Source organism: Microbulbifer sp. ABE4_465, assembly GCF_056160765.1.
This window is the reverse complement of record NZ_JBSWXV010000002.1, coordinates 634,386-825,741: the sequence shown is the minus strand read 5'-3', so window position 1 is coordinate 825,741 and position 191,356 is coordinate 634,386. Positions and strand designations below refer to the sequence as shown.

Here is a 191,356-nt window from a genome sequence, read left to right as displayed (position 1 = left end):
GGGAGCGTGTCATCCCGGACTTGATCCGGGATCCAGATGGCTCGGAGTGCGGAGCTTCGCTTCCCTGGATACCGGCCTTCGCCGGTATGACGGGAGTCTGCGCCATGACGCGGGGGCTTAATCCCGCGGTTTTTTCGGCTTGCGTTTCTTGGCCTCGAACGGTGGCTTGCCGCCCTTACCGCTGCCGCCCTGCTCGGCGAACTTGGTGATGTTCATCGGGCGTCCGTTCACGCGCACTTTTTTCAGGTGCTGGAAGATCTCTTTGGGCATGCCTTCCGGCAGGTCCACGGTGGTGTAGTCCGGATAGATCTCAATGCGGCCGATGTAGGAGCTGTCGAGATCCACTTCGTTGGCGATGGCACCCACCACGCTGCCGGGACGCACGCCGTGTTCGCGGCCGACTTCGATGCGGAAACGCTCTTTGCCTTCATCCGGCGGACCTACGTGCTTTTCCTTATCAAACGGCTTTTTATCGCGCTTGTTGCGTTTGCGATCGTCGCGGTCACCGCGGCGGTCATCACGGTCGCGATCATTAAAGTCGCGCTGCTTGGGTTCGCGCTCGTCCAGTAACAGTGGCTGATCGCCCTGGGCCATGGCGGCGAGGGCTGCGGCCACGTCCAGCGGATCCACTTCGTTATCTGAGAGGAACTGATCCACCAGATCACGGAACGGCGCCAGGTCGCCATCCCCCTGCAGCGTGTCGGAAATACGCTGACGGAATTTTTCCATTCGCGAGGCGTTTACCGCTTTCGCAGTAGGCAGCTCCAGACGCTCGATGGGCTTCTTGGTCGCCTTTTCAATCACGCGCAGCATGCGGCGCTCGCGAGGGGCCACAAACAGAATGGCATCACCCTCACGCCCGGCACGACCGGTACGGCCGATGCGGTGAATATAGGCTTCGGTATCGTAGGGAATATCGTAATTGATCACGTGACTGATGCGTTTTACATCGAGGCCACGGGCGGCAACGTCGGTGGCGACCACGATATCGAGACGACCTTTTTTCAGTTTGTCGATCACCTGCTCACGCAGATTCTGCGCCATATCGCCGTTCAGGGCCGCGCTGGCAAAGCCACGGGCGGCGAGCTTGTCGGCAATCTCTACGGTGGCGTTCTTGGTACGCACAAAAATGATGGTGCCATCTACCGGCTCGGCTTCCAGAATCCGGGTCAGCGCATCCATCTTGTGCAGGCCACCCACCGGCCAGTAGCGCTGGCGGATAGTATCGGCAGTCTCGGTTTTCACCTTGATCTTTACGTCCACCGGATTGTCCAGGTGGTCGCGGGCGATTTTGGCGATCTCGCGGGGCATGGTGGCGGAGAACAGCGCAATCTGGCGCTCGTCCGGGATCTGCTCCAGTACCCATTCCACGTCGTCAATAAAGCCCATACGCAGCATTTCGTCGGCTTCGTCGAGTACCAGGGTTTTCAGGTTGGACAGGTCCAGGGTGCCCTTGCGCATATGGTCCATCACCCGGCCGGGGGTGCCCACAACCAGTTGCACGCCGCGCTTCAGCTGCTGGATCTGGCCGCGGTAATCCGCGCCGCCGTAAATCGGGGCAACGTGGAAACCTTTCAGATTGGCCGCGTAGGACTGGCAGGCTTCCGCCACCTGGATGGCCAGTTCACGGGTTGGCGCCAGTACCAGCGCCTGGGGGCGCTTTTTCTTCAGGTCGAGGCTCGCCAGCAACGGGAGCGCAAAGGCCGCTGTTTTGCCCGTTCCTGTCTGAGCCTGGCCCAATACGTCGCGGCCTTCCAGCAGTGACGGAATAGTCTGTGCCTGGATGGGGGACGGGGTTTCGTAGCCAAGTTTGGTGACAGCGTCGAGAATTTCAGCGGGCAGGCCCAACTGGTCAAAACCAGTGGCCGTAGGGGTATCGGTCATATTGGAGTTCACTTGAATGTACATAAGGCCGGGCCGGGCCACAGGACCCGTCAAGGGTAACCATAGCGCACGGCTGAGGATTGCTGGGCAAGGCGAAGAAGCCCATTAATAGCACCGGCTATTTCAAGCTTTTTCAACTCTGAGACAGGGGCCTGTGGCGAGGAGGTCTGCTACCCATTGCGTCTGATGTCCCGATCGTGACCGCACTTGGGCGGTGGGGACAAAAGGCTGCGCAGTCTACCAGTTTGGCAGCAGACTGCCAGTTTATTTTTTGACCGGCAGGCGGTCTTCTAGACCGTAGCGGGTAAATAGCTCCGCAATCTGCTTGCGGACCCGGTGGTCTCCGAGTCCACGCTCTGCGTGGCGCTCGAACAGTGTGCGCTGCTCGCCGCTAAGCCCCTGCCAGCGCGGCACGCCCGCTTGCACCACCGCCAGATGTACTGCCGGCGTGTATGGGCCCAGTTGATCGGCGCGGGCCAGGATCTGATCCAGTTCGGCGTCGAACTCGTTCAGGCGCACCTTTACCTGGGCCATTTCTGCCCAGGACTCTGGCCACAGGGGGCGCAGGGTTGTGGCTTCTTTATAGAGTGCGAGTGCCTGGCGGTAATCTTCCTCGATGACCTGGCCATTGTTGTACGCGCGCCACTCCAGAATTCTGGCTTGCAGGGTAATCTGATAGGGGTTGTCCGGATGCAATCCGTTGGCGCGCTCGATGGCCGCCAGGGTGGTATTCAGAGAAGCCGGCGATGGGACCTTGCCCAGCTTCTGCCAGTAGCGCAGCTGATTTTCCACCCGTAGTACTTCCAGGTGCGCCAGACCATAACGGGCAGCAAAAAAACTGAGCGATAACAGAATAATGATGGCCAGCCAGGAGGCAGTTCGCACCGTGAGGCTGCGTTCTGCAGGCCAGACGGTGGACACTATGCGCGACGCCAGACCTGAACGCCGGCGGGATCGACGCCGACGCCGGCGCGTGCTGGGTTCGGTTTGGCTCGATAGCGTCTGATCCACGTAACTTGTCTGATTCATGGCACCCGGCTCTTGAAAGCTGGCAGTTAGTAAGAATTCACTTCCGTTAGGCGAAGTGAACACCCGCTATTTTACCCGGATTATCCCGCACCAGTTGCCAGGACTTCTCCTCACCAACAACTTCTGCAGCGGCCTGCCGGCCAGCTTTTAAGATTGGTGGTCGGCGCACTTCGTGGTGGGCGTCTGTGGCAAGGATGGTGACCAGGTTCTGTTCCAGTAACTCGATGGCCCGCTGCTGTGCGGGCTCACCAAACTGACCAATGACCGCACCGGAAGTCACTTGAAACAAACACCCCTCTCGCACCAGCGGCAGAACCTTGCTGAAATCCCGAATCACATCTTTGTTGCGTTCCGGGTGTGCAATCATCGGGCGGATTTTCTGTTTGATCAGCCAGCGGATCAGCTGCTCGGTTCCCGGGGGGATATGGCTATGGGGCAATTCCAGCAACAGGACCCGGTCCCCTTCCCACTCACCCAAAAACGGCACCTGCTTCAGCATCACCATATTCAGGATTTCTTCGGAAAGGCGAATCTCTGCGGCCATCCCCAGCTTCAGAGGAATGCCCTGCTCCTCCAGCGCCGCTTGCAGCGTGCGGAAAGCTTTGGTGATGGTGGCGAGGGTATTGGGAAAGCGGCCGGGGTGAATATGGGGGGTAGCAACCACATGAGTGATGCCATCGGCCACCGCGGCGCGGGCCAGGATCAGTGACTGATCCAGGTCCCGGGCACCGTCGTCGATGCCCGGTAGCAAATGGCAATGCAGGTCGATCATGCCGGCTCGAGGTTTTTCTCTTTCGACGATTTACTGGCCGTCGCAGATACGGATTCAGGCGCAGCGCTTTCGTCCGCGCCATAGCCATAACGACCGCCGTAGTAGCCGTAATATTCACCGTAGCCACTGGCTTTGGAAGTCGTGTCCACCTGGTTCAGCACCACGCCATCGAGCTTGGCGCCCACTTGCAGCAGGCGACCGATACCGTCGGTAATAATTTTCTGGCGCGTACTGTCAGACTTCACCACATACAACATGGAATCTGCAACGCGGGAAACCACCAGAGCGTCACTCACAACCTGCGAAGGCGCGGTGTCCAGAATGATCCGATCGTAGGTTTCGCTGAGGGACTCCAACACCTGCGCAAAGCGCGGCGAAGCCAGCAGTTCTTGCGGATTGGGCGGCACGGCACCAGCGGGAATAACGTCCAGGCCACTCTGCTCATCGTGAAAAACACATTCATCCACTGTCGCGCTGCCGGCGATCAGGTTGGAAAGGCCCGGCTGGTAAACCGGCAAGCCAAAATCCTTACCCACCGACGGGCGACGCATGTCCGCATCAATCAGCAGTACCCTTTCCATCTGAACCAGAGAGAACGCCAGGTTTTCAGAAACCGTAGTTTTACCTTCGCCGGGAACCGATGACGTCACAGAGATGATCTTGGCCGGCTTTTCCAGATGCGAAAGCACCAGACTGGTCCGCAGTGTGCGCACCGCTTCGGAGAACTGATGCCGACCACTCTCAAAGAAGGTGCGCAGCCCCAGGCGCTCACCTTTTTCATGATCGACCCAGGGCAACAGACCGATCATGCGCTGAGACAGTTTGTTTTCCACATCGTCGGGGTTGCGCACGCCGTCGTTCAGCGCTTCAAACAGGAAAGCCAGCATGACACCCATCATGGCGCTGACAACCATGGCCAGGGCCACGATCAAACTCTTCTTCGGCTTGGACGGCTGGCGCGGCGCAACCGCCGGATCGACAACACGCGCGTTTGCCGCTTCGAAACTGGACGTTTCGCTGGTTTCTTTAAAACGCGTCAGGAAAGCGTTGTACAGCTGGCGGTTTACATCCGCGTCGCGCTTCAGTTCCTGGTATCGGGTCTCCTTGCGAGAAACCACCTGAAACTCGGCCTTGGCATCGTTCAGTTCCAGTTGCAACGCGCGCTCGTTCGACAGTGCCGCCTGGTACTCACTTTCAATACCGGCCACCAGCTGGCGAACTTCGCTCTGTAGCTTGGATTCCACAGACGCCAACTGATCGTTGGCGGCAATCATTTTCGGGTGCTTGGGGCCGTAACGGCGGGCGAGCTCAGAAACCTTGCGGGAAGCTTCCACTTCCGCGCGCTTCACATCCTGAATCACGCTGTGATTCAGCACTTCCGGCAGGCTCGCCAGGGCATTCACATCGGAGCCTCGCACGGTCACCAGTTCGCGGATACTTGCGGCCTGCTTCAGTTCTTTCCGCGCGGCCAGCAGCTGCTCGGTAATTTCGTTCAGTTCCTGCCGCGCCAGACCGCGCACACCTTCCACATCCACCAGGCCTTCGGCCTCCTGGAATGCTTGCAGGCGCGCTTCAGATTCTTCCAGCTTTACCCGCAATCCATCCAGGCGGCTGTTCAGCCAGCTGGTGGCCTGCTGGGTCATTTCCAGTTTGGCTTCCAGGTGACTGTTGATATAAACCTCAGCCACCTTGTTGGCAATATTTGCTGCAAGCTTGGGGGATTCCGATTCAAAGCTGATTTTAACCAGCTGGGTATTGCGCACCGGCGAGATGCTCAAACGCTCAATAAAAGCATCGGTCACCTGCTGCACTTTCAGCTGGGCCGCTTCCTCTTCGCTCAGTGGTTCCGCCTGGGAAAGAAAGGGCAGCAGAGAGCGCAGGCTAAAACCGCCTTCCTGCTGTTCCGGATCAAATTCCGGATGGGTGGTAAGCCCCATCTGTTCCACCACGCGCTCGGCGATGCGCTTGGATTTCAGGATCTCAAACTGGGTGAGGAAGTATTCCTTGCGGCTGGAGTCCAGCCCGTACACTTCTTCAATCGACAGCGCCTTGGCCTGCTCCGCCTCGATCATCAGGGTCGCCGTGGCCTGATACTTGGGGGTCATGGAAAACACTATCATGGCGGTAAGCATGGTCACCGCGATCGACAGCGCAGCAATGCGCCACTTGAAGCGGTCCACAATGCGCCAGTACTGGCGCAGGTCGATGACTTCTTCCTGAAGCAGTCGCTCCTGATTGTTCAGGTTACCCATATTGGTCTGTGCATTCATGGCTACGACTACCTCAGAAGAAACTCTGTTCGACAGTGACAATATCCCCAGGGCGCAGCAGCGTATTCAGCTCCGCCTTCTCCCGGGATTGACTTGCGTCGTCGCCACGGATAATAAAAATCTTGTTATGGGAAGCCCGCTCGGTGAAGCCCTGGGCCAGTGCCGCCGCTTTACTGATGGTCAGCCCCGGCTGGAACGGGTAGCCGCCCGGCTTTTCCACCTCTCCATTAATAAAGAAGGGGCGGTACTCCAGAATGGAAACGTGCACATTCGGATTGATCAGGTAATCCGGCTTCAAACCATTCACGATCACCGCTTCAAGGCTGGATACCGTCAGGCCAACCACTTTCAATTCACCCAGAAACGGATAATTGATTACGCCGCTATCACTCAGGGTGGTTTCCAGGGTCAGATCCTCTTCCCCATACACACTGATCTGGATCTTATCCCCAGAACCCAGCTGATAGTCTCCCACCGCTTTCAGATTACTTTGCGCAAATACCGCAGCGGAAAAAGCACAAACCACCAACACAACAGCAGCGCGTAAAACGCGCTGCAGGAATGAGGTAAAAATACCCATAAAATTACCGATCAAATAGTCGTTTTTTCTACTTTATTACCGATTACAGAGACGCCTGCAGGCCAATAAAGGTTACGTTTTTGTCGTAGCTGAAGCCGTCCGCTGTGGACTCTTTGTCGGATACAACAAAGCCCGCGTTGAAGGCCAACCAGCGCTGCATCTGGTAGTTGAAGCGCAGGGTACCGGTATTGATATCCTCCACACGCTCAACATTCGCACCCTGATAATCATTGATGGAGTGATCCAGCGTTACCTGGCTGGACAGGCGATCCGCCCAGGCGTGGTGCCAGCTCAGGGTATAGCTTTCCACATCAATAAAGTTGCCCACACCGCTGGTTTCATCACTGCGGCGCGCGGTGTTGAAGTCAAAGGCGCTGTACTCTTTCGGGGTCCAGCGAACACCCACTTCCCAGGCCGGACCGGTGTAGTCTTTACGCTCGGGGCTCACGAAATCTTTGGTGCGCAGACCGACTTTCGCAGTACCGGTGGTCTTGGCAGTACCTTCCCAGGTTACACCCACCTGGTAGCGCATTTCCGCACTGTCCAGCGTCTCGTTGCCTACCGCGGTGTACTCGTAACCCAGCTCGCGACGGCCAACTTCGGCCAGCAACTTGGTTTTACCACCGGCGTTATAGTTGAACGCGATGGAACCGTAATCGGTACCGCGATCGCGGCCGGCGGTGCGCATGCCACCTTCGTAATCTGTGTCCGCGGTGCCCAGTTGCAACTCCAGCTGCCCCTTGGCAGTGGCCGCACCAAACACATAGGTCGCGTTTACGTCATTACTCTGGAAGCGGTCCGGCTCGTTTTGTGCGTTGCCAGCACCCTGAGAAAAACCGGTACCGCGAGGCTCGTGGCCATCGGTAAAGCTGGCCGCCAATGCCAGGCGGTTGCGCGCATTCAGCTCCCAGGCGGCTTCGCCGGAGAGAAAGTGATCGGTGTAGTTATCTTCTTCGCTGTCGAAGTACTCGCCACGCAGCAGTGAGTAGTTGACCATATACACGGAAACGCCGTCGTCTGCAGACAGCAGGAAGTTAGGGTTGATGACTGCCACCAGGCTTTCAATCTCGCCTTCTTCGACGCTGGTGACGTTGTCGTCCTGTTGCAGGTCGAAGTTCAGGGTCGGAGTAAAGTTCACCCCGCTGCCCAGCTTTACCGCAGCGGCCTCCGTTTGTGCCAATGCAGTGCCCGCACCCAGGCTGGTGATCATAAATACAGCCGCAGACAAATTAAGCTTGGTCATGTTTCCTTTCCAATGGTCTGAAATTATTTTTGAAGCCCATATCCTTTCCCCCAACAGGCTTCGCTCCCCTTTCGAGCAACTCCGGCTCGCGACGCAATGTGACACGCATCACATAAAGCGCCGAACAATATCACAAAAGAATGAAATCCACTATGTATATGCAGCCCAAACGTGGCGCACCGCATTAATAGGCATTGCTACTCACAAAGCCCTTAAACAAGGTCATCCATACAATCCGGATATCCAGCCAGAGCGACCAGTTGCGGATGTACTGCAGGTCGTGCTCCACACGCTTGCTCATTTTTTCAACGGTATCAGTCTCGCCACGCCAGCCATTTACCTGGGCCCAACCGGTAATGCCCGGCTTCACTTTGTGGCGCAGCATGTAACCATTTACTACGGCGCGGTACTGCTCGTTATGGGCAACCGCGTGCGGGCGTGGGCCCACAATACTCATGCGGCCCTGCAACACATTGATAAATTGAGGCAGCTCATCCAGTGACGTGCGACGCAGGAAGGCGCCCACCGGCGTAATACGGGCATCCCCTTTCTTCGCCTGTACCACCTTGTCGCCATTGTCCTGCGTGGTCATGGAGCGGAACTTCCACACCTTGATCGGCCGCCCATCCAGGCCGTAGCGGTGCTGCTTGAAAATCACCGGCCCTTTGGAAGTAAGCTTTACCGCCGCGGCGATCACCAGCATCAACGGTGAGATCAGCAACAGAATCAATGAAGACAGAACCAGATCTTCCATTCGCTTCAACCAGCTGTTGATACCCTCGATGGGAGTATCGTGCACGCTGAGCAGGCTGGTACCACCGACCTGATAAAAGCGTGCGTGCAGCAGGTTATTTACAAAGAGGTCTGTCGCCACATGCACGGTAACGGTGCTGTCGGCAAAGGCGTGCAGGATTTCTGCAATACGCAACTCTTCACGCATGGGCAGGGTGATATAGACCAGGTCCAGCTCGCCGGCCTTCGCCGCCGCCACCGCCTCATCCAGATCGCCCAATACAGGCACCGGGCTGCTGGCTGCAGATATCTCGCCACAGGCGGTGGAATCCGGCACCCGGTAAAAGCCTTTTACGCGAATCCCCAGGTGCGGCTCCCGGGCCAGGTCGCGAGCCAGGCGAATACCGGAATCCGTCATACCGACAATTACTGCCGAGCGGGTATTGTGGTCGTGGGCGCGGAGATAAAACAGAAACTGCCGGAACAGGTAGCGCCAGCTGCTCAGTAGTACGAAGGTACCCAAAAACCAGAACCCCACCACCAGGCGGGAAAAGGTATGGCCGGTTTTGGAAAAATAGGAAACCAGCACCAGCAATACACACACCGCCAACCAGGAAATAGCGGTGATGCCAAACATATGCAGGTAGCTGTCGGCACGCCAGGAGCGATAGAGATTGAGCGACTCCGCCATAAACGCGAAGCTCACCGAAGCCACCAGCCCCGCGATCATCCAGTCTTTACTGACGGCGATCCCGAAATAATGGCAACTGACAATCAGCGTACCAAGGATTAATAGTGCATCCAGCAAGCGGTAAACAGCAGCCAACCCAGACTGGTGGCTGCGAATCCATCCCTGTTTCACGACTCCATCCCCCATGGAAACTATTCCCTTAATGCTTCATTTGAAGCCTTCCCTGAATGACCCCCAGCCAACCATTCCTCGGTCGGCACAGCAGCGCCTGCAATGCGCCACCAACCCCTAAAACGGACCCAGATCCGGGCCTCTATCTATGGAGCAGAATCATGCCACAAGTGTGACGAAGGTCAAATAATCAATGTGACCCAACAGCAGAAAAACCGACAAAACGCACAACAAACACACAGAGCGATCAATTTGAAATCAATCGTTTTTGCTCAAACCGTCACTCAAGAAACGCAAGAAGCGGGCCAATAAAATTGCAAACAACCCACCCACGAAAACACCCGCGCCATTTGCGGCCATATCTACCAGTGAAGCCGTGCGCGCGGGCATCAACCAGCCCTGCCACAGTTCAATCCCAGCCCCAAGAACAAGCAGCCCCAGGAAACCCAATGGCCAAAAACGAGGCGCGGCACTAAATAAAAATAAGATTGCCAGCACCGCAAATACTCCGCAGTGCAACATCAGGTCAAAATGAGGTACCACCTGAGGTACAGGCTCAGACTTCATGCCCGCAAATAAAGCCACACCAAGCACTGTCAAAAACAGTAACCGCGCAACAATCTTAATACGGCGTATATGTATCACAATAAAATGTCATTACGTATAGCCCGAACGGGCCAAATTGAAAGGGTCTGCCCGACTTTCACCGGGCAGACATAAATACACCACCGTAATTTAATAGTACCGGGTTATACCCGCGCGTATTTATCCTGTAGGCGAACGATATCGTCCTCCCCAAGATAAGAGCCCGACTGAACCTCGATCAGCTCCAGCGGAATACTACCCGGGTTTTCCAGACGGTGAACTTCTCCCAGAGGAATATAAGTACTCTGATTTTCCGTCACCAGAAACTGCTTCTCGCCACAGGTTACATTAGCGGTACCAGAAACCACGATCCAATGCTCCGCTCTGTGGTGGTGCATTTGCAGACTCAACTGTGCACCCGGATTGACCACGATGCGCTTAACCTGAAAACGATCACCGTAATCCACCGAATCGTAGTAGCCCCAGGGGCGGTACACCTTGCGGTGTAACTGCGCTTCCGAGCGGTTCTCGGCCTTCAGTTTTTCCACGACTTTTTTGATGTCTTGCACACGGTCTTTCGCAGCTACCAACAGTGCATCGTCGCTCTCCACAATCACCACGTCGTCCAGGCCAACGGTGGCAATCAACTTACCGTCACTCTGCACATAGCAATTGCGACTATCGTGCAAGATAACGTCGCCCTTGGCGGTGTTTCCGTTCTCGTCTTTCTCAGACACATCCCAAAGGGCAGACCAGGAGCCCACATCGCTCCAACCGCAGTCCATGGGCACCACTACCGCATCGCGCGTATGCTCCATAACCGCGTAATCAATGGAGTCATCCGGGCTGGCAAGGAACGCCTCGCTGGCGGGGCGAACAAAGTCCACATCAAAGGTGGCGCCCTGCATCGCCTTTTCACAAGCGGCGAGAATATCCGGGCGGAACCTGGCCAGCTCTTCCAGGTAACGGCTGGCACGAAATAGGAACAGGCCACTGTTCCAGTAGAAATCACCACTGCGCAGATATTCTTCTGCAGTTTCCTGATCCGGCTTTTCCACAAACTGCTCGACGGCGAATGCACTTGCCGCGTCATCCAGCGGATCCGCCTTGCGGATATAGCCGTATCCGGTCTCCGGCGCGGTGGGCACGATGCCGAAGGTCACCAACTTGCCCGCTTCCGCCTGGGGAATCGCGCGGTGGACGGCGGCCTGGAAGGCTTCCACATCCTTGATTACATGATCTGCAGCCAGCACCAGCAACAGAGGATCCTCACCGCGGCCCACGGTTGCGCGCAGTGCCGCAAGTGCCACTGCCGGGGCCGTATTGCGGCCGGCAGGCTCAAGTAAAATACCGCTGTGAGCCTCACCCGCCTCACGCAATTGCTCGGCAACGATAAAGCGGTGGTCATCGCCACAGATCAGCAAGGGCGGTTGCGCATCAATACCCGCAAGACGCGCACAGGTGCTCTGAAGCATACTCGCCTCTTCGGTTAAGGGGAGAAACTGCTTCGGGAATAGCTTCCGGGACAGCGGCCAAAGACGTGTGCCGGAACCACCGGCCATAATTACGGGTAAAATCATCTCGTCATTCTTTCTGTTTCGAGTGCGGCACCTACAGATCACTCTGCATTTCGATCGAGATACCACTTGGAATGTTTATGTACTGAAGGATCTGCCAGCAGGGAATCCACCGACCACCAGCGATAGTGACCATGCTGCTGGTTGGGTAGCGCCGCAAGATCAAGATCCAGCGGTATCGCATAACCCAAGACCACGTAATGGGTGGAAACGCCTTCACTTTCCGCTGCCCCAAAGACGCTATCGGAATAAAAGTGCTCGAATGGCCCTATAAATTCCGCTTTTTCTATCGGCACGGCGACACCCAGTTCCTCTTCTGTTAAGCGGAGGAAGGCATCGGCCAGCGACTCATTTTTGACAATGCGCCCACCGGGCACAAACCAGTATCCTTGTGCCGGCCGGTTCAGGCGCTCACCGAGCAGGACTTCCCCGCTGGCATTACGCACCACCAAATCGATGGAAACCAGTGGTGTGGAAGACACCACCGTCTTAAAGGTATCCTGAGGCAATTTCTTTGCCATAACGGCATCAGCCCCGAAAATCGGCCTGGTGCGCCAGGAACCATTGGTAGGTGTCTGCCAAGCCCTGCTCGAGGGTGACGGAGTAGCGCCAGCCAAGATCCGCCAGGCGGCTGACATTCATCAGTTTGCGCGGCGTGCCATCAGGCTTGGTTGCATCAAAGGAAATTTGTCCTTCAAAACCCACCACTTTTGCCATGGTCTCCGCCAGCTCCCGGATGGTGCAGTCTTCCCCGGTACCCACATTGATATGCGACAGCATAGGTTCCGTACATGACAGGTATTGGGCTTGCGGCAAATTCATCACATGCACACTGGCTGCCGCCATGTCATTTACATGCAGGAACTCCCGCATGGGCTTACCGCTGCCCCACACAACCACTTCGCCATCACCGGCCAGCTTGGCTTCGTGGAAACGGCGCATCAGGGCCGGAATCACATGGGAGTTCTGTGGGTGGAAGTTGTCATTCTCACCGTACAGGTTGGTGGGCATTACACTGCGGTAATCCCGTCCATACTGGCGGTTATAGGATTCGCACAACTTGATACCGGCAATTTTCGCGATCGCGTAGGGCTCGTTGGTAGACTCCAATACACCGGTAAGTAGCGCAGCCTCGCTCATGGGCTGCTCAGCCAGCTTCGGATAAATACAAGAGGAGCCAAGGAACAACAATTCCTGCACGCCCGCCGTGTGTGCAGCGTGAATGATGTTGCACTCGATCATTAGGTTTTCATAAATGAAATCCGCCGGATAGGTATTGTTCGCCACAATACCACCCACCTTAGCTGCCGCCAGGTAAACCTGATCGATACGCTCCAGTGCAAAGAAATCTGCGACAGCCTGCTGCCTCACCAGATCCAATTCCGCGCGGGTACGCACAACCACCTCAACAGAAGGATCATTCTCCAACTGTCGCACAATCGCCGAACCCACCATCCCCCGGTGGCCGGCGACAAATACTCTTTTCTTATCCGCCATTTCGGGCATCACTCCATCGCCACGCTAATATCAAAGCCATGCTCTTTCAGCAGCGCATGGCGCTTAGCCTGATCCAAATCGTGTGCGACCATTTCGGAACACATTTCTTCAACGGTAATTTCAGGCACCCAACCCAACTTTTCTTTTGCCTTGGAAGGGTCGCCAAGCAGTGTTTCCACTTCCGCAGGGCGGAAGTAGCGCGGATCAACCTTAACGATCACGTCACCAACGCTAACACCCGGCGCCTTGTCACCTTCGATCTCAACCACGGTAGCCACTTCGGCTTCGCCTTTACCGGTAAACGCCAGCTTGATACCGAGCTCTGCCGCACTCATACGAATGAACTCACGTACGGAAATCTGCTTGCCGGTAGCAATTACGAAATCTTCCGCCTGCTCCTGCTGCAGCATCATCCACTGCATACGCACATAGTCTTTCGCATGACCCCAATCGCGCAGTGCGTCCATATTGCCCATAAACAGGCACTTCTCCAGGCCCTGAGAAATATTCGCAAGGCCACGGGTAATTTTGCGGGTTACAAAGGTTTCACCGCGGCGGGGAGACTCGTGGTTGAACAGAATACCGTTACAGGCATACATACCGTAGGACTCGCGGTAATTGACCGTGATCCAGTAGGCGTACATTTTCGCTACCGCATAGGGAGAACGCGGGTGGAAAGGCGTAGTTTCCTTCTGGGGAATTTCCTGAACCTCACCATACAACTCGGAAGTGGACGCCTGGTAAAAACGGGTCTTCTTTTCCAGCCCCAGGAAGCGAATAGCCTCCAACAGGCGAAGGGTACCCATGGCATCCACATCTGCAGTGTATTCCGGAGCCTCAAAAGAAACCGCTACATGGCTCTGGGCGCCGAGGTTATACACCTCGTCCGGTTGTACTTCACGTAGGATGCGAGTGAGGTTAGAGGTATCAGACAAGTCTCCGTAATGTAGCTTAAGGCGCGGATTTGATTCGTGCGGGTCCTGGTAAATGTGGTCGATACGGTCGGTATTGAAGGAAGAAGCGCGACGCTTGATACCGTGAACTTCATAACCTTTCTCCAGCAGAAATTCTGCGAGATAAGAACCGTCCTGACCAGTGATACCAGTAATAAGTGCAACTTTATTTGACATAACTACTTCTTCTATTTACGAATTTAACCCTAATAATTTGAATTAGGAAATGATATATGAATCTCGGATTCTGTTTTGAATAACGCCTCCACAAGCGCCTCGGCTCAGAAAAAAGGCGAAACGCCCATTCCAACCCAATAGACTGCATCCATCTAGGTGCGTGTGATTTTGAGCCGGCAATAAAATCAAAAGCTGCCCCTACACCTAGCATCACACACTTCAAGGCCGGTTTATGATCTGCCATCCAGATTTCTTGCTTCGGGCACCCAATACCAACAAATAAGATGTCAACTTCTAACCCATTAATCTCTTCTATGACACGTCCATCCTCTTCGATTGTCAATGGTCTAAATGGTGGAGAATACCTATAAACTATATTCAAGCCTGGATATTCATTTTCTAATCGATCTGCCACCTGGGCCACCAGCTCCTCAGAGGCGCCGCCATATAAGCCAACCTTTAAACCATTTTCCGCACACTTTTCACAAAGTGCACTCATGATATCTTGACCCCGCACCTGAGACGCCAGCCTATTCCCCAACAACCGCTGCGCCCAGGAAATTGGACGACCATCAGGAATAACTAAATCCGCCTGATTAACCACCTTACGAAAGTCCTGGCAGTCATAAGACTCCATACACATATGGACGTTAGAAACACAAACGTACGCACCATTTTTTTTCAGCGCAAGAGATATCACATCAGAAACAGCCTCCCGAAGATCAATCAAGTTCACCTGCATAGATATTACTTCTACTCGCTTCGAATTCATCGAGTCGCCTCCTGAAAGCAACTACTTGGGGGGTATGTATTTTGATAGGACTGCCCCCTTGCACCCGAAAGCAGCCCCAGAACCAAACCCACAGCGGCAGAGAAATGTGGGGTAAAAAATGAATCATTAACAAAAAGGGTCATTAAAACCAAAAACACAAGCACTATATTTTTCTGGAAATCAACCGCGACAGAGTTGACACAAACTCTTGCCAGAAAGTAAAACCCAAGTAACGAAAAAAAACCAAACTTATAAAAAAAAGAAATGAGTCCAGAATGGACACCCAAGTCTTCAAATCCGCCACTATTTCCATGAAACATCGACTTACCGATCAGCGACATATCCCCAGAAACCACTGAAACTCCAAACCCCATACCGAAAGGTTCAGAAATAAAGTATTCAAGCGCTTCATGCCAAAATACGGCCCTTACCCCCGCGTTGTGATCAATTTGAGCGATCAGATATGGGTCCACCCAAAAAATCGATACTTGTAAGGCAACCACTACGACCAAAATTAGTAAAACAGAAAACTTGGGTGCTACCAAGTCAAACACCTTCTGGGGGACAAGCACTATAAGGAGAACAACAAAAGCGCACAGCAAAATCTGAAGCGAAATTGCGAAAAAACCGACCACCATTAACAGCACAATAGCCAATAAAGAATTGCTTCGACTGGAACCGACGAAGGTTACGAATGGAATAAAAAACAAAAGGTATGGATTCCATAATCGCTGAAAATATGTATCCCCCCACTGCGAACCTGCGTAAACCACACAAACTACTACATTAAGAGCAACACCCAACAATATACTTAAATTTAAAAGCTTCCGCCCCTCACCATCAAGAGAAAAGACATATTTCCCCAAACCAAAAAATAAAACCACAATAAATACCGAATACACATCCTCTAAAAAATTTACAAAATCAAATTCATACAAATACGACCTCTGCCAGAAAACATTCAGAATCACGTATAATGAAAATAGTGCAAAGAAAAATAGAAACCCAACACTAAAAAGTTGCCTAATCCGCGCCCAAGCAAAAAAAATTGACACAGCCAAGGCCATTGTAATTAAAAAAGTGGGGATCCCCAGCCCCCTGTATTCCCGCCCGAAAAAACAGATAAGGAAGATAGGGAGAGACAGAAAAAAACCATACAGCCTGGAATTTTTCGAGATTAGCATAGCGACTTCACTTGGAAACTTGGAGCAGCTTCATACTGATCCCATAGCTTCTTAAACACCTCTTCGAAACCCTTAGGAGTTACCGCCTTAGAGCGACGTTGAACTTTAGGCGGAAAATTCAGCTTTATCCCGAGATAACTTGAAAGCTCATCTTGGACGTCCCAAAGAGAATCAAATTTAACAACAGCTCCGCTGGGACGAGACAACCAACTAGAAAGCTGAGCTTCAAAATTCAAGAAGTCAGTACCAGAACTAATTTCATTGAAACTTTTAGGACTTTCTAGATTAATTAAGTGTTGACGAGCCCAGTCCTTCCCATACCTGTCGACACAGCCAAAAAATGAAGAGTATGTAATATCTGGACGATCAAAAATGAAAACTGTTTTGCACGAAACAGGTATCCGTCCAGAAAGCAAATGTGTCTTATAGACTCCACCATCATATACAGCACCTTCGAAGTCTTGCGATTTAAACCCCGGGAAAAAAACCATTCTGGGTGCTCGCAAGTGTGGAAGCTTCTCTCGGAAAGAGCTTGACATAATAGTTTTGGCCAGCATCGTAGAACCACTACGGCCACTACTTGCGACGACAATAGGTTCCTTAGTCGTCGAATACCCTAAATAGCTAGCATAAGCGGCACACTTTTTTAATTTCGGGTTAAGATTCCACCATCTCATTGGTAAACCCCCTTAAGAAGATTTTCTCGTGAAAACATATTTTTATAAAAATCTGATATTTCGATACGCTGGCTACTTGTTAGATCTATCGCCGTAATAATCTTACTTGCTATCTCACTTATCAGGTCATTCCGCTTTAGATTCGGATTTACCAAAAATTTATTATGAGAAACAATCGATGACGGTCCGCCTAGGTCAAATGCGACCACAGGAATTCCTTTAGCTAATGCTTCAAGAACGACATTTCCACTTGAATCATGGTAACTTGGGAAAATTACACAACCCGCAGAGCCAACCTCACTAAGGTATTCAGACTGATTCAATCGCCCTTTGAACGATATATAGTCACAACCAATTGCAACCCGCTTCCAACGGCTATACTCAGGCCCTTCACCAAAAAACTCTAACACTAGCTCTTTTCTGCCTAAAACCTCATGGATATGTTTGACAGCGAGGATAGCTATTTCCCCTCCCTTCCAATAAAGCCCGCGGCCGGAAAAAATAATTTTTTTAGAAGTTTGATCTGGGCTAGAAAGCTCTACAGGCACATCAAGCGCCAACTCCGATTTGACGAAGCATTTCTTGCTCTGTGAGGAATAGAAAGACAGGTTATCTTTATTTTTCAGTAAAACCTTGTCAAAGCTCTTTTTCGTGTAGAACAAAAATGGATCAATTTTGCAAAGCCTAAGTGCTCCTCGCTTAAAGCTCTCTTTAAGCATACCTTTCCAGCCAGAATGCATAGCCAAATGAAAGGGTGCCTTTTCAGCACCACCAACGGGTCCGTAAATACTTTTCCTACCAAAACTTGCGATTAACGAGGGAACCAAAACCCCACCGAACGTCAAATGTTGAACATAGTCGTAACGCGACCTTCCCCTACGCAAATATAAATACAATCTAATTTGCCAAATCAATATATATAATTGATAAACGGCCCTATTCCGGCGAAACCTTTTATCATTGTCTTTCGAGCCAATCACGATCAGATTTAGGTTATCGTGCCCCAGCACATCGGGATTATTTTTTTTTAACTGCTCATAACTCCATCCGCTAGTTGCAAGATCAACTTTCGCACCCTCATCCAACAATGCATAGAGCCACCGGATTCCCACTCCTGGCTCAGAACCAAAATTCCCAAAACACGCATATGCACTCAATAGCACAGTAAATTTATCTGAAATCATTAACAACTACTGCCATACACTGATACACTGAAAAACCCCACCCCAAAACTTTTCGACAAACTTACTCACCCGCCGTGCGCCTACCATCAACAAGCTCTACTCGAATGAGGCTCAAAACCTGGAATAAAATAGATGTTAGCAAGCAAGTGATAACCGCCAAGTATATGCCCATCTCATTAAAATAGAGAATTGAGCCGACGGTACAAACAAGTGAAATCACGGAAAAAATAAAAATACTTTTCAAAGGCCTAGTTTCATCCGCCCTACTTTTTGAATAAGTGATCAAAACCGTGTTAACCATTGAAAGAAATGCAATAACACAGCAAAGTTGAATAAACTCTGCTTGAAAAGCGAAGCCTTCACCATAAAGCTTCAGTAAAATTTCACTGCCATAAAACTGCGCTAACAACAGATAAAATAAATTCCCTGAAACCAATAGGGCGAGAAATTTATCGAAGAGGAGAGTTTTTACCCTGCGAGAACTTCCCGACCAGAATTTAAGCAATACAATCGCAAACGCAGAATTAACATTCGCTAGAGGCAGAAATAGGTTAAAAATGGCGCGAAATGCACCCAATTCTCCAACCATGCCAAAGTATGGCGCCACTATGTAGATAGCGTTTGCCGGTAGCCAGATGCAAACCGACAGCAAGATGTAATGCTTGCTGTTCGCCAGCAAATTTACAACACCTCTATATTCCACTTTTTCCTGAAAATCGATTAAAGAACGGCAATAAATGAAAAAGCAAATAGCAGGAGGAATTGAAATCAATGCAATAGCAGATGATAAGTTAGAAATGTTGTAATATATAGCAAGCCAAACGATAATAATGGTCGACAAGAGGTACACCGAAGACAACTTTATTAATCTTAACCTATCAGACACTGATAACAAGATCCTCCGCAATAGCCACATAAGTGGAATAGATACACCTAAAATAATAAATAATAAAATCTCTTTCATTGCCAACTGTAGATTATGCATCAAAAGCAAACCTACAATTGAAAATATGAACCAAAAAAACACTGTAGAAATTAACGCTATTTTTCTACTTGACAACCTCATAGCCACAAGTGGCTCACCAACTGCCCCATTGTGAAATGTTTGATACAACCTAGATAAGGCTTGCAATGTAGCAAACGCGCCAAATTCATCGAGGGATAATTGTCTAGCCAACAGAACTGACATTAGAAAGTTACACCCCGCCATGACACCCTGCTCATAAACTGACGCAACGACCAGCTGTCCTCGACCTTCAGTCAACGCCATACGAATAATTCTCTACCCAGCAATTTTTCGAGTTTCTCTATGTCTTTTTTAAAATAAATCTCTCTAATTTTTGCACACTCTTGCGCGCTAAGACCTTCAACTTTTTTTGTATTTATTGTTCTCAATCTATGCCAATATTGAAGCCCCTGCTGATAGCATCGCTCCCCCAATACTTTCCTTATACTACGTCGAAAGAGCTTCGCTTTATTAAAGAACCGCTCTACCAGCTCAGATCTCGCTTGACCGCTAGAGTTTATACTTTTTTGAGACCGGGCTTGGAATGGTGCGGCGCCTATGAACTCAATCAATTCACAATATACTGGCAAAAAATCATCTTTAAATTCTTCGTATATGAAAACTTTGACATTTTCACGCCCAAACTTCTCAAAATATTCTGAAACATCATTACAGTAAGTGCTGAATCGGACATAATCCCAATCAGGAAACCATCCATTTAAAACGCGCCGCCCGCCCTCTTTCAGTGAATTTTCGAAGCCGAGAGTTTCGTCGCCAGACTTCACAAACTGCATATAATGGGAATACGCCCTTTGCACAGGGTCTCTCAGAATAATAACTATCTTGGCATTATCGTTATGCGATCTAATATTTTCTTTTGCGCAGTCCGATGCTAAATATATTGGGCTTACTTCACCTTTAATATCACGATCTTGAAATAGAGCCTTATAATCACTGAAGTCAGTGACAACTTGCTCAACTCTACGATCATCGCCTTTTCCAAAATATTTTTTTATTGGAGCTTTAAAAGCAAAATACTTAGGCTCCTTATTTGAAGGAAGACTAACCTCAGGGTGACGAGACAGCATATAATGCAGGTTCGTAGTCCCACTTCTAGGTGCCCCTACGATAAAAAAACTCACTTTAAAGTTATCATTCATAATTTCTGTATCGACTGCTGATCAATCCTACATTTAGCTTGATTAAATTTTTTCTCTAAATGAGAGTAAGCACTCATTATCTCAAACCACTAAATCATTTCTCTAGACTTGACTACTTTTCCCGGGTTACCTATAACGATGGAGAACGGTGCAATATTTCCCTTTACAACGGTTCCAGCACCCAATATAGAATCGCGGCCTATTTTTGACCCAGGTAAAATTACTACTTTAGTGCCCACCCACACATTATCTTCAATGCAAATTTCGGCATCACTTCTCGCACCTTGATATTTAATCGGGATATCAACTCTGTCGAATTCATGGGATGTAGAATCAATAAAGCAATCCGGCCCCATCAAAACATTTTGACCGATTGAAACTTTCCCCAAAACTCTACAATTAGGCCCAATCTGAGAAAAATCACCTAATGAAAGGCGACTTCCATCCCCAAAATAGGCCCCCTCTCTAATCTCGACCTTGCGACCACATTTTAAGAACAATTTTTCTACAACCAGTCTCCGTAAGAAATATCCCATGCGCCAACCTGGCATGGGCTTCCCGGGCAGATGTCGGAGTATTAGATAGTATAGAAATAGGAGTATTTTCTTCATGCTCATAACTTTGCATAATCATACGTATAAAAACTTACTGGTAGTGAGCCATATCAATAAGAACCAAGGGAAGCTGCTCACTTTATTTTCTTCTCAACGTTCGGCCAACTACAATCTTTAGCCAAACTTCAGGCTGGGCAATAGATTTTTTTTGCGATTTTCATAGAATCTAATATTTTCTTTAACGCTAGCTTGCTTTTCTCGTCACCATGGACGATTCGGATTACCTTGGGCTTGTTTTTCATGATGGAGATAAAGTCCACTAGGCCACTCTTGTCAGCGTGCGCGCTGTATCCACCAATGGTTTCAACACCCGCTTTAATATTTAACCTTTCTCCATCCAGCTCCGCGTAGCCTTGTCTCGGCCCATACTTCTGAATATCCCGCCCCGGAGTCCCCTTAGCCTGGAAACCCACAAAAATAATGTTGTGCCGTTCTTCCTCTAGCATGGCCTTCAGGTAATTCACAATCCGCCCACCCGCACACATACCGCTGGCAGCAATAATGATTGCCGGCTGCTTGGTATGCGCCAGGCGGTTTGCCAGCTTTTGATGGGTTGCATGGTCATTTACGGTAATTAGCTGTTCAAAGCTCAGCGGGTGGCGGCCTTGAGCGACGACTTCTTTGGCTTCTTCATCCCAGTATTTCTCCAGGCGGCGGTAGACCTCTGTAAAGCGGCTGGCCAGTGGGGAATCTACGATTACCGGGAGGTTGTGCCAGGAGCTGTTTTCGCCGTGCTTTTGTTGTTGCTGGAAGATGATGTTTTCCAGCTCGTACAACAGTTCCTGGGTGCGGCCGATGCTGAAGGCGGGGATGAGTACGCTGCCGCCGTCTTGCAGTGCGCGCTCTATGGCTTTACGCAGGGTTTCTGCACGTTGTTCGCGGTTTTCGTGAATGCGGTCGCCGTAGGTGCTTTCTATGACGAGTTCGTCGCAGCCTTCACTTGGGGTCGGACCGTAGAGTAGTGGCGTATTCGGCGCGCCAAGGTCGCCGGAGAAAATGGTGCGGTGCTTTTTCTCACCTACACCCGGTTCGCCATGTTTCAGATCGCACTCCACGTATGCGGAGCCAAGGATATGGCCAGCGCGTTGGAGGCGGATGCTTAGTTTGCTTTCACCGTTCTCGATTACTGATTGCCACTGGTTGTAGGGTAGTGGGCGCAGCTGGGCTTTGATGAGGCCGAGGAATTTGTCGATCAGGTCTTTATTGCGGGTTACGCCGATTTTGAGGGCGTCTTCCAGTACCAGGGGTAGGAGTTCGGCACTGGGCTCACTGCAATAGATTGGACCACGAAAGCCGGCAGCGATCAGATAGGGTATGCGGCCGCAGTGATCTATATGGACGTGCGTGACCACCAGCGTTTTTACGGTGTCGATTGGAAATTCGATTTCCAGTTTGTCGTGTTTACTGCCGCCGGGTGAGGTTTCTGCACCCTGGAACAGGCCGCAGTCGATCAGGATGGAGTTGTCTTCATCCAGGTAAAGCTGGTGGCAGGAGCCGGTTACACCGTCGACGGCGCCGTGGTGGCGAATCTCACCAAATGCATCATGAGGGGGCTTTTTGTTGCCCGCAGCTGTGCCCGCACATTCCGCTGTGCGCTTACTGCTATTGATGGCTCCCCTAACTGTCATGGCCCCCAAGATCCCTGTGTTCTATTGCGGCAATTCCTTGCTGCGATTGTTGTTCTTAAAGTTTCGATTTCCGCCGTGATCACCGGTCAGCAGGAATCACAAGCCCCGCGGGAGCCAGAGTGACTCTGCCCGCTAGCAGATAAGTACAGTGGTAGTTATCGAGAACTCGCCCCCGCGAGTGCAGCAGCCTACTGGCTACTACGCCCCCCCACAGATCTATCCCTTCTTTTATATACGGCCATAGCTACAGTGCTATTACCGCTCACCAAGGCGATCAATTATTGATCAACTCCAATCAATCAACCCCCCACTCTTCCTGAGACGGTAGACGATCGTACTGTGATAGGCGTCACACTTTATCATCAATTGATAACATTTCAAGGATGCTATTTTAGGTACCCTTCACCCAGCAATATGCATACCAGAGTGCGATTTCTTGAGCTGTAAAAGCTAGCGCCGCCAGACCGACAAAGTGCTAAAACCGAGTCGCTTGCGCACCAGCCATACGGCAATCAGGTTCTGAGTCCCAACGGCAATAGCCGTGGCAATGGCACTGCCGGTGGCACCTAAAAATGGGACTAACAATAACGCAAAGCCTACTGCCAGGGGGCCGGAGACCAATACGGAATTACGGAAGTCTTTCTCGTGGCCGGACATGGTGAGCAGGTACCCGACGGAGCCAGTTACCACACTAACGAACTGGCCAAGGGCGAGTATCTGCAGGAGATGCGCCCCCTTATCGAACCCATCCCCAAACAGGGACATCAACTCGCTCGGAAAGATCAACATGACTGCCAACACAGGCAGGGCAATGATCACCATGAATTTGACGGATTTGAGAGCGAGACTTTGGAGTTCAGCCTGCTTACCCTGCTTGTACAGGGCCGCAAAGCGCGGTGCCGCTACCATGTTCACGGCCATAAGAATGAAACTGGTTAATAGAGCTGTGCGTTGAGCCACTGCGAGCTGGGCCACTGACTGCATATCTACCCATGCACCGGCTATAAATTGCCCGGACCACTGGGTTAGCTGCCCCATGAGCACTACGACCCACAGAGGGAGGCAACTCTTGGCCAACTCTCTCCAGTCAATATCGCCAGCACCTGGCTTGAGGCTACGCCAAATGGAATAACCGCCAATGCCCGCCGCTATACATGCGGAGCCTGAGAAGGCGAGAGCGGCAGACCGTGCATCACCTATACCCCACACCAGAAGAGCGACCACCAGCAATCCATTCACAAAGATATTGAGAACAAGGATAGACAGCACGATTTTTCGCAGTGCCTGTAAGCCCAAAGCGAAGATGGTAAAAAGCGATATAGCAACGATTGTCGGGGACATTGCCAATAGCACGCGCTCTAGGCCGGCGCTTTCAAAGACATTGCTTGCCAGGTAGTTACTTGTCCCCACAATGAGCGATACCACAACTACGCTCATCATAGCCGTCAGCAGAACGCTCTTAGCAAGTACACTGCGTACTAGCCCCCAATTACCTTCGCCATAAGCCGCCCCTACAAAACGCAGTACCGAGTTATCTAATCCCACCCGGGAAAAGGCAGCCAGAAAGGTAACAATACTGAAAGCCAGAAAGTAAATCCCGGCCTCCTGCGCGCCCAACATCCGCCCAATTGCAAGGCTGGCGATAAATGAGGCAACGACCCCAAGACCCCGTACGATAAAGCTCAACAAGGTTTGCCAGAAGAACTCGGATCTTTTTTCCAGAATAGTTGCTATGACCTAGGCCTCCGTGCACACAATATTTCTCGGTCGACCAAAAAGTTGCGAAAAACTCGCCCCTATCAAATAAATCAACACCGAATAAAACTGTAATTTCCTATCATGAACCGAATCATATTAAGCGGATAATTCACAAGGTAACGACGGATAGTATGCGGTTCGCGGTACATACGATATAGAAAACGCAATCTAAGTTTATTGATTAGCTGCGGATAGTAATGTACTCCCCGTGCACCAGCGGTCTGGGATATAAATGCTCCACAACTAATTCCGAAACCCTTGAAGCCTGCTGACCTAGCATCGAGCATGAACTGTTCCTGCCTCCCCGCTCCGAGGCCCACAATTAGTACATCGGCACTACGAAGTTGGCCTGAACAGATTAGTCGATTTCTCTCCGGATCACTTAGGTAGCCTCCACTCACACCAGCCACCTTCAAACCAGAAAAAAGTGACTTTACCTTCGCCTCAAATCGCTCGGCCTCTTCTTGAGTACCGCCAATAATGAATACTCTCCGCTCTTCTCGTTCGCAATACTGGAAAACGACATTTGCTATAGATGTGAAATCGAAGCTTACACGGCTCACCCATAGGCCCTTGGCTCGTGCGAACAGGCATAATAGTCCCCCATCAAGACAGAAGACGAATTTACTCAATTCATTACCGGAAAACCGCGCCATCTCGCCAAGCGAGTTAAAATTAAGGAACGACACGTCAACTCCATCCCGCAATAACTTATTGAAGTCCCCCGCTACCACATTGAAATCGATCTTCATATCTTTTCAGCTCGAATAATCATGCTTGGTCAAAAGTTAAAATTCATATCCGAACGCATTGATATCCCTTTCAAACCACTTGCGCACAATCTCAACAGATTCTGGCGAGTAGTATTCCCTGTATCCCGCTCTTCTTGATGACTTTTTGTGCGGCAACTCAAGTTTCACTCCAAGGCTTTCGCACACGCGGTCAAAGTCACACGCCAATGATTCAAACCTACAAATGTAGTCCACAATAATTTTTCCGTCTTCATCAGATATCCAGTCAATTTGCGGCATAAACATTAGCGGCTTGTCATAGTAAATTGGATTTTTTCTCCCGTAGGTCTCTAAGACCCAACTATTGAAATCCAAATTTCGATTCTTTAGATTTGTCTGGTTGGTTTGCACTCTGTAGTGAAAATGAGAAACCACCTTATCCCAGGGATTCCTTACCACACAAAACTTATAACTCGAAGCCCACCTTTTCTCTCCGAGCTCCCGCTTCTTACTTAAGGCCGTTTTGTGCTCCAAAGGTAGTTTGAGTGCAGCCTCGATACTGCTCCCTCCTGTTTTATTGATGTGTATAAATACAAAATCATCAAAAAAACGATTGCGGAAATATTTCATCGTCGAGGAGTATTTATTTAGAATCTTGGGGATAATTCCTGCCACAGAGCCCACCTAATATATAATAGAACACTAAAACAAAAATCTTTAATACCCTAGAGATAACATTTTTCCATCATTATCTGTGCGTACCGAGCCAGGCCTTAAGCAGGTGCGCAACATCTCCCCCAGACCAAGGAAGTATAAAAAACAAGTAAACTGAGGCGCATCAATATCTTCAAAGATAAAATACAAGCCAAATACCATAATGCCAGTAATAAATTTTCGTTCAGCGAATGAACACCCCCGAGACCGCACCCATAGCAATGCCAATGCAAAGAAGTATCCTAAAATACAAAATACGCCAATCAAACCTGTCTTTACGAACACACCGATTAGTGTTGAATGAGAACCCAGCGGAATACCGAGTCCATCGTTTGGTTTAACCCCTATCCCGAGAACTGGGTTAGTGCTTATTGTTAGATTTATAGCTTGGATATACGACTGAAATCTTAATGAATTGGAGCCGGCTCTAGAAGAAAATATCTCCTCTACAAATTCTAAAACGACTTGACCAAAAGCCAACGCGAAACAACTCACCAAACTCAGGCTAAAGGCGATGACAGGAACCAAGCCGGCCCCTCGACTCACCCTCAAAAACCCTATAGACAATAGGTACACGGAAAAAATGGCAATTACAGACCTGGAATTTGTAGCAAACACCACAGAAAACGCCACAACCAGTAAAACAACAAATCTCGTTGAAATTTTACTTTCGTTTCTCGTTGCAAATATAAATAGCAAATATATCGCTGAAGCACAGGCATTGGCATACGGCGAAAGAATAGAGAATCGTGTGGATATTTCGCCGAAATACCACTCCTTATTAAGCAGCGGTAGACTTAAAGTATCAGCAATCAATTCAGGAACTGAACCTGGATCAATCACGAAAGAAACGAGCGTAGGGAATGTTATTGGTGCCTCACCAAATACATTCAAGAAGACCATAAGCGCAAAAGCAATTATAAGTAGCGTACCAGAGAAACTTTCATTGAAATCTAATTTATTCTGACACCGGCGCTGCAAAGCATGCTGAGCAATCAGAACACCAGAGACCCAGTACGATAAGTTGTAAATTGACCCCACAATTCTGTCTAGACCGGAGGTCTGAAAATTCATCAATACCGACAGAAAGTATACAAATACATACAATAACAGAGGAGCCAAAACCCAATGAACACGGTAGTATTTAACACCGCCGGAAAGGGCTATAAACACTGCAACGGCCTGAATATAGACTGCACTTAGCCCTATCAGCCAAACAAAGGGGAATGCTAGTAATGAGCGCTCCAGAATCCCGTTTGGTAAATTCATCCTGGCGCCCCGAGTACTCCACGCTTTAATCTCGCATACACACCAAATGGTAATATATACCTAGCAAAACAAACCAATAGCTTTCGCTTCGGAATATTCCCGGTAACCAAGCAGCATAAGAAGTCAAAAATTACTCCCTTAGGCGCCCCCCAAAACCCAACTGAAGAATAATGAGTTACTCTAAAGGAAGACATTAAGCTTTCATCACAGAATGTCGATATGCTTTTCTCGAGTTTAGATATGTCCGCTCTGGTAGCTCCGAGAGATAAACGGTCTGGGCAAATTGAATCTGAGTAATCAACCAGAATTTTGGGTGACATTTGTACATTTCTGGAAGCCGAAGAAGCTCTGATCAAAAAATCCGTGTCGTCTCCATAACGCAGCCCTTCTTGCCACTTTACGGTAATCGCAAGCTGTCTTTTGACGACAATAGATGATGTCCTCACGCTATTACATTTATGCAATAGGTAATCGGGGAGGCTAGTCCCGGGAACATATAGTAGATCAGGTCTAACCGCAGAATATCCTCGCCCCTGAAGGTTCACTCGAGAGAAAAATACATCGCAACCGTCACGCATATACCCCAGTGCAACACTCAACTTATCAGAGCAAAATTCGTCATCAGAATCCAGGAAAGCTATATATTTTCCTTTAGCTTTCTGTACTCCATAGTTCCTTGCCGAATTCGCTCCTCGATTTTCCGTGTGAAACCAACGCACTCTAGAATCGTCAATTGACTTTGACATATCATAATTTGTGAGTGTTGAACCATCGTCAACCACAATTACTTCGAGCGATTGCTCCGATTGCGCAAGGCAAGAACATATGGCCCTGCGCGTTTGCGAATCCCGATTATAGGTTGGTATTACAATACTGAAGATTGGAGGAAGCATCGCTTATTACTTTTCGTAAAGCACCTGAAAAAAATGCGTTTTTTTCAGGTCAGCCTGATATGCCGTATCGGAGCAAATAGAAGTTTTAACTCTTCGATATACGTCAGAATACCACTTGTTCTCACCCGCATTATCATTCGTTAATTGTATTTTCTGACCACAGAACTCCTCCAGTAGAGCTTCACTTGCTTCACTAGTGAGAGATTCCATCCGCAAAAATAAGATGTCAAACTTTCCTTTCTGAATCCTAAATACTTCGGGTTGATCACAAGCTATAGCAAGAAGATCTATACCCGTGAATTTTTTCAATTCACTGTCAAACCAATTAGCAAAGTAATAGTGGTCAAACGCTTTGTGAAAAGCCTCGATCAGGAATTCATCGCCTTCTTGTCTAGTATCGGGCTCGTATTTTTCTATGTATTCGCCGACCCAAAACACTAGATCTTGAAAAAACATAGAGACATTTCGCTCAAGTGGGTTACGAATTAGCGTAATTATTCGAACTGTCGGACGTCGTTTAATTGCAAAACGACTAAACGCGTCACGAAATCTTATCCATACGCTTCCAGCGATGTTGCCACGTAATTTTCTCTCATGAAGGTGACAGGGAGGACGTCCATACAAACTGTGGAGCTGCACGGCCCCAGGAATAGACCTCTCTAATGATGTGGAACCTACTTTGCCCATTTGATAGATGAGAATTTTATTCTCATCAGAAAGCGCTCTATAGGTTTTTTTCAGCTTTTTTACTAAGCGCATTTAGCCCCGGCCTCAACAAAAAAGGGGCGCGAAGCGCCCCTGATTCGGACTCTAATTGTCTCTTTTTACATTGCTTGCCAGCCACTGGCGTATTGTTTGATCCAAGGCGAACTGGACACTGAAGTCCCGTCCATCTCCCAGATCATAGTCCACATATTCTGTGGGTTCTGCCAAAGAATGTCCGCCTTGCCGTCGCCATTGAAATCAACAACTTTGACTATTTCCCAGTCAGCGGCGTACTGCTTGACCCAGGGCGAAGCCACTACATTAGTACCGTCCATTTCCCAGATCATGGTATTTCGGGAGTCGGTATGCTGCCACAGAATATCGGACTTTCCGTCGCCATTAAAATCGGCAACAGCAGCCACATCCCAGCCCATAGCGAACTGCTTGACCCACGGAGAGCTGGTTACGGTACTACCGTCCATCTCCCAGATCATGGTCATCTGTAGCGTACTATTTTTCCACAGAATGTCGGCATTTTCATCACCATTAAAGTCAGCTACTGCTGCAATTTCCCAACCGGAAGAGTATTGCTTGACCCAACGAGACTGGCTTACAAACGTACCATCCATTTCCCAAATCATGGTCTGCTGTTGCGCTGGGCTCTGCCACAGTATGTCGGCCTTCCTATCACCGTTGAAGTCAGCTACCGCGGCGATCTCCCATCCAGCAGCGAAAGACTTCACCCATGGAGAGGCGGTCACTGAAGTGCCATCCATCTGCCAAATCATCGTCATCCTCAGGGAGTCATTCTTCCATAGGATATCGGCCTTGCCGTCAGCATTGAAATCCTCGACCGAGGCAATATCCCAATCACTACCGTAGGACTTAACCCACTGGGCGTTGGTGACCGTAGTGCCGTCCATTTCCCAGATCATTGTCCACATGCTGGAAGGGTTGCGCCACAGAATGTCCGTTTTGCGATCCCCATTAAAGTCGGCCTTAGCAACAACTTCCCAACCGTTGGCGAACTGTTTTACCCAAGGTGAGCTGGTAACACTGGTGCCATCCATCTCCCAGATCATGGTCCAGAGGTTGGCGCTATTCAGCCAGAAAATATCGGACTTGCCATCGCCATCGAAGTCATCTCGGACCGCAGTCTGGCCACTACCAGGTACGGAACCCGCATCCCAAGGATCCGTACCAGCCTCAAACTCTTCCAGATTGGTCGCGCCATCGCCATCAGCGTCAGCCGCGGCGTCGTCCACATTTGGGTCGAGGTTGTTGGCTACTTCATACGCATCACCCATACCATCACCGTCGGTGTCACCCTCCAGAGGATTGGTAGCCGCTTCAAACTCTTCGAGGTTGCTGAGGCCATCTCCGTCCAGGTCGATGCCGCTGTCGTCACTGTTCAGGTCCAGGCCGTAGGCAATCTCGAAGGTATCTGCCATGCCGTCACCGTCGGTATCGTAGAAACCGAAGTCGGTGAAACGCACTGAGGCGGTTAGCGGGTCGGCAACGTTATCCAGCACCATACCGATCAGCTGCTCGGAATACCCGTTGCCAATATAGGTGGCGGTGAGCATTTCAGTATTGGCATCCAGGTGGAACTGGGTATACGCCATTGCCCCTTCTTCGCCCTGCTCCAGGTCGACGCTACCGTCGGAATTCACACGGTAACGACACTGACTTGGGTAGGACGCGGTTGCGGACTGCCAGGGGTTTTGCCCGGCATCGGCGCCGATAAAGCCCCAGAAGGCGTGGCCCTGGAACTTCTCGATCCGCTGCAGGGTACAGGCGTTGTAGCCTTCGCCGTCGGTAGGACCGTTGCCATCGAAGTCGATAATGGAGCGTGCAATTCGGGCACCGGTAGAGCGGTAGTCAACACCGTTGCCCCAGTCGAGGAAGCTCAGGTTGCCGGCCATAAACACGGTGCCATTCAGTGCGCTGTTGTCAGCGTAGGTCGCTGCGTCACCTTTTTTGATGAGCATTACCATACCAACGCCTGCACCCCAGTCTTCATCATCCATGTAGATGCTGACCATGCGCTGCTTTGCGGCATCGACTTTGAACTCAACAACGCTGTTTTCGTCGTCGCCACCGAGCTTCAGGTCAACGAGGACACGGCCCTGGATTGGGTCCACTGTGTAACTGCAGCTTTCCAGGTTGTCCTGGCCAGATTCTTCATCAACACCTTCTGGTGCCAAATTCTGGCCGTCGAAGGGCGCCCAGGCATCGTGATATTCAAATGCGGTTACCGCTTCACAGGTGCCATCGCCATTGAACCGCCAGTCTGCGTTCCCTACGTAGTGGCCTTCGGTAAGGCTGCCGTCGCGCTCGAACTCACGGCCCCAGTTACTGAGGTGCCACACGCCGTTGATATCGGCCAGGGTGAGCGTATCCGGTTTCTTCACGCGGAAGGTGGTCCAGGTGTAGCGGGTTTGCTCACCGGCTTCGACCAGTTCCGAGTTGATGATCAGGCTGCGGTCGCTGGTGGCCATACCTTCTGAGCCATCGCTACGGCTCCAGAAATTGCCGTCGAAGTTGATCTGGGAAACACAGTCTTCCCCTGCCGGGCAACCGCTGGTGCCGTAGAACGTGGATACGAACGGATCATTGGTGCCGGTGACATCAATAAAGCGCTCTGCCACATCGAATTTACCCTGGGTATCGGCGCGCATGGTTTGTGTGCCATTTGCGTCGATAAACAGCGGGCTATTGCCGAAGGCGGCAAAGCTACGGTAGTTCCAATCCTGGCCGCTGCCTTGGTCGGCCCAGCTTACGCCAGCCCCCCAGACGATGTCGGATTCGATCCCCATGGTGTAGTAGAGGTCACCCGCCGGGAAGTCACTGATTTCATTGAAATCGGTACCCGCCATCACTTCTTCGAAGTTGGTGTAACCGTCACCGTCGGCGTCGACCAGTGCGTCTGCCGGATCCAGCGGGTTGAGGCCGGCATTCACTTCGAAGCCGTCGTCGATACCGTCATCATCAGAGTCTGAAGAAGAAGGTGATGTGCCCTGAGCAAACTCGGCGGTGTTGTCGAGGCCGTCGCCGTCGTTATCACCAAAGGCGTCACCACTGTCGTTGGGGTTCAGACCATGAGCGGCTTCCCAGGCGTCGGGCAGCCCATCATTGTCCGCATCGAAGATACGATCGAACTGGGATACGTATCCCTGCCAGTCACACAATTCGCCGGTGCCGCAGTAGTTAAAGGCCTGGCGGATGGTGACGTAGTGACGGTCGGTGTAACCGTTTTCGTCCTGATCTTCGGTGTCGTTGATGATGAATTGACGTTCGCGGGCCTTGTAACAACTCCACTCGCCGTAGCAATTCTGGTCGTCGTAGTAGTTTCCGTATTCATCCTGGAAGTATTCGATGATTACGGCATTGCCATCGATGTACCAGGTGAACGGGACGTAGCCGGTAAAGCCGTCGCTGTTATCCCAGGCACCCTGGCTACCGACACCTCCGGCAGTAAACTGCAGGCCGAAGCTGTTGTTACCTTCATAGGCACTTTCTGGTGTATCGACGAAAGTACCCAGTACATCGGCTTCGCTCAGTTCACTGACGTTTTCCTGTTGCCACATGGAGTCATTGGCAGCTGCACGACCGTATACACCAGACGTGGATTCGTATTCCTGCAGCACAATGGTCTTAACGCCTTTGCCGAAGGTTTCCACGAAGTAGACGGTCGTTTTGGCATCGCTGTTGATATCGAATAGCTGCAGGCTGCCATCGGCATCCTGGTTCCAGTCTACGCTGACATCGCCGCTACCACTGACTTCCGGATCGATGAATACCACACCGGTCTGGTCGCCGTTCAGCTCGACCGCGGTCGGGGTGAACAGGTTGGACGGAGTGATATTGTCATGTTCGGAAATCGCAATTTCGGTCGCGAAAGTGCCGGCCGCGATTAATGGAACATCACTAGCGACACTGCCGGCACCAATCATTTGCGCTTCATACACGTCGACGAAGGGTTCATCGGCCAACATGCCGCTGACATAACGGTTGTAGCCAATCGCAACCACTTTCCAGGTCGGGTAATCGCCCGCGTCGTCTTGCAGATAGATGTACAACTGCTCGACATAGCGCTCGATTTCATCCGACTGGCCGATGGCATCGACCCACCACCAGTCTCGGTTTACGTAGTTGCCATCGGTTGTCGCTGAGATCGCGTTGCCGGAGTGCTCCCAGGTGAAGTGGGCACTGCCATTCCAGAGGGCGATCCGTCCATTGTCGTCAAAGCCTGCGCCATCGCCTTCGAGGTCGATGACATAACCACCGGAGCCATTAAAGAAGGCGCCTTCGTTGGTCAGAAGGAAGCGACCGGCACCGGGGTTGCTCAGGCTCAGTGGCATGGAGCCATCTGCGTTCATGTCAGAACCAACCACTGCTTCGTGCAGGTTGCTGAAACCGTCGCCATCGTTATCGCCGAAGGCGTCGTTGGCGTCTTGCGGATTCAGGCCGTTGTCGATTTCGAACTGGTCGGTGAGGCCGTCGTTGTCGTCGTCCAGGTCTTCGTCATCGATGATGCCATCGTTATCGAAGTCCCCGGGCGGTACGACTTTCTGGAAGATGCTGACATAGCCATTCCAGTAGTCGTTATCGAAGGTACCGTCATAATCCCAATCGAAGATCTGGTGGTTGGTGAAATAGATTTCCTCACCAGAAATATCGTTGATGGTGAACTGGCGTTCCCGCCAGAACACACAGTTGACCCCGGTATTGCCACAGGTGGACTCGTTGTAGATCTGCCAGTTGTCTGTGTCCATCCAGGCACGTGCAAAGATGGTTTGCCCCTGCAGGTACCAGCCGTAAGACCAACCTGCCCGGTTCCACTGACTGCCATCCCAGGAAAGGTGGTATGCCTGGCCGTCGTCGGCAAACTCGAGGCCAAAGCCGGGTTCACCAGACATGTCATCTCGACCATCCGAAACATATTGCCCAACGACGTCTTGCTCGGTCAGACCGAGGTCCACGTGATCATGGAACAGGACGCTGGTGGCGAACCGCTGACCGTCAAAGTTGTAAACAGCCAACGCATTGCGCGTATCACCAATACTGTCGATAAAACGATATTGCGTGGTATTACCGTTGCCGTAGGCCACAGTGAGGACACCGCTGCCGTTATAGTTCCAGTTAAGATCGCTGCGCTGGTTCAGCGCGTCACTGCTGGTTCCCGGGTTGTCATTCAGCGCGAGAATCGTCGGGCCAACGTTTAGCACCGGATCTTCATTGCCGACGGTATCGTAAACAATGGTCGCGTACTCGCCCTCGCCTATTCCTGCATTGAAGAGGTCGCTACTGCCAACGACGTTGTGATCCCACTCCTGTGTGTAACCCGCGTCCGCGAGCTCGCCGTTCGGGTAGTGGTGGCGGCCAACAATCACCTGTTTCCAGGTAGTGTTGCCATCGCCCTGGTCGAATTCGAAGTAGTAGACCTTGTCATAAAGAACCTGCTGCAGCACGTCCTGTTGCGCGAGTGCATTCCAGGATGTTTCTTCAGACGCGACGTAGCTGCCCAGGTCGATTTCCAGATAGGTTCCGGTGTAGTTCCAGGTGCCGGCGATATCGTGCTGCTGCGTGCTCAAACGGCTCGATGTGTCGGGTTCCAGATTCAGCAGCGCGCCATAGTTTGAGCCCTGGAAGCCGCCGTAGTTGGCAAACATGAATTCGCCGGTACCGGGGTCTGCCAGAGGTGCGGGGGTGCTGCCGTCATAATGCGGGTCTGTGCCAACCTTCACTTCGTGCAGGTCCAGATAGCCATCGCCATCCTGGTCTGCATTGAGGTTAGAGGTTAGCGGATCGAGACCACTGTTCCATTCTTCGCCGTCGGAGATACCGTCGGCATCCGTATCGGACACATTGATATTTGTGCCGATTGCGTATTCGGTCCAGTTGTCAGCGCCATCGCCATCACGGTCTTCGGAGGCATCGTTACCGTTGTAGGGGTCCAGGCCATTGGCGATTTCCCACTCATCCGGAATGCCGTCGCCATCACTGTCTTGCACACCACGCACAAACTGGCCGACATAGCCCTGCCAGTCGCAAACCTGCTCGCCGCAGTAATTTGCAAAACCCTGGCGAATGGTGATGTAGAAACGGTCGAGTTCGCCATCACCGGAAGTATCTTCCGCATCGTTAAAGATGACATGTCGCTGACGATGCTCGTAACACTCAGCGGCCCCCTGGCAGTCTGACTCGCCGTAGGAGTTCCAGTTTTCATCGCGGTAATAGCGTGCGATGACGGTGTTGCCGTTAATCTCCCAGCCAAATGGTGCCGACTGGTACCACTGCCCTTCCGACAAGAATTCCTGGTGCCCCAACCCGTCTTCATTGAATACCAAGGCAAAGGTCGACATACCGGAAGGATCGCCTTCCGGTGCGTTCTCCAGGCGACCAACAACATCCGCCGTATCCAGAGAGGTAATTGTGACCTCTTCCCACATGGACTGTTCGGCTGCCGCCGAACCTGAAAGGCCAGGTGCGGCGCTGTCGAACTCGTGCACGACGACAGTCTTGATACCCTTACCAAAGGCTTCGACAAAATAGTTGGTGATACGAGCACTATCACCCAGGTAATCGAGTACCAGTGTGCCGTCGCCTTCTGTCGACCAGGTTACGGGCTGGTTGCCGCTGCCCCCGACTTCGGACGGGATCACAACATGGCCAGAAGCATCACCATTCAACACAACTTCTGTGGGATGGGTAACCCAGGTGGGGTCCAGCAAGTAATCGGTACCGAGACCAACACGTGTGGTAAAGATGCCAGAAGTGATTGCAGGTGCAGCGGTAGAGCCGGTTCCAATTACCTGATATTCATAAATGTAAGTGAACGCATCAGGATCAATCGCTTCATCCGGGTAGACTTTGCGACCGGACATTACGATTTTCCATATAGGCGAAGCACCGCCTTGGATCTCAAAAATTGAGAGGCTGTCTACCCATTCCTCAACTTTGGTGCCGTAGCCCAGCTCCTGCACAAACCAGTCATCGCGGTTTACATAAGAGCCATTGTTTGCACCGGTAATCGCGTTGCCATCGTAGTTCCAGATGAAGTGCGCACTGCCATTGTGCTTGGCAAATCGACCTTCATCATCACCGCCGACGCCATCGCCAGCCAGGTCAAGAACGTATGCGTTGGCAGCAAAGTTACCGAATTCACCCAGCAGGTAACGGCCTTCGCCGGGGTTGTTCATTGCGTTCGGGACGGAGTACTCGTCGCCGCGATCGGTGCCCGCCATGATTTCGTGCAGGTTGGTGAAGCCGTCGTTGTCGTCGTCTTCTCCAGCGTCACCTGCGTATTCAGGGTCGAGGCCATTTTGAAGTTCGAATTCGTCAGTCAGGCCATCGCCATCGGTATCGATAGTCGGGTCGATATAGGTAACGGTCGTCGTTACCCGGGTGTTAAAGCCCATGGCAGCCAAGGCGGGTGCGCGGACATCGAAGTAGCCATTGGGGTGATCGATTTCAGCCCAAACATCCCACTCACCAGGCTGTACCCAGTCGGGCACGTGCAAGTAGCCCTCGGTAGCGGAGCCGTCCAGCCATGCATAATGCGCTTCGGTGTCTTCGGGTGCGAGATGAATAGATACCTGGCTGCTGTAGACGTTTTCCTGATCTGCAGTACTGAATGTAACCATTGCATCGACGCTGCCATTGGTGAGGTCGATGGTGCTCGGGTCTATCGTCAGCTCGGTGATCTCGGGGCGGCCCCAGTCGGCGTTATACCAGCCGTTCGGACTAATCAGACCCAGGTCACTGTCCGGTATGGCGTTACCCCAGATATCAACATCCCAAACGTGCTCCTGCCCGATGAGGGGGGATATATCGGTGACTGCGTTGTGCGCCATGTAAATGCTGTGAAGACTCGGCAGACCGGAAATATCCGGAATCGCGGTTATTGCGTTTTCACCAGCATCAAACCACTCCAGTGAAGGCATCGATGAAATAGCACTGATGTCTGTCAGATGATTGCGGTTCAGATTGAGTTCGCGCAGCGGCAGACCAGCCAGCGGACTGATATCGGTAATGTTCGCATTGGTGAGGTGCAGGCTCTGCATTCTCGACAGCTGGCCGATCGGCGAGAGGTCGGAATAGGAACTGCGATTCGGGTCGTGCTGGTCGCCAGTGGTGGAAAGGTCCAGGTAATCCAGCATGAACAGTTGTTCGATACCTGACAGATCGTCGATCAGTTCGTGACACCAGAAACCTGTGAACTCGTGAACATAGGAAATACCGCTGTCGCTCGCTACACCCTGAACACAAGTGGTTAAATCCGAATCAGCGAAATTCAGGCTGTAGATATCAATCGGACCCGGGTTTCCGTTGGCCACATTAAATTCAATCGGAAAGCCCTGTGCTTGCAGCTGCCAGCCATCAATATGCAAGTGGTTGTTGGCATAGTCATCTGCAGCAATGTAGTTAATCAACCACTTGCCAGCCGCGTCAGCGGAGTGGAAGAAGAATGTCGCCTGAGTCTGACCAGCACTGAAGTTGACGAACTTGCTATCAGACTCCCAGTTTTCATGATGAATCTCGATCCAGCCGCTCTGGACACCGGAGCCATTGCCATCTTCGAGTACGAGGTCGACAGTTACGGCAACGTAGCCGTTTGGCGCCGCATCCAAATCGATGTTGGTTTCCGAGAAGCTCAGCTGGTCAACGTATGGCGCTTCCAGATCTCCGGGGCCAGTGCCGTCGACGGTTAATACCGTGTCGCTGAAACCCATCACTTCCAGCTGCGGTTTTGTCACTTCCCAGCAATCACCGCCATCAATACACACGTTGCCGTACAGCGCCCAGTCACCACGCTCTGCGTAGGTGCTGATCCATGCACTACCATCGGGGCTGCCGTTCCAGCTGTCGCAATAGCCGGCGCCTGCGCCACTTGGGCTTCTCAGGTCCAGGCAAGATTCCCATATTGGTGAACCGTCCAGCGCACTGCCGGAAACGGTGAAAAAGATTTCGTGGTCGCCGTCATCGGCATTGATATAGCCGGTTGGAGAGAAAGAGGCTTGATCGAACCGTACGGGAAGTACTGAGCCGCTGTAGCTCGGTACCGCGGCAATCAGCGCATTCTCTTCAGCGCTCCCTGGAGTGAACAGGTTCCACTCGATGTTGAGCATTTGCAGCGTGGTAATCTGAGCAAGTTGCGCAAGGTCGTCGTCTTCAAGCCCATTTTGCGCTAGCGACAACTCAGTCAGTGCAGGAAACGCTGCACCGAGATCGCTAAAACCGGCACCGACTGCGTCCGGCAGGTCCTTGACCCAGGAACTATCGGCGTTTATGTGATTGAGGTTGGGCATCCCCATCAGCGGGCTCAGATCCGCTACCCGAGAGCCCCACATGCTGATCCATTCCAGGGAAAAGCCCGTCAGAGGTGAAATATCCGAAACCGGGTTTCCGCCTACATCCAGGCCATGAAGACCAGACGCGGCACTCAGAGCACTGATATCGGTAACCTGGTTATCCCAAATGCTCAACCATTCAAGACTCGGGAAAAACGCGTAGCCTGAAAGCGCAGCGAAATCGTCATCCCCAATATTTGAGACACTGAGTCCCAGGCCACGGAGGTTATTCAGCCCGGACAAAACGGAGACATCGAAGTCTTCAACGCCCGCCAGATCAAGATCAACCAAGGCTGTGAGCGCACCGAGTGCCGAATAGTTGTGCAATGAGTTCCAATGCAGCGAAACCCTGGTTAACGCGGTGAGCTGCTCGATGCCGCTCAGGTCCTGGATATCCGGTTCGGAGCAATCTAACCACTGGAATTCACTAATTTGCGTCCAACCTTCACTGGCCGCCACCTGGTCAATACAAGACTCGAGGCTGGCGTCGGCGAATTCGAGATCGGTGATTTCGGTTGCCTGAGCCGCGGTACTAAAGAGTGAAGCGGTAATGGCGAAAGGAAGAAGCAGCTGCTTTAAAGTGTCCATGGTGTTCTTTTTGTTCATTTTTTCAGATTTTGGGTACTGCTGATCCATGACAGGGCTCCTCGTGATTTCCCGTCTACGAGTCAATACCAGCCAACTCGGTGCGTTATTTGTTTCCGGCGTGAAAGACCGAATTATTGAATGGTTTGCGCGGAACCCTGCTGCCGGCGCTGTACTGCTTCGCGGCTGAGCTGTTCGCTACGTGAAAGAGATTCACGCTTCTGGGTAGACATGCGTGCGAGAGAGTTTTGCTTGCGCAATTGAGCGTTGCGACGCTCCATATACTCTTCGCGACTGGGCCTGGCATTCGGCCCGGAAGTAGAACTGCTGTGCATTTCAAGCTCAGCAATTTTCTTTTGGAGGGTAACCAGTTGCGCCTGCGCGTCTGAGGCTTCACTGGAGATTTTTCGGTGCTGGATCGCGCCGTAAATATTTGTCGCCACGGATACAACCAATGCGACGGTAACCACTAGCAGTACTTTTTTTGTGCTATTCACCCCAACCCCCAACTTTGTCTCAAGCCGATGCTTTGTCAATTCGCAGCGCCTGAGACTCTTTTTTCATTTCGATTTAATTCTAGAAATTACGACCCCAACCGCTCCCCAAGACCTCCCCAACAGGGCCAGGAGAGCAAAAGCTCGCGAATCCTACCATGTGACACACATCACACGCCATCCGCAAGTGCATCACAAGTAATACGTGTCTCTACCCACAGAAAACTCCACACGACGAACAAAAGTCACAATATCACCTATTGTTCGACCGAAATCAGAGAACTGGCCGCGTATTGCAGACATGTCATTTCTACCACCAACTCAAACACCCCATAAATAGCCCCGAGGGGCTAAATTGAGCGCTGTTTTTCAATTAACAAAAGCGCTCGCGCTCGAAATCGTCAATGGACTGCACACAGGCGGGTCTGCTTTTTGCGATCGCTGGATCCCGGCTGGCGCCGGGATGAAGAGCTGGGGAAGTGAAATACTAGCGACGTCTCTAGGCGGGTTCGGTGGTTTTGGCTTTCTGGGAGCCAAGGAACTCTTTCAGGCTGCTGCCGATTTCGGCGTGGTGCAGGCCGTATTCGAACTGGGCTTTCATGTAGCCGAGCTTGTTGCCGCAGTCGTGGCTGTGGCCAACGATGCGGTAGGCTTCAACGGATTGCTGTTTGAGCAGTTCGTCGATGGCATCGGTAAGCTGAATTTCGCCGCCGGCACCGGGAGCGGTGTTTTCCAGCAGGTTCCAGATTTGGGCGGGCAGCACATAACGCCCCACTACGGCCATATTGGATGGCGCGGCGTCGACTTCCGGTTTTTCTACCATGCCGTCAATTTTGGCGGTGCCGCCGGTTTGCAGATCTGCACCCAGGCAGTCCACCACGCCGTATTTACTCACTTCTTCCCACTCGACGCGCTCGACCATGATCTGGCTGGCACTGTTCGCTTCAAAGTTTTTCACCATATCGGCAAGATTGCTGGCGGTAAGGTCGGAAGCGTACTGATCAATCAGTACGTCGGGCAGCAGTACCGCGAAGGGGTTGTCGCCGACCACCGGGCGCGCACAGCTGATGGCGTGGCCCAGGCCTTTGGCTTCGGCCTGGCGCACAGAAATTACGGTGACATCTTTCGGAACGATGGAGCGGACTTCATCCAGCAACTGGCGCTTGAGGCGATTTTCCAGTTGGGCTTCCAGCTCAAAGGAGGTATCGAAGTGGTTTTCGATGGCGTTTTTACTGGCGTGGGTAACCAGTACGATTTCTTTGATTCCTGCGGCGACGGCTTCGTTGACCACATACTGGATCAGCGGTTTGTCGACGATGGGCAGCATTTCCTTGGGGATCGCTTTGGTTGCCGGGAGCATACGCGTCCCCAGGCCGGCCACGGGGATAACGGCTTTTTTCACTTGCTGCATGGTTTATTTCCTTAACGTCTAAATACTTTTTCTCGCAAATGCGGAATGCTGCTTCACTCCCTGAAAGCTTCGGGGTGCCACCGATATCCCACCTGCCAATGTGAAAGGCGTCACACTTTAGCACTTAATTATGACAGTTCAAGATTAAGTGCGAGCGCCTAGCCAGTGGGTGCCGGAGACCGATAATCCACTGCTATCTCGAAGACGCGTGAAGCTTTCTCTATCTCTCTTCCTTTCTTTGGCAATTTGCATACCAACTGGCACTTTCGCCTATTTATTCATCTTAAGGCGCGGTATTGCGGTTAGAAAATAGCCTCAAAGGGCTATCTGAAACACTGCGGGAATAGCTCTGCCTGCTGCAGCCCGCGCCTCCGTTGCGTGAGCACGAATTTGTATCAATTTGTCGCGGCGCCTGTGGCAACGTGAATTTGAGCCAGAACCGAAGGGTTCGCGCCAGCGGTGCCAGACTGTATTGAGGTTGATCGAATTTTGATCGCAACGATACAGGTCTGCTGATGTTTGGTAGTAGCAGCTTTTGTTTCTGGAGCCGTCGGGCAACCCATCAACATAAGGCGCACACAGGTGGTGGCAGGTGCTATCGCGCGCTGGTCAATTGCGCGTTACTTGGGTTGTTTGCGGCCGGCTGTATGATCACCGCGAGCGCCTTTACCCCCGGCCAGGCGCCCAAATTGTCCCGGCCTCTTTTAGAAGAGGTACATGCGGAATACGGTGCCCTTGCCCACGGGCGCCTGGTGCGCTGGCAGCAGCTGATCACAGAGCAATCCCGGGCGCTGGAGTGGCACCGCCTGTTGCGTATTAACCATTTCCTGAACCGGGTGCCGTATGCGGAAGATCTGGCCCACTGGGGGCAGGAGGACTTCTGGGCAACGCCGGTTCAGTTTCTGGCGTCCAACGGCGGCGATTGCGAGGACTACGCCATCGCCAAGCTGTTCAGCCTGACGAGTGCCGGTATTTCACCGGAAAAAATCCGTCTTACTTATGTGGTGGCGGCGCAGGCCGGGCAGCCTCATATGGTACTGCTGTACTCCGCCAACCCGGGAGAGCACCCACTGGTGCTGGATAATATGACCGGTGATGTTCTCCCCGCGCGGGAGCGTACCGACCTGGAACCGGTGTACAGTTTTAACGCACAGGGACTGTGGCTGAACGCCTCTTTGGCGACCGCCACGAAAGTGCGCAATCAGCCGGGTTCGGCACTGTGGACCGAGCTGCTGGCGCGCATGAAACATGAAGGCGTATTCGATTAGTCCGGTATTGCCCGAGACAAGGAGATTCGAGTGAGCTATCCCCGAGCCCGAGCGGACCGTCGCTACGGTTTTAACCCATGGCATACCAGTATCCTGCTGGTACGGCAGGCGCTGCTGTGGTTACTGGGGCTCTGCGCGGCGATCGCCATTGGCCTGTTCATCGCCCGCGAGCAGTCGCAACAATTACTGGCACATCAGGCCCGCGATAGCGCGGCGTTGCTGGCCGCGCAGTTAGGTAGCGCTTTGCGCGAGCGCGCGTCTCCCGAGCTTTACATTCAAACCCTGCTGCAGGGTGTGACCCATAGTGGTGCTTATTCAAAGGTGACCTTTTCACCGGCACGGGAATTCCACGCCGATTCGGCAGATCCCTCTTCGACGGTCACAAGCACGCAACAAACTCGTGCTTCGATGGCTCCGGCTTCTGTTTCAATCCCGGATTACTTTGCCGGTGTGCCGGACTGGTTTGCGGCACTTGTGCGGATACAGCCGCCAATTGCCACCCTTGACGTGACAAGTGGCTGGGAAATTGCAGGACAGGTTGCAGTCAGCCGGCACCCGGGGCCTGCACTGCAATTACTCTGGCGCCTGGCGGTTGGCCTGTGCGGCGCGGGAGTTGCGCTGATGGCGATGGTGCTTTGGCTGTCTCATAAAACACTGATGCAATACAGACGTGAAGTTGACGCGCTACTGACATCCGCCGAACGGGAACAGGAAGAGTTTCAGGCACTTTCCCGCAAGCTGAATTTGCACCTGGCCGGGAATATATTTTCCGAGGAAACGGAAGAAGATATTGCCGGCGAGAAGCGCCCGCATAAAAAACATACGGAAGCCTGATCGCATACCAGGGATGCACTAGCTATTAATAGCTAATAATTTTCTGTTTTGCGTACCAGTTACCACTGGACAATAATTTTTTTCGACTTTATCTGTGGCATAGCCTTCCCATTTACTGTATGGGCGCTACAATCGGCCGCAGATTGAATGGAATCCACTGTAAAACAATGTTCTTTATTAGGGGGACGCATGAAAAAGTCAGCACTGGGGATCGCACTGGGTGCGAGCTTGCTGAGCGCTGTAGCCATGGCCGATGTTGCACAATACATCGAAGCTGGATACAGCATGGATCAGGTTATTGCTCTGGCACAAAGTGAAGGCCTGAGCACCGAGGAAGCCCTGGAGCAGGCGCTGGCAGCAGCCCCTGAAAAAGCGGCAGAAATCGCAACTGCCGCCATCAAGGCTGGCGCCAACGCGGAAGCGGTGGTTGCCGCCGCCGTTGCCGCAAACCCGGCCTCTGCCGAAGCGGTTGTAACCGCAGCCGTGGCTGCCGGTGCTAACCCGCAGTCTATTGCCGCCACTGCAATTGCTGCCGGTGCCGACGCTTCCGTGGTCTCTCAGGCAACTGCAGCGGCAGCGCCTCCGGCTGGCAGCTCCTCCCTGGCGAGCAGCACTTCTACCCCAACCACTCCGATTCCTCCGGCACCTCCGGTGATCAGTGGCGCCGGCGCTGGTGGCGGCGGTGGTGGCACCGCAGCTTCCCCGAACTAATTGCAAGGCGTGCACCGTACGTGCAAATCACGCAAACAGAAAAGGCCCGCAAGGGCCTTTTTTGATTTCAAAACCTGAAACGCTTTGGTTTGGGAACAGCTTCCCTGGCTTCAACAGATAAATAGAACGATTTAACAATGTCTGCGATTGGTCACGCGCCTTTCCCCGAACTTTCACAACCGGCACCTGCCCTCTCTGGCAGTGCGCGCCTGGAAATCGGGCTGTTCTACGGGCTGCTTGCCCTGCTGTTCTGGCTGCCTATTCCCCTGGGCTCTCACCGCCCCTGGGCCTGGTCGCTGATGGAGGTGTGGGTATTTGCCCTGACCGCGGGCTGGCTACTGCTGAACCTGTTCCGCCCGGGCCTCCAGGCACTCCGCCCTTACTGGCCGTTACTGGTGATCTTCGGCCTGTTTCAGGTTTGGGTTTTTATTCAGCAGCTGCCACTTCCCATTGGCCTGCTGGAAACACTTGCCCCCACAATTGCCGAGGCACACCTGCGCGCGGCCCCGGGACTCTCGACAGCCACACTGTCTCTCGACCCGAACCAGACACATGTCGCGCTGATAAAAGGCCTGAGTTACTGGTGCATGTTGCTGTTGCTACTTGCCCTGGTAACCAGCGCCAAACGGCTGCGCCTGCTGGCGATGGTTGTGGTACTGGCGGGCACTTTCCAGGCATTTTATGGCGTGCTGCTGGCACTCTCCGGTGCGGAAACCACTTGGATTCTCGGTTTCAAAAACTCCGGTATTGCCACCGGCGGCTTCCGCTATAAAAACCATTTCGGCAATTTTCTGGTGATGTGTCTTTGTCTGGGTATCGGCCTGCTGATTGCGAGCCTGAGCGGTAACAGTGGCGGCAAACTGAAGGACCGCCTGAAGCGCGCCATCAATATGTTGCTGGGCGGAAAGGCGGTTTTGCGTATCTGCCTTGCGATGATGGTAATCGGCCTGGTGATGTCCCACTCGCGCATGGCCAACACGGCATTTTTTGCCAGCCTTTCCATTGTGGGTGCACTGGGCCTGCTGCTGATCCGCAACCGCAGTAAAAGCCTGACCATTCTGCTGGCCAGCCTGATGGTGATTGACCTGATGATTGTGGGCAGCTGGTTTGGGATGGATCGCCTGCGCCAGGAAATCGAAGAAACGACATTCACCAAAGAAACCCGCGATGAAGTGAATCAGTACGGGCTGTCACTGATCGAGCAACACCCGCTCAGTGGCACCGGGGGCGGCAGCTTTTATTCGTCGTTCCCCAGTGTGAAGGGACCGGGCATCAATACCTTTTACGATCTCGCCCACAATGATTACCTGCAGTTCAGCATCGAGTTCGGACTGCCCGCGACTCTGTTGCTGGGGGCGGCGGTGCTGTGGAGTTTGTTTCACGCCTTTACCGCACTGCGCACCCGGCGGGACAGCCTGATGCAGGGCCTGGCATTCGCTACCCTGATGGCAATTGTGGCGGAGCTGATCATGTTGACCACGGATTTTCATCTTCAGGCACCGGCGACGGCGGTGTACTTTCTGATGATGCTGGGGCTGGCGTGGAAGGCGCGATTTATGCAGAGTGAGCGACGGCGATAGCCAGCACGGCCCGCCTCCGTCATCCCGGGCTTGACCCGGGATCCAGCACTCCGAAACTCTGGATTCCGGCCTACGCCGGAATGACGGAACGCCAAATACAAAAAGGCCGCATCCTTCCGGATGCGGCCTTTTTGTATTTGGTGGAGCCTAGCGGGATCGAACCGCTGACCTCAACACTGCCAGTGTTGCGCTCTCCCAGCTGAGCTAAGGCCCCAAATTGGGTGGCTTTCAGATGACGTTTCCGTCGAAAGCGGGGCGCATTTTAACAATGCGCGGGCCACTGTCAACAAGAAAAATAACTTTTTAATCAATTAGTTAGGAACCGGGCCGTCACTGACGTTCTGGGTCACCCCGGCGCAAGCCGGGGTCCAGATTCCGTGGCGCTGGATCCCGGGTCGAGCCCGGGATGACGCATTATGCCGCCCGGAATGACGCAGTGAGCCGCCCGGGATGACGCACGGAATACGGTGGGGCTTAACCCAGTGCAGCGTATTCCTTCTCCCAGCGCTTCAGCACCTTCTTACCGGCGCCGCCCAGCACGTCAATTGCCTGGCGCAGGCGGGCGCGGCTGAGGTCTGGTCCCAGGAGATCCATCGCATCCATAACCGAAAATGACGCGGTAGTTCCACTGATGGCGACAAACAGCGGCGCGTTGAAGTCCTTCAGCTTTACGTCCATCTGGGTAGACAGCTCTTTCACCGTGGCAAAGATGTTGTCTTTGCTCCAGCTGCGCAGGGCCTCCAGGCGCCAAAGGGCGAACTGCAGCAGTTTCTTCTGCTCGTCCAGCTCCATCTTATTGCTGGCGAAGCTCTCTTCGGTCAGCGGCAGTTTGCCGGAGGCAAGGAAGCCGACCAGAGGGGCGAAATCGCCGAAGGTTTCCATGCGGCCTTTGGCGTGCGGCAGAACCTTGAGCAGATTTTCGCGATTGAGCAGCCACTGCTGTAGACGATCTGCCAGCTGCGCGTCTTCCAGCTCGCGAATCCACAGGCCATTCAGCCAGCTCAGTTTCTCCACATCAAACACCGGGCCGCCGAGGGACACACGCTGGATATCGAAGTGCTTGAGCATTTCGTCCAGGGTGAACTTCTCGCTCTCGTCCGGCATGGACCAGCCCATGCGACCGAGATAGTTCAGCAGAGCTTCCGGCATAAAACCGGCGCGCTGGTAATACAGGATAGAGGTGGGGTTCTTGCGCTTGGACAACTTGGTTTTGTCCGGGTTGCGCAGCAGCGGCAGGTGGCAGAGCACCGGCATTTCCCAGCCGAAGTATTCGTACAGCAGCTTGTGCTTGGGAGCGGAGTTGATCCACTCCTCACCGCGCAGTACGTGGGTGATCTCCATCAGGTGGTCGTCCACCACGTTGGCCAGATGGTAGGTGGGCATGCCGTCAGACTTTAGCAGTACCTGAGCGTCCACCTGGGCCCAGTCGATCTCGATGGTGCCGCGCAGCAGGTCTTCCACCACACAGGTACCGGACTCTGGCACGTTCATACGCACAACATAGGGCTCGCCGGCGGCTTTGCGCTTTTCCACCTCTTCCGCCGGCAGCGCCAGATCGCTGGGCTTCAGCGTCGCTTTGCCTGACTCCTGCAACTGTGCGCGCAACTGATCCAGTTCTTCCGCGGTGCGATAACAATGGAAGGCATGTCCCTTGGCGACCAGCTCGTCACAGTACTTCTTGTAGATATCGCCGCGCTCGCTCTGGCGATAGGGACCGTGAGGCCCCCCCACATCCGGGCCTTCCTGCCAATCAAGCCCCAGCCAGCGCAGGCTGTCGAGAATGGCCTGTTCCGACTCCGGGGTACTGCGCGCCTGATCGGTATCCTCAATACGCAGCACAAACTGGCCACCCTGGGCCTGGGCAAAGCACTGGTTGAACAGCGCGATATAGGCGGTACCTACGTGGGGATCGCCGGTGGGGGAAGGAGCAATACGGGTTCTTACGGTCATTGTTAACCTGATGTTGGACTAGTGACTAATTACTTATAAAGGAAGAAAGACTTTTGAGGCGCGGCATTATATCGCCGAGGTTTGCATGCGCACAGGGGAACAAACGCGGCCCGTCGAGCTGCCCAATCGCCCTGTATCGGCATACGAACGCCCAAAAAACATCACCCCAACAAAAAATCCGTGACTGACGTCACAGAACAGGTATTATTGCCACGTAGTCGACGAAATTGGGGGAAAAACCGCCAATTTGATGCAGTAGACGCCAGGGGCAGGCTAATAAATGACCACCCCAGAACAACAAACACTTTCAGGTATTTAGGGATTAAATGATGAAGAATGTAGCCCGCTCCCTCGGTGCAGCTCTTTTCACCTTGGCCGCAATGTCGGCGGTTGCCGTTACCCAAGACGGAGATGTGGATGAAACCGCCTCTACCGGAACGGTCGACATCACGTTGAATATTACCTCGGCAATTGTTGTTGCCAACCTGGACAGTATTCCGATGACTGCAGACGGCACCACCCCCGCCAATACTGCCCTGGAAGGCCGCGATGCCTTCTGTGTTGGCGGCTTTGGTTTTGCCAATAGTGCCTACGCAATCGAATTTGAAAGTGCAACGGCAACCGCGAACTCCGCCACTGGCTTTCTGCTCGACGGTAGCAGTCACGACCTGACGTATAACGTCGCGTTCACCTCTGATATCGCCCCGACCGCAGCAGGCTCCGCTGTGGATAACTCTACCGGTCAAATGGCTGGCACTTTCGACTTGAGCGACGGTGTTGAGTGTGCAGTTGCCGATAACAATGCGCAGGTTATTGTGTCGGTTCCAGCCAGCCAGTGGGAATCTGCTCTGGACTCCTCTTACACGGATGTTCTCACGATTACCGTAACTGGCCAGTAAGACAAGACAATGTGCCGGTAATCGCCGGCACATCTCATTCCCGAAATGAATAGCGCGGTAGCTCGGATTTTGTGTGCGCTGGTGTTCGCCGCCCATTGCAAATTCGCATTGGGTGCAGCAGCCGCCGCGTTCACTCTCGAAACTTCAGCCCCTGCGGGATTTGGAGATCTCACCGAGCCGGAAAGTCTGGTAGCCGATGTTTATTTCGGCGGCCGACCTGTTGGCACCGCCCAGGTCAAGGTAGATCTGCAGTCGGTTCAGTTTTCAAACCCCCATGCCGTTCTTGAACTACTACCGGAATCACTGCAGCCGGACGCCGTACTCTCCGCGCTAAGCGCGCCTCAGCCACGCAATTCACACCGCACGTGCCGCCTTGAAAATCAGCGCGATTGCGGGTTTTTAGTTCCGGAAATTGTCGGCCTTATTTACGATGAGCGCCGCTTTCGTGTGGACATATTCATCGCGCCAGAATACCTCCCAAAACAGGCCGCGATTGACTCACCTTACCTCCCGGAAGCGACCAGCAAGTTCTCATTTATACAGAATTTAACCGGTACCTGGTCCGGCGTGGACACCAACCAAGGAACCGCGACACAAAGCGCCTCGCTGTTTGGTGCCTCAATTCTGAGCTTTGGGGAAAGCGCGCTGCACAGTCATTGGTCTGCTACTGATGAAGGTGATCCACTTATTCACGAACTCCACTGGAGCCGCGACTACCAGGGCAAGGCATATTCCATCGGGTTACTGCAGCCCGAAAGCTATTTCAGCAGTTTTATCCCATCGCCTTTCATCTACGGCGTTGAATACCGTAGCTCAAACAATAGCCGAACAGACAATTACTACCGAGAGGGCACACCTCTGGAAGTAAACATGCCCACTCGCGGACGAGTGGAAATTCACCGCGATAACCGGTTGATTTTCAGCACCCTGATTGAAGCAGGTAACCAGCTCCTTGATACTAGCAATCTGCCGGGTGGGGCCTACGAGATAGAGGTCCTCACATTTGATGAGAGTGGTCGCCCGCTAAACCGATTCACTCAGTTCTTTGCCAAAGATGGGTTGCTCCCCCCGTCCGGGGAGTGGAACTGGGAACTCCTCGCCGGTAAGCCTGCACGAGAAGCCGATAACAGAACCCTACCTTCGCAAACCGATAGCTACTACCTGAAAGGGAGTCTCGCCCGGAGAATCTCTGACAGCGCAGGCATTTTTACAACCGCGGCGACTACCGAAAAAGAGCAGGTACTGGAAGTTGGATCGCGATGGGTTCAGGAAAACTTTGAGCTATCCCCGAGCCTTATTTACAGCAGTGAAGGTAGCCATGGGTATCGCCTGTCGGCGCTGCTGCACACCCCATATATTGACATAGGTGCGAGTGAGACCCGCATCAGCGGCGAGCCAGATTCTAGTGCTGACACAGCCGGTTTCAGTATTTTAAGCCGCAGTTCATTCAATCGAAATTTATCGGCTAGCAGCTCCGTGTTCGGCGGGAGAGCCTCCATTCGGTATAGCGAAAGCGACCGACTTCAACAATTCGAAACACCGGGAATTATTCTGGACGGTGAGTTTGGTGGAACTGAGAAACTGACCACCTTCGAGTTTCAGCGCGGGCTGTTACGTTCTCGATATTGGTACGGTGACTTCCGACTTTCTCATAGCGTCGCAGAAGGAAGTGAACAGCTGACCGCGATTAATTTTCAGTTTCGCTACAGAGGCAACCGATGGAGTAGCGGTGGCACATTCCGGTACGATCGGGACCAATCAGGAAACGGCTTCGCCCGCGCCGGAGTCAGCAGCAACTGGAATGACAGAGACCTGTGGGCCCATGATGTTTCACAGCAATTTTCTGCCGAAACCTCGGAAGATGATTATTACCTGGGCAGCCAGACACGCTTGGCAGGCAGGCGGGGCTATCTCACGTCCACATTAAGCCATCGCAATAATAGTCGTGTATCCGGCTCGCGAACGACCAATTATCTTGGAAGCTTTAGTACTTCCTTGATGACAACTGGAGATACTTTTTCCTGGGGTGGGGAGCGAACGCTCAACAGCGCGGTCATCGTCGATATTGAAGGTTCCGAGGATCAGGATTTCGAAATTCTGATCGACGGCACCCGCCGAGGCTATGCCCGGGGGGGCAGCCAATCAGTAATCAGCCTGCCCTCGTTTCGTACCTATGAACTGTCTTTACGTCCCCTGGCCGATGGTTTCCATGATTACCGGGATTCCCGTGATACCATCACGCTATACCCCGGTAATGTCGCCACCACCGATTATGAAGTTCAGACGATAATCGTCGTACTCGGCAGGCTGGTTCATGGTGATCGGCCTCTGCGCAACACGAAGATTTCCATCGGGGAGTTCTCTGCGGTTACTGACGATTACGGCGTATTCCAGATTGAAATACATGGAAAACCCGAAGCTTTACGAGTACCGCCCGTACAATGGGGGGATTGCAAGGTCGAGATCCCAGAACAGTCTGGAGCCGATGACTGGATAAACATTGGCATCGTGGACTTGGCCCAAGCAAAGTGCCCAGCCAAGGGAGGAGTCTATGCCGCCAATTAAACCTGGTAACCCGCCCCGCTGTCGTTTTTTGATACTGATCCTGTCATTGGCAGGGGCCATTACCAGTAACCAGGCACTGGCGCAAAGCACTAATCAGGACCCCTGCGGCGATGGCTCTGCGATAATGCCTGTGCCAGAAAAATCTCTGGGTGTGTGCGGGCTTGATGACACCGAGCAGGCCGTTGTATACAACGGCGACCTGTCTATTCCATTTAGTATCCGTAGTTGTTGGGCAGATTGGGAAGGTAACGAGTGGAACGCCGCCTATTGTACGGCCTCTCGAGACTACACCATTGAGATTACCGGCCCGGCTCAAGGGCAAGAGTTCCTGTTTAGTGGACCCGAGGGCGATATCCCAGTCACGTTAAAGTTTCATCACCCGGCGACAACAGCAAAAACGATTACACCTGGCCAGGTAACCAATACCCGCTTTGCCGGTGCTGCTAACGGCCAGCAAACGCCTGTATCGTTATCCTTGACACCGAATACCGCAACTTCCCCGGCACCCGGCTTGTACCGCGCGACTCTGCAATTCTACCTGTACCAGTGCAATCCCTGGGGAGATCCTGACAACCCGTACAACCCGATCATCTGCAAAGGCTCGACGGCATCAGACAATCGCACGGAACTGTCACCGCCACTTTCGGTAGATATTGTTATGGTAGTTGGTGCCAGTATCCGAATCAGCGGGCTTGAAGATATGACGCTGCAAATGCCCAACCCCGTTGCGGACATCACCGCACAGCAAAATTTTTGCGTGTACACCACTGCCGGGACAGACTTCAGACTCTTGGCGGATAGCGCTATCGGGAATGGTCAATTTTTATTGGGCGGTGCGTCCAGTGCAGACACCATTGAATATGAAGTCAAAATTGCCAGTGAGCTCCCCCCGAAAAAGAAGAGCAGGATTCAGGAGGGGGTATACACAAAGAAGGACTGGAAAGGCCACTCATCCATTGACTGCCAGGGCTATAGCGATGAGAACATGCGACTGGAATTAACCATTCCCGCGAGCAATTTGGCTAACCCTCAGGACTATCGATACACAGATATCCTGACCCTGACAGTAGAGATGAATTGATGAGGAAAGTATCAAAGACTCAGCTTGAGTTTTTCTGAATCTTTGCCACTGCGAGCAATAAACTCCAGGTATCCACCACGGGAAAAGTCCCCTTCCAGTGCCAGCTCCGCGCCTCCGTATACTCTCCCTCCCTGATCGATCGCCGCGCACTGACCAGAATCGGGACAATACCGGATACCAGTGACTTCAACATTGATGTTTCCGGTGTTGGCAATAGAAAGTTTACCGTTTCCAGACTTATCCAGCGACAATTTATAACTACCTGACTCAGGCTGAACAAAAATCAGAGCCTGGTAGGCCACCAGAATTTTTAATGCTGTTCGATCCGATTTAATATCACCCACAACAGGTTTGAAGGTCACCCGATAGACTTTTTCACTGTCCAGATTTTGCTCCAGCGACATCAAACGAAAGCGTTTTTGTTCACCCGCTGGAATCACCGCTTTTGACGGGCTCACCAGTAATTTGAAGTCTTTAGGGTCTATTACCCGAATACGTTTTTCATCAGTGCGACCGGGGTTATCCACCCTGTAAATCTCGGTTTGCAGGTAAAGTGTTTCCTGATCCGGGTTTGTCACTACAATATCTTCCCGAGAGTTCGGTTTGTCCTGAAGATATAGAATGATTTTATCCAGTGACATCGCTGCAAAAGCGGGACTTGCGGCAAGTGCCAGAAGAAGAGGCAGGATTTTTTTCATGTTCGTCCGCGATTGGGCCTGTTTACACAATGGCATCATTCTAAGCGGATACGAAGGATAAACAACCACTCTCCGAAGCTGCTGCCAGCCGGTTTTTTAAATCACTCTGCAGCAATGAGTAACCGCCGCACTTCTCCCTTCCGTAGCCGGATAGCCTGATACTCCAGCGGCAAGCATTGATTGATGATGCGCCCCACTTCTCGGCGAGCAGTCAGCATGTAGCGGTTCTGCAAGGCTTTCGGTGCAGACCGGACCACACCCAGTGTCCATACCAGACTGACTCGGGATGCGGGAACGCCTCTCAGACAGACATCATGCCCACCCTGATTTGACATCTCGAGGTCCACTCGAGATGGAATCGTGAGCGTAATCCGTATGGTGCCACTGGCAACTCTGCCAGACTCGATGGCTTCCCCAAAACCTTCCGGTGCGGGCCCCGCTAAGGCTATTCCCAGGAGTATCAGCAGGAATCCTCTCAGCTTCTTCCCACCAGGGCCCAATAACGCTGCCGATAGCCGTGCCAACTGCAATACCTCATAACACAGTGCATACCGATATTTTCAGTCTAGGAGGTGGCCGCGATTGGCGCGCCAATCCTTCTAGTGAATCTCTCGCGGTTCAGGTTTGCGCTCGCGCCAATCCTTTCTTGCAACCCCTCCCACACCAACTATTTTTCAATAAGAGATTTTGCGGTATCTCCCACCCCTTCCACACAATAAGGCCACGCCCGGCGGGAACCCACATCGATGCTTATTGCGCATTTAGGCGACAAAATTCACCACCCGGAAAACACCCTTGCGGCCTTTGAGGCGGCGCATGGTCTCGGCGCCTGTGCAATTGCCACGGAAGTGCAATTCAGCAAGGACCAGACCCCCTGGTGTTGTGCCGGTGACGGGCTGGAGATTCCACAGGCAGCAATTTCTGCCCCACTGCGCAGACTGAAAGACAAGGATCTGCGGACGCTGCCGCTCAGCAACTTTCAGCAACTGGTGGATTGGGCCGGACGTCATCGCCATCTGGAGTGGTTTGTGGAGTTGAGCCCGGAAACCCTGGCGCTGACCTCGGCGGACATTGCCATTCAACGTCTGCTGGATGAAATTCCGGGCTCCACGGACAATTTCGTGCTGCTTACTTCTGATCTGCGCAGCCTGCGCCTGGCCCGAAATATGGGATTCGATCTTGTGGCGCTGCGGGTACCGAATGTAGCCCGCTGCCTTTCTGCGGATGTGGTGACGCTGGCGCCAGACTACCTGTTGATTGACCACGCGGCGGTAGATTGCCAGGAGCTCCCACCGGGACCCTGGCAGTGGGTGGTCCACGAAATCAATACCACCCAGGGCGCCGTGCACTGGCGCCACAGGGGGGCGCACCACATTCTTACCGGCAATCTGCCACTGTTAATGCGCTCGCGAGAGGCAAGCAATGTCTACGGAATATGATGTTCTTGTTGTTGGTGCGGGCATACAGGGCGCCGGCGTAGCCGAGGCACTGACCGCGGCGGGCTACCGGGTTGCGATCCTGGAGCAGGAGGCGGTTGCGCACGGCACCTCGTCGCGCTCATCCAAACTGATCCACGGCGGTCTGCGCTACCTGGAGAGCGGGCAGCTTTCCCTGGTGCGGGAATGCCTGAATGAGCGTCGCTGGCTGCTTTCCCACAAGCCGGACCTGGTGCATATGGTGCCGTTTCTGATTCCGGTGTACCGCCACAGCCGCCGCGCACCCTGGAAAATTCGCCTGGGGCTCAGCCTGTACGCACTGTTGGCAGGCCTGTTTTCCTCACAATCCCGTTTTCGCAAAGTTGATATTCACGACTACGAGGCCCTGTGCGGCCTCAACAGCGACGACCTGATTGCGGTCTACCGCTATTTTGACGCGCAAACCGACGACGCCGCCCTCACCCAGGAAGTCATTCGCACTGCGGTGCGTGGAGGTGCGGAACTGATCTGTCCGGGCAGTCTGGTCGGCGCCGAGGTCACCGACCGGTTTGTGCGCGCAGACTACTTCCACCAGGGACAGTTAAACACCCTGCACTGTCGGGCGCTGGTGAACTGCACTGGTCCGTGGATCGACGATACCAACAGCAAATGCTCTCCGGGGGCGAAATTGCCCCCCCTGGAACTGGTGGCCGGCACTCATATCCAGGTGCCCCTGAAATTGGCCAACAAAATCTTTTATGTGGAAGCGGAAGACGGGCGTGCCGTCTTCGTGATGCCCTGGCAAGGGGAAACACTGGTTGGCACCACCGAGCGCCCCTACCACGGCGATCCATCTGAGGTGGCTCCGACGCTGGAGGAGAAGGCCTATTTGCTGCGGACTCTTAAACAGTATTTCCCAGAGACGCGCCCCCTGCAGTTGAGCGAACTGAGTGACAGTTTTGCCGGCCTGCGGGTATTGCCCCACGCCAACAACAACCCATTTTCGCGCAGCCGCGAGACCATGATCTGTTGCGACAACGACAAACTGCCGCGCATCGTCGCGGTCGCCGGTGGCAAACTCACCAGCTACCGGGCAACAGCGCGCAGCGTGGTGAAAAAGCTCCGGCCACAACTGGAAGCCCGCCGCCCCTGGCCTCAGGCGTCAGCAGCCGCAGAAGAGAGCAACCAGGAAGGTGCGAAAGAGCGCAACCTGTAAGCCATCAGCTTAACCTTGCGCTCGACGCGCAGGGTTGGGTCCGCCCCTGTTATACTGCGGGCAGTTTTTCCGCCTGATTTGCTGTTTATGTCCGACGCCGCACCTGCCAATACTCCGGTTTCCACGCCTGCCGAGAAGCCCGATCCCAGCACCCGCCCCACCTCCGGTAGTGCCGCACCGGTATCCCACCGTTTTTGTACTGCACCGTTGATGGACTGGAGCGACAGACATTGCAGGTATTTCTGGCGCTTGTTCAGCAAGCACGCGCTGCTGTATACGGAAATGGTGACCACCGGTGCGATCCTGTTTGGCGACAAGCAAAGCCATCTGGATTTCAATCTGGAGGAACAGCCCGTAGCACTGCAACTGGGCGGTAGCGATCCCGGTGATCTGGCGCGCTGTACCGAGATTGCCGAGCAATGGGGCTATAGCGAGGTAAATCTGAACTGCGGCTGCCCCAGTGACCGGGTCAAAAAGGGCCGCTTTGGCGCTTGCCTGATGACGGAACCGGATCTGGTGGCGGAATGCCTCGGTGCCATGCGCAGTGCGGCTTCCATTCCGGTGACGGTAAAACACCGCATCGGGATCGACGATATGGAAGATTACCCGGGGTTGACGCGCTTTGTAGAGGCTCAGGCGAAGGCCGGGATCACCACATTTATCGTGCATGCACGCAAGGCCTGGCTGAACGGGCTGAGTCCAAAAGAAAACCGCGAGGTACCACCGCTCAAGTACGAAATGGTGTATCAACTGAAGCGGGACTACCCGGAGCTGGAAATTGTCCTGAACGGCGGCATTAATTCCATTGAAGAGTGTCAGCTGCATCTACAGCAACTCGACGGTGTTATGCTCGGGCGCGCCGCCTATCAGACGCCGGCATTACTGGCGGACGTGGATTCCGCCCTGTTCGGCGGCGAAGCCGGGCCAACTCCGGCACAGGTAGTGCGGCAAATGCTGCCGTATATCGAGCGAGAGATGAGCAAAGGCCAGAGCCTCAAGCATATTACCCGGCATATGATGGGTCTCTTTCAGGGAGTACCCGGTGCACGCCGCTTCCGCCGACACCTGAGTGAGCGCGCACATACTGCGGGGGCAGGGCCGGAAATATTGGAGCAGGCGCTGGCGATGGTCACAGACGCCGCATAATGCCGAAAAGATTATTACTTTTTAGGAAATAAGGAAGTGGGGAAATGAACAAACTGGAACAGCTGAAACAGCGCAGCCTGGTGGTCGCGGATACCGGCGATATCGAGGCGATCCGCCGATACCATCCACAGGATGCGACAACCAACCCTTCCCTGCTCTACAAGGCGGCGCAGCTCCCGCAGTACCAGCAACACTTGAAAGATGCCCTCGCCTGGGCCGAGCAGAGCGGGGAGGATGTCATCGCCATGGCCTCCATGAAGCTGGCGGTCGCCATCGGCAAGGAAATTCTGCAAATCGTGCCCGGTGTGGTTTCAACCGAAGTGGACGCGCGCCTGTCGTTCGATACCCGCGCCAGCGTGGAATATGCGCGCAAGCTGATTGCCCTGTACGAGCAGGATGGTGTCGCCCGCGACCGGGTACTGATCAAGCTCGCATCCACCTGGGAAGGCATCGCCGCCGCTTCGGTACTCGAGCGCGAGGGTATCCACTGTAACCTGACCCTGTTGTTCAGCCAGTGCCAGGCCGTAGCCTGCGCCGAGGCCGGCGTGACTCTGATCTCGCCGTTTGTGGGCCGTATTCTCGACTGGTACAAGGCCAGCACAGGACGCGACGACTACACCTCTGCAGACGATCCCGGCGTGCTCTCTGTCACCAGTATTTACGAATACTACAAATCCCGTGGCTACCCCACCATCGTGATGGGTGCCAGTTTCCGAAATACCGGTGAGATTGAGGCGCTGGCGGGCTGCGACAAGCTCACCATCAGCCCCCAGCTGCTGCAGGAACTGCAAGATGATAAAGGAGAGTTGGCAGCGGGCCTGAAAAGTGACATATCCCCACAACCCAAACCGGCTGCGCCGATGACAGAAGCCGAGTTCCGCTACCAGCTGAACGCGGATGCCATGGCCACGGAAAAACTGGCAGAAGGTATTCGTAATTTTGTGGCGGACCAGCTGAAGCTGGAGCAACTGTTACAAGACGCGCGCTGATACCCATCCAGAGAGAGCAGAAAGAGCCACATTATGCTGCAACACATTCGTAAACTGTTTGATCAGATTGGCCGCGGCGAGAGCGTGGAAGTGCGCCCCGAAAAAGACCTGCGCATGATCAGCGCAGCGCTAATGGCGGAAATCGCAACGGCAGATCAAAAAGTTGACGAGCGTGAGCGCAGTACCCTGCTGCAATTGCTGAAGAGCCATTACCAACTGGACGAAGACACCGCCCGGGCGATGGTGGAACGGGCGCTTACCGAGCGCAACGAAGCCACCTCCCTGTACGAGTTTACCCAGACGGTAAACGATCACTTCAGCGAGCGGGACAAGTACCTGCTGGTGAAGCAGATGTGGCAGGTGGCGTTTGCGGATGGGGAAATCGATGCATTTGAAGAGCATCTGATACGGCGGGTCGCGGAGCTAATCTATCTGCCCCATGGCCTGTTTACCCGCGCTCGCGCAGAAGCGCGGGATAACGATCTACCCGACGGAGATCAGTGATTCACCAGGGATTTGTGACCGTGCCGGGAATGACTGCCTGACGCGTGGTTGTGGGGCGCGCGGCCGTGAGATTGGTGATTCCCAGCTTGGGCATTGCGCCCGGTCTCACGGTCCTCCGGCTCACTTTCAGATATGCGGTTGGAGGTCTCCGACGCTCCACCACCCTGCTCACTTTCCAGAGCGTGCACGAGATCGCGGAATGTGTCCGCGTTTTCCTTGTTCATGCTCATTAACACCCGGTGCGCTTCCAGCACCATTTCACGGGCGCTCTGCTCATCGGGGGTATCACATTTCAGGGGGGTAGGCTCAGCCTGGTAGGCATCGGATTCGCTGGAGAAATCCATCAGATCGTCGAACCCCATGGAGTCCAGCAGGTGCAGAAGACCGCGGTCGTCGCACAGCACCAGCGGCTTACCGCCATCCCGCTCTTCACTGCGGAAGGCGATTTTGGCCATCAGCCCCAGGGTAGTGCTGTCGACACCGTCGGTGTCGTGCATGTCGAACACCACACTGCGAAAATCGCTGTGAGAAAACATCTTGTCGATAAAGCTATCGAAAGATGTACACAGGTTGAGGCGTACATCACCCACCAGTTTGACAACATAAATGCCCTGGTGGTCACCAACCATTATCTGCCCGGACTGCATAGTTGACCTCAATCACACCCTGCCCTGTTCCCGAGCGCGGATGCGAGATGGTTAAATTGCGGCTTGTGACCGCAGCACGCTTCCCTGTGCATACCTTTGCATATCGGCCCTGAACTGGTGCCTTTGTGGTGCACCCGATGGAACGATTGCCCTAAAGTGGGCGGAGCTTACTCCTGCCCGACAGCGCTGACAAGACCACTGTGGTACCGGCGGGTCTTGCGGACAGTATGCAGCAATTTTCGGGCCGACTGGTGACCGGCTGGCCACACTTTCGCCGGGAGAGAGGGTCAGTCTGCCGCCAGATCTTGCCGCAGTGTGAGAATGGTAATGTCGTCGGGAAAGGACTCGGCGGTATCCACCTTGAGCGCGGCACAGAGGCTATCGAGATCGCCCCGACTGCGGTCGATCATTTGCAGCAGTTTTTCTTCTTTTTGCAGCAGGTCACCATCCAGCAATTCAAGCACGCCGTCGGAACAGGTGACCAGCCGCCAGCTGTCGGGCAGCTTGCAGTGGCGCACTTCCCATCCGCCGCGGTGGAACAACCCCAGCGGGCGCCCCTTGCCGGTCAGCCAGTGCGCCCCTTCGCTGGTAACCAGCGCAGGCATCGGCACCTGGCCTGCCACCGCGTAATGCAGCTGCCGCGCGCGGCTGTCCACTACCCCTACAAACATACTGGCGTGTTTATCGAGACTGGTGCCGATCAATTCTGCATTGATCATTTCCAGGATATCGGTGAGATCCTTGTCGATGGTGTTGAGCTGACTGAACAGCGGACGCTCGCGCAATAGATGCATGATGCTGTGTTTGATCAGCGCGGTAACCAGTGCGGAAGAGACACCGTGCCCGGAAACGTCCACCAGATAAAAGCCGACAAAGCGCTCGCCAAACAGCCCGTAGTCAATAAAGTCGCCACTCAGGTAGAGGGACGGTTGCAGGCGATAGGCCGCTTCGATACCAGCCGGATAGTGGTAGGGACTGCGCGGTAACAGGTGCTGCTGCAGCTGGCGGCCAGCTTCGTGGTCGCGCTGCAGGAGTTCGATGTGCTCGTGCAATTCCCGGTTACGATCTTCCAGCTGCTCGCGGTACGCGCGATTTTCCCGCGCCAGGTCCTGGGCCTCGGTCACTCGGGTTACGGCATGGGTGATCACATCTTCGTCGGCGATGGGTTTTAGCAAATAATCACTTGCGCCCAGGCGCAGGGCCTGTACCACATCACTGACTTCGCTATTGGACGCCAGAACCACCACAGGTGTTTCCGGGCACACGCGTTTGACCTTGCGCAGTACTTCCAGCCCCCCCATGTCCGGCAGGTGCAGATCTGTTACCACGAGGTCATGTCTGGTTGGATCAAAACAGCCGATCGCCTCTACCCCGTTTTCTACCAGAGTAACGACGTAGCCAAGCTGTTCCAGTGCTTTTTGGACCTGCGCCCGGGAGGGTTGATCGGACTCGATCAGGAGCAGGCTATGGCGCCCGCTGGTCACTCGATTGGTACCAGCGGAATCATCAGAGATGGCGGTTTGGGTAGCGTCAGAAGTCGTATTCATCCAGATCGCCGCCGAAGTCATCTTCCTGTTCGCCATCGTTGATCAGGAACTCCCGGCGCTGCAGGTACGCATCGCGTATCAGTACGTAGCGGTCGCGATCCCCTTGCACCAACGATTCCGCCTGCAGCAGCCCCGCTCGCGTCTGAACCACATCTACCATTTTGATGGTGTACTCCAGTGAATTCGGGTCCACGTAATAAGTCAGCGGGTTGGTGTACCACATGACTATGTCACCGGGTACATCTCGCACGGTAAACGGCCCGAGAAAGGGGACGACCAGATAGGGCCCAGAGGGTACTCCCCAGACAGCCAGGGTCTGACCAAAATCTTCGCCGTCACTGGGTTCCAGCCCCATATGCTGGGCCACATCAAACAGGCCAGCAACTCCCACGGTGGTGTTGATCAGGAATCGGCCGGTGTCATTACCCGCCTGCTTCCATTTCCACTGCAGCACGTCGTTCAGAACATTATTCAACTCGTGCACATTGGAAAAGAAGTTGGAGATACCGGTCTGCATAAAGATCGGCGTAATTTGGCGATAACTGACAGCCGCAGGCTTGAGAAACCAGCGGTCCGCCGTATCGTTGAGGCGGAAAATAGCGCGGTTGAACCCTTCCCAAGGGTCGCGCTGCTCCGGCTCTTCGGCACTGGCGAATTCATCCGCCGGGTCGAATCCGTATTCATCTTCCAGCGCAGAGCTGGAACCATCGTCCGAGGCACTCGCTCCGGCACTACCGCTGGTGTCCGCTGCAGATTCAGCGAAAGGGTCCGCATCTGTGGCACTGTCCACCGGGGCCGGAGCCGGAGCTTGGGGAGCCGCCGGGGATTCATTGGGAACTTCGGCAAATGGGTCCGACGCATCCTGCGCCAGGGCCAGTGGAGCCGAAAGGAATGTGGCCAATACCAGAGTATTGAGTGTGGTGCGGTCAAGCAAGTCCCTGCTCCTCGCAAATAGGTGACGTTTCTTCAAACCAGAATCTTTTGTGTACGTTTGGACGATATTAACACTGGCCGTATTGCCAGCATAGCAGCTGGCGGTTTTGGCCAATGGAATTGAGAGAGGAAACACTCTCTATGGGTTCGGCGCCGAAAAAATCAATGGGGGTCGAGGGAGCGGAAGCCGGCGATAATATCCAGCTGGTGCATTTTCTGCAGAAGATCTGCGCCAAAACCCAGTAATTGCAGGGGTTCCGGATGCTGCATATCCTGCGCCAACTGCAGAATCAGATCCCGGGCGCTGATCAGATTTTTTTCCTGCGCCTGCTCCATCAACTGCAGCAGATGAAGGGTTGCGGGGTTGGCTTCCATAAAGCGCACATCATCATCGCGGTTGCGGTACACCACCAGGCAGGTGATTTCCGTCGCGGGCTCCGCAGGCTGAAAGGCCGGGCCTATCTCGTGTACCGGGTATTGATAACTGAGGCTCCACGCCAGGGGCGAGACCACCGGGGCCTTGTCCAGCGCGGCTTCCGCCGAGTCGAATCCGCTCAGCCCGCTCGGGAATTCTTCCGGGCTCACATCGAGCGCAAGCTCCACCCACTCGTAGTGCGCCAACTCCAGTATAAAAGGCGGGTCCTGCTCGTTGCTCGGGTTGTTGTTACTGTTGGTACGCTCATTTTGCAGGTATTGCAGGAACTCTTCGCTGATCTGTAAAAAGTACGGACTGTGGGAGCAGTGGTGCTGCACAAAGTCACGCACCATGGCGTGCCAATGATCGTCGGCGATAATACTCCGAAGTACAGGAAATCCACCGGAAATAAACGATTCGATATTGTTGTAAATCAGATCGCGATAAATACCCATGCGACGATCTTCAATTCCGGCAGGCGCCGCCACTTGCTCCGGTGCCCGCAAGTGAGCGGCAAAATACTGTTGCATTAACTGGAAGCCGGCTGCTTGCTTCTGCCCGGGCTTCTCGTCCACGGAATCATCGCGCATTGAGCAACTCCCGTGAATTCCCCGATATCTGGGGGCTTTCGATACCGCCAATCGCCGCAGCCTGGTACTGGCGTACACGCTCCACCTCAAGACAAAGCTCTGGCAACGGCGGAATGTTAAAGTCCCGTTCCAGTAGCGTCGGTATCGGGCCAAAGGCGGCGTAGGCTTTCTGCAGAAGATCCCAAACCGGGTCGATTACCGGCGCGCCATGGGTATCCACCTTGAGGTCGTCCGCTTCATCATAATGGCCCGCCACATGCACATAGCGAATCCTTTCCGCGGGCAGACCCAGCAAAAACTCTTCCGCGTCGTAGCGGTGGTTTATGGCGTTGACGTAAATATTATTGACATCAAGCAGCAGGTCGCAGTCCGCCTCCTGCAGCACGGCGTTGATAAATGCCAGTTCGCTCATTTCCTGGCCGGGCGCCGCGTAATAGGAAACATTTTCCATCGCGATGCGCTGCTCAAGTATGTCCTGTACACGGCGAATCCGCTCCGCCACATAGCGAACCGCTTCTTCGGTAAACGGGATGGGTAATAAATCGTACAGGTGCCCGTGGTCAGAACAGTAACTCAGGTGTTCACTGTAACAGCGAATATTGTAGGTACGGATAAATGCCTTGATGGAACGTACCAGGGCCTCATCCAGCGGCGCGGGCGCGCCGATGGATAAGGAAAGACCATGGGTTACGAACGGAAAACGCTCGGTGACTTCCCGGAACCAGCGGCCGTAGCGGCCGCCGACGCCAATCCAGTTCTCCGGTGCCACTTCGAGAAAGTCCAACGCTTCCGGATCCAGCGTCTCGCCCATCATCGAGCGCCGCAGCCCAAGGCCAGCGCCCTGAACCGGGTATTGCCGTTGCTTGTCACTCATGATCTTAGTGGGAAATGTGCGGGCTTAATCAGCCGCCGCACTTACCTTCGCCACATTTACCCTCTTTCTTTTTACCTTCACCACACTTGCCTTCGCCGCATTTACCTTCTTTCTTTTTGCCTTCGCCACACTTGCCTTCGCCGCACTTACCTTCTTTCTTTTTCCCCTCACCACATTTGCCTTCACCGCACTTACCTTCCTGCGGTTTGTCCTGAGCCATTTTCAGGTTGTAACCGGCAGAAAGCTCGGTAGCGGTGAACGGGTTGGCCGCAGTAGAAGTACTGAGGGTGGCGGAAGCGATAAAGGCAGCACCAACGGCAGCTGCGATCGGCAGGTTCTTCTTGTTCATGATGGATCTCCAGTTGGATATCAAAAGTAAAGGCTCTTTTCGCTTACGGCGCGTACACCGCCGCTCCCGGATTATAGTGACTCGAGAGCGCAATGCCGTGCCTGTCAGACCAGTAGTTCAACTTTCGGGTTCAATGCCAATAGCCGACAACCCCCGAAACTGTGAACCAGGCCCACCGCTCGAAACTGTGCGGCTGAGGACTAGTCGCACCGTTCCGGCAGTTCTTACACAAAAAACCGATTTTTCGATACAGCGCTGTCAGAAGTGTGCTGCACTTCTCGCAACGCCCCTACTTCTGGATCTCGGACCAGGATTTACGCAGGCGTTTAATGGATACCGGCATCAGTGTTTTGAGGGTCTGCGCAAACAGGGAGACGCGAAATTCTTCCAGTAGCCAGCGGTATTGCAGCAAATCCGCATTTCCGGACATCTGCAGTGGGTCCCGCTTGCTGGCGTAGGCCTGATAGGGCTCGTCCGCCTCCTGGAATTCCGCGCTGAGTTTGCGATCCCGGTTCGGATCCAGTGTCGCCTTTTCCAGACGCAACTCAATGCCCTTCAGGTAGCGCCCGTACTGACGCAGCCACTCCAATGGTGTGTGAAACAGGAAGCCGCGATAAAACAGGCCGCCGATCTGCTGATTGACATCCCCCACCGCCATGGCAACGGCGAGGTTCTTCTGCTGTTTGATTTTTTTGCGCAGCGGCACCAGCTGGGCCAGCGCCTTGACCAGCAGATCGCCGAACTCCTGAGCTACGGCGATCAACTGCTCGCGGTTTTCCAGTGCGGCGAGGAAGTCCTGTTCGCTGCGCGGCCAGTTTTCATCGTGCCAGAAGCATTCGCGCACCGCGGCCATCAGGATATCGTCCGCCACTTCTTCGCGGCGGCCGAGATCCACGGCGCTCAGCCCCAGCTCTTTGCCTTTCAGCAATTCCTTGCGCAGATATTTCACTGGCTCCGGTAGATGCAGTAACGCCAGGCGGCAGATGCCCGCGCGGGTATAGCTGGCCGCTTCATCCGGGTTATCCAGCAGCTTGAGATCGACGCTGTCTTTGTTGGCGATCAGTGCGGGGTAAGCGCGCACCTTGAGGCCGCCCTGATCCAGCTGGTGGGTATGCGGCAGGTCACCGAAATCCCAACTGGTGATTCCCTCGCGCTCGAAGTTATCACCGGCACTGGCAAGCTCCTGCTGTACCCGGTCACGATAGCGGGCCTGTAACTCCGGCAGATCTCTGGCCTGGTCCAGTAGGCGGCCGTTTTCGTCCAGCACCTGGATATTGAAACGGAAGAAGTCTTCCACGCCCTGCTCTGCAGTAATCCAGGCGGCCTCCGGAAGGTCCTGTGCAGTCTGGCGTTTCAGCTCGTGGGCCAGCGCCTGCCACAGGGGCGTATTGTCCGGCTGCATGCGCGGCAACGCTTTATCCACGGCCGCAGGTACCGGCACAAAGTATTTGCGGTATTGCTTGGGCAGGTTCTTCACCAGCGCGATGCATTTGTCGCGCAGGATACCCGGCACCAGCCACTGCAGGCGCGCGGCAGGCACCTGATGCAGCGCGCCGACCGGCACCTGAATACTGACACCGTCTTCCGCACTGCCCGGCTCAAAGTGATAGCTGAGCGGGTACTCGATGCCGCCACTGGAGAGGGAATCCGGGAACTGGGCTTCGCCCACGTGGCCGGCGTCCTGCTGCATCATCCACTCACGGGGGATAAACAGCAGCTTGGGATCTTTCTGCTCCGCCTGCTTGCGCCACTTTTCAAAGCCCGCCAGATTGACGATATCTTCGGGAACCCGCTCATCGAAGAAGCGGTACACCACCTCGTCGTCCACCACGATATCCCGGCGGCGAGATTTCGCTTCCAGATCTTCCAGTTCTTCCAGCAGGTTTTTGTAATGCTGGAAAAACTTTCCTTTGCCGCGGTAGCGCTGTTCCACCAGCGCCTCGCGGATAAAGACTTCCCGCGCGGTGACCGGGTCGAGTTTGCCGAAGTGGATGCGCTGCTTGTCCACCAGCACCAGGCCGTACAAGGTGACCTTTTCGAACGCCATCACCGCGCCGGAGCGCGGGTTGTAGTGAGGCTCAAAATAATTGCGTTTGACCAGGTGCTCGGAGCAGCCCAGTACCCAGTCCGGCTCGATCTTGCCTACGGTGTGAGCAAACAGGCGGCTGGTTTCCAGTAGCTGTGCCGCCACCAGCCAGCGCGGCGGCTTTTTAAATTGACCGGAACCCGGAAATACATGGAAGCGGCGGTTGCGACAGCCGAGGAACTCTTTGTTCTCATCGCGCACACCAATATTGCCCAGCAGCCCGGGCAGTATGGCCTTGTGCACACTGGCGTAGTCCGCGGGCTCCGGATTCATTTTCAGTTCGAGATCGCGAATCGCGACGCGCAGCTGGTGGTGGATATCTCGCCACTCTCTCAGACGCAGCCAGGACAGGTAGTTCTTCTGGCACCACTTGCGCAGCTGGTTCTGGCTCAGCTCCTGGCGCTGGGCTTCAAAGCCGTCCCACAGGTTTACCAGAGTGAGGAAATCCGACTGCTCGTGCTGCCACTGCTTGTGCTTTTCATCGGACGCCTGGCGTTTTTCCGCCGGGCGCTCGCGCGGGTCCTGTACCGCCAGCGCACTGACAATAATCAACAGTTCCCGCAGCGCTTTGGTGGGCCCCGATTCCAGCAGCATGCGGCCGAGGCGCGGGTCCAGCGGCAGGCGCGACAGGGCGCGGCCGGTCTTGGTGACATGGCCCTTGCCATCCACCGCCTTCAGCTCCTGCAGCAGGCTGTAACCGTCGTTGATCAGGCGCTGGTCCGGCGGATCGACAAAGGGAAAATCGCGGATATCGCCGATGCGCAATTGCAGCATTTGCAGAATTACTGCCGCCAGGTTGGTGCGCAGGATTTCCGCATCGGTAAATTCCGGGCGCTGAATAAAATCCGATTCCTCATACAGGCGAATACACACACCGGCGCTGACCCGGCCACAGCGGCCCGCGCGCTGGTTGGCGCTGGCCTGGGAAATCGCTTCAACCGGCAGCCGCTGGATTTTGCTGCGGTAGCTGTAGCGGCTGATCCGTGCGGTACCGGGGTCGATCACATAGCGGATGCCCGGCACGGTAATGGAGGTTTCCGCCACATTGGTGGCCAGTACGATCCGGCGGCCTTTGTGGGGTGCAAACACTTTGGTCTGTTCGGCCAGGCTCAATCGTGCGTACAGCGGCAGCACTTCGATATGTGGCAACTGCGCATCCCGCAGCGCCTTGGCGCACTCGCGGATTTCCCGCTCGCCACTCATAAATACCAGAATGTCACCGCCGCGGCGGGGAGAGGATTTTTCCTCGTGTAACAAATCTTCGACGGCACCAATCACCTGCTCGTTCAGGTCCGCATCGCTGTCTGCCGGCGGGCGGTAGTGAATATCCACCGGGTAGGTACGGCCGGAGACCTCGATGATCGGTGCATCGTCGAAGTGTTTGGAAAACTTCTCCAGATCGATGGTGGCGGAGGTGATGACCAGTTTGAGATCCGGGCGCCTGGGCAGCAGGGTTTTCAGGTAGCCCAGCAGGAAGTCGATATTGAGACTGCGTTCGTGGGCCTCATCGATAATCAGGGTGTCGTAGCTGTTGAGCAGCGGGTCCCGCTGGATTTCCGCCAGCAGGATACCGTCGGTCATCAGCTTGATATGGGTGTGTTCGGTGCTCTGGTCGGTAAAACGCACCTGGTAGCCCACCGAGTCACCGAGTGGCTGCCCCAGCTCCTCTGCAATGCGGTTGGCCACCGTGCGCGCGGCGATCCGCCGCGGCTGGGTATGGCCGATCTGGCCGAAGATACCGCGCCCCAGTTCCAGACAGACTTTCGGCAACTGGGTGGTCTTGCCCGAGCCGGTCTCGCCGGCCACCACCACCACCTGATGCTTGGCGATCAGTTCGGCAATCTCTTCCCGCCGCGCCACCACCGGCAGGCCTTCCGGCCACTCCACCTTGGGCAGTTTCTGCTTGCGCGCCTCGGCCAACGCCACAGACTTCGCAATCTGCCCCTGTACCTGCGCCAGCATCCGGTCCGCCGGCTTGCCCTCTTTCAGGCGCCGGCGGGCATTGCTCAGGCTGCGCTTCAGGCCATAGCGATCCCGCCCCATGCACTGGGGAAGTAACTGCTCACACTGCTGGAGAGTGGCTTTGGGATCGGCGCTGCTGGGAGATTCGGGACTCATGAAACCGCTTTATTTGAGTGACTGGAGGTTCGAGCTCGCTGTTCGAGGCCGGGAATTATACCCGCTGTGGACCGGCAAGACCTGTCCCTAAACTTGCCTCCGATGCGCCCCGTCTATACTCAGGGCAGTGGCGCCTGTTACAACCCCGCGCCCTGCGTTTTCCAGGAGTCTCCATGCAAGACCTCAAGCCAAAGCCCCCAGCCTCTGCCGGGGAGATGATGGGACACCCGAAAGGATTGTTCCTGCTGTTCGGCACCGAGATGTGGGAGCGCCTCAGCTACTACGGCATGCGCGGTATCTTTGTGTTCTACCTGACCTCCGCCGCGGCTGCGGCGGCGTTTGGCTGGGAAGCGCTGTCTGACACCGAATTGCAGTCCAAGGCGCTGAGTTATCTCGGCACCTACGCCATGCTGGTGTACCTGACTCCGATCCTCGGCGGCTGGATGGCGGACAACGTGTGGGGACAGCGGCGCTGCATCATGTTCGGCGGCGTACTGATGATGCTGGGGCAATTTGCCCTGGGCTTCCCACACAAGTGGATGCCCGATGGTACGCAGATCTACGGTCTGTGGATTGGCCTGGCGTTGATGATTATCGGTAACGGCTTCTTCAAGCCGAATATCTCCACCATGGTGGGGGACCTTTACGACGAGGGCGACAAGCGCCGGGATACCGCATTTACCATTTTCTATATGGGGATCAACCTGGGTTCGATTCTCGGCTATCTGGTGATCGGCTGGATCGGCGAGAAGGTGGATTACCAGCTGGCGTTTGTGGTGGCGGGTCTGGGAATGCTGCTGGGCCTGATTCTGCAGGCGACCCAGTCGAACAAACTGCTGGGGGAAATCGGCAACCAACCATCGGCAAAGCTGGGCCTGAAGCCGAACCTCAGTGGTGAGGAGAAAAAGCGCCCCCTGACCGTGGAAGAGCGCGATCGCATCAAGGTGATTCTGATCCTCGGTCTGTTTACGGTGATCTTCTGGGCCGGGTTTGAGCAGGCGGCGGGCTCGATGAACCTGTTTGCCAAGTACAACACCGACCTGCACATTTTCGGCTTCGAGATTCCGGCCAGCTGGCTGCAGATGGTGAACCCGCTGTTCATTATCATCCTCGCGCCTATTGTGGCGAGTATCTGGGTTGGGCTCGGCTCGCGGGAGCCGACGTCGCCGGCCAAATTCAGCCTCGGTCTGATTTTTCTGGGTCTGGGCTTCCTTTCCATGGTCGGTGCGGCGATGCAGATTGGCGATTCCGAGACCGCCAAGGCAAGCCCCTGGTGGCTGGTGGTGGCGTATATTTTCCACACCATTGGTGAGTTGTGCCTGTCACCCATCGGGCTGTCGATGGTGACCAAGCTTGCGCCCTTGCGTTATTTGAGTGTGATGATGGGCTTGTGGTTTGCGTTTATCGGTATCGCCAACAAGGGTGCGGCGGAGATTGGTAAGTTGGTAGGCGAATCAGGGCCGCTGGCGACCTTTGGTGGTGTGGCGGCAGCGGCGATTATTGCCGGGCTGATATTGTTCTTTATCCGCGAGAAGCTGGTGGACTGGATGCATGGTGCGGAGGAAGAACACACGGTGGTGAAAGACACTACCAAAGAAGAGATTGGCATCACCGCGGATCACGATATGGCGCCTCAGAAAAAATTTGGGGAGTAATTTTCAAAGCCCTGTCGTCATTCCGGACTTGACCCGGAATCCAGCACTACGTAGTACTGGATGCCGGATCAAGTCCAGCATGACGGAGCGCTACTTACTGGTCAGCTCGCAGGGTGGATAAACGACTAGCGTCATTCCGGCGCATGCCGGAATCCAGCGCTACGTAGTGCTGGATGCCGGATCAAGTCCGGCATGACGGGGATCAAATTATTGCCCGGTCCCAGTATTCAACGCCCTTTCACCAAGTAGGCAATCGCCCTATCCAGCCCTTCGATGGTCATGGGGTACATATGTCCATTGACCAGTTTCTGGGTCATTCCGGTACTGGCGGTATATTGCCAGTACTCTTCGGAGGAAGGATTTAGCCAGACGAGTTTCTCGTAGGTATTGGTGACCCGCTGCATCCAGGCCGCACCGGGCTCTTCGTTCATATGTTCGACACTGCCAAAGCGGCTGGTGATTTCGTAGGGAGCCATGGCGGCGTCGCCGACGAAGATTACCTTGTAGTCTTTGCCGTAGGTGCGCAGCACGTCAACGAGGGGCGTTGCTTCGGAGTAGCGGCGGTGGTTGTCTTTCCACACGTGTTCGTAGATGAAATTGTGGAAATAGAAATATTCCAGGTGCTTGAACTCACTGCGGCACGCGGAGAAGAGTTCTTCGCACTGTTTGACGTAGGGATCCATGGAGCCACCCACGTCAAAAAAGATCAGTACTTTTACCGCATTGTGCCGCTCCGGCACCATCTTGATATCCAGTAGTCCGGCATTGCGGGCGGTGGAGCGGATGGTATCGTTCAGGTCCAGCTCTTCGGCAGCGCCGGTGCGGGCGAATTTGCGCAGTTTGCGCAGGGCCACCTGAATATTGCGGGTGCCGAGGCTGATGCTGTCATCGAGGTTGCGGTACTGGCGCTTTTCCCAGACTTTGGAGGCAGACTTGTTGCGGCTCTGGCCACCGACACGAATGCCACCCGGGTGATAGCCGCTGTTGCCAAACGGACTGGTGCCACCGGTACCGATCCATTTATTGCCGCCACTGTGCTTTTTCTTCTGTTCCTCGAGACGCTTCTTAAACTCCTCCAGCATCTTTTCCAGTCCACCCATGGACTCGATCTTTGCCTTCTCTTCCTCGCTCAGCTGCTTCATAAACTCCGCACGCAGCCAGTCTTCCGGAATCATCTGCTCCAGAATATCGTCGAGGGTTTCCAGGTCTTTGAAATAGGCAGCGAAGGCGCGGTCGAATTTGTCGAAGTGTTTTTCGTCCTTCACCAGACAGGTACGGGCGAGGAAATAGAACTCGTCCAGATTGGCGTAAACCAGGCGTTGTTGCAGGGCTTCCAGCAACGAGAGGAGTTCGGTAATGGATACCGGGAGCTGGTAGCGGCGAAGGTTTAGGAAAAATCCGATCAGCATAATAATCGCACGACGAAGTGAATTGTTTCGGGCGAAGGTGGTGCTGGCGGGTGGAGGTTTGCGAAACCTTCCGCGAGAGGGACCTCGTGGAAGAGCCCCCATGGATGGGTTCACGGCGTGTTTCGCAAACCTCCACCCGCCAGCACCGCCGCCACCTCACTCAGTTCTAATCAGCGCCCTTCCCGACGAGCCATAAAGGCAAGGCGCTCAAGCATATGCACATCCTGCTCGTTCTTCAGCAGCGCACCGTAGAGGGGCGGAATCGCAGTGGACCCATCGCGGTTTTTCAGTACGTCTTCGGAGATATCGTCCGCCATCAACAGCTTCAGCCAATCGATCAGCTCCGATGTGGACGGCTTTTTCTTCAGCCCCGGGACTTCGCGGATCTGGAAGAACACATCCATCGCCTCGGCCACCAGCTGCTGCTTGATGTCCGGGTAGTGCACATCCACGATTTTCTGCATCGTCGCGCGGTCCGGGAAACTGATGTAGTGGAAAAAACAGCGGCGCAAAAACGCATCCGGCAGCTCTTTCTCATTGTTCGACGTAATGATCACAATCGGACGATGCTTGGCAGTAATGGTCTCGCCAGTTTCGTACACAAAAAATTGCATACGATCGATTTCCACCAGCAAATCATTGGGAAATTCGATATCCGCCTTATCGATCTCATCAATCAGCAGCACCACCCGCTCGTCGGCCGCAAAGGCCTCCCACAGCTTGCCCTTCTTGATGTAATTGCCGATATCGTGCACCCGGTCCACCCCCAACTGGGAATCCCGCAGGCGCGATACCGCATCGTACTCGTACAGGCCCTGCTGGGCCTTGGTAGTGGACTTGATATGCCACTGGATCAGTTTCAGCCCCAGGCTGCTCGCCACCTCTTCCGCCAGCAGAGTCTTACCGGTGCCCGGCTCCCCCTTGATCAACAGCGGGCGCTGCAGAGTGACAGCGGCATCTACCGCCATCTGCAAGTCATCTGTGGCTACATAACTGTCGGTACCGGTGAATTTCATGGACGCTCCGAATGCCTGAGAATCGAAAACATCCATGGTAAAGGAAGCCCACAAGTGGGCCAAAGGCGGAATCGGTCAGATTGGATGACGGCAGCGGCCGCGCCTCGTTTTATAACGATTAAGCGCGACCGGAAAATAAAAATCAGTCAGAAAGTGATTGCGCAGGCTGTGAACGGCGGCGGCGCACAACCTGGCGCCCCTTGTCGGTAATGTACCAGCGGATACCCAGATGGCTGTGGATCTTGCCCACCATCTCCAGCACCAGCAGGCTGTTCAGGGCGCGGGCCACGGAATTGGTCTCCATATTACCCTCCTGCACCATCCCCGCCAGGGAGCGGAATACGCAGTCACCGTTGTTCAGCAAACTCAAGACATGCAGCGCATTGTCATCCAGCTTGCGGATCTGGTTGAAGTCGAGCGTCGGCCCCTGCTCCGGGTCTCCCTCGATCTCGTGCTCCAGCAACGGCATCATCTCCAGCTGCATCGCGCGGATTTCCTGCTCCAGATTTTCTACCCGCGCACGGGCGATACTGGCATCCCGCAGCTGACGGCGAGCGGCGTTGAATACGAACATACGGGAGGCGATGGCCGCGAGCAGGCAGTAACCGGTGAAGATCAACAGGCGCGAGGGGTCACCCTGAATCTCGATCAGCAGGTCGCTCTGGGTGAACTTGAGAAAGATGGGCACCATCAGGGCGCCACACAGCCCCATAATCAGGCAGCGCGCCAGGCCCGCCGGATCTTCTTCGGTAAACAGCATCTGGTAGTAATTGACCAGGCCCCCGAGAATACCGGAGACCAGCATGACCGCAGTCAAAATCAGCAGGTGATCGAGCATCCCTGTCCCTTCATTCCATGCACATCAAACGCCACGACAGGCACTTATTGTGTTTGTTGATCATTTGCGCACAACTGTTGCGGGCAGTTGTATTGCGACGGGCTTAATTAGATATAGCAGTTTGCGGCGCGAACGGCTCAGGCGGGACGAGAGGGAAGTAGGGAAAGGCGCCAGTAACCGCTAAACAGGCCACCTGGCGCAGAAAGAGAGGATATGAACGATCAGTACTGGTCACTCTCGGTCATCGGGCGATCCTTGCGACGGCGCATCATCAACATAGCGATGCCCATAATCAGCATCACCGCAATAGCGCCACCGGCGGCAAATACCAGACTCGCGGAGACCTCCGGTGTGGCGCCATTTTCTTCAAACAGGGTTTGGTAGACAAACAGAGGTAATACCGGCACCAGTGGGCCATCGGCCTCGGTACCGCGCGCGGGTACCAGCAAAACTGTGGCGCCAACCAACAACAGCAAGTTACGCACCCAGGACCACCCCCAGTTGCGCATAAACCACCAGCCGGCCGCCAGTAATACTACGACGCCCGCAGCGTAAATCGCCCAGGCGAGCTTGAACTCTTCTGCCATTTGAATGCTCTTTTGTCTCTTTCTATTTCAGCCCGGCTCATCGCCAGACCAGATCACAATATATTCTTCGTAGTCATCGGCCTGCACTTCTGTTTCGCTGATGACACTGTCGCGTACCGATATACCTGCCTTGTGCACCGACTCGGGATCACCACTTATCAGTGGGTGCCACTCGGGTAACCGGCCGCCGCTGGCGAGAATGCGGTATGCGCAGGTTGCCGGAAGCCAGGTAAAATCTGCCGCGCCCTGCGGCGTCAGCTGGATACAGTCCGGTACATGCTGCTTGCGATTGGAGTAATCCTTGCACTGACAGCTGTGGGTATCCAGCAGTTTGCAGGATACACAGGTGGTCGCGATTTCTCCGGAGTCCTCATCTTCCAGCCGATGCAGACAACAGCGTCCGCAACCGTCACACAGGGATTCCCACTCTTGCGCGGTCATCTCCTGTAAGGTTTTCCTCTGCCAGAAAGGCCGCTGACTAACCACGAGAAAGCTTGCTGTTCTGCGCGGCAATTGCCCGCATCTCATCGTCTACCACCGGCGGCATCTGCAGATAATAGCCCTGATCCTGCAACGCGTTGATGACCTTGTCCACATCCGCGCGCGCCAGTTTGCGCTCAGGGGTAATCAACAGGGTGGTGACGTGTACCGGCTTGCCGAACATTTCCTGCAACTTTTCGGGCACCCGCGCCATGCCTTCTTGCTTGAGTACGTAGAGGTACATTTCATCGTTCCGCGGGCTGCGGTAAATATCACAGATTTGTTTGCTCATCGTTTCAATTCTTTCAGTTCCTGCAGCAGTGGTTCGCCCACTACTGCGCGACGCCATCCCGTGAGGCGCCCTTCCAATTCCGGTTGCTGGGCCTGCACCAGGACTTCCAGCTCTTTTTTGCGCACCAGAATTTCCGCTGGCAGCCCCGCCGCTTCCGCAAGTTCGGTGACCTTTTTACGCAGCAGCTTGAGCACTTCGCCCTGCTCGCGGTTCAACGGCTGCTGCAGGCGCGCGGGAGGATCCTCGCGCTCGGCAGCGCGGGTGATAATCTCCAACAGGGTTTCGCCATAGCGCCGCAGTGTTTTTCCTTCCAGCCCGGGCTGTGCCAGTGTGGCAAGGTACTTCGGCATATTCTGCGCGAGCGCCATACACACATTTTCTTTCAGCAGGTGATTGCGCGGCATATTGCGCGCGCGCGCTTCCTGCTCTCGCCAGGCACACAGATCCTGCAATACGGCCAGCTGATTCTGGCGCAGGCGCCAGGCACCTTTCACCTTGAGGTAGTATTGTTCCGGCGGCTCTGGCCGGCGCGCCGCTTCCACCATCGCCGTGCAGTCTTCCCACAGCCAGTCCAGTCGATCCTGCTCGCGCAGTTGCTTGAGCAAAATACCGTAAACAAACGGCAGCCAGGCTACATCGAGCGCGGCGTAATTCTTCTGTGAATCACTCAAAGGACGCTGTAGCCAGTCTGAGCGGGTTTCGCTTTTTGGCAGATCAATCTGCAACAGTTGACTGACGGTGGCCGCATAGCCCAGACCCGCACCCATGCCGGTGATGGCAGCGGCGATCTGGGTATCGAAAATGGGATCAGGAATCGCGCCGAGCAGGCGGTCCAGGGTTTCCAGATCCTCACTACAGGAGTGCATGATTTTTACCACGCGGGTGTCCTGCAGTAATTCCTTCAGCGGCTCCAGGTTTTCAATCGCGAGATTGTCGATCAGGTAGCAGTGCTTGCCATCCCCTACCTGCACCAGAGCCGGTTGCGGATAGAAGGTGCGACTGCGCATAAATTCCGTATCCAGCGCCACCGCACTCTGGGTGCGCCAGCGGCTGCAAAGCTCAGCCAGTTGTGCATCGCTATCCACCCAGATGGGCGTGGTGTCTACAAGTTGCTTTTCCGAAGTATTGATAGAACTCACCTTTTTACAGCACCGTGCGGCTGTTGAATGCGTGGGCCAGGGTGCCGCCGTCGATGTATTCCAGCTCCCCACCAATGGGAACACCGTGGGCGATACGGCTGACTGCCACGCCCTTGGCGCGAGCGCGTTCAGCAATAAATTGCGCGGTGGCTTCGCCTTCCACGGTGGGGTTGGTGGCAATGATCAATTCGCGAATCCCGCAGCCTTCCTGCTCCTCGCCTTTTTCAGACAAGCGCTCACCCAGTACATCCAGCCCGATATCCGCGGGGCCAACGCCATCGATAGGCGACAGGTGACCGTGCAATACAAAGTACAGCCCGTGGTAATTACCGGCCTGTTCAATGGCGAGCACATCTGCCGGGGTTTCCACCACACACAGCATGGAATGATCGCGCCGGATGTTATTGCACAGGGCACAGACTTCCTGCTCGGTGAGTGTACGGCAGCGGCTGCAGCGGCCGACCTTTTCCACCGCCTGCTGCAGGGAGCTGGCGAGCAGACCGGCAGCATCGCGATCCTTTTCCAGCAGGTACATGGCCATACGCTGGGCCGACTTGGGGCCGACGCCCGGCAGACAGCGCAATGCGCGAATCAGGTCTTCAATCAGGGGACTGAACATAGTTTGCGTTCAAATGTAAAAAGGGCCCACGCAGGGCCCGGAAAAATTGTCAGGGACGAATACCACAGACGGGTCCACGGGTCCCATTCATCCGAACGGGAATTTGAAGCCTTCCGGCAGATTCATGCCGGCACCCAGATTACCCATCTGCTCTTTCTGCACTTTTTGCGCAGCCTCTTCCACCCGGCGCACGGTGTCGTTGACCGCAGCGGCGAGCAGGTCTTCCAGCATTTCCTTGTCTTCGCCCAGCAGGCTCGCATCGATATTCACGTCCACCACATCGTGGCGGCCGTTCATGGTGACCTTGATCATGCCCGCACCGGATTCACCGGTTACGCGCAAGTCGGTCAGCTCTTGCTGCACTTTCTCCATGCGCTCCTGCATGTCGGCCTGCATCTTCTGGGCCTGTTGCATCAAATCGCCGATACCTTTCATCATGGCAATTTCCTTAATCTCAAAATAGTTCTGCTTGGTTCTGAATCTCGATTCAGTAACGCGTTTTTTCGGGCTCACTTCATACCGGATATTCAACCCGGACTCTTAACCCAGGCTCTCACCCCAAGTATTCGACAGAGTCCGGTACCAGCTGTGCGCCTAGTTCACTCTGCAACTCCTGCACTACGGGGTCCTTGTTCAATGAATCCCGCGCGGAAAGCAGCTGGGCTTCGCGCGTTGCGGCGATCAGCTGTGCGGGGGTTCCGCCGTAAACATCACCCACCTGAATCTGAACGGTGACCGGCTGACCGAAAAAGTCACCCAGCACATCCGCTAGACGCCGCTGGTGGCCGTCGTCGTAGAGGCTGCTGCGCGTCTGATCCAGGGTAAAGGAAAGTATATTGTTCTGCCGCCCCAGTAACTCCAGGTTGGAGGCGATGGAATGCAGGATACCGGTCACCCCCATTTGTGGGTACATGGCCGGCCAGCTGCCCGGGGTCAACGCTTCCAGGCGCGCGGCAGGTACCGGGGCTTCCTGTGCAGGAGCCTGGGCCGGAGCGGGAGCCGGTGCCGCTTGCGGTGCGGGCTCGGCGAATTGTTGCGGCGGCGCAGCTTGCACTTCGGCCACTTGCTGACGCAGACGCTCGCGCATTTCGGCGCGATCATCCCGGGGCTCCACCGTGGCGGACTGAACCACCAGCTCTGGTTCTGGTTGCGGCTCTAATTCCGGTACTGCTGGTTCCGGTACTGCTGGCACCACTTCAGGAGCGGGCTTTTTTTCAATGTCCGCTGCCACCTCGCCGGTTTGAGGAGCCGTTTGAGGAGTTAGTTGCGGCTCGTCATCCCAGGGGGGCGCATCGTCTACTGGCGGGGCCGGCTGCATTTCCGGCTCGGGTCGCACCTCGTGTTCTGCTCGTTGTTGCGCTGGCGGTTGCTGCACCGGAGATTGTTGTCCGGAGGGCTGCTGCTCGGGCGCTGCAGGCCGCGGTTGTTCCACCGCAGGTTGCGTTCCTACCGGCTGGGCTTCGACCACCGGTTGCGTTGCCGCACTCTGTTCTACCGGAGCAGCTTGTGGTGACGGTGCAGCCTGCGCCGACGCACCGGCCCCCGCCAGCGGCGCCGTGGGAATATGGGCGACCCCCTGAGGTTTGAACGCAAGCATGCGCAGCAGCGCCATTTCAAAACCACCGCGGGGGTCCGGCGCCAGCGGCAGGTCCCGGCGCGCAAGCAGCGCCATCTGATAAAACAGCTGAACGTTTTCCCCGGCCATGGAGGCGGCATGGTGTTGCAGAAGTTCCGCATCACCGAGGGCATTGTCGATGGATTCTGGCAATACCTGTGCAATGGCAATGCGGTGCAGGATGGACGCCAGCTCCGCCAGGGCCGCGCTATAGTCCGGTGCCTGCTCAGACAGCTCCCCTACCGCGTCAAACAGTGCGGACGGGTTCTCGTCGGCCAGGGCCTGCACCAGCTTCCACACCAGGGTGCTGTCCAGAGTACCCAGCATGGCCCGCACTTCCGCCTCGCTGATCTTGCCGCCGCCAAAGGCGATGGCCTGGTCGGTGAGGCTCATGGCATCGCGCATACTGCCATCAGCGGCACGGCCGAGGTGCCAGAGGGCCTGCTCGTCAAACGGTACCAGTTCTTTTTCCAGTACAAAGCGCAGGTGCTCGACCACCCGCTCCGGGCTCATATTCTTGAGATTGAACTGCAGGCAGCGGGACAATACGGTCACCGGCAGTTTTTGCGGGTCCGTGGTGGCCAGCAGAAATTTGACGTGGGGCGGAGGCTCTTCCAGGGTTTTCAGCAGCGCGTTGAACGAGCTGTTGGAGAGCATGTGCACCTCATCGATCAGGTACACCTTGTAGCGGCCGCGGGTCGGCGCGTACTGCACGTTCTCCAGCAGCTCGCGGGTATCTTCCACCTTGGTGCGAGAGGCAGCATCCACCTCAATCAGGTCGACAAAGCGGCCATCGGCGATTTCCATGCACACAGAACACTGACCGCAGGGCTCGGAGCTCACGCCGGTCTCACAGTTCAGGCACTTGGCGAGAATCCGCGCTATGGTGGTTTTACCCACACCGCGAGTACCGGCAAACAGGTAGGCGTGGTGCAGACGGTTGTTGTCCAGGGCGTTGATCAGAGCCTGGAGCACGTGCTCCTGCCCGACCATTTCCCGGAACAACCGCGGCCGCCACTTTCGCGCCAGTACTTGATAACTCATTCGTTCTCCGCAGTGGCAACTGCCATGAAGGTGCCACGATATGATGATTGGTCACGGGCCAGATATGGCTGGCCCGTCGCAAAACTCGAAAAGTCGGCCATTATACCGGCATCGCTGCTCAGGAGTAGAGATACGCCAGCGGTCATGAAATTCCACCTTTCAGCGCGAGTAGGCACAATGTTTGAAGACAAGTTGACAGGTTCAGTCATCTTATCGTGTCAAAACGACCACTCGTCGATTGCTGTGTCGCTGTGTTATAACTGGCGATGCCCGCCTTATAACAAACACAACGAGCGCAGTACGGGGATCCCACCAACCAATGAGTAAAGCCCGGAAGTCACTTCTGGAGAAGCTGTTTGCCGATCATGGCCAGGCACTGGTGCGGTTTATCGCACGCATCGTGCGCAGCAACGAGGATGCGGAGGATATTGCCCAGCATGCCTATCTGCGCCTGCAAAAACTCAGCGACGAAAAAGATCTCGAGAATCCCAGGGCTTACCTGTTCCAGATCGCCAACAACCTGGCGGTAGACCAGCTGCGTCGCGGCAAGCTGCACATTGAGTACGTCAGCCAGCAACTACCTCCGGAAGGAGCCACCCCTGGCGATGACGATCACGGCTATCACCAGTCCCCTGAGCGCGTCCTCGCTGCCCGACAACAGCTGCAGGCCATTCACCAGGCCATGGACAGCCTGCCGCTGAAGTGCCGTCAAGCGTTCCTGCTACACCGCAGCCGCGGCCTCTCCTACGCTGAAATCGCCCACGAGATGAACATTTCCGTGAGCAGTGTTGAGAAATACATCCTGCAGGCACTCAAGGTCTGTCGCCAGAAAGTCGGAACTCCCGCGTAACGCACCACCTTCCTAACGAACTATTGGATGGCCTCCCCGCACATCGCCACTCGCCGCAGAAACCTGACAGCCAGGCGCACTTCTGTTGCCTCGCGAACCACCTTTGAACAAGCTTGGCGCATTGCTGGCCAGAGGTGCACCGCAGTGCAGCAAAAAACCTGAAAAAGAATTGAGGGGGGAGGCCAGTCGATCGTCTTAATTGTGAGTGGCAGCATCCGTACAAAAAAGAACGGAAACCACATAGATAATGTGCTAAATTTTGCGAACTTTTATTGCATAAATTGCGCAGGACGAACAGAAGCGTTGATTTGAACGCCCTTGAATAGCACCATATTGGTGCAGACAGGCGTAAATGGTTCTAGAGATTCACCATTTAATCAAAAGACAACTCTGACAGGCAGCTCGATAGGTTATCGGAAAACAAGGTGTTAGTGCGGTGAATCCTCAGGAAGTACAAGACGTACCAATGGAAGACAGGCTCGATCAGGCGTGCGCCTGGATTGCGCGCCTGCGTTCCGACGCGATCAGCGATGCTGACCGCCGCGCTTTTGCCGCCTGGATGTCTGATTCCACCGCCAACCGTCAGGCGTTTGACGAGATGACCGAGCTGTGGGGCGACCTTGGCGCCCTGTCACATATGCCCCTGGATGAGCTCTATCCGGAAAGTGTGCCCAGCAGCAACCATTGCACCACCTCCCGGCCGGCAACCCCCGCCGCCTCCCGTGAAGACACAACCGACACCGCCGTATGGAATCTGCCTCAATGGTTGTTCGGCGGCAGCGCCGTTGCCGCCTGCCTGGCCGTCGCCCTCTGGGTTGGCAATGAGTGGCTGCAACAATCACCGGTCCAGCAACAGATATATGCCACAGCGGTGGGCGAAACCCGCACAGTGTCCCTGGCTGATGGCTCCGAGGTTCAGCTGAACACAAACTCTGAACTGATCGTCAAGTTCAGTCGCGATGAGCGCCGCACCCAGTTACTGCGCGGCGAAGCCTATTTTGATGTTGCACGCCAGACGTCCCGCCCATTCACCGTAGCGGCGGGCGAGGCCAAGATTCGTGTACTGGGTACTCAGTTCAACGTTGAGCGGAATCCCGGCAACACCCGCGTCTCCGTCACCGGGGGCACCGTCGCGGTAAGTGAGGCCCGTACTGCCAGTGGCTTGCAGCCGGAAAGCGTCAAGCTGACCCGCAACCAGAAAGTCAGTGTGTCCAACAGCGGCCTCTCCGATGTGGGCCACACCTCGGCAGACGAGGCCCTGGACTGGACCCGCGGCCAGCTGGTCTTCGACCGCACCCCGCTCGACGAAGCCCTTGAAGAACTCAACCGCTACCTGAAAGTCCCCGCTGCTGCCGCGCCCAATGTAGGGGAGCAAACACTCTCTGGCACCTTCGAGCTGGCAGACCCGGAAAGCACCCTGGCAGCGATCGCTGCAGCTCTCGATCTGGATCAGGATCAGAGCGACCCCAACCTGACTCTCTTGTCACCCAAGCGTAACTAAGATATAACTCTCGCCCCGGGTAACCGTACTTTTTTTAGCCAAAAGCTGGTCGGTTACCCACACCACAAAACGAACGAGAAATTGGCTGTGCTTTCCGGTTGCTGATCGTGCCGGGCATGGGTGGGATGAGAGAATTGAACAACCGGCATTGGGCAACACTGTCACTGACAGGGCTGATGTTACTCGCTCAGAGTAGTAGTGCCGCCTGCCCGAAATCCGGTGTTCAGGTTCCTTCCGGCAGCCTGGCTCGCGCGCTGATTTCCCTCGGTCGCCAGTGTCGGGTCTCCCTGGTGGTGCAGGCCGACAGCGCCTCCTCTATTCAGATTCCCCCGCTACACCTTGAAACACCAGACGGCAGCATTGCCCCGGCCCTGCACCAGCTGCTGGAACGGTCCGACCTGACCTTCAGGCATACCGGTACCAATGCCGTCGCTATTGTGGCGAAAAAAGAAGAACCCGAGCAAAACGCGACGGACAGCGCGCTACTGCCCGAGGACGAAGTGATCGTAACGGGACGCAGCCTGACCGGCAGTCACCTGCGCCACCTGAAACTCGACAGCTACGCTCCGATTGACGTCCTCGCACAGCCGGAGCTCGAGATTACCGGCGCCCAGACCATATCGGAGCTATTGAAATTCCTGCCCGCGGTATCGGGTAACTCTACCAGCACGTCGGTCACCAACGGCGGAAACGGCACGGCCACCGTCACCCTGCGTGGCCTCCCGGCGAGCAACACCCTGGTACTAATCAATGGCCGACGCATCGTCAGCAATGGCTTTGGCGGTGAAGCCGCAGACCTGAATACCATTCCGCTCTCAGCCGTGGATCGGATCGAAGTGCTGAAAGATGGCGCTTCCGCCGTCTACGGCTCCGACGCCATCGCCGGCGTAGTGAATATTATTTTGCGCCGGGATTTCGACGGTCTCTCGATAAACACCTATTTCGGGCAGGCAGAGCGTGGCGATCAGGAAACCAGCTCCTACAGTCTCACTTGGGGCGGTGGCAATGAAGAAACCCACCTGATGCTCAGCCTTGCGGACTACCGCCAGGGTGGAATCCTCAGCCGCGACCGCAATCTTTCCGCCTCCGCAGACAACCGCCCCCGGGGCGGCACCGATCTGCGCTCCTCGGCGTCCCCGCAGGGCTATATCGCCCTGTCCGACAGGGTGGTCGCCAATGCCGCCGATGGCTATAGAGCCTGGACGCCGGAAGACCTGTACAACTTTCGCGAACACACCTCTGCACGCGTGCCCTCGGAGCGCCAATCTATATATATTGCAGTCAATCACCGGCTGAATGAAGAAACCCAGGGGTTTGCGGAGTTAATGACGGTGCGTACCCGCTCCGAATCCACACTTGCTCCGACACCCGTCTTTACCCGGTTTGACAATGGCGACCTGGCCATTGCCAGCGACAATATATACAACCCGTTTGGCGAAGAGATCACCGACGTGCGCAAGCGAGTGCTGGAGCTTGGCCCCAGGGTTCAGTACAACGGCACCGATACTTACCGCCTGAATACCGGCTTTAAAGGACTGATGGATGACTGGCAGTGGGAGCTTACCGCAGCGACCCACTACACTCGCGCCAAAGAAACCCTGACAAACCTGATAGACCCCCATCACCTCTCCCTAGGGCTAAAAGGCCCGAGCACCTGCACGGAAAGCGTGGGTTGCACGCCGGTCAACCTGCTCGGACTAACCGGCAGTATCGACCAGGCCCAGCTGGACTATATTCGCAGCGCCAACCATGTGGACGGCGCCAGCCGGATGGCCTCAATTACCTATATTGCCGACGGCCCTCTGGGCCAAAATTCCGCGGGCGATATCCTTGCCGCTGCGGGTGTAGAGCTGCGAAGGGAAGCCATTGACTTTACTTCGACGGATGCCGACGGATTCTCCTTGATCGGTGGTGTAGCATCGGGCGCGGCACAGGGTCAACGGCTCATAGGCGAGGCCTTCGCTGAAATCTCTCTGCCATTAAAAGCCGAGCGCTTGTGGCTTGATGGCGCGATCCGTTACTCCGACTACAGCGATTTTGGCAATACCGCCAATCCGAAGCTGGCCCTGCGATGGCGCCCGTTGCCAACCCTGCTGGTACGCGCCAGTTACGCGACCGGGTTCAAGGCACCAACGCTGGTGGACATGAACCAGACCGGATACCAGAGCCAGGAGTTTCTGTTCGACCCCTGCACCAATAGCAATGCGGAGAGCCTACCCGGCTGCAGTGGCCGCGCGGATCAGGCGCGAATCCAGTACCTCACCGAATTCGGCGGCAACCCGGAGCTACAACCAGAGACCTCTGACAACCGGTCTCTGGGTATTGTGTGGACGCCCGGGGACTTCACCGGTTTCCATGCCAGCCTGGACCTGTACGACATCCGTCAAAACGACGTCATAGACACCAGTCCGCAATACCTGATCAATGAAAACGCAAACAATGGCCTGTTTGCCGATCGCGTACAGAGAGATGAGCGCGGCGATATCACCCGCGTCGTTGCAACTCGCCTCAATATCGGCGCCAGGGAAGTCCGCGGCGTCGACGCCACGCTGCGCTACCAGCACCAATCAAAAGAGCTCGGTTTGATTCGCTGGTCCATGAACAGCAGCCATATGGTGCGCTACCTGAACCAGCTGGCCCCCGGAAGCCCCGTTGAAGACCTGGCCGGCACCTTTGCCGACTCTGCCAGCGGGGGCGCTGGCTCCCTGCCCCAATGGAAAGCCAACACCGGTCTCTACTGGCAGCGCGGGCGCTGGGAAAGCGGTTACACCATCCACTACGTCAGCAACCTGGTGGAAAGTTTTACGCTCAACGATGCGACTGTGAGCCGCGACATCCCCAGCTGGGCCACACACGATTTGCAGGTGGCTTACGCTGTACCAACCGGGTTTCGATTTGCCATCGGTATCGACAACCTGACGGACAAGGCCCCACCATTTGCAGCGTCGGCTTTTAACGACAACTTTGATGCCCGCACCTACGAATTGACCGGGCGCTACTGGTACGCCACCTTCAGCTTTAACATGTGAAGCAGCGCGTGCCATTTTATTTCACCCCCCCTGAAATTTCCCTCTATTCTGATCCCTGAACATCTTCCGCCCGACACCACGGCGCACACCTCCTGTTTGTTTGCCCATTGTTTTTGAAGCGCACTTCATACGCGCCCTTTAAAAACCAGCGCACACACTGTTCGTTTTTTGCCCCGCTTTTGACGTCACAATTGGCGAAAACGTACCAAAGGCGCAATTTCATTCACGAAAATCCTTGAACTTGAAAAAATTGTTCTAGGGTTGTTAGCAAGCCTCTTGTTGATAGATGTATGTAGTTGTCAGGGAGGGCATGGCCAATTCGGCGAACATCACCGGTATCAGGAGAGGTATACCATGGACAAAACCCGTCTTTCTCGGGCAATCAAGGGCGCGATCGCAGCTGCCGCCGTTACATCCAGCTTTTCTACCGTTTCTATTGCTCAGGATGCACAGGCGCAGGTTGAGGAAATTGTTGTAACCGGTTCTCGCATTCAGCGTGCGACGGACGCCAATAGCGCCACGCCAATCAGCGTGTTTGATGCAGCCCAACTGGAGCAGTCAGGTCAGACAACACTGGAAGACTTCCTGCAAAATATTCCTTCAATGACTGGTGGCCAACTGGGTTCCTCGGTCAACAACGGCAGTGGCGGTCTCGCCACGGTCTCTCTGCGCGGCCTCGGCTCTTCCCGCACCCTGATTTTGATGAATGGACGCCGCCTCAGCTCCTCCGGTGGCGCCACCGGCGTGGTAGACCTTAACACCATCCCCACCTCGGTAATTGAGCGTGTGGAAATTCTGCGTGACGGCGCGTCAACCATTTACGGGTCAGATGCCATCGCAGGTGTTATCAACATCATCACCAAGAAAGGATTTGAGGGCGCCGAGCTAACATTCGATTACGGATCGTCCACACACGGCGATGGTGACGAGTATCTGGCAGCAATGACCATCGGCACCGGCAACGATAAAGGCCATGTGATGCTGAACGCGCAGTACACAAAGCGCGATGATATCTGGCAAGGCGACCGTCGATTCTCAGCGTGTCCGCTGGGAGAGTCGGGCGGCAATGTCGTGTGCGGCGGTAGCCCTACCACTATTCCTGCGCGCTTCTCACCGACCGCGGACGACCGCCAGCTGATCGTGGACCCGGTCACCGGTAATGTGCGTAACTTCAACTCCACCACCGATGGATACAACTTTGCCGCAGCCAGTTACCTGACTACGCCGCAAAAAGTTGCCTCCATCTATGGCTACGGTACCTACGAGCTATACGACTGGAAAGACGTTACCGACATTAACGCCTTTACCGAACTGTCTTTCGTAAACCGTCGCTCTGACCAGCTGATGGCTGCTGAAGGTACCTTCTGGGGACCAGAAGTACCGGTGACCAACCCCTACAACCCGATCGGGGAACCGGTAAATATTGGTCGCCGCCTGGAAGAAACCGGCGGACGCTCTTTCTCACAGGATCTGAACACCTGGCGTGGCGTTGTCGGCCTTGAAGGGGAGTTCTGCAACGAGTGGACCTGGGATCTCTCCTACAACTACTCTCGCTGGGTAGACACTCAAATTGATCGCGGCCGCGGCAATACCGTGCGCTTCGAGAATCTGCTGGATCCCGTCGCCTGTGCTGCCGACCCTGACTGTGCTGCTGCCGTGGGCGCCACTGGCGTGACTGCCTGGAATCCATTCGCCGCAGGCACTCTGACCGATGAAATGCAAAACTACGCCCTGGTGACCAACTCCCCAGTTGAGCGCTCTTCACTGCGCAGCTTACAGGCCAACCTTGTAGGTGACTTTGGAGACTGGGCTCTGACAGGTGAAGCACCCGCTTGGGCCGTCGGCTATGAGCATCGCGCTGAGCGCACTGAAATCGTACCGGATGGCGCAGCGGAAATTGGCCAAATTTACTTCGTTAACGGAGACGCCTGGGGTGGCAACTACAGCGTGGATGAATTCTACGGTGAGGTACGCGTACCTGTATTAGAAGGTCGCCCTTGGGCTGAAATCCTCGCTTTCGAAGCCTCTTTCCGCTACTCCGATTACAACACCATCGGTAGTGATACCACTTATGGTGCCGTTATTGAATATGCACCACTGGATGAGCTTCGCTTCCGCGGCACCTACTCCCAAGGTTTCCGAGCTCCCGGTTTGGATGACCTCTACCTGACCCCAACTGTGTCAGCTGAGACATACGCAGACCCCTGTAACGGCTGGGACAGCAGCTTTAACCCGAACGTTCAGGCAAACTGCGCCGCGGACGGTATCGCACCGGGTACCCCGATCGTCTCTCCGCAAGCGACCGGCCTGTTCGGCGGCAACCCGGACCTGGAAGCTGAGAAATCTGATAGCTGGACTCTGGGCATGGTGTGGACACCATCCTGGACAGACAACATGGGCTTCACCGTTGATTACTTCAACATCAACATTGACGATGCCATCGGCACCCTGACAACCAACACCATTGTGCAGGGATGTTACGAAAGCGCTGGATTCAGCTCTCCATTGTGTGACCTGATCACCGGTGCAGCGGCGGTCGGCAGCAGCCCGTCTCCCACCAGCCCATACCGCGCGAACGACAACACCATCGCCGGCCAGCTGCTGAACAGCCAGAACGTCGCCAAATTCGAAACCTCCGGTGTCGATTTGGGCTTCGACTACAGCATGGATGTAGGTCCCGGCGTAGTAAGTGTCAACCTTTCTGCCACTTATCTACACGAGTGGAAATACCGCGGCAGCTCGGAAGACCCGACCATTGACCTCGCCGGTTACTTCGGTGCGGACCCGGTAACCACCGCCATTGTTGCCTTCCCGGAATGGAAGTTCTACGGAACCGTGGGTTACGAGTACGACTGCTGGAGCGCTTTCACTACCGTGCGCATGCTGGGCGAAGTGGATGATATCGACCCATCTCCTGCAGCCCTGGCGACTCACATTGATACCACCTGGTATCAGGACATGAACTTCAATTACTTCCGCTGGGAGAATGTCACCCTGACCGGCGGCATCCGTAACATGTGGAATCAGCAGCCCCCTTATGTCACCAACTACGATGACATGAACACCCTGATGAGAAGCTATGACACCGTCGGCCGCTTCTTCTACGGAAGTGTGACGCTGCAGTTCTAAGCCTTTAAAACCTCTCTTGAAAGCCCTGCCTCGCGCAGGGCTTTTTTTTGCCTGCTACTGTACCTACCCCGCATTTAACGCCCGCCCCGCAATTTTCAGACGAACGTCCCCAAAAAAGCCCAGCATGACTAACGTGACTTTTATCCATTCATGCGGTTTTTTTATTTTTTTTTGAGGGAACTTATCCCTGATCCGTTAAATACACGTTGGGAAGGAAATGACCACTTGGGGGTAGTCATTTCCGCACACGCCAATCCTTGGCAACACACTATAAATCCAACGATCAAGAGAGGATTTACAATGAAAAAGAACCTTCTGTCCGTAGCAGTAGCCGCTACGATCATGGTTCCTGCCCTGCCTGCATTCGCACAAGAAGATGCGCAAATGGTAGAAGAAGTGGTCGTTACCGGTTCTCGTATCGAGCGCGCCAATGACGTAAGCGTAAGCCCGGTAACTTCTGTTAGCGCAGAAGATCTGAAAGCAACTGGTGTGGTTCGCGTTGAAGACCTGATCAACGACCTGCCTCAGGTAGCAGCAACCCAAACCGCTGGCCAAGCCAACGGCTCCACTGGTACTGCAACCGTTTCTCTTCGCGGCCTCGGCTCACAGCGCACCCTCGTACTCATCGACGGTCGCCGTATGCCTGCAGGCTCTCCGCTGGCTGGTGGTTCTGGCGCCGACCTTAACCAGATCCCCGGTGCTCTGGTTGAACGCGTAGAAGTTCTGACTGGTGGCTCTTCCGCGACCTATGGCTCTGATGCAATTGCAGGTGTTGTGAACTTCATCATGATGGATGACTTTGAAGGCGTTCGCTTCGAGTCTCAAACCAGCGTGTACCAGCACAACAACAACAACAGCGACATGCAGGACCTGGTAACCTCCAATGGCTTTGACGTAGCCGACGGCAGCGTTACCGATGGCGAAACCAATGACTTCTCCATGATCATCGGTGCCAACCTGGACGGCGGTCGCGGCAACGTAACTGCTTACGCTAACTACCGTAAAATTGACGCAGTACTGCAGGCCGACCGCGACTACAGTGGTTGTGCGGTTTCCGGCAGCCCGGACTCTTTCGGTTGCGGCGGTTCCTCCACTGTACCCTGGGGTCGTTTCACCGACTTCGGTTTGAACAAAGGTGATACCACTGAAGGGTTCGACTACAGCGTTGATGGCGACGGCTTCACTGACTTCAGCCGCCTGTACAACTACGGCCCGCTGAACTACTTCCAGCGTCCGGACGAGCGCTGGACCATGGGCGCCTTCGGTCACTACGAAATCAATGAGAATGCAGAAGCCTACACCCAGGTAATGTACGCAGATGACCGCACCGTTGCGCAGATCGCTCCTTCTGGTGCCTTCTTCGTAACCAACGATCTGTTCTGTGGCAACCCATTCCTGTCTGACGAACAGTACGACGCAATCTGTGGCGTTTATGGCCTGGGCAAAGACCAGTTCGTAAGTGATCTTGAGGTTGTAAACACCGATCCGGATACTGGCGAAGTTACCACTACTCCGGGTGCTGTCTACATCGGTCGTCGTAATGTTGAAGGCGGTCCTCGTCAAGATGATATGCGCCACACCACCTTCCGCGGTGTGTTCGGTGTTCGCGGTGATATCAACGAGAACTGGGCTTACGATGTTTACGGCCAGTACTCTGAAGTTAGCCTTGAGCAAACTTACCTGAACGACATGTCCACCACTCGCATCCGTCGCGCACTAGACGTTCGTTCAGATGTCGATGGCAATCCGGTTTGTCAATCCGTACTGGACGGCTCCGATCCGAACTGTGTGCCGTGGAATATCTTCCAGGAAGGTGGCGTAACTCAGGAAGCTATCGATTACCTGGTATTACCTCTGTTCGCCCGCGGTACCACCGATCAGGAAATCGTTTCTGGATACGTAACTGGCGACCTGACTGACTACGGCGTAAAGCTGCCGACAGCTGACACCGGTGTGGCGATCGTTGCAGGTCTCGAAAGCCGCCGTGAATCCCTGAACTACTCCCCCGATTCTGGCTTCCAGAATGGTGAAGGTGCAGGTCAAGGTGGTCCGACCCTGCCAGTAGACGGTAAGCTTTCCGTAAAAGAAATCTTCACCGAAGCCAATATCCCGCTGCTGAGCGGTATGGCGGGCGCTGAGTACCTGGGTTTGGAATTAGCTTACCGCTACTCCGACTACTCCACCGATGTGCAGACCGACACTTACAAAGTGGCTGCTGACTGGCAACCGACTAGCGATCTGAAAGTTCGCGCGAGCTTCCAGTCCGCAGTACGTCACGCGAATATCCGTGAACTGTACCGCGCTCAGTCTATCGGCCTGTTCGACATGACTTACGACCCATGTGGCTCTCGCACCGATGACGATGGCGTTGTAATCGGCCCAGAGTACAGCGAAGCACAGTGTGCCAACACTGGCACCACTTCCACTACTTACGGTGGCAACTTCGATTCCCCGGCTGGCCAGTACAACTATGTTGGCGGTGGTAACCCGGACCTGGCACCGGAAGAGTCAGAAACCGTATCTTTCGGTATCGTATACTCTCCTGAATTTGTTGAAGGCCTGACCGTTAGCGCTGACTATTTCAACATCCAGGTAACCGAAGCCATCGCAGGTATCAACCCTGAAACCGTATTGCGTCGCTGTGCGGAAACCGGTAACGCCCTGTTCTGTGACGCAGTAAGCCGTGGTGCAAACGGCAACCTGTGGATCGGCTCTGCCGGCATCACCGCTACCGATGTGAACATCGGCTTCTTCGAAACCGAAGGTGTTGATATCAATGCTAACTACGGCTTTGATGTTGGTGCTTACGGCTCCATCGATATGAACTACATCGCTACTTACTTGACCAAGTGGGACCAGCAAGAGTTCGTTGGTGAGCCGATCGAAAGCTGTGCCGGAAACTGGAACAGCTCCTGTGGCACCCCGACTCCCGAGTACGTAAGCACCCTGCGCACCACCTGGGCAACCCCCTGGAACGTCGACGTAACAGGTAGCTGGCGTTACATCGGCGAAGTTACTGACCTCGGCAGTAACGGCGCTGACTTCGACGCGATCAGCTACTTCGATCTCGCCGCAGCCTGGTCTGCCACTGACAACGTCACTGTTCGCAGCGGTATCAGCAACGTGCTGGATGAAGAGCCGCCGCTGACTGCTGACGCTGGCGCTGGCATCTACGGTAACGGCAACACCTTCCCTGGCGTTTATGACGCTCTGGGTCGCTATGCCTTCCTGGGTGTTTCTGTAGACTTCTAATTCTTACGAATTAGGCAAAAATAAAGGCGCGGTGGGAAACCACCGCGCCTTTTTACTATCTGTGTCCAGTCCTGAAACTACGCCACAATCATGGCAACCGACAGAGAAAGCAGGACTATTGATTGCCCTGCAAATATTTATTTAGCACGGAAATATATGACTGGTAATTTTTGAAGCGACCTATTGAACCGGTATGCAAAGCATTCCTAACCTGCCAAACGCTGGCAGTTTTGACATAGTTATTGCGCTGCTGAAAATCCAGGCAACCCTCTTCCCAGGCAACTTCAAGAAAATCAAACATCCTTCGGACCTCTTTCTCCGGAGACATCACCAGACTTTCATACCCTACCTCCAAAATACTGTCGGGAAACAAACTCTGCCAGTGATGCATCAGCCTCTCCTGCTCTACAAAAAAATGTCCAATCGCATCAAGGTCAGCGGAGTAGTTCATCCCCCCACCTAGTTGCTGAAAGTACACCGAGAGGCAGTTATCCAGAAGTCCCCTTCTTGTCCAGACAAAGCGAGCATTAGGCAACACACGCTTGATCAACCCCACATGCAAAAAATTATCTGGCCGCTTGTCTGTGACAATTGTTCCATCCGCAAATCGATCTGAAAGAAAATCGCGATAGTCCTCCCCTGCTTTTCGGTAAAAACCTGCATCAAGATTTTCGAGCTTAGCTGGGTAGCGATCCCCCAACCCTGCAACCAGATGCGGAAAAAAATCCAGCTCTCCCCCGGATGTTATTTCAGAATGCCCACTTAGCACCTGCTCAACCAGTGTGGATCCGGAGCGAAACATACCGCAGATAAATATCGGTGCGAGATTCGATTTGTAACCAGCAACCTGGGTCATATCACCAGAAAAAGAACTTATCAGGCTATCAACATACTGTGATTGTACGTCTTTGCGATAAGGCGTAAACCTGGACCTTCCCAACCTGTTCGCTTCTGAATAGGAGGAAAATGCTCTCTCATACTCACCACAGTCATCCAACAGCTTTCCAAGTGAAAAATTCAACTCTTCGACTTCAGACCTGGATAATCGACTGTTTTTCAGCATAGTAAATATACTTTGAATCAGTGGTTCATCCGGGTGCTTTGCGGAGGTGAGGTAGGCCAAGCGACAAATTGCCAATACGCATTTTCCATCTACAGCCAATGCTTTTTCATACAGGGCGGTAGCCGCCTTATGATCACCAGACTCTTCAAATAGTGCGGCGAGGTTCAAGATAGCTGGTAAGTAGCCGTCGCGAATTTCCAGCGCCCTGCGGTAACAATCGCGCGCTTCAGACTCTCGCCGTAATTCAGACAGGATTACCCCCATATTGGTGTAAACCTCTTCTTTACCCGAAACCCCCATCTCCAAGGATTTTCGATACCACGTCAGCGCCTCATGAAGCCTTCCAACCTGTTTCAATAAATACGCCAAGTTGTACACGGAATTGGGGCGATCAGGCACCCTACCCAGGAACATTTGATAACCGAATATCGCCTTCTCAAGATCCCCACGGGATTGCGCATACTGAGCTAATTGATGCCACCACTCAGGAGTATCATCAAAGAAATGCGCCATTTCTTCCAGACACGACATCGCCTGCTTCGGCTTATTCTGCTGCACATAAAACTGGAACAACTCGCGATACACCGCATCTTCTGAGCCAGAGCCAGAGAGCAACTTTCGATACAGCTTTTCCGCTTCATCAAATTTCTTACTTTCGGCGAGCACCCTTGCCTCACGCAGACGCTCTCGGATATGTGCTGGCACACTCATAACTTCAAGACCCAGGAGTCAAATTAAAATTTAGAAAACTAACTGCCACTATTTCACACCTCCCAAACGGAAAAAAGGCACCTTGGCTTACCAGTCGATAGCCAAAGCGCCTTCCGCAAACAACACCATTATGGATAGAGAAACAGACTCTCGCGCTACTAGTAATTGGTAGGTTTACTGCGCGTGTCTTCTTCCAGCATTTTCTTGGTTTCGTAGGCCATGCGGTCCCACTCTTCCTGAGTCATACAGGTTTTTTGCTTGAATCGAGATCCAGTAATGGCTCGCACTTTACAAATTTTTTCTTCTTCTGTAGCGGCAAGGCCTTTTGAAGCAGAGCCGTTCTGGTTAGCAGCAGGCGCCTTTTCACCAGCTCCTGACGCACACCCGGCCAGGATCCCCACCCCCAACAAAACACAAAAAATCATCTTCAGTTTCATATCAGTGCCCTACTTAATTATCAAATTCCTTTCTACCTGCCTCTGGGACAGGACCACATATTACCGTTGTGGAAATTGTATATCCACAGCGGGCCGTCGATGTGATACGGCCCCTCGTCTCAATAAAGGTAAAGGAACTACTATTTCACTTTTTCAGCAAGAATGGACCAGGCCAGAGGTGCCGAGCAATCTGGTGCACTAAGCGATTCCGCGACGTGCAACTGAAAGCCTTCGGAAATCAACCCGCTCTTCAACGACTCAAACTGCTCAATGCCTAATGCGGACTGACACATGGAGTGCATGCGCTCCGCATAGCTCTCCAGCTCGCAGACAGCCTGACGAAGCCAGGCGTCGACTTCACACAGCTCAAAAGCCGGCAGGTTTGAATGTATATGGTCCACATCCAGATACAGCTTTCGAACGACTCCAGCCGCAACTTGATTCCCGAATTTCGCCATGATTCGCTCCATATGGCGAAATGCCGGAATCAACCTTTGTGAAACTCGCTCATACTCAGATCGCTCCCCCCCCCTCAGCACATTGAATGCGAGAGGGAACATATCAATGGCCCCCTGTAAAAAGCCACTTTTCTGAACCTCCCGCAGAGCCAAATAGTTGTGATAACACTCGCCATATATGGCGCCACCCCTGTGATGCAAAAGCAATGCGAGCCGCCCCTGCGGCCTAATCAGGCTGTGCAGCCCGGTTACAGCATCAAGACCTGCATACTCAATACCGAATTGGCTCACAACAATATCCGCACAGCTCTCCGCAAGGGGCAGTGCCAAACCATTGGCCACAACCCCGGTTACGGCCGGCCGGCGATTCTTTACTGCTTTTACAGCGCCGTATGACAAATCAACACACACACTGTCGCAGCACGCTTCATCCACAATCGAAAACAAATGTTCAAAAACCGCACCACTACCGCTGGCGACATCAATAATTCGCAGCCTAGGCGACACACTTTTTGCACTCAGACGCGCATCACTAAAAAATCTGTGCCAAAATTGACTAATGGCCGGATGGTCTGTCCCACCAAGCTCACAGACCTGTTTATCACCCGCCTGCTGCCAGTAGGACTGCCAGCTCGAGGCTGAGCTCGTACTCATATTGCCTTAACTCCCTGCTTTTATCTTTTGACCTGTAGCGCTGCCGGGTATGGCAGGGAAAGTCATAAGATTTTAGAAGGTAACCCTGTTAAGACGAACAAAGCCGGTTTTTCCACAATCATTCAGCTATACCGCCATCATGGACACATTAACCGCCTTCTTAACTCTCCTCTTCGTAATGGACCCACTGGGCAACATCCCGGTATTCCTCGCCGCTCTGAAGAATGTCCCGCCCAAGCGGCAACTCTATGTGATTATGCGCGAACTGATTTTCGCCCTGATTGTGCTGCTGGTATTCCTTTATGGCGGCCGGTTCGTTTTGGCATGGCTGGGGCTCTCCCAAGAGGCCATCCGGATTGCTGGGGCGATTATTCTTTTCCTGATCGCAATTCGAATGGTTTTCCCCATCGAGGGGGGCATCATGGGAGAGCGGCTGGAGGGGGAGCCCTTCTTTGTACCACTCGCCGTGCCGCTGGTAGCAGGGCCGTCCACCATGGCAATTCTTATGCTGATGACAAACAGCGAAGGGGAACAACTGTGGGACTGGACTCTGGCGCTGCTTGGGGCCTGGGCGGTATCCGCGGTGATTCTGCTAGCGTCGTCACCACTCGCCCGCCTGCTGGGGAATCGCGGATTGATCGCGGTAGAGCGCCTGATGGGTATGGTACTGGTAATGCTGGCCGTGCAGCTCTTCCTGGATGGTATCAAGCAAAGCCTGGCTTAACCCCCTCAGTTGCGAGGCGTTGACCACCCTGCGCCTCGCAACCACAGACCCCGCACGGACTTGTCCACGCAGACCCACCGCGAAAACTGACACCCACTGAATAAATTTACTTTCGCAGAATTAATTATCGAGCCAAATTGATTTAAAGAAATATACCTCTGCGAACGAATGAAAAGTCCCATCACCACTCAATTTTTAACCAACCCCCTTCGATCGCGCAAAAATTAAACAACCCTGACAACCCGATCGATAGTTATGCATGTCCTAAATTTAACTGAAATTTAATAAATTCTAATAAATAATTTCAAATTATCAGGACGCCAACACTTCTTAACGTTCACCATTTATCCAGCGTGATCAATAAAGACGCAGAATCCACGATAGGCATCTGATACCCTTATGTCAGGTTAGTTCCACAAATCTATTTCATCCTTTAAAGTCAGCGCGCACTCGAATTACAACAAACCAATAAAAGTGCCTCTAAATACATAAAGGATGCATTTATGATCAAGACCAAGTTGAGTATCGCTATTGCAGCACTCGGCACCATCGCCGCTACCGGTGTTTCCGCTCAGGAAAACGTGCCTGGTCCAGCTGTTGAAGAAGTCATCGTTACCGGTTCCCGTATTGCACGTGATCCGCTGTCTACTACCGGCCCGATTACTATCGTTGATTCCGAAGCGATCAGCCGCTCCGGCGTTGGCACCATCGACGAGCTGCTGAACCAGCTGCCGTCCATGGGTACCACCGGTATCAATGCAAACGACAACAACGGCGGCCAGGGTCTGGCATTCGTTGATCTGCGCAACCTCGGCTCTGCCCGCACCCTGGTACTGGTAAATGGCCGTCGTTTCGTCTCTTCCGCTTCCGGCGTTAGCTCAGCGGTAGATATGAACAACATCCCGGTTGATATGATCGACCGTATCGAAGTGCTGACCGACGGTGCTTCTGCCGTATACGGTGCTGACGCGGTTGCCGGTGTGATCAACGTGGTCATGAAGGACTCCTTCGACGGCGTTCGCATCAATGCACGCGCTGGTGCGACCAAGCACGGTGGCGGTGAGAACGGCGACCTGTCCATCACCTTCGGCAGCGAAGGCGAGCGCGGCAGCTTCATTGCCAACATCAGCCACGCACAGCGCGACGAAATCACCTACAACGATCGCGACTGGGCTGGCCTGACCAGCTCCATGGGTCCGAACGGTAATATCTTCACCAACTACGGCAGCTTCAGCATCGGTGAAGATGGCGTGACTCTGGACGACTACGCTGGTTACGACATCGGCCAGCACATGTGGCTGTCTGGCGCCATGGAGCGTACTTCCGCTACCGCGTCCGGTAAATTCTCCATTACCGACAGCGTAGAGCTGTGGGGTGAAGCGAGCTTCACTACCAAAACCAGCAACCAGCAGCTGGCTGCACAGCCTCTGTATGCGGGTAACGGATTTGACCTGGATCCGGAAACTCACCTGCCTGAGGCCATCAAGTCTCAGCTGGACGAAGCATGGCAAGCAGCCGATAACGCTTACCAGATCGAAGTGGCTGCCTATGAAGCTGCTAAAGCTGAGTGGGAAGCCCAGGGCAGCCCGGAAGGACTGGAGCCAACTGCACCGGAAGCCTCTCACGGCACCGACTGGGTTGACGGCTTCTCCGATTTCCGTATTCGCCCGGTATCTGGCGGTACCCGCTCTTACGAGCAGACCACCGACACCTACCGTCTGGCTACCGGCCTGAACGGTGACTTCTCCAACGGCTGGAGCTGGGACTCCTTCGTAAGCTACGGCAAGAACGAAGGCGAAAACGTCATCCTGAACTCTTACAACAAAACCAAGTTGGAAGAAATCTTCAGCGGTGAAGCTGGCCTGGACTACGATTTCGCTGGCGGTATGAGCCCCGAAATCATGGACTACTTCCGCTACGACGATTACGAAGACAACTCTTATGAGCTGCTGAACGTTGGCGCATCTCTGTCTGGCGACATCAACGCTATTGAATTCCAGGGCGGCGCTCTGGGCTTTGCAGCGGGCGTTGAATACCGTGAAGAGTCCGGTGAGTTTAACCCGTCTGTACAAACTCAAAGTGGCGACACTTTCGGTAACCAGCAAGACGCTACCGGCGGTGAGTACGACGTAACCGAGGTGTTTGCAGAATTCAATCTGCCGATCCTGCAAGGCGCGCGCTTCGCAGAAGAGCTGACTGCAGACGTAGCGGTTCGCTACTCTGACTTCAGCACCTTCGGTGGCCAGAGCACTGGTAAAGTTGGCCTGGTTTACGCACCGGTTGAAGATGTGCGTTTCCGTACCAGCTACTCCACTTCTTTCCGTGCACCGGGTATCTACGAGTTGTTCAGTGGCTCCGCTCAGAGCTACGAGTACCTGATCGACCCGTGCGACACCAGCGAAGCAAACAAAGACGGCCAGGGTGGAAACTGTGGCATGGTTGGCGCAGGCTTCACTCAGTCCGGCAACCAGGTACCGACCAACATTGGCGGTAACGAAGAGCTGACCCCGGAAGAAGCGGAAACTTTCACTGCCGGTATCGTTTGGACCCCGAGCTTCGTAGACGACCTGTCTATTACTCTGGACTACTACGACATCAGCATCGAAGACGCGATCACCTCTCCGGATCTGCAGCGCATCCTGGATGATTGCTTCCGTGACGGTGTTGCGAGCGCTTGTTCCTTCGTAACCCGCGGCGCGGGCGACCAAATCGTATCCCTGGAAGGTGCGAAGATGAACATCGGTCAGATCGACACCCGTGGTGTTGACGTCGACATCGTTCAAAACCTGCACTTCGACGCTGGCCGTCTGGGCCTGCGTGCACAGGCTTCCCGCCTGCTGGAGTACAACGAATTCAACGAGCAGTCCGGCACCGAGTCTGACTACCTGGAATACGTTGGTACCACCGGTGGTCTGTACGTGAAATGGCGCGGCCTGGCCAGCGCGACCTGGTACGGCAACGACTGGGATCTGGGTGCTGAAATGCAGTACTTCGACGACGGTGAAAGCCCCTACCTGCCGGTTAAGTCCATCACTTACCTGAACCTGCGTGCAGGCTGGGACATCAACGAAGGCACTCGCCTGTCCGCTGGTATTGATAACGTATCCGACAAGGATCCGCACACTACCTCCGGCAGCGACTGGAACAGCTTCTACGACTTCCAGGGCCGCTACTTCTGGGCTGGTGCTTCTTACCAGTTCTAAGTTGTGGACTTGACGTTGTAGACGTTCAGTCAACAAAAAAGGGGGATGCCAATGGCATCCCCCTTTTTTATTTACCGTGGCTACTTAGCAAATAATTTAGTTTCCTGTTGTACGCACGTTGGGTTCCCGGATTATCCGCCAGCGAGAATGCCTCAGAAAAATACTCTTTCGAGCTGTCCACTTCGCCCAATTTGAAACTGGTCAACCCCATCAAAAAATGAAACCGGTGATCATCCTCGTATTGCCAGATAGCACGCTTTAACTGCTTCTTTGCGCTTTTATAATCACCATGCTCATACGCGTTGCGCGCCTGATAATACAGGTAGTAGGGGTTGCGTTCGCGGTGGAAGCGGGCCTTTTCGGCATAGTGATCGGCCAGGTCGAACTTACTCTGCTTGCGATACAAGCGTTCCAGATTACTCATGGCAATGGTATGGCTGCTTTTCAGCTGCAATGCATGCAGGTAGCTCTGTTCTGCGGCAGCAAACTCCCGATTGCGACTATATAGAGCTCCGAGGTTTGCCCACAGGTCCGCGTCTCCTGGCCTCAGGTCCAGCGCCTTACGCAAATAGCGGAACGCATCGATCATTTGCTCCTGCTGCATCAGCTCCAGGCCGCGATTGCTGTAGTACTGTGCAAAAGCTTCGTTATCCGACAGTTTCCGCTGGTCGTAGATGGGGTCATAGGCCTCGAGATTGAAATCCACCACGCGGCGGCCGCGGGGAGTCTCGCTCACCATATTGATATGGCGGTACACCACAAAGGTCTGCGACTCCTCATGGCCCCACACCGGAGGGACTTCGACCTGATTGAAGTAGGCATCCGCGCCCAGCTCCCTCGCCATGGAAACCATCATCACCGTAAAGGCCATGCAGTTGCCCACCTGCTGGCGGTAGGTCTCACCGGCGGTCAACGTCTGATCCGCCTGATAGCGAACAGTGAAGTCTCGACTCTCGAATCCATTCAGCAATGCTCGCAAACGCTGCTGGGGGCTCGCATCCGGCGCTACCCGGGCGAGGTACGCTCGCATTTCAGGGGATAGACCGAGAATATCGTCTTCCGGCAGCTCAACCTGTGACAGGGGCTGCTCAAACAGCGCCTGTCCCGAGAGCAGCCAGCCCACATCGACAGGCTCAGACATATCCGAAGGATTTGCGGCACAGCCGGCCAGTAACACAGCAACGATTGCGCTGCAGGCGGCGATCCGCCTGGGCTGGAAGCGCCCGGGGTTAGCAGGTTGTGACCGTTTGATTTCTGGCAGTCCAGAATTTTCCGGGGTTTTCATGGTTATTCTCCCCATAACGTGTTCTGAATCCCTGATTTTCCACAATTCTTGTCGCGTAGGAATACCTTTCGCAGGTTCATTTCCTGTTTCACCTGTAACCATTCGCCAGTTTCCGGGACCGCTGTTACACTCGGGAAGGTCTCAATTAAAGCTATAACGAGCTAAAGCTATAACAATCGGAACAACTGATATGTCGTCACAGCCACAACAAAACAGCGATGGCTTCTTTGGCCATCCCAAAGGGCTCTCCACCCTGTTCTTTACCGAGATGTGGGAGCGGATGAGTTACTACGGCATGCGGGCCCTGCTGGTCCTGTTCATGACCGCCAGCCTGCAGCAGGAAGGCCTCGCCTTCACCGTGGCTGCTGCCACGGCCATCTACGGCCTCTACACCGGTGCGGTGTACTTCCTGGGTCTCCCAGGGGGCTGGATTGCCGACCGTCTGCTCGGCGGCCAGCGTACCGTCTGGTACGGCGGCATCATCATCATGTGCGGCCATATCGTGCTCGCCATCCCCAGCGAACACACCTTCTTTATCGGCCTGATCCTGGTTGCTACCGGTACCGGCCTGCTCAAACCCAATATTAGTGCACTGGTTGGCCACCTCTATTCCGACGACGATGTGCGTCGCGACAGCGGTTACGCCCTTTACTACATGGGTATCAATATTGGTTCCGTGCTGGGCTACATGATCTGTGGTTACTTTGGCGAGAAAGTGGGCTGGCACTGGGGCTTTGGCGCCGCAGCCGTTGGTATGGCAATCGGTCTGGTCCAGTACCGCAAGACCATTGGCAACCTGGGTAACGCCAGCCTGAAGCCGGAACACCCGATGACACCAGCCGGCGAGAAAAAAGCCTGGAGCACCATCTGGGCAATCGTAGGTGCCGTGGTGGTGATCACCGCGCTGACCATGAGCGGTGTGATCGCGTTTGATCCGGTTGCCGTGGCCAAGTACGTTGCCGTTGCCTTCACCCTGATTTTCTTTGCCTACTACGCCTACATCTACTTTGGCGGCAAGCTGACCCAGGCAGAGAAGAAGCGCATGTGGGCCCTGTTCCTGGTGTGTGTGGCTTCTGCCTGCTTCTGGTCCGGCTTTGAACAGGCGGGCTCCTCCCTGAACCTGTTTGGTCGCGATTTCACCGATCGCATGCTCGGTTCCTTCGAGATCCCGGCTTCCTGGTTCCAGAATGTGAACCCGATGTTCATCATCATTCTGTCGCCATTCTTCGCCGCTCTGTGGATCAACCTGGGCAAGCGCATGATCTCGCCGTCCTACGGTATGAAGTGCGCCATTGGCCTGATCATCATGGCTACCGGCTTTATCGTGATGTTCTTTGCTGCCCAGCAAGCCGCTGCGGGCCTGAAAGTAGCCCCGATGTGGCTGGTAACCACTTACTTCCTGCACACCGTGGGTGAACTGTGCCTGAGCCCGGTTGCCCTGAGTGCGGTGAGCAAACTGTCCCCGCGTCGTTTTGCCGGTCAGATGATGGGTGTGTTCGTACTCACCTACTCCATCGGCAACATCATTGCCGGTCTGCTGGCGGGTAACTTCGATCCAAACAATGTATCCGAGCTGCCGAATCTGTACCTGCAGATTGCGATCTTCAGCATTGGCATCGGTGCGGTAATCGCGCTGATCAGCCTGAAGTCCAAATCCTGGGAAGGCCAGGGTGAGGATCATATCGAAGCGGTTGAGCCGGCCGAGGCACCTGCGAAGACTGTTTGATTCTCGGCTTAGCCCGAAATAAAAAGGCCGCTGCGGGAAACCACAGCGGCCTTTTTATTAATTAGCCAGTCGAATAAATCAGCTGGCAACTACCGCATAGTTCAGCCAGATAAACCGCGCACCAATTATAAACAGCAACCCGGCAAAGCAGTTCTTCAGCAATTGAGGCGACAGTTTATGGGCCAGCAGGGCACCGAAGCGGGCAAACCAGGTGCTGGCCAGAACAATACCCAGGAACGCAGGCCAGTAAATATAACCGCTACTCCACTCCGGTAACTGCGGGTTACTCCAGCCCTGCACGGCAAAACTGAGCGCGCCGGCAATGGCAATCGGCAAACCACAGGCTGCCGACGTCGCCACCGCGCGCTGCATGACCACATGACAGCGGGACAGGAAGGGTACCGTTAGTGAGCCCCCACCAATCCCGAAGATGGCGGAAACCCAGCCGATAAAGCCGCCGGCAATCGACAAGCCCACCCTCCCCGGCACCTTTTCGCCGTTGCTCGGCAGCGATCCCTTGCGCAGGCCATCGAGCCACATTTTGAGCGCGATACCAACGGCAAACAGTCCGATCAGCAGCTGTAACCAGGCCCCGCTCAGCCAGTCTGCGGTCACACCGCCTATCCAGGATCCAAGCAGAATACCCGGCGCCATGGCGGCAACGATCTTCCAGTCGACTGCACGCTTGCCGTGATGGGTACGCACCGAGCTGATGGAGGTAATGATGATGGTGGCCAGCGAAGTACCTACGGCCATATGGGTAAGAATTTCCGGCGCGATGCCCTGTGCGGTAAATACCAGGACCAAAGCGGGCACGATAATCAGGCCTCCGCCCACACCGAACAAACCCGCGATAGTACCTGCGCCCATCCCCACCAACAGGTAAATCAATAACACTTCCACTGAACTTCCCCCGGAATCCCTGCTTATAAAGTTCATTCAAACAAAACGGCAGGAAAGCCGTTTTGCACAGCCGAAGGCTGCCCGAAGGGTGAGGGCCAAGGATGGCCCGAATGAAAAAACGGTGGCATATAGCCACCGTTTTCCGTCGCTTGCAAGCAAGCGTGCCAAACCGGGAGGAATTACTCCTCGCCAGTGGCCTCATCCGCCTGCTCGGCTTCTTCGGCTTTGGCTTCCTTAATGGACAGCTTGATGCGGCCGCGCTGGTCCACGTCCAGCACCTTCACTTTGACCATCTGGCCTTCGCTCAGGTAGTCGGTGACCGCATTGACGCGCTCTTCGGCGATCTGGGAGATATGCACCAGACCGTCTTTGCCCGGCAGGAAGTTTACGAATGCGCCGAAGTCGACGATACGTACAACTTTACCTTCGTAGATGGCGCCGATCTCCGCTTCCGCGGTGATTTCCTCGATGCGGGTAACTGCCGCTTCCAGGCTCTCACCGTCTTCGCCGAATACCTTGATGCTGCCGTCGTCTTCGATATCGATGGAAGCACCGGTTTCTTCGGTGATGGAGCGGATGGTAGCGCCGCCTTTACCGATCACGTCGCGGATCTTGTCCGGATGGATCTTCAGGGTGGCGTAGCGCGGGGCATTTTCGTTGACCACGTCACGAGAAGCGCCGATCACCTTGTTCATTTCCGCCAGGATATGCAGGCGCGCATGCAGGGCCTGCTCCAGGGCAGTTTCCATGATCTCTTCGGTGATGCCTTCGATCTTGATGTCCATCTGCAGTGCAGTGACACCAGAAGCGGTACCGGCTACCTTGAAGTCCATGTCGCCCAGGTGGTCTTCATCACCCAGGATATCGGTCAGAACCGCGAAGCCTTCGTCTTCCTTCACCAGGCCCATGGCGATACCGGCAACCGGCGCTTTCAGCGGTACACCCGCGTCCATCAGTGCCAGGCTGGAACCACACACGGAAGCCATGGAGCTGGAACCGTTGGATTCGGTGATCTCGGAAACCACACGCAGGGTGTAGGGGAATTCTTCCGGGTTCGGCAGTACTGCAGCGATACCGCGGCGGGCCAGACGGCCGTGGCCGATTTCGCGACGGCCGGTAGCGCCTACACGGCCCGCTTCACCTACGGAGTAGGGAGGGAAGTTGTAGTGCAGCATAAAGTAGTCTTTACGCTCGCCTTCCAGGGCGTCGATGATCTGCGCATCGCGGGTAGCACCCAGAGTGGAAACCACCAGTGCCTGGGTTTCACCACGGGTGAACAGCGCAGAACCGTGACCTTTCGGCAGTACGCCGACTTCTACGGAGATCGGGCGTACGGTTTTGGTGTCGCGACCGTCGATACGGGGCTCACCGCGCACCACGGCGCCGCGTACGGTTTTCTTCTCGAGCTTGCCGAAGTAGCTTTTTACGGTGCCGGCATCCAGCTCGTCAGAAGACAGGGCTTCGGCCGCTTCGTTGCGCAGCTCACCCAGTCGGGCGGTACGCTGTTGCTTGTCGGTGATTTTGTAGGCTTCTGCCACTTTCTCACCGAACTGCGCTTCCAGCGCGGATTTCAGATCTTCGTTGACCGCTTCTGCCTGCCAGTCCCAGGTGGGCTTGCCGGCTTCGGCTTTCAGCTCGGCGCAAACTTTAACAACGGCCTGCATTTCCTGGTGGGCGAACAGTACCGCGCCCAGCATGATGTCTTCCGGCAGTTCTGCTGCTTCGGATTCCACCATCAGAACCGCGTCTTTGGTACCAGCCACAACCATGTCCAGTTCGGACTCTTTCAGAGCCGCGTAACCCGGGTTCAGGATGTAGCCATCTTTCTCGGTGTAACCCACACGCGCGGCGCCAATCGGGCCAGCGAAAGGAATACCAGATACGGACAGTGCCGCGGAGGTGCCGATCATGCCGGCGATATCCGGATCTACGTCTTTTTCCGCAGATAGTACGGTGATCATTACCTGTACTTCGTTCATAAAGCCGTTCGGGAACAGCGGGCGGATCGGACGGTCGATCAGACGGGAGGTCAGAGTTTCTTTCTCGGACGGGCGGCCTTCACGCTTAAAGAAGCCACCGGGAATTTTGCCGGCCGCGTAGGCCTTTTCTACATAGTGTACGGACAGCGGGAAGAAGCTCTGGTCTGGCTTGGCTTCTTTGGCGCCGACAACGGTACACAACACAACGGTTTCACCGATGGTGACCAGCGCTGAGCCAGTGGCCTGGCGTGCGACGCGTCCGGTCTCGATGGTGACCTGGTCTTTTCCGTACTGGAAGGTTTTGATTACTGGATTCACTAGTATCTTTCCTGTTTCCTTACGGCTGCTGGCCCATTCCAACAGCCCCTACAGTTGTTCGCCTGCCTTCAATAACACAATAAGAGACAGACGAATTTGCCGGGCCCAATTTAGAGCCCAACATTCCAGAGGCAAACATAGCACCCCTGAAAATTCGAATTCTATAAAGAAGAATGCCCGCCAGAAGGCGGGCATTCTCAGGGTCTTAGCGACGCAGGCCGAGCTTGGCGATCAGCTGAGCGTAACGGTTCAGATCCTTGCGCTTCAGGTAGTCCAGCAGCTTACGACGCTGGTTTACCATGCGGATCAGACCACGACGGGAGTGATGGTCTTGCTTGTGGGAAGCAAAGTGACCCTGAAGCTTGTTGATGTTGGCAGTCAGCAGGGCTACCTGGACTTCCGGAGAACCGGTGTCGCCTTCAGCTTGGCCGTGCTCTTTCAGGATGGCTGCTTTTTCGTTTGCAGACAGTGCCATAACGAATTACCTCGTTCGTAACATGCTTTGAAAATTCGGCTGGCCCGTGCATGTTTACAGACCAGCTAGTTGCGATTGCGGGTTACCCGCTCACAGTACCTTCCTACCGTCATTCTGGACTTGATCCGGAATCCACTGGATACCGGTCTGCGCCGGTATGACGATGTTCAGGAGTGCTACTTCACCAACCGACGGGGTGCGACCCGCCCGTCATCAGTAATCTCTCCAACGCCTAGAAATTCACCACTTTCCAGGAAGAGGCGCACCATATCACCTTCGTCGCCCAAGCGATAGACCTGCAGATCCATTACCGGCTGACCCTGACGCAGATAGTAACCCGTGTCGTCAGAAAGGATCATTTTGGGCAGGCCGGAGGCGGGAGAATCCGCCGGAAGCAGGTGGTGATCCAGCTCTTCCGCGCGCCCTTCTCCGCGCTCTTCGGTCAGTGTGTCCAGCGTGACCGAGTCGTCTTCGTGGTAGGGACCGGCGGCGATGCGGTGCAACTTCTCGACGAATGCACCCACGCCAAGCGCCTTGCCAAGGTCTTCCGCCAGACTGCGCACATAAGTGCCCTTGGAGCAGTGCACCTCGATCACCGCCCGCGGCAGTTTGTCCGGGGACTGGTCGGCGGGGATGAAATTCAGCAGCTCGTAGGAAAAAATCTCGACCTGGCGCGGCTCCCGCTCCACCTCGATACCCTGGCGCGCCAGCTTGTATAGGGGCTGGCCATTGTGCTTGAGGGCAGAATACATGGAGGGAATCTGGCTGATGGTTCCGCGAAATTCGGCCATGGCATCGCGCACCTGCTCTTCCGTAATACCGGAAGCATCGCTGGTCGCAACCACGTCGCCGTCCGCATCGCCGGTTTCGGTGGTCATGCCGAAACAGAAGGTGCTGCGGTAGCGCTTGTCCGCATCCAAAAGGTACTGGGAGAATTTGGTCGCCTCGCCAAAACAGATCGGCAGCACACCGGTCGCCAGCGGGTCCAGCGCGCCGGTGTGGCCGGCGCGGTTAGCGAAGAACAGGCGTTTGGCTCGTTGCAAGGCGTCATTGGCAGAAATACCGGCGGGCTTGTTCAGCAACAGCACACCATCAATCTGCCGGCCCCATTTTGGTCGGCGGCCCATCAGTCGTTGTCTTTCTCGCTGGCGTCGCTACTGTCGTCATCATCGCCTGATTTGGACTGGTCCGACTTCACCGCCTTGTCGATCAGGGCAGACAGGTGCTGACCGCGTACGGAGGTTTCGTCGTAACGGAAATGCAGGCGGGGGATGGAGCGCATCTGAATCTCTTTGGCGAGCTGGGTACGCAGGAAACCCGCGGCCTTGTTCAGCGCTTCCATGGAGATATCAATCTTGCTGCGGTCGTCCTCGCCCACCAGGGTTACAAAAACCTTGGCAGTGGCGAGGTCTCGGCTCACTTCCACGTCGTTGACATTGACCATGCCAACCCGCGGGTCGCGCACTTCGTGCTGGATCAGACGGGCCAGCTCGCGACGCATGGCGTCGGCTACCCGGTCAGCACGGTGGAATTCTTTGGCCATTTTTTACCTATTCAGAATGGCGGTATCTCGTCATTCCGGCGCAGGCCGGAATCCAGAATACCCAGGTGGTCGGCTAGACCCCGTGGCGGGTTCCCTGGACCCCGGCCTGCGCCGGGGTGACGATTTATATTCGCCGGAGTGACGGTTTATATTCGCCGGGGTGACGATCTATATTCGTCAGGGTGACGGTCAATTACAGCTCGCGAGCTACCTTGACGATATCGAAGACCTCGATCTGATCGCCCGGCTTGACGTCATTGTAGTCTTTAACGCCGATACCACACTCCATACCGTTGCGGACTTCCTGTACGTCGTCTTTGAAGCGACGCAGGGATTCCAGTTCGCCTTCGTAGATCACCACGTTGTCACGCAGTACACGGATCGGCTTGTTGCGGTAGACGGTACCCTCGGTGACCATACAGCCGGCAATAGCGCCCAACTTCGGCGAGCGGAATACGTCGCGCACTTCGGCGATACCGACGATTTCTTCGCGCTCTTCCGGGTCCAGCATGCCAGACAGGGCCTGCTTCACTTCGTCCAGCAGGTTGTAGATCACGCTGTAGTAACGGATTTCAACGCTCTCGGTTTCCGCCAGCTTGCGCGCGGCCACATCGGCACGGGTGTTGAAACCGATCACGATGGCGCCGGAGGTCAGGGCCAGGTTGATATCGTTCTCGGCGATACCACCCACACCGCTGGAAACCACGTTGACGGATACTTCTTCGTTGCCGATCTCGGCGAGGGCTGCCTGGATGGCTTCCAGGGAACCGCGTACGTCCGCCTTCACAATCACCGGCAGAACCTTCTTCTCCCCGGCTTCCATGTTGGCAAACATGTTTTCCAGCTTGGCCGCCTGCTGACGCTGCATGCGTTCGATACGCTCTTTGTCCGCTCGCTGCTCCGCCACTTCACGGGCCTTGCGCTCGTCGGCAACTACCATGAACTCGTCACCGGCATTCGGCGTAGAGTCCAGACCCAGCAGCTCCACCGGAGTGGACGGGCCGGCTTCGGTCACAGATTTGCCCAGCTCGTTGGTCATGGCACGTACACGGCCGTAGCTCTGGCCCGCCAGTACGATATCGCCACGCTTCAGTTCGCCGCTCTGTACCAGCAGGGTGGCAACCACACCGCGGCCTTTTTCCAGGCGCGCTTCGATCACAACACCGTTCGCCGGCACGCCGACTTTGGCTTTCAGCTCGAGCATTTCAGACTGCAGGGAAACCGCTTCCAGCAGGTCGTCGATGCCCTGACCGGTATGCGCAGACACTTCGATGAACTGAGTGTCGCCGCCCCAGTCTTCCGGGATAACGTCTTTCGCCGCCAGTTCGTTCTTCACACGATCCGGATCAGCGGATTCTTTGTCGCACTTGTTGATGGCAACAACCATCGGCACGCCTGCGGCCTTGGAGTGCGCAATGGCTTCTTCGGTCTGCGGCATTACGCCGTCGTCCGCTGCCACTACCAGAATAACCACGTCGGTCGCCTGGGCACCGCGGGCACGCATGGCGGTAAACGCGGCGTGTCCCGGAGTATCCAGGAAGGCGATCTCGCCCTGGCTGGTTTTAACGCGGTAGGCACCGATGTGCTGGGTAATACCGCCGGCCTCACCGGAGGCCACTTTGGTCTCGCGGATATAGTCCAGCAGGGAGGTTTTACCGTGGTCAACGTGGCCCATAACGGTTACCACCGGCGCGCGGGAAACTTCTTCACCCTCGATATCGGCAGTCATCGCAACCAGTTTTTCTTCCAACTCGTTCTCGGAGCGCAGTACCACGGTGTGGCCCAGCTCTTCGACCAGCAGGGTCGCGGTATCGCGATCCAGGCTCTGGTTGATGGTGACCATCTCGCCCATTTTCATCAGGCGCTTGATCAGCTCGCCGGCCTTCACATTCAACTGCTTGGCAAGATCGCCGACAGTGATCGTCTCGCCCAGTTGCACTTCGTACACTTGCTTTCCTGTCGGCTTCTTGAAGCCGTGTGTGTTCTTCACTTTCAGCGTAGGACGAGAAAGAGAGCGGGTGCTGCGTTTCTCGTCTTCCGTTTCGAAGGCTTCCAGCGCGGCATCGTACAGGGAAGTCTTGCTGGATTTCTTCGGGCCAGACTTGCCGCGACGGCTACGTTTCTTGCGCGGCTCATCGTCATCGCGATCGACAACCACCGCTTCCTGTTTACGGCGCAGAGACGGCTTGGCCGCAGAATCCTCTGTGGTCGTTTTTTGCTTGGCTTTTTCCGCGCGTTCTTTCTGCTCTTCTTCTACACGCTTGCGCTCGGCTTCTACGCGCGCTTTCTTCTCTTCCAGCTCAGCCGCTTCGCGTTCCGCTTCTTTCTTGCGGCGCTCCATGGCGGCGATACGCATGGCTTCGATGTCGTCTACATAGCTGGAGCGAACTGGTGCTGGCGCAGGCTTCGGCGCGGCCTTAGGCGCAGGTTTGGACTCAGGCTTCGCCTTTTGTTCTGGTTTGGCCTCTTTCGCCGGCTTGGCTTCTGCGGCTTCCTTGGTGGCGGCCTCTTCAGCTGCTGCCGCTTTGGCTTCCGCTTCTGCCTGGGCAGCAGCTTCCGCTTCCTGCTGGGCCTTGGCTTCCGCTTCGGCGCGGGCCTTGGCTTCGGCTTCTGCCGCTTCCTGCTCGGCGCGGGCGCGATCGGCGGCGGCTTTTTCTGCCGCTGCAAGCTCTTCTTCCGCCTTCTGCAGTGCGGAAGTGTCGATTTCGGCTTCCGCCTGCTCGCCTTCTGCTTCGGCGCGCTTAACGTAGGTGCGCTTCTTGCGCACTTCCACATTCACGGTCTTGCGGCCTGTGCCAGAGCCGGTTTTCAAGGTCGTGGTGGTTTTGCGCTTGAGGGTGATTTTGCGAGGAGCGGCGTCCTCTTCCCCTTTGCTGCTGCCGTGGCTGCTTTTCAGGAAATTGAGCAGGACCTGCTTTTCTTCCGCAGATACATTTGCATCTGCTGAAGTGTGGGGCAAACCCGCCTCCTGCATCTGCTTGAGCAGACGCTCTTCGGTGGCACCAACCGATTTGGCGAGTTCGCTAACTGTTACTTCGGCCATTCTTTCTCCTAAAAAGTCTCTTTGCAGCGGAGCGGTATCAGTTCATTTTACCGCTCCACCCTTGGCCTGCACGGCAGGCAATTGGTGGGCGCGGGCGTTATCCGCCACGCGCAGGGCCGGGCTCTTGCCCGGCGCCCTGGCATTAAGCCTCTTGGTCACTGTCGTCGGCGAACCACGGCTCGCGCGCTTTCATGATCAATGCAGCGGCACGTTCCTGGTCCATGCCTTCGATATCCAGCAGGTCGTCAACCGCCTGCTCCGCCAGATCTTCCATGGAAGAAACACCGCGGCTGGCCAGCTGGAACGCCAGTTGACGATCCATGCCTTCCATATTCAGCAGGTCTTCCTGGGGCTCGGACGCATCCAGCTCTTCTTCAGACGCCAGCGCCTGAGTCAGCAGAGCGTCTTTGGCGCGGGCACGCAGCTCTTCGGCGATTTCTTCGTCGAAGCCTTCGATGCCCAGCATTTCCTCGATGGGCACATAGGCCACTTCTTCGAGGGTGGTGAAGCCTTCTTCCACCAGCACGCCAGCGACGTCTTCGTCGATATCCAGGCGCACCATGAAGGTTTCCATGATGCTGCCGGACTCTGCTTCCTGCTTGGCCTGCCACTCGTCAACGCTCATCACGTTGATCTGCCACTGGGTCAACTCAGAAGCGAGACGTACGTTCTGACCGCTGCGGCCAATGGCCATGGCCAGGTTTTCTTCGGCAACCGCCACGTCCATGGAGCCCGCATCTTCGTCGACCACGATGGACTCGATTTCCGCCGGCGCCATCGCGTTGATTACGAACTGGGCGGGGTTGTCGTCCCACAGCACGATATCCACACGCTCACCGGACAGCTCATTGGAAACCGCCTGAACTCGCGCACCGCGCATACCAACACAGGCGCCGACCGGATCGATACGGCCGTCATTGGTGTTGACCGCAATCTTGGCGCGCAGACCCGGGTCGCGGGCAGCGCCCTTGATCTCGATCACCTGCTCGGAGATTTCCGGAACTTCGATGCGGAACAGCTCGATCAGCATTTGCGGGCAGGAGCGGCTCAATTTCAATTGCGGCCCGCGGGCTTCCGGCTCAATTTCCAGCAGGATGGCGCGGACGCGGTCGTTAAGGCGGAAAATTTCCCGGCCAACCAGTTGGTCGCGAGGCAAACGCGCTTCGGCGTTGTTGCCCAGGTCCACGGCGATAAAGTCGCGGGTGACCTTTTTTACGGTTCCGCTCACCAGCTCACCTACGCGATCGCGATACTCGTCGACGATCTTGGCGCGCTCGGCTTCACGTACCTTCTGTACGATCACCTGCTTGGCAGTCTGCGCGGCGATACGGCCGAACTCGACATTTTCTACCTGCTCGCGGAACACATCGCCGGCTTTCAGTTCGGTGTCTTTCTCGTGGGCTTCCTCCAGGGTGAACTGGGTGCCCAACTCGGCGAGGGTATCGTCGTCGACCACTTCCCAGCTGCGGAAAGTTTCGTAGTCACCGGTGCGGCGATCGATGATCACCTCAATGGTGGAGTCTTCGTCGTAGCGCTTCTTAGTGGCAGTCGCGAGGGCCACCTCAATTGCCTGGAAAATAATATCCCGGTCAACGCCTTTCTCGTTGGAAACCGCCTCGGCTACCAGCAAGATCTCTTTGTTCATGCAGCTGCCTCTTTAAAAACGCTACGTGCTGACTAATCAATGCGCTGATGGGACTGTTACCGCATATCCCACCGGCTACTTCCGCATTGCCCTAACATGGTCGGCCCATAGTCGGGCCCAATAATCCAAGTTTTAAAACTAACTCTGTACTTACTTATCGCCGTCAAACTGCGGAATAATATTGGCCTTCTCGATACTGTCGATGGGCAGCAGATATTCGTTCTCGCTATCAATGCGCAAGACGATCTCGTCCCCTTCCACACCGGCCAGCAGGCCGCGCCATTTGCGCTGGCCGTCCAGCGGCATGCGCAAGCGCAACTCTACCTGGGCGCCGATATAGCGCTGGTACTGTTCCAGCTTATACAGAGGACGGTCCATACCCGGAGAAGAAACTTCCAGGGTGTACTTGCTGCTGATGGGATCTTCCACATCCATCACCGCGCTTACCTGACGGCTGACTTTTTCACAGTCGTCCACGGAGATACCGCGCTCGGCGTCGATGTAGATCCGCAACAGCGCATTGCGGCCATGGGTCTGATAGTCGATACCCCACAGCTCACAGTCCAGTGACTCAACCACCGGAGCCAGAAGCTCCTCCAACAGTTCGCGCTTACTTGCCATATCACCTTGTGGCCCCGTTTCGGGGCGGATGCGCAACCGGCGGTGCCGATCGCTAAAAACAAAAAATGGGCAGCGAAGCTGACCCCACGGTCCGAATGAGAAACCGCGGCGCCGACTCCCGGCCCATTCGGATGGCAAACCACATTTGCCGCAGATACGAAAAAGCCCCTAACAGGGGCTTTTACTGCGCGAAAACAACCTGAAATGTTTTCGCAAAATTTGGTAGCGGGGGCAGGATTTGAACCCTAGACCTTCGCCGGCTATGCCGCCAGAGGTAGATAGCGAGCCCGAGTCGGGCATCCAGCTAAGAACCAATGGTACCTGAAATTGGTAGCGGGGGCAGGATTTGAACCTACGACCTTCGGGTTATGAGCCCGACGAGCTACCAGGCTGCTCCACCCCGCAACAACATCTTGGGAGTTAACAACCATCTACACATCAGAAGTATAAGATGGAAATTGGTAGCGGGGGCAGGATTTGAACCTACGACCTTCGGGTTATGAGCCCGACGAGCTACCAGGCTGCTCCACCCCGCACCGACACTTCCCAGAGGCCGGATCCTGGTAGAGACCGGCCCCTCGCGATGGGTTTCCCCAACCGCTCAAGAGGCTGCGCATTCTATTGATCGCCCCCCGGGGAGTCAAGTCACTTTTGGCATTTAATCACACCCATTCGCCAGGGGATGGGGACAACAGCGATTCGCTTCTTATATATAGACACTTTTATCACTTCCAGCGTTTCCACATCGCATGGCCAGCTGCACCCCACAGCCCCGCAACAGAATTGATAAACATTCTCATTTTATTTAATATCGCGCCACTTTCGACCCACTTCTATAGTAGGAACCCAAATATGCGCGGGACTCGCACCACCCTTGCCCTGGCCATTGCCGCCACCAGCACACTTTCCATTGCCGCCATTGCCGCGGAAAGCAATTCCCAGATCGAAGAAGAAGTGGTGGTCACCGCCAGCCGCACCGAAAAGCCCCTGAGCGCCATCCCCAATACCGTCACCCTGATCGACCAGCAGGAGCTGGCGAATCAGATGGCCGCCACCAGTGACCTGTCGACCATTCTGGGCAATCTTATTCCGAGTTTTTCTCCCAGCCGTCAGAAAATGACCAGCTCTGGTGAGAGTCTGCGCGGCCGCAAACCGCTTTATTTGATCGACGGCGTCCCGCAGTCCAACCCGCTGCGCAACGGCGGCCGCGACGGTCACACGATTGATCCACTGGTTCTGGAACGGGTCGAAGTGATTCACGGTGCCAATGCCATCCATGGCATGGGCGCGTCCGGCGGTATCATCAACCTGATCACCCGCACCCCGAGCGACGAGTTTCAACAGAGTGTACGAGTGGAGTCAGCTTTTCAGACCGAAGAGCTTGACGACACTCTGGGCTACAACGGCAGCTACAGCCTTTCAGGCAAATTAAGCGATGTGGACGTGCTGGCCAGTATGACCTACCGCAATAGTGGTATCGGCTACGATGCCAACGGGGACATTGTCGGCTTCGACAATACCCAGGGCGACACTATGGACAGTGAAACCACCAATGCGTTTATCAAGGCTGGTTACAGCTGGGATAGCCAACGGGTGCAGCTGACCATCAACCACTTTCTGGTGGAAGGGAATAACAATTGGCTAAGCGTGGACGGCGATATTGACGCCGGTATTCCCACCACAGCGGTAAAAGGTGAAGTACCAGGAAAGTCTCCCTCCAATGAAGTTACCACGATAAATTTGCAATACAGTAACGAAGATTTCTTCGGGCAGAAGTTGCGCGCCCAGGTATTTTCCCAGGATTTTGCCGGAACCTATGGCGCTACCAACAGCGGCACGTTTCAGGATGTGGAAACTTACGGGCCGGATCTTTTTGACCAGTCCCAGAACAATTCAGAAAAACGCGGTCTCAAGCTGACACTGATCAAAGACCAGATCGCCGGCGCCCCGGTAAGCCTCGCCTATGGTGTGGATCTGCTGGAAGACGAAACCTGGCAGCAACTGATTCTGACCAGTCGCGCCTGGGTTCCGCCCACCCAGTATAAAAATATCGCGCCCTATGCTCAGGCGGAATTCAGCGGTATCGACAACCTGACGGTTACTGCCGGCGTACGCCATGAGATCTCCGAGTTACAGATTGATGATTTCACAACCCTCGCCTCCTACGGCAGCCAGTTCGTCAAAGGTGGCAACCCGGAATTCAGTGAAACACTTGGAAATATCGGCGCGACCTATGCACTCACCGACGGCCTGCGAGTTTACGCTAATTATTCCGAGGGCTTTTCCATGCCGGATGTGGGTCGGGTTCTGCGCGGCATCAACGAACCGGGCCTTGCGGTCGAGAGCTTTCTGGACATGCAGCCGATTCTGACGGAGAACCAGGAACTGGGGCTGGAGTTTACCAGTGAGCCATTCGCTGCCCAGCTCGCCTACTACTCATCCGATTCCGATATTGGCCAGCGCCTGGCGCTTGGCGACGACGGTATCTACAGCGTGCAGCGGGAAAAGACTGATATCGACGGTTTCGAACTGCGCGGCCAGTGGTACCTCAGTGACACCGATACACTGGAGGCTCGCTACGCCTACACTAATGGCCGCTACGACTCCAATGACGACGGCAAGGTGGATACGGATCTGGATGGCCGCAATATCGCTCCCAACCGCTTCAATCTGAGCTGGGCACGTAACTGGAGCGAGGTGTTGAGTACACGAATTCAAGCAAACTGGCTGTTGGATCGTGACTTTGAGAATGCCTCCGGTGACGTCACCCGTGAATTCGGCGGCTACACCATCATTGATGCCAGCGCACAGCTGCAAGCATTGGGTGGCGAATTCGCACTGGGTATCCAGAACCTGACCAACGAAAACTACTTCACTTATTACTCCCAAACTGCGGGGAATGATATCCGCAACTTCAAGGGTATTGGGCGCAGTGTGAATCTGTCTTACTCCAAGGTATTTTAATAAATAGCGAATGTTCGCCAGCAAGCAGGTCACTATTAGAGAATACTCCGTAGGAGCCCGCTGGCTGGCGAACCCATAAATACTTTATTCCATGCGCAAAACATTTTTCGTCCTGCACAAATACGCCGGCCTCACCCTGGGCCTGCTGCTGTCACTGATCGGTCTCACCGGCAGCCTGCTGGTATTCGACCACGCGCTGGATGAAACACTTGCACCGCAAACGGTAACCTTCAACCCGAGCGATCGCCCCGCCAGTTATTCAGAAATACTGGCGGCTGCGCAGGCCGCGGTTCCCGGAAATCCCGAGCCCACCCGCCTGATGACCCAGCGCCAGCCAGGCAGCCCCCACGTTGTACGCTTTCCCACACCGGAAGGCGCACCCGGCCCTATCGAGGTCAGCGTGTCACCCACCGACGCCGAAGTACTGGCTGTGCGTGGCTGGGGCACCGCGGCATACACCATGACCTGGCTGTACCGCCTGCACTACACGCTGCTCGCAGGCAAAAATGGCAAAACTGTGGTGGGTTTTATGGGCCTGCTACTGATGGTGTTCTGTATTTCCGGTGCTGTACTTTGGTGGCCGAAACAGAAACGCAGCGGAACACGAGACTGGAAGCGGGCTTTTTCCATTTCGCACATCGGGAATCGCTTTCGGTTTTACTTTGATATCCACAAGGTCTTTGGCATTTATTTTTTGCCGTTGCTGTTGATGATCAGCTTTTCCGGTGTGGCGCTGGTATTTCCAACACAAGTAGAAGCGGTCGTCGGCAGCCTGTTCAAGGTGGAGCCCCGCCCCGCCCTGCCCGGTTCACGGGTGGCATCTGGCACACCGATATCGCCGGATCAGGCGGTAACCATTGGTGAACGGGTTTTCCCCGGTGGGGTGCTGAAACGAATTTATCTGCCGCGCAATAGTGAAGATAGCTACGGCGTGACCTTCCGTGCAGAAGGCGAAGCCTGGACCAATTACGGAGCCAGCTTTGCACGGCTGGACCAGTACACCGGCGAAGTGCTATTGACTCAGAAGGTTACCGAGATACCACTCGGCAATAAAATCCTGCGCTGGCAGTTCCCTCTGCACAATGGGGATGCCCTGGGGATAGTCGGGCGCTGGCTGGTGTTGTTGGCAGGTTTAGCACCCGCACTGTTGTTTGGTACCGGCCTGTACCTTTGGTGGCAGAAGCGACGTTTGAAAACGCAGGCTCAACGAAAGCAACGAGCAAGCACTACCAATACCACAATCACAGAGCCCGCCAGGGGAATCACAGCCGGAGCCAAGTGACCCCCTTACATTCCTCGCAAACCCCATCATTCCACTCGATGGGGGTTACTCGCCGGTAACGAGACTTTAGAACTTGCCCACCATATTGATAAACACGCCCTGGCTGTCGTAATCCAGATCGGTCAGATCGTCGGAGAAGTCAGTAAAGTTGTAGCCGATACCCGCCTTGAAGTTACGCCCCATTTGCCGGTACAGCGCGAGCAGTGCGCCGCTGCGGCTGTCGCCGGCTTCCGGCAGGTCGAGCAGGCGGCCTTCGATCAGCAGGTCCCAGTGATTGACGAAGTGCCAGTCCGCGCGCACTACATAGAGATGGGCAGTACTATCGAAGAACTCGGGGTCTTCCCGCTCCATACTCAGTTGCCCCAGGCGGTAGGCGTACTTGGCACCGACAGTCCAGCGCTGGGTGAGGTCGTAGTTGGTATCCACGGAGAAGATATGACTCTTCTGCACGAACTCGATGGCGCTGCTATTGCTGCTTGACGTTACCAGTACCTGATCATTGGTGGGCACATTGTAGAAATAGGTGTATTTCAACAGGGTGTTCCAGCGGTCGTTATCCACCGGGCGGTAGGCATAACCCATCACACCCTCGGTAAATTTACCGTCGTAGAACTGGCCCGCGGAACTCTGGCTGTCGGAATAGTTGAGCTTGCCAACTAAACGCCAGTCCGGGCTCATCTGGTAGCTGAGAGTGTTTTTCAGCAGCCAGGTCTTGCGTTCGTTTTCCAGCACACTTTGCGGATCGTCCTCGGTACCCGCTCCGTTCAGGGTCTGCATGTTATCCACGCGGTATTCCACCGCGCTCGCCACTCGCAGCTCACCATCGTTAAAGCCCATGCTTGCACCCATGGCACGGCGCTCGGTTTCCGCACCGGTGCGCGGATCTTCAAGGGTACCCGCCTCCAAGCTAGTGCCGTAATTCCATTTATCACTGGGCACCAGGTCCACCCCAAGGGCGTGGGTAAGACCGGTGGAAACATCACCGTGGGTATAGCGCTCTTCGCCGTAGATACTGGTGGTATCGGAGAAGCGGCTGCGGAAGCCACTGTTCAGGTTGCCCTTGCGCGCGCGCACACCGGTATCGGTGCGCTCGTTATCCAGGGTGTAGTTCAGATAGAGATTGGTGCGGTCGGTAACCAGGAAGTCTGTTCCCAGGCGCGCAGCGGTGCCAGTGTCGCCACCGGATAATTCGCTGTCCACCGTCAGGCGGTCGCTGACACGGTAAGCGCCACCAAACCCGATGCGGTTGTTTTCATCGCGGTTGCCGGACACTTCCGCGGTGCGCTGCACGAAACCAAAGGCGTTCCAGTTTGCACCGGAGTCGTAACCGGCCTGGATCGCCACATCAGTTCGCTCACCCTGTTTTTGGGTGAGCGGTACAACCGATGAAAGGTCTTCCCGAGAATCTGCCCGCGCCGCGGCGGCAATACGCCAGCGATCAGTCAGGCGATACCCCAACTCCACATCGGTGGCTTCCGTCTGCAGCCCCTGCTGCTGTTCCTTGGTGTCGGTTTTAAGGCCCACATCAAAGCGCTCGCCAATGGGCAGGTTGATGGTTGCACCATACTGTTCGGTTTCGTGGGTGGCCAGCTGGCCCGGGCCAGAGAAACCCGCGTCGCGCTGCTGGGCGTAAACCGACATGGAACCGCGCGCACCGTCAAAGAAGTCGCCCATCTGGACGGCAGCCTCAACCTTGTTTGCACCGGCCTTGGCTTGCGGGTCAATCGGGTTGTCCTGGTTGAAACTGTAACCACCATCGAGAGAAGAAAGGCTTTCCAGCGTGTTGCCCTGACTCTCCGCCACTTCCACCTTCATCCAGGTACCGGCGGTTTTACGCAGGGTCAGATCGACACCATTGAGGGACGACTCATTATCTTCCTCGTCCTGCTGACTGGCGCTGACGCCGATGCGCACATGGTCACCGGCCCAGTACTGGGCGCGACCGCCCACCGCGAGGGTATCCAGGTCATCAAAACCCGGGGTGTATTCATAGCGGGCCACCAGATACTGAGGATTACCGTTATAGGAGCCGTCCTGCACGATCAGGTTGTCGTTGGCAATGGCCGACAGAGGACGGTTCAGCAGCACGCGGCCCTGTATGTAGTCCACATCGTAATCAATCACCGGAGTCAGGTTTTTCACCCCCAGCACCAGGCCGGAGTTTTTGTCCCGCACTTCCACACGCAGGCGCTCGGAACCGGTGAGAATATCCTGGTGGCGCAGGTAGTAGAGGGAGCCACCGGTACCCCGGTACTCATCGCGGCCAGCGATGGTGCCGGGTTCCGCACTGAATGCATCCACTTCAAAGCGCTTGTCGCCAAAGTCGGTAACGTCATCGGTTTCGAAGTGGAAGTTGGCCCCGTAGAGGGCGCGGTCGATCTGCGCCAGCTCGTTATCGGTGTAGGATGCCTTGAAGTTACCCCACAGGGCGTAGTCGTCGTAGTTTTCCAGCTTGATATAGAACTTGCCGGAAGTGGGCGCATCTTCCACCACGGTGGAATCATCGCCAAAGGTCGGGTAGTACAGATCACTGTCGAGACGGCGGAACAGGGCATCCGGCGTCTTTTCCATAAAATTGGTAAACAGCTCGTCGATTGGCCCTTCATCGGTATCCGCACTGGCGGAAAGGCGCCAGCCGTCACCAAAGCTGCCGCTGGTATAAAACGCCAGGCGGCCGTCGTAACTCGCGGAGTTGTCGTAGTGGGTCTGATCGCCGGTCACCAGTGCGGCCGGGCCATTGGTGTCGTCATGGGCGATGGTGAGATCCGCAATGCCCACGGTGAACCAGTCGTCGCGGTTGAACTCCAGGTCCCGCAGGAAGAGCTCACCGTTGCCCTGCTCATCCAGCACCGCCACTTCTACCGTATGCAGACCCTTGGCGAAAATTTCCTCGGCAACAAACTCGCCATTACTACTAACCGGAATCTCGCGCCCCGCCAGCCACACGCTGTGATTGGTCGGAATATCCGCACCGTTCACCAGCACTGCGTTGCCATTTACCGGGATATTCTGCTCGGACAGGCGATTTTCGCCGTAGCCCACCAGCAGCTCCTGCTCCGTGGTGGTCTCCTGTAATTGCGGCTCGAAGTTATCCACAAGCCACAGGGTCTGTGGGCGGGTTTCGTCGAAGCGCTGTTTCCAGTCGTACACCCGCAATACATATTTCAGTTTTTTCAGTGGCGCCTGGAAGCTGTCAAAGTCTGCCTGCCAGTCGCCCTCGCCATTCTGGTCAAGGGTGACGACGGCCAGCGGCTCGTCGCGCAGAGATTGCGCCTCCTCGAAAATCCGTACTTCGGCGCGGGTAATAAATGACGGGTAATTGGTGTAGCGTTTGAACGCGACCCGGCTTTCCACCAGCTCGGTTTCCGGGTCATCCGCGAAGCGGATGGTATTCGGGAAGGCAGTGACATTCAGCCGGGGCTGCATGGTCTGGTTATCGAAGCGGAACTGGATATTGGCATTGTCCAGTGCCACATCGGTACAACGCTGCAGGTCGGCAGAATTTTTGTGCGGGTCGTACTCTGGCGCGCCGTCCACAGTAATCCGCATCAGGTTCAACGCGTAAGGGTTGTGGGCAACCGCTTCCTGCTGCAAGCGCTCGATTTCCAGCCGGTCCTGCTCCGCCAGAATCGCCAGCTCGTCATACAGCACCTGCACTTCCACGCGGGCGCCGTCCATGTGGATAAAACCGGTCTGTACCACGTCTTTGGATTCCACGTAACCGCGGCCCTCGAACTCTACCTGATCGTCTTCGAGGCCGAGCTTTTCCTGTACCAGCTGCATGGTTTTTTTCGCACGCGCGGATGACAGCCCCACGTCGTCGCCATAGACCATGGCCTCGCGCCGCTCCATACGCTCGTTGTCGCTGTAGCCGACAAAACTCAGGCGCACATTTTGCTTGCTCGCCACTTCGTCCATCAGACGCTGCATCTGCGCCAGTTGTGCGCTGGTAATCTGCGGCTCACCACTATTCAGAAAAATCGGCGGCACTTCACCGGTGGGGGACTCGTGCTCAATGGTGATGGTTTCTGCATTGGCCGCTTCCGGGCAGGCCTGCACACCGTCGGCGGCAGTCTCCAGCAGGTCGTCGTACCAGAACTCCACTTCTACACGGTGATTCAGTGAGCGCCCCTTGGCGGTGTCGTTGGCTGCAATCGGCTGCGACGAGCCCTTGCCACTGCTGGTCACCATATAGCCCGGCAGATTCAACTGGTCCGCCACGGCCAGCGCCACCCGACGTGCTTCCGCGCGGGACAGAGCCATCTGGTCATCGTACAGCTCCGCCGGCCCTTCCGGCAGTGCACCGCCGTCGGTGTGACCGACAAAATGAATGGTGAGATTTGGCTTGTCCTGCAGGGTATTGCGCACTTCCTGAATGCGCCGCACAAACGCCATCGGCAAATCCGCCTGCCCCGGCTGCAACCGCAAGGGGGAAACCAGATTTTTCAGGCGCGCGCGCTGGTCGGAACCCGCGGTATAGCGCAGCTTACACACGGTTTCCTGGCGGCAGACCTGTACGCGATTGAGTTGCAGGGCCTCGGCGCGGCGCTGGGCATCCCGCGCCTGCTGATCCAGTTCGAAATAGCGCACCGCCAGCTCCACCCGCCGGTTCAGCTCGCGACCTTTTTCGGTGATATTTTCCGACAGGGGCTCGCTGTCTCCACGCCCCTCCACCACGATGGCCTCATCGGGCAACTCCAGCGCGGTTTGCAGATAATCCGCAATCAACTGCGCGCGCGCCTGGGTGAATATGGTTTTATCCGCGTATTCCGCCAGCTCATCGTCATTCAGCGGGCCGCTGTCGGTGTGCCCGACGACGATCAGCTGCATTTCATGGGCCGACTCCAGCTCCGCGAGTTTCTCGCGCAGCTGTTCTACAAGATCGGGATCAATTTCATCTTCCACTGCGCGGAACAGGAGCGGGGGCAGAATGTTGTTTTCCACAACCGCTTCTTCCGGCGCAATAAAGGTTTCCGCATCCTGCATCCACAGCTGCCCTACGGCCGGGATCAGGGTAGTTTCCGTATTGCTACCGAGCGGTTTCTCCGTGTATTCACCGGCGCTTTCCACTTCCGGCGAGAGCCCCGGAATCAAGTGCCACCAGGCGCTGTCAGCCTGGGTTTCTTCTTGCGCGTAGGCGACGGTGCTTACCAGTGCGGCAACGAGGACCGCCATTTTTTTCTGCGAAGGACGGAACATCACCGGGCACCTCCCTGATCTTCACTTCCGATCATGCGGTTAATACTGCGTTTGAACCCGTCCAGCACATTGCCGCGCTCGGGCGGCGCACCACGGCGCCAGAAAATTTCGGTTTCGATATTCAACGGATAGCAGCAGTCCAGTGCTGCCCAATCTTCGGCAATACGCGCCTTGATGGTTTCCAGTCGCGCTTCCACCAGTGCCGGATCTTCATTTTCCGCAAGGTACGACAGGCGCAGCAGCGATGGTGCTTCTTCCAGCCGCTCCAGCAACAGCTCGGTGCGGGACCGCCATTGCGGACGCAGCTCGGTAGAACCGGGCTCGAACACCGCTTCCGCCAGATCCAGGCGCACCACACGGTGCAGGCTGGTGCCGAAGTTGAACTCCAGCATCTTGCCTCGAGTGGCACGCTGAACCCGCGGGTTTTCCGTGGTCAAGCGGTAACCGCTTGGCAGACTGCGATCGTCCAGCTTCAGCACAAAGTTGGAGCCGCGATCCGGGTTCGGTACAGCCGCACAGGTAATGTGGAAACGCCCGTGGGCATCGGCGGTCGCCTTGAGACCATTGGCAGTCACAACCCGGGCACCGGGCACACCGCCCTCACCCTGATCCTGATAACCGTTCAGGTTCTTGTCATCGAAGACCTTGCCAATGACATCGGTACAGTCAAAGGTCGGGTCCGGAACCACACGTACGGTGGCCGACGCTTCACCAGAGGTTTGCTGGCCGGACAGTTCGTTAAACATCCGTGCACGGTTGACGTACTCCCCCTCACCCACACCGGAACCTACTACCAGCAGCAGTTTCAGGGTGTGAGTCTGCTCCGGCTCGGCGCGCAGATGCGGCCACTGCAGCTGCAATCCGTGTACCTGCGGCTCCACCGGCAACCCATCCAGGTTTGCAGAGCCGGCAACGTACTTGAAGCCAGCGGGGAAATAATCCACCAACTGCAGGTCGGTCAGCGGTACCGGCAGCGAGTTGTTGAAGGTAATGGTGTAAGGCACCAGCTGGCTGCGCGTCACATTCAACATGGCTGCGGTTTTGGTCAGTGCCAGGGCACCTTCCAGCTGCGGATCCAGTGCGATGTGGTTATTGAACAACTGGCTGCTACCGGGCTGATTGCTGTCGTCCAGATTCAGCCGCAGGTAGTAGTCCGTTTCACTGCTGCGCGCGTCGGCATCAATCGATGGAGGCGTCACAGACAACTGCACTTCACAGTGATCCGGAGTACCCGGAATCACGTCGGTCGCGCTACCGATACAGGCCCCTACATCGAAGCTGCCGGTATCCAGGCCGGTCTGCGGCGGAATGATCTGGGACGGCCCGGACACGTAGTCCTCGTTGGGCACATCCACTTCGATCAGGTAGTCCGCATTCACCGCACAGGCAGCACTGCTGAAGTTCACATCGAACTTGTAGAAACCACCGGTGAGGGTGACCTGATTCTGCTGCTTGGGATCCTCGAAACAGCTATCCGGCAACGGTTGCCCACTGGATGCGCCGAGCAGTCGGACGCGAGCACCATTCACCGGTGCACGCAGTACCGAATCGTAAACAACACCGTTCGGCGTAATCGGCAGATTCAGGTTCTGCGGGTTGGCCCCTGACTCCACATAGATGTTTTTAATCTGCTGCGGGCCGTTGGTGTAGTCGGAGCTGGCGGTCCCCAGTGAAGCGGTGGTATCGACCGCATTGGGCGCAAGGTAGCGCAGCTCATAGCTGGCACCGGCCATGTCCGCGCCGTCCATGTTCGGCACCAGGCCATCGAAGACAAAGTACCCCTTGTCATCACTCTGCACGGTTTCGAGCAGGGCGTTGTTGAAGTACAGCTCCACACTCCAGTTCACCAGCAGCTGTTCTTCCGCATCCGCCGCTTCACTGAAGTTCACATCGTGCCAGAGGTAACCGGAGAGGTTTGCAATACCCGGGGTACCACCGATATCGATCGACACCGTGGCTTCGTTATACATTGCGGGATCGTTCCACTTCACCTGCGCGGTGTTCACCACCGGGTAACCCATAGCCAGGTTTTCACCCAGCTTGGCCTCAAAGCGAAGCGCGATGGTTTCCTGAGGCTGCAGGTCACCGTAATTGGTGCTGTAGTCCACGGTAATCAGCGGGCCATCCACCATCACGCCATCGGGCTGGCCGTTCAGGCGTGCGGAGTCTTCCACGTATGTGAGCACACCCTCACCGGCTACCAGCAGATCGTCGTAGATACTCACCAGGCTCGCGGGTACGGCGCTGATGTTGGTAACGCGGACGATGTATTCCAGCACCTTGCCGGACTCCGCCGCGCCACCACCAACAACCGCCACTTCCTTGGTAATGGAAAGCTGCTGGGCGTCGCCAACGACCACTTCGGTGGGCTGGGCACCATTGCTGCTGTTGCCATCCGCATCGGTCAGTGTCAGCGGCAGTTCGAGGCTGTAGACGTTGCCCTGGTTACTGATAATGGTGCCGCGTTCGGTATCGGCATTGACCATGACATCAAACACGATGGTGGCGGTTTGTGCGGTGGTCAGAACACCTTCACCTTGCGCGGGCAACGGCGGGGTCAGGTCTTCCGTGCTGATGGCAATGCCGGAAACCAGCGGTGAATCGGCACCGTCATCGGCCACAGCAAAACCATTGAGCGTGGTACTGCCAGCCACATAGGTGGTGTGCTCGGGCACCAGATCCACAAAGCGCGCCTCGGTGGCATCCTTGCCACCCATATTGCTGACAATAATGGTGTAGCGCAGCACATCTTCCGGATCGACGATGCCGGCGGTCATGTTATCCACCACCAGCTCCACGGTTTTCTGTGCGCGGATCAGCGGCACATTACCCACGATATCGATGGTCGGATCGTCGGCCACTTCGGTGGCGGGGTCGTCGGACGGCTTTTCGTCCAGCGGCATATTTTCGCCATCGGCGTTCACGCCGGCACCGGCACCATTGGCAAAGCCCTGGTTTGAAATCACCGTGCCATCGTTGACGTCATTGATGATCACATCAAAGGTGATCAATGCCGCCTGGGCACCAGACGCCGCCGGATCGGCCAACAGCTGACCGACTTCCGCACCGGGAGACTGGATGATCAGTGTCTGCGCCAGTGGCGTGCTGCCATCGATGTCTTCCAGGGCAGCACCGTTCAGAGTGGTAGATCCGGCAACGTAGGTGGTGTTGGCAGGCACCTGATCGCGCAGGGTCGCCTCCACCATGTTTTCGTTGCCGATATTTTCTACCCGCAGGGTGTAACGCAGTGTGTCACCCAGCACCAGGCTGTCCGGTTCGCCGGTCATGTCTTCGGAAATTTTCTCTACCTTGAAGACAGGAGCGGATTCGATAATGACCTGAGTTGGATTTTCAGCGCCCGGTGCTTCCGGGTCGGCCTCGCCATCGATATTCGGGTCATCACTCACCGCCAGCTGCTGGCCGTAAGCCAACACCCGGGACTGGTTCAGAACCGCGGTGCCACTGTCGATTACATTCGCCAGCTGCACTTCGAAAGTTACGCGAACACTGTCACCGGTCTCGCCCTGTTGAGCCAGGCTGATTCCATCGATACGCAGCAAGCCACTGGCTGCGTCGCCACCGGTCGCATCGCTGTTATCCACGGCATCAACCGGAATATCGATGACCGTCAGGGTACCCGGGGCAAAGACCATCTGCGTATTAAGAGTGCCGAGCGCATCTTCAATGGCAAATTCCGCCAGAGGAATCTCGCTGACATTGCTGACGGTGATGGTGTAGCGCAGAGTATCCCCGGGGCTCGCTTTCTCAGCGGGTGCATCGCCGGTGGTGATATTTTCCACCTCTTTCAGCATCTTCAGAGTCGCACTCTGGGATACCAGAGCATGCGCATCTTCGTGGTCGAGCACATCCGGGGTGCCATCGGTTGGCAGTGCGCCATAGGCGCGACGATTCTCGCGATCATCACCCTGACTGAACCACTGTGCCGCCGCCACATTGACCAGGGTCTGGTCGCCAGCGGTGTCCTCATCCAGCCACGCGCGATACTCGATCGACATACGCTGGCTCGGCTCGATGGCCACACCTGTGGTAGTAATCGTGAGGGTGCAATCCTCAAATACGGACTGGAAGTCGGTATCTGCGGTAAGTGCGCGTACCAGGGTGTCGGTGTCTGCATCGAAAATCTGGATCGTATCCACTTCCGGCGGCCGGGCACACATACCGCCCTGCTCCACATCCGGCAACAGGTCGACCACAGTGGTATCCCAGGCGGCGCTGTCACCCACATTGTTAATGCTGAGAATAAATTCTCCGGCAATACCTGCATGCAGAATTTCCGGGCCGGATTTTTCCAGAGTGAGCTGCGGCTCAACCAGAGTCATCTCCGGAGAGGTATCCGCGAGCAGTGCCGGGTCACTATCAAAGGTGCTGAAGCGGTAACTGGCGGTATTGGTAAATGCCAGACCAGCGACATTGGTTTCGCTGTCGAGCACTTCGACAATCAGTTCCAGCTCGATCTGCTCGCCGGCCGGGATATCGATACCATCAACGCTATCGACGATTTCCAGCTCGGTTTCGCTGCCGATATTTTCCGGTGTCCAGCTGCCGGAGCCGCTGATTTTGTTCACCGCAATAAACCGCAAGTCCGCAGCGGAGGCCGTCAGATCATCGGTGATCTGCACCCCGTAGAGGGCAGTGTCGGCCGGCGTCGCGGGCACGGTGATGCGATACGCAAATTGCTCGCCAATCGTCGCTTCCGGCTGGGTAATGTATTTATCCAGTGCAGCCGGTAACGGGCTCGTCAGCACCACGCTTACCGCCTCATCGAGACGATAGTCCTGACGCTCCTCGGCGAGACCGTTGGCCGGTACAGCATTATTGTCAAAGGAATAGTAAACCGGCAGGGTCACACCGTTACCCAGCGAAAGGCCGGCGCCGAGGGTGTCATCCGCAGTCACCGTGTACGTCAGGCGCAGTGTTTCGCCCACGGGGATGGTGTAGACATCATTGTCGTCGAGATCCCAGAGTGCAATGCCGGTGGCCGCATCAAAGACCGGCATGCGTACCGGAAGGCTGCCACTACCGAGAAGCTCGATACTTTGCGTGGTCACACCACCGCCGTTTCGCAGCCCCTCTGGCAATAGATCCTGAATCTGCAGGTCGTACGCGGGCGCCTCACCATTGTTGGTGATCTCAACGGTGAAGGTCGCTTCCTCCCCCACGGTGATTTCCGTATCGCCACCGATCGCGGTGGTGACCTCTACGCGACTGATTGCGAGTAGCGGCTGCACCGCTTCAACCGTCGCCTGCGCATTGATTGTACTGGCCGGACCGGATGGCAATGCGTAATCCAGCGCGACCGCGTTCTCCAGTGCCTGCCTGCTGGGTAATTGCGCCAGTACACTGCCGTTTTGCACGCGTACTTCGTAGACGATCTGCAGGGTGTCACTGGCCGCACTCGCGGGGTTGGTCACATCACCCAGGTTAAACACAACGTCGGCACCATTCACCGTCGTCGCACTCGCCACCGAAGCGGTTTCATCCGTTCCGAAGAAATCCGCACTGATCACGCTTTCAAATACCAGCCCAGTCGGCAGAGTATCGGTGATGACAACACCCGGATAGGTACCCTTCTGCAGGGTCGCCGTGACTGTGAAGCGAGCGCGATCACCGACACGAATACTGCCGGTTCCATCAAACGTATCGCTGAGCAGGTGTTTTTCCAGGCTGGTGTTGTCAGCGAGAGTCACTGCCGCACTGGCACTGTCGAGATAGTCGTTAAACACCGGGGTTTCACTACCGTCGCGTTCCCAATCGGAATCACCGGACACACTGGTCCAGCGCACTTCCGCATCGTTGTTCAGCACCTGACCGGGGCGGGCGTCGTCCCCCACTACCGCCTGATATTCCAGGTTCAAGCTATCGCCTACTGCGACGCTGGCCAGGTTCCACTGCAGTGTAAAACCACTGGTGGCATCGCCACTGACCACTGGCTCTCCCGCACTCGCCGAGCCCGCAACATATTCAAGCCCGGGGTCCAGTACATCGGTAACCACCAGATCGTAGGCCGCTGAGGAGTTCGCACTGCCGGCCTCGGTCATTGTCAGGCGGTAATCGAGTACCGTACCCGCGGTGATATCTGCCGGTGCAGACAGCACTTCTTTTTCCAGTGCAAGCTGTGGTTCAACAATCGTCAGTGGATCCGTGGCCGCACTGGTGTAGGTAACCCCACCAGTGCTGTAGCTGGCCTGGTTGATCACACTATCCCCGGCATTACTGTCGGCGCTGTTGGTCACACGCAGCACAAGTTCAATCTGCGCGGTCTGACCAGCCTGCAGTGTTCCGAGATCGAAGCTCAGGTCAGAATCGTCGCCACCGTTCAGCAGGTCGCTGGCGCTACCGCCGTTGATACTCAGTGTGGCCCCGACAAACTCGAACTGAGGTGCCAACGAATCCGTCAGAGTGACGTCCGTGCGGGCGATATTGTCTTCCGGGATGGTGATGCGATAGCGCACCTCTTCACCGATGGTGGCGGTGGGGGCACTGACCAGCACTTTTTCCGGCGGCATCGCGTTGCTGGGATTCTGCATCCACACAGACGCAACGGTGTCGTCGGTATATTGCTGGCCGTTTTCTGCCGGTAGCGACCAGTAGCTATCGACACTGGCACTGTTGTTAAACAACTCGCTGGTGCCGATATCCGCATGGAAACCGATGGTGTAGTCCACCGTCAGGCACTGATCCGGCAGCAGCGGTTCATCATCGTTCAGGGTGAGCGTAAAGCTGCCACCGACAGCCGGTTGTCCGCTAAAGGTGAACTCACTGGTGGCCGTACCATCGATCGCCACGGTAAAGACACTGGCATCCGACAAAGCCGTCTCATCCAGTTGCGGAGCCAGGGTGTCGGTAAGCTGGACGTTGTAGGCCGGGGCATCGCCCTGGTTACAAGACTGCAGCTGGAACTGCATGGTGTCTGCCGCCAGTACGACCAGATAGGGATCGACCTGGGTACCACTGCCGGCGCGCCCACTCAGGGTGTCGGTTTTGAGCAGAGAACTCAGCACCGGTTGGTGTACCGCAATCGAGGCAGTTGCCGCAGGCAGCGTTACCTTAGAGCCATCGTAGGCATCGAAACTCAGCTCCGCCTGGTTGTTCAGGGGACCGAGTACATCCTGATGCGCTAAAACATCGGTCACCACACGTGCACGATACACAATAGCGAAATCGTTATTGCCGTCATCGCCATCGACGGCGTCCACGTCACCGAGCGCCAGGTTCAATACCTGGCCCGCGCTCGCGTCACCGGTCAGATTGGTTACAAGCGGGTCGTGAGTGAAAGCGCCGGTATTTTCAAACGGCGCGCTGGTCTGTCCGTTGACACTGATTAATTCGACAAACTCCAACCCAACGGGCAGCGTATCGGCAATGGCAACGTTGGCCGTGATGCTCTCGTTCAGTGTCAGGGTCAGGCGATAGTCCACGGTATCGCCCACGCGAAGCTGGGCATCGCTCGCATCACTGCCATGCAGTACCCAACTGTCGGACTCAAACGCCTTAAGCAGCGCGGTATTGTCTTCCGCGGCAGCATCGGTGGTTTCGCTGGCGCTGACGCAATAGTCGTTTGGCGCCGCCGGGCAGTCTGCACCGGTACGCTCGTAGTCACTGTTGGACGCAACGTCGTCCTGCAGGGAGGTCCAGTCGGCCGTAATCTCGTTGGTAAAGGGACCACCATTGGCAGCCACCCTGGCCCGATAAGTCAGCACAAGTTGTTGGCCGGCAGGCAGATCGAGAGAACCGTCGCTGTTGCCGCGCCCCCAGACCAGCGTATTTTCGGTGCTGGTATCCGGCGTTGCTTCAAATCCACCCACAGGGCTGCCGCCGATGGTAACGGTGGGAGTAAAGCTATCGTCCCATTCCAACTGCTCCGGCAAGCTGTCTACCAGGTTCAGGTCATAGGCGGTGGCATTACCATTGTTGGTGAGCGTTACCACGTACTCCAGCACCGCGCCGCGGGTCAGCTGCCCCGGGGTAATCTGGGTTACGTCTTTGGTGGCACCGAGCGCCGATTCTGTCACGGTGATCGCCGGTGTATCCGCAGTCTCTATGACCGTGGTAAGAGATTCGCCGTGCTGGTAGCGCAGTTCTGCACCGTTTTGCAGGCTATTTCCTTCTCCGCTATCGGTACCGGTAGTAGTGTCGTTATTGATCCGCGCATAGTAGGTGATGACGATTTGCGGATTGATCGCGCCTGCGGATGGCAAATCACTTTCCGATTCGGTAAGCACGGTACCGATATCCCACAAGACTTGGCCGCTGGCACCATCCACCGGCGCCGCTGCGCGGAACGCACTCTCGCCCACCGCCGTATTGCCATCGATACTGACAATTCCGATGAAGGTGTAACTCACATCGTAATTGGCATCGCGGGTCAGCACATAGCTGGCACTGCCGCTATTCAGCAGATCGCGGATTTGCAGGTCGTGGGTGGTGCCTTCCGGCAGGTCGACGGTAATCTGGAACTGCTTGTGCGCACCGATCTCCGGCAATACGCCAGGTGTCAGATCCTGTTTATTCATAACAACAGGGTCGAGATCGGCAGTGACCTGATTACTGTCAACGCGGTAATCATTCACCGCGTCCGCGCCGGTTTCCAGCGGCAGCTCACCAATCCGCATACCATCCGCTGCGCCATTGGCACCAATCTGGCCGGTACGCGCCGAGCCACTGTTCTGATCAATGGGGTTCAATGCGGTGCTGCGTGTGGGCAGCGATGTCCAGGCGGCATGCGCTGTATTCTCCAGCTGCTGTTGGGGTTGCGCACTGTCGTCCACCCGCACCTGGAAGGTAAATTCCAGCGTTTCACCGGGAAGCAGCGGGTTTTCCGGTTCCCACACAAATACTGGCTGGTTCTCTCCGAACGCATCGGTATCCACCAGGGGAGGATCGGAGCCGGTCACGCTGCCGGCAATAAAGGTCATCTCGCTGTCGACCAGATCTTCCAGAATGCGCAGGTTGTAAAGTGCAGCGGAGCCATTGTTGGTTGCCTCAAGTGTGACGGTCACTTCGTCACCGGCATCCCGAGGGTCGGTCCAGCTTTTATCCAGTACCAGCGCCGGCTCGGTTACCCGTACCGCCACGCTGCCAAAGCTGAGTTCGGTCTCGTTACCCATGGCATCGGCGTAGCGCAGGTAGGCGGAATCACCGCTGCCATTTTCCAGCACGGTACCACTAGTGCCTTCGCCATTATTGTTGGAGGGAATGTTATCCACACGGGCGATAAAACTGACCGGGAAACTGAACAGTGACTCGGAACCCGGTGTGGTCAGCGTGACATCGCCGAAATCCCAGGACACCTGGGTGCCGCTGCACACCGGGGTAATAATCGGCACCGGGCTGAGATCCGGACGGCGGAAACCCGCCGCAGCATAGGGCGGTGCGTTCAGATCGATTGCAGGGGCATCTACACAGGTAAGGCCGTTCGGCAAGGTGTCACTTACCACCAGTCCACGCAACTGCTGATAAGGCAGCTGACCGGTCAGGGTATATTCAATTTCCTCACCGATTTTGACAGCCTGATAACCGCCAATCATTTCACCGAGGGTAGTCTCGGACAGCGCAGTAATTTCTTTGGGCTCAACCGCCGGCGTAATAAAGGTAATCGACGCATCCGCAGGGCCGGCGCTGTACACCCGGGCACCGCCAATATCGCCATTTCCGCGCAGTTCTACGGTCTGGTTACCAAATTCATTGCGATCGCTCGCATCACCACCTTCAAGGGTGTCATAGTCGATCAGGTAGCCACTCTGTAGCGTCTGGTTAGGCGCAATGCGCTCATCCGGGTTGACCCGGTAATAAAGGTTTACGCTGCGATCATCTTCCGCGCTACCGGTGCCGCCGTTCAGTCGGCGAAGGCCATTATTGGCCGCGTTGCCCAGAGGTGCGCCGCTGTCACTGTGTGAGTGGGAGAACACCAACGTCGCGTCCACGCCATCATTGGGCGTGTTCTCAATCAGGCTCAGGTGCTCGCCGTCTTCATCGATCAGCCCGTCGCCGTCGTTGTCAATTCCGTCACTGGCAGGGTCAACTACAACCAGCAGGTCCGGCACGGTATCGGTTACCACAAAGTCGTAGGCCGGAGCGTTCGGCTCGCCACTGGTTTCATTGGCATTGACGAGCCGCAGGCGCACAACATAATCCCTCGAAGTATCTGCACCCGTCAGGTTTTGTTGCCAGCCGCCGGAACAGTCGCCGGTGGAGGAATTAAAGCTACCCACTTCACAGTAGGTTTTTGTTGGAGTGATTTCGGGCTCGGTCACCACAACATCAACGCGGCGAATACGCTCCCAAGGGTAACCTACGATATTGCTGCCAAAGTCGAAGTACTCGTCCTCACCAGTATTCTCATTGTGGTAGGCCGCCTCGAAGCTGGAATTCAGGATGTTATTGCGATCCGCGCCCTGCACATTGGGCGCGTTGCGGTCATTAATCGCTTTGTTTTGTACCCGAGTAGTGGCGTTGACGTGGAACCACTGGTCGATGGTGGTGATGTAATCATTACGCCCGTCACTACCCGGCTGGTTACCGCTGAAGAACCAACCAAAGAGCCCTTCGTCTAGCGGGCCTTTGCTGGGCTGGTTGGGTGTCGAGGTTGCACCGGCGATCTGCAGGCCGGTTTGAGGCTCGGTATTGGAAACATAGGCGAGACCATCTTCCACCTCATCCTGTACCGCGACATTGCTCACACCAATAAATGAGAAACCGCGGGATTTGAAGCCAAACCAGCCACCGGTCTGGATCCGGTTGGTACATTCCTCACCGACCTGCACCAGCTCCCGCTGTTTACGCGCAAAATTGGGGTAACCGTCGGACATGGCACTATCCGGCAATGCCGCATTGCGTGTCGCAGGGCTGGCCTCGTTACACTCCCCCAGTGTGGGGATCACGCCATTGAGAGCAGAAATATCACCGCCAGTGGTACTCCAGGCTACCTGATCTTTTAGCAGGTTAAAGCCAATACCACGGGACCAGTTTGCATCGAGGGAATACAGGTTGCCACGATCTACCTCGCCGTCGCTGCGCGCATTGTTTTGGCTGGCATTGCCCGGTTGCGGGAACCACAGCGGCTGATCATTGTTGATTGCCGTTGGTGTATTGGTGGTTGTATAGCTCTGAACAACCCGGTTATTGGTGTTGCCTCCGGAGTTGCTCATGCTTACGGTAGGATTGGCCAGATCCAGGCTGGCTACCGTCCAGATTTCACCAATGGCGTCCACACGGAAGGTGACATCGTCTTCCAGGACTCGCGCTGGATCTGAAGATTTACGCACCTCGAAGTGGAATTCGACCGCATTTCCGGCACCCGTCGCAAGCACGCGATTGAGCGGGTTGCCGTGGTTCGCGTAGCAGCGGTAAACCGTGCCGGTCGTGGTCAGAGGCAAATGCAACTGACTTGGATCCCCAGGCGGGTTCACCACCCAGGTTTTATAAGGATTGGGCTGCGGCACCGGCGAGCCGGTTACGCTTGTGATGTCGCACTGCCAGTTGCCATTTTGCTCATCCACGGTCACCACTTCGAGAGTGGGACCAAAACTGATAAACACACTGGCATCACGGGCGTCTACACCGCCATTGTTGGTGGCACGCACGCGCAGCGGTGTGGTCTGGTCCGGGTCATTGGTAACAATAAATGACTGGTCGAGAATTTCGACATCGATGTCTTCAGGGTTGAACACAATGTTTGTGCCGGCGGTGTTATCCGCCGGGCTGCTGCTGACACCGTTGCCGGTTAGGTTGTATTCCTGAACCCCCTGGGAGTTGCACAGGGTTTTGAACTCCACCTCCAGATTATTCTGCAGGCTTGAGGAAAGTGCGGGCGGATCGGTGGGTTCCGGCCGCTGAAACAGATCCACGCTGGGGCTCTCGGGAACCACATCCAGATCGGCTGCGCGGTCGAAGTGCTGGGGGTCTTTGTGAACAATGGCAAAGCGGATAACCACCACATCACCATGACGCATCAGATCGCGATAGGTTTTACCGCCGTTATAGTCACCGGCAGGATTGCTCTCCGTATACTGGGTCGAGCTAGACAGTTTGAATTCCGGGGCGGTATTCAACAGATAGTCGGTATGATTACCGGTATCAACCGTATCAACACCGTTTGCCGGGTTGACCCACTCCAGGCTATCCACCCGGCCGTCATACTGTCCGTACAGTGAACCCTGCGTATAACCGTTATTCCCTGTGGGACGGAGTAATTGCGGCGCATAACTCGGGTCCAGTACGTAGCCTTCCGGCAGCTGATCGCGAATATGATAGGCCATGCCATTGTCAAACCAAACGGTACCACCACTCTGGTTGGACAGGGTGATGGTCATCAGGCCACGCATACCCACCGTGGCACTGCCGTCGATACCGGTAAGCGTGCGCTCCACTTCCAGCGCGGTTGCGCCACCGGCAACGGAGCCCTGGCCATACCAGAAACGGAGCTCCGAGGTTTCCTCACCCAGGCCCGGATCGATGCCGCCCGGTGGCGTCTGAACCGCACAGCCGAACTGCACATTTTCCAGACTGTTGATCAGCGGCGCGCCGCCTACACAGGACGCATCCCCCTGCAATTTGCCAACCAGATAAAGGTTGATTGAGTCGTCTTCGGCGATATCGATGGTGCCACTGGACGACCCCGGTGTTTCCGCCTCTACGGTTCCTGCATAGGGCGAAGGAATATCGTCACCTTCGCCAAATGGCGGTGCCACATCCCAATTGTCCAGCACGCTACCGGTCAGGTTATCGGTGGCAATACAGTTTGTGGGGCCGCTCGGCACACCGTTATTGGCCGCAACGGCGTTCGCTTCCGAGGCACTGGGGCAGACGTAGTGAACATTGGCGACATTACTCCGAGAAAGCACGTCGTCGATACGCAGGTCCTGTAAAGGCGCACGGGCATTGGTGCCGTTATTGGTGATATTGAGGCGCCACACGATATCGTCATCGCTGTGGCCATAAACGGTGTCGCTGCGGGTGTTTTCACGCTGGCCGGCGTCGTAGTTCCAGCCCTGCTTGTCAACCTGCACGAATGGCTTGTTGATATAGATCCGATCCGTGCTGGTCAGATCGCGGTTGAAGTTGCTGATTTCGTCCGGAGTTTCAGGAGTACAGTCGATAGCCGTTCCCGGGTAGGCCGGATATGCGGGTGCCGGGCGCTCCCAGTCAGTCCAACCACTACCCCAGTTTATCGGGCAACTACCGCTATTTGTCGGAGCGCGCTTCGCCTGCCCACCCGAGGTACAACTATCCGTGGTTACATAGTTCAGTTCGGCGGTAACACCGCCGATGAAATCCCCTTCATCATCTAGTTGCTCTGGGCCATTAGTGGGGGAAACGAGAGGGCGATGGATGGGGATAAGCACCGTCATGGTAGTCGGGCTATTGCCATCCGGCAGGGTGGGCAGCCCACCGATCCGGATCTCCCAGCTACCCCCGACCTGGGATTCGCTCACGCTGCCAACATTACTGCTGCTTACCGCCCCGGTGACCGTGACATTGACCCCGGTGTACAGCCGTATACCGGCATCGACTGGAATGCGGACAACCAGACCATTGCTGTTGTCAAAGTTCATATTGGGGTTGGCAGAGCCGTAATCCCCGTTACTGGAATAGGTGTAATAGTTACCGGAGCGGCGGCGATACTCGCGATCAAACCAGGATCCTCTTTGCTCTTCCTCCCGAGTTTGCTGCAGTCCGGATGTGTTGTACGCAAAGTCATCCCCGCCAGCACGGTACGGGTTGGTGATATCCACCTCGATAAACCCGTAACCACAGAGGTCACAGTAAGTATTGTTTCTGCCACGCTGGATATTCACCAGCTGCGTGGGTGCACTGGGGTTGGCCACACAATAGCTAGTCGGCGCCGCCCACACCTCTCCGGATATCGAAGCCAGCAGCAAAACTGACAGCCACAGCCGCACGGATTGCCCCAGTGCCGCAATTGCATTTTTGAAAGTGTTTCGCCCTGTTACTTCAGACTTCATTGCTTTCCGCTGCCAGTCAGTTTTATTTTTGCCAACTGCCGCACAGGCGACAGCACCGGGGAAGGAGCCGGTCGCGGAACTTTATTGGAAGGGAGGGATCAGCACCGTGAAGCAAGTCAAAATTGCTGCGTGGTACTGGGACGTTTTTCCCGATTTGCCAAGTAGTTCTCGGGAAAAGTTGAGGTAGATTCTTAAGTGTTCACAGTGCGCTGATCATGAATAGATCGATTGGGAAATATGCGCATTGGCGCGGCTGCCTCACACAACTATAATTGCACTAAATTTGATCAATCCGTTTTGTAGCGGCCTTGCTGGTATTCCAGCATGGTCAGCCCGTCTTTGTCGACATCAGCCGGCCAATTAAAGGGCTTGCATTCGGGGGATACGGAATACTCGCCCTTGCATGCGGATTTTGCCTGATCAATCTCAGCCTGGAATTCCGGAGAAGGCTCCAGACGAATGCTGGCTATGATGTTGTTTATTAGGTCGAGCATTGGCTGGGGGCTAATTTTTGCATCTACAACCTCCTTTTTACCTACACAACTACGGCTGTAGTCAAACTCTAATACGGCTAATCGATCTCGCGAAACCGGGAAGAACAATAAACGGCTATGCATCAAGCTGTTAAGATTCTCAACTACATCCAACTGTACTGCTGGCACTTCCAAGCTGCGCATGGGTTGCCAGTCAACAGGTGCCTTATAGTAAGGTGAGCTCGTTTGCTGGCCATGGACTGCATGCCCGTAACGAGCTGTCAGATAGCCCAATACGGCTGCCTCCAATGCCGGCGGATACAGAAAATTCAATTTCGAGCTATCAGATGCAGTACCAATAACTCTTACCGAAAACCCTACATCACCCATGTAGCCGGTAAACCAAGGTCCATAAAAGCCCCAACGCCGCCAGCAAACGCTTACTTTTCGCCAACTGTCACTGGGAACTAGCGAATCTCCTATAGAGGTTAGGTGACCAAGACTATAGCTTTTCTGGACCCGATACTCCTCTACCGGAAAGCGTCTGGCCGGGGCATGGCGTGGCGCACGAAATTCAAGCGTGCAATGAGGAAGGTGCACACGCTCAATTTTTGCTCGATCAAACGAGGGGCCATGAGCCACACATTGCCCTTCATACTCTCTCAACTCTAGCGACGAATATTTAATAATATCCAGCATCAGAATTTACTCGCTATTTCATTGTACTTCCGAGGCGCCCAGGCCTTTAATGCTTGTTGACCAAGCTTGCCTGCCGTACCAGCAACGCCAACAGCTGCACCCAAAGCCGCTAAGAAGGTGCCGGCAGCGGGAGCGCTTACTGCAAGGCCCGCCAATCCAGCGGCACCAGCCACAAAGCCTGCAGCCTTGTGTACAGTAACACCTGCGCACACTGTATCAGTTGCTCGATGAAGCAAGGTATAACTGCCTTTTTCTTTTAACCGGCGCTCTTTAGCTAATCGGAGATTGTCGCGATTTCCAATATAGTCTAGTGCGTTGGAATCCTTAATGTCGCGATCCAATTCCAGCCCCTGAACTTGGTGCATCGCCTTCAAGGCTTCGTTTGGAGACGTACTCGGTCGATACATAAAGGCAGTGTGCCCATTGAGCCTCACCTTCCTATCCGCGAGAATTTTAAATGCCTGAGTCAGAACACCGGAGCCACCAAACTCAGAAATCCAACGTACATCTTGAACGTCCCTCGCCATATACATACTACGTGCGAGCAGCAGAGCTGACTCGTGTAGACGTTCATTATCCAGCGGATTTATAGCGCGGTTATATCTTATAACGCCACCAATGGGCTTGTTTCCGGGGGTGAAATGGAGATCGAAGCCACCACCGGGACCACCAAACTTGATCGACCGAGCACCCCCTGAAACATTAGCCACCCGACCACTGCCTGAAAGAGCACCCGCGGTAGATCGCACCGCCTCCTCTGGGAGTGAGTATCCTGTATCGCAAACAGCAACAACGCGCTGAGGACGCTTGTCAACCTCACCGTTATCGCGGTATCTCGTTATCCAGCGGCCCTCATTGAACTTCGCGTCATATAACCCCGGCGCCTGCCCATCCTTTATCAATTCCCCATAACTCAAATCCGCTTGAAAATGCAGCAGTTTATAGCTGTCATTCTCGAGCTTCTCCGCCGTGACCCGGCACCCCGGAAGAATAATGACGAACTCTTCGGTACCGCCACGATGGATACAGCCAGGTTTGACGAAGATGTTTTTCTGGCTGAGGCGGCCAGCGGCCAATTGCTTGACACCATTGACACTCATCTGAGCCCAGTAATTGCCTTTATTGGCAAGTGAGACCAGCGAGTTCCAAATGGGCTCGGCTTGAGGTGTGATGGTGATGCGTTTACCGAAATCGCCTCCGGCGATCAGCTTATCCGCACTGACGGGGTGGTAATTGAACATCCGACTGAGTCCCCGTGATTCCATGTTTTTCTACGCACCAGTCATTGGTGCAATCACGAAATACTACGTGGGTTCAGACTGTATTCCTATAAAACAAACGTACCATTTAAGCGCTTCTCTACGCACCAAATGCTCCTTTCCAAAGTTCCGGAAAGGAGCATTTCGGTACGCCGACGACTACGCCGCCGGCAGGAAGTCGATCGGGTACAGGATGGTGATGGTCGGCACACCTTCCTTGGGTCCGAAGTTGAAGCGTTTCACCCGCGCAACAATTTTGCTATCCAGGGTGGGCGAGTCCATATCACTGTTCTCAACAGAGGCAAGCGACACGGTACCGTCCGGTTCGATGGTGATTTTCAGCACCATTTTGCCCTGCAACGCGGGGTTGTTACGCAGCTCGCGATTGTAGATCCGGTAAAGCGCCGACTTGTAACGGTCGAAGACAATCTGGATCTCTTCGTCGGTACGAGACGGCCCTACACCTTCGCTGAGCGGGCGCTCTTCGCCGGCAAAGTCACCTTCGGTACCAATACCACTGGATACCCGCGAGAAGCTGACACCGTCCAGCGCCGTTCCCACACCACCGGCATCACGGCTGAGGGCCGAGGTATTAATACCATCGGAGCCTGCTTTCGCCGCCGAAGTGATAAGTGAACGCTGACTGCGGCTTTCCTGCTTGCCGGCAGTGCTGAGTTGCGTCTGCTTACCGAGCCGGTTGTCCAGATCGTCCTCGATAAGATCCTGGAAGTTATCCTTGAAGGCCAGCAGGCCTGCGCGCTCGACTTTCTTGCGCACCTGCTTTTTCTCCACATTCGACGGCTTGGGCTCTTCCTTCGCCACCTCCTGCTTGGGCTTCTCAGGCTCTTTCTTTTTCTCTTCCGGCTTTTTCACCACCTGCTCAGGCGGCTTGGGCTTGGGCTTTTTCTTTTCCAGTACCAGTTTGGCCAGACGCTCAGGTACTTCTACCACCTCGTTTTCATCGGGCTCCGGCAGCTGCCAGATATGTACGCCGAAACCGAGGAAGCAGGCCAACAGCAAACACGCGAGCAGGCTGATACGGAAGCGACGCTCGTCCTCGCCACTGGTATTCCAAGGCATGGTGCCATCGCGGAAGGCGGACTGCTCCAGCTCCCTGGTGACTTCATACTCGTAATGGACGTCCTCTTCGGCCTGGCGAATTTCGCGGAACTCGGCATCCAGGTCAAACAGGTCGTCACGGCAGTCTTCAATCTGATCCTGCAGCTTTTGCTTGCGCTCATGCAGCAGGTTCATGTTGGCGTGATAGATACTGACGGTTTTCTGCAGGCGATGGATCAGCGCCTTGGAAGCGTCCTGCTTGTAGTGCTCTGCCCAGAACAGATCACCGGCACCAGCCTCCTCCAGTTTGCCAAGACGATCTGAAATCTCATCCAGCAACTGGTGCTTGGCTTCATCCCGATGCAGCGTGTCCAGTTTGCCATCAACCTGGTCGCACTCCGCCTGAAGCGCCTCCAGCTGCTGGCGAACCGCTTCCTGCTTTGCGGTCAGTGCCTGTTTTTGTTGATGAAAATTATTCACAAACGCTCACTAACTCTGAGATGCTTTTTGAATGACCGCCAGGGAAATTCGCGTGTATCCGGCGTTGGTACAGCTGGACATTACTTTTTTCAGGATATTGAACGGCACAGTGCGGTCCGCAAGGATATTCACCTCCGGGGGTTCCGCCAGCAGTTCCGCCGCTTCGGCTGTAACGTCTTCTCCGGCAGCGGCGCGCTCGGCCAGTGCGGCTTTCGCCTCCTCCAGCTCGCTGTCCGCCATGGTCATGGCCTTACCGACTTCGGCAATCATCGCCTGCTGAATGGCCTCGATCACCAGCTCTTCACTCTGGAACAGCTGGTCTGTGGTCATCACCGGTTTGGCTTCAATCAAAACCTCGTCGTGGGTCACCATCAGGGTAACCGTCTCCCGCGGTTTTGACTCCACTACCGAGTCCGGCAGGGTGATTACCTTGGGTGCCTCAATGGCTTCATTGCTGGAACTGTTGGTCAGCAGGAAGAACACCAGGATGGTAAACACGTCCATCAGCGAGGTCAGGTTCATTCCTGGTGTTTTGCGCTTGTGGCTTCGCCCCATGCGCTTCATGCGTCTACTTTCACGTTTCACGGCGCATCTCCCAGGGAAATATCGGGGAAGAGTTCCATCTTTTCAGGCGATGCCTCGGGGTCTGGCGCGCTGCCATCTTCCGGTACGGGCATAACCTCGGCACTGCGTACCGTATCCATCACTCCCACAAGGTGCTCATAGGCCACATCCGGCTCCATCAGCAGTGTGGAATCGGTTTTATCCGGGTAGGTTTCCTTGATCCGCAGCAGGTACTCCCGCAGCTGGGCAAGGTCGTAAACCTCTTCCGTAGGCAGAATGATCGGCAAGCCATTTTCGTCCACCGGGATTTGCAGCTCTCCCTCCGCGGCGACCGCTTCTGCCCCACCTTCCGGCTGGTTCAGATTCGGGAATCGCGCGATGACTTTTTCACCATCGCTGATTTCCAAAACCTGCTTGCGCACCACGACTTCGAGGGTCACGCCAGGGTCTTCCGAGGCGCCGCCGGCACCGGTCGGCATATTCAATTCGAGAATGGTTACCCGTGAAAACACCGCAGAAACCAGCAGGAAAGGTACCAGCACCACCATCAAGTTCAGGAAGGCGGTGATGTCCAGTTCCGGCGCTTCTTTGGCTCTACTGTGACGCCTGCTTCTCATTACGCAGATTCCGGTTTGGCGCTGTTATCGGATGCCACTTCAGCTTCGGCCTCGGATTCCTCTGCCTGTTGCGCCTGCTTGGTCTGCTCGATATCGCGATTGACCGGCTTGTCTGCGGGAGCCTCTTTGGCCGCATCACTGCGACGGCGCGTGCCGGAGGACATGATGTTGAGTGCCTTGACCGACACCATTTCCAGACTGTCGACGATCTGGCCGGTGAGCGAGTTCAGCAGTGCGTGCACGATCAGCAACGCAATACCGACCATCAGACCGAAGGCGGTGGTGTTCATCGCAACGGAGATACTGGCCGACAGCAGGTCTGCCTTCTCCGCCGGGTTGGCATTGGCCACCGCGGTAAAGGCTTCGATCAGACCCATAATGGTACCGAGCAGACCCAACAGGGTGGCGATGTTGGAGCCAAGCGCAACATAAGGCGTGCGCTTTTCCAACTGCGGAATGGTCTCCATGATGCTCTCTTCCATGGCGATCTCGATATCTTCACGGCGGCGGACTGCGCCCTGACGCTCGAGACCCATGGCCAGCAGGCGACCCACACCGGTGTTATCGTCTTTGACCAGGTTACGGGCGCGATCAAAGTCACCGGTTTTGAGTACCGGCTGAAGCTTCTCCCAGGCGGCACGGTTGGTGTGACGCTCGTAAATGAGGCGAATATAGCGCTCAATGGCTACCGCGGCGCCGAGCGCGAATACCACCAGAATGGGATACATGAATGCACCACCAGTCTGAAAAAACGCGATTACGCTGTTAAAGAAATCCATCACTTATCCTCTTGGTTTTCTTTCTCGGGTCCGCGGACACTTCCGCTTTGCCTGGTTTCGACCGCTAACGGTCTCTGTTGAATTAAAAGTAAAAAAGTTTTGTTTAAGGAGTAACTATTCTTCCGGAAGACTGAGCTCGTAAAACTCAAGCTCCCGCGAGAAAACTTCTTTGTCCAGTGGCTGCAGGCGAGGGTCCAGAAGGCTGGAGTTGAGCCCGCTTTCCACGCCGACTTCGGAGCTTTTCCAGGGGACGATATACAGGGACTTGGGCGCTTCCTCATTACCGATAATGGAGATACCGGAGAGCTCCTTCACCTCGGTATCGACCTTTTTCTCACCCTCTTCCTGCGCTTGCACACCCAGGGAGCCGAGCAAAAGACAAATGGCCAATAGTGATTTCTGTATGGAATCCATCAGTTGGCTCTCCGCTTGAGATCGGTTATCCAGATAGCGACTTTGGCATCCTCGGGTTGATATTTCAGGTACTGCTCGAATTGTGCGAGTGCACAATTCACATCCTGGAGATAGAGGTCGCAGAGAATGCCGAGATTCTTCATCAACGGCAGGCTTTCCGGGTGCGCCTGCAAGGCATTACTGTAGGTTGTCTTTGCTTCATCAAAACGGCCCTGGTGGCGATAAAGCACACCGAGCTCGCTGCTCGCAATCGGGTCCAGTGGCGCTGCGCGCAGGGCCTCCAGAAAGGATTCCTCCGCGTGCTTTTCGTCACCGGTCTTGAAATAGGCAATCCCAAGGTTTACATAGGGCGCGGAGAGACGCTGCTCACGCTCGACCACTGACTGCAGTAGCTCGATGGCTTCCCCGTAGCGCTCCCCCTGCAGATATTCCACCGCCTGGGTGAAATCGCGGTTCACTGCCCCGGACACTTTGACATTCATCGGGTCTACCGGGCGGCTGGAAGTTTGCGGACCACTGGCACAGGCACCGAGCATCAGCATTCCAATACACAGCACCGCCTGACCGACCCGGCGTATTTTGATGACGGCATTCATCAGCCCTGCCCCTCTTCAGCGGTATTTTCGGCAATAATGGTGGACTCAGGAGTATTCTGCTCCACCGGCTCCGAAGGATCCCCCGATTCCTCGCCCACATTTTCAGCAGGCTCTTCCGCAACCTCAGGCACCGGAACAATGGTCATTACGATATTGCCAGCGTCTTCCGGGCGCTCGTAGCGTGCAGGTACCAGCCCGGCAAGCTGACCGATACTTTTCGCTACCCAATTGTTGTAGATACCCGCAGCCATCAGGTCGATATTTTTTTCGTGGACGGAAATAGCGCGCTCTTCGAACGGGTAAATCTGTTCTTCCAGAGCCAGCTCATATTCTTCCAGCTCCAGCGCACTGAGATTGGTCGGGCGCTCTGAGTCCTTCAGGGCACGGCTGAAATGCAGGTAGATCTCGCCCAGATAGTAGGTGGCCGCTGCGGTCACATCTGCCACCTGATAGTCAATCAGATCGCTGAAGGCGGCGGTGGCCGCTTTCATGCGGGTGCGCTTGGTGTTCAGGTTGCGCTCAAGTGGCGCCACCAGGGCAACCTCTGCAAAAGACGTAAACTTGGGCTCCGCCAGCTTCAGTGCAGCGTTACCACCCAGATAGCGCGTGCGATCATTACGTTCATCACCACCACGCAGTTCAATACGGACTATGTCATCAAGCGTATTGAAGTAGGCTTTCTGGTTGCCGGCATTGAGATAGATGTCGGCAATTTTCTGGCGAGTTTCCAGTGCCGGCTCCATGGGGCGCGGGAAAAGCTTGACGTAGCGATTGAGTGCCGCCAGCGCCTTGTCATAGCTCTTGGCTGCGCTGTACAGGTCTGCCGCCTGGGTCAGAGCCTCGCGACGTACATCTTCATCGTCAGATTCCCGTTCGATCCGCTCAAACTCCGCGGCCGCCAACAGCAATTGACCGCTCTCCTGGTAAACCACCGCCAGTTTCTTGGTGACTTCCTTCTGCAGTTCGTGCTCCGGGTGATTACTGCGGAATGCTTTCAGCACGTCGGCGGCACGGGCCCAGTTTTCGAGCTGAATCAGTGAGGCCGCCGCGTCATACTCGGCGGTTGCGAGAATGGTCGCGCCCGGGGCGGCATTGCGAATGCGCAGGAAGTGCTCGGCGGCCGCCAGGTGATCTTCGGCCTTGCGGGCCTGATCACCCTGCTGATAAATGGCACCGGCCAGATTATCCACCAGGGCCGGGCGATCCTTGGCATCGCCTGCGGTCAGGTTCAGCGCTGCGCGGTAACCCGCCTCTGCGTCCACATAGAGTTCCGTATCAAACGAAGCGTGGGCAACCAGGAGCCAGGCAGAACGCTGAATCTGCTGGTCCGCCGCGGGGAATTTCTCCAGCAACAGGCGGCCGTTCTGAATGGCTTCCGGGAAGCTCTTCAGCTTGTACAGATCGTCCACCGCGCCCAGCAAAATCTGCGGTGCCTTGGCGTGCTGCGGGAAAGTCTCTGCAAAGGCCAGCGACGAGCGAATAATTTCCTTCTGCACAGCGACTTTATCCGCGCTGCTACCCCTGCCCAGATCGTTTGCCAGGTGTTCACGGTAGGCGAACACAGCGGCATAGCCCGCCTCACTGGCATTTTCGTTTACGTCGTGATTTGGGTAATGGTAGGCGGTACGCTCATACTCCCGTGCAGCATTGAGGAAGTCCTTGTTCTCCAGCATCAGGCCAGCGAGCTGGTAGTTGATTTCCGGCGCCTTGGGCTTGTCGGCGAACGACGAGAGGTAGCGACGGTACCAGTGGATCGCTTCCACATAGTTTTCACCGCGCTTTTTGGCGAACTCTTTGTCTTTCGGCTTAACATTCTGGTAAGCCGCATGGTAGTGACTCGCCAGATCAATCAGGTTCGTTTGCAGAAACTCCACCACGGTGGCGTATTCGGCAATTTCAAACACGGTCCAGTATTCGGCATCCAGCGCATAGGTGTTGGCGAAGGCTTTCTTGGCCTCCAGCACCAGCCGGGGGAAACCACCCTTCTGATAGATTTCAATTACGCGAATGGAAAAGTCCGGAGCCACTTTGTGCAGCGGGTTGCGCTCCACAAACGTGTCGTATGACTTGGCAGCATCCTGGTAGCGTCGTTTGTCGAGGTAGTATTCACCCAGGTGGCTGTAAACGTAGGACTCGTAGCCTCGCGGACCTTTGTTGGTGAAGTAATCCACAATAGAGTCGGCGCCACCGAGATAGGAGAAACTCAAGCTGACAACGCGGAAGGTATCCTCAACGTGCTTGCGTTCCGTCTCGTTGGTCTGCTGCTCAAAGTCGTAGCCCTGCTCAACCTTGTAGTCCAGCATGCGGACGAAATCGTCCAGCGCCATTTCGTACATATCCTGCTTGAACAGCGCCCAGCCGCGTTTGTACAGGGCCAGCTCATAGAAACTGGAGACTTCCCCCATGGTAATCACACGACCGTAGGATTCTTCCGCATCAAGGAATTTCTTACGAGTGAAATAGTATTCACCAAGGCGGAAGTAGGCTTCGTCCAGGTGACGGGAAGCCGGGTATTTTGCGACGAGCTGGCGCAGAACGCCGACTGCCTCGTCCACCTCGCCGGTCTCCTCGTAGGCACGGGACAGCTGGTACATGACCTGATCGTTGCGCTCATACTGCGGATACTGCACCAGCAGTTTTTTGTAGAGCGCAATGGCCTCTCGGGCATTGGCGGCGAGCAGCGCATCCGCGTCGTCACCAGGCACGGCTGCTTCCGTGTCACTCGCGACTCCACTGAGATCCACCGCACCACTGGCACGGGCTTCGAAGTCGTTCTGGCTTTCACCGCTACTACCAGCAACACTACCGAGGGTGACATCGGACGCCTGAGTCGCAGACCGGACACCCGCTACCTGCGGCGCATCCAGCGCGCCCATCGCTGCGCTGGTCTTTTTACTCGCAGTTAAATTGGCCGACGCAATTTCCTCGGCCGACAAGATGCGAGTCTCGGTGCTGTTCGGCAGAATGCCCTCTTCCGCGCGGTGCGCCTGCTTGATTTTCAGATCCGCAATACGGCGAATCGCTTCCGGCGTCAGCGCGGTTTCCGGGGTTTCCTGCAGGTATTTCTGGTAACTGGCGAGGGCTTTTTCCAGGCTGCCATCGATATGGGTTTCCTGAATCTCGATATCCACACGCTGCAGGCTGCCGATCGTCTTGCCACTGTGACTGGCACAGGCGCTGAGCAACAGGGCCGCAGACGCCGCGGTGGCCAGGCCAAGGTTATTAAATACTATGGCGAAGCGAGTCTTATTCATTACCCGAGGCCTCCGCATCCGCTGCCGGCGCTTCCAGCTCGGGAGGGTTTTCCGTGGGCAGTGGCTCGGGTTGTGCACTCGGTGCAGCCTGCTTCATCTGCTCCACCTGCCGCTGATACTCCTCAACCTTGCGCGCATCTGAACGGCGCTCCTGCAATTCATTGGCCCGGTCGTAACTATCGGCCAGCGCAAAACGCGCTTTAATCTGGTAGCTCTCCAGCTGTGCGCGACGCTCGTCCAGCTCACTGATGGCCAGCTGCTCGAGCATGCGCCCCTGACGCAACATCAGCTGATCGATTCGCTCCTGAGCCCGATTCAGGCCAGCGCGCAGGCTGACGATCTGATCGGTATAGCCCTCATAGCTATGGGTCGCAGCCTGGCGGGTACGCACATAACGCTGGTAGCTGTCCTGCAGGGTGGCGATGACCTCATCCAGTTCCTGCAGGTTTTTGTAAGCCTTGGTGAGACGATCATCAAACTCGCGGGACAGGCGAAACTTCAGCACACCCTCAAGGCGCGCAACGCGATCCTCAGTCTCTTCACTCTTCAGGCTGGGGTTGTATTCGAGAATGTCGCGAATCTGCTGCAGAATCAGACGAGATTCTGTTTCGCCGCTTTTGGCCAGAAGTTCCGGACGACGGTTCACCAGCAGGTTTTCGATCCGATTGGCGAGATGCTGACGCTGCTCCAGCCGCATTTTGATACGCGCATCCACCTGACGGAACTGAACGTCCAATCCAGGAAGAATCGGTTCGTAGTAGCTTCGGCGCAGTGCGATGATCTCATCGAAGGCATCGAGGCTTTGCAGCCAGTCTTTGTTGCGCTCGAGCAGGTCGTTCAGGTCCTGGTAATTGCGCAGGAATTCCTGATAGTCGTTAGAGGCCATCAGGTCGAGCAGGTAATGGGTTTCCGGCGCATCCGGCAGTTTGCGCAACTCTACCACCCAGTTTTTCACCTGACTGGCTTCTTTTCGGCGCAGCGCTTCCAGCAGCTTGCCTTCGCGGATGCTGTTGATGGACTGACTGAGTACATCCACCTGGTTACCAAACAGGTCCAGTGCCTGACCGTAGTTCACCGCCGCGGTGCTATGCACTTCCAGCTTGCCGTAGGCATAGGGCACCGCGAGCATGGCCTCCTGCACCGCCGCATCGGTGGATTTTCGCTGCTTCAGCAACTGCCAGGGCACCAGCGCACGGTCGTAACGGCCGGCATTGGCCTCCACCCAGCCCGCCCCCAATAGCGCCTGATTGGAGAAGGGCCCACTCAGCTGCACACGGTCAAAGTAGGTACGGGCACGCTGGTACTCTTCCGCTTCCATTAACTGGAAACCGAGCAGCAGGTTGGTCTTGTCCTGCAATGCGCGCATGGCATCGCCGCTGCCCGCACCGCGGCCGAGCCCGTCCAACTCCAGCACACCCCGCTCGGTCTCTCCGGACTTCAGCAGAGCGATCCCGAGGTTGTACTCGACGAACCCCGCCAGAGATTTTTCGCCCTTGAGATCTTTTAGCAGCACCACCGCTTCTTCAAAGCGGCCCAATTGCATGTACACGCGGGCGCGCAGGAACTGCTCATCTGCACGCACACGCTCCGGCACGCGCCCCTCGATCAACTCAAGCGCATGCAGAGCATTGGCAAACTGCTGCTTGTGATAGTGGATTTTCGCCAGGCGGTAGGCCGCCTCATTCTTGATTGGCTGGGGCACATCGCCCTGCAGCACCTGTTCCATGGCACGACCGGCTTCCCGGTGCATGCGATAGGAGAGCTCGAGATCCCCTACGGCAAACTCCGCCTGGCCAAAATGCATGAAAAAAGGGTCGAGCTCCGGGTCGTCGAGCAAGCGAAACTGCTGAAGCTCGGTGTCCAATCCGGTGATCGCGTCGAAATAATTATCCTGGTGCGCATTGAATAACGCTTCGCCAAAGAACAGATCGCGAAGGTTATTGGTATGCAGTGCCGTGGGGTCTTCGGGCGCTTTGGCCTGCACAGACGCGGCGCACAGCACAGTCAGCGCTGCGCCGGCAACCGCGCGGGCCAGACGGGAGTTCATGCTTACCAGTCCTTGAAGTTGATAGCGGACTGGTTGCCGGCGATCTGGATCTCAACAAACTTGGGACCCACTGCTTTTTCCACGCTGTAGCTGGCGGTTGCGCGGTATTCCTTGCCGGACTTGGACCTTCCGAAATAGGTGACTTCCAGGGGGTGGGTACCGGTCTGCACGTTGGCAGTATGGATACGTTGCACACCACCGAGCTGCAGGGCTTCAATTTCGCGGTAGGTATACAGGTGGTGAGCAACGATCTGGTTATCGAGCTTCACCTCGACGGACTCAAGGCTGAATTCGGTACTGTTAGGCAGCGAGACAAACAGAGCCACCTGGGTATTGGAGGGGAACAGCAGCTTCTCTTCCAGACGATTGAGTTCGGAGGTGAGGCTGATCACATCCTTTTTTACGTCCTGAATCTGCTCGTCCAGCCCGCGAATTTCTTCGCGACTGACTTCCTGAGCATTGGTCATCACCGCCAGCATGAGCAAAACGGTAGCCAACAGAATTCTGCACATATCCCTTATACCTCGAAACTAACTCTGGGAACGCTACCCAGGAAGCCCTGCCCTGATATCCGGGCTCATTTTTATTGGTCGCAATCTCTCGACCGATTTTGTCCGACTAACGTCGAATACGAGTACTTAGCGAGGCGATTGTATTGCAACCGGCGGGGGGGGATATGTGAGGCGCTTCAAAACTCGCGCAGAGAGTTAGAGAAGAATTTTTTCTTAAAATTCAAAGGACAAGAGAAAAAAGCTCGATTATGTGACAGGTTTCACGGGTATCTTTGACGGGCCTTGCGTGAGTGCTGTCACACTTTTCACGGAATCAGCGGAACCAGGTCAAACTTTAAGCAGAATAAAAAACACCCAGACAGCTATCTCGGTGGATATACCGATAGCAAGCGCTCACTATGTGCTTATTCAGGCATCACCACTTTTTTAGTGCGTCTTCATCACTGGACCTGGCATCTACCCAGCAGCCTTTTTCTGTTCCGCCCCCGAATTCCTTTTTCCAGAAAGGAGCACGGCTTTTCAGGAAATCCATAATAAAGGCACAGGCATCCAGTGAGGCCTGGCGGTGGGCGGAGGTAGCGCCTACAAACACGATTTCTTCACCAGCGTTCAATGGACCGTAGCGGTGGATAATTCGCACCCGCCCGAGTGGCCAGCGTTTGGCAGCCTGGCGGGCGATGTCGGTAAGTGCTGACTCCGCCATGCCGGGGTAGTGCTCCAACTCCAGTACGGCGACGGATTTGTGCTCACCGGATTCATCGGGCGTGAAGTCCCTGACGTTGCCGACAAACATGGCAGTGGCGCCGTCGGAGTAATTTTCACTGCGCAGCAGATTGTACTCGGCACCCGGGTCGAAACCTTCTGCCTGCACGGAGATGGAGATTTCCAGCGGCATCTTCAGCCTCCGGTGACCGGTGGGAAGAAGGCGACTTCATCGCCGTCTTTGATGGCAGCATCCATGGTCGACAGCTGCTGATTGAGAGCAACCTGTAACTGGTCGCTGCCGAGGGCGCTCTGCCAGATTGCGCCCTGCTCGGCCAGCTTGCTGCGCAGCTCACTCACGTCGCTGATGCCTGTCGGATCGACTTCCATTACATCGCGCTCCAGCTGTTCGCGCAGGCTGGCGAAGAACAATACCCTGATCACGATTTTTCCCCTGCGCTCTGTTCAGGTGTCCAGTGGCCGCGCTTGCCGCCGACTTTTTCCTGAAGCTTGGTGGGGCCGATGACCATGGCCGGGTCTACGGCTTTGCACATATCGTAAATAGTCAGTGCGGCGACGCTTGCTGCGGTGAGCGCTTCCATTTCTACGCCGGTGCGGCCGGCGAGACGGCAGTAGGCTTGAATGTTGACGCTTTGGTTGGCTTCATCCAGCTCAAAATCTACCTGCACTTTGGTCAGCGCCAGCGGGTGGCACAGAGGTATCAGGTCGGCGGTTTTCTTGGCGGCCTGGATGCCGGCAATGCGCGCGGTGGCGAGCACATCGCCTTTTTTGTTGTTGCCGGCTTTCAGCTGTTCGAAGGCTTCCGCAGACATGGCGACGGCGGATTCGGCGCGGGCGGAGCGGTCGGTGATGTCCTTGTCGGTGACATCGACCATGCTGGCTTCGCCCTTTTGGTTCAGGTGTGTGAGGGTCATGGTGTTCTTACTTGGGCAGCATTGAGCGAATTATTTAGTTAGATAGCCTACGAAATTGCAGGGCATGTGGGTTGCAGTTAATTGTTCGCGCAGCAGTTTGGTCCAGCCGGTTTTGCAGGCGCCGGTGGACCCTGGGAGGCAGGCGACCAATGTGCGGTTGGCGATGCCGGCGAGTGCGCGGGACTGGATAGTGGAGGAGCCGATTTCCTCATAGCTGATGGAGCGGAACATTTCGCCGAAGCCGTCGATGTGTTTGTCGAGCAGAGGGGCGAGAGCTTCGGGGGTGGAGTCACGACCTGCGAAGCCGGTGCCGCCGGTGGAGATGATGACCTGGATTTCCGGGTCGGCGATCCATTCGCTAACTTTGGCGCGCAGCAAGTATTTATCGTCGATCACGATGGCCTTGTCGGCGAGGTTGTGGCCGTCTTCTTTCAGTGCTTCTACGAGGTATTTACCGGAGGTGTCGTTTTCTTCGGTTCTTGTATCTGAAACCGTCAGAATGGCGATGTTGAGTTTTTGATCTGGGTTTGTTGGGGCGTGGCTCATTGGTTTTTTGCTCCGTAGCCTTTTTCTTGTGCTCTGTTCTTGGTTGTGTGGCGCTGGAGCGGTAGGGGACAGGTTTTCAGGACCGCTGTGTATACATCCCTGTACGCTGCGTCGGCGACGTCCCTGTCGCCGACGCTCCTGAAAACCTGCCCCCTATCACTCCAGCTTAAATTCAAATTGCTGTACTTCGTAAGCGAATTCTGTCTGAGGTCGCTTCGTATTCACCCACCGATAATCGAAAGATTCTGAGTTCCGCCGGTATTCCCCTGCTGCAGATAGTGACTGACTTCTTTGTTGCCGATCAGTGCCCGCACTTTTTCGGCCAGTGCGACGGCGTCGCCTGTACGGATGACTTCGCGCAGATCGAGGCCGGCATCAGAAAACAGGCACAGGTGCAGTTTGCCCTGGGCGGAGACGCGCAGGCGATTGCAGCTGTTGCAGAAGTCTTTGCTGTAGGGAGTGATAAGGCCGATGCGGCCTGTGTAGTCGGGGTGGACGTATTCGCGGGCGGGGCCGGCGTCTATGGCTCTGGGGAGGAGTTGCCAGCCGGTTTCGATCAGCTGCTGTTCGATGTCGCTGCCACGCAGGTGGTTGCTGGCGAAGTAGTCGCGGTTGTCGCCGGTCTGCATGAGTTCGATAAAGCGCAGGGTAACCGGTGTGGTTTTTAACCAGGTCAGGAATTGCTGCAGGCGGGCCTGGGCACCATCGGAGAGCAGGACGGCGTTGACTTTGGTTTGAATGCCCAATTCCAGTGCGCGGTCGATGCCGGTGCGGATTTTGGGCAGGCAGTCGTGGCCGGTGATGCGGGCGAATTCGGCATTGTCGAGGCTGTCGATGCTGATATTGAGCTGGTCGAGGCCACTGTGGTGCCAGCTGTCGATAACACTGGGGAGTTTGTAGCCATTGCTGGTGACGGCGACGCGCTGGATGCCGGGGGTGGTGCTGGCGGCCTGGATAAGTTCGGGCAGGTCTTTGCGCAGGGACGGCTCGCCGCCGCTCAGGCGCACTTTTCTGGTGCCTAGCATGGCAAAGGCGCGCATGACGGTGCTGGCCTCGGCGACACTGAGGTCCGGGGCTTTTGGGGTGGCCTGGTAGCCGTCTGGCAGGCAGTAGTCGCAACGGAAGTTGCAGACATCTGTCACCGACAGGCGCAGGTAGTAGAAACGACGGCCGTGGCCGTCCTCCAGGATTTTGCTCTGTTTCATCACCTTTCCAAATGCGGGAGGCCGCTCGGTTTCCCTTACGACCCTGGCGGGCGGTATTACTGCCCGCGGCCAATGGCGCTTATCTGTGACTTAGCGCCAGAGGCTTCGGTGGTTTCATAATTTGGACACCTTTGAAAATCGTAGCGAGCGGGTGGCTGGTGGTGGCCGCCGGACGCCGCCAGGGGCACGCGCAGTAGATTTTCAGAGGTGTCCTCCTCTCTGTCCAAGAATTGCCATCAGATCAATACTGGAATCCCTTGTGCTGAGGTCCATCAAATTTTCCAGACGGTTCAGGTGCGCGACGATGGCGTCGCGGGCTCCCTCTCCATCGCCGGACTGCAGGCTTTCCAGCAGCCGGGTGTGGTCGCCTTTCAGGTAGCAGGAGGCGAGTCCGTCCCGCTTGTACAGCGCAATCACGATGGAGGTGCGCAGCACCAGATCCGTGAGGAAGTTGCCCAGTACCCGGTTACTCGACAGGTCCGCCAGCATGTGGTGGATTGCCAGTGAGTGCTCGATCCGCGCCGGTTCATCGCCCGCCTGATGGGCTTCGATTTCTGCCTGGACCAGCTTTTCCAGTGTCTTGAGCTGGGCGGGTTTCATGTTACCCGCCAGCAGTGCGCAGACTTCGCCTTCCACCAGCCGGCGGGCAGCAAAGGTTTCCCGGGTTTCCTCGATAGACGGTGCACGGACCCGGGCGACCTGGTTGGGCGCCTGGGTAATCACGTGGTCTGCATCCAGGCGGGTCAGAGCCTTGCGGATAACCGAGCGGCTGACGCCAAAGATCTCACCCAGGGTGAGTTCCGGCAGCCGGGTATTTGGCGGCAGGCGCTGGGTCAGCACGGCCTTGCGAATCTTGTCCACAATCTGCTGGTCGGTCACCCGGCCACCGGCCTTGATCTCCGCCAGCACCTCCTGTTGCCAGGATTTGCTCATCTTGCACTACTTCCTGCTGGAGGCTCCCTCGCACTGGACTCCGTCATCAGAAGTCATGCAATTTGGCAGCCAATTTATTCAAGGGGGCCTCTGGTTAAGTCCGCGATGCCTCAGGCTTTCAGAGCGGTTCACAATCAAGGCGTGACTTCGCAGGAATGTATGGACCTTTCAAGAAGTCACAACGCAGAGTGTGGATCGCTCTGAAAGCCCCGAAGGGCGAGACCTGAAGGCAGCATCTGCTGCGTTGCAGCTCTTGTAAAGGACCGGGCCATTCACTGCGAGCTGCGCCTAACAGCTGCTACCTTCAGGTCACGCTGAGGCATTGCGGACTTAACCAGAGTCCCCCTAGTGTTGCCAGCCAGTGTATACGATCCGCCGCAGCGAATGTAATCAATCCGCGACTTCGAGGATCTTGAGGGTATTGGTCCCGCCGTGGGACTGCATCAGGTCCCCACGGATCAGAATCACCTGCTCGCCAACTTTGACGATACCTCTTTCCTTCAGTGTCGCCAGGGCGCGCTCATTCAGTTCCCTATCCCCCTCCCCTTCACCGGGTTCAAACAGCACCGAGATCACCCCGCGATACAGCGCCATGCGCCGCTGGGCGATGGGATCGTGGGCCAGGCCGACGATGGGCAGGCCGGAGCGGATGCGCGAGGCGATCAGCGGGGTGTAACCGGTCTGGGTCATGCAGGCGATGGCGGTAACACCGGCCAGATGGTTGGCGGCGTACATGGCAGACAGCGAGATGGTCTCGTCGATGCGGCTGAAATCCTGGTGCATGCGGTGGCCGGACTCCTGGGCAGAGCGCTCGCGCTCGGCGCCGAGGCACAATCGGGTCATGGCCTCCACCGCTTCCACCGGGAAATCCCCGGCGGCGGTTTCCGCCGACAGCATGACCGCATCTGTGCCATCGAGTACCGCGTTGGCCACGTCGAACACTTCAGCGCGGGTGGGCAGTGGCGCGGTAATCATGGTTTCCAGCATCTGGGTGGCGGTGATCACCGCGCGGTTCAGTTGGCGGGCGCGCAGGATCATGCGCTTCTGCACACCGATCAGCGCGGCATCGCCGATCTCCACACCCAGGTCACCGCGGGCCACCATTACCGCTTCCGAGGCGCGGATAATATCGTCGAGGGTTTCCTCGTCCGCCACCGCTTCGGCGCGTTCTACCTTGGCCACGAGGCCAATATGCTTGCCGGCGTCCCCCAGCAGTGCGCGCGCTTCTTTCATATCCTCGGCGCTACGGGGGAAGGAGACAGCGAGATAATCCACGCCGATATCGATGGCGGTTTTCAGGTCGGCCTTGTCTTTGTCGGTCAGTGCCGCCGCAGACAGTCCGCCGCCCTGCTTGTTGATGCCTTTGTTGTTGGACAGCTTGCCGCCCACAACGACGGTGGTGTGCACTTCACCATCACTGACGCTGTTGACTTCCAGCACCACGCGGCCGTCGTCCAGCAACAGCACGTCGCCGGCGGATACATCCCGGATCAGATCCTTGTAGTCACAGCCGACCCGTTTCTCGTCGCCCTCGTTGGTATCGAGTGACATATCCAGCACGAAAGGCTGGCCTTCCTGCAGGTTGACTGCGTTATCTTTGAAGCGGGCGATACGGATTTTGGGGCCCTGCAGGTCACCGAGAGCGGCGACGGTTTTGCCGAGGCGATCGGCAATTTCTCGCACCTGCTGCAGGCGGCGGCGGTGATCGTCGGGCGTGCCGTGGGAGAAATTCAGCCGCACCACGTCCACGCCGGCCTTGAGCATTTTTTCCAGCACGCCGTCTTTGTCGCTGGCGGGGCCGAGTGTGGCGACAATTTTGGTACGGCGGGTGGGGTTGGCCGTGCGTTGGTTGGCGGGTTTCTGGCTCATCGGGACCTCTAATCTCTCAACTTTTCTCGTTTTATCAGCTCTTCGCCGGCGGCAAAATCAGGATCGCGCGGAAATCATTGACGTTGGTGCGCGTGGGGCCGGTGACAATCAAATTTTCCAGCTCGGCAAAGAAACTATAGGCGTCGTTGTTGGCCAGGTACTCCCGGGGGCGCAATCCCTGCGCCTGCATCTTCGCCCAGTCGTCCGGCGCGCAGAATGCACCGGCGTTGTCTTCCGAGCCATCGATGCCGTCGGTGTCGATGGCGAGACCGAAAATGCCATTGGCGCCGCCAAGGGCGGTGAACAGTCCCAGTAAATATTCCACATTGCGCCCGCCGCGGCCATTACCGGTGACGGTGACGCTGGTTTCTCCGCCGGAAAGTATCAGCAGTGGGTGGCTGATTCCTTTCTGCGCGGCGAGGGCCATCAGGGCGTGTTCGCGGCCCAGTTCGCGCGCCTCCCCTTCCAGGTTGTCACCGAGTACGCGTACGTCGACGCCGGCGGAGATGGCGGCATCGCTGGCGGCATTGAGAGCATCGCTGGCTTTGGCGAGTACGCGGGCGGTGTCGCGGTTGAATGCTTTGTCGCCGAGCCTGGGGGCCTTTTTGTCACTTTGCAGGTGCGCGCGCACGTCATCTTCGATTTCGATGTTGTAGCGCTGCAGGATCTCGAGGGCGTCGGCCGGTGTGGAGCTGTCTGGCAGTGTGGGGCCGGAGGCGATGAGGGTTGGGTCGTCTCCAGGGACATCGGAGATCAGGTAGGTGACGACCCGCGCGGGGTGTGCGGCGGCGGCGAGGCGGCCGCCTTTGATGGCGGACAGGTGGCGGCGCACGGTGTTGATTTCGCGAATGGGGGCGCCACTGCGCAACAGGGCTTTGTTGATGGCCTGTTTCTGTTCGAGTTTCAGTCCCGGCGCTGGCAGTGTCATGAGTGCGGAGCCGCCGCCGGAGATGAGAGCGATGACGAGGTCGTTTTTGCCGAGGTCTTTGACGGCGGCGAGCATGCGTTTGGCGGCGACTTCTCCCATGTTGTCGGGCATGGGGTGGGAGGCTTCGAGGACTTCGATTTTTTTGCAGTTGGCGCCGTGCTCGTATCGTGTGACGACGAGGCCTTCGATTTCGGAGCGCATGTATTTTTTGGCCCAGGCTTTTTCGAGGGCGGAGGCCATGGCGGCGGCGGCTTTGCCGGCGCCGATGACGATGGTGCGGCCGATGGGTGGTTCGGGGAGCCGCGAGGGCAATAAGGTGTCGGGGTGTACGGAGGCGATGGCGATTTCAGACAGGTCCCGCAGCCAGGCGGTGTAATCCGCGGGGCGGTTGAGGGTCGGAAGTTCGGGCAGTTTGTTCATCGACAGTGACCTCGTAATTGTTATTTCCCATGCGCTCGATCAGGGCCCTTCCGTTCTTTTTGGGTCCTGTGGCGGTCGAGCACCGGGTAAAAGGTTTCAGGACCGCTGTGAACCCATCCCTGGGCGCTGCGGCGCAAACATCCTGTTTGCGACGCTCCTGAAACCTTTTACCCGGTACTCGACCTTCAATTCTTACATCTTAACTACGTAAGCTGATTGGCAACTTCCATTGTAGTTTCAGATTACTACACGGAAGCATCCAAGCCGGATAAGGGAAACGTGTCCGACAGCTTGACTCACGGAGAAGAGCCTTGCTGGGGGAGTCCGTGGACACGTCTCCCTTATCCAGCCTGTTTTCCGCATTAAAAGAGATAATGCAAAAACAGTTCCGGAAAAAGCCACTGGCGACGGCGATTCTTCATCGCCAGCGGAAACACTGGGTTCTTTAGGCCGCAACGAAGTAATACTGTTCAAATTGCAGCCCGCTGGCGGTAACCCTTCCCGGGACCTTCTAAAACAGGGACGTTTTAGAAGAGCCCCCAGGGATGGGTTCACGGCGTGTCCCGGGAAGGGTTACCGCCAGTGGGCGCCGCCAGACTTATTTCATGCGACTCTGACTAAAAATACAGCTCAGCTGCCGATTTCGTGGTCCGCGAGCTTTTCCAGGGCGCGCACGATGCCGGCGTGGTCCCAGTCGGCGCCGCCGTTGGCGGCGCAGGCCTGGAACAGCTGCTGAGCGTTGGCGGTGCCCGGGAGGCTGAGGTTGAAGGCGCGGGCGCTTTCGAGGGCCAGGTTGAGGTCTTTCTGGTGCAGGCGGATGCGGAAGCCTGGGTCGAAGGTGCGTTTGATCATGCGTTCGCCGTGGACTTCGAGAATTTTCGAAGAGGCGAGGCCGCCGAGCAGGGATTCGCGCACTTTGGCGACGTCGGCGCCGGCTTTGGAGGCGAACAGGAGGCCTTCGGAGACGGCTTCGATGGTGAGGGCGACGATGATCTGGTTGGCGACTTTGCAGGTCTGGCCGGAGCCCTGGGGGCCGATGTGGGTGATGGTTTTACCCATGACTTCGAGGATCGGATGGGCGCGGACGAAGCCTTCTTCGGTGGCGCCGACCATGATGGTCAGGGCAGCGTTGATGGCTCCGCCTTCGCCGCCGGATACGGGGGCATCCACGTATTCACCGCCGGCAGCGGCAATGCGCTTGGCAAATTCCTGGGTGGGGACCGGGGCGATGGAGCTCATGTCGATGACCAGAGCACCGGGCTGCAGGCCTTCGACTACACCTTCCTGGCCGAACAGTACGGATTCCACGTCCGGAGTGTCCGGGACCATGGTGATGATGATTTCGCAGTTTTCTGCCACGGCTTTGGGGCTGGCGACAACCTGCATGCCTTTTTCGGCGAGGGTTGCGTCCAGGGCGCGGCCGCGGTCATTGGTGAATAGTTGGTGGCCTGCATCCAGCAGGTGACCTGCCATTGGGCGGCCCATGATGCCGAGGCCGATAAATCCGATCTTGCTCATTTCTCTCTCCAGAATTTTTCATTTATTTTCAGGAAACTCGTACACATGGTTGCCGGTTGGTGGCGGTACACCTTTCCGGAACCTTCATCGACATGGATGTCGATGCAGAGCCCCCAGGGATGGGTTTACGGCGTGTTCCGGAAAGGTGTACCGCCGCCAACCCCGCTCTAAACTTGCAGTTCTTACGTGTGTGCCGCATCCAGCCAGCCCAGGCCTTCGCTGGTGGTGGTTTTCGGCTTGTATTCGCAGCCGACCCAACCGTCATAGCCGAGCTTGTCCAGGTGCTGAAACAGGAAGGGGTAGTTGATTTCTCCGGTACCCGGCTCGTGACGGCCCGGGTTGTCCGCGAGCTGTACGTGGGCGATCTGCTCCAGATGCTTTTCGATGGTCGGGGCGATATCGCCTTCCATAATCTGCATGTGGTAGATGTCGTACTGCAGCTTCAGGTTGTTGCTGCCCACCTCGTCGAAAATTTCCAGTGCCTGCTCGGTACCGTTCAGGAAGAACCCGGGAATATCGCGGGTGTTAATGGGCTCGGCCAGCAGCTGGATGCCGGCAGCCTGCAGGTTGTCTGCAGCAAAGCGCAGGTTCTGAATCAGGGTCTGGCGGGCTTCTTCCTTACCTACACCGACCGGGGCGATACCGGCGAGGCAGTTCACCTGCTTGCAGCCCAGTGCGGTGGCGTACTCGATGGCTTTGGCCACACCTGCGCGGAACTCGTCCACGCGATCCGGGTGACAGGCGATGCCGCGCTCACCGGCGGCCCAGTCGCCCGCGGGGAGGTTGTGCAGTACCTGGGTCAGGCCGTTGTCGTCCAGGCGCTGTTTGATTTCCTGCACGCTGTAATCGTAGGGGAATAGATATTCCACGCCCTTGAAGCCCGCATCGGCGGCGGCTTTGAATCGGTCGAGGAAATCCACCTCGGTAAACAGCATGCTCAGGTTGGCAGTAAATTTTGGCATTTTGCTTCTCCTGTTATTTTTTCGTCATTTCCGCGCAAGCGGGAATCCAGGTACTCTCGGTGCTAGGTTCGGGATTCTGGACCCCGGTCTTCGCCGGGGTGACGGGAGTTAAGTGTTCAGGTCAGTGCGGCGATTGAGGTGGGCGCGTCGCCCTCGCCTTCCGCCAGCGCTTCAAATTCGTTTACGCCGTCGAGATCCACACCCATGGAAATATTGGTTACGCGCTCGAGGATTACCTCAACCACAACCGGCACGCGATGCTGTTTCATCAGCGCGCGGGCTTTTTCCAGTGCCGGGGCGATATCGTCCGGGTGGGTGACCCGCAGCGCTTTACAGCCGAGGCCTTCCACTACGGACACGTGGTCCACACCGTAGCCTTCAATTTCCGGGCAGTTGATGTTTTCAAATGCCAGCTGCACGCAGTAATCCATATCGAAATTGCGCTGCGCCTGGCGGATCAATCCCAGATAGGAGTTGTTCACCAGTACGTGGATGTACGGCAGGTTGAACTGGGCACCGGCGGCGAGTTCTTCCACCATAAACTGGAAGTCGTAGTCACCAGACAGCGCAACAATTTCCGCTTCCGGGTCGGCCTTGGCTACACCGAGTGCTGCAGGCACTGTCCAACCCAGCGGTCCGGCCTGGCCACAGTTGATCCAGTGGCGTGGCTTGTACACGTGCAGGAACTGGGCACCGGCAATCTGCGACAGACCGATGGTGGAAACGTAGCGGGCGTTTTTGCCGAAGACTTTGTTCATTTCTTCGTACACGCGCTGGGGTTTTACCGGCACATTGTCGAAGTGGGTCTTGCGCAGCAGGGTGCGCTTGCGCTCCTGACAGTCATTGCCCCAGGCACTGCGATCTTTCAGACGACCGGCGGCTTTCCATTCGCTGGCTACTTCAATCATCAGTTCCAGCGCGGCTTTTGCATCGGAAACAATGCCGTAGTCCGGGCCGAAAATACGGCCGATCTGGGTGGGCTCAATATCCACGTGTACGAATTTGCGGCCTTCGGTGTAGGTGGAAACGTTACCGGTGTGGCGGTTGGCCCAGCGGTTGCCGATTCCCATTACGAAGTCAGACGCCAGCATGGTGGCGTTGCCGTAACGGTGGGAGGTCTGCAGGCCCACCATGCCCGCCATCAGCGGGTGATCATCGGGAATGGTGCCCCAGCCCATCAGGGTCGGGATTACCGGTACGCCGGTGATTTCCGCAAACTCGGTGAGCAGATCGCTGGCGTCGGCATTGATCACACCACCACCGGCAACCAGCAACGGCTTGTCCGCGTCGTTCAGCATGGTCAGAGCTTTTTCAACCTGGGCGCGGGTAGCGGCCGGCTTGTACACGGGCAGCGGCTCGTAGGTATCCGGATCGAATTCGATTTCGGTCATCTGCACGTCGATAGGCAGATCGATCAGTACCGGGCCCGGACGCGCGCTGCGCATCAGGTGGAACGCCTGCTGGAAAGCGCGCGGTACCTGGGCCGCTTCCATCACGGTGATCGCCCACTTGGTGACCGGGCCGGCGATTGCCTTGATATCCACCGCCTGGAAATCTTCCTTGTGCAGTTTGGAAACCGGCGCCTGACCGGTGATGCACAGAATCGGAATGGAGTCTGCGCTGGCCGAGTAAAGGCCGGTAATCATGTCGGTGCCGGCGGGGCCGGAGGTACCGATGCACACTCCGATATTGCCGGCCTTGGTGCGAGTGTAACCCTCGGCCATATGTGAGGCACCTTCCACATGGCGGGCCAGGGTATGGTCGATACCGCCGACTTTACGCAGCGCAGAATAGAAAGGGTTGATTGCGGCACCGGGCACGCCGAAGGCAACGTCGATGCCTTCTTTTCTCAATACGTGAACCGCGGCTTCGGCAGCTGTCATGCGAGCCATAGTTTTCTCCCACTGAAGTCATCGCTTCAGAAATTGCTTGGTTATTCTTGCTTCCTGCACCGGTTATTGGGTGCTTGTACTATCGGTATTTCTTCGTCATTCCCGTTAACATGTGACCCTGCACTTCGTGTCACTGGACCCCGGCCTTCGCCGGGGTGACGCTGATCTAAATTCAGGCGGTGACTAAAGCTTCTTCTCCGACCACTACATCCGCTACATGCACTCGAATATTCATCGGGTACTCATCGCAGTTTTTCCCTTTACCACCACGATCCACCACCACAAACTCGCCCTTGCGCTCGATTACCGACTGCACGCCGTGCCACAAGCCCGCGCGGTAATTCACGCCCTGGCGGCCGTCGGTAATAAACGCGCGCACCTCCTTCGGATCGATGGCTTCCCCCTTGGGCGCGACCACGATGACGAAACGCTCTTCGTGCATCGGAATAAACGCCTGGCTACCCAGCGGGTGACGCTCCAGATATGTCAGCTCCAGGGGAAGCTCGACGGGCTCACTGATAAAAATGCTCACCAGTGGGCGGGCCTCTTCACCCAGGGTTTCGATCTGCACCAGGTCGTGATAGCGCTGCGCGCGTCCGCCGTTGATCGAAAACGAATCCGCGGTGCGACTGTCGATCACATCGCCATAGGGCGCGAAGGCTTCTGCGGTCAGTGGTTGTGCCCTAAGTTCGAGTACAGTTTCGAGCATGGTGGTTTTCTCCATCTTTTTTAGAATTAGGGTGTGCTACATCCGTGTACGCGCATAACAATCAGCGGTTACCAAAACCCCCGAGTTTCATTTGACGGTTTACGTCTTTGTACAGGAGGTAACGGAACGGGCCGGGGCCGCCGGCATAGCAGGCTTGCGGGCAGAAGGCGCGCAGCCACATGTAATCGCCGGCCTCCACTTCTACCCAGTCTTTGTTCAGCAGGTACGCGGCCTTGCCCTGGAGTACATAAAGGCCGTGCTCCATCACGTGGGTTTCCGCAAACGGAATTACGCCACCGGGTTGGAAGGTGACGATATTCACGTGCATGTCGTGGCGGATATCTTCGATATCCACAAAGCGCGTGGTGGCCCAGCAGCCTTCTGTGTCCGGCATTTCGATGGGCTGAACATCTTTTTCATTGGTAACGAAGGCTTCCGGCACATCGATACCGTCTACCCGTTCGTAATATTTGCGAATCCAGTGGAAGCGCAGTGTAGACGCACATTCGTTGCGCACCTGCCAGTCGCTGCCCGGCGGAATAAATGCGTAACCGCCCTCTTCCATGCGGTAGCGCTGGCCGTTCAGGGTCAGGGTCAGTTCGCCCTCCACCACAAACAGCACGCCTTCGGCATTCGGGTCAGACTCGGGCTTTTCACTGCCGCCACCGGACTGCACTTCCATAATGTATTGGGAAAACGTCTCGGCGAATCCAGACAGCGGACGGGACAGCACCCACAGGCGGGTCTTCTCCCAGAACGGCAGATAGCTGGTGACGATATCGCGCATCACGCCTTTCGGAATCACCGCGTAGGCTTCGGTAAATACCGCGCGATCAGACAGCAATTGCGTCTGCGGCGGGTGCCCGCCTTTGGGGGCGTAATAGGTGTGCATTGGGTATTTCGAGTTGCTCATTACTGTTCCAGTGCTTTTTCCAAACTGCTACAAACCGTATTGTTTTTCGCCGCTGGGGCGGGGTGTTCAGACGCCCAGTGGCGGGCGATATCCACACGCCGGGTCACCCAAACCCGATCGTGTTTTTCGATATAGTCGAGAAATTTCTGCAGCGCGCGGAAGCGGCCGGGGCGACCGATCAGGCGGCAGTGCAGGCCGACACTCATCATTTTTGGTGCGTCTTCACCCTCTGCGTAAAGCACGTCGAAGGCATCGCGCAGATAATCAAAAAAATGCTCGCCGGTGTTGAACCCCTGGGGCGTGGCGAAGCGCATATCGTTGGTGTCGAGGGTGTACGGGACGACCAAATGGTTTTGCTGCTCACCCTCGGAAGTTTCTACCGGGGTCCAGAACGGCAGGTCGTCGCCGTAGTTATCGCTGTCGTAAAAGAAGCTGCCTTCGTCCACCACCAGTCGGCGGGTATTGGGGCTGTCGCGGCCGGTGTACCAGCCCTGGGGCTTTTCGCCGTACAGTTTCTGGAAAATCTCGATGGCCCGGCGCATATGCTCGCGCTCGATATTTTCCGGAATGTTCTGGTAGTGAATCCAGCGCAGGCCGTGGCAGGCAATTTCGTGACCCAGTTCTTTAAAGGCCAGCGCCAATTCCGGGTGGCGCTCAAGCGCGGTGGCGACGCCGAACACGGTCAGCGGCAGACCGCGTTTTTCAAATTCATTGAGGATGCGCCACACACCGGCGCGAGAGCCGTACTCGTAGATGGACTCCATGCTCATGTGGCGATCGGCATAGGCCTCGGCACCGACGATTTCCGACAGGAAGCGCTCGGAGTGGCTGTCCCCGTGCAACACACAGTTCTCACCGCCCTCTTCGTAATTCAGCACAAACTGCACAGCCACTTTCGCGCGCCCGGGCCAGTTGGCCTGAGGCAGGTCGCGCCCGTAACCGATGAGGTCGCGGGGGTACGGGTTCTGCGCTTTTTCCTGGGTCGAAGAATTCAACGTTGTTATTCCTTTTCTGTTGCTGATTACCGCTGGCAACGGATGCCGGAGATCAAACTCGATCAATCCGGTCACTTTTGGATACAAATCATCGCGACTTTGTGGCGACACTTTTTGTATACAAGACAAAGATATAGTGTATTCAGACGGTTTGCAATCGTCGGATTGCAGTTGTTCAGGAATTTTTTGGGGAATGGGCAGGGCTTCGCGGCGGCTCAGGGTCCGATGGGGGGATCTCTGGTAGCTCCGTGGCGGTGGATCACCGGGTAAACCTTTTCGAAACCGCCACAAGTACGTCCATGTAGGCTGCGTCGGCGACGTGGCCCGGCCGCTCCAAGTATTCACGGCGCCTTCGGCCCCTGTCGCCGACGCTTTCGAAAAGGTTTACCCGGCACTCCACCTTCGCATCAACGAATGGAGTAACTTGCGAGCTATGCAGGCAGAGAAATAAATATCAGAAATGGGGAGCGAGCGGCCTGAAAGGACTTCAGGCCGAAAGAAAAGGAAAGATAGAAAGGAATCAGTTGCCGAAAATACTGTAGAGATCCGGCACTTCTTCCGCGCCTTCCACAATAGACAGAGAGCCTTCAACGGCCTTCAGGTGATCCAGCATAAATTGCGACGCACCGGCACCATCGCCGGCTTCCAGCAAACGCACAAGCTCATCGTGATCGTGAGATTCACACCCCATATGCTCACCGCCGGAATTGCCATAAACCGCGAGAATCAGAGATGAACGGGAACAAAGGCGCCCGATAAACTCTGCCAGGGTTTTATTGCCGGACATCTGCGCCAGGCGCTCGTGAAATTCAGAAGACGTACGAATCGCAAGGCTGTTATTTCCCTCGCGCAGGGCATCCACTTCCCGCTGGGACAACGCCCGCAACTCGGCAATTTCCACTTTTGAAACACGCGCAGCCACTTCCGGCATAAGACCGCACTCGATCATCTGCCGCGCCGCAAACACCTCCCGCGCCTCATCCGCCGTCGGCCGCGCCACGCTGGCACCGCGACGGGGAGCGATGGTTACCAGCTGCTCCATGGCCAGACGCTGCAGGACTTTGCGGATACCGGTACGGCTTACACCGAACACTTCAGAGAGCGCATCCTCCCGCAGGCGGGAGCCGGGTTTGAGACGGTGCTCGACTATCGCGTCACTGATGGACTGATAGATAGCATCCTCCCGCTCGGTCCCTTCCTGACGTTTGCGTTTGGTAGCTGGTGCGGTATCCGCGGTGGCTTCAGGCATTCCCCGTGACTCTCTTCGCTTGCTTGTATTGGCGTTTGTGGATTTGGAAACCGCCTATTGTATACAAACAAGTGTGGTGAAAACCAACTTTGAGAAGAACCACAATGTTTGGGAGAAGGGCGAGTGCTGGGTGTGGGGTTTCAGGATCGTCGGCAACAGGGACGTTGCCGACGAAGCGTACAGGGATGTATTCACAGCGGTCCTGAAACCCCACACCCAGTGCTTGCCCGCCACCGCGGGCAATTCAAAGCTACTCGGACCAGGCCGCAAACACCGCGCGCTCTTCGTCTGTCATGCCGGTCATGTTGCCGAGGGGCATATAGCCACTGGCGACTGCGGCCTGAATTTTGGCTTTGGTTTGCTCGACCTGCTCGTGGTTATCGAAGGCAAATCCAGCCGGCGGTGCAGAGAAACCCGGTTGGGTCGGGCTTTGGGAGTGGCAGTTGGCACAGTGGCGTTCGACCAGTGTGAACAAGTCTTCTCCCTGGGAAGCCTCTTCTGCAACCGGCACTTCAGCTTCTGCAGGCACCACTTCTGCGGTATCTCCCTGCTCTGCAGAGACAGGCTCTTTCGCAACCTGCTCCACTTGCGCCGACTCCGACGGAACAACTTCCGCTTCTTCAGCCGACTCCACTTTTTCCACAGGCTGAACCTGCTCGGCCTCAACCATCGCCGGGTTCGGCGCCGCCTGCGGAGACACAATCCAGAATGCGACCATAATCAGCGCAACGCCTGCCGCCGGGTACCCCGGCTTGATCTGGCCAGAGTGCATCAACACAAAGAACTGGCGGATCAGTGCGCCCGCGAAAATAAACAGCGTCATGATTACCCACGCAAATTCATGTGTATAAGTGAAGGCGTAGTGGTTGCTGATCATCAGCAGTACCACCGGCAGAGTGAAATAGGTGTTGTGTACGGAACGCTGCTTGCCACGCTTGCCGTCGATGGGATTCGGCTCTTTGCCTTCCTTCATGGCATTCACCATGCGGCGCTGGCCGGGGATGATCCAGAAGAAGACGTTGGCGGACATGGCGGTGGCCATGACGGCGCCGGTCATCAGGAAGGCGGCGCGGCCGGCGAACAGTTGGGTGCTGACATACGCGACGACGATCATGAGGACGCCGACGGCGATACTCAGCAGGCCGTCCCGTTCCATGTTGGGACTGATGCGTTTGCACAGTTCGTTGTAGATGATCCAGCCAGAGAGCAGGAAGCCGATGGCGACGACGTTGGCTTGCCAGCCGGTGAGTGCGGCGGCCCAGGCCCAGTCGCTTTGGGTGTTGATGAGGTAGAAGGCTGGGTTTGTCATATACAACAATATGAACAGGGCGAAGCCGGAGAGCCAGGTGGTGTAGGATTTCCAGAAGGACCAGTGGAGGTCGTCGGGGAGTTTTTCGGGGCTGGTTGCGTATTTCTGGTTGTGATAGAAACCGCCACCGTGCACGGCCCACATTTCGCCGAAGACGCCTTTTTTACGGCAGGCTTCGTTTTCCGGTTTTTTAAGTCCATTGTCGAGCATGACGAAATAAATCGATTCGCCAATCCAGGCGATGGCGGCAATCACGTGCAGCCAACGCAACATAAAGTTTGCAAATTCCAGGATAAAAGTTTCCATAGCCCGTTCTCTTTCTCGCTTATTGTTTTTCGGGGTGAGAAAAACACTTCCTCATCCCGCGGGCCCACCCTCTCCGTTTAAGCAGGTCCTGTGGCGGGCAGGCACCGGGTATCGGTTTTCAAAACCACTGTGAACCCATCCCTGGGCGTTGCGTCGGCGACGTCCTGTCGCCGACGCTTTTGAAAACCGATCCCCGGTACCTACCCTTCGCGTCTGGCATTCGGCTTCGTTAGCAAGCCGAAAATCAACAACTCCCCTAACGTCTGATCAACTACCCCGGTAAGTGGAATAGCTGTAAGGGGAAACCAGCAGCGGCACATGGAAGTGCTGGGAGGAATCAGAAACCCCAAATCGCAGCGGGATCACATCCAGAAAGCGCGGCTCGCCGTTGCGGTTGCCCTGGCGGCGCAGGTATTCGCCGGCGTGGAATACGAGTTCGTATTCACCCACCAGAAACTCTTCCCCTTCCAGAATCGGGCCATCGCAGCGGCCGTCGTCGTTGGTGACCACTTCTTTCAGCCAGGTGCGGTTGCCACCGGCGAGGCGGTAGACCTCGACGCGGATCCCCTGCCCCGGCAAGCCGCGGGCGGTGTCCAGTACGTGGGTTGTCAGGCGTCCCATCGTTTTCTCCTGTGTTCTTCTGTTCTCTCAGATTCTTTCGGCACCCGGCTTCCAGAGGATTCCGGGGCTTCTGTTTGTTGTGGATTTATTTTTACACCAAATATGGATACATATTCAAACACTTTATGTATACAATTTGATTTTATAAGTGAATACATTAATCTGGCGATACAAATAAATGACCGGGAGAGAAAACAATGACAGAGACGACAACCGCAAACCGCCTGGCACCAGCACCGGCCACTCAGAGCTGTGAGGATTTTGTTGCGCGGTTTGGGGATATCTACGAACACTCCCCGTGGATTGCGCAGAGAGCGTGGGATAAAGGGCTATCAGACGACCACTCCGATCCGCTGGTACTGGCAGAGGCGATGTCGCAGGAGCTGTGGGGAGCGAGCGAGGACGAGCAGATGGGCGTGATCTGTGCGCACCCGGATTTGGCAGGTAAGGCGGCGTTGGCAGGCGAACTTACTGACGACTCCACCAAGGAACAGGCAGGCGTAGGACTGGACCAGTGCACGCCAGAGGAACTGGCAAAGTTTGAGACGCTGAATAACGCCTATAAAGACCGCTTCCAATTCCCCTTCATCATGGCAGTAAAAGGAAGCAACCGCTTCCTGATCCTCGATGCCTTCGAAGTCCGTCTGAAAAACAGTATTGAAGAAGAGCGCAAAACCGCAATCGAACAGATCAATAAAATCGCACGCTTACGATTGGTGGACAGAGCACAATAGCCAGAAGCGAAGGACAGGTACTGGGGATCGGTTTTCAAAAGCGTCGGCGACAGGGACGTATTCACAGCGGTTTTGAAAACCGATACCCAGTGCCTGGCCGCCACAACACAACGAATATACGTACCACCGAACCACAAAAAAATGCCCGTGCATCACTGCCCGGGCATTTTTTATCGCGTGAACTCAGACGTTAGAAGTAAAACTTCACCAACGCACTTACCGCATTTTCGGTATCAATCGCGCGGCTACCGAACTTGTTGCGCCAGTAGGAATACTCGATACCCGCATACATCACGCCCGGCTTGTCGGTAAGGCTACCCACGTCCAGAGTCAACTGCGGGTTGATGTGGGTTTCCGCCGCCTGGGCGCCGCTCACACCGGAAGAGTAATCCGCGAATCCGTCGAACAGGAATTTTGCAGAGCCGATTTCAAAGGGAGCACCCCAGGTAACCGTCATCTGCCAATCGTTGGGATCGTCAAACGCGGTGTTGTTATCCACATAGTACACATTGGTATTGAAGTACTGCATGCCCGGCACATCCCAGCTTACACCCACACCCGCCAGGTAGTTATCCGCATCGGCACCGCCGCCGAATTCATAGGTACCCGCGAGCAGTACGTCTTTCACCGGACCAAACTTCAGCTCATTGCCGGTCAACCAGCTCATGCTCACACGCGGCGCAAATTCACCGTAGAGATCGTTTACACCGGTATCTTCATCCTCCACCTGGTAGCGGTCGATAAAGAAGAAGCTGTCGCCCCAGTTGTTTGCGGCGATGTTTTCAAAGGTAAATACGGTCGCATCTTCCTGAGCGCCGCCGAAAGTTTCGTACTGGCCGCTGTGTAACAGGGACAGGGTCGAAGTTCCGAAGAAGCGCTCGGCGTGGGCGGTGGGCGCCATGGCTGCGGCGATGGCGGTCACCAGGATAGATTTGGACAGGGTAGCTTTATTCAGAATGGTTTTGATTGATTTCACAACTCAGTCTCTCTGGTTATTTTTATTTCGCGCGTTTCATATGCGCATACAAAAATGTCGTCGACTGCACACTTCCAACAACAGTTATCAGGCTCTTGCCGGCCTTTCATTTATTCGTCGAAATGCTCATCTCGCGGACAGGACTCACCGGGCCGGGGCTCTACAGGTAGAGAAAGCTCCCGACGGTGAGTCCTTTCAATCGATTTCGTGTTTAAGACAGCTTACGAATAAGCGACTTACAAGAAGGCAAACTTGGCGATAAAGATGGCACTCAGCACATACAGGCTGACGGAGATCTTTTCGTGTTGGCCGGTGAACAGCTTCATGGCGGTGTAAGTCAGGAAGCCGAGGGCGATGCCGTTGGCGATGGAAAAGGTCAGCGGCATCATCACCACGGTGACGATTGCCGGGATGGTGTCGGTGTGATCCTTCCAGTTGATGTGCGCCATGCCACCCATCATCAGCATGGCCACGTAAATCAGCGCACCGGCGGTGGCGTAGACGGGGATCATGCCGGCGAGGGGTGCGAAGAACATGGCGAGCAGGAACAGTACACCCACGGTCACGGCAGTGAGACCGGTGCGACCACCGGCGGCGACACCGGAGGCACTTTCCACATAGCTGGTGACTGGCGGACAGCCGACAAAGGCGCCCATCACACTGGAGGTGGAATCCGCTTTCAAGGCGCGGGAAAGGTTTTTGATGCGGCCGTCGTCATCCACAAGGTGCGCGCGGTGGGCAACGCCCATCAGGGTGCCGGCGGTGTCGAACATGTTGACGAACAGGAAGGCGAGAATGACGCTGATCATGCCGACGTTCATTGCGCCCTTGATGTCCATAGCCATCCAGGTGGGCGCCAGGCTCGGCGGTGTGGATACAAGCCCCTGGTATTCCACCAGGCCGAAGGCCCAACCAATGGCAGTCACCCCCAGCATGCTGAACAGGATGGCGCCGAACATTTTGCGGTAGCTGAGAATGGCGATCAGCAGGAAACAGAGTGCGGCAAGCAGTGCGGATGGATTGCCGAAGCTGCCCATGGACAACAGGGTCGCCGGGTTATCCACAACAATGCCGGCGGTCTTGAGGCCGATCAGGCCGAGGAACAGGCCGACACCGGCGCCCATGGCAAAGCGCAGGCTCATGGGAATACTGTTCAGCAGCCACTCGCGTATCCGCGACAGGCTCATGATCATAAACAGCACGCCGGAGATAAACACGGCACCCAGGGCGATCTGCCAGCTGTAGCCCATCTCCCCGACCACGGTGTAGGTAAAGAAGGCGTTCAGGCCCATGCCCGGCGCCAGGCCTACGGGCCAGTTGGCGTAGAGGCCCATCAGGAAACAGGCGAGCGCTGCACCGATACAGGTGGCAACAAACGCCGCCCCGTGATCCACACCGGCCTGGGCCATGATATTGGGATTCACGAAAATCACATACGCCATGGTGAAGAAGGTGGTGATACCGGCCACCAACTCTGTTTTCACCGAGGTTTTGTGTTCGCGAAGTTTAAAAATACGGTCTAAAAAACCGGTGCTCTCTGTATTCACTGAACTCTTTGCCGAACTCGTCTCCGAACTGGTGGACGGATTGAGTAAATGCTGGTCTTGCTTAAGCGTTTCCACAAGTGATCCTCTCATTATTGTTGTTTATTACCAGAGAGCGAACTTCTGTCTCAGGTAGGTGATGGCATTGCCCGCCTTTCCTGTGCCTTCTTACGACGCTTCCACGCTTTCTCCGACCGTTTCGGCGCCGACCTTTGTCACCCCTTTATACGCCAGGGGGCGTCCTTATATGGGCTTTATTTTTGACTTAAAGGTCAAGAAGTAAGGGCTGAATCGATAATAATCCTGTATACAATGATTGCAACAATATTTTCAGAGAGAGTACACCACCTGTTCACAATCAAACTATGCGTCATTTAACTTAGCAACCAAAAGTATATTCATCCCCAATTAATGCAGTTTAAAGGGATGACTATTACGAACCATACAGGCCAATTAGTAGCCACTCATGTAATTTCTTACTCGTGACCGAGCTTGTCGACACAAAAACATCATCAAGAAATGGATTTGGCGCCAATAGCTCTTTCACCTACCAATTGAGTCCCCCCCCAACACGCGCATACAAAAAAGGGGCCACCGGGCCCCTAAAAAGATCAACAAAGACAAACTTAGGGAATCTCTAACCCAGTACGCGATGCCTCAGGCACTCAGAGCGGTTCACAATCAAGGCGTGGCTTCGCAGGAATGTTGCGACCTTTCAAGAAGTCACAACGAAGAGTGTGAGCCGCTCTGGGTGCCCCAAAGGGCGCGACCTGAAAGCCGCATCTGCTGCGTTGCAGCTCTTGTAAAGGGCTAGCCATTCACTGCGAACTGCGCCTTACAGCTGCAACTTTCAGGTCACGCTGAGGCATTGCGCACTGGGTTAGAGCTTCCCGTCATTTCTGGTGGCGGCAGATCCCTGCGGCGTAGGTCGCTTTTACCGCGCGGTCGTCGCCGAGAATCATCAGCGCAAACAGCTTTTCCATCAGGCTGCCGGACTGGGCAATACGCCGGCCGATCAGCGGGGTGGCGTTGTAATCCAGCACCACAAAGTCCGCGTCCTTACCGGGCTGCAGGTTGCCGATACGGTCATCCAGATACAGGGAGCGGGCGCCGCCGAGGGTGGCCAGGTACAGGGCCTTGAACGGGTCGAGCTTTTTGCCCTGCAGCTGCATCACCTTGTAGGCCTCATTCAGGCTCTGCAATTGCGAGAAGCTGGTGCCGGCACCCACATCGGTGCCGAGCCCTACCCGCACGCCGTGCTCTTCCAGCTTGTCCAGGTTCAATAGGCCACTGCCGAGGAACAGGTTGGAGGTGGGACAGAAAGACACCGCGGAACCGGTCTCCCCCAGGCGTTTGCATTCGTCATCGCACAGGTGCACCCCGTGGGCAAACACCGAGCGCTCGCCGATCAGGCCGTGGTGGTCGTACACATCCAGGTAGCCCTTGCGCTCAGGGAACAGGGATTTCACCCACTCGATCTCCTGTTTGTTTTCAGAGATATGGGTGTGCATATACAGGCCCGGGTACTCCTGCAGCAGCTGGCCGGCGATGGCCAGTTGCTCGGGGGTACTTGTGGGCGCGAAGCGCGGGGTTACCGCGTAATGCAGGCGGCCCTTGCCGTGCCAGCGCTCGATCAGCTCCTTGCTGTCGGCGTAGCCGGTTTCGGCGGTATCGCACAGGTACTCGGGGGCATTGCGATCCATCAGCACCTTGCCGGCGATCATGCGCAGGTCGAGCTTCTCTGCCTCGGTAAAGAAGGCGTCGATGGACTGTTTGTGCACGGTGCCGAACACCAGCGCGGTGGTGGTGCCATTGCGCAACAGCTCCTGGATAAACACCTGGGCGAGTTCGCTGGCATGGGCCGGGTCTTCGAATTTGCGCTCGGCGGGAAAGGTATAGGTCTCCAGCCATTCCAGCAGCTGTTCGCCGAAGGCACCGATAATGTCGACCTGCGGGAAGTGGATGTGGGTGTCGATAAAGCCGGAGGTGATCAGGGCGTCGGTGTATCGGGTCAGCTCGGCGTCCGGGAATTTGCCCAGCAGGTCTTCGGCGTGGCCAACTTCGAGGACTTTGCTGTCCTCGACCACCAACAGGCCGTCTTCAAAATACTCGTAGGAAGCCTCGACGCCAACGTCACGGGGGTCGGCGATACTGTGGAGAATGGCGGATCGGAAGGCTTTGCGTTGGGACATGGTGACTCTCATCTGGCAATTATTTTTTCCTCGCCAGCGGTATCTCCCCTCCGCAGGCGGGAAAAAATTAAACCAGTGAGCCAACCGGCGTCAACAAAAACCTGATCAAATGGTCAGAAATTTACGTCATGCCGGACTTGATCCGGCATCCAGCTTCGTAGTACTGGATTCCGGGTCTAGCCCGGAATGACGGGAGCGGGGGTGCGTGGGTGGTTTGTGGCGCACTTACTTCGAATTTACGTCATGCCGGACTTGATCCGGCATCCAGCTTCGTAGCGCTGGATTCCGGGTCGAGCCCGGAATGACGATAGTGGCTCAATCCCAGTCCAGGTCCACCTGTACCGACTCAAACGGCGGCACTTCCAGTCCGCAGCCCCGCAGCACAACATCAATCAGGAATTTCGCCGCGTGGTCGAAGTCTTCGCGGGTGTATTCCGCCTTGTTCTCGATCATCAGGATCTGGGTCTGGAAGTCGGCGTAGTGCTGGGTGGAAGACCAGATGAGGAGGATGAGCTGCACCGGGTCTACCGGCGCCATGCGCCCCTCGTCGATCCACTGCTGAATCACCCCGGAGCGGTCGCGAACCCAGTCGCGCATGCTGGTGCGCAGGTGTTCTTTCAGCACCGGCGCGCCCTGGATCACCTCCATGGCGAACAGCCGCGAGGCGAGCGGGTGGGTGCGGGACATTTCCACCTTGGCCTTGATAAACCGCGCCAGGGTCATGGCCGGGTCGTCTTCCGGTTTGATGGACTCCAGCATGGCGTTCCAGCGCCCGGTGATGGTGTCAAACAGGGCCGTGTACAGGCGCTCCTTGTTGCTGAAGTAGTAGAGCACATTGGACTTGGGCAGCTCGGCGCGCTCGGCGATACGCTGGATGGTGGTACCGCGGAAGCCGTTCAGGGCGAACTCTTCCTCCGCCGCAGCCAGAATCAGCTCGCGGTTGCGTACCCGGATTTTGCCGGGACGCTTTTTCCGAACGGTTTTCCCGGGCTCCGCGTCGTCGGGTGCCATATCCAGGGCGCGGGCCAGCTCTAGCTCTTCACTGCGATTGGACTCGGTATCGGGCGTGTTCTTTGGGCGGGGCATAGGGGACATTGTGATTGTTATTAACAGGCGGCCGACAATAGCCTAACTGCCGGGAGCTGGCAAAAGCGTTGTCGGCGTTCTGCCGCGTCACCACTTCCCACCCAGCCATCAAATTTCAGACGAAAACCCTCCATCCGGCCAAAAACATTTCCTAACCACCTGATCAGCTTTTCCGGGCGCCACAGCCAAATCCGCAGCAAAACCTGACCTTTTGATCAAATTATTACTTGTCCAAATGGTCAAGAAAATGTAAAACAAAAACTCGTCGCAGTACCGAAACGGAGTTTGGAGCGCTGCCGGCGAGCAAAGCGGAGAGAGAAAACCCGCCGGCACCTGCCTGTGAAGGTAACCGCCCAGGCAGGCCCGGCAACCACCATCGCAAAACCAATAAGCAAACGAATAATGCGGGGAAAACAGTGATCGAGTTCTATCTGAATGGTCGGCATCAGCAGCTGGCGAGCGTCGACCCCAACCTCACCGTACTGGAGTGGCTGCGCACCGAAGCACGGCTCCCGGGCACCAAAGAAGGCTGCGCCTCCGGCGACTGCGGGGCCTGTACCGTGGCCATCGGCTCCATTGAATCGACAACAGCCACCGGCGAAGACCGCCTGCGCTACGACAGCGTCAACAGCTGCATCGCCCTGGTCGGCAGCCTGCACGGCAAACACCTGATTACCGTGGACGGCCTGCAGACAGAACCGGCGCACCCGGTGCAGAAAGAAATGGTGGAATGCCACGGCGCCCAGTGCGGCTTCTGCACCCCGGGCATCATCATGTCCCTGTTCGCCCTGCACACCGAGAGCGCAGCCAACGGCAAGACTGCGGACGACGCGGCTCTGATGGAATCCCTTGGCGGCAACCTGTGCCGCTGTACCGGCTACCGCCCGATTGTGGAAGCAGGCCGCAAGGCCGCGGTGCAGGAGTGGCAGCCGGTTGAGACTGAGGTTGAGGGCACGGAACAACAACAGAATTCCACCGAGCTCGACCTGCGCGGCCCCGCCTGGCTGCAAAACCCGGAAATGATCGCGCAGCTCAAACAGGTGCAGCACAACCCCATTGCCGTCGCCACGGAAAACGGCCGCCGCTACGACGCGCCCACCACCCTGGAACAACTGCGCCAGCTGCGCGCGGAACACCCCCAGGCGCGCATGGTCGCCGGCGGTACCGATTTATCCCTGGAGATCACCCAGTTCCTGCGGGACCTGGACCACGTGATCGGGCTGAACAATATTCCCGAGCTGCAGGAAATCCGCGAGCAGCAAGACGGCCTCTATCTGGGCGCCGCTGCCAACTACCGCGCTGCGGAACACGCGCTCGCCAGCCGCTGGCCCCACTTTCACACCATGCTGGAACGCCTCGGCTCCAAACAGATCCGCAACCGCGGCACCGTGGGCGGCAACATTGGCAACGCCTCCCCCATCGGCGATATGCCACCGGCGCTGATTGCGCTGGGCGCCGAGCTGGAGCTGGACAGCGCAGACGGCGTGCGCCGCCTGCCGCTGGAAGAGTTTTTCCTCGACTACAAAAAAACCGACCTGCGGGAAAACGAATTTATCCGCGGTGTGTGGATTCCCGCTTCCCAGCCCGATGAACAGCTGCTGATCTACAAAATTTCCAAGCGTCTGGACGATGATATTTCCGCAGTGCTCGCCGCCTTCTGGCTGAAGATCGACGGCGCCATTGTGGAAGACTGTCGCCTCGCCTTCGGCGGCATGGCCGCCATTCCCAAGCGCGCCGCCAATGCCGAAGCAGCGCTACGCGGCCAGCCCTGGAACCTGAGTTCCGTGGTCGCCGCGGTAAAAGCACTCGCCGAAGACTTCGCGCCCATGACCGATGTGCGCGCCTCCGCGCAGTATCGCCAGCAGGTGGCCGGCAACCTGATTCGCCGCGCACTGCTCGACTCCGCGCGCAGCGACTTCAAACCCGTCAAACACCACACGGATAACAATGAAAAGCCATTGATGGTGACCGAATATGCGTAAACTCCCAGACGTCTCCCACTCGAACAGCAACTCCGAGAAAAACCCGGCCACCCATATCAATTCCGCCCGCGGTGTCGCCGGCAATTCCGCCATGCACGACAGCGCCTGGAAGCACGTGCGCGGTGAAGCCCGCTATATCGACGACCTGCCGGAACCGGAAGGCCTGTTGCACGCCGCCGTCGGCCACAGCAGCCACGCCCACGCCAGAATCAAATCTATGGACCTGTCGGCAGTGCGCGCCTTTCCCGGCGTCGTCGCCGTACTGACCGTGGACGATGTGCCCGGGCATATCGATATCGGCCCGGTGTTCCCCGGCGATCCGGTACTGGCCAACGGCCTGGTCGAGCATATCGGCCAGCCGCTGTTCGCCGTCGCCGCCACCAGCCTGCGCGCCGCGCGCCAGGCCGCACGCCTCGCCAAAGTGGAATACGAACCGCTGGATCACGCGGTCACCGTGCACGATGCGCTGAATAAGCAATTGTTCGTGCGCCCGGATCACACCCAGCAGCGGGGCGATTATGAAAAAGCTTTGAAGGAAGCCCCGCACCGCTTGCAGGGTGAAATCAATGTGGGCGGCCAGGAACATTTTTATCTGGAAGGCCAGGCCTGCCTGGTGGAACCCACCGAAGACGCCGGCGTGCACGTGCACACCTCCAGCCAGCACCCCTCGGAAGTGCAGACGCTGGTAGCAGAAGTACTGAACCTGCCGATCCACGAAGTCACCGTGGAAGTGCGCCGTATGGGCGGCGGCTTCGGCGGCAAGGAAACCCAGGCCGCGCCGCTCGCCTGCGTCGCCGCCATGCTGGCCCGCCACACCGGCCGCGCGGTGAAATACCGCCTCGCCCGCTACGACGACATGGTGCAGACCGGCAAACGCCACGACTTCTACAACACCTACGACCTCGGCTTCGACGACGACGGCGTCCTGCAGGGCGCGGACATCATGGTCGCCGGCCGCTGCGGTTATTCCCCGGATCTGTCGGACGCCATCGTCGACCGTGCCATGTTCCATTCGGACAACGCCTACAGCCTGGGCCCGGCACGGGTCACCGGCCACCGCTGCAAAACCCACACGGTGTCCAACACCGCCTTCCGCGGTTTCGGCGGCCCCCAGGGGATGATGACCATCGAGATGGCCATGGACGATATCGCCCGCTACCTGCAACTGGACCCGCTGGATGTGCGCAAGCGCAACCTGTACCGCCCCGGGCGCGACACCACTCACTACGGTCAGGTGGTGGAGCAGCACGTACTCGCGGAGCTGATGGAAAAGCTCGAAACCAGTTCCGACTACCGCAAACGCCGGCAAGAAATCGCCGCGTTCAACCGCAGCAACCCGGTACTGAAACGGGGCATTTCCCTCACCCCGATCAAGTTCGGTATCTCCTTTACCGTGCAGCATCTGAACCAGGCCGGCGCGCTGGTGCATATCTACACCGACGGCAGCATCCTGGTGAACCACGGCGGCACCGAGATGGGTCAGGGCCTGTATATCAAGGTCGCGCAGGTAGTGGCCGCCGCCTTCCAGGTGGACCTCGACAAGATCAAGGTCACCTCCACCCGCACGGACAAGGTGCCCAACACCTCTCCCACTGCCGCGTCTTCCGGTTCCGACCTGAACGGCATGGCGGCGCTGGATGCCTGTGAAAAAATCAAAGCCAACCTGGCCGACTACGCCGCACAGAAATTCGGCGTGGACGCCAACGAAGTGCGCTTTGCCAACAACCAGATCATCGCCGGTGAACACGCGGTGGACTGGGCCGAGTTTGTACAGGGCGCCTACACCGCGCGCATTCCATTGTTCTCCAGCGGCTACTATCAGACCCCGAAAATTCACTACGACCGCAGCACCGGCCAGGGCCGCCCGTTCTATTACTACGCCAACGGCGCCGCCTGCTCGGAAGTGATCGTCGACACCCTCACCGGGGAATACCGCACCCTGCGCACGGACATCCTCCACGACGTGGGCCAGTCCCTGAACCCGGCCATCGACATCGGCCAGATCGAGGGCGCCTTTGTACAGGGGGCCGGCTGGCTCACCACCGAGGAACTGGTCTACGCCGACGACGGCCGCCTGCTCAGCAACGGCCCAGCCACCTACAAAATCCCCGCGGTGTCCGACGCGCCACTCGATTTCCGGGTCAACCTGCTGGAAAACAGCCCCAACAAAGAGGCCACCGTATTCCGCTCCAAGGCCGTGGGCGAACCGCCGTTTATGCTCGGCATGTCCGTGTGGTCCGCCCTGCGCGACGCCGTCGCCAGCGTCGCGGATTACCGGGTCTGTGTACCGCTGGATACCCCGGCCACTCCGGAGCGGGTACTGGACGCCGTCACCCGCACCCAGCAATGGATGGAAAACCAGACCGCGAGCAGCACCGCGGCCCCGGTTGAGGAGGGCGAACCCGCATGATGCAGCAACTCCCGTGGCACAAGGCCGTTGCCGACTGTGAACAACGCGGCGAACCCTATGTACTGGTCACAGTACTCGGGGTCACCGGCTCCGTACCGCGGGAGCCCGCCAGCAAAATGGTCATCACCGCCGGGGATACCTACGACACCATCGGCGGCGGCCACCTGGAATACAAAGTAATCGAGCGTGCCCGCGGGCGCCTCGACACCCGGGAATACGGTTTCGATCTCGCGCACTTTCCGTTGGGCGCCAGCCTCGGTCAGTGCTGCGGCGGCAGCGTCGCCGTATTGCTGGAAGCCCACGGTGGCAGCGATGCCCGGCTGGTGGTGTTCGGTGCCGGCCACGTCGCCCAGGCCATCATGACCATCGTCGGGCAACTGCCCTGGCAGGTGACCTGGGTGGACGCCCGCGCGGAGACCTTTCCACAGCAGATCCCCGCCAACGTCACGGTCCATCACACCGACGATCCGGCCGGCGACGCCCCCGAACTGTGCGAGAACGCCCACGTACTGATCCTCACCCACAACCACGCACTGGACTTTGACCTGTGCTGGAAACTGCTGGAACACCGCCGCCATGGAATAGCTGCGGCCTCGATCGGCCTGATCGGCTCACAGACCAAGGCGGTGCGTTTTCAGCAGCGGCTGCTGCAGCGGGGGTTCAGCGAGGAGGAGATCGGCAACATCCGCTGCCCCGTAGGGCGAACAGACGTGCCCGGCAAGCGCCCCATGGAAGTGGCGGTGTCGATCAGTGCGGAGATGATTGCGCTGGTGGCGGAGGCCACTGGCAGTGCAGACCGGCAACCCCGCCGCGGTCTGCCATGGAACCAGCTGCGGGACCTGAACAGCCCGCAACCCGAAGAAGCATTACGCGCGCAGGCGGGCTGACCCCGCCGCACCGAACCCGTGTTCACTCAGGGGGCTACACGCTAGCCAACACCTACCCTGTCTTTGCGACCGGCCACTGGCCGGTCTTTTTTTGGTTTCGCTATTCCGGCAACAGATCAATCGCGGTCAGCTCGTGCCCGGAAATATACAGCACCCCTTCATCACTGAGGCTGAGATCGCCGGAGGCAGTGTAACTCCACACAGTCTCCTGGCTTTCCAGATCAATGGCAAAGGTCGTGGTACCGCCTCCAACGAACACATGGGTTCTGGTGATCACAATGTTGGAAGTCAGAGACTCACTGGCCTCGTAACTCCACAAGGTATCTCCGGTAGGTTCATCAATGACCTTCAAAATGCCGGACTCGAGGGCAAAAATCTGCCCCAGGTGCGAAGACGGTTGCCCGACATAGCTGCCGGAACGCTCCCACAGGATCGCTCTCTGCTCCAGATCAAATACCACCAGAGTACCCTGCTGAATCGCCACCGAGTTCCCCAGCCCGGTCAGCACGGTCGCCATATCTACGTCGTAACCACGCCAATTAAAATTGGGGAAGTCGATGGTGTAGGCAAGCTCCCCCGTCACCCGGTCATATGCAGCAAAGTCGGTAATAAATGCGTAGACGTAGTCGTCATCTACCGCCGGTGTAAACCCATCGTATTGCGCAGTATTCGCAAACCAGTTTTGATCGCCGGTCTCCGCATTGTGGGAGTACATTCCCCCGTAATAGCCACCCGCCATATACAACTGGCCATCAAACGGCGTTGGAGCGAGATACCTGGACCATTGATTCGAATAGGACGTGGCGAAAGACAAGGCCCCGGTTTCCGCATCGACACCGCGAACAAAAGAATCCCCGTGCCCGCCGGTTTGGAAAAAGACCTGGCCATCATCGTAGGCCGGAGCATTCAGGCTACTGATATCGTCATAGGCTTTTTCCCACAGTAGCTCGCCAGTTTCCGCATTCAGACCGTAAATCCGCTGGTTGCTGTAATAACTACTGCTGGAAACAAACACCCGGCCATCGCCAGCGGCGGCGCCGTGCAGTTGCGGGGTATCCGGGAAGGCCTTGTTCCAGCGCAAGCTGAAATCACTTTCGTCCAGGTCCCAGGGGGTATAGCCGGTATGATCCGCGCCGCCCTGCGCGGTACCCCAGACGATCGGCCGCGGAAACTCTGTTTCATCTGAAGGTGAAGTATGCGCAACGTACTCTTCCAGGTTGGAGAAAGTATCCGAGTCCAGATCTTCCGCAGCGTCTCCTGGAGCGTTGGGATCGAGTCCTACGAGTAGCTCCCAGTCGTCCCGCATGATGTCGCCATCACTGTCCCGCAACAGCGGAGAGGTATCGTGAATCGCGTACTCATCAAAATCACTCAGCGTATCGCCGTCGGTATCAGAAAGCACTGGGGAGCTGCCGATCACCGCCTCTTCGAGATTCGTCAGGCCATCGTCATCCGCATCCGCTGCGGCATCATCTACCTGAACGTCCAGGCCATAGGTGATTTCGTACAGGTCATCCATACCATCCATATCGGAGTCACTGGCCAATGGGTCGGAACCGTACACCTCTACCTCTTCCCGGTCCGTAAGGCCATCGCCATCGGAATCCATCAGGGTCGGATCCGTGCCTGCGGCGACCTCTTCGCCATCATTCAGGCCGTCACCGTCTGAATCCGGATTCAGAGGATCTGTACCGCGTACCAGCACCTCGTCACCATCATTGACGGAATCTTCATCCGTGTCCGTTTTGTTTGCGCGGGTACCCAGCACAAACTCTTCTGCGGCGGTGAGATTGTCGAGGTCATAGTCCGAGTTCGCGTCACTGGCGTCGTGGGGATCGAGGCCATTGCCGGCCTCCCACCAATCGGGAAGACCGTCGTCGTCGCTATCCAGGTGCGGCGTAAAATCAATAAACGCTGCATAAACGGACAGGTTAACAGCACTATTCAGATTGGTATCCGCCATCACCAGATCATTAAACCGGGATGACAACAGCAGGTCGCCATTCGGGCGCAGGGAGATATCGTAAAAACTGCCACCGATATCCAGGCTGGCCTGTTCAACACCGGATTGATCGTACTTGGTGACTTGACCATTCCAATCGGCAACAAAGAACTCACCAGCCGCATTGACCGCAACGCTTCTGCCACTGTTCACGGTAATTTCTGCCAGTAGCCCCATGGTGTCCGGATCATATTTATCGATGGCACCACCGCTAAATGCGTAAAGGTATCCATCCTCCCCTACGGTCAGGTCGATATAACCCTTACCACTCACAAATTCGACCGAGCCATCACCGAGATCAAATACCACTATGCCCTGATTGGGGCTGCCAGAGGTCGACATGTTGGTGACAAATACGCGCTCACCAATAGCGTCGATACCGCCATAACTGCCATTGTTGATGGTCGACCAACCGGGCGCCGAGTAATGCGCCCACTCATGCAGGTGCGGGGCGTAGATACTGAGAACCGGCTCGAAGGTGCCATTGAATACGGCAACTCGCCCGTCTTCCAACGTGGCCAGGTCGCGAGCGTATCCCGTGTACTCCTCATTCCCGGCAACCTCGACTTCTTTCTGCAGGTTTCTTTCAAAATCGTAGAACTGGATTTTGTTGCCGTTCGAGGCAACAAAACTCGTACCCATTTCAAAAACATTTTTCAGTGGCTCAACAACAAAGTTATCAAGGTATACCGAACAACTTGCACCAGTGCCCTGAATAGAAATGCTCAGTTCATTTTTACCACCCGCCATCAATACAGTCTGGGTATTCCAGGCAGTCTGCGGCGGATTCCCGGCATAGACCAGCTCGCCATTTACACGAACCGATACGTCTTTGCTGTAGTAGTTGTAACAATCCGACACCAGATCAAAAGAAAGCTCGGCAGGTGAAAAGTTTCGCTGCCAGGTGATGTTGGCACTGCCATCTAGTACCAGCGCATGGCTACCATGGCTCGCCTGGTCGGTTGTGACCGCCACCTCATCGGGCGCCGATGCCACCACAAACTCTTCAGGAATGCGGCCGTCTTCAAACGAGAAATACGCGTTCGATACGCTGGCCGGCACTGAGCCGGCCTCGGCCGCATCGGTGCCATTGATATACTCGATGTAGTTGGCGTACCCATCACCGTCCAGATCCTCTGCCATATCGCCCGCGCTGTTGGGGTCCAGGCCGGCAGCCAGCTCCCACGCATCCGGCATCAGGTCGCCATCAGAATCTTTTTCACTCGGGTTGGTTTCATGAACAAAAACCTCATCCCCGTCTTTCAGACCATCGCCGTCAGAGTCTGCTTCGGTGGCAGAGGTGGAGGCGATAAACTCCTCCAGGTTACTCAGGCCGTCGCCATCGAGATCCTGGTCAGCATCCGAGGCATCGTCGTCATCCAGCCCAAACTGGAACTCCCACCAGTAGGGAATACCATCTTCATCCGCGTCGCCAAATAGTGGAATTTTCCGGAACGACATGCCGGTTCCGGCATCGGGCTCCAGATAGACAAGACCTTCGTCGTACTGCAGCACCTGTCGGCCATCAAGTGTCCCCAGATCCATACTGAACAAGGGCTTGCTCAGCTGTGCGTCGTAGGCAGCCAGCCACAGGTTGTCCTCGATCTGGAACAGTACTGTCGATATCGTATTCCACCAGAATGCATCGCGGGGATAGAACTCGCTGCTGAGCGCAGGCCAGGATTCCGACAACGGCAATTGTTGGCTGTACGGGGTGCCCTGCATATCACGCACCACCGTATCTCCCCCCACTAGAATACGACCTGCATCCGGAGATACTGCGACAAACGCTGGCAGCTCTGGGGGGGCAAACCTGAACGTCCGGGTGTAACCCAGGTACCCTGTTTCCGGGCTTATCGCACCACTACGTAACTGCCCGTCGTAGCTATTTTCATTCCAGTAGAGACGATCGGTTTCGGCGTGATACTCGAGATCGACCGAGTCGTTGTAGATCTGAAAATAATTGAGGCGATCGAAATCAGAGCTCAACACATTGAATTTTCGGTACCCGGAGTTGGTGGTTTCCGCGACCAGCAGGTGCGGCCCGGCATTAACCAGGTCGACATCACGACCCGCCACCTGGAGCAGCCGCTCCGACTGCAGTGGTTGAACACTGGAAATGCGGTGCGCAACCCCGGCATCATCGGCGACCAGCAAATTTCCGTTATCTGTTACCGCAATGGATACCGCCTGTGCTCCGGTCAACTCACGCGCAAGCAGGATCGGGTTCAGGTTTTCTTCCTGCATCAGATCCCATCGATAAATGATCTGCTCGCTCACCGACAGGGCATAAACAATGTTGTCGTGCAGAACAGATTTTTCCACCTCACCGATCACAACGGCATTTGTAACATCGCATACCGTGCCGTTTCCTTCCGAGACCTCCTGGCAGGCGGAATCTTCAGGGTAAGCATCCAGAGTGAGCCCGGTGGTGGAGTCTGTCTCACTGTAGCCAGCATTCCAGCTGTCCGGCCAACCATCACCATCGGAATCCAGCGACGCCGCCGGATCCGTTGGGAAATGGTCATCGACATTTTCTACACCATCGTCATCCAGGTCGCGGTCAGTTCCAAATGTATGAAAATGGAACTGTCCGGAAGCCTCGCGAGTCACCAGGAAGTACTCGTTTTCCCGCGCCATCAATGCGCTGGTAGCGCCCACAAAACTCTGCGTCTCGTACAGTTCACCGTTGCGGGTGTAAGCTTTCACGCTTGTCGCGCCTTGAGCGTTGGTACCTGCCGTGACCAGATCATGGCCGTCATACTCGGCGCGATCAAACGGCAGCAGATCGAATTCGGAGCGGTCCTGACTATCGGCCTTAAATTGCACACCCGAGCCTGTCAGTACCCGGTTGACATTGTCGAGCACCAACACCTGCCCATCCGGGTAATAATCGTTGTCGTAAGGGTAGTAATAGTCGTAATTGAACTGACCGTTACTCTGATTGATATCGAGATAAGCCAGGCGAGAGGCCGAAGAAGTACCAGTGCGGAAAAAGAGTCGCCCAAGCGAGTCAGACCAGTCGGCAGAGAGGAAATTATTTTCATAATCCCGCTGGTACATAAGCTGGCCGCTGCTGGCCAGAGTCAGGTGAGTGGTTCCCTTATCATCATCCGCGGCGACAAAGAGGTAGTCACCCGCCGCAGCGAGGTTCAGCACAGGAAAGCCGATATTGGTGAGTAACCGCAGGCTACTGCCATCCAGGTAACGAATGGCGCCATCCGGGTAGGCAATGTAGGTGCGCGTATGTCCCTCGTGTACCAATACCGATGTGGGCATTACGTCGTCCACGGCGAGCACGATCTTCTCTTCAATGCCCTGTGATTCCGGCACGTACCGGAACAGGGTCAACTCGGCCTCAGTGCTCGCGACCAGCAGGACACTGCCGTCCTCCCCCGCGATACTCTGGTCAATTTCATAGGCTGAAAGGGCGGTCAGATAGCACTCGCCACCATTGCCGTGTTCCTCAACGCTACAATTTCCATCCGTTGGATAGGCGTCACCGTTATCGCCGACACCATCGCTGTCGCTGTCCAGGGTTTCCGAGGGATCCAGAGGGAAGGCATCCGCGATATTGAGAACACCATCGCCGTCGATATCTTCGTCAATCTCATCCGGTCTTCCGTCGGCATCCATATCCGGACCGAGCGCCGCCAGTACGATCGGTGAAGGGGCATTTTCCAACGCCACAGTATCGGCCCCAGGCGCCGTTTCAGCCGCTTCCATCAGGAGTAGCTGCGCGGTTTCACCCGCAAGATAATCCTCTGCGCCCTCGCCGCGTACGGCCCCCGTTCCCGGAATAATCAGCTCGCCAATCACCTGGCGTGCGGCCACTTCAAACACCTGCTGGCTACCTTCGATAAAGTCGGCGGCCGTCAGCGAGGTGAGGCCATCGTACTGACCGTCCAGCAGGTCCGCCGCCATCAGTTCCAGTACTCGGGAAACCGGCTGCCCCAGCTCCAGCGAGACCTGCCAGATCAGCGCAACCTGAGCTTCCAGTGCAGTACGGTAGTCAAGCAGCGCCTCCGTAGCGGCTTTGGTCTCAATAACAAGAGGTTCCTGCCTGAACAGGTCCACATCCTGCAACAGACCAAATCCGAGCTCAGAGCCCACCGTTGCAGAATAGCGATCAACCAGTTCGTCGAATTGTGCAGCGCTCTCGGCACCACCATTGAGGCGCAGCATTTCCACCACCAGGGTGGTACTGACGGTGGCGTAGACAGGCTCCCCGCTTTCCAGCGCGTCGCTCAGAGCAAGGGTGGCCAGTGTCGTCACAACCGGCGCCTCGCCGGTGGAAATGTCGACGGTGTCTGTATCGGCAGTTACTTCGACCAGATAATAGTCCGCGTCATCCAACTCGAACTCGATGCCCTCAAACGCACCCGCCGCCTCGGTGCTACCGTCTGCGAGCAACTCGCCTTTCAGAGACGCCCCGGTCAAAATCGAGTAAACACCGACCGCCGCGTTACTGAGGGGGCCCTTGACCGCATGGCCATCGAGCAAAACGGGCTCAACGGAGGCGGGCGGGGGATTCGGGTTTGGATCCGATGGGCCACCCGATGAACCGTCACCGCCTCCACCACCGCCACAGGCGGCCAGTGCGGTTACCGACAGAAGGAACAGACCCCGGGAAATGATATTTATTGTTTTAGTCGACATTTTGAAAGCCAAGTGAACATTTTTTATGCAAAAGGACTCCAAAACCATCAACTCTGGCGCGGAGTTCCCCAACTTTTCTGGGTATGTAAATTACGCAACTTGACACGCCTGTTCAATTACACGCGATTACACTCGCCCCCATCGAATTCGAATAGCTTCTCATCCCCCCGCCGCCCCAGTAAAATCGCCCCTTCATCGGATACCAGAGAACCCGGAGCACCCCCCCATGGGCCGAGCCTACCAGAACCGCAAAGAATCAATGGCCAAGACCTCGAACATGAAGGCCAGAGTCTACAGCCGCTACGGCCGCGAGATTTACGTGACCGCCAAAGCCGGCGGCATCGACCCCAACGGCAACCTCGCCCTGCGCAGCCTGATCGACCGCGCCAAGAAAGAACAGGTGCCCACCCACGTGATTGAAAAGGCCATCGACAAAGCCAAAGGCGGCGGCGGCGAAGACTTCTCCCGCGCCCGCTACGAAGGCTTCGGCCCCGGCGGCTGCATGGCCATCATCGAATGCCTCACCGACAACCCCAACCGCACCTTCGGCGACGTGCGCCAGGCGTTCACCAAAACCAAGTGCAAGATCGGCACCGAAGGCTCCGTCAGCCACAGCTTCGACCACCTCGCCATCCTCGTATTCAAACACGACGACGAAGAAGCGGTACTGGAAGCCCTGATGGAAGCGGACGTTGACGTCACCGATATCGAAAACGAAGACGGCAAACTCTCCGTCTTCGCCCCGCATACGGATTACAACAAAGCCAAGCAGGCGTTAATTGAAGCCTTTGGTGAAATTGATTTTGACGTGGACGAAATTCAGTTTGTGCCGCAGACGTATACCCAGGTGACCGGGGATGATGTGGCGCTGTTTGAGAAGTTTACGGCGATGCTGGATGACTTGGAGGATGTGCAGGCGGTTTATCATAACGTGGAGAATATGTAGCTCCCGAATGAGTCTATTTATAAGGTACTAGCCCAAATTCCGGAACTTGGACTAGTACTCTCAACGCTCAGTGACCAAAAAGAGTTGACCACTATACTGTCGTGACTTTGCGGATCAAACGGTTGACGGCACCTCGTAAAGCACGAATCGCGGCTTTCATTCGCGCTGAAGGATAGCTCCTCTCAAGATCGCTGACTTTTAACTCAAGATCGGCAAGCACTTTTTCTTTTTCATCTAGGTTTCTCTTAAGCTCTCGGTTTTCCACCTCAAGGCGCTCATACCTCGATTGAGAAGAGTCAGTATAGCAGCGCCCAGATAACGGTCCCTCATCAAAATAGAAGCGGATAAGAGGCTTCACTTTACTTAGCCAAATAATGCCCGGCTCTCGAAACCTGGAGTGGTCGTAGTCCAGTAAGTGACAAGGTAAGCCTGTGAGCTCGGAAAATGTCTGTTGATATTTTTCATCAAATCTATCCCTAAACTCAATCGGTGGAGGGCCTTCGATATACTTAGAGTGCTTAGCAGACAGGCCCATTTTTTCCAGGACTTCTTGAAAACTTGGCACCGCATTCCGAATTTTAGCGCTTCTGGTACTGTTGATGATTCGGTATATTTCAATGTCTGGAGCGCTAAGGCCGACATTTTTTCGGTCTGCTAAATCAACCACCAGAAGGCATTCAAGCCCCATTGCCTCAATGATTTCTTGAGTAACACTTTGTGAGTAGTTCAGAAACTCAACCTTGATGCCCTTTTCAAGAAAAGGCTTAAAAAGCTTGTTGTAATCAAAAAACGCAAATCGTTTTGTTAAGTATTCTCCAAACTCCGTGGACCACCCCCAACGCCTTACAAACTCCCGGTAGTGACTAACTGCATAGTCAAAAACATTACGCACAACAAAAATCACTGAAATTTCTTCAGTGGAGTAAGGTTGAAGATGACTGATAAGATCGAAAAGCTTAACTGCGGCTCCTGGTCTTGACCAAGCTTCGCTTGAAAGAATCAGCTTTTCCGGCCGATGAACTTCGATTTCACTTTTGAGGTCAGAAAGCAGTTTTTGATAGGAGTCTTTACCATATTCATAGACAAACCTACTATGCCGATAACCAATAGATTCACCATTTTTTGATATCCCTGCTAACGGAAATAACACCTTGTTTTCTAATAGTTTTTCTCTTTGTTTGTACAGGGAATCCTGGAGTGCTGAGCTACCCGTTTTAAATGTCCCAGCATGGATAAAAATCTTCACCGCAACTTCCTTACTTCAAGCTGAGTTTATTTTTTGTGCTTCTTTTACAGGAAGCTACCTTAGCACGCTGAATATATAAGCAGTAGACGCATTGCATCTACCGGTCAACGAACCATCAATTCCCTGCCCCCAGGAATATTAAACTTAATACTTTGCCTTCGGAGCTGCAGGCGCTCAACGGTGGTGGCCTACTAAGCCCAAACACAAATGTAGTCACATTTGTATCTCACTAATCGAGCGGCTCACCAAGCTCAGCCGAGGGGCCCTCAGAATCTTGCAACTGCCCAGCTGCTGCATGGCCCTAATTTTTCGACCAAGAGCCGCCATGGCCCGACATTGATAAATGCATTTAATACCCAGCGAAGTGTCACACCTTCCAGGGCCTAAAAACGAAAACACCCCCCAAGGTTTCCCTTGGGGGGTGTATGGAAACGCTCCTGACATGGTCTATGCGACTCTCTCAGCGCGTCTACTTTAAGATGGTGCCCAGGGCGGGACTTGAACCCGCACGAGCATAGCTCACTACCCCCTCAAGATAGCGTGTCTACCAATTCCACCACCTGGGCAAAAACTTTGCAGTTTTTGATTTCGCCTTTCGGCTTACTGAGGCTGTTCCTCAGTGGCTGCTTCCGGCAGTTCGGCCTGGGGGGCTTCTTCTGCGGAGGGCAGTTCGTCAGTGGCCGGGGCTTCGTCCTGAACTTCAGGGATGTCGCTCTCAATCACTGCTGGGATTTCGTCCTGCTGTTCGCGGGATTCAATCGCGGCCGGTACCTGCGGGATACCGTCGATTGCCGGTGCTTTGTTGTTGCTGGCGAGGTAGGCCAGGCCAAAGCTGGTGACGAAGAATACCGTCGCCATGATTGCAGTCAAGCGGGAAAAGAAGTTTCCGCTACCCTGGCTGCCGAATACGGTCTGAGAAGCGCCAGCACCGAAGGAGGCACCTGCTTCCGCACCCTTACCTTGCTGCAGCAAAATCAGCGCGATGATGCTCAGCGCGGTGAGGATATGTACGATTAGTACCAGTTTTTCCATTGTCCAGAAAACCTGCTGTCGGGCATTGGCCCTTGCTCAAAAATTTCTTGCTGCGCTCAATCTGCGGCGCAACAAATCTGAATAAACTCTTCGGCCTTTAATGAGGCCCCGCCTACCAGTGCGCCGTCGATATCGGGCTTGGTAAACAGTTCTGCGGCGTTGCCGGCTTTTACGCTGCCGCCGTAGAGAATCTGTACTTTGTCACCGGCTTCGCCCAGTTGCTGGCGAATGAACTGGTGTACTTCCTGCGCCTGTTCCGGGCTGGCGGTTTTGCCGGTGCCGATGGCCCATACGGGCTCGTAGGCGATGACGGCATTCTGCCAGGTGTCTTCCAGACCCAGTGCAACCACAGCCTGAATCTGCTCGGCGACCACTTCCAGGGTCTTGCCGGCTTCGCGCTGTTCGAGTGACTCGCCCACGCACAGCATCGGGATGAGGCCGGCGGATTTGGCGGCGGCAAATTTGGCCGCAACCAGCTGGCTGCTTTCACCGTACAGGCTTCTGCGTTCGGAGTGCCCTACGATGACGTAGTGCGCGCCGCAATCCTTCAGCATCTCCGCGGAGACTTCTCCGGTGAAGGCGCCGGAGGGCTGCTCGCTGAGGTTCTGTGCCCCCAGTTGTGCCTGCCCGATCTTGTCGCCAACCAACCCTAAATAAGGGTATGGGGGACAGACCACTACCTGAGAGGAGCAGTTGCCGGACTCAAGTCCGCTGTTCAACTCCGCCAACAGTTGCTCGGCGAACGCTTTGGTGCCGTGCATTTTCCAGTTGGCAGCTACCAGGGTTTTACGCATGGGTGCTCCTCCAAGGGGCGCAAATCTTAGCGGTATTGCCGGTAACATACAACCAGCGTTTCCGGATATTTATTGGTTTTTCCATTGCTTTTCAATGGGTTCCGGTCGATGGATTGGGCGCTCGCGCGATCAGGCGTTGCCGACCCGCTCGACGACCTGGGCGATGTCCCCGGCCAGTTGCTGGACGAGTGCAGGGTCTTTGCCCTCAACCATGACCCGGATCAGGGGTTCGGTTCCGGAGGGGCGCAGCAGTACGCGGCCGCTATCGGCGAGGGTGGATTCCGCCTGGGTCACCGCGACCTGTACATCGCCGTGCTCCAGCACACCGTCGCGACTGGCGAGGCGCACATTGATCATGTGCTGGGGCAGCATTTCCATTTGCTGGCTGAGCTGGTGCAGGGGTTCGCCAAAATCGCTGACAGCGCGCAGTACCTGCAGCGCGGAGATGATGCCGTCGCCGGTGGTGGTGACGTCGGTGCAGACGATATGCCCGGAGGATTCGCCGCCCAGGGTCCAGCCGTTCTTGTACATCATTTCCAGTACGTAGCGGTCGCCCACTTTGGCGCGGGCAAACGGGATCTTGCGATCCTTGAGCGCCAGTTCGAAGCCGAAGTTACTCATTTGGGTACCGACCACGCCGCTGCAGCCACCGAGGAACTGCTGGCGGTGGATGGCGATGAGGAACAGCAGCTGATCGCCGTCGATCAGATTGCCGTCCTTATCCACAAACATCACCCGGTCGCCGTCGCCGTCGAAGGCGATGCCGAGGTCTGCACCGCGTTCGACCACGGCTTTCTGCAGGGCTTCGGGCTTGGTGGAGCCGCAATCCAGGTTGATGTTGAGGCCGTCTGGCTGAATGCCGATGGCGTGCACCTCAGCACCCAGCTCGCGGAATACTTTGGGGGCGATGTGGTAGGTGGCGCCGTTGGCGCAGTCCAGCACGATGCTGAGCCCCTGCAGGGAGTAGGCCCAGGGGGTGCTGGCTTTACAGAATTCGATATAGCGGCCGACGGCGTCGTCGATGCGCCAGGCCTTGCCCAGGTCTTTGGCGGTTTCCATGGGCAGGTCGAGGGCGGCTTCTATCTGTGCTTCTACGTCGTCCGGCAGTTTGCTGCCGTTGGCGCTGAAGAACTTGACGCCGTTGTCCTGATAGGGATTGTGGGACGCGCTGATCACGATGCCCGCCTGGGCGTGGAAGGTGCGGGTGAGATAGGCGATGGCCGGGGTGGGCATGGGGCCCAGCAGGCCGACGTCGACGCCGGCGTTGATCAGGCCGGCTTCCAGTGCAGCCTCGAACATATAGCCCGATACGCGGGTGTCTTTGCCAATCAGGATGCGGCTGCGGCCTTTGCCTTTGGGATTGGCGCTGGTGTTGGCGCCAAGGACTTTACCGGCGGCGTAGCCGAGGCGCAGCATAAAGTCTGGAGTGATTGCTCCCTCACCTACCTGGCCGCGGATACCGTCTGTGCCGAAGTATTTTCTTGTCATCTAATCGCTCTCTTATACCACCGCCGGGCAAACCTGATAGCGCCCAGCACAAGAACCGCTCCCTTCCGTTCAGATGCAGGGGCGGTCTACCAGTTGTTGTAATTTCAGCACATCTGCTGTGGCTGCGACGTCATGGACGCGGATTATCGCGGCACCTCGTTGGGCGGATAGCATGGCGAGGGCCAGGCTGCCCGCCAGACGCTGGTCCACTTCGCGCCCGAGCAGGCGGCCGATCATGGATTTACGGGACATGCCCACCAGAATCGGAACGCCTTGTGGGGCCAGTTCCGGCAAGTGGCGCAGCAGTGCGAGATTGTGGTCGTCATTTTTGCCGAAACCGAAGCCAGGGTCGTAGATGACCTTCTCACGGGGGATACCTGCGCCCTCACAGGCCTGCAGGCGTGCATCGAGGTAAGCGCGCACTTCGCCCACAACATCCGCGTATTCGGGTTTGTCCTGCATGGTGCCGGGCTGCCCTTGCATGTGCATGATACACACGGGCAGGCCGGTGGCGGCGGCCGCTTCCAGGGCGCCGGGGCGAGTGAGCGCTCGCACATCGTTGATGATGCCGGCACCGGCGCTGGCGGCATCGCGCATCACCCGGGCGGTGCTGGTGTCCACGGAGATCACTACATCCAGGCGGGAGGCGATGACTTCTACCACCGGCACCACACGCTCCAGCTCTTCCGCTTCAGACACCGGCGCCGCACCGGGTCGGGTAGACTCGCCGCCGATATCCAGAATGGTGGCGCCGTCGCTCACCATCTGTTCTGCGCGCTCCAACACCAGATCAAGATCCAGGCCGCTGTCGCCGTAATAGCTGCCGCCATCGGAAAAGGAATCGGGGGTGGTATTGAGGATCCCCATAATCTGGGGGCGGGACAGATCCAGAGTGCGCGGGCCGCAGACTAGCTTCATAGGGTTCTTTTCACTTAGCCCCAGTCGACACGGTTTGGGGCAGCGGGAATAACCAAAACGGGCCTACTAGCAAGTAGCAGGCCCGCTCGTGAGCGGCGCACTTCACGGTGCACCGCTATGTCAGACGGGATCAGTGGCCGTTGACCGGGCCACCTACCGGGCTCTCTCCGTCTTTGGAGTCGTCTTTGGTTTCGTCCTTGTTTTCGTCTTTCGGCTCCACCTCTTCGGGGGTGCCACCACCGGTGTAGTCGTTGTCGTGCCAGTCTTTGGGCGGGCGCACTTTGCGACGCGCCATCAGGTCGTCCACCTGCTCGGCATCCAGGGTTTCGTATTCCATCAGCGCGTCTTTCATCGCTTCGAGAATATCCCGGTTGTCTTCCAGCAGCTTTTCCGCGCGCTCGTAACAGGTGTCGATGATGCGGCGCACTTCCTCGTCGATCTCGTTGGAGGTCTTGCCGGAGATCGGGTTGCCGTGGCCGGGCTGGCCGGTTTCATCTTCACCGTAGTGCAGCGGGCCGAGCTTCTCGGACAGGCCCCACTTGGTGACCATATTGCGGGCGATGTCGGTGGCGCGTTCGATATCGTTGGAGGCGCCGGTGGTCACACCGTCGATCCCCAGGGTCATTTCTTCCGCGATACGGCCGCCGAACAGGGAGCACAACTGGGATTCCAGGGCGCGCTTGCTCAGGCTGTATTTGTCTTCCTCGGGCAGGAACTGGGTAACACCCAAGGCGCGGCCGCGAGGAATGATGGTGACCTTGTGCACCGGGTCGTGCTCCGGTACCAGGCGGCCGATGATGGCGTGGCCGGCTTCGTGGTAGGCGGTATTGGTCTTTTCTTTCTCGTTCATCACCATGGATTTGCGCTCGGCACCCATCATGATCTTGTCGCGGGCACGCTCGAACTCTTCCATGGACACCATGCGGCGGTTGGCACGGGCGGCAAACAGGGCGGCCTCGTTCACCAGGTTGGCCAGGTCCGCACCGGAGAAACCGGGGGTACCGCGGGCGATGACCTGCGGATCAATTTTCTCGTCCAGCGGTACCTTGCGCATATGCACCTTGAGGATCTGCTCGCGGCCGCGGATATCCGGCAGACCGACAAACACCTGGCGGTCAAAACGGCCGGGGCGCAACAGGGCCTTGTCCAATACGTCCGGGCGGTTGGTGGCGGCGATGACGATGACGCCTTCGTTGCCTTCAAAACCGTCCATTTCCACGAGCAGCTGGTTGAGGGTCTGTTCGCGCTCGTCGTGGCCACCGCCCATGCCGGCACCGCGGTGGCGGCCGACGGCGTCGATCTCGTCAATAAAGATGATGCACGGGGCCTGCTTTTTGGCCTGCTCGAACATGTCGCGCACGCGAGATGCGCCCACACCGACGAACATTTCCACAAAGTCGGAGCCGGAGATGGAGAAGAAAGGCACCTTCGCTTCTCCGGCGATGGCCTTGGCCAACAGGGTTTTACCGGTACCGGGAGGGCCCGCCATCAGTACACCGCGGGGAATATTGCCCCCCAGGCGCTGGAATTTGGACGGGTCGCGCAGGAATTCCACCAGCTCCTGTACGTCTTCTTTCGCTTCATCCACGCCCGCCACGTCGGCGAAGGTGGTCTTGATCTGGTCTTCGCCCAGCAGGCGGGCCTTGCTCTTGCCAAAGGCCATGGGGCCGGAGCGACCGCCGGCACCACCCTGCATCTGGCGCATAAAGAACATGAATACGGCAATGATGATCAGGATCGGGAAGCTGGCCACCAGCAGCTGCTGCCAGATGCTGGGGGACTCCGGCTCGCGGCCATTGAACTGAACACCGCCGCGCACCAGCTCGTTGGTGAGCTCGTCGTCGATGATCTGCGGCTGAATGGTCTTGAAACGGCTGCCGTCAGCTTTTTCACCGGTGATGACGAGGCCATCTACCAGCGCGCTCTTGATCTGACCGGACTGGACGTCCTGAACAAATTCGGAATAACTGACGGACTCGTCCCGGGATTGCGGCTTGAAGTTCTGGAAGACCATCAGCAGCACCGCAGCGATGATCAGCCACAACACCAGATTCTTTGCCATATCGTTCAAAGGGTTTGCCCTCTTGCCTGTGCCCGGGTTTCCTCCCCGGCAACGTATTCCATTTCACCCAGTATAGGCGGCGAAAATCGTAAAACTGTCGCCCCGGTCATCGGGGACTTTATCAAATCTCTGCGGGATGCGCTGAGTTGATCAACCTTTGAAGCCTCGCGCGACCACATAGACCTCGCGAGAGCGGGGACGGGATGCACCGGGCTTGCGGGTGACGACCGTTTGATACTGACT

At 56.0% G+C, this 191,356-nt stretch carries 130 protein-coding genes, 4 tRNA genes and 1 riboswitch (1 of these 135 running past the window's edge); of the genes, 28 read left to right on the top strand and 106 right to left on the bottom strand.

The features are described from left to right. Nucleotides 1-117 precede the first annotated feature (117 nt). From ACXAG1_RS06985 to galU, 29 genes are all read right to left on the bottom strand, one after another. Complete coding sequence (locus tag ACXAG1_RS06985; RefSeq protein ID WP_475092134.1) at nt 118-1,884, bottom strand: DEAD/DEAH box helicase; 1,767 nt, start codon at nt 1,882-1,884, stop codon at nt 118-120. Nucleotides 1,885-2,148: 264 nt separating this feature from the next. After that, on the bottom strand, nt 2,149-2,805 hold the full coding sequence (locus tag ACXAG1_RS06980; RefSeq protein WP_475119336.1) for a VpsP family polysaccharide biosynthesis protein: 657 nt from the start codon (nt 2,803-2,805) through the stop codon (nt 2,149-2,151). Nucleotides 2,806-2,959: 154 nt separating this feature from the next. After that, nucleotides 2,960-3,685, bottom strand: a complete 726-nt coding sequence (locus ACXAG1_RS06975; RefSeq protein WP_475119335.1) for a tyrosine-protein phosphatase — start codon at nt 3,683-3,685, stop codon at nt 2,960-2,962. Further along, nucleotides 3,682-5,955, bottom strand: a complete 2,274-nt coding sequence (locus tag ACXAG1_RS06970; RefSeq protein ID WP_475119334.1) for a GumC family protein — start codon at nt 5,953-5,955, stop codon at nt 3,682-3,684. Before ACXAG1_RS06970 ends, ACXAG1_RS06975 begins: the two co-directional genes overlap by 4 nt. A 13-nt stretch (nt 5,956-5,968) precedes the next feature. Further along, a complete protein-coding gene (locus ACXAG1_RS06965) occupies nt 5,969-6,535 on the bottom strand; it encodes a polysaccharide biosynthesis/export family protein (protein WP_475119333.1) in 567 nt (188 codons plus the stop codon). Between the two features lie 43 nt (nt 6,536-6,578). Further along, nucleotides 6,579-7,778 (bottom strand): outer membrane beta-barrel protein, encoded by a 1,200-nt coding sequence (locus ACXAG1_RS06960; RefSeq protein ID WP_475119332.1) that lies wholly within the window; start codon nt 7,776-7,778, stop codon nt 6,579-6,581. 184 nt (nt 7,779-7,962) lie between these two features. After that, a complete protein-coding gene (locus ACXAG1_RS06955; RefSeq protein ID WP_475119331.1) occupies nt 7,963-9,372 on the bottom strand; it encodes an undecaprenyl-phosphate glucose phosphotransferase in 1,410 nt (469 codons plus the stop codon). A gap of 258 nt (nt 9,373-9,630) precedes the next feature. After that, entirely contained in the window at nt 9,631-10,017 is a 387-nt protein-coding gene (locus ACXAG1_RS06950; protein WP_475119330.1) for a hypothetical protein, read from the bottom strand. Between the two features lie 104 nt (nt 10,018-10,121). Further along, the gene (locus ACXAG1_RS06945; RefSeq protein ID WP_475119329.1) at nt 10,122-11,537 is read right to left on the bottom strand and encodes a mannose-1-phosphate guanylyltransferase/mannose-6-phosphate isomerase; all 1,416 of its coding nucleotides are present in this window, start codon (nt 11,535-11,537) and stop codon (nt 10,122-10,124) included. 38 nt (nt 11,538-11,575) lie between these two features. Next, on the bottom strand, nt 11,576-12,055 hold the full coding sequence (locus ACXAG1_RS06940) for a GDP-mannose mannosyl hydrolase (protein ID WP_475119328.1): 480 nt from the start codon (nt 12,053-12,055) through the stop codon (nt 11,576-11,578). A 7-nt stretch (nt 12,056-12,062) separates the two neighbouring features. Further along, a complete protein-coding gene (fcl, locus tag ACXAG1_RS06935) occupies nt 12,063-13,031 on the bottom strand; it encodes a GDP-L-fucose synthase (protein ID WP_475119327.1) in 969 nt (322 codons plus the stop codon). An 8-nt stretch (nt 13,032-13,039) separates the two neighbouring features. After that, nucleotides 13,040-14,161, bottom strand: coding sequence for a GDP-mannose 4,6-dehydratase (gene gmd / locus ACXAG1_RS06930; RefSeq protein WP_475119326.1), 1,122 nt, complete (start codon nt 14,159-14,161; stop codon nt 13,040-13,042). After that, nucleotides 14,151-14,933, bottom strand: a complete 783-nt coding sequence (locus ACXAG1_RS06925) for a WecB/TagA/CpsF family glycosyltransferase (RefSeq protein ID WP_475119325.1) — start codon at nt 14,931-14,933, stop codon at nt 14,151-14,153. Before ACXAG1_RS06925 ends, gmd begins: the two co-directional genes overlap by 11 nt. Further along, nucleotides 14,930-15,871: a hypothetical protein gene (locus ACXAG1_RS06920; RefSeq protein ID WP_475119324.1), complete on the bottom strand. Its 942-nt coding sequence runs from the start codon at nt 15,869-15,871 to the stop codon at nt 14,930-14,932. The genes ACXAG1_RS06925 and ACXAG1_RS06920 overlap by 4 nt, the downstream gene beginning before the upstream one ends. Before the next feature lie 239 nt (nt 15,872-16,110). Then, nucleotides 16,111-16,794 carry a hypothetical protein gene (locus ACXAG1_RS06915; RefSeq protein ID WP_475119323.1) on the bottom strand — a complete coding sequence of 228 codons (684 nt, stop codon included), beginning with the start codon at nt 16,792-16,794 and terminating at the stop codon, nt 16,111-16,113. Then, on the bottom strand, nt 16,791-17,978 hold the full coding sequence (locus ACXAG1_RS06910; protein ID WP_475119322.1) for a glycosyltransferase family 4 protein: 1,188 nt from the start codon (nt 17,976-17,978) through the stop codon (nt 16,791-16,793). Before ACXAG1_RS06910 ends, ACXAG1_RS06915 begins: the two co-directional genes overlap by 4 nt. A gap of 61 nt (nt 17,979-18,039) precedes the next feature. Then, nucleotides 18,040-19,248, bottom strand: a complete 1,209-nt coding sequence (locus ACXAG1_RS06905) for a polysaccharide biosynthesis protein (protein WP_475119321.1) — start codon at nt 19,246-19,248, stop codon at nt 18,040-18,042. Continuing rightward, a complete protein-coding gene (locus ACXAG1_RS06900; RefSeq protein ID WP_475119320.1) occupies nt 19,239-20,144 on the bottom strand; it encodes a sulfotransferase family protein in 906 nt (301 codons plus the stop codon). The genes ACXAG1_RS06905 and ACXAG1_RS06900 overlap by 10 nt, the downstream gene beginning before the upstream one ends. A gap of 89 nt (nt 20,145-20,233) precedes the next feature. Then, nucleotides 20,234-20,695 carry an acyltransferase gene (locus tag ACXAG1_RS06895; RefSeq protein ID WP_475119319.1) on the bottom strand — a complete coding sequence of 154 codons (462 nt, stop codon included), beginning with the start codon at nt 20,693-20,695 and terminating at the stop codon, nt 20,234-20,236. 188 nt (nt 20,696-20,883) lie between these two features. After that, nucleotides 20,884-22,386, bottom strand: a complete 1,503-nt coding sequence (locus ACXAG1_RS06890) for an MBL fold metallo-hydrolase RNA specificity domain-containing protein (protein WP_475119318.1) — start codon at nt 22,384-22,386, stop codon at nt 20,884-20,886. 450 nt (nt 22,387-22,836) lie between these two features. Continuing rightward, nucleotides 22,837-24,072, bottom strand: a complete 1,236-nt coding sequence (locus ACXAG1_RS06885; RefSeq protein WP_475119317.1) for an oligosaccharide flippase family protein — start codon at nt 24,070-24,072, stop codon at nt 22,837-22,839. A 122-nt stretch (nt 24,073-24,194) separates the two neighbouring features. Then, nucleotides 24,195-24,896, bottom strand: coding sequence for a WecB/TagA/CpsF family glycosyltransferase (locus ACXAG1_RS06880; protein ID WP_475119316.1), 702 nt, complete (start codon nt 24,894-24,896; stop codon nt 24,195-24,197). A 36-nt stretch (nt 24,897-24,932) separates the two neighbouring features. Further along, nucleotides 24,933-25,550: a sulfotransferase family 2 domain-containing protein gene (locus ACXAG1_RS06875; protein ID WP_475119315.1), complete on the bottom strand. Its 618-nt coding sequence runs from the start codon at nt 25,548-25,550 to the stop codon at nt 24,933-24,935. Between the two features lie 42 nt (nt 25,551-25,592). Beyond that, nucleotides 25,593-26,858 (bottom strand): O-antigen ligase family protein, encoded by a 1,266-nt coding sequence (locus ACXAG1_RS06870; protein WP_475119314.1) that lies wholly within the window; start codon nt 26,856-26,858, stop codon nt 25,593-25,595. Next, a complete protein-coding gene (locus tag ACXAG1_RS06865) occupies nt 26,855-27,751 on the bottom strand; it encodes a glycosyltransferase family 2 protein (protein ID WP_475119313.1) in 897 nt (298 codons plus the stop codon). The genes ACXAG1_RS06870 and ACXAG1_RS06865 overlap by 4 nt, the downstream gene beginning before the upstream one ends. 6 nt (nt 27,752-27,757) lie before the next feature. Then, nucleotides 27,758-28,510 (bottom strand): putative capsular polysaccharide synthesis family protein, encoded by a 753-nt coding sequence (locus tag ACXAG1_RS06860; protein ID WP_475119312.1) that lies wholly within the window; start codon nt 28,508-28,510, stop codon nt 27,758-27,760. 65 nt (nt 28,511-28,575) lie between these two features. Then, the gene (locus ACXAG1_RS06855) at nt 28,576-38,448 is read right to left on the bottom strand and encodes an FG-GAP-like repeat-containing protein (RefSeq protein ID WP_475119311.1); all 9,873 of its coding nucleotides are present in this window, start codon (nt 38,446-38,448) and stop codon (nt 28,576-28,578) included. Between the two features lie 83 nt (nt 38,449-38,531). Beyond that, nucleotides 38,532-38,894 (bottom strand): hypothetical protein, encoded by a 363-nt coding sequence (locus ACXAG1_RS06850; RefSeq protein WP_475092116.1) that lies wholly within the window; start codon nt 38,892-38,894, stop codon nt 38,532-38,534. A 496-nt stretch (nt 38,895-39,390) separates the two neighbouring features. Further along, complete coding sequence (gene galU / locus ACXAG1_RS06845; RefSeq protein WP_475092115.1) at nt 39,391-40,302, bottom strand: UTP--glucose-1-phosphate uridylyltransferase GalU; 912 nt, start codon at nt 40,300-40,302, stop codon at nt 39,391-39,393. A 647-nt stretch (nt 40,303-40,949) separates the two neighbouring features. Between galU and ACXAG1_RS06840 the strand changes: the two genes are divergently transcribed. The 4 genes from ACXAG1_RS06840 to ACXAG1_RS06825 all read left to right on the top strand — a co-directional run bounded on the left by ACXAG1_RS06840 (nt 40,950) and on the right by ACXAG1_RS06825 (nt 44,695). Further along, a complete protein-coding gene (locus tag ACXAG1_RS06840; RefSeq protein ID WP_475092114.1) occupies nt 40,950-41,570 on the top strand; it encodes a transglutaminase-like cysteine peptidase in 621 nt (206 codons plus the stop codon). Between the two features lie 30 nt (nt 41,571-41,600). Next, nucleotides 41,601-42,404, top strand: coding sequence for a LapD/MoxY N-terminal periplasmic domain-containing protein (locus tag ACXAG1_RS06835; protein ID WP_475092113.1), 804 nt, complete (start codon nt 41,601-41,603; stop codon nt 42,402-42,404). Nucleotides 42,405-42,593: 189 nt separating this feature from the next. Next, a complete protein-coding gene (locus ACXAG1_RS06830; protein ID WP_406828081.1) occupies nt 42,594-43,115 on the top strand; it encodes a hypothetical protein in 522 nt (173 codons plus the stop codon). Nucleotides 43,116-43,252: 137 nt separating this feature from the next. Continuing rightward, nucleotides 43,253-44,695, top strand: coding sequence for an O-antigen ligase family protein (locus ACXAG1_RS06825; protein ID WP_475119310.1), 1,443 nt, complete (start codon nt 43,253-43,255; stop codon nt 44,693-44,695). Nucleotides 44,696-44,833: 138 nt separating this feature from the next. On the opposite strand, the gene ACXAG1_RS06820 is transcribed toward ACXAG1_RS06825, so the two are convergent. Both ACXAG1_RS06820 and gltX read right to left on the bottom strand, forming a co-directional pair. Continuing rightward, nucleotides 44,834-44,909: transfer RNA gene (locus tag ACXAG1_RS06820), tRNA-Ala, on the bottom strand. Between the two features lie 260 nt (nt 44,910-45,169). Beyond that, nucleotides 45,170-46,645, bottom strand: coding sequence for a glutamate--tRNA ligase (gene gltX / locus ACXAG1_RS06815; protein ID WP_475092111.1), 1,476 nt, complete (start codon nt 46,643-46,645; stop codon nt 45,170-45,172). A gap of 326 nt (nt 46,646-46,971) precedes the next feature. Here gltX and ACXAG1_RS06810 point away from each other — a divergent pair, with 326 nt between their 5' ends. The 3 genes from ACXAG1_RS06810 to ACXAG1_RS06800 all read left to right on the top strand — a co-directional run bounded on the left by ACXAG1_RS06810 (nt 46,972) and on the right by ACXAG1_RS06800 (nt 51,190). Beyond that, on the top strand, nt 46,972-47,544 hold the full coding sequence (locus ACXAG1_RS06810) for a hypothetical protein (protein WP_475092110.1): 573 nt from the start codon (nt 46,972-46,974) through the stop codon (nt 47,542-47,544). Nucleotides 47,545-47,589: 45 nt separating this feature from the next. Beyond that, complete coding sequence (locus ACXAG1_RS06805) at nt 47,590-50,109, top strand: TcfC E-set like domain-containing protein (RefSeq protein WP_475119309.1); 2,520 nt, start codon at nt 47,590-47,592, stop codon at nt 50,107-50,109. Between the two features lie 130 nt (nt 50,110-50,239). Then, nucleotides 50,240-51,190: a hypothetical protein gene (locus ACXAG1_RS06800; RefSeq protein WP_475119308.1), complete on the top strand. Its 951-nt coding sequence runs from the start codon at nt 50,240-50,242 to the stop codon at nt 51,188-51,190. 11 nt (nt 51,191-51,201) lie between these two features. Here the strand turns inward: ACXAG1_RS06800 and ACXAG1_RS06795 are convergent, their stop codons facing one another. Continuing rightward, a complete protein-coding gene (locus ACXAG1_RS06795) occupies nt 51,202-51,888 on the bottom strand; it encodes a fimbrial biogenesis chaperone (protein ID WP_475092107.1) in 687 nt (228 codons plus the stop codon). Between the two features lie 746 nt (nt 51,889-52,634). Here ACXAG1_RS06795 and ACXAG1_RS06790 point away from each other — a divergent pair. The 5 genes from ACXAG1_RS06790 (at nt 52,635) to ACXAG1_RS06770 (ending at nt 57,158) form a co-directional block, all read left to right on the top strand. Further along, complete coding sequence (locus tag ACXAG1_RS06790; protein ID WP_475092106.1) at nt 52,635-53,327, top strand: glycerophosphodiester phosphodiesterase family protein; 693 nt, start codon at nt 52,635-52,637, stop codon at nt 53,325-53,327. Beyond that, nucleotides 53,311-54,519: a glycerol-3-phosphate dehydrogenase/oxidase gene (locus tag ACXAG1_RS06785; protein ID WP_475119307.1), complete on the top strand. Its 1,209-nt coding sequence runs from the start codon at nt 53,311-53,313 to the stop codon at nt 54,517-54,519. The genes ACXAG1_RS06790 and ACXAG1_RS06785 overlap by 17 nt, the downstream gene beginning before the upstream one ends. A gap of 87 nt (nt 54,520-54,606) precedes the next feature. Further along, a complete protein-coding gene (dusA, locus tag ACXAG1_RS06780) occupies nt 54,607-55,665 on the top strand; it encodes a tRNA dihydrouridine(20/20a) synthase DusA (protein ID WP_475119306.1) in 1,059 nt (352 codons plus the stop codon). A gap of 44 nt (nt 55,666-55,709) precedes the next feature. Further along, complete coding sequence (tal, locus tag ACXAG1_RS06775) at nt 55,710-56,654, top strand: transaldolase (RefSeq protein ID WP_475119305.1); 945 nt, start codon at nt 55,710-55,712, stop codon at nt 56,652-56,654. 33 nt (nt 56,655-56,687) lie between these two features. Beyond that, entirely contained in the window at nt 56,688-57,158 is a 471-nt protein-coding gene (locus ACXAG1_RS06770; RefSeq protein WP_475119304.1) for a tellurite resistance TerB family protein, read from the top strand. On the opposite strand, the gene ACXAG1_RS06765 is transcribed toward ACXAG1_RS06770, so the two are convergent. The 7 genes from ACXAG1_RS06765 to hrpA form a co-directional block, all read right to left on the bottom strand. Then, the gene (locus ACXAG1_RS06765; RefSeq protein WP_475119303.1) at nt 57,152-57,805 is read right to left on the bottom strand and encodes an STAS domain-containing protein; all 654 of its coding nucleotides are present in this window, start codon (nt 57,803-57,805) and stop codon (nt 57,152-57,154) included. The two genes, ACXAG1_RS06770 and ACXAG1_RS06765, sit on opposite strands and share 7 nt — an antisense overlap. A gap of 287 nt (nt 57,806-58,092) precedes the next feature. After that, nucleotides 58,093-59,352 (bottom strand): PP2C family protein-serine/threonine phosphatase, encoded by a 1,260-nt coding sequence (locus ACXAG1_RS06760; RefSeq protein ID WP_475119302.1) that lies wholly within the window; start codon nt 59,350-59,352, stop codon nt 58,093-58,095. Then, the gene (locus ACXAG1_RS06755; RefSeq protein ID WP_475092098.1) at nt 59,336-60,286 is read right to left on the bottom strand and encodes an MlaA family lipoprotein; all 951 of its coding nucleotides are present in this window, start codon (nt 60,284-60,286) and stop codon (nt 59,336-59,338) included. The genes ACXAG1_RS06760 and ACXAG1_RS06755 overlap by 17 nt, the downstream gene beginning before the upstream one ends. 161 nt (nt 60,287-60,447) lie before the next feature. After that, complete coding sequence (locus tag ACXAG1_RS06750) at nt 60,448-61,290, bottom strand: HvfC family RiPP maturation protein (protein WP_475119301.1); 843 nt, start codon at nt 61,288-61,290, stop codon at nt 60,448-60,450. After that, the gene (locus tag ACXAG1_RS06745) at nt 61,280-62,164 is read right to left on the bottom strand and encodes an HvfB family MNIO-type RiPP peptide maturase (RefSeq protein WP_475092096.1); all 885 of its coding nucleotides are present in this window, start codon (nt 62,162-62,164) and stop codon (nt 61,280-61,282) included. The genes ACXAG1_RS06750 and ACXAG1_RS06745 overlap by 11 nt, the downstream gene beginning before the upstream one ends. Before the next feature lie 28 nt (nt 62,165-62,192). Then, on the bottom strand, nt 62,193-62,513 hold the full coding sequence (locus ACXAG1_RS06740) for an HvfA family oxazolone/thioamide-modified RiPP metallophore (protein ID WP_043318922.1): 321 nt from the start codon (nt 62,511-62,513) through the stop codon (nt 62,193-62,195). Nucleotides 62,514-62,802: 289 nt separating this feature from the next. Beyond that, a complete protein-coding gene (gene hrpA / locus ACXAG1_RS06735) occupies nt 62,803-66,717 on the bottom strand; it encodes an ATP-dependent RNA helicase HrpA (protein ID WP_475119300.1) in 3,915 nt (1,304 codons plus the stop codon). A gap of 173 nt (nt 66,718-66,890) precedes the next feature. Here hrpA and ACXAG1_RS06730 point away from each other — a divergent pair, with 173 nt between their 5' ends. Continuing rightward, a complete protein-coding gene (locus ACXAG1_RS06730; RefSeq protein WP_475119299.1) occupies nt 66,891-68,372 on the top strand; it encodes a peptide MFS transporter in 1,482 nt (493 codons plus the stop codon). A 227-nt stretch (nt 68,373-68,599) separates the two neighbouring features. On the opposite strand, the gene ACXAG1_RS06725 is transcribed toward ACXAG1_RS06730, so the two are convergent. The 10 genes from ACXAG1_RS06725 to dnaX form a co-directional block, all read right to left on the bottom strand. Next, on the bottom strand, nt 68,600-69,781 hold the full coding sequence (locus tag ACXAG1_RS06725) for a vWA domain-containing protein (protein ID WP_475119298.1): 1,182 nt from the start codon (nt 69,779-69,781) through the stop codon (nt 68,600-68,602). A gap of 170 nt (nt 69,782-69,951) precedes the next feature. Further along, nucleotides 69,952-70,797 (bottom strand): AAA family ATPase, encoded by an 846-nt coding sequence (locus tag ACXAG1_RS06720; protein ID WP_475092092.1) that lies wholly within the window; start codon nt 70,795-70,797, stop codon nt 69,952-69,954. A gap of 142 nt (nt 70,798-70,939) precedes the next feature. Further along, nucleotides 70,940-71,635 (bottom strand): YEATS-associated helix-containing protein, encoded by a 696-nt coding sequence (locus ACXAG1_RS06715; RefSeq protein ID WP_475092091.1) that lies wholly within the window; start codon nt 71,633-71,635, stop codon nt 70,940-70,942. 221 nt (nt 71,636-71,856) lie between these two features. Next, nucleotides 71,857-72,222, bottom strand: coding sequence for a hypothetical protein (locus ACXAG1_RS06710; RefSeq protein WP_475092090.1), 366 nt, complete (start codon nt 72,220-72,222; stop codon nt 71,857-71,859). A 27-nt stretch (nt 72,223-72,249) separates the two neighbouring features. Next, nucleotides 72,250-72,750, bottom strand: coding sequence for a YcgN family cysteine cluster protein (locus ACXAG1_RS06705; protein ID WP_475092089.1), 501 nt, complete (start codon nt 72,748-72,750; stop codon nt 72,250-72,252). After that, entirely contained in the window at nt 72,701-72,994 is a 294-nt protein-coding gene (locus ACXAG1_RS06700; protein ID WP_475092088.1) for a YcgL domain-containing protein, read from the bottom strand. The genes ACXAG1_RS06705 and ACXAG1_RS06700 overlap by 50 nt, the downstream gene beginning before the upstream one ends. Next, nucleotides 72,991-74,133, bottom strand: a complete 1,143-nt coding sequence (gene rnd, locus ACXAG1_RS06695) for a ribonuclease D (RefSeq protein ID WP_475092087.1) — start codon at nt 74,131-74,133, stop codon at nt 72,991-72,993. Before rnd ends, ACXAG1_RS06700 begins: the two co-directional genes overlap by 4 nt. Nucleotides 74,134-74,137: 4 nt before the next feature. Next, nucleotides 74,138-74,752, bottom strand: a complete 615-nt coding sequence (recR, locus tag ACXAG1_RS06690; RefSeq protein WP_475092086.1) for a recombination mediator RecR — start codon at nt 74,750-74,752, stop codon at nt 74,138-74,140. Between the two features lie 87 nt (nt 74,753-74,839). Further along, nucleotides 74,840-75,187, bottom strand: coding sequence for a YbaB/EbfC family nucleoid-associated protein (locus ACXAG1_RS06685; protein WP_475093929.1), 348 nt, complete (start codon nt 75,185-75,187; stop codon nt 74,840-74,842). Between the two features lie 118 nt (nt 75,188-75,305). Next, nucleotides 75,306-77,411: a DNA polymerase III subunit gamma/tau gene (gene dnaX, locus ACXAG1_RS06680; protein ID WP_475119297.1), complete on the bottom strand. Its 2,106-nt coding sequence runs from the start codon at nt 77,409-77,411 to the stop codon at nt 75,306-75,308. Nucleotides 77,412-77,730: 319 nt separating this feature from the next. Here dnaX and ACXAG1_RS06675 point away from each other — a divergent pair, with 319 nt between their 5' ends. From ACXAG1_RS06675 to ACXAG1_RS06655, 5 genes are all read left to right on the top strand, one after another. After that, nucleotides 77,731-78,261 (top strand): RNA polymerase sigma factor, encoded by a 531-nt coding sequence (locus tag ACXAG1_RS06675; RefSeq protein ID WP_475092084.1) that lies wholly within the window; start codon nt 77,731-77,733, stop codon nt 78,259-78,261. 466 nt (nt 78,262-78,727) lie between these two features. Beyond that, nucleotides 78,728-79,762, top strand: coding sequence for a FecR family protein (locus ACXAG1_RS06670; RefSeq protein WP_475119296.1), 1,035 nt, complete (start codon nt 78,728-78,730; stop codon nt 79,760-79,762). Between the two features lie 134 nt (nt 79,763-79,896). Continuing rightward, the gene (locus tag ACXAG1_RS06665) at nt 79,897-82,791 is read left to right on the top strand and encodes a TonB-dependent receptor (protein WP_475119295.1); all 2,895 of its coding nucleotides are present in this window, start codon (nt 79,897-79,899) and stop codon (nt 82,789-82,791) included. Between the two features lie 354 nt (nt 82,792-83,145). Beyond that, the gene (locus tag ACXAG1_RS06660) at nt 83,146-85,920 is read left to right on the top strand and encodes a TonB-dependent receptor plug domain-containing protein (RefSeq protein WP_475092081.1); all 2,775 of its coding nucleotides are present in this window, start codon (nt 83,146-83,148) and stop codon (nt 85,918-85,920) included. Between the two features lie 300 nt (nt 85,921-86,220). Further along, complete coding sequence (locus ACXAG1_RS06655; protein WP_475092080.1) at nt 86,221-89,172, top strand: TonB-dependent receptor plug domain-containing protein; 2,952 nt, start codon at nt 86,221-86,223, stop codon at nt 89,170-89,172. A 115-nt stretch (nt 89,173-89,287) separates the two neighbouring features. On the opposite strand, the gene ACXAG1_RS06650 is transcribed toward ACXAG1_RS06655, so the two are convergent. From ACXAG1_RS06650 to ACXAG1_RS06640, 3 genes are all read right to left on the bottom strand, one after another. After that, nucleotides 89,288-90,940, bottom strand: coding sequence for a tetratricopeptide repeat-containing sulfotransferase family protein (locus ACXAG1_RS06650; RefSeq protein ID WP_475119294.1), 1,653 nt, complete (start codon nt 90,938-90,940; stop codon nt 89,288-89,290). Nucleotides 90,941-91,104: 164 nt separating this feature from the next. After that, on the bottom strand, nt 91,105-91,383 hold the full coding sequence (locus ACXAG1_RS06645) for a hypothetical protein (protein WP_475119293.1): 279 nt from the start codon (nt 91,381-91,383) through the stop codon (nt 91,105-91,107). A 140-nt stretch (nt 91,384-91,523) separates the two neighbouring features. Further along, nucleotides 91,524-92,495: a class I SAM-dependent methyltransferase gene (locus ACXAG1_RS06640; protein ID WP_475119292.1), complete on the bottom strand. Its 972-nt coding sequence runs from the start codon at nt 92,493-92,495 to the stop codon at nt 91,524-91,526. A 139-nt stretch (nt 92,496-92,634) separates the two neighbouring features. Between ACXAG1_RS06640 and ACXAG1_RS06635 the strand changes: the two genes are divergently transcribed. Both ACXAG1_RS06635 and ACXAG1_RS06630 read left to right on the top strand, forming a co-directional pair. Further along, nucleotides 92,635-93,219, top strand: a complete 585-nt coding sequence (locus ACXAG1_RS06635) for a MarC family protein (RefSeq protein WP_255873261.1) — start codon at nt 92,635-92,637, stop codon at nt 93,217-93,219. Nucleotides 93,220-93,722: 503 nt separating this feature from the next. Next, a complete protein-coding gene (locus ACXAG1_RS06630) occupies nt 93,723-96,422 on the top strand; it encodes a TonB-dependent receptor plug domain-containing protein (RefSeq protein WP_475119291.1) in 2,700 nt (899 codons plus the stop codon). 67 nt (nt 96,423-96,489) lie between these two features. On the opposite strand, the gene ACXAG1_RS06625 is transcribed toward ACXAG1_RS06630, so the two are convergent. Further along, on the bottom strand, nt 96,490-97,563 hold the full coding sequence (locus ACXAG1_RS06625; protein WP_475119290.1) for a tetratricopeptide repeat protein: 1,074 nt from the start codon (nt 97,561-97,563) through the stop codon (nt 96,490-96,492). A gap of 334 nt (nt 97,564-97,897) precedes the next feature. On the opposite strand from ACXAG1_RS06625, the gene ACXAG1_RS06620 reads away from it, so the two are divergent. Beyond that, nucleotides 97,898-99,433 carry a peptide MFS transporter gene (locus ACXAG1_RS06620; RefSeq protein WP_475092073.1) on the top strand — a complete coding sequence of 512 codons (1,536 nt, stop codon included), beginning with the start codon at nt 97,898-97,900 and terminating at the stop codon, nt 99,431-99,433. 78 nt (nt 99,434-99,511) lie between these two features. Here the strand turns inward: ACXAG1_RS06620 and ACXAG1_RS06615 are convergent, their stop codons facing one another. The 10 genes from ACXAG1_RS06615 to ACXAG1_RS06570 form a co-directional block, all read right to left on the bottom strand. Beyond that, nucleotides 99,512-100,336, bottom strand: a complete 825-nt coding sequence (locus ACXAG1_RS06615) for a sulfite exporter TauE/SafE family protein (RefSeq protein ID WP_475092072.1) — start codon at nt 100,334-100,336, stop codon at nt 99,512-99,514. Nucleotides 100,337-100,515: 179 nt separating this feature from the next. Further along, the gene (gene pnp, locus ACXAG1_RS06610; protein ID WP_475092071.1) at nt 100,516-102,633 is read right to left on the bottom strand and encodes a polyribonucleotide nucleotidyltransferase; all 2,118 of its coding nucleotides are present in this window, start codon (nt 102,631-102,633) and stop codon (nt 100,516-100,518) included. Nucleotides 102,634-102,838: 205 nt separating this feature from the next. Continuing rightward, entirely contained in the window at nt 102,839-103,108 is a 270-nt protein-coding gene (rpsO, locus tag ACXAG1_RS06605) for a 30S ribosomal protein S15 (protein ID WP_043318965.1), read from the bottom strand. A 176-nt stretch (nt 103,109-103,284) separates the two neighbouring features. Next, nucleotides 103,285-104,235, bottom strand: coding sequence for a tRNA pseudouridine(55) synthase TruB (gene truB / locus ACXAG1_RS06600; protein ID WP_475092070.1), 951 nt, complete (start codon nt 104,233-104,235; stop codon nt 103,285-103,287). Beyond that, nucleotides 104,235-104,651, bottom strand: coding sequence for a 30S ribosome-binding factor RbfA (rbfA, locus tag ACXAG1_RS06595; RefSeq protein ID WP_475092069.1), 417 nt, complete (start codon nt 104,649-104,651; stop codon nt 104,235-104,237). Before rbfA ends, truB begins: the two co-directional genes overlap by 1 nt. A 193-nt stretch (nt 104,652-104,844) precedes the next feature. Beyond that, nucleotides 104,845-107,694 (bottom strand): translation initiation factor IF-2, encoded by a 2,850-nt coding sequence (infB, locus tag ACXAG1_RS06590; protein ID WP_475119289.1) that lies wholly within the window; start codon nt 107,692-107,694, stop codon nt 104,845-104,847. Nucleotides 107,695-107,836: 142 nt separating this feature from the next. After that, the gene (gene nusA, locus ACXAG1_RS06585) at nt 107,837-109,339 is read right to left on the bottom strand and encodes a transcription termination factor NusA (protein ID WP_475119288.1); all 1,503 of its coding nucleotides are present in this window, start codon (nt 109,337-109,339) and stop codon (nt 107,837-107,839) included. A 150-nt stretch (nt 109,340-109,489) separates the two neighbouring features. Beyond that, the gene (gene rimP, locus ACXAG1_RS06580; protein WP_475092066.1) at nt 109,490-109,960 is read right to left on the bottom strand and encodes a ribosome maturation factor RimP; all 471 of its coding nucleotides are present in this window, start codon (nt 109,958-109,960) and stop codon (nt 109,490-109,492) included. 328 nt (nt 109,961-110,288) lie between these two features. Then, a tRNA-Met gene (locus ACXAG1_RS06575) sits at nt 110,289-110,365 on the bottom strand. A 54-nt stretch (nt 110,366-110,419) separates the two neighbouring features. After that, a tRNA-Met gene (locus ACXAG1_RS06570) sits at nt 110,420-110,496 on the bottom strand. Between the two features lie 316 nt (nt 110,497-110,812). Here ACXAG1_RS06570 and ACXAG1_RS06565 point away from each other — a divergent pair. Together ACXAG1_RS06565 and ACXAG1_RS06560 are read left to right on the top strand one after the other, a co-directional pair. After that, complete coding sequence (locus tag ACXAG1_RS06565) at nt 110,813-112,924, top strand: TonB-dependent receptor (RefSeq protein ID WP_475119287.1); 2,112 nt, start codon at nt 110,813-110,815, stop codon at nt 112,922-112,924. 91 nt (nt 112,925-113,015) lie between these two features. Beyond that, on the top strand, nt 113,016-114,206 hold the full coding sequence (locus ACXAG1_RS06560; RefSeq protein WP_475119286.1) for a PepSY-associated TM helix domain-containing protein: 1,191 nt from the start codon (nt 113,016-113,018) through the stop codon (nt 114,204-114,206). A gap of 66 nt (nt 114,207-114,272) precedes the next feature. Here the strand turns inward: ACXAG1_RS06560 and ACXAG1_RS06555 are convergent, their stop codons facing one another. The 30 genes from ACXAG1_RS06555 to uraH form a co-directional block, all read right to left on the bottom strand. Continuing rightward, a complete protein-coding gene (locus tag ACXAG1_RS06555; protein WP_475119285.1) occupies nt 114,273-119,405 on the bottom strand; it encodes an OmpA family protein in 5,133 nt (1,710 codons plus the stop codon). Next, on the bottom strand, nt 119,405-133,390 hold the full coding sequence (locus ACXAG1_RS06550; protein ID WP_475119284.1) for an isopeptide-forming domain-containing fimbrial protein: 13,986 nt from the start codon (nt 133,388-133,390) through the stop codon (nt 119,405-119,407). The genes ACXAG1_RS06555 and ACXAG1_RS06550 overlap by 1 nt, the downstream gene beginning before the upstream one ends. A 287-nt stretch (nt 133,391-133,677) precedes the next feature. Next, nucleotides 133,678-134,562 (bottom strand): hypothetical protein, encoded by an 885-nt coding sequence (locus tag ACXAG1_RS06545; protein WP_475119283.1) that lies wholly within the window; start codon nt 134,560-134,562, stop codon nt 133,678-133,680. Further along, nucleotides 134,562-135,803 (bottom strand): hypothetical protein, encoded by a 1,242-nt coding sequence (locus ACXAG1_RS06540; protein ID WP_475119282.1) that lies wholly within the window; start codon nt 135,801-135,803, stop codon nt 134,562-134,564. The genes ACXAG1_RS06545 and ACXAG1_RS06540 overlap by 1 nt, the downstream gene beginning before the upstream one ends. 177 nt (nt 135,804-135,980) lie before the next feature. After that, nucleotides 135,981-137,360 carry a TonB family protein gene (locus ACXAG1_RS06535; protein ID WP_475092057.1) on the bottom strand — a complete coding sequence of 460 codons (1,380 nt, stop codon included), beginning with the start codon at nt 137,358-137,360 and terminating at the stop codon, nt 135,981-135,983. A 9-nt stretch (nt 137,361-137,369) separates the two neighbouring features. Further along, nucleotides 137,370-137,945, bottom strand: coding sequence for an ExbD/TolR family protein (locus ACXAG1_RS06530; RefSeq protein ID WP_475092056.1), 576 nt, complete (start codon nt 137,943-137,945; stop codon nt 137,370-137,372). Then, complete coding sequence (locus tag ACXAG1_RS06525; RefSeq protein WP_475119281.1) at nt 137,942-138,541, bottom strand: ExbD/TolR family protein; 600 nt, start codon at nt 138,539-138,541, stop codon at nt 137,942-137,944. Before ACXAG1_RS06525 ends, ACXAG1_RS06530 begins: the two co-directional genes overlap by 4 nt. Further along, complete coding sequence (locus ACXAG1_RS06520; RefSeq protein WP_475119280.1) at nt 138,541-139,320, bottom strand: MotA/TolQ/ExbB proton channel family protein; 780 nt, start codon at nt 139,318-139,320, stop codon at nt 138,541-138,543. The genes ACXAG1_RS06525 and ACXAG1_RS06520 overlap by 1 nt, the downstream gene beginning before the upstream one ends. A 114-nt stretch (nt 139,321-139,434) precedes the next feature. Continuing rightward, a complete protein-coding gene (locus ACXAG1_RS06515) occupies nt 139,435-139,734 on the bottom strand; it encodes a hypothetical protein (RefSeq protein ID WP_475119279.1) in 300 nt (99 codons plus the stop codon). After that, complete coding sequence (locus tag ACXAG1_RS06510; protein WP_475092052.1) at nt 139,734-140,330, bottom strand: tetratricopeptide repeat protein; 597 nt, start codon at nt 140,328-140,330, stop codon at nt 139,734-139,736. The genes ACXAG1_RS06515 and ACXAG1_RS06510 overlap by 1 nt, the downstream gene beginning before the upstream one ends. Beyond that, on the bottom strand, nt 140,330-143,584 hold the full coding sequence (locus ACXAG1_RS06505; RefSeq protein WP_475119278.1) for a tetratricopeptide repeat protein: 3,255 nt from the start codon (nt 143,582-143,584) through the stop codon (nt 140,330-140,332). Before ACXAG1_RS06505 ends, ACXAG1_RS06510 begins: the two co-directional genes overlap by 1 nt. Next, a complete protein-coding gene (locus ACXAG1_RS06500) occupies nt 143,577-145,631 on the bottom strand; it encodes a tetratricopeptide repeat protein (protein WP_475119277.1) in 2,055 nt (684 codons plus the stop codon). Before ACXAG1_RS06500 ends, ACXAG1_RS06505 begins: the two co-directional genes overlap by 8 nt. A 2-nt stretch (nt 145,632-145,633) precedes the next feature. After that, nucleotides 145,634-146,143, bottom strand: coding sequence for a hypothetical protein (locus ACXAG1_RS06495; protein WP_475119276.1), 510 nt, complete (start codon nt 146,141-146,143; stop codon nt 145,634-145,636). Between the two features lie 415 nt (nt 146,144-146,558). After that, the gene (locus ACXAG1_RS06490; protein ID WP_475119275.1) at nt 146,559-147,038 is read right to left on the bottom strand and encodes a molybdenum cofactor biosynthesis protein MoaE; all 480 of its coding nucleotides are present in this window, start codon (nt 147,036-147,038) and stop codon (nt 146,559-146,561) included. A gap of 2 nt (nt 147,039-147,040) precedes the next feature. Beyond that, on the bottom strand, nt 147,041-147,289 hold the full coding sequence (moaD, locus tag ACXAG1_RS06485; protein WP_475119274.1) for a molybdopterin converting factor subunit 1: 249 nt from the start codon (nt 147,287-147,289) through the stop codon (nt 147,041-147,043). Then, nucleotides 147,286-147,780, bottom strand: coding sequence for a cyclic pyranopterin monophosphate synthase MoaC (moaC, locus tag ACXAG1_RS06480; RefSeq protein WP_475119273.1), 495 nt, complete (start codon nt 147,778-147,780; stop codon nt 147,286-147,288). Before moaC ends, moaD begins: the two co-directional genes overlap by 4 nt. 30 nt (nt 147,781-147,810) lie before the next feature. Continuing rightward, complete coding sequence (gene moaB / locus ACXAG1_RS06475) at nt 147,811-148,326, bottom strand: molybdenum cofactor biosynthesis protein B (RefSeq protein ID WP_475119272.1); 516 nt, start codon at nt 148,324-148,326, stop codon at nt 147,811-147,813. A 221-nt stretch (nt 148,327-148,547) separates the two neighbouring features. Beyond that, entirely contained in the window at nt 148,548-149,531 is a 984-nt protein-coding gene (gene moaA, locus ACXAG1_RS06470; protein WP_475119271.1) for a GTP 3',8-cyclase MoaA, read from the bottom strand. Further along, nucleotides 149,516-149,654, bottom strand: a riboswitch (molybdenum cofactor riboswitch). It overlaps the preceding gene by 16 nt. A 78-nt stretch (nt 149,655-149,732) precedes the next feature. Beyond that, nucleotides 149,733-150,464 (bottom strand): GntR family transcriptional regulator, encoded by a 732-nt coding sequence (locus ACXAG1_RS06465; RefSeq protein WP_475119270.1) that lies wholly within the window; start codon nt 150,462-150,464, stop codon nt 149,733-149,735. A gap of 390 nt (nt 150,465-150,854) precedes the next feature. Continuing rightward, nucleotides 150,855-152,333 carry a pyruvate kinase gene (pyk, locus tag ACXAG1_RS06460; protein WP_475119269.1) on the bottom strand — a complete coding sequence of 493 codons (1,479 nt, stop codon included), beginning with the start codon at nt 152,331-152,333 and terminating at the stop codon, nt 150,855-150,857. A 34-nt stretch (nt 152,334-152,367) separates the two neighbouring features. Beyond that, the gene (locus ACXAG1_RS06455) at nt 152,368-153,681 is read right to left on the bottom strand and encodes a glycerate kinase type-2 family protein (protein WP_475119268.1); all 1,314 of its coding nucleotides are present in this window, start codon (nt 153,679-153,681) and stop codon (nt 152,368-152,370) included. 630 nt (nt 153,682-154,311) lie between these two features. After that, entirely contained in the window at nt 154,312-155,199 is an 888-nt protein-coding gene (locus tag ACXAG1_RS06450) for a 2-hydroxy-3-oxopropionate reductase (protein ID WP_475092039.1), read from the bottom strand. Between the two features lie 182 nt (nt 155,200-155,381). Continuing rightward, entirely contained in the window at nt 155,382-156,161 is a 780-nt protein-coding gene (hyi, locus tag ACXAG1_RS06445; RefSeq protein ID WP_475119267.1) for a hydroxypyruvate isomerase, read from the bottom strand. A 116-nt stretch (nt 156,162-156,277) separates the two neighbouring features. After that, nucleotides 156,278-158,053 (bottom strand): glyoxylate carboligase, encoded by a 1,776-nt coding sequence (gcl, locus tag ACXAG1_RS06440; protein WP_475119266.1) that lies wholly within the window; start codon nt 158,051-158,053, stop codon nt 156,278-156,280. A gap of 172 nt (nt 158,054-158,225) precedes the next feature. Continuing rightward, nucleotides 158,226-158,762, bottom strand: a complete 537-nt coding sequence (locus tag ACXAG1_RS06435; protein WP_475092036.1) for an ureidoglycolate lyase — start codon at nt 158,760-158,762, stop codon at nt 158,226-158,228. A 61-nt stretch (nt 158,763-158,823) separates the two neighbouring features. After that, nucleotides 158,824-159,675: a bifunctional allantoicase/(S)-ureidoglycine aminohydrolase gene (locus ACXAG1_RS06430; RefSeq protein WP_475092035.1), complete on the bottom strand. Its 852-nt coding sequence runs from the start codon at nt 159,673-159,675 to the stop codon at nt 158,824-158,826. Next, entirely contained in the window at nt 159,675-160,670 is a 996-nt protein-coding gene (gene puuE, locus ACXAG1_RS06425) for an allantoinase PuuE (protein WP_475119265.1), read from the bottom strand. The genes ACXAG1_RS06430 and puuE overlap by 1 nt, the downstream gene beginning before the upstream one ends. Before the next feature lie 520 nt (nt 160,671-161,190). After that, on the bottom strand, nt 161,191-161,919 hold the full coding sequence (locus ACXAG1_RS06420) for a GntR family transcriptional regulator (protein WP_475119264.1): 729 nt from the start codon (nt 161,917-161,919) through the stop codon (nt 161,191-161,193). Between the two features lie 250 nt (nt 161,920-162,169). Next, entirely contained in the window at nt 162,170-163,534 is a 1,365-nt protein-coding gene (locus tag ACXAG1_RS06415; protein WP_475119263.1) for a urate hydroxylase PuuD, read from the bottom strand. A 267-nt stretch (nt 163,535-163,801) separates the two neighbouring features. Then, on the bottom strand, nt 163,802-164,155 hold the full coding sequence (gene uraH / locus ACXAG1_RS06410) for a hydroxyisourate hydrolase (protein ID WP_105103433.1): 354 nt from the start codon (nt 164,153-164,155) through the stop codon (nt 163,802-163,804). A 197-nt stretch (nt 164,156-164,352) separates the two neighbouring features. On the opposite strand from uraH, the gene uraD reads away from it, so the two are divergent. Beyond that, the gene (gene uraD, locus ACXAG1_RS06405) at nt 164,353-164,889 is read left to right on the top strand and encodes a 2-oxo-4-hydroxy-4-carboxy-5-ureidoimidazoline decarboxylase (protein ID WP_475092031.1); all 537 of its coding nucleotides are present in this window, start codon (nt 164,353-164,355) and stop codon (nt 164,887-164,889) included. Nucleotides 164,890-165,079: 190 nt separating this feature from the next. Here the strand turns inward: uraD and ACXAG1_RS06400 are convergent, their stop codons facing one another. From ACXAG1_RS06400 to ACXAG1_RS06385, 4 genes are all read right to left on the bottom strand, one after another. Further along, entirely contained in the window at nt 165,080-165,865 is a 786-nt protein-coding gene (locus tag ACXAG1_RS06400; RefSeq protein ID WP_475092030.1) for an outer membrane protein OmpK, read from the bottom strand. Between the two features lie 236 nt (nt 165,866-166,101). Continuing rightward, nucleotides 166,102-167,349: an NCS2 family permease gene (locus tag ACXAG1_RS06395; protein WP_475092029.1), complete on the bottom strand. Its 1,248-nt coding sequence runs from the start codon at nt 167,347-167,349 to the stop codon at nt 166,102-166,104. A gap of 953 nt (nt 167,350-168,302) precedes the next feature. Next, nucleotides 168,303-169,601, bottom strand: coding sequence for a guanine deaminase (gene guaD, locus ACXAG1_RS06390; RefSeq protein WP_475119262.1), 1,299 nt, complete (start codon nt 169,599-169,601; stop codon nt 168,303-168,305). A 315-nt stretch (nt 169,602-169,916) separates the two neighbouring features. Beyond that, a complete protein-coding gene (locus ACXAG1_RS06385; protein ID WP_475092027.1) occupies nt 169,917-170,687 on the bottom strand; it encodes a TetR family transcriptional regulator C-terminal domain-containing protein in 771 nt (256 codons plus the stop codon). 416 nt (nt 170,688-171,103) lie between these two features. Between ACXAG1_RS06385 and xdhA the strand changes: the two genes are divergently transcribed. Genes xdhA through xdhC form a run of 3 tightly spaced genes read left to right on the top strand, consistent with a single transcriptional unit; the run spans nt 171,104 to nt 175,966 of the window. Next, a complete protein-coding gene (gene xdhA, locus ACXAG1_RS06380) occupies nt 171,104-172,669 on the top strand; it encodes a xanthine dehydrogenase small subunit (protein WP_475119261.1) in 1,566 nt (521 codons plus the stop codon). After that, nucleotides 172,662-175,079 (top strand): xanthine dehydrogenase molybdopterin binding subunit, encoded by a 2,418-nt coding sequence (gene xdhB, locus ACXAG1_RS06375; RefSeq protein WP_475119260.1) that lies wholly within the window; start codon nt 172,662-172,664, stop codon nt 175,077-175,079. The genes xdhA and xdhB overlap by 8 nt, the downstream gene beginning before the upstream one ends. After that, the gene (gene xdhC, locus ACXAG1_RS06370; RefSeq protein WP_475092024.1) at nt 175,076-175,966 is read left to right on the top strand and encodes a xanthine dehydrogenase accessory protein XdhC; all 891 of its coding nucleotides are present in this window, start codon (nt 175,076-175,078) and stop codon (nt 175,964-175,966) included. The genes xdhB and xdhC overlap by 4 nt, the downstream gene beginning before the upstream one ends. A gap of 100 nt (nt 175,967-176,066) precedes the next feature. On the opposite strand, the gene ACXAG1_RS06365 is transcribed toward xdhC, so the two are convergent. Then, on the bottom strand, nt 176,067-182,627 hold the full coding sequence (locus ACXAG1_RS06365; RefSeq protein WP_475119259.1) for an outer membrane protein assembly factor BamB family protein: 6,561 nt from the start codon (nt 182,625-182,627) through the stop codon (nt 176,067-176,069). Between the two features lie 226 nt (nt 182,628-182,853). On the opposite strand from ACXAG1_RS06365, the gene ACXAG1_RS06360 reads away from it, so the two are divergent. After that, the gene (locus ACXAG1_RS06360) at nt 182,854-183,573 is read left to right on the top strand and encodes a YebC/PmpR family DNA-binding transcriptional regulator (protein WP_475092022.1); all 720 of its coding nucleotides are present in this window, start codon (nt 182,854-182,856) and stop codon (nt 183,571-183,573) included. Between the two features lie 91 nt (nt 183,574-183,664). On the opposite strand, the gene ACXAG1_RS06355 is transcribed toward ACXAG1_RS06360, so the two are convergent. The 8 genes from ACXAG1_RS06355 to rlmE form a co-directional block, all read right to left on the bottom strand. After that, nucleotides 183,665-184,819: a hypothetical protein gene (locus tag ACXAG1_RS06355; protein ID WP_475092021.1), complete on the bottom strand. Its 1,155-nt coding sequence runs from the start codon at nt 184,817-184,819 to the stop codon at nt 183,665-183,667. A 480-nt stretch (nt 184,820-185,299) separates the two neighbouring features. Further along, a tRNA-Leu gene (locus ACXAG1_RS06350) sits at nt 185,300-185,385 on the bottom strand. A 34-nt stretch (nt 185,386-185,419) separates the two neighbouring features. Next, nucleotides 185,420-185,851 (bottom strand): preprotein translocase subunit SecG, encoded by a 432-nt coding sequence (gene secG, locus ACXAG1_RS06345; protein WP_475092020.1) that lies wholly within the window; start codon nt 185,849-185,851, stop codon nt 185,420-185,422. Nucleotides 185,852-185,907: 56 nt separating this feature from the next. Further along, complete coding sequence (tpiA, locus tag ACXAG1_RS06340; protein WP_475092019.1) at nt 185,908-186,645, bottom strand: triose-phosphate isomerase; 738 nt, start codon at nt 186,643-186,645, stop codon at nt 185,908-185,910. A gap of 129 nt (nt 186,646-186,774) precedes the next feature. Continuing rightward, nucleotides 186,775-188,133 carry a phosphoglucosamine mutase gene (glmM, locus tag ACXAG1_RS06335; RefSeq protein ID WP_475119258.1) on the bottom strand — a complete coding sequence of 453 codons (1,359 nt, stop codon included), beginning with the start codon at nt 188,131-188,133 and terminating at the stop codon, nt 186,775-186,777. 69 nt (nt 188,134-188,202) lie between these two features. Continuing rightward, entirely contained in the window at nt 188,203-189,051 is an 849-nt protein-coding gene (gene folP / locus ACXAG1_RS06330) for a dihydropteroate synthase (RefSeq protein ID WP_475119257.1), read from the bottom strand. Between the two features lie 130 nt (nt 189,052-189,181). Next, a complete protein-coding gene (ftsH, locus tag ACXAG1_RS06325; protein WP_475093928.1) occupies nt 189,182-191,113 on the bottom strand; it encodes an ATP-dependent zinc metalloprotease FtsH in 1,932 nt (643 codons plus the stop codon). Nucleotides 191,114-191,263: 150 nt separating this feature from the next. Further along, on the bottom strand, nt 191,264-191,356 hold the end of the coding sequence (rlmE, locus tag ACXAG1_RS06320) for a 23S rRNA (uridine(2552)-2'-O)-methyltransferase RlmE (RefSeq protein WP_475092016.1). The gene runs 528 nt beyond the window's last position; the window shows 93 of its 621 coding nt (coding positions 529-621); the start codon falls outside the window, past its right edge; the stop codon is at nt 191,264-191,266.

Bases quoted from the DNA above. Each gene is read 5' to 3' on its own strand.
- ACXAG1_RS06985 (WP_475092134.1), bottom strand. From the start codon at position 1,884: ATGACCGATACCCCTACGGCCACTGGTTTTGACCAGTTGGGCCTGCCC.
- ACXAG1_RS06975 (WP_475119335.1), bottom strand. From the start codon at position 3,685: ATGATCGACCTGCATTGCCATTTGCTACCGGGCATCGACGACGGTGCC.
- ACXAG1_RS06970 (WP_475119334.1), bottom strand. From the start codon at position 5,955: ATGAATGCACAGACCAATATGGGTAACCTGAACAATCAGGAGCGACTG.
- ACXAG1_RS06965 (WP_475119333.1), bottom strand. From the start codon at position 6,535: ATGGGTATTTTTACCTCATTCCTGCAGCGCGTTTTACGCGCTGCTGTT.
- ACXAG1_RS06960 (WP_475119332.1), bottom strand. From the start codon at position 7,778: ATGACCAAGCTTAATTTGTCTGCGGCTGTATTTATGATCACCAGCCTG.
- ACXAG1_RS06945 (WP_475119329.1), bottom strand. From the start codon at position 11,537: ATGATTTTACCCGTAATTATGGCCGGTGGTTCCGGCACACGTCTTTGG.
- ACXAG1_RS06940 (WP_475119328.1), bottom strand. From the start codon at position 12,055: ATGGCAAAGAAATTGCCTCAGGATACCTTTAAGACGGTGGTGTCTTCC.
- fcl (WP_475119327.1), bottom strand. From the start codon at position 13,031: ATGGCGGATAAGAAAAGAGTATTTGTCGCCGGCCACCGGGGGATGGTG.
- gmd (WP_475119326.1), bottom strand. From the start codon at position 14,161: ATGTCAAATAAAGTTGCACTTATTACTGGTATCACTGGTCAGGACGGT.
- ACXAG1_RS06925 (WP_475119325.1), bottom strand. From the start codon at position 14,933: ATGAATTCGAAGCGAGTAGAAGTAATATCTATGCAGGTGAACTTGATT.
- ACXAG1_RS06915 (WP_475119323.1), bottom strand. From the start codon at position 16,794: ATGAGATGGTGGAATCTTAACCCGAAATTAAAAAAGTGTGCCGCTTAT.
- ACXAG1_RS06910 (WP_475119322.1), bottom strand. From the start codon at position 17,978: ATGATTTCAGATAAATTTACTGTGCTATTGAGTGCATATGCGTGTTTT.
- ACXAG1_RS06905 (WP_475119321.1), bottom strand. From the start codon at position 19,248: ATGGCGTTGACTGAAGGTCGAGGACAGCTGGTCGTTGCGTCAGTTTAT.
- ACXAG1_RS06900 (WP_475119320.1), bottom strand. From the start codon at position 20,144: ATGAATGATAACTTTAAAGTGAGTTTTTTTATCGTAGGGGCACCTAGA.
- ACXAG1_RS06895 (WP_475119319.1), bottom strand. From the start codon at position 20,695: ATGCCAGGTTGGCGCATGGGATATTTCTTACGGAGACTGGTTGTAGAA.
- ACXAG1_RS06890 (WP_475119318.1), bottom strand. From the start codon at position 22,386: ATGACAGTTAGGGGAGCCATCAATAGCAGTAAGCGCACAGCGGAATGT.
- ACXAG1_RS06880 (WP_475119316.1), bottom strand. From the start codon at position 24,896: ATGAAGATCGATTTCAATGTGGTAGCGGGGGACTTCAATAAGTTATTG.
- ACXAG1_RS06870 (WP_475119314.1), bottom strand. From the start codon at position 26,858: ATGAATTTACCAAACGGGATTCTGGAGCGCTCATTACTAGCATTCCCC.
- ACXAG1_RS06865 (WP_475119313.1), bottom strand. From the start codon at position 27,751: ATGCTTCCTCCAATCTTCAGTATTGTAATACCAACCTATAATCGGGAT.
- ACXAG1_RS06860 (WP_475119312.1), bottom strand. From the start codon at position 28,510: ATGCGCTTAGTAAAAAAGCTGAAAAAAACCTATAGAGCGCTTTCTGAT.
- ACXAG1_RS06855 (WP_475119311.1), bottom strand. From the start codon at position 38,448: ATGGATCAGCAGTACCCAAAATCTGAAAAAATGAACAAAAAGAACACC.
- galU (WP_475092115.1), bottom strand. From the start codon at position 40,302: ATGCAGCAAGTGAAAAAAGCCGTTATCCCCGTGGCCGGCCTGGGGACG.
- ACXAG1_RS06840 (WP_475092114.1), top strand. From the start codon at position 40,950: ATGATCACCGCGAGCGCCTTTACCCCCGGCCAGGCGCCCAAATTGTCC.
- ACXAG1_RS06830 (WP_406828081.1), top strand. From the start codon at position 42,594: ATGAAAAAGTCAGCACTGGGGATCGCACTGGGTGCGAGCTTGCTGAGC.
- ACXAG1_RS06825 (WP_475119310.1), top strand. From the start codon at position 43,253: ATGTCTGCGATTGGTCACGCGCCTTTCCCCGAACTTTCACAACCGGCA.
- gltX (WP_475092111.1), bottom strand. From the start codon at position 46,645: ATGACCGTAAGAACCCGTATTGCTCCTTCCCCCACCGGCGATCCCCAC.
- ACXAG1_RS06810 (WP_475092110.1), top strand. From the start codon at position 46,972: ATGATGAAGAATGTAGCCCGCTCCCTCGGTGCAGCTCTTTTCACCTTG.
- ACXAG1_RS06805 (WP_475119309.1), top strand. From the start codon at position 47,590: ATGAATAGCGCGGTAGCTCGGATTTTGTGTGCGCTGGTGTTCGCCGCC.
- ACXAG1_RS06795 (WP_475092107.1), bottom strand. From the start codon at position 51,888: ATGAAAAAAATCCTGCCTCTTCTTCTGGCACTTGCCGCAAGTCCCGCT.
- ACXAG1_RS06790 (WP_475092106.1), top strand. From the start codon at position 52,635: ATGCTTATTGCGCATTTAGGCGACAAAATTCACCACCCGGAAAACACC.
- ACXAG1_RS06785 (WP_475119307.1), top strand. From the start codon at position 53,311: ATGTCTACGGAATATGATGTTCTTGTTGTTGGTGCGGGCATACAGGGC.
- dusA (WP_475119306.1), top strand. From the start codon at position 54,607: ATGTCCGACGCCGCACCTGCCAATACTCCGGTTTCCACGCCTGCCGAG.
- tal (WP_475119305.1), top strand. From the start codon at position 55,710: ATGAACAAACTGGAACAGCTGAAACAGCGCAGCCTGGTGGTCGCGGAT.
- ACXAG1_RS06770 (WP_475119304.1), top strand. From the start codon at position 56,688: ATGCTGCAACACATTCGTAAACTGTTTGATCAGATTGGCCGCGGCGAG.
- ACXAG1_RS06765 (WP_475119303.1), bottom strand. From the start codon at position 57,805: ATGCAGTCCGGGCAGATAATGGTTGGTGACCACCAGGGCATTTATGTT.
- ACXAG1_RS06760 (WP_475119302.1), bottom strand. From the start codon at position 59,352: ATGAATACGACTTCTGACGCTACCCAAACCGCCATCTCTGATGATTCC.
- ACXAG1_RS06750 (WP_475119301.1), bottom strand. From the start codon at position 61,290: ATGCGCGATGATTCCGTGGACGAGAAGCCCGGGCAGAAGCAAGCAGCC.
- ACXAG1_RS06745 (WP_475092096.1), bottom strand. From the start codon at position 62,164: ATGAGTGACAAGCAACGGCAATACCCGGTTCAGGGCGCTGGCCTTGGG.
- ACXAG1_RS06740 (WP_043318922.1), bottom strand. From the start codon at position 62,513: ATGAACAAGAAGAACCTGCCGATCGCAGCTGCCGTTGGTGCTGCCTTT.
- hrpA (WP_475119300.1), bottom strand. From the start codon at position 66,717: ATGAGTCCCGAATCTCCCAGCAGCGCCGATCCCAAAGCCACTCTCCAG.
- ACXAG1_RS06730 (WP_475119299.1), top strand. From the start codon at position 66,891: ATGCAAGACCTCAAGCCAAAGCCCCCAGCCTCTGCCGGGGAGATGATG.
- ACXAG1_RS06725 (WP_475119298.1), bottom strand. From the start codon at position 69,781: ATGCTGATCGGATTTTTCCTAAACCTTCGCCGCTACCAGCTCCCGGTA.
- ACXAG1_RS06720 (WP_475092092.1), bottom strand. From the start codon at position 70,797: ATGAAATTCACCGGTACCGACAGTTATGTAGCCACAGATGACTTGCAG.
- ACXAG1_RS06715 (WP_475092091.1), bottom strand. From the start codon at position 71,635: ATGCTCGATCACCTGCTGATTTTGACTGCGGTCATGCTGGTCTCCGGT.
- ACXAG1_RS06710 (WP_475092090.1), bottom strand. From the start codon at position 72,222: ATGGCAGAAGAGTTCAAGCTCGCCTGGGCGATTTACGCTGCGGGCGTC.
- ACXAG1_RS06705 (WP_475092089.1), bottom strand. From the start codon at position 72,750: ATGAGATGCGGGCAATTGCCGCGCAGAACAGCAAGCTTTCTCGTGGTT.
- ACXAG1_RS06700 (WP_475092088.1), bottom strand. From the start codon at position 72,994: ATGAGCAAACAAATCTGTGATATTTACCGCAGCCCGCGGAACGATGAA.
- recR (WP_475092086.1), bottom strand. From the start codon at position 74,752: ATGTTCAGTCCCCTGATTGAAGACCTGATTCGCGCATTGCGCTGTCTG.
- ACXAG1_RS06685 (WP_475093929.1), bottom strand. From the start codon at position 75,187: ATGAAAGGTATCGGCGATTTGATGCAACAGGCCCAGAAGATGCAGGCC.
- dnaX (WP_475119297.1), bottom strand. From the start codon at position 77,411: ATGAGTTATCAAGTACTGGCGCGAAAGTGGCGGCCGCGGTTGTTCCGG.
- ACXAG1_RS06675 (WP_475092084.1), top strand. From the start codon at position 77,731: ATGAGTAAAGCCCGGAAGTCACTTCTGGAGAAGCTGTTTGCCGATCAT.
- ACXAG1_RS06670 (WP_475119296.1), top strand. From the start codon at position 78,728: ATGGAAGACAGGCTCGATCAGGCGTGCGCCTGGATTGCGCGCCTGCGT.
- ACXAG1_RS06660 (WP_475092081.1), top strand. From the start codon at position 83,146: ATGGACAAAACCCGTCTTTCTCGGGCAATCAAGGGCGCGATCGCAGCT.
- ACXAG1_RS06655 (WP_475092080.1), top strand. From the start codon at position 86,221: ATGAAAAAGAACCTTCTGTCCGTAGCAGTAGCCGCTACGATCATGGTT.
- ACXAG1_RS06645 (WP_475119293.1), bottom strand. From the start codon at position 91,383: ATGAAACTGAAGATGATTTTTTGTGTTTTGTTGGGGGTGGGGATCCTG.
- ACXAG1_RS06640 (WP_475119292.1), bottom strand. From the start codon at position 92,495: ATGAGTACGAGCTCAGCCTCGAGCTGGCAGTCCTACTGGCAGCAGGCG.
- ACXAG1_RS06635 (WP_255873261.1), top strand. From the start codon at position 92,635: ATGGACACATTAACCGCCTTCTTAACTCTCCTCTTCGTAATGGACCCA.
- ACXAG1_RS06630 (WP_475119291.1), top strand. From the start codon at position 93,723: ATGATCAAGACCAAGTTGAGTATCGCTATTGCAGCACTCGGCACCATC.
- ACXAG1_RS06625 (WP_475119290.1), bottom strand. From the start codon at position 97,563: ATGTCTGAGCCTGTCGATGTGGGCTGGCTGCTCTCGGGACAGGCGCTG.
- ACXAG1_RS06620 (WP_475092073.1), top strand. From the start codon at position 97,898: ATGTCGTCACAGCCACAACAAAACAGCGATGGCTTCTTTGGCCATCCC.
- rpsO (WP_043318965.1), bottom strand. From the start codon at position 103,108: ATGGCACTGTCTGCAAACGAAAAAGCAGCCATCCTGAAAGAGCACGGC.
- truB (WP_475092070.1), bottom strand. From the start codon at position 104,235: ATGGGCCGCCGACCAAAATGGGGCCGGCAGATTGATGGTGTGCTGTTG.
- rbfA (WP_475092069.1), bottom strand. From the start codon at position 104,651: ATGGCCAAAGAATTCCACCGTGCTGACCGGGTAGCCGACGCCATGCGT.
- infB (WP_475119289.1), bottom strand. From the start codon at position 107,694: ATGGCCGAAGTAACAGTTAGCGAACTCGCCAAATCGGTTGGTGCCACC.
- nusA (WP_475119288.1), bottom strand. From the start codon at position 109,339: ATGAACAAAGAGATCTTGCTGGTAGCCGAGGCGGTTTCCAACGAGAAA.
- rimP (WP_475092066.1), bottom strand. From the start codon at position 109,960: ATGGCAAGTAAGCGCGAACTGTTGGAGGAGCTTCTGGCTCCGGTGGTT.
- ACXAG1_RS06565 (WP_475119287.1), top strand. From the start codon at position 110,813: ATGCGCGGGACTCGCACCACCCTTGCCCTGGCCATTGCCGCCACCAGC.
- ACXAG1_RS06560 (WP_475119286.1), top strand. From the start codon at position 113,016: ATGCGCAAAACATTTTTCGTCCTGCACAAATACGCCGGCCTCACCCTG.
- ACXAG1_RS06555 (WP_475119285.1), bottom strand. From the start codon at position 119,405: ATGTTCCGTCCTTCGCAGAAAAAAATGGCGGTCCTCGTTGCCGCACTG.
- ACXAG1_RS06550 (WP_475119284.1), bottom strand. From the start codon at position 133,390: ATGAAGTCTGAAGTAACAGGGCGAAACACTTTCAAAAATGCAATTGCG.
- ACXAG1_RS06545 (WP_475119283.1), bottom strand. From the start codon at position 134,562: ATGCTGGATATTATTAAATATTCGTCGCTAGAGTTGAGAGAGTATGAA.
- ACXAG1_RS06540 (WP_475119282.1), bottom strand. From the start codon at position 135,803: ATGTTCAATTACCACCCCGTCAGTGCGGATAAGCTGATCGCCGGAGGC.
- ACXAG1_RS06525 (WP_475119281.1), bottom strand. From the start codon at position 138,541: ATGAGAAGCAGGCGTCACAGTAGAGCCAAAGAAGCGCCGGAACTGGAC.
- ACXAG1_RS06520 (WP_475119280.1), bottom strand. From the start codon at position 139,320: ATGGATTTCTTTAACAGCGTAATCGCGTTTTTTCAGACTGGTGGTGCA.
- ACXAG1_RS06515 (WP_475119279.1), bottom strand. From the start codon at position 139,734: ATGGATTCCATACAGAAATCACTATTGGCCATTTGTCTTTTGCTCGGC.
- ACXAG1_RS06510 (WP_475092052.1), bottom strand. From the start codon at position 140,330: ATGAATGCCGTCATCAAAATACGCCGGGTCGGTCAGGCGGTGCTGTGT.
- ACXAG1_RS06505 (WP_475119278.1), bottom strand. From the start codon at position 143,584: ATGAATAAGACTCGCTTCGCCATAGTATTTAATAACCTTGGCCTGGCC.
- ACXAG1_RS06500 (WP_475119277.1), bottom strand. From the start codon at position 145,631: ATGAACTCCCGTCTGGCCCGCGCGGTTGCCGGCGCAGCGCTGACTGTG.
- ACXAG1_RS06495 (WP_475119276.1), bottom strand. From the start codon at position 146,143: ATGTGCAGAATTCTGTTGGCTACCGTTTTGCTCATGCTGGCGGTGATG.
- ACXAG1_RS06490 (WP_475119275.1), bottom strand. From the start codon at position 147,038: ATGCCGCTGGAAATCTCCATCTCCGTGCAGGCAGAAGGTTTCGACCCG.
- moaC (WP_475119273.1), bottom strand. From the start codon at position 147,780: ATGACCCTCACACACCTGAACCAAAAGGGCGAAGCCAGCATGGTCGAT.
- moaB (WP_475119272.1), bottom strand. From the start codon at position 148,326: ATGAGCCACGCCCCAACAAACCCAGATCAAAAACTCAACATCGCCATT.
- moaA (WP_475119271.1), bottom strand. From the start codon at position 149,531: ATGAAACAGAGCAAAATCCTGGAGGACGGCCACGGCCGTCGTTTCTAC.
- ACXAG1_RS06465 (WP_475119270.1), bottom strand. From the start codon at position 150,464: ATGAGCAAATCCTGGCAACAGGAGGTGCTGGCGGAGATCAAGGCCGGT.
- pyk (WP_475119269.1), bottom strand. From the start codon at position 152,333: ATGAGCCAGAAACCCGCCAACCAACGCACGGCCAACCCCACCCGCCGT.
- ACXAG1_RS06455 (WP_475119268.1), bottom strand. From the start codon at position 153,681: ATGAACAAACTGCCCGAACTTCCGACCCTCAACCGCCCCGCGGATTAC.
- ACXAG1_RS06450 (WP_475092039.1), bottom strand. From the start codon at position 155,199: ATGAGCAAGATCGGATTTATCGGCCTCGGCATCATGGGCCGCCCAATG.
- hyi (WP_475119267.1), bottom strand. From the start codon at position 156,161: ATGCCAAAATTTACTGCCAACCTGAGCATGCTGTTTACCGAGGTGGAT.
- gcl (WP_475119266.1), bottom strand. From the start codon at position 158,053: ATGGCTCGCATGACAGCTGCCGAAGCCGCGGTTCACGTATTGAGAAAA.
- ACXAG1_RS06435 (WP_475092036.1), bottom strand. From the start codon at position 158,762: ATGCTCGAAACTGTACTCGAACTTAGGGCACAACCACTGACCGCAGAA.
- ACXAG1_RS06430 (WP_475092035.1), bottom strand. From the start codon at position 159,675: ATGAGCAACTCGAAATACCCAATGCACACCTATTACGCCCCCAAAGGC.
- ACXAG1_RS06420 (WP_475119264.1), bottom strand. From the start codon at position 161,919: ATGCCTGAAGCCACCGCGGATACCGCACCAGCTACCAAACGCAAACGT.
- ACXAG1_RS06415 (WP_475119263.1), bottom strand. From the start codon at position 163,534: ATGGAAACTTTTATCCTGGAATTTGCAAACTTTATGTTGCGTTGGCTG.
- uraH (WP_105103433.1), bottom strand. From the start codon at position 164,155: ATGGGACGCCTGACAACCCACGTACTGGACACCGCCCGCGGCTTGCCG.
- uraD (WP_475092031.1), top strand. From the start codon at position 164,353: ATGACAGAGACGACAACCGCAAACCGCCTGGCACCAGCACCGGCCACT.
- guaD (WP_475119262.1), bottom strand. From the start codon at position 169,601: ATGTCCCAACGCAAAGCCTTCCGATCCGCCATTCTCCACAGTATCGCC.
- ACXAG1_RS06385 (WP_475092027.1), bottom strand. From the start codon at position 170,687: ATGCCCCGCCCAAAGAACACGCCCGATACCGAGTCCAATCGCAGTGAA.
- xdhB (WP_475119260.1), top strand. From the start codon at position 172,662: ATGCGTAAACTCCCAGACGTCTCCCACTCGAACAGCAACTCCGAGAAA.
- xdhC (WP_475092024.1), top strand. From the start codon at position 175,076: ATGATGCAGCAACTCCCGTGGCACAAGGCCGTTGCCGACTGTGAACAA.
- ACXAG1_RS06365 (WP_475119259.1), bottom strand. From the start codon at position 182,627: ATGTCGACTAAAACAATAAATATCATTTCCCGGGGTCTGTTCCTTCTG.
- ACXAG1_RS06360 (WP_475092022.1), top strand. From the start codon at position 182,854: ATGGGCCGAGCCTACCAGAACCGCAAAGAATCAATGGCCAAGACCTCG.
- secG (WP_475092020.1), bottom strand. From the start codon at position 185,851: ATGGAAAAACTGGTACTAATCGTACATATCCTCACCGCGCTGAGCATC.
- tpiA (WP_475092019.1), bottom strand. From the start codon at position 186,645: ATGCGTAAAACCCTGGTAGCTGCCAACTGGAAAATGCACGGCACCAAA.
- glmM (WP_475119258.1), bottom strand. From the start codon at position 188,133: ATGACAAGAAAATACTTCGGCACAGACGGTATCCGCGGCCAGGTAGGT.
- folP (WP_475119257.1), bottom strand. From the start codon at position 189,051: ATGAAGCTAGTCTGCGGCCCGCGCACTCTGGATCTGTCCCGCCCCCAG.
- ftsH (WP_475093928.1), bottom strand. From the start codon at position 191,113: ATGGCAAAGAATCTGGTGTTGTGGCTGATCATCGCTGCGGTGCTGCTG.